The 230,686-nt window shown below is 56.1% G+C and carries 221 protein-coding genes, 6 tRNA genes and 3 pseudogenes (2 of these 230 only partly in view); 93 read left to right on the top strand and 137 right to left on the bottom strand.

The window, feature by feature from the left end; translation table 11 throughout:
- The 47 genes and pseudogenes from rplR to P0119_17185 form a co-directional block, all read right to left on the bottom strand.
- A protein-coding gene (gene rplR, locus P0119_17415; GenBank protein MDF0667827.1) for a 50S ribosomal protein L18 crosses the window boundary here: on the bottom strand, positions 1–42 show its beginning. The gene continues 324 nt to the left of window position 1, outside the view; the window shows 42 of its 366 coding nt (coding positions 1–42); the start codon lies at positions 40–42; its stop codon lies beyond the left edge, outside the window.
- 9 nt (positions 43–51) lie between these two features.
- Positions 52–588: a 50S ribosomal protein L6 gene (gene rplF, locus P0119_17410; GenBank protein MDF0667826.1), complete on the bottom strand. Its 537-nt coding sequence runs from the start codon at positions 586–588 to the stop codon at positions 52–54.
- A 43-nt stretch (positions 589–631) separates the two neighbouring features.
- Complete coding sequence (gene rpsH / locus P0119_17405) at positions 632–1,027, bottom strand: 30S ribosomal protein S8 (GenBank protein ID MDF0667825.1); 396 nt, start codon at positions 1,025–1,027, stop codon at positions 632–634.
- A gap of 49 nt (positions 1,028–1,076) precedes the next feature.
- Positions 1,077–1,262, bottom strand: a complete 186-nt coding sequence (locus tag P0119_17400) for a type Z 30S ribosomal protein S14 (GenBank protein ID MDF0667824.1) — start codon at positions 1,260–1,262, stop codon at positions 1,077–1,079.
- Positions 1,263–1,307: 45 nt separating this feature from the next.
- Entirely contained in the window at positions 1,308–1,952 is a 645-nt protein-coding gene (gene rplE / locus P0119_17395; protein ID MDF0667823.1) for a 50S ribosomal protein L5, read from the bottom strand.
- Between the two features lie 8 nt (positions 1,953–1,960).
- Complete coding sequence (gene rplX / locus P0119_17390; GenBank protein ID MDF0667822.1) at positions 1,961–2,290, bottom strand: 50S ribosomal protein L24; 330 nt, start codon at positions 2,288–2,290, stop codon at positions 1,961–1,963.
- 22 nt (positions 2,291–2,312) lie between these two features.
- Positions 2,313–2,681, bottom strand: a complete 369-nt coding sequence (gene rplN / locus P0119_17385; protein MDF0667821.1) for a 50S ribosomal protein L14 — start codon at positions 2,679–2,681, stop codon at positions 2,313–2,315.
- A gap of 62 nt (positions 2,682–2,743) precedes the next feature.
- Entirely contained in the window at positions 2,744–3,010 is a 267-nt protein-coding gene (gene rpsQ, locus P0119_17380) for a 30S ribosomal protein S17 (protein MDF0667820.1), read from the bottom strand.
- Between the two features lie 8 nt (positions 3,011–3,018).
- On the bottom strand, positions 3,019–3,228 hold the full coding sequence (gene rpmC, locus P0119_17375; GenBank protein MDF0667819.1) for a 50S ribosomal protein L29: 210 nt from the start codon (positions 3,226–3,228) through the stop codon (positions 3,019–3,021).
- A 37-nt stretch (positions 3,229–3,265) separates the two neighbouring features.
- Positions 3,266–3,682 carry a 50S ribosomal protein L16 gene (rplP, locus tag P0119_17370; protein MDF0667818.1) on the bottom strand — a complete coding sequence of 139 codons (417 nt, stop codon included), beginning with the start codon at positions 3,680–3,682 and terminating at the stop codon, positions 3,266–3,268.
- A gap of 12 nt (positions 3,683–3,694) precedes the next feature.
- Positions 3,695–4,366, bottom strand: coding sequence for a 30S ribosomal protein S3 (gene rpsC, locus P0119_17365; protein ID MDF0667817.1), 672 nt, complete (start codon positions 4,364–4,366; stop codon positions 3,695–3,697).
- Between the two features lie 30 nt (positions 4,367–4,396).
- On the bottom strand, positions 4,397–4,753 hold the full coding sequence (rplV, locus tag P0119_17360) for a 50S ribosomal protein L22 (protein ID MDF0667816.1): 357 nt from the start codon (positions 4,751–4,753) through the stop codon (positions 4,397–4,399).
- A gap of 84 nt (positions 4,754–4,837) precedes the next feature.
- Positions 4,838–5,125: a 30S ribosomal protein S19 gene (gene rpsS, locus P0119_17355; protein MDF0667815.1), complete on the bottom strand. Its 288-nt coding sequence runs from the start codon at positions 5,123–5,125 to the stop codon at positions 4,838–4,840.
- Positions 5,118–5,960 carry a 50S ribosomal protein L2 gene (rplB, locus tag P0119_17350; protein MDF0667814.1) on the bottom strand — a complete coding sequence of 281 codons (843 nt, stop codon included), beginning with the start codon at positions 5,958–5,960 and terminating at the stop codon, positions 5,118–5,120. Before rplB ends, rpsS begins: the two co-directional genes overlap by 8 nt.
- A gap of 64 nt (positions 5,961–6,024) precedes the next feature.
- The gene (locus tag P0119_17345; GenBank protein ID MDF0667813.1) at positions 6,025–6,318 is read right to left on the bottom strand and encodes a 50S ribosomal protein L23; all 294 of its coding nucleotides are present in this window, start codon (positions 6,316–6,318) and stop codon (positions 6,025–6,027) included.
- The gene (rplD, locus tag P0119_17340) at positions 6,315–6,938 is read right to left on the bottom strand and encodes a 50S ribosomal protein L4 (protein MDF0667812.1); all 624 of its coding nucleotides are present in this window, start codon (positions 6,936–6,938) and stop codon (positions 6,315–6,317) included. Before rplD ends, P0119_17345 begins: the two co-directional genes overlap by 4 nt.
- 1 nt (position 6,939) lies before the next feature.
- Positions 6,940–7,560, bottom strand: a complete 621-nt coding sequence (gene rplC, locus P0119_17335) for a 50S ribosomal protein L3 (protein ID MDF0667811.1) — start codon at positions 7,558–7,560, stop codon at positions 6,940–6,942.
- A gap of 54 nt (positions 7,561–7,614) precedes the next feature.
- Entirely contained in the window at positions 7,615–7,926 is a 312-nt protein-coding gene (rpsJ, locus tag P0119_17330) for a 30S ribosomal protein S10 (protein ID MDF0667810.1), read from the bottom strand.
- A 39-nt stretch (positions 7,927–7,965) separates the two neighbouring features.
- Positions 7,966–9,171 (bottom strand): elongation factor Tu, encoded by a 1,206-nt coding sequence (gene tuf, locus P0119_17325; protein ID MDF0667809.1) that lies wholly within the window; start codon positions 9,169–9,171, stop codon positions 7,966–7,968.
- A 30-nt stretch (positions 9,172–9,201) separates the two neighbouring features.
- Complete coding sequence (fusA, locus tag P0119_17320) at positions 9,202–11,271, bottom strand: elongation factor G (protein MDF0667808.1); 2,070 nt, start codon at positions 11,269–11,271, stop codon at positions 9,202–9,204.
- A 114-nt stretch (positions 11,272–11,385) separates the two neighbouring features.
- Positions 11,386–11,856 carry a 30S ribosomal protein S7 gene (gene rpsG, locus P0119_17315; GenBank protein ID MDF0667807.1) on the bottom strand — a complete coding sequence of 157 codons (471 nt, stop codon included), beginning with the start codon at positions 11,854–11,856 and terminating at the stop codon, positions 11,386–11,388.
- A 45-nt stretch (positions 11,857–11,901) separates the two neighbouring features.
- Positions 11,902–12,273 (bottom strand): 30S ribosomal protein S12, encoded by a 372-nt coding sequence (gene rpsL / locus P0119_17310; protein MDF0667806.1) that lies wholly within the window; start codon positions 12,271–12,273, stop codon positions 11,902–11,904.
- A 116-nt stretch (positions 12,274–12,389) separates the two neighbouring features.
- Positions 12,390–16,562, bottom strand: a complete 4,173-nt coding sequence (gene rpoC / locus P0119_17305; protein ID MDF0667805.1) for a DNA-directed RNA polymerase subunit beta' — start codon at positions 16,560–16,562, stop codon at positions 12,390–12,392.
- A 46-nt stretch (positions 16,563–16,608) separates the two neighbouring features.
- A complete protein-coding gene (gene rpoB / locus P0119_17300; GenBank protein MDF0667804.1) occupies positions 16,609–20,565 on the bottom strand; it encodes a DNA-directed RNA polymerase subunit beta in 3,957 nt (1,318 codons plus the stop codon).
- Positions 20,566–20,664: 99 nt separating this feature from the next.
- On the bottom strand, positions 20,665–21,066 hold the full coding sequence (gene rplL / locus P0119_17295; GenBank protein MDF0667803.1) for a 50S ribosomal protein L7/L12: 402 nt from the start codon (positions 21,064–21,066) through the stop codon (positions 20,665–20,667).
- A gap of 27 nt (positions 21,067–21,093) precedes the next feature.
- A pseudogene (rplJ, locus tag P0119_17290) lies at positions 21,094–21,600 on the bottom strand (50S ribosomal protein L10).
- 78 nt (positions 21,601–21,678) lie between these two features.
- Positions 21,679–22,371, bottom strand: coding sequence for a 50S ribosomal protein L1 (gene rplA / locus P0119_17285; GenBank protein MDF0667802.1), 693 nt, complete (start codon positions 22,369–22,371; stop codon positions 21,679–21,681).
- A gap of 26 nt (positions 22,372–22,397) precedes the next feature.
- The gene (rplK, locus tag P0119_17280; GenBank protein MDF0667801.1) at positions 22,398–22,823 is read right to left on the bottom strand and encodes a 50S ribosomal protein L11; all 426 of its coding nucleotides are present in this window, start codon (positions 22,821–22,823) and stop codon (positions 22,398–22,400) included.
- Positions 22,824–22,903: 80 nt separating this feature from the next.
- Complete coding sequence (gene nusG, locus P0119_17275; protein ID MDF0667800.1) at positions 22,904–23,440, bottom strand: transcription termination/antitermination protein NusG; 537 nt, start codon at positions 23,438–23,440, stop codon at positions 22,904–22,906.
- 61 nt (positions 23,441–23,501) lie between these two features.
- Complete coding sequence (secE, locus tag P0119_17270) at positions 23,502–23,696, bottom strand: preprotein translocase subunit SecE (protein MDF0667799.1); 195 nt, start codon at positions 23,694–23,696, stop codon at positions 23,502–23,504.
- Between the two features lie 316 nt (positions 23,697–24,012).
- Positions 24,013–24,087, bottom strand: a tRNA-Trp gene (locus tag P0119_17265).
- Positions 24,088–24,155: 68 nt separating this feature from the next.
- On the bottom strand, positions 24,156–24,305 hold the full coding sequence (rpmG, locus tag P0119_17260; protein MDF0667798.1) for a 50S ribosomal protein L33: 150 nt from the start codon (positions 24,303–24,305) through the stop codon (positions 24,156–24,158).
- A 92-nt stretch (positions 24,306–24,397) separates the two neighbouring features.
- Positions 24,398–25,603, bottom strand: a complete 1,206-nt coding sequence (tuf, locus tag P0119_17255) for an elongation factor Tu (protein ID MDF0667797.1) — start codon at positions 25,601–25,603, stop codon at positions 24,398–24,400.
- A gap of 217 nt (positions 25,604–25,820) precedes the next feature.
- Positions 25,821–25,896 (bottom strand) — tRNA-Thr (locus P0119_17250).
- Between the two features lie 68 nt (positions 25,897–25,964).
- Positions 25,965–26,039 (bottom strand) — tRNA-Gly (locus P0119_17245).
- Positions 26,040–26,149: 110 nt separating this feature from the next.
- Positions 26,150–26,235, bottom strand: a tRNA-Tyr gene (locus tag P0119_17240).
- A 250-nt stretch (positions 26,236–26,485) separates the two neighbouring features.
- Complete coding sequence (locus P0119_17235; protein ID MDF0667796.1) at positions 26,486–27,370, bottom strand: hypothetical protein; 885 nt, start codon at positions 27,368–27,370, stop codon at positions 26,486–26,488.
- A gap of 38 nt (positions 27,371–27,408) precedes the next feature.
- On the bottom strand, positions 27,409–29,436 hold the full coding sequence (locus P0119_17230; protein MDF0667795.1) for an ATP-dependent helicase: 2,028 nt from the start codon (positions 29,434–29,436) through the stop codon (positions 27,409–27,411).
- Between the two features lie 77 nt (positions 29,437–29,513).
- Complete coding sequence (locus tag P0119_17225) at positions 29,514–30,044, bottom strand: DUF4112 domain-containing protein (protein ID MDF0667794.1); 531 nt, start codon at positions 30,042–30,044, stop codon at positions 29,514–29,516.
- Positions 30,045–31,064: 1,020 nt separating this feature from the next.
- Positions 31,065–33,521 carry an AAA family ATPase gene (locus P0119_17220; GenBank protein ID MDF0667793.1) on the bottom strand — a complete coding sequence of 819 codons (2,457 nt, stop codon included), beginning with the start codon at positions 33,519–33,521 and terminating at the stop codon, positions 31,065–31,067.
- A 407-nt stretch (positions 33,522–33,928) separates the two neighbouring features.
- Complete coding sequence (locus P0119_17215) at positions 33,929–34,366, bottom strand: hypothetical protein (GenBank protein ID MDF0667792.1); 438 nt, start codon at positions 34,364–34,366, stop codon at positions 33,929–33,931.
- 946 nt (positions 34,367–35,312) lie between these two features.
- The gene (locus tag P0119_17210; GenBank protein MDF0667791.1) at positions 35,313–36,530 is read right to left on the bottom strand and encodes a ThiF family adenylyltransferase; all 1,218 of its coding nucleotides are present in this window, start codon (positions 36,528–36,530) and stop codon (positions 35,313–35,315) included.
- A 19-nt stretch (positions 36,531–36,549) separates the two neighbouring features.
- Positions 36,550–36,738, bottom strand: a complete 189-nt coding sequence (locus P0119_17205) for a hypothetical protein (protein MDF0667790.1) — start codon at positions 36,736–36,738, stop codon at positions 36,550–36,552.
- Positions 36,739–36,789: 51 nt separating this feature from the next.
- Positions 36,790–38,154: a hypothetical protein gene (locus P0119_17200; GenBank protein MDF0667789.1), complete on the bottom strand. Its 1,365-nt coding sequence runs from the start codon at positions 38,152–38,154 to the stop codon at positions 36,790–36,792.
- Between the two features lie 30 nt (positions 38,155–38,184).
- Positions 38,185–40,770, bottom strand: coding sequence for a CHAT domain-containing protein (locus tag P0119_17195; GenBank protein ID MDF0667788.1), 2,586 nt, complete (start codon positions 40,768–40,770; stop codon positions 38,185–38,187).
- Between the two features lie 472 nt (positions 40,771–41,242).
- Positions 41,243–41,773, bottom strand: a complete 531-nt coding sequence (locus P0119_17190) for a DUF72 domain-containing protein (GenBank protein ID MDF0667787.1) — start codon at positions 41,771–41,773, stop codon at positions 41,243–41,245.
- Positions 41,733–42,077: a hypothetical protein gene (locus P0119_17185; GenBank protein MDF0667786.1), complete on the bottom strand. Its 345-nt coding sequence runs from the start codon at positions 42,075–42,077 to the stop codon at positions 41,733–41,735. The genes P0119_17190 and P0119_17185 overlap by 41 nt, the downstream gene beginning before the upstream one ends.
- Before the next feature lie 593 nt (positions 42,078–42,670).
- Here P0119_17185 and P0119_17180 point away from each other — a divergent pair.
- Complete coding sequence (locus P0119_17180; protein ID MDF0667785.1) at positions 42,671–42,877, top strand: DUF2281 domain-containing protein; 207 nt, start codon at positions 42,671–42,673, stop codon at positions 42,875–42,877.
- 297 nt (positions 42,878–43,174) lie between these two features.
- On the opposite strand, the gene P0119_17175 is transcribed toward P0119_17180, so the two are convergent.
- On the bottom strand, positions 43,175–44,359 hold the full coding sequence (locus tag P0119_17175; protein ID MDF0667784.1) for an ATP-binding protein: 1,185 nt from the start codon (positions 44,357–44,359) through the stop codon (positions 43,175–43,177).
- A gap of 921 nt (positions 44,360–45,280) precedes the next feature.
- On the opposite strand from P0119_17175, the gene P0119_17170 reads away from it, so the two are divergent.
- The 5 genes and pseudogenes from P0119_17170 (at position 45,281) to P0119_17150 (ending at position 47,598) form a co-directional block, all read left to right on the top strand.
- Positions 45,281–45,547: a hypothetical protein gene (locus P0119_17170; GenBank protein ID MDF0667783.1), complete on the top strand. Its 267-nt coding sequence runs from the start codon at positions 45,281–45,283 to the stop codon at positions 45,545–45,547.
- A 26-nt stretch (positions 45,548–45,573) separates the two neighbouring features.
- A complete protein-coding gene (locus tag P0119_17165) occupies positions 45,574–46,377 on the top strand; it encodes a tyrosine-type recombinase/integrase (GenBank protein MDF0667782.1) in 804 nt (267 codons plus the stop codon).
- Between the two features lie 39 nt (positions 46,378–46,416).
- Positions 46,417–46,836 carry a helix-turn-helix domain-containing protein gene (locus P0119_17160; protein ID MDF0667781.1) on the top strand — a complete coding sequence of 140 codons (420 nt, stop codon included), beginning with the start codon at positions 46,417–46,419 and terminating at the stop codon, positions 46,834–46,836.
- The gene (locus tag P0119_17155; protein MDF0667780.1) at positions 46,790–47,362 is read left to right on the top strand and encodes an IS630 family transposase; all 573 of its coding nucleotides are present in this window, start codon (positions 46,790–46,792) and stop codon (positions 47,360–47,362) included. The genes P0119_17160 and P0119_17155 overlap by 47 nt, the downstream gene beginning before the upstream one ends.
- 125 nt (positions 47,363–47,487) lie before the next feature.
- Positions 47,488–47,598, top strand: a pseudogene (locus tag P0119_17150) (hypothetical protein).
- 209 nt (positions 47,599–47,807) lie between these two features.
- Here the strand turns inward: P0119_17150 and P0119_17145 are convergent.
- Together P0119_17145 and pyrF are read right to left on the bottom strand one after the other, a co-directional pair.
- Positions 47,808–47,884: transfer RNA gene (locus P0119_17145), tRNA-His, on the bottom strand.
- A 63-nt stretch (positions 47,885–47,947) separates the two neighbouring features.
- Entirely contained in the window at positions 47,948–48,658 is a 711-nt protein-coding gene (gene pyrF, locus P0119_17140) for an orotidine-5'-phosphate decarboxylase (GenBank protein ID MDF0667779.1), read from the bottom strand.
- A gap of 89 nt (positions 48,659–48,747) precedes the next feature.
- Between pyrF and rpsT the strand changes: the two genes are divergently transcribed.
- Complete coding sequence (rpsT, locus tag P0119_17135) at positions 48,748–49,026, top strand: 30S ribosomal protein S20 (protein ID MDF0667778.1); 279 nt, start codon at positions 48,748–48,750, stop codon at positions 49,024–49,026.
- Here rpsT and holA read toward each other — a convergent pair.
- Genes holA through leuS form a run of 3 tightly spaced genes read right to left on the bottom strand, consistent with a single transcriptional unit; the run spans position 48,998 to position 53,239 of the window.
- A complete protein-coding gene (gene holA, locus P0119_17130; protein MDF0667777.1) occupies positions 48,998–50,110 on the bottom strand; it encodes a DNA polymerase III subunit delta in 1,113 nt (370 codons plus the stop codon). The genes rpsT and holA overlap by 29 nt on opposite strands.
- A gap of 17 nt (positions 50,111–50,127) precedes the next feature.
- Positions 50,128–50,784, bottom strand: coding sequence for an LPS assembly lipoprotein LptE (lptE, locus tag P0119_17125; GenBank protein ID MDF0667776.1), 657 nt, complete (start codon positions 50,782–50,784; stop codon positions 50,128–50,130).
- A 19-nt stretch (positions 50,785–50,803) separates the two neighbouring features.
- The gene (leuS, locus tag P0119_17120) at positions 50,804–53,239 is read right to left on the bottom strand and encodes a leucine--tRNA ligase (GenBank protein ID MDF0667775.1); all 2,436 of its coding nucleotides are present in this window, start codon (positions 53,237–53,239) and stop codon (positions 50,804–50,806) included.
- 150 nt (positions 53,240–53,389) lie between these two features.
- Here leuS and P0119_17115 point away from each other — a divergent pair, with 150 nt between their 5' ends.
- Positions 53,390–53,962 (top strand): class I SAM-dependent methyltransferase, encoded by a 573-nt coding sequence (locus tag P0119_17115; protein MDF0667774.1) that lies wholly within the window; start codon positions 53,390–53,392, stop codon positions 53,960–53,962.
- Here the strand turns inward: P0119_17115 and P0119_17110 are convergent.
- Entirely contained in the window at positions 53,959–54,636 is a 678-nt protein-coding gene (locus P0119_17110) for an HAD hydrolase-like protein (protein MDF0667773.1), read from the bottom strand. The two genes, P0119_17115 and P0119_17110, sit on opposite strands and share 4 nt — an antisense overlap.
- A gap of 83 nt (positions 54,637–54,719) precedes the next feature.
- Between P0119_17110 and der the strand changes: the two genes are divergently transcribed.
- The 3 genes from der (at position 54,720) to P0119_17095 (ending at position 57,149) form a co-directional block, all read left to right on the top strand.
- Positions 54,720–56,102, top strand: coding sequence for a ribosome biogenesis GTPase Der (gene der / locus P0119_17105; protein MDF0667772.1), 1,383 nt, complete (start codon positions 54,720–54,722; stop codon positions 56,100–56,102).
- Positions 56,103–56,325: 223 nt separating this feature from the next.
- Complete coding sequence (locus P0119_17100) at positions 56,326–56,550, top strand: DUF433 domain-containing protein (protein MDF0667771.1); 225 nt, start codon at positions 56,326–56,328, stop codon at positions 56,548–56,550.
- 368 nt (positions 56,551–56,918) lie between these two features.
- Positions 56,919–57,149, top strand: coding sequence for a hypothetical protein (locus P0119_17095; protein MDF0667770.1), 231 nt, complete (start codon positions 56,919–56,921; stop codon positions 57,147–57,149).
- Between the two features lie 197 nt (positions 57,150–57,346).
- Here the strand turns inward: P0119_17095 and P0119_17090 are convergent, their stop codons facing one another.
- Together P0119_17090 and P0119_17085 are read right to left on the bottom strand one after the other, a co-directional pair.
- A complete protein-coding gene (locus P0119_17090) occupies positions 57,347–58,801 on the bottom strand; it encodes an SUMF1/EgtB/PvdO family nonheme iron enzyme (GenBank protein MDF0667769.1) in 1,455 nt (484 codons plus the stop codon).
- A 208-nt stretch (positions 58,802–59,009) separates the two neighbouring features.
- Complete coding sequence (locus P0119_17085; protein MDF0667768.1) at positions 59,010–59,678, bottom strand: hypothetical protein; 669 nt, start codon at positions 59,676–59,678, stop codon at positions 59,010–59,012.
- A 356-nt stretch (positions 59,679–60,034) separates the two neighbouring features.
- On the opposite strand from P0119_17085, the gene P0119_17080 reads away from it, so the two are divergent.
- Both P0119_17080 and P0119_17075 read left to right on the top strand, forming a co-directional pair.
- Entirely contained in the window at positions 60,035–60,184 is a 150-nt protein-coding gene (locus P0119_17080) for a hypothetical protein (protein ID MDF0667767.1), read from the top strand.
- A gap of 15 nt (positions 60,185–60,199) precedes the next feature.
- Positions 60,200–61,495, top strand: a complete 1,296-nt coding sequence (locus tag P0119_17075; protein ID MDF0667766.1) for a dicarboxylate/amino acid:cation symporter — start codon at positions 60,200–60,202, stop codon at positions 61,493–61,495.
- A 128-nt stretch (positions 61,496–61,623) separates the two neighbouring features.
- Here the strand turns inward: P0119_17075 and P0119_17070 are convergent, their stop codons facing one another.
- Positions 61,624–62,349: an FAD-binding oxidoreductase gene (locus P0119_17070; protein ID MDF0667765.1), complete on the bottom strand. Its 726-nt coding sequence runs from the start codon at positions 62,347–62,349 to the stop codon at positions 61,624–61,626.
- 295 nt (positions 62,350–62,644) lie between these two features.
- Here P0119_17070 and P0119_17065 point away from each other — a divergent pair, with 295 nt between their 5' ends.
- The 6 genes from P0119_17065 to P0119_17040 all read left to right on the top strand — a co-directional run bounded on the left by P0119_17065 (position 62,645) and on the right by P0119_17040 (position 68,323).
- On the top strand, positions 62,645–63,970 hold the full coding sequence (locus P0119_17065; protein ID MDF0667764.1) for a hypothetical protein: 1,326 nt from the start codon (positions 62,645–62,647) through the stop codon (positions 63,968–63,970).
- A 121-nt stretch (positions 63,971–64,091) separates the two neighbouring features.
- Positions 64,092–64,559: a 50S ribosomal protein L9 gene (rplI, locus tag P0119_17060; protein MDF0667763.1), complete on the top strand. Its 468-nt coding sequence runs from the start codon at positions 64,092–64,094 to the stop codon at positions 64,557–64,559.
- A 129-nt stretch (positions 64,560–64,688) separates the two neighbouring features.
- Positions 64,689–65,951: a serine hydroxymethyltransferase gene (locus P0119_17055; GenBank protein MDF0667762.1), complete on the top strand. Its 1,263-nt coding sequence runs from the start codon at positions 64,689–64,691 to the stop codon at positions 65,949–65,951.
- Between the two features lie 33 nt (positions 65,952–65,984).
- The gene (gene nrdR / locus P0119_17050) at positions 65,985–66,449 is read left to right on the top strand and encodes a transcriptional regulator NrdR (GenBank protein MDF0667761.1); all 465 of its coding nucleotides are present in this window, start codon (positions 65,985–65,987) and stop codon (positions 66,447–66,449) included.
- Positions 66,450–66,558: 109 nt separating this feature from the next.
- Positions 66,559–67,665: a sensor histidine kinase gene (locus P0119_17045; GenBank protein ID MDF0667760.1), complete on the top strand. Its 1,107-nt coding sequence runs from the start codon at positions 66,559–66,561 to the stop codon at positions 67,663–67,665.
- Positions 67,652–68,323, top strand: coding sequence for a response regulator transcription factor (locus P0119_17040; GenBank protein MDF0667759.1), 672 nt, complete (start codon positions 67,652–67,654; stop codon positions 68,321–68,323). The genes P0119_17045 and P0119_17040 overlap by 14 nt, the downstream gene beginning before the upstream one ends.
- Positions 68,324–68,362: 39 nt before the next feature.
- On the opposite strand, the gene P0119_17035 is transcribed toward P0119_17040, so the two are convergent.
- From P0119_17035 to P0119_16995, 9 genes are all read right to left on the bottom strand, one after another.
- The gene (locus P0119_17035; protein MDF0667758.1) at positions 68,363–69,379 is read right to left on the bottom strand and encodes a cadherin-like beta sandwich domain-containing protein; all 1,017 of its coding nucleotides are present in this window, start codon (positions 69,377–69,379) and stop codon (positions 68,363–68,365) included.
- Between the two features lie 315 nt (positions 69,380–69,694).
- Entirely contained in the window at positions 69,695–71,638 is a 1,944-nt protein-coding gene (locus P0119_17030; GenBank protein ID MDF0667757.1) for a cadherin-like beta sandwich domain-containing protein, read from the bottom strand.
- Positions 71,639–71,898: 260 nt separating this feature from the next.
- Positions 71,899–73,890, bottom strand: a complete 1,992-nt coding sequence (locus P0119_17025; GenBank protein MDF0667756.1) for a cadherin-like beta sandwich domain-containing protein — start codon at positions 73,888–73,890, stop codon at positions 71,899–71,901.
- A gap of 392 nt (positions 73,891–74,282) precedes the next feature.
- Positions 74,283–76,199 (bottom strand): cadherin-like beta sandwich domain-containing protein, encoded by a 1,917-nt coding sequence (locus tag P0119_17020; protein ID MDF0667755.1) that lies wholly within the window; start codon positions 76,197–76,199, stop codon positions 74,283–74,285.
- 37 nt (positions 76,200–76,236) lie between these two features.
- Entirely contained in the window at positions 76,237–77,253 is a 1,017-nt protein-coding gene (locus P0119_17015) for a cadherin-like beta sandwich domain-containing protein (GenBank protein MDF0667754.1), read from the bottom strand.
- Positions 77,254–77,521: 268 nt separating this feature from the next.
- Entirely contained in the window at positions 77,522–78,904 is a 1,383-nt protein-coding gene (locus P0119_17010; protein ID MDF0667753.1) for a DUF4340 domain-containing protein, read from the bottom strand.
- A 3-nt stretch (positions 78,905–78,907) separates the two neighbouring features.
- On the bottom strand, positions 78,908–80,431 hold the full coding sequence (locus P0119_17005; protein MDF0667752.1) for a DUF4350 domain-containing protein: 1,524 nt from the start codon (positions 80,429–80,431) through the stop codon (positions 78,908–78,910).
- A complete protein-coding gene (locus tag P0119_17000; protein ID MDF0667751.1) occupies positions 80,428–81,198 on the bottom strand; it encodes an ABC transporter permease subunit in 771 nt (256 codons plus the stop codon). Before P0119_17000 ends, P0119_17005 begins: the two co-directional genes overlap by 4 nt.
- 8 nt (positions 81,199–81,206) lie before the next feature.
- Complete coding sequence (locus P0119_16995) at positions 81,207–82,193, bottom strand: ATP-binding cassette domain-containing protein (protein MDF0667750.1); 987 nt, start codon at positions 82,191–82,193, stop codon at positions 81,207–81,209.
- Positions 82,194–82,672: 479 nt separating this feature from the next.
- Here P0119_16995 and P0119_16990 point away from each other — a divergent pair, with 479 nt between their 5' ends.
- The 3 genes from P0119_16990 to P0119_16980 all read left to right on the top strand — a co-directional run bounded on the left by P0119_16990 (position 82,673) and on the right by P0119_16980 (position 84,602).
- Entirely contained in the window at positions 82,673–83,317 is a 645-nt protein-coding gene (locus P0119_16990; GenBank protein ID MDF0667749.1) for a septal ring lytic transglycosylase RlpA family protein, read from the top strand.
- 201 nt (positions 83,318–83,518) lie between these two features.
- Entirely contained in the window at positions 83,519–83,734 is a 216-nt protein-coding gene (locus P0119_16985; protein MDF0667748.1) for a hypothetical protein, read from the top strand.
- A gap of 37 nt (positions 83,735–83,771) precedes the next feature.
- Positions 83,772–84,602 (top strand): HEAT repeat domain-containing protein, encoded by an 831-nt coding sequence (locus tag P0119_16980; GenBank protein ID MDF0667747.1) that lies wholly within the window; start codon positions 83,772–83,774, stop codon positions 84,600–84,602.
- Between the two features lies 1 nt (position 84,603).
- Here the strand turns inward: P0119_16980 and P0119_16975 are convergent, their stop codons facing one another.
- The 4 genes from P0119_16975 to P0119_16960 all read right to left on the bottom strand — a co-directional run bounded on the left by P0119_16975 (position 84,604) and on the right by P0119_16960 (position 89,534).
- Positions 84,604–85,059, bottom strand: coding sequence for a hypothetical protein (locus P0119_16975; protein ID MDF0667746.1), 456 nt, complete (start codon positions 85,057–85,059; stop codon positions 84,604–84,606).
- 12 nt (positions 85,060–85,071) lie between these two features.
- Entirely contained in the window at positions 85,072–86,481 is a 1,410-nt protein-coding gene (locus P0119_16970) for a HEAT repeat domain-containing protein (GenBank protein MDF0667745.1), read from the bottom strand.
- Positions 86,475–88,634, bottom strand: coding sequence for an alpha-glucan family phosphorylase (glgP, locus tag P0119_16965; protein MDF0667744.1), 2,160 nt, complete (start codon positions 88,632–88,634; stop codon positions 86,475–86,477). The genes P0119_16970 and glgP overlap by 7 nt, the downstream gene beginning before the upstream one ends.
- Before the next feature lie 63 nt (positions 88,635–88,697).
- A complete protein-coding gene (locus P0119_16960) occupies positions 88,698–89,534 on the bottom strand; it encodes a hypothetical protein (GenBank protein MDF0667743.1) in 837 nt (278 codons plus the stop codon).
- Between the two features lie 853 nt (positions 89,535–90,387).
- Here P0119_16960 and P0119_16955 point away from each other — a divergent pair.
- Positions 90,388–90,789 (top strand): PEGA domain-containing protein, encoded by a 402-nt coding sequence (locus P0119_16955; GenBank protein ID MDF0667742.1) that lies wholly within the window; start codon positions 90,388–90,390, stop codon positions 90,787–90,789.
- Positions 90,790–90,974: 185 nt separating this feature from the next.
- Here P0119_16955 and P0119_16950 read toward each other — a convergent pair whose 3' ends face one another.
- Entirely contained in the window at positions 90,975–91,739 is a 765-nt protein-coding gene (locus P0119_16950) for a ribonuclease H-like domain-containing protein (GenBank protein MDF0667741.1), read from the bottom strand.
- Positions 91,740–92,051: 312 nt separating this feature from the next.
- Between P0119_16950 and P0119_16945 the strand changes: the two genes are divergently transcribed.
- Positions 92,052–92,342, top strand: a complete 291-nt coding sequence (locus P0119_16945) for a hypothetical protein (GenBank protein MDF0667740.1) — start codon at positions 92,052–92,054, stop codon at positions 92,340–92,342.
- A gap of 595 nt (positions 92,343–92,937) precedes the next feature.
- Here P0119_16945 and P0119_16940 read toward each other — a convergent pair.
- The 4 genes from P0119_16940 to P0119_16925 form a co-directional block, all read right to left on the bottom strand.
- On the bottom strand, positions 92,938–93,648 hold the full coding sequence (locus P0119_16940) for a hypothetical protein (protein ID MDF0667739.1): 711 nt from the start codon (positions 93,646–93,648) through the stop codon (positions 92,938–92,940).
- Positions 93,649–93,931: 283 nt separating this feature from the next.
- Complete coding sequence (locus P0119_16935; GenBank protein ID MDF0667738.1) at positions 93,932–94,549, bottom strand: transposase; 618 nt, start codon at positions 94,547–94,549, stop codon at positions 93,932–93,934.
- On the bottom strand, positions 94,512–96,347 hold the full coding sequence (locus P0119_16930; GenBank protein ID MDF0667737.1) for a TIR domain-containing protein: 1,836 nt from the start codon (positions 96,345–96,347) through the stop codon (positions 94,512–94,514). The genes P0119_16935 and P0119_16930 overlap by 38 nt, the downstream gene beginning before the upstream one ends.
- A gap of 369 nt (positions 96,348–96,716) precedes the next feature.
- Positions 96,717–97,529 carry a uroporphyrinogen-III synthase gene (locus P0119_16925; GenBank protein ID MDF0667736.1) on the bottom strand — a complete coding sequence of 271 codons (813 nt, stop codon included), beginning with the start codon at positions 97,527–97,529 and terminating at the stop codon, positions 96,717–96,719.
- A gap of 136 nt (positions 97,530–97,665) precedes the next feature.
- On the opposite strand from P0119_16925, the gene P0119_16920 reads away from it, so the two are divergent.
- From P0119_16920 to P0119_16910, 3 genes are read left to right on the top strand one after another with little or no spacing between them, the layout of a single operon-like run.
- Positions 97,666–98,103 carry a VOC family protein gene (locus P0119_16920; protein ID MDF0667735.1) on the top strand — a complete coding sequence of 146 codons (438 nt, stop codon included), beginning with the start codon at positions 97,666–97,668 and terminating at the stop codon, positions 98,101–98,103.
- Positions 98,100–99,731 carry an MBL fold metallo-hydrolase gene (locus P0119_16915; protein ID MDF0667734.1) on the top strand — a complete coding sequence of 544 codons (1,632 nt, stop codon included), beginning with the start codon at positions 98,100–98,102 and terminating at the stop codon, positions 99,729–99,731. The genes P0119_16920 and P0119_16915 overlap by 4 nt, the downstream gene beginning before the upstream one ends.
- Before the next feature lie 24 nt (positions 99,732–99,755).
- Positions 99,756–100,778, top strand: coding sequence for an NAD-dependent epimerase (locus tag P0119_16910; protein ID MDF0667733.1), 1,023 nt, complete (start codon positions 99,756–99,758; stop codon positions 100,776–100,778).
- An 18-nt stretch (positions 100,779–100,796) separates the two neighbouring features.
- Here P0119_16910 and P0119_16905 read toward each other — a convergent pair whose 3' ends face one another.
- Positions 100,797–101,360 (bottom strand): hypothetical protein, encoded by a 564-nt coding sequence (locus tag P0119_16905; GenBank protein ID MDF0667732.1) that lies wholly within the window; start codon positions 101,358–101,360, stop codon positions 100,797–100,799.
- A gap of 320 nt (positions 101,361–101,680) precedes the next feature.
- Between P0119_16905 and P0119_16900 the strand changes: the two genes are divergently transcribed.
- Positions 101,681–102,070, top strand: coding sequence for a CBS domain-containing protein (locus P0119_16900; protein ID MDF0667731.1), 390 nt, complete (start codon positions 101,681–101,683; stop codon positions 102,068–102,070).
- Between the two features lie 15 nt (positions 102,071–102,085).
- Here P0119_16900 and P0119_16895 read toward each other — a convergent pair whose 3' ends face one another.
- The 4 genes from P0119_16895 to P0119_16880 all read right to left on the bottom strand — a co-directional run bounded on the left by P0119_16895 (position 102,086) and on the right by P0119_16880 (position 105,971).
- Complete coding sequence (locus tag P0119_16895) at positions 102,086–102,973, bottom strand: CoB--CoM heterodisulfide reductase iron-sulfur subunit B family protein (GenBank protein MDF0667730.1); 888 nt, start codon at positions 102,971–102,973, stop codon at positions 102,086–102,088.
- Positions 102,970–103,929 carry a succinate dehydrogenase iron-sulfur subunit gene (gene sdhB / locus P0119_16890; GenBank protein MDF0667729.1) on the bottom strand — a complete coding sequence of 320 codons (960 nt, stop codon included), beginning with the start codon at positions 103,927–103,929 and terminating at the stop codon, positions 102,970–102,972. Before sdhB ends, P0119_16895 begins: the two co-directional genes overlap by 4 nt.
- Positions 103,930–103,932: 3 nt before the next feature.
- Complete coding sequence (locus P0119_16885; GenBank protein ID MDF0667728.1) at positions 103,933–105,648, bottom strand: FAD-binding protein; 1,716 nt, start codon at positions 105,646–105,648, stop codon at positions 103,933–103,935.
- A gap of 140 nt (positions 105,649–105,788) precedes the next feature.
- Positions 105,789–105,971, bottom strand: coding sequence for a hypothetical protein (locus P0119_16880; protein ID MDF0667727.1), 183 nt, complete (start codon positions 105,969–105,971; stop codon positions 105,789–105,791).
- Positions 105,972–106,662: 691 nt separating this feature from the next.
- Here P0119_16880 and P0119_16875 point away from each other — a divergent pair.
- The 5 genes from P0119_16875 to P0119_16855 all read left to right on the top strand — a co-directional run bounded on the left by P0119_16875 (position 106,663) and on the right by P0119_16855 (position 110,973).
- Positions 106,663–106,839 (top strand): hypothetical protein, encoded by a 177-nt coding sequence (locus P0119_16875; GenBank protein ID MDF0667726.1) that lies wholly within the window; start codon positions 106,663–106,665, stop codon positions 106,837–106,839.
- A gap of 7 nt (positions 106,840–106,846) precedes the next feature.
- The gene (locus P0119_16870; GenBank protein MDF0667725.1) at positions 106,847–107,014 is read left to right on the top strand and encodes a transposase; all 168 of its coding nucleotides are present in this window, start codon (positions 106,847–106,849) and stop codon (positions 107,012–107,014) included.
- Positions 107,015–107,104: 90 nt separating this feature from the next.
- On the top strand, positions 107,105–107,620 hold the full coding sequence (locus P0119_16865) for a transposase (protein MDF0667724.1): 516 nt from the start codon (positions 107,105–107,107) through the stop codon (positions 107,618–107,620).
- Between the two features lie 305 nt (positions 107,621–107,925).
- A complete protein-coding gene (locus P0119_16860; GenBank protein MDF0667723.1) occupies positions 107,926–109,935 on the top strand; it encodes a cation:proton antiporter in 2,010 nt (669 codons plus the stop codon).
- An 89-nt stretch (positions 109,936–110,024) separates the two neighbouring features.
- A protein-coding gene (locus tag P0119_16855) for an IS630 family transposase (GenBank protein MDF0667722.1) occupies positions 110,025–110,973 on the top strand; the annotation gives its coding sequence in 2 pieces (ribosomal slippage) (positions 110,025–110,366 and positions 110,368–110,973; 948 coding nt in all).
- 267 nt (positions 110,974–111,240) lie between these two features.
- Here the strand turns inward: P0119_16855 and P0119_16850 are convergent.
- Positions 111,241–111,900, bottom strand: coding sequence for a hypothetical protein (locus P0119_16850; GenBank protein MDF0667721.1), 660 nt, complete (start codon positions 111,898–111,900; stop codon positions 111,241–111,243).
- Between the two features lie 62 nt (positions 111,901–111,962).
- Between P0119_16850 and P0119_16845 the strand changes: the two genes are divergently transcribed.
- The 6 genes from P0119_16845 (at position 111,963) to P0119_16820 (ending at position 115,910) form a co-directional block, all read left to right on the top strand.
- Complete coding sequence (locus P0119_16845) at positions 111,963–112,160, top strand: hypothetical protein (GenBank protein MDF0667720.1); 198 nt, start codon at positions 111,963–111,965, stop codon at positions 112,158–112,160.
- A 395-nt stretch (positions 112,161–112,555) separates the two neighbouring features.
- Positions 112,556–113,089 carry a DsrE/DsrF/DrsH-like family protein gene (locus tag P0119_16840; protein MDF0667719.1) on the top strand — a complete coding sequence of 178 codons (534 nt, stop codon included), beginning with the start codon at positions 112,556–112,558 and terminating at the stop codon, positions 113,087–113,089.
- Between the two features lie 27 nt (positions 113,090–113,116).
- On the top strand, positions 113,117–113,362 hold the full coding sequence (locus P0119_16835; GenBank protein ID MDF0667718.1) for a sulfurtransferase TusA family protein: 246 nt from the start codon (positions 113,117–113,119) through the stop codon (positions 113,360–113,362).
- Positions 113,363–113,453: 91 nt separating this feature from the next.
- The gene (gene ftcD, locus P0119_16830; GenBank protein MDF0667717.1) at positions 113,454–114,920 is read left to right on the top strand and encodes a glutamate formimidoyltransferase; all 1,467 of its coding nucleotides are present in this window, start codon (positions 113,454–113,456) and stop codon (positions 114,918–114,920) included.
- 72 nt (positions 114,921–114,992) lie between these two features.
- Entirely contained in the window at positions 114,993–115,187 is a 195-nt protein-coding gene (gene rpsU, locus P0119_16825; protein ID MDF0667716.1) for a 30S ribosomal protein S21, read from the top strand.
- 63 nt (positions 115,188–115,250) lie between these two features.
- Entirely contained in the window at positions 115,251–115,910 is a 660-nt protein-coding gene (locus P0119_16820) for an endonuclease III (GenBank protein MDF0667715.1), read from the top strand.
- A 65-nt stretch (positions 115,911–115,975) separates the two neighbouring features.
- On the opposite strand, the gene P0119_16815 is transcribed toward P0119_16820, so the two are convergent.
- Positions 115,976–116,395, bottom strand: a complete 420-nt coding sequence (locus tag P0119_16815; GenBank protein MDF0667714.1) for a hypothetical protein — start codon at positions 116,393–116,395, stop codon at positions 115,976–115,978.
- Positions 116,396–116,622: 227 nt separating this feature from the next.
- On the opposite strand from P0119_16815, the gene P0119_16810 reads away from it, so the two are divergent.
- The 3 genes from P0119_16810 (at position 116,623) to P0119_16800 (ending at position 120,065) form a co-directional block, all read left to right on the top strand.
- Positions 116,623–117,054, top strand: coding sequence for a PGPGW domain-containing protein (locus P0119_16810; protein ID MDF0667713.1), 432 nt, complete (start codon positions 116,623–116,625; stop codon positions 117,052–117,054).
- 71 nt (positions 117,055–117,125) lie between these two features.
- Positions 117,126–119,783, top strand: a complete 2,658-nt coding sequence (polA, locus tag P0119_16805) for a DNA polymerase I (GenBank protein MDF0667712.1) — start codon at positions 117,126–117,128, stop codon at positions 119,781–119,783.
- A 24-nt stretch (positions 119,784–119,807) separates the two neighbouring features.
- Positions 119,808–120,065: a hypothetical protein gene (locus tag P0119_16800; GenBank protein MDF0667711.1), complete on the top strand. Its 258-nt coding sequence runs from the start codon at positions 119,808–119,810 to the stop codon at positions 120,063–120,065.
- A 257-nt stretch (positions 120,066–120,322) separates the two neighbouring features.
- Here P0119_16800 and P0119_16795 read toward each other — a convergent pair.
- Positions 120,323–120,481 (bottom strand): annotated as a pseudogene (locus P0119_16795) (transposase).
- Between the two features lie 509 nt (positions 120,482–120,990).
- On the opposite strand from P0119_16795, the gene P0119_16790 reads away from it, so the two are divergent.
- Entirely contained in the window at positions 120,991–121,248 is a 258-nt protein-coding gene (locus P0119_16790) for a hypothetical protein (GenBank protein ID MDF0667710.1), read from the top strand.
- Positions 121,249–121,716: 468 nt separating this feature from the next.
- Here the strand turns inward: P0119_16790 and P0119_16785 are convergent, their stop codons facing one another.
- From P0119_16785 to P0119_16765, 5 genes are all read right to left on the bottom strand, one after another.
- Positions 121,717–122,100, bottom strand: a complete 384-nt coding sequence (locus tag P0119_16785) for a hypothetical protein (protein MDF0667709.1) — start codon at positions 122,098–122,100, stop codon at positions 121,717–121,719.
- 199 nt (positions 122,101–122,299) lie between these two features.
- A complete protein-coding gene (locus P0119_16780; GenBank protein MDF0667708.1) occupies positions 122,300–122,716 on the bottom strand; it encodes a hypothetical protein in 417 nt (138 codons plus the stop codon).
- A 66-nt stretch (positions 122,717–122,782) separates the two neighbouring features.
- Positions 122,783–123,016, bottom strand: coding sequence for a hypothetical protein (locus tag P0119_16775; protein MDF0667707.1), 234 nt, complete (start codon positions 123,014–123,016; stop codon positions 122,783–122,785).
- 48 nt (positions 123,017–123,064) lie between these two features.
- Positions 123,065–123,154: transfer RNA gene (locus P0119_16770), tRNA-Leu, on the bottom strand.
- Positions 123,155–123,962: 808 nt separating this feature from the next.
- Positions 123,963–124,232, bottom strand: coding sequence for a YtxH domain-containing protein (locus P0119_16765; protein ID MDF0667706.1), 270 nt, complete (start codon positions 124,230–124,232; stop codon positions 123,963–123,965).
- Between the two features lie 443 nt (positions 124,233–124,675).
- On the opposite strand from P0119_16765, the gene lgt reads away from it, so the two are divergent.
- Positions 124,676–125,488, top strand: a complete 813-nt coding sequence (lgt, locus tag P0119_16760) for a prolipoprotein diacylglyceryl transferase (protein MDF0667705.1) — start codon at positions 124,676–124,678, stop codon at positions 125,486–125,488.
- Between the two features lie 52 nt (positions 125,489–125,540).
- Here the strand turns inward: lgt and P0119_16755 are convergent, their stop codons facing one another.
- Genes P0119_16755 through P0119_16735 form a run of 5 tightly spaced genes read right to left on the bottom strand, consistent with a single transcriptional unit; the run spans position 125,541 to position 132,889 of the window.
- On the bottom strand, positions 125,541–125,924 hold the full coding sequence (locus P0119_16755) for a metallopeptidase family protein (protein MDF0667704.1): 384 nt from the start codon (positions 125,922–125,924) through the stop codon (positions 125,541–125,543).
- Positions 125,925–125,936: 12 nt separating this feature from the next.
- Entirely contained in the window at positions 125,937–129,281 is a 3,345-nt protein-coding gene (locus tag P0119_16750; protein ID MDF0667703.1) for a UvrD-helicase domain-containing protein, read from the bottom strand.
- Positions 129,274–132,444, bottom strand: a complete 3,171-nt coding sequence (locus P0119_16745; protein MDF0667702.1) for an exodeoxyribonuclease V subunit gamma — start codon at positions 132,442–132,444, stop codon at positions 129,274–129,276. Before P0119_16745 ends, P0119_16750 begins: the two co-directional genes overlap by 8 nt.
- Before the next feature lie 16 nt (positions 132,445–132,460).
- Positions 132,461–132,616 carry a hypothetical protein gene (locus P0119_16740; GenBank protein ID MDF0667701.1) on the bottom strand — a complete coding sequence of 52 codons (156 nt, stop codon included), beginning with the start codon at positions 132,614–132,616 and terminating at the stop codon, positions 132,461–132,463.
- 6 nt (positions 132,617–132,622) lie between these two features.
- Positions 132,623–132,889 carry a thioredoxin family protein gene (locus P0119_16735; protein ID MDF0667700.1) on the bottom strand — a complete coding sequence of 89 codons (267 nt, stop codon included), beginning with the start codon at positions 132,887–132,889 and terminating at the stop codon, positions 132,623–132,625.
- 165 nt (positions 132,890–133,054) lie between these two features.
- Between P0119_16735 and P0119_16730 the strand changes: the two genes are divergently transcribed.
- Complete coding sequence (locus tag P0119_16730) at positions 133,055–134,029, top strand: endonuclease/exonuclease/phosphatase family protein (protein MDF0667699.1); 975 nt, start codon at positions 133,055–133,057, stop codon at positions 134,027–134,029.
- A 385-nt stretch (positions 134,030–134,414) separates the two neighbouring features.
- The gene (locus tag P0119_16725) at positions 134,415–136,163 is read left to right on the top strand and encodes a hypothetical protein (protein MDF0667698.1); all 1,749 of its coding nucleotides are present in this window, start codon (positions 134,415–134,417) and stop codon (positions 136,161–136,163) included.
- 44 nt (positions 136,164–136,207) lie between these two features.
- Here the strand turns inward: P0119_16725 and P0119_16720 are convergent, their stop codons facing one another.
- Positions 136,208–138,388 (bottom strand): hypothetical protein, encoded by a 2,181-nt coding sequence (locus tag P0119_16720; protein MDF0667697.1) that lies wholly within the window; start codon positions 138,386–138,388, stop codon positions 136,208–136,210.
- 955 nt (positions 138,389–139,343) lie between these two features.
- Between P0119_16720 and P0119_16715 the strand changes: the two genes are divergently transcribed.
- Complete coding sequence (locus P0119_16715; GenBank protein MDF0667696.1) at positions 139,344–140,372, top strand: hypothetical protein; 1,029 nt, start codon at positions 139,344–139,346, stop codon at positions 140,370–140,372.
- Positions 140,373–140,474: 102 nt separating this feature from the next.
- On the opposite strand, the gene P0119_16710 is transcribed toward P0119_16715, so the two are convergent.
- The 3 genes from P0119_16710 to P0119_16700 all read right to left on the bottom strand — a co-directional run bounded on the left by P0119_16710 (position 140,475) and on the right by P0119_16700 (position 143,348).
- Positions 140,475–141,395, bottom strand: coding sequence for a universal stress protein (locus tag P0119_16710; protein ID MDF0667695.1), 921 nt, complete (start codon positions 141,393–141,395; stop codon positions 140,475–140,477).
- 38 nt (positions 141,396–141,433) lie between these two features.
- Complete coding sequence (locus P0119_16705) at positions 141,434–142,018, bottom strand: hemerythrin domain-containing protein (GenBank protein MDF0667694.1); 585 nt, start codon at positions 142,016–142,018, stop codon at positions 141,434–141,436.
- A gap of 463 nt (positions 142,019–142,481) precedes the next feature.
- A complete protein-coding gene (locus P0119_16700) occupies positions 142,482–143,348 on the bottom strand; it encodes a pirin family protein (protein MDF0667693.1) in 867 nt (288 codons plus the stop codon).
- Positions 143,349–143,573: 225 nt separating this feature from the next.
- On the opposite strand from P0119_16700, the gene P0119_16695 reads away from it, so the two are divergent.
- Positions 143,574–143,906 carry a helix-turn-helix domain-containing protein gene (locus tag P0119_16695; GenBank protein ID MDF0667692.1) on the top strand — a complete coding sequence of 111 codons (333 nt, stop codon included), beginning with the start codon at positions 143,574–143,576 and terminating at the stop codon, positions 143,904–143,906.
- A gap of 626 nt (positions 143,907–144,532) precedes the next feature.
- On the opposite strand, the gene P0119_16690 is transcribed toward P0119_16695, so the two are convergent.
- A complete protein-coding gene (locus P0119_16690; protein ID MDF0667691.1) occupies positions 144,533–145,828 on the bottom strand; it encodes a hypothetical protein in 1,296 nt (431 codons plus the stop codon).
- A 127-nt stretch (positions 145,829–145,955) separates the two neighbouring features.
- On the opposite strand from P0119_16690, the gene P0119_16685 reads away from it, so the two are divergent.
- The 6 genes from P0119_16685 (at position 145,956) to P0119_16660 (ending at position 150,555) form a co-directional block, all read left to right on the top strand.
- On the top strand, positions 145,956–146,345 hold the full coding sequence (locus P0119_16685) for a DUF3817 domain-containing protein (GenBank protein ID MDF0667690.1): 390 nt from the start codon (positions 145,956–145,958) through the stop codon (positions 146,343–146,345).
- Between the two features lie 140 nt (positions 146,346–146,485).
- Positions 146,486–146,770, top strand: a complete 285-nt coding sequence (locus P0119_16680) for a DUF433 domain-containing protein (protein MDF0667689.1) — start codon at positions 146,486–146,488, stop codon at positions 146,768–146,770.
- Between the two features lie 773 nt (positions 146,771–147,543).
- Positions 147,544–148,857, top strand: a complete 1,314-nt coding sequence (locus P0119_16675) for a hypothetical protein (GenBank protein ID MDF0667688.1) — start codon at positions 147,544–147,546, stop codon at positions 148,855–148,857.
- A gap of 28 nt (positions 148,858–148,885) precedes the next feature.
- A complete protein-coding gene (locus P0119_16670; GenBank protein ID MDF0667687.1) occupies positions 148,886–149,503 on the top strand; it encodes a HEAT repeat domain-containing protein in 618 nt (205 codons plus the stop codon).
- A gap of 375 nt (positions 149,504–149,878) precedes the next feature.
- Positions 149,879–150,190, top strand: a complete 312-nt coding sequence (locus P0119_16665; protein MDF0667686.1) for a helix-hairpin-helix domain-containing protein — start codon at positions 149,879–149,881, stop codon at positions 150,188–150,190.
- A 59-nt stretch (positions 150,191–150,249) separates the two neighbouring features.
- Positions 150,250–150,555, top strand: a complete 306-nt coding sequence (locus P0119_16660) for a YdhR family protein (protein MDF0667685.1) — start codon at positions 150,250–150,252, stop codon at positions 150,553–150,555.
- A 220-nt stretch (positions 150,556–150,775) separates the two neighbouring features.
- Here the strand turns inward: P0119_16660 and P0119_16655 are convergent, their stop codons facing one another.
- Positions 150,776–151,186 (bottom strand): hypothetical protein, encoded by a 411-nt coding sequence (locus P0119_16655; protein ID MDF0667684.1) that lies wholly within the window; start codon positions 151,184–151,186, stop codon positions 150,776–150,778.
- Between the two features lie 338 nt (positions 151,187–151,524).
- On the opposite strand from P0119_16655, the gene P0119_16650 reads away from it, so the two are divergent.
- Both P0119_16650 and P0119_16645 read left to right on the top strand, forming a co-directional pair.
- The gene (locus tag P0119_16650; protein ID MDF0667683.1) at positions 151,525–151,995 is read left to right on the top strand and encodes a DUF2844 domain-containing protein; all 471 of its coding nucleotides are present in this window, start codon (positions 151,525–151,527) and stop codon (positions 151,993–151,995) included.
- A gap of 2 nt (positions 151,996–151,997) precedes the next feature.
- Positions 151,998–153,185: a DUF3443 domain-containing protein gene (locus P0119_16645; GenBank protein MDF0667682.1), complete on the top strand. Its 1,188-nt coding sequence runs from the start codon at positions 151,998–152,000 to the stop codon at positions 153,183–153,185.
- 56 nt (positions 153,186–153,241) lie between these two features.
- Here the strand turns inward: P0119_16645 and P0119_16640 are convergent, their stop codons facing one another.
- The 6 genes from P0119_16640 to P0119_16615 form a co-directional block, all read right to left on the bottom strand.
- Entirely contained in the window at positions 153,242–153,580 is a 339-nt protein-coding gene (locus P0119_16640) for an SMR family transporter (protein ID MDF0667681.1), read from the bottom strand.
- A 177-nt stretch (positions 153,581–153,757) separates the two neighbouring features.
- Positions 153,758–155,317 carry a DEAD/DEAH box helicase family protein gene (locus tag P0119_16635; GenBank protein MDF0667680.1) on the bottom strand — a complete coding sequence of 520 codons (1,560 nt, stop codon included), beginning with the start codon at positions 155,315–155,317 and terminating at the stop codon, positions 153,758–153,760.
- Between the two features lie 33 nt (positions 155,318–155,350).
- Positions 155,351–156,454 carry a DNA topoisomerase IV subunit A gene (locus P0119_16630; GenBank protein MDF0667679.1) on the bottom strand — a complete coding sequence of 368 codons (1,104 nt, stop codon included), beginning with the start codon at positions 156,452–156,454 and terminating at the stop codon, positions 155,351–155,353.
- 4 nt (positions 156,455–156,458) lie between these two features.
- Positions 156,459–158,549 (bottom strand): DNA topoisomerase VI subunit B, encoded by a 2,091-nt coding sequence (locus tag P0119_16625; protein ID MDF0667678.1) that lies wholly within the window; start codon positions 158,547–158,549, stop codon positions 156,459–156,461.
- Between the two features lie 116 nt (positions 158,550–158,665).
- Positions 158,666–160,909 (bottom strand): WD40 repeat domain-containing protein, encoded by a 2,244-nt coding sequence (locus P0119_16620; GenBank protein MDF0667677.1) that lies wholly within the window; start codon positions 160,907–160,909, stop codon positions 158,666–158,668.
- A 10-nt stretch (positions 160,910–160,919) separates the two neighbouring features.
- Positions 160,920–161,474, bottom strand: a complete 555-nt coding sequence (locus tag P0119_16615; GenBank protein MDF0667676.1) for a DUF4124 domain-containing protein — start codon at positions 161,472–161,474, stop codon at positions 160,920–160,922.
- 468 nt (positions 161,475–161,942) lie between these two features.
- Here P0119_16615 and P0119_16610 point away from each other — a divergent pair, with 468 nt between their 5' ends.
- The 3 genes from P0119_16610 to P0119_16600 all read left to right on the top strand — a co-directional run bounded on the left by P0119_16610 (position 161,943) and on the right by P0119_16600 (position 165,302).
- The gene (locus tag P0119_16610) at positions 161,943–162,461 is read left to right on the top strand and encodes a pyridoxamine 5'-phosphate oxidase family protein (GenBank protein MDF0667675.1); all 519 of its coding nucleotides are present in this window, start codon (positions 161,943–161,945) and stop codon (positions 162,459–162,461) included.
- Between the two features lie 248 nt (positions 162,462–162,709).
- The gene (locus tag P0119_16605; GenBank protein ID MDF0667674.1) at positions 162,710–162,961 is read left to right on the top strand and encodes a hypothetical protein; all 252 of its coding nucleotides are present in this window, start codon (positions 162,710–162,712) and stop codon (positions 162,959–162,961) included.
- A 4-nt stretch (positions 162,962–162,965) separates the two neighbouring features.
- Entirely contained in the window at positions 162,966–165,302 is a 2,337-nt protein-coding gene (locus P0119_16600; protein MDF0667673.1) for a S8 family serine peptidase, read from the top strand.
- Positions 165,303–165,391: 89 nt separating this feature from the next.
- Here P0119_16600 and P0119_16595 read toward each other — a convergent pair whose 3' ends face one another.
- Positions 165,392–166,447, bottom strand: a complete 1,056-nt coding sequence (locus P0119_16595) for a kelch repeat-containing protein (protein MDF0667672.1) — start codon at positions 166,445–166,447, stop codon at positions 165,392–165,394.
- 122 nt (positions 166,448–166,569) lie between these two features.
- On the opposite strand from P0119_16595, the gene P0119_16590 reads away from it, so the two are divergent.
- The 8 genes from P0119_16590 (at position 166,570) to P0119_16555 (ending at position 173,410) form a co-directional block, all read left to right on the top strand.
- Complete coding sequence (locus P0119_16590; GenBank protein ID MDF0667671.1) at positions 166,570–167,460, top strand: polyprenyl synthetase family protein; 891 nt, start codon at positions 166,570–166,572, stop codon at positions 167,458–167,460.
- Between the two features lie 105 nt (positions 167,461–167,565).
- Positions 167,566–168,549, top strand: coding sequence for an NAD-dependent epimerase/dehydratase family protein (locus P0119_16585; protein MDF0667670.1), 984 nt, complete (start codon positions 167,566–167,568; stop codon positions 168,547–168,549).
- Positions 168,550–168,617: 68 nt separating this feature from the next.
- Positions 168,618–169,409 carry a carotenoid biosynthesis protein gene (locus tag P0119_16580; protein ID MDF0667669.1) on the top strand — a complete coding sequence of 264 codons (792 nt, stop codon included), beginning with the start codon at positions 168,618–168,620 and terminating at the stop codon, positions 169,407–169,409.
- Between the two features lie 71 nt (positions 169,410–169,480).
- Positions 169,481–170,041: a c-type cytochrome gene (locus P0119_16575; protein MDF0667668.1), complete on the top strand. Its 561-nt coding sequence runs from the start codon at positions 169,481–169,483 to the stop codon at positions 170,039–170,041.
- Between the two features lie 44 nt (positions 170,042–170,085).
- Positions 170,086–170,394: a hypothetical protein gene (locus P0119_16570; protein ID MDF0667667.1), complete on the top strand. Its 309-nt coding sequence runs from the start codon at positions 170,086–170,088 to the stop codon at positions 170,392–170,394.
- 72 nt (positions 170,395–170,466) lie between these two features.
- Positions 170,467–170,856 carry a phage holin family protein gene (locus tag P0119_16565; protein MDF0667666.1) on the top strand — a complete coding sequence of 130 codons (390 nt, stop codon included), beginning with the start codon at positions 170,467–170,469 and terminating at the stop codon, positions 170,854–170,856.
- A gap of 141 nt (positions 170,857–170,997) precedes the next feature.
- The gene (locus P0119_16560; GenBank protein MDF0667665.1) at positions 170,998–172,821 is read left to right on the top strand and encodes an ATP-binding protein; all 1,824 of its coding nucleotides are present in this window, start codon (positions 170,998–171,000) and stop codon (positions 172,819–172,821) included.
- 223 nt (positions 172,822–173,044) lie between these two features.
- Complete coding sequence (locus P0119_16555; protein ID MDF0667664.1) at positions 173,045–173,410, top strand: hypothetical protein; 366 nt, start codon at positions 173,045–173,047, stop codon at positions 173,408–173,410.
- Here the strand turns inward: P0119_16555 and P0119_16550 are convergent.
- From P0119_16550 to P0119_16520, 7 genes are all read right to left on the bottom strand, one after another.
- A complete protein-coding gene (locus P0119_16550) occupies positions 173,407–174,042 on the bottom strand; it encodes a DNA-3-methyladenine glycosylase (protein ID MDF0667663.1) in 636 nt (211 codons plus the stop codon). The genes P0119_16555 and P0119_16550 overlap by 4 nt on opposite strands.
- Positions 174,043–174,126: 84 nt before the next feature.
- Complete coding sequence (locus P0119_16545) at positions 174,127–176,172, bottom strand: TonB-dependent receptor plug domain-containing protein (GenBank protein ID MDF0667662.1); 2,046 nt, start codon at positions 176,170–176,172, stop codon at positions 174,127–174,129.
- A 124-nt stretch (positions 176,173–176,296) separates the two neighbouring features.
- Positions 176,297–176,779: a DUF3842 family protein gene (locus P0119_16540; GenBank protein MDF0667661.1), complete on the bottom strand. Its 483-nt coding sequence runs from the start codon at positions 176,777–176,779 to the stop codon at positions 176,297–176,299.
- A 20-nt stretch (positions 176,780–176,799) separates the two neighbouring features.
- Positions 176,800–177,771 (bottom strand): TonB family protein, encoded by a 972-nt coding sequence (locus tag P0119_16535; GenBank protein MDF0667660.1) that lies wholly within the window; start codon positions 177,769–177,771, stop codon positions 176,800–176,802.
- A 70-nt stretch (positions 177,772–177,841) separates the two neighbouring features.
- Positions 177,842–178,258 carry a nickel-responsive transcriptional regulator NikR gene (nikR, locus tag P0119_16530; GenBank protein MDF0667659.1) on the bottom strand — a complete coding sequence of 139 codons (417 nt, stop codon included), beginning with the start codon at positions 178,256–178,258 and terminating at the stop codon, positions 177,842–177,844.
- Positions 178,259–178,407: 149 nt separating this feature from the next.
- Complete coding sequence (locus P0119_16525) at positions 178,408–179,328, bottom strand: cupin domain-containing protein (GenBank protein ID MDF0667658.1); 921 nt, start codon at positions 179,326–179,328, stop codon at positions 178,408–178,410.
- Positions 179,325–179,927, bottom strand: a complete 603-nt coding sequence (locus tag P0119_16520) for a sigma-70 family RNA polymerase sigma factor (GenBank protein MDF0667657.1) — start codon at positions 179,925–179,927, stop codon at positions 179,325–179,327. Before P0119_16520 ends, P0119_16525 begins: the two co-directional genes overlap by 4 nt.
- Before the next feature lie 249 nt (positions 179,928–180,176).
- Between P0119_16520 and P0119_16515 the strand changes: the two genes are divergently transcribed.
- From P0119_16515 to P0119_16500, 4 genes are read left to right on the top strand one after another with little or no spacing between them, the layout of a single operon-like run.
- The gene (locus P0119_16515; protein ID MDF0667656.1) at positions 180,177–180,401 is read left to right on the top strand and encodes a hypothetical protein; all 225 of its coding nucleotides are present in this window, start codon (positions 180,177–180,179) and stop codon (positions 180,399–180,401) included.
- A 37-nt stretch (positions 180,402–180,438) separates the two neighbouring features.
- On the top strand, positions 180,439–181,929 hold the full coding sequence (locus tag P0119_16510; GenBank protein ID MDF0667655.1) for a DUF4331 domain-containing protein: 1,491 nt from the start codon (positions 180,439–180,441) through the stop codon (positions 181,927–181,929).
- Positions 181,930–181,988: 59 nt separating this feature from the next.
- Positions 181,989–183,182, top strand: a complete 1,194-nt coding sequence (locus P0119_16505) for a hypothetical protein (GenBank protein MDF0667654.1) — start codon at positions 181,989–181,991, stop codon at positions 183,180–183,182.
- On the top strand, positions 183,182–184,303 hold the full coding sequence (locus P0119_16500) for a HupE/UreJ family protein (GenBank protein MDF0667653.1): 1,122 nt from the start codon (positions 183,182–183,184) through the stop codon (positions 184,301–184,303). Before P0119_16505 ends, P0119_16500 begins: the two co-directional genes overlap by 1 nt.
- 389 nt (positions 184,304–184,692) lie before the next feature.
- On the opposite strand, the gene P0119_16495 is transcribed toward P0119_16500, so the two are convergent.
- The 4 genes from P0119_16495 to P0119_16480 form a co-directional block, all read right to left on the bottom strand.
- The gene (locus P0119_16495; protein MDF0667652.1) at positions 184,693–185,325 is read right to left on the bottom strand and encodes a Slp family lipoprotein; all 633 of its coding nucleotides are present in this window, start codon (positions 185,323–185,325) and stop codon (positions 184,693–184,695) included.
- Between the two features lie 50 nt (positions 185,326–185,375).
- Entirely contained in the window at positions 185,376–185,816 is a 441-nt protein-coding gene (locus P0119_16490; protein MDF0667651.1) for a response regulator, read from the bottom strand.
- Positions 185,817–186,492: 676 nt separating this feature from the next.
- Entirely contained in the window at positions 186,493–187,923 is a 1,431-nt protein-coding gene (locus P0119_16485; GenBank protein MDF0667650.1) for a Do family serine endopeptidase, read from the bottom strand.
- A gap of 162 nt (positions 187,924–188,085) precedes the next feature.
- Positions 188,086–188,226, bottom strand: coding sequence for a hypothetical protein (locus P0119_16480; GenBank protein MDF0667649.1), 141 nt, complete (start codon positions 188,224–188,226; stop codon positions 188,086–188,088).
- Between the two features lie 32 nt (positions 188,227–188,258).
- On the opposite strand from P0119_16480, the gene P0119_16475 reads away from it, so the two are divergent.
- From P0119_16475 to P0119_16455, 5 genes are all read left to right on the top strand, one after another.
- Positions 188,259–188,996, top strand: a complete 738-nt coding sequence (locus tag P0119_16475) for a hypothetical protein (GenBank protein MDF0667648.1) — start codon at positions 188,259–188,261, stop codon at positions 188,994–188,996.
- Positions 188,997–189,015: 19 nt separating this feature from the next.
- On the top strand, positions 189,016–189,387 hold the full coding sequence (locus P0119_16470) for a cupin domain-containing protein (protein ID MDF0667647.1): 372 nt from the start codon (positions 189,016–189,018) through the stop codon (positions 189,385–189,387).
- 3 nt (positions 189,388–189,390) lie between these two features.
- Positions 189,391–190,065, top strand: a complete 675-nt coding sequence (locus tag P0119_16465) for a hypothetical protein (GenBank protein MDF0667646.1) — start codon at positions 189,391–189,393, stop codon at positions 190,063–190,065.
- Between the two features lie 756 nt (positions 190,066–190,821).
- The gene (locus P0119_16460; protein ID MDF0667645.1) at positions 190,822–192,345 is read left to right on the top strand and encodes a hypothetical protein; all 1,524 of its coding nucleotides are present in this window, start codon (positions 190,822–190,824) and stop codon (positions 192,343–192,345) included.
- A gap of 279 nt (positions 192,346–192,624) precedes the next feature.
- Positions 192,625–193,641: a cation diffusion facilitator family transporter gene (locus P0119_16455; GenBank protein MDF0667644.1), complete on the top strand. Its 1,017-nt coding sequence runs from the start codon at positions 192,625–192,627 to the stop codon at positions 193,639–193,641.
- A gap of 265 nt (positions 193,642–193,906) precedes the next feature.
- Here P0119_16455 and P0119_16450 read toward each other — a convergent pair whose 3' ends face one another.
- The 4 genes from P0119_16450 to P0119_16435 form a co-directional block, all read right to left on the bottom strand.
- Positions 193,907–194,296, bottom strand: coding sequence for a carboxymuconolactone decarboxylase family protein (locus tag P0119_16450; GenBank protein MDF0667643.1), 390 nt, complete (start codon positions 194,294–194,296; stop codon positions 193,907–193,909).
- A gap of 91 nt (positions 194,297–194,387) precedes the next feature.
- Complete coding sequence (locus P0119_16445) at positions 194,388–194,741, bottom strand: heavy-metal-associated domain-containing protein (protein MDF0667642.1); 354 nt, start codon at positions 194,739–194,741, stop codon at positions 194,388–194,390.
- 95 nt (positions 194,742–194,836) lie between these two features.
- The gene (locus tag P0119_16440; GenBank protein ID MDF0667641.1) at positions 194,837–195,241 is read right to left on the bottom strand and encodes a mercuric transporter MerT family protein; all 405 of its coding nucleotides are present in this window, start codon (positions 195,239–195,241) and stop codon (positions 194,837–194,839) included.
- Between the two features lie 139 nt (positions 195,242–195,380).
- Positions 195,381–195,710 carry a YnfA family protein gene (locus P0119_16435; protein ID MDF0667640.1) on the bottom strand — a complete coding sequence of 110 codons (330 nt, stop codon included), beginning with the start codon at positions 195,708–195,710 and terminating at the stop codon, positions 195,381–195,383.
- A gap of 606 nt (positions 195,711–196,316) precedes the next feature.
- On the opposite strand from P0119_16435, the gene P0119_16430 reads away from it, so the two are divergent.
- From P0119_16430 to P0119_16390, 9 genes are all read left to right on the top strand, one after another.
- Entirely contained in the window at positions 196,317–196,913 is a 597-nt protein-coding gene (locus tag P0119_16430) for a DUF3365 domain-containing protein (protein MDF0667639.1), read from the top strand.
- Positions 196,914–197,495: 582 nt separating this feature from the next.
- Complete coding sequence (locus P0119_16425; GenBank protein ID MDF0667638.1) at positions 197,496–197,630, top strand: hypothetical protein; 135 nt, start codon at positions 197,496–197,498, stop codon at positions 197,628–197,630.
- Positions 197,631–198,059: 429 nt separating this feature from the next.
- Positions 198,060–198,452 carry a hypothetical protein gene (locus P0119_16420; protein ID MDF0667637.1) on the top strand — a complete coding sequence of 131 codons (393 nt, stop codon included), beginning with the start codon at positions 198,060–198,062 and terminating at the stop codon, positions 198,450–198,452.
- 25 nt (positions 198,453–198,477) lie between these two features.
- On the top strand, positions 198,478–199,353 hold the full coding sequence (locus tag P0119_16415) for a S8 family serine peptidase (GenBank protein ID MDF0667636.1): 876 nt from the start codon (positions 198,478–198,480) through the stop codon (positions 199,351–199,353).
- Between the two features lie 289 nt (positions 199,354–199,642).
- Complete coding sequence (locus P0119_16410; GenBank protein MDF0667635.1) at positions 199,643–200,584, top strand: hypothetical protein; 942 nt, start codon at positions 199,643–199,645, stop codon at positions 200,582–200,584.
- 346 nt (positions 200,585–200,930) lie between these two features.
- Complete coding sequence (locus tag P0119_16405) at positions 200,931–201,071, top strand: hypothetical protein (protein MDF0667634.1); 141 nt, start codon at positions 200,931–200,933, stop codon at positions 201,069–201,071.
- Between the two features lie 787 nt (positions 201,072–201,858).
- Complete coding sequence (locus P0119_16400) at positions 201,859–202,377, top strand: hypothetical protein (protein ID MDF0667633.1); 519 nt, start codon at positions 201,859–201,861, stop codon at positions 202,375–202,377.
- Positions 202,378–202,400: 23 nt separating this feature from the next.
- Positions 202,401–204,857 (top strand): hypothetical protein, encoded by a 2,457-nt coding sequence (locus P0119_16395; protein MDF0667632.1) that lies wholly within the window; start codon positions 202,401–202,403, stop codon positions 204,855–204,857.
- Positions 204,858–204,952: 95 nt separating this feature from the next.
- Positions 204,953–206,917 carry a GMC family oxidoreductase gene (locus tag P0119_16390; protein MDF0667631.1) on the top strand — a complete coding sequence of 655 codons (1,965 nt, stop codon included), beginning with the start codon at positions 204,953–204,955 and terminating at the stop codon, positions 206,915–206,917.
- A 124-nt stretch (positions 206,918–207,041) separates the two neighbouring features.
- Here P0119_16390 and P0119_16385 read toward each other — a convergent pair whose 3' ends face one another.
- The 8 genes from P0119_16385 to P0119_16350 form a co-directional block, all read right to left on the bottom strand.
- Positions 207,042–210,197 (bottom strand): CusA/CzcA family heavy metal efflux RND transporter, encoded by a 3,156-nt coding sequence (locus P0119_16385; GenBank protein MDF0667630.1) that lies wholly within the window; start codon positions 210,195–210,197, stop codon positions 207,042–207,044.
- Entirely contained in the window at positions 210,194–211,417 is a 1,224-nt protein-coding gene (locus P0119_16380; GenBank protein ID MDF0667629.1) for an efflux RND transporter periplasmic adaptor subunit, read from the bottom strand. The genes P0119_16385 and P0119_16380 overlap by 4 nt, the downstream gene beginning before the upstream one ends.
- Positions 211,414–212,673 (bottom strand): TolC family protein, encoded by a 1,260-nt coding sequence (locus P0119_16375; GenBank protein ID MDF0667628.1) that lies wholly within the window; start codon positions 212,671–212,673, stop codon positions 211,414–211,416. The genes P0119_16380 and P0119_16375 overlap by 4 nt, the downstream gene beginning before the upstream one ends.
- 107 nt (positions 212,674–212,780) lie before the next feature.
- On the bottom strand, positions 212,781–213,230 hold the full coding sequence (locus tag P0119_16370; GenBank protein ID MDF0667627.1) for a hypothetical protein: 450 nt from the start codon (positions 213,228–213,230) through the stop codon (positions 212,781–212,783).
- Positions 213,231–213,449: 219 nt separating this feature from the next.
- On the bottom strand, positions 213,450–213,950 hold the full coding sequence (locus P0119_16365) for a shikimate kinase (GenBank protein MDF0667626.1): 501 nt from the start codon (positions 213,948–213,950) through the stop codon (positions 213,450–213,452).
- Positions 213,947–214,801 (bottom strand): shikimate dehydrogenase, encoded by an 855-nt coding sequence (locus P0119_16360; GenBank protein ID MDF0667625.1) that lies wholly within the window; start codon positions 214,799–214,801, stop codon positions 213,947–213,949. The genes P0119_16365 and P0119_16360 overlap by 4 nt, the downstream gene beginning before the upstream one ends.
- A gap of 45 nt (positions 214,802–214,846) precedes the next feature.
- A complete protein-coding gene (locus tag P0119_16355; protein ID MDF0667624.1) occupies positions 214,847–215,608 on the bottom strand; it encodes an SDR family oxidoreductase in 762 nt (253 codons plus the stop codon).
- A complete protein-coding gene (locus P0119_16350; GenBank protein ID MDF0667623.1) occupies positions 215,605–216,480 on the bottom strand; it encodes a tRNA (adenine-N1)-methyltransferase in 876 nt (291 codons plus the stop codon). The genes P0119_16355 and P0119_16350 overlap by 4 nt, the downstream gene beginning before the upstream one ends.
- A gap of 104 nt (positions 216,481–216,584) precedes the next feature.
- On the opposite strand from P0119_16350, the gene P0119_16345 reads away from it, so the two are divergent.
- The 7 genes from P0119_16345 (at position 216,585) to P0119_16315 (ending at position 223,491) form a co-directional block, all read left to right on the top strand.
- A complete protein-coding gene (locus tag P0119_16345) occupies positions 216,585–217,910 on the top strand; it encodes a nodulation protein NfeD (GenBank protein MDF0667622.1) in 1,326 nt (441 codons plus the stop codon).
- A 24-nt stretch (positions 217,911–217,934) separates the two neighbouring features.
- Complete coding sequence (locus P0119_16340) at positions 217,935–218,681, top strand: slipin family protein (GenBank protein MDF0667621.1); 747 nt, start codon at positions 217,935–217,937, stop codon at positions 218,679–218,681.
- Positions 218,682–218,953: 272 nt separating this feature from the next.
- Positions 218,954–220,207, top strand: coding sequence for a sigma-70 family RNA polymerase sigma factor (locus P0119_16335; GenBank protein ID MDF0667620.1), 1,254 nt, complete (start codon positions 218,954–218,956; stop codon positions 220,205–220,207).
- Positions 220,208–220,398: 191 nt separating this feature from the next.
- Positions 220,399–221,109: a lipoyl(octanoyl) transferase LipB gene (gene lipB, locus P0119_16330; protein ID MDF0667619.1), complete on the top strand. Its 711-nt coding sequence runs from the start codon at positions 220,399–220,401 to the stop codon at positions 221,107–221,109.
- Positions 221,110–221,145: 36 nt separating this feature from the next.
- Positions 221,146–222,396: a Glu/Leu/Phe/Val dehydrogenase gene (locus P0119_16325; protein MDF0667618.1), complete on the top strand. Its 1,251-nt coding sequence runs from the start codon at positions 221,146–221,148 to the stop codon at positions 222,394–222,396.
- Between the two features lie 105 nt (positions 222,397–222,501).
- A complete protein-coding gene (locus P0119_16320; GenBank protein ID MDF0667617.1) occupies positions 222,502–222,795 on the top strand; it encodes a hypothetical protein in 294 nt (97 codons plus the stop codon).
- Positions 222,796–222,957: 162 nt separating this feature from the next.
- Complete coding sequence (locus P0119_16315) at positions 222,958–223,491, top strand: hypothetical protein (protein ID MDF0667616.1); 534 nt, start codon at positions 222,958–222,960, stop codon at positions 223,489–223,491.
- Positions 223,492–223,531: 40 nt separating this feature from the next.
- Here the strand turns inward: P0119_16315 and P0119_16310 are convergent, their stop codons facing one another.
- From P0119_16310 to P0119_16285, 6 genes are all read right to left on the bottom strand, one after another.
- Positions 223,532–225,274 carry a GspE/PulE family protein gene (locus P0119_16310; protein MDF0667615.1) on the bottom strand — a complete coding sequence of 581 codons (1,743 nt, stop codon included), beginning with the start codon at positions 225,272–225,274 and terminating at the stop codon, positions 223,532–223,534.
- Complete coding sequence (locus tag P0119_16305) at positions 225,274–225,651, bottom strand: response regulator (protein ID MDF0667614.1); 378 nt, start codon at positions 225,649–225,651, stop codon at positions 225,274–225,276. The genes P0119_16310 and P0119_16305 overlap by 1 nt, the downstream gene beginning before the upstream one ends.
- A 50-nt stretch (positions 225,652–225,701) precedes the next feature.
- Entirely contained in the window at positions 225,702–226,130 is a 429-nt protein-coding gene (locus P0119_16300) for an Hpt domain-containing protein (GenBank protein MDF0667613.1), read from the bottom strand.
- A gap of 94 nt (positions 226,131–226,224) precedes the next feature.
- Positions 226,225–227,028, bottom strand: a complete 804-nt coding sequence (locus tag P0119_16295) for a D-alanyl-D-alanine carboxypeptidase (protein ID MDF0667612.1) — start codon at positions 227,026–227,028, stop codon at positions 226,225–226,227.
- Between the two features lie 353 nt (positions 227,029–227,381).
- Entirely contained in the window at positions 227,382–227,543 is a 162-nt protein-coding gene (locus P0119_16290) for a hypothetical protein (GenBank protein MDF0667611.1), read from the bottom strand.
- Between the two features lie 137 nt (positions 227,544–227,680).
- On the bottom strand, positions 227,681–228,877 hold the full coding sequence (locus P0119_16285; protein ID MDF0667610.1) for a VCBS repeat-containing protein: 1,197 nt from the start codon (positions 228,875–228,877) through the stop codon (positions 227,681–227,683).
- A gap of 168 nt (positions 228,878–229,045) precedes the next feature.
- Here P0119_16285 and P0119_16280 point away from each other — a divergent pair, with 168 nt between their 5' ends.
- Entirely contained in the window at positions 229,046–229,366 is a 321-nt protein-coding gene (locus P0119_16280; GenBank protein MDF0667609.1) for a hypothetical protein, read from the top strand.
- A gap of 75 nt (positions 229,367–229,441) precedes the next feature.
- Here P0119_16280 and P0119_16275 read toward each other — a convergent pair whose 3' ends face one another.
- Positions 229,442–230,443, bottom strand: a complete 1,002-nt coding sequence (locus P0119_16275) for a PCP reductase family protein (protein MDF0667608.1) — start codon at positions 230,441–230,443, stop codon at positions 229,442–229,444.
- A 25-nt stretch (positions 230,444–230,468) separates the two neighbouring features.
- Positions 230,469–230,686, bottom strand: partial view of an integration host factor subunit beta gene (locus P0119_16270; protein MDF0667607.1) — the 3' portion only. 61 nt of this gene lie beyond the right edge of the window; the window shows 218 of its 279 coding nt (coding positions 62–279); its start codon lies beyond the right edge, outside the window; its stop codon occupies positions 230,469–230,471.

The following is a 230,686-nucleotide window of genomic DNA, read 5'->3' as shown; positions in this document are numbered from 1 at the left end:
GCGCCGTCGATCAAGCTGTCGAACTTTGTCTGCAGCATTCATGGCCAGTTCCTATTTTCCGGTCTTACCTTCCTTCTTTCGCAATGTCTCGCCCGCGTAGCGAACGCCCTTTTGTTTGTAGACGTCCGGCGGCTTAATGGCACGCAGATCAGCCGCCACCTGGCCCACCAAACGCTTATCAACTCCCTTGATGTTGATGAGCGTTTGCTTGTCCACCTTCACATCGATACCCGTCGGCACCTCATAGATCACTGGGTTGATATAACCCACATTGAAACTTAATGTACGACCCTGAATTTGGGTCTTGTAACCCACTCCGGTGATTTCAAGCGAACGTTCATACCCCTTGGTGACACCGTGGATCATGTTGCTCAATTCCGCACGGGTCAGCCCATGCAAGGCTCTCAATTTACGATCGTCAGTCGATCGCCCAACAGCGACTTGGCCATTATTGACGGCAACGTCCACCCCTTGCACGAGCGACCAATCCAGCTTACCTAATGGGCCTTTGACAGATACGGTTGACCCGGCAACCTTGACTTCTACTCCACCCGGAATTGCAATCGGCTTTTTTCCAATACGGGACATGGTCTGTTATACCCTTTGATCGAGATCGACGCGACTCAGCCGCCTACCATACCGAGCAGAGAACCTCTCCCCCAAGACGACTCTTACGGGATTCCTGGTCGGTCATGACGCCTCTTGATGTAGAAAGGATGGACACACCGATCCCATTGCGGACTTTCTTGATATCCTGACTTCCGACATAGACGCGACGTCCCGGCTTACTGACACGCTCCAGCCCGGTAATCATCGGCTGCCCTTCGCCCACGTATCGGAGACGCACAGTCAGAACGGGATGTCCGTCATGAACTCCATCCTCGATCGCATCAACATAACCTTCCTTCCTCAAGATCTCCAAAATAGCACGCTTCAGCTTTGAGGTAGGAACCGTGACGGTTTCATAACGACGTTGTGCGCCATTCTTTAAACGAACAAGAAGATCGCCGATCGGATCGGTAACCATGCTATATCCTTCTATCCTCCATTGTCAGTCACCGGCACGAGCACACCGGCTACCAGCTGGATTTTCGCACTCCGGGAATCTCTCCGCGCAGTGTCATCACCCGAAAGCAGATTCGGCACATCCGAAACCGACGGAGATATCCGCGAACCCGACCGCAGACTCCACACCGATGATAGTTCCGCGTGGAGAACTTTTGTTTCGTCGCCGCCTTATTTCTTAGTGCCAATCGTGACACAAGCACTCCTTCCGTTCAAACAGTCGCTGTTGAGGCATGCCGTTTTCACGCACGGAACGGCATACCCAGGTGCTTCAAAAGAGCTTTCCCTTCGTCGTTCGTCCTGGCTGTGGTAACAACCGTAATGTCCATTCCATGGATCGAGGCCACTTCATCGTACTTGATTTCAGGGAAGATGAGCTGCTCTTTTAAGCCAAGGGTATAGTTCCCCCGACCATCAAAGGCCTTGGGAGAGACACCGCGAAAGTCTCGTATTCGAGGAAGCGCTAGTGTCACTAGTCGATCGAAAAACTCATACATCCGCCGGCTACGAAGCGTCACCTTCGCACCGATGGGCAATCCTTGCCTAAGCTTGAATCCGGCGATGGCCTTCTTGGCTCGAGTCACGACCGGCTTTTGACCGGTGATCATTCCCAATTCCGTCACAGCACTCTCCAAGAGCTTTACATTCTGAATCGCCTCACCCATTCCAACGTTCAACACTACACGCTCAAGCCTGGGAACCTGCATGATGTTCTTGTACCCAAACTCCTTCATGAGTGCGGGGACCACCTGCTGCGCATACATGTCACGAAGCCGTGGTCGGAACTTGGACTCCTCGCTTCCCTGGTCCAGTTGCGGAGCCGGCTCTTTCTTCGAGGATTTTCGCTCTGACAGCTTACCAGGTCGGCTTTTCGGTTCCTTGGCCATTGCGTAACCTATTCCACGGTCTCGTTGGACTTCTTGCTAAAACGCACGCGTCGCCCGTCTTCCAAAACTCGAATCCCGATCCGGGTAGGCTTCTGTGTGACCGGACAGAGAAACATGACGTTGGAAACCTGAAGCGGTGCCTCTTTCTCCAGAATGCCTCCCTGCTTCGCCTTCTGGTTCGGCTTCGTGTGTCGCTTGATGATATTCAGCTTCTCCACGACCACCTTCCCGGCCCGCAGGTCGATCGACAGAACCTTCCCGGTCTTGCCTCGTTCACGGCCAGCAACCACCACGACCGTATCCCCTTTTCGGATTCTGCTTTTTCGGAGTACTTCCACGATGCCTCTCGTTCGTTCTGCCCTACAATACTTCAGGTGCCAAAGAAATGATCTTCATGAATTTCTTCCAGCGGAGCTCGCGGGCAACGGGGCCGAAAATACGCGTTCCAATCGGCTCGCCCTCTTTGTTGATTAAGACGCACGCGTTTCGATCAAACTTAATATAGGACCCATCTTCGCGACGAACCTCCTTGGTCGTTCGGACAATGACGGCCCGACTCACATCGCCCTTCTTCACACTGGCCTGAGGGATCGCCTCCTTGACTGCCACCACCACGATATCTCCGAGCGACGCATACCGGCGTCTCGTCCCTCCGAAAACATGAAAGCACATGGCCTGTTTCGCACCCGAATTATCAGCCACATCCATATATGTGTAGTTCTGAATCATCGCTCAATTCCTACGCTCATCCTACGCTCGACAACAAACGGAACCGGAAGAAATACTGCTGCTTACTTTTCAGGTTGACCCTTTTCCATGACTTGAACAACGCGCCAGTTCTTTTGCTTGCTCAATGGCCTGGTCTGCACGAGCTTGACCCGATCTCCCACTTTACACGTGCCACTTTCATCGTGGACCTTCAGTCTGGTCACACGCTTGAGAACCTTCTTATAGACCGGATGCACGACCGATCTCGAAACCACGACGACGACCGTCTTTTGCATCTTGTTACTGACGACGTCGCCATACCAATGCCGACGCTTTGCCACCTCAGCCATAGAGCCCCCTACCTTTTAGCCCCCTCTGATCGAGCCTTCACTTGCCGGAGAACAGTCTTCACCCGCGCAATGTCCCGCTTCGTTTTCCGAATTTGCATGGGATTCTCGAGCCGCCCGGAGCCGAACTGAAAACGGAGATTGAACAGCTCTTGCACAAGCTGTTTTTCTTTGTCTACAAGTTCGCCTGCCCCTAACTGCTGGAGCTCTTTGACGTCCAACGCCATATCCCCTGCTCCTCTTCAGATCCTTGAAAACCTACCCAAACTCTCCGCGAATGACCAACTTCGTGGCAATGGGTAATTTGTGTGATGCAAGCCGGAAAGCTTCTCGAGCTGTTTCCTGAGTGACGCCGTCCATCTCATAAAGAATCCTGCCGGGTTTCACGACAGCAACCCAGTATTCAGGATTGCCCTTTCCCTTGCCCATTCGAGTTTCCGCCGGCTTTTTGGTGATCGGCTTATCGGGGAAAATACGCGTCCATACCTGCCCTCCCCGTTTCACATACCGAGTAATGGCAATACGCGCGGCCTCAATTTGCCTGCTGGTCACCCACCCTGGTTCCAGTGCTCTCAGACCAAATTCTCCTAGGGTAATCTGCCCCCCACGATAGGCCTTCCCGGTCATCCGGCCTTTCTGCATTTTTCTGAATTTGACTTTCTTAGGCGCTAACACGGCTCGATCTCCTCACCCAAACCGTCGATCTAAAGATGATTCGGCCTTGATCGGCTGAACAGGCAAAAGCTCTCCTTTGTAGATCCAGGTCTTCACTCCGATCTGTCCCATGGTTGTATGGGCTTCGGCAAATCCATAATCTATTTCGGCGCGAAGCGTATGCAGCGGCACACGTCCTTCTCGATACCACTCCGTCCTGGCGATTTCGGCGCCGCCCAGGCGACCAGCCACCATGATCTTGATTCCCTGGGCACCGAGCCTCAGGGCAGACTGAACGCTTCGCTTCATAGCTCTCCGAAAGGCGACGCGCTTCTCCAGCTGAGTCGCGACATTTTCACTGACCAGCTGTGCATCGAGCTCAGGCTTCTTGATTTCCTTGACCGTGATGTAGACCTGCCCTCCGTACTGTTTTTCAAGGTCGGTCTTCAACTTATCGACCTCAGCTCCCTTGCGTCCGATGATGATACCGGGACGAGCCGTATGGATGATCACTCTGGTTTGATCGCCGGACCGTTCGATTTCGACTTTCGATACACCGGCATGATACAGCCGACCCTTGACCATTTTCCTGATCTTGACGTCCTGATGGAGCAGCGCGGCGTAATCCTTTCCGGCATACCAGCGAGAACTCCAGGTATAGTTGTAGCCCAGTCGATAACCGATCGGATGTGTTTTTTGACCCATGCGTTGTATGCCTCAATAGAGAGAAGTGAGCTACTTCCGCTTGTCCTGAATTTCAGGTGTCCCCACGACGACCGTAATGTGACTCGTGCGTTTTTGAATTGCATTAGCTCGTCCCATCGACCTCGCACGCACACGTTTATAGGTCGGACCGCAATCAACGAACGCCTTGGAAATGACCATGGATTCACTATCGCCCATCTCCTTCAGCTCAGCATTTGCCACAGCGGAACGAACGATTTTTTCAACTACCCGCGCCGCATGGCGAGGGGTGTGCTTCAGAATAGCCAAAGCCATCGGCACCTCCCTTCCGCGAATCATATCGATCACCGGCTTGGCTTTGCGCGGCGCAACACGAACAAATCTCAGAATGGCACGTGCTTCAGTCATTATGTTCCTCGTTATTCGTCAAACCTTAACCGTTCAACGAAACCTCTCGCGCGTTTAACGAATCACGATTAACGTGCTAACGTCCTACTTCAGAGCAACGGCCTTTTCGGTCTTGGCCTGACCGTGCCCCTTGAAAAAGCGAGTCGGCGCAAACTCACCCAGTTTATGGCCGACCATGTTCTCCGTGACAAACACGGGGATGAATTTCTTCCCGTTATGAACCGCAAACGTATGGCCGATCATGTCGGGAACGACGGTCGATCGTCGCGACCATGTCTTAATCAACCTGCGGTCCTTCGTCTGATTCATTTGCTCGACTTTTTTGAGGAGATGACCGTCGACAAACGCCCCTTTGCTTACCGATCTAGGCATTTCGCACTCCTGACTTACGCCGAGCGATAATAAACTTTTCCGTTCTCTTGTTCTGTCTGGTCTTATAGCCCTTGGTCGGAAGACCCCATGGGGAGACAGGATGCGGATTTCCTTGTCCGGATTTCCCCTCGCCGCCTCCATGAGGATGATCGACAGGGTTCATGACGACCCCTCGCACGTGTGGTCTTTTCCCTTTCCAACGAGTCCGCCCGGCCTTCCCAACGCTGACATTCTCGTGATCGACGTTTCCGACTTGTCCGACGGTCGCCATACAGATTCCCAAAATCCTACGCATTTCCCCTGATTTCAGACGCACCTGCACATAATCGCCATCCCGCCCCATGACTTGCGCAAATCCGCCGGCACTTCGAATCAACTGGCCTCCCTTTCCAGCCTTCAATTCAAGATTGTGGATGGTCGTACCAAGAGGCATGTTGGCCAACGGCAATGCATTCCCAGGTCGGATCTCCGCCTGTGGACCGGCTTCTATTCCATCGTTCACGCGTAGGCCGACGGGAGCCAGGATATACCGCTTCTCCCCGTCTCGATACTTCAAGAGGGCGATTCTTGCGGATCGATTCGGATCGTACTCAATCGCTTCCACTCGTGCCGGCACCCCGACTTTATCGCGCAAGAAATCGATCGTTCGATAGAGCCGCTTGTGTCCCCCCCCACGAAACCGCACGGTCATCCGACCGTCGTTGTTCCGCCCTCCACTTCGAAGATGAAAAGCAGTCAAGGATTTTTCCGGCCTCTTGTCGGTCAACTCCTCGGTCACCACAACCGTCATACCCCGGCGACCTGGAGATGTTGGACGATACGATTTCAGCCCCATGATAACGCTCCCACCTTCCGGACTTCTTGCCAAACTTCTTGAACGAGCAAACTATCGAGCTCCACTAGGCGCTTTCGTACAGCTCGAGTTTCTCCCCTTCCTTGAGGGTCACCAGTGCCTTCTTCCAGTCCGACCGCCTACCTGAGAAGCGACCGAGTCGTTTGACTTTTCCACGTATATTCATGATGTTGACCTTATCAACCTTGACTTTCAACAATGTTTCGACGGCCTGCCTGATTTGGATGCGATTCGCGTCAGGATGAACCGCGAAACCAACCGTATTCGTTTTTTCACGAAGGCCCGTAATTTTCTCCGTCAATAACGGCCGGATCAAGACCCTGTGGCTATCAACGCTCATGACCACACCTCGCTCACAGGACCAAGCTCTCGCTCGGCGAGCATGATCACTTCAGCGCGAACAACATCGTACACGTTCAACTGATCTGCACTGAGCACTTTCACGGCAGTCAAATTGCCCGCAGCCTTCAAGATATCCGACTGTTCTTTCCCGACGATCACCAAGGTGTGGCCACCCTCGGTGAATTGCCTAAACGCTTGCGCCAATAATTTCGTCCGAGGTTGCTGGAGGGAAAGATTCGACACGACAAACAGTTTGCCCTCCGCTACTTTAGCCGATAAGGCACTCTGCAGCGCCATGCGATATTTCTTCTTCGGCATGGAATAGGCATAGCTTCGAGGCTTCGGTCCAAAAACACTCCCTCCATGGCGCCAGACGGGAGAGCGAAGAGACCCAGCCCTTGCACGTCCCGTGTGCTTTTGCTTCCATGGCTTCTTACCGGAGCCACTCACCTCGCCGCGTCGCAACGTTGAGGCGGTCCCCCTGCGCTCACAGGCTCGTTGCATAACGACCGCTTCATGCACTAATGCAACACGAGGCTCGCAGCCGAATACTTGCGGGGATAGATCGACTGTTCCCACCTTCTTTTTTTGTAAATCAAGCAGATCAATAGTAGGCATACTAACTCTTCTTCGACTTTCGCACGACAACGACGCCGTTCGTGGCCCCCGGAACGGCCCCGCGGACAAAGAGGAGATTTTCCTCGGATCGCGACTCGATGACTTTCAGCCTCTGAACCGTGACCCGCTCAGACCCCATATGACCCGGCAGGGTCTTTCCCTTCCACACGCGAGAAGGAAACGAACTTGCTCCGATAGAACCGGGAGCCCGATGAAACATGGACCCATGCGATTCAGGACCGCCGGCATAGTGATGCCGCTTCACGACACCCTGATATCCCTTCCCTTTTGATATCCCGATCACGTCGACCCAGTCGCCCTTCTTGAACATACCGACCGTCACCACCTGTCCGACCGTCGGCTCGCCGTCCTTTTGAAACTCACGTAACACACGACTGGCTGGTGCTTGATTTTTCTTCAGATGCCCGAATTCCGGCTTCGACAGCCTACCCTCTTTGACTTCACCGAAGGAAAGCTGAACCGCTTCATATCGATCTCGTTCTTTCGTCCTCACCGTCACGACTCGGCAGGGACCCGCCGCGATCACCGTCACCGGCGTCAAACGACTCTCATCGAACACTTGGGTCATGCCGAGCTTCTTTCCGATCAGTCCGTTTGTCATATCCATCCAGCGCTGGGCGTTGAGATTTGCAACTCACCACTTAGCGTTCAGAACTCATAGCTTTATTTCGACATCCACTCCCGCCGCCAGATTCAGCTTCATCAAAGAATCCATGGTCTCAGGCGTGGGCTCCATAATGTCGAGCAACCGTTTGTGTGTACGCATCTCAAATTGCTCGCGAGATTTCTTATCGGCATGCGTCGACCGTTGCACGGTAATTTTTTCAATCCTGGTGGGGAGCGGAATCGGACCCACTACCTTGGCTCCGCTGCGCCGAACAGTATCCACAATTTCCGTGACCGATTGATCCAGCACTCGATAGTCAAAGCCCCTCAATCTGATTCTGATCCGCTGATCGACTTTCACTTCATTCACCCCTAAGCTGCCAACCGACCAATAACTCTCTTACGCCAGAATTTCCGTGACGACGCCCGAGCCGACCGTCTTGCCGCCCTCGCGCACGGCAAACCGTAACCCCTGATCCATCGCGATCGGGCTGATCAACTCCGCCGTCACACTCACGTTATCCCCCGGCATCACCATCTCCACCCCCGGATTCAGCTGCACCACGCCGGTGACATCGGTGGTCCGAAAGTAAAACTGCGGCCGATACCCGTTGAAAAACGGCGTATGCCGCCCCCCTTCTTCCTTCGTCAACACATAGATCTCCGCCTTGAACTTCGTATGCGGCGTGATCGTCTTCGGCTTCGACAGCACCATCCCTCGCTCAACGTCTTCTTTCTTGGTGCCTCGCAACAGCACACCGATGTTGTCCCCCGCCTGCCCCTCATCGAGCACCTTGCGGAACATCTCGACCCCCGTCACCACCGTGCTCTGCGTGGGCCGCAGCCCCACGATCTCGATCTCATCGCCCACCTTCACGATGCCCCGCTCACACCGCCCCGTCACCACCGTGCCGCGCCCGCTGATGGTAAACACGTCTTCGATCGGCATGAGAAAGGGCTTGTCAATCGGCCGCTGCGGCGTCGGAATGTACGTATCCACCGCCTCCAACAGCTTCACGATGCTGGGCACTCCCAACGGGCCGCCATCCCCTTCCATCGCCTTGAGCGCACTGCCCTGGATGATCGGCGTCTTGTCCCCGGGGAACCCGTACTTCGTAAGCAGCTCCCGCACTTCCAATTCCACCAACTCCAAGAGCTCTTTGTCATCGACTTTATCCGCCTTGTTCAAGAACACGACGATGTAGGGCACCCCCACCTGCCGAGCCAAGAGGATGTGCTCGCGGGTCTGCGGCATCGGACCGTCCGCCGCACTCACCACCAGTATCGCCCCGTCCATCTGCGCCGCCCCGGTGATCATGTTCTTCACGTAGTCGGCGTGACCCGGACAATCGACGTGGGCATAATGCCGCTGATCCGTCTCATACTCCACATGGCTGATGGCGATGGTCATGATCTTGGTCGCGTCCCGCCGCCCCTGGCTCTCCGAGGCCTTGGCCACTTCGTCATAACTGATGAATTTCGCCATCCCTTTGTCCGCACACACTTTCGTCAACGCCGCCGTCAACGTCGTCTTCCCGTGGTCCACGTGCCCGATCGTCCCGATGTTCACGTGCGGCTTCTTCCGCTCGTATTTCGCCTTCGCCATAACCCACTCCCTCCCCTGATTCCCGATCCGCTATTTCTTGATGATGGCTTCCGCAATATTCTTCGGCACCTGATCGTATCGATCGAATTCCATACTGTAGGTTGCGCGGCCCTGCGTCCGAGATCGAAGGTCGGTGGCATAGCCAAACATCTCCATCAGAGGCACGGTGGCGTCGATTGCCTGAGCGCCGGCGCGAACCTTCATCCCCTGCACCTTCCCCCTTCGCCCATTCAAATTACCGATGACATCTCCCATAAATTCCTGAGGAACCAGAACTTCGACCTTCATAATCGGCTCAAGCAAGACAGGATCGGCTTTTTTGCAAGCATCCGCAAAGCCCATCGAGGCCGCGATCTTAAACGCCATCTCATTCGAATCGACGTCATGATAGGACCCGTCAATCACGGTCACTTTTACATCTCGCAACGGATAGCCGGCAACCACTCCTGTTTCCATCCGCTCCCGGACACCTTTTTCAATGGCAGGAATATATTCCTTTGGAATTGCCCCGCCTACGACCTTGTTGACAAACTCCAATCCTTTCCCGGCCTCAGACGGTTCGACCGTCAAGACGACGTGACCATATTGCCCACGACCCCCTGTCTGCTTGATATATTTCGACTCAGCCTCAGCCTTCCGTCGGATCGTTTCCCTGAACGCCACTTCAGGCTTCCCGACATTCGCTTCAACTTTGAATTCGCGTAACATCCGATCAACGATAATTTCGAGATGAAGCTCCCCCATCCCGGCAATGATCGTCTGCGCTGTTTCTTCGTCCGTTCGCACACGGAATGAAGGGTCTTCCTGCGCTAACTTCTGAAGCGCAAAACCCATCTTCTCCTGGTCCTGCTTAGTCTTCGGCTCAATCGCCATCGCAATAACCGGCTCAGGAAACTTCATAACCTCGAGCAACACCGGCTGCTTCTCATCCGCCAAGGTATCTCCCGTCGTGGCTCCCTTGAGCCCTACTGCTGCGACGATGTCCCCTGCGTGCACTTCATCGATTTCTTCTCGCTTGTTAGCGTGCATTTTCAAGATACGCCCAATCCGATCCTTTGTTCCTTTCGTCACATTCAAGACCGGTGTACCGGTTTTCAAGGTCCCGGAATAGACACGGAAATAGGTCAATTGACCGGCAAATGGGTCAGACATGATCTTAAATGCGAGCGCCGCAAACGGCTCACTATCGTCCACCTTCCTTGCCACTTCCTTGTTACTGTGTGGATCCACCCCCAGCACGGGAGGAATATCGAGTGGGGACGGCAGGTAGTCGACGACACCATCCAATAGCTGCTGCACACCTTTGTTTTTGAAGGCTGACCCGCAAAGCACGGGGATAACTTTCATCGAAATAGTCCCAGCCCTGATCGCGCGCATCACTTCCTCTTCCGTCAACGGATGACCATTCAAATACTTTTCCATCACCTGGTCATCAAATTCTGCGACTGCGTCGAGCATCTTCTCGCGGTACTCTTTTGCTTGAGCAAGGAGATCGCCGGGAATTTCATCGACCTTGTACTTCGCACCCAGGGTCTCATCATCGTAAAAGTACCCCTTCATCCTAACCAGATCGATGGATCCTCGAAATTCAGCTTCACGTCCGATGGGAATCTGAATGGGAACCGGCTTTGCCCCGAGCCGATCGATAATGGATTGAACGCTACCATAAAAATCAGCCCCGATCCGGTCCATCTTATTCATGAAGGCAATACGGGGGACGTGGTATTTATCCGCCTGACGCCAAACCGTCTCAGACTGAGGCTCAACCCCCTGCACGGAATCGAATGCCGCCACCGCTCCATCGAGTACCCTCAGCGAGCGTTCCACCTCGATCGTAAAGTCCACATGGCCCGGCGTATCGATAATATTGATGCGGTGATCGCGCCAAAAGCAGGTCGTCGCGGCAGCCGTAATGGTGATGCCTCGCTCTCGCTCCTGCTCCATCCAATCCATCGTGGCCGCACCTTCATGGACCTCACCCATCTTATGAGTCATGCCCGTATAGTAGAGAATCCGCTCGGTGGTCGTAGTTTTGCCTGCATCAATGTGAGCCATGATCCCGATGTTTCTTGTGCGCTCTAATGATGTCTGACGAGCCACTTCAACCCCTCTAAAAACAGTTGTGCTGCAGATGAAGCCGCCTCATACCGCTGCGACGTGTGGAGCACCAGAACTGCGGATCGCAGCGCGGCTCAACTGCAGCACAGAACGACGCTACCAACGATAATGAGCGAACGCTTTATTGGCCTCCGCCATCCGATGTACGTCTTCCCGCTTCTTGACCGCAGCCCCCGTATTGTTCGATGCATCCAACAACTCGGCTGCGAGCTTTTCACGCATACTTTTCCCACCGCGCGTGCGGGCAAACTGCGATAACCAGCGAAGCGCCAACGAGACTCGGCGTGCCGGCCTGATCTCAACCGGAACCTGATAGGAAGCACCTCCCACCCGACGAGACTTGACCTCAACAATCGGCTTCACATTATCCACAGCTGCCTTAAACACTTTCAGCGGGTCGCCGCCGGTCTTCTCCTGAATAAAATCAAATGCTCCATAGCATATCCGTTCCGTCGTACTCTTTTTCCCGTTACTCATCAGAGTATTAATAAACTTCCCGACCAGCTTATCGCGGTACCGAACATCGGGAAGCACTTCTCGTTGCCCTAAAAACCTACTGCGTGGCATAGCGATCTATCCAATCAGTGTGATGATTTACAGACTTCCCAGAATTTACTTAGGCCGCTTCGCTCCATACTTCGAACGACTCTGCTTCCGATCCGCCACACCCACCGCATCCAACGCACCGCGGACCAAATGGTACCGAACACCAGGCAGGTCCTTGACACGACCTCCACGCACAAGCACGATCGAATGCTCCTGAAGATTGTGTCCCACACCGGGTATATACGTTGTCACTTCCATACCGTTCGTGAGACGTACACGCGCAACTTTCCGCAACGCCGAATTCGGCTTCTTCGGCGTCGTCGTGTATACGCGAAGACACACGCCCCTCTTCTGAGGACAGGACTTGAGAGCAGGACTCTTCGTCTTTGCTCTTACGAAGATTCGTCCCTTCCGAACCAACTGATTGATTGTCGGCATCGAGTTCAAACCCTTTCAAAACGAACGAGCACCAACCGTCAACTGCTGAGCCGCCGGATTATAATGACGAGACCTCCCACTGTCAAGTAGGCGGCATTCTGAATGCTTACCGAAGATCACGCAGCATCTCCTGACACCGCTGGGACAACCACATCAGCTGACACAACAGGTGTAGCCCCTATAGCTGCTGCCTCCGATTTTTCACTGATGACGAACGTATCTCGGTATTCCTCAAACCCTGATCCTGCTGGAATCAACCGGCCCACAATGACGTTTTCCTTCAAGCCCAACAAATTATCTTCACGTCCATTGATCGCTGCCTCAGTGAGAACGCGGGTTGTTTCCTGGAACGATGCCGCAGAAATAAAGCTGTCTGTCGTAAGAGCCGCCTTGGTAATTCCAAGCAACACGGGCTTGCCCAAGGCCGGCTTCCCGTCGTTGGCGAGCACCCGTTCGTTCTCTTTTTCGAAGACGCTCTTGCTGACCTGACTGCCCGGCAAGAACTGGGTATCTCCAGGATCCTCGACCCGTACCTTGCGTAACATTTGCCGCACGATGATCTCGATGTGCTTGTCGTTAATCGAAACTCCTTGCAATCGATAGACGTCCTGAACTTCGTCCACAAGGTACTTCTGCAATTCGTTCGGACCCAGCACGTCAAGGATGTCGTGCGGATTCGCTGATCCGTCCATCAACGGCTCCCCTGCCCGCACCCAGTCGCCCTCATGGACATTGACGTGCTTGCCCTTGGGAATAAAGTATTCCTTCACATCGCCCATCTTATTGTCGACCAGGACTTTGCGTTGGCCTTTCACGAAACCGCCGTAGGAGACTTCTCCGTCGATCTCGGTGATGACCGCCTGTTCTTTCGGCTTTCTTGCCTCGAAAAGTTCCACCACACGCGGAAGACCACCCGTGATGTCCTTGGTCTTCGTCGTTTCACGAGGAATCTTTGCCAAGACATCACCAGGATAGACCATGGCCCCTTTTTCGACGAAGATATGCGCCCCAACCGGCAATAGGTACCTGGCCACAGCATTGGATCCACCGGGCACCTTGGCCGTCTTGCCGCTTTCATCTTTAATCGATACACGGGGGCGAAGCGTCTGACCGGTATGTTCAATGATGACCTTGCGCGACAAGCCAGTCACTTCGTCGAATTCGTCTTTCATTGTGACGCCTTCGACGATATCACCGTACGCCACCCTCCCACCGACCTCCGTTAAGATCGTCAACGAGTACGGATCCCACTCGACTAATTTCTGGCCGACGATCACCGGATCGCCGTCTTTAATCTTGATCTTGGCCCCATACACCACGGGGTACTTCTCACGTTCCCGTCCACTGTCATCGACAATCGCAACCTTCGTATTGCGATTCATCACGACCCATTCACCCTCTTTATTGCGCACCGCAATACCGGCATTGTGGATATCGGCATTCTTTTTGGCATCGAAACTCATAAACTTAATTCGGCCTGCATGCTTCGCCTCAAGCACCGTTTGCTCCACGACCTTGCTGGCCGTGCCGCCGATATGAAAGGTCCGCATCGTCAACTGTGTGCCTGGCTCGCCGATGGATTGCGCGGCAATGACCCCGACCGGTTCGCCTTTTTCCACCAACCGCCCTCGCGCCAGATCGCGACCGTAACAGGCACGACAGACACCACGCGGGGATTGACAGGTCAGCACGGACCGAATCTTCACACGGTCGACTCCGGCTTCAACGATCGATTTCGTCAGGTCTTCGTTAATCTCTTCGTTCCAAGACACGATGATTTCCCCTGTGACGGGGTCACGAATATCCTCTGCCGCTAATCGGCCAAGGACGCGCTCCTCCAACGGTTGGATGATTTCACCGCCTTCGACCAAGGCGCTGACCATAATACCGTCGCGCGTTCCACAATCGAGCTCGTTGATAATGACGTCCTGCGCGATATCGACCAATCGACGCGTCAGATACCCTGAATTGGCGGTTTTCAGCGCTGTATCGGCAAGACCCTTACGAGCACCGTGAGTGGAGATGAAGTACTGCAACACCGTCAACCCTTCACGGAAATTAGCGGTGATCGGGGTTTCAATGATCTCACCGGACGGTTTGGCCATCAGCCCGCGCATGCCGCCCAGCTGTCGAATCTGTTGCGAACTGCCGCGGGCACCGGAATCGGCCATCATGAAGATCGGGTTGAACGATTCGGCCTTCGCCGGATCACCTCCGGCGCCAAGCTCCTTCATCATCTCGTTGGCTACCTGCTCGGTGACGTGCGCCCAAATGTCGATCACCTTGTTGTACCGTTCGCCGTTCGTGATCAAGCCCTCTGAATACTGTTTCTCGATCTCGTTCACCTCGCGCTGCGCTTTCCCGATGAAGTCTTCCTTCTTACTCGGGATATGCATATTGTCGATGCAGATCGACAAGCCGGCTCTCGTCGCATAGGCGAAGCCAATGTCTTTGATCTTATCCAGAAACTCGACCGTATCTCGATGACCGGTCTGCCGATACACGGCATCAATGAGTTTCGTCATTTCCTTTTTGGTCATGAGCTTGTTCGCATTCCCGAACGGCAAGCCCGGAGGAAGAATTTCGGACAGCAAGACACGCCCGACGGTCGTCTGTACCAGCGAACCAGCCAGGCGCACCTTGACTCGAGCATGCTCTTCCACTTCCCTCGCATCGAAGGCGATCCTGACCTCTTCAGGAGACCCAAACACTTTCCCCTCGCCCTTGGCGCCTATCCGCTCCTTCGTCAACCAATAACAGCCCAATACCATATCCTGCGACGGCACCGCGATCGGCTTTCCGTTGGCCGGCGAGAGAATGTTGTTGATGGACATCATGAGAACCCGCGCTTCCACCTGTGCCTCCACGGATAGCGGGACGTGCACCGCCATCTGATCGCCGTCGAAGTCCGCGTTGAACGCCGCACAGACAAGCGGGTGCAATCTGATCGCCTTGCCTTCGACCAACACTGGGTCAAACGCTTGAATACCCAACCGATGGAGCGTCGGGGCTCGATTCAGCAAGACCGGATGTTCTCGGATCACTTCATCGAGGACATCCCAAACCTCCGGCCGTTCCTTTTCGACCAGCCGCTTGGCGCTCTTGATGGTGGTTGCCGCGCCTCTGGCTTCCAGCTTGTGAAAGATGAACGGCTTGAACAATTCCAGCGCCATTTTCTTCGGCAACCCGCACTGATGGAGGCGTAACTCCGGCCCGACGACGATTACGGTACGGCCTGAATAATCGACGCGCTTTCCGAGCAGGTTCTGCCGGAACCGTCCCTGTTTTCCCTTCAGCATGTCGCTCAAGGATTTCAGCGGACGTTTATTCGGGCCACGAATCGCGCGCCCTCGACGGCCGTTGTCGAAGAGGGCATCCACCGCTTCTTGCAACATCCGCATCTCGTTCCTGATGATGACGCCCGGCGCCTTCAGCTCCATCAATCGCTTCAACCGATTATTTCGATTGATGACACGACGGTAAAGGTCGTTCAGATCGGACGTGGCAAACCGTCCTCCATCGAGCGGAACCAGTGGGCGCAACTCCGGAGGCAGCACCGGAATGACATCCATGATCATCCACTCCGGCTTATTCCCGGATTTGCGGAACGCCTCCAGCACTTTCAAACGCTTGGCGTACTTCTTCTTCATGGCTGCCGAGGTTGACGCTTTTGCCTTGACCTGCAATTCGTCCCACAACGCGTTGATATCGATCTTTCTCAGCAAGTCGCGGATGGCCTCTGCGCCGATGCCGACCTTAAACCCGCTCGAACCGAACTCAGAAACAAGGGTACGCAGCTTATCTTCCGGCACCAACTCTTTCTCTGTCAGATCGGTTGAACCCGGATCCACACACACATAACTCTCAAAATAGAGAATTTTCTCGAGCTGCTTGAGGCTCATATCCAGTAGGGTGCCGATCCGACTTGGGACACCCTTCAGAAACCAAATATGGGCGACAGGGGCAGCCAGCTCGATATGCCCCATCCGTTCGCGCCGAACCTTTGATTGAATCACCTCGACACCGCATTTGTCGCACACGATCCCACGGTGCTTCATGCGCTTGTACTTTCCGCAATTGCACTCCCAGTCCTTGGTAGGACCGAAGATTTTGGCACAAAATAGCCCATCTTTCTCCGGCTTGAACGACCGATAGTTGATCGTTTCCGGCTTCTTGACTTCGCCATAGGACCACGATCGGATTTTCTCGGGCGATGCAATGCGAATTCGCATCGAATCGAACGACACCGAATCCCGTTGTTTTTCAAACAATGTATATACGCCTTCCAAGGTAATGACCTCCTCTGATGCCGGCCTTCGACCGGCACACAAGCGGTTAGTCCTGCGTCTTGACCAGCTCTACATCAAGTCCCAAGCTCTGCAGCTCCTTGACCAACACATTGAACGACTCCGGTAAACCTGGTTCGAGGAACGGCTCACCTTTGACAATCGCTTCGTACATGCGCGATCGACCCGGCACATCGTCCGATTTGACGGTCAGGAATTCTTGCAGCGTCGATGCCGCCCCATAGGCCTGTAACGCCCAGACTTCCATTTCTCCCAACCGCTGTCCTCCGAACTGAGCCTTGCCGCCTAGAGGCTGTTGTGTCACGAGCGAATAGGGGCCGATGGACCGTGCGTGGATCTTGTCGTCCACCAGATGGTGGAGTTTCAGCACGTACATGTACCCAACGGTGACCGGACTGCCGAACGGCTCACCTGTCTTGCCGTCGATGAGTTGCGACTGGCCGCTCGCCGGCAATTTGGCCTTTTTTAGCAGATCCTTAATTTCCTTCTCCGCGGCGCCGTCGAATACAGGGCTGGCCACTTGAATGCCCAAGGCCTTAGACGCCCATCCGAGATGAGTCTCCAGAATTTGCCCAACGTTCATACGGGACGGCACCCCCAGAGGATTCAGCACGATTTCCACCGGGGTCCCATCCGGTAGATAGGGCATATCTTCTTCAGGGAGGACCCGAGACACGACACCTTTATTGCCGTGTCGGCCGGCCATTTTGTCCCCGACCTGAATCTTGCGCTTCATCGCGATGTAGACCTTCACGAGCTTGATGACGCCGGGGGGCAGCTCATCCCCTCGCTTTAAACGCCCGACCTTTTCGTCGTACAGCGTCTGGAGGATTTCGATCTGTTCCTTCGCCCGTCGCTCGACATCTTCCAGTTCTGTTTGCTCATCAGGATCGCTCAGGATGATGTGTCGCACCGTATCGTCGGGCAACCGCCGGAGGACCTCCGCCGTCAGCTTACCCTTCTTCTTCAAGATGACATCGCCGCCCTCAGGATCCATCAGATCGCGACCGACCACCTTGCCGAGCAATAACTTTCGAATCTTCTTCGTCTTTTCTTCGTCGATGATCCGCAGCTCTTCGTGGTGATCGCGCTGCAACTTCATTTGATCGTCGGTCTCGATGCTCCTCGACCGCTCATCCTTGTCGAGTCCTTTGCGAGAGAAGATTTTGACATCGACCACGATCCCTTCCACTCCCGGAGGCACGGTGAGCGATGTATCCTTCACATCGCCGGCCTTCTCACCGAAGATCGCGCGGAGCAGCTTCTCTTCCGGGGTCAGCTGGGTCTCGCCTTTGGGCGTCACCTTTCCGACCAAAATATCGCCCGGCTTCACTTCGGCACCGATGCGGATGATCCCGCTCTCGTCCAAATTTCTCAGCGCCTCTTCTCCGACATTGGGAATATCCCGCGTCACATCTTCTTTCCCCAATTTGGTATCCCGGGCCTCTACCTCAAACTCTTCGATGTGGATCGAGGTGAAAGCGTCCTCTCGAACCAATTTTTCGCTGAGTAATATCGCGTCCTCGAAGTTGTAACCGCCCCAGGGCATGAACGCCACGAGAACGTTCTTGCCCAGCGCGAGTTCTCCATGATCAATCGCCGGCCCATCCCCAAGCACCTGTCCTTTCTTGACCGGTTGGCCGAGGCGAACGACGGGTGTCTGGGTGATGCAGGTATTTTGGTTCGAGCGCTGAAATTTGATGAGGTCATAGACGTCCAGCCCGGAATCTTTCCCTTTCTTACCGTCCTTTGAATCGGCCCGTACGACGATGCGGGTGGCATCGACGCTTTCAACAACTCCGGCGCGACGAGCCTGGATCACATACCCGGAATCTCGCGCCACCACCGATTCCATCCCGGTCCCAACCAGAGGAGCTTCGGATGTCACGAGGGGAACCGCCTGCCGCTGCATGTTTGAACCCATCAGCGCACGGTTGGCATCGTCATGCTCCAGGAACGGCACGAGTGCAGTCGCGACGCTCACGACTTGCTTCGGTGACACGTCCATGTACTCAATCTTATCCGGAGTGGCCTGGACAAAGTCTCCTCCGTGGCGACAGGAGACCGTTTCCGATATCAGTCTGCCCGCGCCATCCAATTTTGAGTTAGCCTGAGCGATGATGTATTTGTCACCCTCGATCGCCGAGAGAAACTCTATTTCATCGGTCACACGTCCCTTGACGACTTTCCTATACGGTGCCTCAATGAATCCGAACTGGTTGATCCGTGCGTAGGTCGCCAGAGATGTGATCAATCCGATATTGGGACCTTCCGGCGTCTCGATCGGGCAAATACGGCTGTAGTGGGAAGGGTGTACGTCTCGAACTTCGAACCCGGCCCGCTCCCTCGTGAGCCCGCCTGGACCAAGGGCCGACAGACGCCGTTTATGCGTGATTTCAGCCAGAGGGTTGGTTTGGTCCATGAATTGAGACAGCTGACTGCTGCTGAAAAACTCCTTGACGGCCGCGACAACCGGTTTGGCGTTGATCAAGTCATGCGGCAGCACCGTTTCCATATCAAGAAGATTCATGCGCTCCTTGATGCTTCGCTCCATCCGCACCAAGCCCAGCCGGAATTGATTTTCAAGGAGTTCACCGACGGATCGCACACGGCGATTACCCAAGTGATCGATGTCGTCGATTTCCCCCTTGCCGATCTTCAGATTGACCAGGTAGCGGATGACTTCCACGATGTCCTGAGCAGTCAGGGTGCGCTGCTCGAGCGGCAAGTCCAAACCAAGCTTCTTGTTCAGCTTGAGCCGGCCGACCGGAGACAAATCGTAGCGTTTGGAATTCAGAAATAGGTTGTCGAACAACGCTCTCGCCGTGTCGACCGACGGCGTTTCCCCCGGACGGAGGCGACGGTAGATTTCAACCATCGCTTCCTCCTTCGAGCCGATTTTCTCCATCTCCAATGTGTCAAGAATCACAGGTGTCGCAGTCGCCATGTCCAGATAAATGACCTTGAATTCTTCCACATCGCTTTCAGCGATCTGCTCGACGATCTCCGCCGTCAATCGTTGATTTTTCTCCGCCAACTGGTTCTGCTTCGAGTCGACCAATTCCGTGAGAACCGCCCGCCCCACCAACTCCGCGGGCAGTAAGGGGATTTCCTTCACTCCCGAGGCCTTCAGCTTGGCAATCAGGCCTTTCGTCAGCCTGGCCCCTTCTCGCACCAACGGCTCCTTCCCGCCCTTGTCCGTCACCTCGACGGAGCACCGAAGTCCGTGGTGGATTTCCGGATCCAGCTTGCGGAACATCTTTCCCTTCGACACGCGAATTTCTTCGACAGGGTAATACATCTTCAGCAGGTCGTCGCTCGAAAAGCCGAAGGCTTTCAACAGAATGGTGGTCGGCATTTTCCGACGGCGATCGATCCGCACGTAAAGAATATCCTTGGCATCGAACTCGAAATCTAGCCAGGAGCCCCGATAGGGAATAATGCGAGCCGAGTACAAGACCTTGCCGCTCGCATGGGTTCGCCCCTTGTCATGCGTAAACGACGCGCCCGGCGACCGATGAAGCTGACTGACGACGACTCGCTCGGTCCCGTTGACAAGAAAGGTCCCTCGCTCGGTCATGAGGGGCAATTCACCGACATAGACTTCCTGCTCACGCACATCGAGCACTTTCTTGCGAGGCCCCTTATCCTCCTTATCGAGCACCACCAGACGGACGCGCAGCTTCAACGGAACGGCGAAGGTCATACCCTGCTCCAGACATTCGCGTTCGTCATACTTCGGCGTCCCCAACGTATAGCTCGAAAATTCGAGCACGGCCGTGTTGTTATAATCCGGAATCGGAAACACGCTGGCCAGCGCTGCCTGCAATCCGTGATCCTTCCGTCTCTCCGATTCAACCTCGAACTGCAAAAACTCTTCGTAGGAACGCTTCTGAATCTCGATCAGATCTGGAATATCGATATTGGTTCGGATGCGAGAAAAATCTTTCCGCTCGACGAATTCTTGTAACGTCGTTTCGGACATTCCTACTCCTCCACGCTGGTTGGCGGTGAACAGAGGTCACTGGTCATCGGGGATCATGCAACCGTGCTTCAGACGATTGACCAGTGACCGATGACACTTTTACTTGATTTCGACCTTGGCACCGCTCTCTTCGAGCTTCTTCTTCGTCGTGTCGGCTTCTTCCTTGGCCACCCCGGTCTTGACGGGTTTCGGCGCACCCTCCACGAGATCCTTGGCTTCCTTCAGGCCGAGACTCGTCAGCTCCCGCACCACTTTGATGATCTGGATTTTCTTGTCGGCCGGCGCCGACGCGAGAATGACGTCGAATGACGTCTTCTCCTCAGCAGGAGCCGCTGCACCACCGCCCGCCGCCGGAGCCGCCGCCACCGCGACCGGCGCCGCCGCCGTGACGCCAAACCGCGCCTCAAGCCCCTTCACCAGTTCGGCCAGATCGAGCACGCTCATGCTTTCGATCGCCTTGATCAATTCTTCCTGCGATAATTTCCCTTCCGTAGCCGGCATGTCCCCTTCTCCTTTCCGTTTATCTTGAATGGCTGCAACAACTCGCACAAACTTCGACAAGACCGCGCTCAGTGTGTAGACCACGCCACGAATCGGCCCCTGCATGGCCGACAGTAGCAAGGCCACGAGCGCTTCTTTCTTCGGCAGCTTCGCAACGGCGGCCAGCTCAGCCGGCTGGAGAATTTTGCCTTCCAGCACACCGGCCGTCATCCGAATCTTCTCTTCGCGCTTCTCCGCGCCGATGAAATCCTTCAGCACCTTTGTCGGCAACACCGGATCGTCATAGCCGATGACCACCCCGGTCGGACCCTTGAGATGTGCCTTAAGTCCGGCCAATATCGTCCCCTCGGCGGCACGCGCCGCGAGCGTGTTCTTTACGATTCGATATTCCGCCTTGGCCCCGCGGAGCTGCTTGCGGAGCTCGGTGACTTGGTTGACCGGAAGACCGACGCATTCCGTCAAGATAGCCAGCCGCGCGCGACCGAATTTTTCGGTCAACTCCGCCACTGCCGTAACCTTCTCTTCCTTCTTCATTGCTCCCTCTCTCGTCGTTACTCGTGATTCGTTACACGGTAACCGGTCCGACGATTAACGACCCGGATTGAACGGTCCTTAGCTCCACTGCTTCGTCAGGGCAACGGTATCCAGTTTCACACCAGGACCCATCGTACTTGCGATCGTGGCACTCTTGAGATAACGCCCTTTGCATGAGGTGGGCTTCGCCTTGATGACGGATTCAATGATGGCCGAGGCATTGTCATACAGCTTCGCCGGATCGAAGGATACCTTTCCGACCGGGACGTGCACGATCCCGGCCTTTTCAACCTTGAACTCCACACGCCCCTTCCGGATGTCACCGACCGCTTTTCCAACTTCGAAGGTCACGGTGCCGGTCTTCGGATTGGGCATCAGCCCACGAGGTCCGAGCACCTTACCGAGTTTTCCGACGGAAGCCATCAGGTCCGGCGTGGAAATCGCGCAATCGAAATCCATCCATCCACCCTTGATTTTTTCCATCAAGTCGTCGGCTCCAACATAGTCGGCCCCCGCTTGCCGCGCCTCCTGCTCTTTTTCGCCTTTGGCAAACACCAGAACGCGAACCGTTTTCCCCGTTCCGTGGGGAAGCGAAGCCGTCCCTCGAACCAGTTGATCCGAGCGCTTCGGATCGATTCCCAGCCTGAGCGCGAGATCGACCGATTCGTCGAACTTCGCATAGGCCGATCGCTTGACTGCCTCAACGGCCTCACGCAACCCATAGACGCGCGGCTCGACATTCTTGATCGCCGCATTCATTTTCTTTCCCATCGCCGGACGCTCCTTCGATCTCGAAATTAACCTTGAATGACAACTCCCATGCTACGGGCGGTCCCTTCGATGATTTTTGCCGCCCCCTCCACATCCGCCGCGTTCAGATCGGCCATCTTTTTCCGCGCAATTTCATTCAACTGCTCTCTGGTGATTTTCCCAACTTTATCCTTCTGCGGCACACCGGATCCTTTAATGATGCCTGCGGCCTTCTTGAGAAGATCCGAAGCCGGGGGCGTCTTCATGATGAAGCTGAAGGTACGGTCCTTGTAGACGGTAATGATGACGGGAATAATACTGTCCCCTTCCTTCTGAGTCTTGGCATTGAACTGCTTGCAAAACTCCATAATGTTGACTCCATGCTGACCCAAGGAGGGGCCGACAGGAGGAGCAGGATTGGCCTTGCCGGCCGGAATTTGCAACTTGATCTGTGCCGAAACTTCCTTCGCCATTTCGTCCTCTTTCTCCTTCGCGACCGGAAATCAATATTCAGGCCTCAATCAGTGACCTCCACTGACATGGATCGATCAGCCTAAATCCGTTCCACCTGTAAGAAGCCTAATTCAACCGGAGTCGACCGGCCGAAGATACTCACCATCACCTTCACCCGACTATGGTACTGATCGACTTCGTCAACCAGACCATTAAACCCAAGGAAGGGACCATCGATGATGCGAACGTTGTCACCTTTAATAAATTTGATCTGCTCCCGAGGCTCGGCCTGTCCCGCATCGACCTGCTTGAGCAAAGACTCCACTTCCTCATTGGTCAGAGGAGTCGGAACTGCGCCTCCACCGACGAACCCCGTAACTTTCGGGGTCTCCTTGATCATCTGCAACGTCTCATCCCCTAATGGAGACTCCAACTCTACGAGGACATAGCCGGGGAAGAACTTTCGTCGAGAAGTCCGTCGCTTCCCGTCCTTGATTTCAATCACGTCCTCTGTCGGAACGAGCACCTGCCCAACCTTCTCGACAAGCCCCATTTGATTTGCACGCTCCATGAGGCTGGTCTTTACTCGCCCCTCAAAACCAGCGTACGTATGGATGACGTACCAGTTCTTTGTCATGCACCACCCTCAGGTCTTCGATGAATTACCGCTGAATTCCACTGACCTCTTCTCGGCAGGCTTAGATGAATTTGCCGACCAACCATGAGAGGAATGAGTCAACGACGGACAAATACACTGACATCAAGATGCAGAACACGATCACGACCGTCGTTGAGCCGATAGTCTCCGCACGACTCGGGAAGGAAACCTTTTTCAGCTCTGCTCGCACATCCGTCACGAACAGCCGAACCGACTCTGTCATGCGCTTAAACATCAGCTACTCCGTTTCGTCTTCCTAAACACCTGCGGGCTTCATCCCCCTCGGCCTCGGTTGGGAGGCCGACCGAACGAGCAAGCCATCTTCAAACAACCCAAACCCACCAAAGGCGTTTATCCCGTCGCGCACATCACAAGCGCTCCGGTACGAGCAAGCTCTCATATAAAAATCAACACCCATCGCTGCATCATCCGCCTGCCAAGAACCGTCCATTGCAGCCGGTACGAGCACGTCTCCTTAAACGCCAAACTTCACTTGCGGTATTTATTCGTCGGCCTCGATTGGGAGGCCGACGGTACGAGCAAGCTTGGTTTGGCAGGGGCACTAGGATTTGAACCCAGACTCTCGGTTTTGGAGACCGATGTGCTGCCATTAACACCATGCCCCTCTTTTCTCAGTGCTGAATAACGAGTGCTGAGATCTAAGTAATTTGACTCTCACTCCCACACTCAACACCTATTTCACTTCCTTATGAGGCGTGTGCTTTCGGCAAAACTTACAAAATTTGCTGCGTTCCAACCGATCCGGATCGTTTTTCTTGTTCTTCATGGACGAGTAATTCCGTTGTTTGCAGAGCGTACAAGCCATGTCGATGATTTCGCGCATCTCTTTCTCCCCGATATCAGCTGCCAGGACTGCCTCCTGACACGTCCAGAACCTCTCGCGTCAGACTGACTCCCGTCCGCCTGCCAGCTTCCTTACGCCAGAATTTCCGTGACGACGCCCGAGCCGACCGTCTTGCCGCCCTCGCGCACGGCAAACCGTAACCCCTGATCCATCGCGATCGGGCTGATCAACTCCGCCGTCACACTCACGTTATCCCCCGGCATCACCATCTCCACCCCCGGATTCAGCTGCACCACGCCGGTGACATCGGTGGTCCGAAAGTAAAACTGCGGCCGATACCCGTTGAAAAACGGCGTATGCCGCCCCCCTTCTTCCTTCGTCAACACATAGATCTCCGCCTTGAACTTCGTATGCGGCGTGATCGTCTTCGGCTTCGACAGCACCATCCCTCGCTCAACGTCTTCTTTCTTGGTGCCTCGCAACAGCACACCGATGTTGTCCCCCGCCTGCCCCTCATCGAGCACCTTGCGGAACATCTCGACCCCCGTCACCACCGTGCTCTGCGTGGGCCGCAGCCCCACGATCTCGATCTCATCGCCCACCTTCACGATGCCCCGCTCACACCGCCCCGTCACCACCGTGCCGCGCCCGCTGATGGTAAACACGTCTTCGATCGGCATGAGAAAGGGCTTGTCAATCGGCCGCTGCGGCGTCGGAATGTACGTATCCACCGCCTCCAACAGCTTCACGATGCTGGGCACTCCCAACGGGCCGCCATCCCCTTCCATCGCCTTGAGCGCACTGCCCTGGATGATCGGCGTCTTGTCCCCGGGGAACCCGTACTTCGTAAGCAGCTCCCGCACTTCCAATTCCACCAACTCCAAGAGCTCTTTGTCATCGACTTTATCCGCCTTGTTCAAGAACACGACGATGTAGGGCACCCCCACCTGCCGAGCCAAGAGGATGTGCTCGCGGGTCTGCGGCATCGGACCGTCCGCCGCACTCACCACCAGTATCGCCCCGTCCATCTGCGCCGCCCCGGTGATCATGTTCTTCACGTAGTCGGCGTGACCCGGACAATCGACGTGGGCATAATGCCGCTGATCCGTCTCATACTCCACATGGCTGATGGCGATGGTCATGATCTTGGTCGCGTCCCGCCGCCCCTGGCTCTCCGAGGCCTTGGCCACTTCGTCATAACTGATGAATTTCGCCATCCCCTTGTCCGCACACACTTTCGTCAACGCCGCCGTCAACGTCGTCTTCCCGTGGTCCACGTGCCCGATCGTCCCGATGTTCACGTGCGGCTTCTTCCGCTCGTATTTCGCCTTCGCCATATGTCACCCCTCTTTACCTCTCCGCCGCACATTCGGAAGCGGCGGCATGAGCAAGCTTCGTCAACCCAAGAACTCAGACTTGAGACCTTTATCCGGCCACTGAGAGCAATCCTATTTGGCTCCTGGTCTGGTCAAGCCCTAGATTCATGACTAGGCACTTGAGGCGCCCGTCCCGTCGCACATCATAAGTAACGCTTCGGATAGAGCAAACTCTGCCTGGAGCCCACGACGCGGATCGAACGCGTGACCTCGTCCTTACCAAGGACGTGCTCTACCAACTGAGCTACGTGGGCCATCAACACTATTGGCCTTCTCTCGTCGCGCCCCATTCTCTAGCGCTCCGGGTCGAGCAAGCTCGGTTTGGAGCGGGCGATGGGATTTGAACCCACGACAGCCAGCTTGGAAGGCTGGAACTCTACCACTGAGCTACGCCCGCCTCTTCTTAACTTTCCTCGCTCAAGCGCCCTTTGCATCATTATTTATATTGTTAAGGTGTTTATCCGGCTCGCCCACTCACAAGCTCGCCGGTACGAGCGACGCTTGGTTTGGTGGGCAGGCAAGGATTCGAACCTTGGAAGACATAAGCCAGCAGATTTACAGTCTGCCCCCTTTGGCCGCTTGGGTACCTGCCCGCGATGTGTCATTGTTCTATACAAAACCAAATTGCAGCACACGTAGCGGACGCTCTCGTCGATCAACCGCTCAACAAAGACAAATGGGCCTACGCGTGCACCGCTTTCTTCCTCAATCCTCAAAAGATTGATTCGTTGAAGTGCTCGGATAGGCTAGATCACGAAATGTTGGATTCTATTGATGAACTTCCGTCATGTCAAGAGGGGAATCCGGTTCAAGTGCTTTTTGAATCGCCCCTCCCTTGAGAATCTAACAAGCAGATGTCCGAGATGACTCAACTGACACTTCGATCCTCTCAATAACATCGCGTTGAAAACCCAGGACTTGTTTCATTAAAGTCATTGCTTCTTTCAACGTCAATTGTGATGGTTTGGCCAAATATCGCTTCTGAGCGATGCGCCGTTCGTCCGGATCTTCAGGGACATAGTACCCTCGAAGCTCCCCGTTCTCGAATGCCGTTTTGAATCGTCGTATCCATTGGTCGCCCTGCTCCCGCTCGTGAACCATTGATTTTCCGGTCTTGCGCCGCGCTTCAAGCTGATTCCAGACCGCCCAGCCGATAAAGACCGCCCATGTTTCGTTCAGCGCTTCCCACGATTCTGCCTGCGTCAAATAGCGTGATTCCGTCTCATCCTTTCGCAGAGCAATCGGGGCGATCTCCACCTCTGCGTAACGACAGGCTTGCTGCTCTCTCGCGAAATGCAGAAGCGTTGCTGAACGGTGACCGGTCTCGCCGGATGCCGCTTCAGCCGCTTCGAGATAATCCATGTAGGCATGAAATAGCTCATGGTACAGCACTTCCAATTCCCTGTGCGTCATTTTGCCGAGAGGCCTGAGCATCCTTCCGGCAGCGTTGAAGGACAGCGAACGATTGAGAACCATCCGGTGTTCGCCGGGATGGTACTCGGCGGCGTAGGTCCGAAGATCATCGAAGTCAAAATGAATAAAGTCCGATGGAAGCGTCTTCAGAAACTTCGTCGGTAACTGTAAGCGTTCCGCCTCGGCGAGAAGACGCGCCCACGTTTGTCCTGCACCGGCGTCTTCCTTGAGGGATGCAACGGCGATCTCGGCGAAAAAGGATGGACCGGACCAGCAGCACCACAGCAGAAACAATCGGATTGCGAGGTGACTCATACAGGCGTGAAGAATGACGCGCGACCAAAGAACCGTGATCAATAGTACGGTCCTCGCTCAATCCCCCAGTCTTCTCGTCCACCTTCCTCTACCAAGGCCAGTGTATCAAGAAGGTCCGAGGACACATGGTCCAAGAACCGTGATGGCTTCGAAAGCAACATTCCGCTGGTCTTGTCATATACGTTGATGGGGTACGTTAAAAACAAATGCCGCTTGGCCCGGGTGACAGACACATAGAATAACCGTCGCTCTTCTTCCAATTCATCCTCCGCGAGAAACGAATAGACGGATGGAAACCTGCCGTCCACCACCCAAATCACAAAGACGCATTGCCACTCCAATCCCTTCGCGGAATGAATCGTCGAGAGCACCAGCCGTTCATCCTCCCGATCGGACGCCTCCACATCCACCGCGCTGCCGTCCGGCGGCTCCAGCGCCAGATCAGCGAGAAACTCGTCGATGCCGGCGTAGTTCTCAGCGATCGTGTGCAGATGATCGAGATCCCTCGTGCGCTTCGGGTAGTCGTCGTACTGTTCCTTGAGAATCGGAAGGTAGTACTCATAGATATGATTGACCTGTTCGGCGGGTGGTCGCTCATCCGACCCGGCCAGACCTTCCAGCGCATTGGCCAAGCTCTTGAGCCCTTGCCCAGAACGTCCGCTCACCCCGCGCAGGACGTCGAACGGTCGCTCAGCCTTCATGATCGCCGCGAGCAGATCTTGAGCCTTCTTCGGCCCTACGCCTTCCACCAGCATCAGCACGCGATGCCAGCTGACGGTATCAAGGGGGTTGGCAACGACCCGCACATGTGCCAGCAGATCCTTGACATGGGCCGTCTCGATAAACTTTACCCCACCACGCTTGATGAAGGGCAACCCCTTGCGGGAGAGCTCGATCTCCAGATCAAATGAATGGAAGCTCGAACGAAACAGGACTGCGACCTCATCCAGCGGCACACCTTCTTCCCGAAGCTCCAGAATCTTTTGCGCGATGAAGCGCGACTGCGCATTTTCCCCGGCTGCTTCCACCAGAGCAGGCAGTGGTCCATCCATCTTTCTCGTAAAAAGACGCTTCGTATACTTCTCCGCCGCCTCCTCGATAATACAGTTGGCCAAATTCAAGATCGGCTGGGTGCTGCGATAATTTTCCTCGAGTTTATAGATCGTCGTGCCGGGGAACAGCACTGGAAAATCCATGATGTTCTTGAACGTCGCGCCCCGGAATGCATAGATCGATTGAGAATCGTCGCCGACCACCATTACATTTTGATGCGTCGTTGCCAGCTGGCGGATGACTTCGGCCTGCAAGCGATTCGTATCTTGATATTCATCGACGAGGATATATCGATACTGACGGGAGATGTTCGCCCGAGCCGCTTCGTCCAGCAACAGCAGCTGCCGCAACATGACCAGCAGATCGTCGTAATCCAACAGTTGCTTCTGGCGCTTCGCGGCTTCATAGGCCCTAAGCAGTCGCCCGAGATCCTCCGAGTGATCCGCGAAGTGGCTGAACTCCTCCAGAATGATCTCGTCGAGACTGTGCAGCGTGTTCTCGCTCTTGCTGAACATCTCCATGATGGTCCCCTTGCGAGGAAAGCGCTTGTCCTTTTCATTGAGCCCCAGCTGCGCCCGCACAAGCGCGATGAGGTCCTCCGCATCGCCACGATCCAAGATCGTGAATCCAGGCTCGATGCCGATCGATCGACCGTACCGACGCAGCAAGAGATTGGCCACCGAGTGGAACGTCCCACCACAAACCCGATGACTACTGGTCCCAATCAGCTCACCGGCGCGATCCAACATCTCCTGCGCGGACTTGCGCGTGAACGTGAGGAGGAGAATATTTGAGGGATCCACGCCGGAATCAATCAGATAGGCCACCCGATAGACCAATGTACGCGTCTTCCCGCTCCCAGCCCCTGCGATGACTAACGATGGACCATCGCCCGCCGTCACCGCCGCCAGTTGCTGAGCGTTCAACGCAGCAGCATAGTTGATGGATAACTTGCGTGGAGCGGGATCCTCACAAGGCCGCTTCAACACATAGGTTTTGACTTCTCGTTCCATGGAGGTATGCGAAAGAGGTATCCGCAAACATAGTCACTCAGGAAGGTTCGTTGTATACCATACTCGACCTCCCTTTCCTATCCACCCGCAATCATCCTCCAGAATTTGACGACCAGCCAGACCACGAAAGCAATTGTCGCTATCAAGAGGGCTGCCGTGCCTCCGATGATTCCAGCCACGTAGAACCAATCAGTGCGAGTCTCACGATCCGGTTTCATCGCAGCCTCGCGAAGCAGCGCGGCATTTCTCGCATGACTCCGGAACCAGATCGAGAAAATATCTCCCACAAACGGGACTGCCCCGACCGCGCCATTGATCAAGAGATTGAGACTCATGCGGGCCAGCACAATCCGGGGAAGTTGTAAACGCGTGGCCAGCCCAAGGATGATCGTTCCAATGAGATTGGCCAGGACGTCGCCAATGCCAGGAATGAGTCCTAACAGCGGATCCAACCCGAGGTACCACGACGTACCGGGAATCTTGACCGTCGTGTCCAGCGCCTTGGCCAGAATATCCGCGATCGCGAGCAAATGCTCCCGCGCCTCATCGCGTGGCAATACGGTGACGCGAGGCTCCGACTCTGTACCCCGCGCCGAGCTGAATTCCATTTAGCAAGCTCCCAGACTCCGCAGGCTCACTCTATCGGAAGGGATGGGTAACGGCAACAGGGCGAGAAGATGAGCGGACAATGGGATAAGTAGATGAAAGCATGCAGTGTAAGCTCTTGCTTGGTACCTGCAGGGTGGCGCCCAGTTCTTCGACTCCGCTGGTGGCGTTGATGAAATCCCGAAGCATGGCCTTCCCCTGACCTTCCTCGCCGGCCAAGTAGGCATTGAGAGCTTCGCTGAAAAGGGCTTCTCGAAATCAAGGGACTCGGTGGCCCCCTACCGCCACCGTTTCTTTGAATTCGCGTATGAGTGCCAGGTCCACTCCCGCGTGCAGTTGGCTTTCAGGCTCGCCGCAATTCTGCCGCGCGTCAATGAGACCAGCAGTGATTGGAAACTCGAAGCGTGTTGGGGTGGATGACGGGTTTCGAATTGAACCGGATCCATCGTCACATCAACAATATCAACAAGATAGCTCGGCAAATCACGGCAAAACCGGGCAAGAAATCCGCAAATCTGCAACCGGTTGCAACCAGGAATCAGACCATCAAGACTCCCCTTCATCCAAGGGAGATGACTCATGAGCACTCGTCTCGCCGTTCTCTGTCGTCGCACTATCGCCAGCACCGACAAGCTTGCGTAGTTCATGAACGCGTTGCGCGCCTAACACGAGCGGATTCAGGCGTACTTCACGCTCTGACTGAGGCCGTTGAAGGAATCAGTCCTTTTTTTTGCGACGACGGCCTGCTACGATCAAGGAGGAAACGTGGTTACGGAAGCGACAAGCCATCGGTCGCTGCTTGGATGGGCCCACATTGGGCCTACCGGCTTCCGCGTCAGGAGCTCCGACGTTGGAATCGAGGGCGCTCGGTTCCGAGCACTTCGCCTATTCAGACACTACTCGCTCATCGGTCCTTTGCCTGCAGTTTTGCCCGAATCGGCGAACGACGCCTATTGCCTGGCTATGGCACTCGTAATGTCCAGGACCAATTCTCGCAGGATTCCTTTCGTCGTAATCGCGGGCTACGTGTCCCTACTTGACACAAAGTCTTCGCGTTCCAGAGCGTGCAAGAGGCTCGGGGTAAGGCTGGACAGGTCACCCAGTTTCTCTAACCGGAGCGCACGGCGTTTGTACGCTCGCTCCAATAAATCTCGAACCGCGTTGCCATTGGCGAATCGCACGATACCCGCTCGTGCGACATCTATCTGGGTTCGAAGTTCTGAACGGGCAAGGGCATCGAGTCGGTCGCCACTTGCTGCCGCCATTTGACAACCAATCTCGAGCAGTTCGTCCGTGCTGGGGGAATTAAACTCTACTGGTGTCGGAAACACACGTCGCAGTCGTGGGTCTTGTTCAAACATGCCGTTCAACTCAATGATGTCACCCGCCAGGATGACCACCACCTTATCGCGATGGGCCTCGGCAGCATCAATGATAGCTTCAATGGCGTCTATGTCGTATTTCTCCTTATGCCTCCAGAGCGAGGGCGCGTCGTCAACGTAGAGGACGCCGCCCATCGCCTCCTCCACCCGCTCCCGCGTCTTCAGTGAAGTCTGTCCCACATAACCCGCTATCAAATCCGCGCGAGAGACCTCGATGATATGGCCACGTGCTAGAAGGCCACTTTCGCGCAGGAATACGGCGAAAAGACGTGCAACCGTTCTCTTTCCTGTACCGGGCGCTCCGGCGTACAAGCGATGTAGGCCGAATGCAGACAGTCCGCGACCGCGGTGTCGCACACGCTCGACGCGAATTAGTGCTGTCGTTTCACGCACATCACGCTTTATGTTCGCAAGCCCCACAAGGCCGAGCAGTTGCTCCAAGGCACTGCCGCTGGCAATAATTCGCTCATGCGGCTTAGATGCATTGTCTTCGGAGTCGGGTTTGAAGTCGGAAAGCTCAAACCGCGAGAGTTCCTCACCTGTGACCGCTTTGAGATCTCTCTCGCCGAGGCGAACGGCCTGCCTCGCCAGGGCTCGTTCAAAAATGTTGCGCACGTCGCGCGCGTTACCGAATGTGCGTCCATGCCGCCGCGCTGCAATTTGCTCCACGACGTGATCACGCAATTCTGTCGGAAGCGAGACTCTTTCCCGCTTGCAGAACGAGTCAAGGATCATTCCGAGATCGGTGTCATCAAAGTCTTCGAATTCAATCACGTTTGGAACACGGCTCTCAAGCCCCGTGTTCTGCCGAAGGAATTCCCGCATCTCTGCACTGTAGCCGGCGAAGATTATAACCAGCTCGTCCCTATGATCTTCCATCTTCTTGACGAGTGTATCGATACACTCGTCTCCGTACCCGTCCTCCTTGTGCTGTTTGAGAGCATACGCCTCGTCGATAAAGAGCACGCCGCCAAGCGCAGACTCAATAGCTTTCGCAGTCTTCACAGCTGTCTGCCCCATATACTCTGCTACGAGATCGGAACGCGAGACCTCAATAAGGTGGCCACATTGGAGCAACCCCAGCGCTCGGATCTGCTGTGCATAAAAGCGTGCGAAGGTTGTTTTGCCAGTACCAGGACTGCCCATGAAGGCCGCATGCAGCGTCAATCGTGGCACGCTGAGACCTCGACGGCGACGTTCTTCGTTGACAGCTGCGAACGCTATGATCTCGTGCAAGGCAGCCTTGGCGCGTCCCTGACCAATGATATCTTCCTCCTTGATTTCTGGCTCCGCGCGAGTAGTTGGAGAGGCGGCGGCGCTCGCAGCCTGCGCAGCAGCCAGGGGCCGTTTAGATTGCGCGAATTCATTTTCGAGTGGCGTAACGATGGGCGTCATGCCCACGCTACAGTAGTCTTGCAGGTGCCAAGATTTCTGCTCGTCCATTCGCTTTTCTTCCAAGAGGAGGACAGCAAACTTTGCCGTCTCGGTTACGGGCGTGCGATCTAGCCTCCAGGCGAGGTCGCGATAGCTCTTTCCGCCCGCCAGCGTGCCAAGCTCCTCACTTCCGAGCCTAAACCCGGTGATTGCACCACCGCTATAGGGTTCGCTCGTCGCCCACACGCTTACTCTAAGTAGACCCGTGGCTTCTCTTGTCTGGTTGCTGATTTCTGAAAGACTAACCTCCACCGCAGAAGAAGACTGGAGGCGCATGCCTTTCGCTATTAGCCGCTTCCCGAAAAAGGCGGGTTTATCAAACGCATGTAAATCCATGATATACCAACCATTCGGTGAATCAGAGTCACGCTCCTCAAGGGTCAAGATGGGATAGTAGTAGCCGTTCGGTATGGTTTCCGCAGTGACAGTTACATTGAGGTCGCGAATCGAGTCACCCCCATTCAGAGGCTGTAATTTTCTAACTCCCACGATATAACCGTTCAGCTTCCCCCCCTCGAACGGTGATTGGAGTGCCCACAACTTGACCATGAGTGTGCCGCTTGCGCCCCCTATGCGATTGTTCGAGATGCGCTCAACCCGGAAGTTCACATTGTTGAGGCCAAGTGAGAAAGCGCGATTGCCCTCCATGGCAAGTTGCTTCAATGGTTCGCCTCCATGCATCGCTAGCCTTGCACAAGGTTGGATGCTTGTGACTCCTCCTCCCACTCGCCAGTCCTGGTATTCAACCTGACTCTCTCGGACATGACGTCGGATAGTCTCTGTTGGTGTACTCTTCGCTCGTGACGGGGTAGGTGGTGGATCTCCGCAACCGCTTGACGCTGCAGCGCGATGATCGCGTCCTGCCGCTGCCCCTCCTGAATGGCACGTGCAATCTGGACGAACCAAGATTCAACGGCTTGATTGTAAAGTTGAACAACCTGGCCCGCGCCCCGGCCAACGCGGTATATGAACCAAAACCAGAAAGCGACCTTTAGCACAACAACGATTACAGCAAGACATATGGGCAGTAAAAAGAACCACATGAGAAATTCCAATTCATTCATAAATCGTCATTGCATATGTGACAAGTATGTGTCGATCGGGTCACCATGGATTAAGTGTTGCTCGTAAGCTTCTAGCCATATACGAGCCTTCATTAGTATCTTATAGAGCGCCACCTTAGGGTGCCAAAACTGATCGTTATAATGACATATCTGTGGATGCCCATGATCATCGGGCTGAAGCAAATGCATCCTGGAACTCATTGCGAGGCTTGCTAGTGGCCTACCATCACAAGCCAATAAGGGATCAGGGGAAATTATGTACATCTTCGGCGCTTTGTTGGGAAAACCCTCTAACGAGAGCCAGACAACATATTCCTTCCCACTATTGGAGACCATACGACCGATCACGCCGGCTTTGAGTCCATCGGGATCCTGAATCTTGAACTTGGGGAAGTATCTTCTCAGTGCCTGCTTTTCATTTTCGAGCCTCGTCTTCGCTTCCATGCCGATCATTTCCTTTCTTGACCACAGTTTCCGAAAGCATACTTCTGTTTTGTTGTTATGTACCAATCCACCAGTTCCACGCCCGGTGACCAGGGTGGATAGTTGCTGGGCTGCTTAGAGGCTATCCACTGCGGTGGCTCGTTTGGAAACTGCGAGCCAAGAACAAGCGTAGCATCTGGCAACTCCAACTTTAGGGTTTGTCCGTCATCTGTTGGAATCATTCGGCAGCTTATACCGGCCGATGCGAATTGTTTGGCGATTCGCACGAGGAGTGCCTTTCCTTCGGCACTTGTGAACCACGTGCTCTTGAAAACTTCGTCTGCCAATCGCCGCGTCCCAGGAGTAAAGGGGCCGGGTCGCCAAAATATCTCGCTATCACGACGAAGTTCTTCCTCTCGAGCGTCATCTCCAGATCTCCGAAACGGGCTCACACCTGGCAGACTGAAAATCCGTAGAGGGTCGGGGTCCCTGGCGCTATCTGAAAAAAGAAAGTAGTTTTGGAGGACCATCCCTATGTTCTCGCCTTCGACGGTCGTAATTAACAATAAGAAACGAGACCAGTGTTTCTGGCTCATGCCTGAACGCACGGTATCCATATCGCCCTGACTAGGTCGGTTCAAGCCTAGGCGGTGGTGGGAGTGCCATTCACCGATGTGCTGAAGCCCATGTTGATCGTAAAGTTCGGTCCCGACATCACGGAGATAGTTCTCGTCCTGGTAAAAGCTCGTCCGATTATGCTTGCTTTGCCGTCCAGGACCGATCACATACGAAACGATCGGCGACCCAGTGTGAGTCCAATATCCAAAAAGATCTCCACCGGTCTCCGTTTCGAGATACTGAAGAGCGAGCAAAGCCAAACGGTCCGCTTCGGACTTGTAGATTATGACCTTGCGAAACTCCTTTGTCGGTGTGTCGAGGCCCTCGGTATCCTTGGTTCCTCGGTAACCTAAGCTGCGCCAAAGTTCCCGCATGTTGGACACTCCTTATCTCGGGGAACAGAAATAGCGTACCAGCGTAGAACTGATAGCCTATCGTAGGAGCGCTCCATCGGTTGCCACCTCACAAACTGATCCTCTCTGCGGTTAGCCCACAAATAGAGTGGAGCCGTCATTTCGCTAGCGAAACTCTTTAATGAAGAGTCGAACTTTTCGCAAAGTCGGAGCAGGCATAGACGCGCGATCATATTAGCGATCGGCTGGATATCGATGATAAGTCCGGGCTCGATGGGTACACTTTTATCAGCATAGGCCACACGAACGACGTCTCGAGTTGATGAAATCTCCTCCGTTACAATGCGTCCCCCAACGTGGCAGGAGTAACACGGCGATTCAGGCGGAATTACTTGAATCACGTCACCACCCGAGGCTCGTGTAAATGCTCTCCCGTACAGTGCGGTCTTTTGGCTGCGCCAGGCTGAGTCGTTGATGGCAAAACGGGAGGCGTTGTTGTCGGTTCCCACGATGACACAGTCGGCCTCCATTACGACTTGGTCGAGTTCACCAGCCAAATTTGGCTGCTGTAGTACATCTTTATGAAAACAATCGACTTTGGCCATTGGATTGATGGCAAGTATGTGGTCCCGAACTGCGAAGACTTTCCTCCTTCCCAAATCACGCAGCGTACACACATGCCGCCCTACGTTGTGAGCTTCGATCCGGTCCATATCCCAGAGGATGAAGCGTCCGACTCCAGAGCGCGCTAGCTGGTCGATGACAGCCGAACCGCCACTGCCAAGGCCAATGCAGAGCACTGTAGTGTGAGCTAGAGTACCTGTCTCAAGAATGGGTGCGTTTCGCGTAAAAGCTTGAGCGCCAGTCTGCACGATTTCAACGGTACAGTCGACCGTCTGGCTTGCACTCAGGCGAAGGACACAGCGCGCTCTTGCTGGAGAAGATTCCGTATCGATCAAGACGGTCGCGTGAGGAAGTAACATTCGGCTTGCTTGTTCCTCGCCATTGCGACACTTTAAATACCACTCGAGCGGCAACCTACGTTTGTCCGAAATGTACGAAATTGACTCCGCCAGCGAGAGATGAATAACTTCCGGGATACCTTCCTGTTCATCTCGGAGGTGAGCAACTCCCACTCCGGAAGAACAGCCAGATATCTGCAAAGCTTCGATCTCATGGCAGAACAAGATCGCCTTAGGCTGCAGGGCCTGCATTTTGATCCTCTCTCTTAATTCAGCAAAAGAACCCTTCCCGTGCCATCACAGTAGCTGGCACCCGATCTCGATCTTCTATGACTTCACCCTTCCTAGCCACTTCCAGCGTGCCCGAATGAGGGTCGTAAACTAGTTCTTCAGCGTCCTGTTGCCCCTTGGCCATAGTCTGCAAAGCTTTACCGACTGCATTTGGGTCTCTATTAGTCATGGTTTTCTCCATACGTCGGTAGAAAAGAAGAATAGCGTTTCAACAAAGTTCCTATTCGAGCACTACGAACAAATCCTCGATTGGCTCCGCGTTGTCGTCTGCAGCCACTCGGATGCGGTAGGCCCCGGGCTGCAGTGACGGAACCCAAAGTTCCTGCCAGCCATCTTTAGAAACGCGTGCATCGAACTCGTGCTCGGTTGTCACAGAAGTCTCCAAGTTAGTTAGTACTGCCTGCATGGGGCCTTCGGAGGACTCGCACCGCGCCCGGACGCAGAAGCTTTCCCCGGTCGAGTACGCGTCCAGTAGATCGATACTGATTGCTTCAGGCCCAACCGCCTTCAACTCGCTTATGTCGACATCCTCAAGCGCGGCACGTAACTGTACTCGCACAGGATCAAAGTTTTGAAGGCTAGCGTGCGGACAGGCGACAAAGGTCTCGACCTTCGACTTACTCAGCTCAATGGGAGTCGCCGATAGCCGCGGCACCGTGCCGTCACCGTCTAGCATTGTCTGCCCCTTGTATGTATAGAGCGGCCTCACTCCATCATCGGTCAAGAGGGCGCTCTGAAAGGTGGGTTGGTACGTGCCGACCACCGGAAGTAGCCTATAGCGAGATGCTATGTACATCGGGTCACGCTCATTGACTTTTATGCATCTTTCGATTTTTCTGTGGAATGCGATTCCCTCGCGTGCACGTTCCATGTCAAGGCTACCCAAGGTCTTGATATTCAGGTGTTCGAGTGCTTGCAACTCGTGTTCCTCCTCGCCTACGCATGGATAGATTGGGAGAAGCTGGTACGCGGAAGGAAAAGACTGAATGAGCGCAGTGAGTTCAATTAGCGTTACTGGGCCGATCTTCTTTCGCAAACCGTTGGCGAGAAAGTCGAGCGCCTTGACTGAGCCACGGTGCGGCGTCCCGAGAGTAACTAGCATTTTCGTGTGGCGCCACCCGCCAAGCACCTCTAGGAAGTAGCGAGCCACCAATCCTCCCATGGAGTGACCAATGAGAATGAGTTGGGCACTTGGATGCAATGTCCGCCAGCTCTCCAGTCGGTTCATCGCCACTTCCGCCAGCCGTTGAGCCGAGATGCTATTGTCGAGACGCCAATCGTACGGAAACTCAACGAAATTCTCGCCTGGCGCGACATCGAACTTCGACCTGATGAATTTAACAACATCAGCATAGCCATCTATCTTCCACCAGAACGGAACGATATGAGCATCTGGCAATACCCGAGTCGCAGTGACACCATCCCCGGTCGATGCATCACTCGTCAGTTTCAGAATATCTATGCTACTTCCCAACGAGAACACCGCGCGGCCGATCGCTCCTGGCGAAAGATCCCATACGGGGTGTCCTCCTTTTGCTAGGGCGCTCCCCATAATACCGGGTAGCAGCACGATAACATCGTTCATCGGTGAACCCATTTTGAGGTCCTCTCTGTCTCAAACGTCGCTGTACAGGGCGAAACCTGCCCAGGTACTGGAGGGCACGCTTCGCTCCAACATGTGTCTTTGTGCAGCTTGGAAGGCCATAATCGGTGGAATGCTGGATGCCCGTTGCTGGTGGTAATACGTTGTTAACATTAATGCCGCACGCGCTTCCGCTTTAGGGATGCTCACCAGAACCGTTCTTGCACCCGCCTCCAGGAATCCCGCCGGGATCCCGAGTATTTCATCCGCAGTCAATATGACATCACCAACCTGGTTTGGCCGCCAACCAGTGCTGCATGCGCTGAGTATGACTTCGTCAAATGGCAGTTGGTTGCGCGCCACTTCTGCGGCATCGAGCTTCGCATCGGCTAACAGCAGCCCCGATCCCATTGGCTCATTAGGCAATATTACGCCATGGCAGGAAACGTGGAGAAGATTTCCGCGTCCAGTTACTCCACGAACCAAGTTCCAGAAAGCATCTTCAGTCGCACCTTCGCCGAGCAGTGGGCCTCGCACGGGGATATTGGCGGCTTTGTACACTGAGCGGATCGTTTCAATCTCCTCTTGAATACTCGGTAGATCTTGAAGGCTTTCGAAATCAGGATAAGCTGGGACGCCAACTAGTCCGGCGAGCTGCGGTCGACTCACCTGTCCGTCACGCTGAAGGACAGTCAGATTGGGAAGGATACCGACGGGCACGCGCTCGAACAATCGCGCCCCCTGATGCATCAACATCCCCCAGGGAACCAGGTGAAGGAGACCATGCGGAATCACTACCAAAGATCTGGCCGCGAGCGCTCGCTCTAGTAAATCAGGTGGAATCAGATTCTCTGCATCAATCGCATACTCAACTGAAAAGTCGTGCTTGAAGGGATCAGGGTTTGGCTTTTGGAGATTCCGGGCATAATCAGCAAGCTTGCTCGGGATCTCCGGTGCGAGCATGATCCGTTTGGCGCGAATCTCACCATCATATATGAGGACCGATACGAGCTCCGGCGCATCATAGTACAAAGTGAGAGCGGCTTGGGATCGCTTCGACAGCGTTGCCACAATCGCTCCTACATCGAGTGCAATAGGCTGGGACAGATTACGCCAACGCGTATCGCTGATCCGTATCCGCTCGATGAGGTCTTTACGCTGTCGCATCAGGTCGCGGTATGCAGAGCGTAGCTCCGTCCTCCACCCATCGCGGTAGGCCTGATACTCTAGCGCGTCAAGCCGCGCTGTCAGCTCATCGAACGCACTTTCCAAGTTGCCCCGCTGCTCATTCTTTGCTCGTGGGATGCTCAATATTGCGGTGAGAGTACGAGATTTAAGATTTTCAATGAAGCGGCAACAGTCAGCAGGTGCGTCTGCCTGCAGTGCAGCAGCAATGGCTTGCGAATAGACCGACCGCTTGTCGGCGAGATAAGTGCTATCGAGCCGATAGCCTAGCGGTGCGCGGCGCAGGCTACTGATCGTCGCTATGGCCTCGTGGTATGCACGAAGAGCTAATGTCGATTCGCCTTGCGCTTTCCAAATGGTTGCTTGAAGCTGCTGCGACCGCCAGAGGGCATCCGGATCAAAGTGTTTGTGGGTGAGATCCTCAATGCTTTTGCCAAGGAGCCCTATTGCTTCAGCGTGATCACCCAGTGCGTTCAGACATTCCGCCTGCGCTCGTTTGAGGACTCCCCACTTCGGACGAAGTGCGCCACGTTCAAACTGTGGCTCGATGCGAAAAAATTCTTTGAGTGCGTCGCGATGTTCGCCTCGACCGACTTTGACTCGAGCAAGTTGCCATTCTATCGCCTCACCCGTGCCGAGTTGCCGATATTCATGGAGAACCTGGTTGAAGCAACGTTCCGCTTTGTCCCATTCACCAAGCGCGCGCGAGATCAGCCCTCGATAATACGTGATCTCTACTTTGGCTCTATAAAGGTTAGCAGCACGCATCGCATCGCCCGGATCCCCCCGCCCAGCCATGATGCTCTGAGCCGATGACAAGGCGCCAGAAATAATGTCCTGCTGGGTCGGCTCGCTATCGCCAACGAGCGGTGCGATAATCGACGCCGCGTGGTCAATCTCCTCGCTGGCTCTCTGAAGATCGCCGAGCCACTGCAGAACATCTGCGAGATCGATTGTCACTCGGGCCAGTGCAAGGTTGTCTCCAGTGCTCATGACGACATCGCGTGCCCCCATGAGTGCCACGATAGCCTCGTTGAATCTGCCCTCGAGCGTAAGGGCAGCCGCTCGTGAACGCTCCGTTTCCGCAGTTCCTCTGCGCCCGAGGTGCGCTTGCGATACTTCTAGTGCTTCGGCACGAAGACTGGCAGCCTGCTCGCGCTCGCCGAGTGATTGTGCAAGGTCAGCGTCCACCATCAATCCATTGACAAGTGTCTGGGCAGTCGGAGTGATGTCGAACGGAATCTCAGGGAACCTGCAGTTGAACTCGATCTGCGCCTGCAGATAGCTGCGGCTGTGTGCGAGGTACTTTTGGTAGATTGCATGAGCCGTCGTATATTCACCTGTTGCTTTCACATTCTCAGCATGACCAAACAGCGTGTAGGTCTCCGCCTGAAGCTGTCCAAGTGCAAGGATAGATTTAAGCTTCTTATCCATGTTGGTTTCTTGATTTACACTCGATTTTTTTGGATGAGGGCTATTGATTAAGTTCAGGGTTCATCCTTTTGATTGACCTTATGCTCAATCATACATAGAAGCAACCGTAGCAAGTTGTATGCTCACTGGTACTACGATGAGATAGGCACCACTTAACAAACAGTCCCTATAGCGTTGATGTGATAGATACCCTTGCTTATGAGAATCTTTCGCGTTGGGTAGAGGAATCTCCATCTCACGCCCTCACAACGATGAAGGCTCAGATACCGATCCGAGAACAAACGAGGTATCAAAATGGATACAGGAGATGGATCCAATCAGATACAGGGTAATCCAAATCAGAATAGGAGCGTAGGACAAGCCAGGGGCTAGGCGGCCACCTCATGCCAGGTTACCAGCCCTCTAATGACGACGGTCTGCGATCAGCTCCTATTTCCGCTGGCAAGACAAGCCAAATGTAAATAGGCAACGCTCACGTCTCCGCGGCCTGCAACGCATTCCGTAGAGCTTGAATCGTCAAAGGTGCATTCCCTTCGCTGCGGTTATTCACCAAAATATACGCCTTTCGTAGCTCTCCCACCGCCTTCTTCACCAGGTCCACGGTGTCTCGCCGCATCTCTGGAAGTTCTTCCACTATCTTTGTGTACGGCTCCGCTCGTTTCTTCGCCGATTCATAGGACATCTTGAGCGGCGCCAGGAGGCGCAGGACTGTAAACGGCGCCGTGAAATGCTCCTCCATCCGTTCATGCTGCTCACGTAACGACGGCATGTAGGACCAGTGGTTGTATACATGGGCGACACCATGATGCTCCAGGACTTTCCGATAGTCCGGACCCAGCAAACCTGCATTCCGGATTTCAACCGCGTAGCGATAGTCCGTTGGCAGTTGGCTAAAGAAGGAATCCAGTCGTGAGCAGAACTCCTCGCTCGATATTTCTCGTCGATCTGGCTGGTTGGTGGGGTCATTGGAGATGCCAGTGCTCCACGGTCCCGCGTAAGACATCGGACACCTTCTTCGTATGGGCCTGGATCACGCGCGAGAGTTCGGTGATGACCTCGACTCGAAAAGCGGTCCGGTTCTGAGGGGCAGTATTTAGGACTTTCGCAATCTGGTTCAAGTTTCGTCTCAAGGCGAGGAGTTGCTGATTCGAGCGGGCCAATGTCTCCAATTCAGGCTGTCCGACCTGCGGCTGTCCGGTCAACTTGGTGCGGATCATCGCCACCACCCATTTCGTCGGCACATAGCCTTCGTGACTGGCCATCCGCTTCAAGGCCGCTAATTCCGATGTCGTGAGATGCACTTCCATGCGAGCGATCGCTCGTTCTTGCTTGGGCGAGACGCGACTCCTAGGCAGAGGAGCCCGTGTCGCTCTCCGGTCCATGGCCTGTCAAAGGGCGTTCCGCAGGGCATGGCTCGGGGTGATCCCGTGGGCCTGACACCAGGCCTGCCAGGGTGCTTTCAGTTACCCCAGATCCACCGTGACTGTGGTCATCCGTTCTACCGTCTGCCCCATCAGCTCACCTACACCAACCTCAGTTGAAACAACACCCTGCCCTCCTCACCCACCGGTGTCGGAATCTGGGCATCGGAGAGAGTCCTGAGTAGCCCAGGATCGGGAGCGCTAAGAGCATGGAAACAACAATACAACAAACCCATAATGTAAGACAACTACGGGCAAAAGCCATATCCCGCCAACCTCTTAAAAAAGGATAAGAAGAAAGGAAAGAAGAAAGAGATCCTAGGCTCTTCCCCCACCTCATAAAATCCGTCAAATATGTGCAAAACGCAGTACTAACGGGATCGTCAAAGCACTGACTCGGCGGGTCTAGCGCGCAAGGGAGGAAGAATTGATCTTTGGGACTGGGATCTGTAGGCTGACGCCTAGTTGGAGCGACACAGATGACAACGGCGTATGAACAGACGATTCTTCAGAAACTTCGGCATCTTCCTCCAGAACGTGTAGCCGAGGTGGAAGACTTCGTGGATTTTCTTGCCCACCGTCAGGCCGAAACGCGGAGTCTGACGCAGGCCGCCGGCGACCTCGCCACCGCCGCCTTCGCACGGGTTTGGGACAACCCCGCTGACGCCGACTATGACCGGTTCTGACGTTGGGGATGTGGTCTGAGTCCCTTTCCCTTCACGGACCAGTCCGCCATCAAACGCCGCCCCGCCGTCGTGGTCAGCAGCCCGGCCTATCATCAGGCCCACCCCGATCTCCCGATCATGGCGGTTACCAGTCGCCAACCCTCTCTCCTCTCCGTGGGTGAGGTAGAGGTGAAAGACTCGCAGGAGGTCGTCCAGCTCCTCGCTCTGGTGACAACTGGCACTTCCGTACAAGGTCACATGAGGTGGAGGGCGCAGGACTCAATGAGACGCAAACCGAGTGGGGGATGCCGTTCTGCCTCACGGTCTGAAGGCGGGCATCGCTCGCATCATAAACTCATCGAACAAGGGCACCGTGAAGGCCATGTCGCCATGTGCCGGACTGAAGACCATCCCTTTCCTGATCAATTTCGCGCGGACCGGCCCGAGACTCGTGACCTTCACTTTCAAGATATCGGCGATGTCGCCCGTGCGATGAGCCCCAGGCCCGAGTTCGGCCATGGCTCGTAAGAAATTCTTTTCACTCGGCGTGAGCCGGTCAAAGCGCACGCGGAAAAAGTTTTTGTCCAGTCGCGGCATGACCGTCGTCGTCGCGTTCTTGACGACCTCCAGACTGATTGGACTCGACGTCGCGAGATTCCACGCCTGGTAGCCCCACTCCTGAAGAAAGTACGGGTACCCCTTCGTGAGTCGAAACACTTCCTTCAGGGCTTTCGGCTCGAATGAGACCCCTGCGGCGCGAGCTGGCTCTTGGAGTGCCTTTGCCGTGTCATCCTCTGACAGGGCGCCAATATCCGGGAAGCTGAAGAGCCGCTCGGCATAGGATTTCGACTCCCCGGCCAGGCCCGGGAGGATGGAGAGACCGGCTCCCAGCAACACTAGCGGGAGTTGCCGTTGCTGTACCTTGTGCATCGCCATGATGACTGCAGCCAGTTCCGTTGGGTTGAAGTACTGCAGTTCATCGATGAGAACCGCGACGGCGCTCGCCCGTTCCTCGGCCGCTTCGGCGACGGCGACAAAGAGGTTCGGAAGATCAATCTCCAGGTCACCGCTATCAGCCGTGCCTTTCTCGGGCTCAATATCCAGGCCGACACTCACATCCCCGACCGTGACCTTCAGTGCGCTCACAAAACTCCGGAGCACGGCTAACCCTCGTTTGACCTTATTCCCTGCTCCAGTCACTCGATTCAGATCGTACAGCAGGGTTCGCAGATGTGGCGCAATCAGTGGCCCAAGTGGCTTGTCCTCGTGTGCCTCAATGGAAAGTGTCCGATATCCGTCTGCTTTGGCTAGTCGCTCGATTTCGTTCAGCAACACCGTCTTGCCGACTCCCCGCAACCCGGTGAGCAGCATACTTTTTTCAGGCCGCTTCGCCTTGATGCGACCCAGGAGAATGCGTGCTTGTTCGAGGATTGGGTCACGCCCTACCAGTTCAGGGGGAGGCGATCCAGCCCCGGGTGAAAAGGGATTTTTGATGGGGTCCATGTATAGGAATTTATACCTGGTTATACCTGATTTCAAGTATAAATTGGTAAACTTGGTATAAATGCCGGTGCTGACCTAACCTGAAGACCTTCACGTACCATCAAGAAATCTGCGAAACCAAAGGTGCACAGCATACACGATCACGTGCGCCTGGACCAGTTTGTAACGTGCTTCGTGAAACAGGTCGCAACCGTATCCCATTGTCGCAGCAGGTTGGCGATACTCAGACGTGGGATGAGATCGTCCTGTGGCCTGCGTCTCCGTCTTACGTCACAAGAATCGTCTCTCGTGCTGTCGTCATGATCAGACTCCACCCGTAAAGGTACTATTGGAGAAAGCCAACCGTGCTTTCTCGTGAAGCATGTTACTGATGAACAGTGTGTTGCCATCCGCTCTTTTCCTTTCAGCTCCTCCGCGACTCTCTCTGAAGACCTGTCCGATGTAGGAACGGCCTCACAGAGTGGACTCACACACCGACCTCTTCTCAACATCGTGTTGCGCCCCTCACCGACGCTGGGGGCGCAACACATCTTCTGAATCTGTGGCCACACACGACTGCATCCGTGACACCGTCCGCGGTGGCGCGGTTGCTACGGGCGTGCCACACCCCCTGATGGGCGACGCACGGTCGAGCCGCGTTGCGCGACACGACGGTGCGCCGAGCTGGCACGGCGTCTCCGGACGCGGTGTCTCAGATGCGTAGCTGCCGAAGCCACTCACCCGGCCTCCCCTACTTTTTCGGTATGGTCAAAAATTCTGGACCATCTCATAAGTGCCACGGTGCCACACGCTTTCTGCGTCTCCTGTATTAGGCGAACAGCATGACGGCACAGCAGCGCTCGTGTGGCGGAAAGAAACTCGGTAGCACATGCACCACTCACCGGATGACAGGCGATTCAACGATCTCGACAAGGGGCTGTGATGCTGGGTGACCTTTTCGAGCCAGGGCATTTCGATCTCAAGGCACTGGCGGCCTACTCGTCCTGCTCGGTTCGCTGGCTGAGGGATCGCCTCGTGGATCGCCTCCATCCGCTCCCTCACTACCGGATTGAAGGAAAAATCCTGGTGAAGCGAGAGGAGTTCGACCGCTGGCTGTCGTGCTCGCACGTCGTCAACTCGGCTGATGAACTGAGCGAGATCGTTGACTCGGTTGTCACTCACATGCGGCCGTCGAAGCGGAGCGCTTGACACAGGGAAAGGGAGTCACACAGACTATGCGTCCTATGAGTGTCACGATTCGAGAGTGGAAAGGGGCGTGGTGGATTTTCATCAACCACCATGGTACCCGCAAGGCCAAGCGGATTGGGACGGGAGTGGTGGGGAAGAAGGCCGCGAAACAGGCGGCTCAACAAATTCAAGCCAGGCTGGCGCTGGGGCAAACTGCGTTCGACTGTCCACAGACCAGCATGACCCTGGACGCCTACGTCGAGACATTTCTCGAACGGATTGAACAGACCCGCAAACATACCACACACGCCGACTACCGAAAGATCTTCGACCGCTACGTCTTCCCAGTCTTTAAAGGACGGGATCTTCAGCAGATCACGCGGGAGAAGGTAAAGGCCTTCGCGGTCGGGTGCCTGCAGCGCGGCTTGTCGGCAAAGACTGTGCAGAACATCATCCGCACGTTAAGCAGCCTCTTCAGTCATGCGATTGAGGACAATCTCATCACGGCCAATCCCGCATTGAGACCGAGCAAGTTTCTGCCGAAGATTAGCAAACGCCGTTCGATCAACCCCCTGACCCGCGAAGAGCTCGCGCGCTTCTTGGCCCATGCGAAAACCGCGTCGCCGACACTCTATCCGGCATTTCTCTGTGCATCCTGTACTGGATTGCGCCAAGGTGAGCTCTTGGCCCTTCAGTGGGATGATGTCAATTTCGCGGGGCGCTTTCTGGAGATCCGTCGTAACTTCACACATGGCAAGATGACCACGCCCAAGAGCGGCGAGTCTCGACGCGTGGACCTCTCACGAGAACTCACTGCCCGCCTAGAGCAGTTTCTATTTAATCATGCATAATATGCGTTATACTGAGGCTGCCTTTTGGGAGGGGCGAGTATGGCGGCATATTCACAGGATTTACGGGATCGGGTGTTGCGCGGGCTTGAGCGCGGCGAGGGGGCGACATCGATTGCCCACCGGCTGGAAGTGAGCCTGCGCTGGGTGTACCACGTCAAGGATCGTTACGAGAAGGAGGGGGAGCGGGCGGCGCAGAAGTTGGGCGGGTATCGCCGTTCGCGCGTGGCGGCGATGGAGCCGCATATTCGGGCATGGATCGGCGCGCAGGTTGATATGACGCTCGCTGAGTTAAGCGAGCGGCTAGCCGAGCACGGCGTGACGATCAAAACGACCGCGCTGTGGCATCAGCTTGATAAATGGAACCTGACGTTTAAAAAAAACTCTGCGCGCCAGCGAGCAAGAACGAGAAGACGTGAAACAGGAACGGGCCGAGTGGCAGGAAAACCAACCCGCGCTTGATGTCAGCAAGCTGGTGTTCATCGACGAAACCGGCGCGAACACTCAGATGACCCGCCCGCGCGGGCGTTCTCCGAAAGGCAAGCGGTGCCATGCTTCCGTTCCGGGCGGTCACTGGAACACCACGACGTTCATCGCCGGGTTGCGCGTGAACGAAGTCACCGCGCCGATGACGCTCGACGGCCCCATGGATCAAGAGGCATTCCTTATCTATGTACGCCAAGTCCTCTGCCCCGCCTTGAAGCCAGGCGATATCGTCATCGCCGACAATCTCGGCAGTCACAAGAGCGACGACGTGCGAAAGGCCATCGAAGCCGTCGGCGCAAGCATTCGCTATCTGCCCCCGTACTCGCCCGACTTCAATCCGATTGAAATGTTTTTCTCCAAACTCAAAGCGCTGCTCAAAAAAGCCGCACTCCGCACCGTCGACGCACTATGGAATGAAATCGGGAAACTCCTCGACGCCTTCTCACCGCAAGAATGCGCCAAGTACTTCAACGCCGCAGGCTATTCGTGCATGGCTAAATAGAAAACGCTCTAGAGACACTGCAGCTTGATCGGCAGTTTGAAGCGGCCACCCGTGGTTGGAAGGAAATCCCTCTATGGGTCTTTTGTAACGAGCAGGGCCAACCACTGAATCAGAACCGGATCCGCCTGAAATTCTTCCGGCTGCTGAAAGGTGCCGGGGTGCGACAAGTGCGATTCCATGACCTCCGTCATTCGTTCGCATCGCTTCTACTCCAGAACGGCGAAAGCCCGGTCTATGTCAAAGATCAGATGGGTCACAGCTCCATCCAAGTCACAGTAGATTTGTATGGCCATTTGATTCCGGGCGGGAATACACAAGCTGTCGATCGGCTCGATAGCCCGTTCTTCCAGCCCAATTCTGCAACCCCGGCGCAACCGGCACCAACCTTGATCGGAGCAACATCGTCAGATCAATTGATGCCACAAGGGGTTATGAGGAAGGGGTATGGGGTGGATGACGGGTTTCGAACCCGCGACCTCCGGATCCACAATCCGGCGCTCTAACCAGCTGAGCTACACCCACCACAAGGGGTTTGAGGAAGGACGATATTAACAAAGCACGGATCGCCGTCGCAACCGACAGGCTTTACTGCCGTGCATCGAACGCAGCCTGCATCTCGGCAAGAATGGCGGCCACGGTCGCCGATGGATCTGCTGCATCACGAATGGGTCGGCCGATCACGAGATAATCGGCACCCGAGGCGATCGTCTGGGTGGGCGTTGTCGCTCGAGCATGATCGTCGACTCCTTTTCCAACCGGACGCACACCCGGTGTCACGATTGCGAAGCGCGGACCGACTTTCTGGCGGATGGCTGCGGCCTCTTCACCAGATGCCACCACGCCGTCACAGCCGACCTCTGCTGCCAGCAACGCCCGGGCTGTGACAAGATCTTGCACTGTCCGTTGTATGCCCATCTCCCGAAGATCGTTGCTGTCGAAGTTCGTCAGCACAGTCACGGCCAACAGTTTAAGCGATGACCCTGCTCGCCCCTGCGCGGCCGCCGTGAGCGCCTTGCGGTTCGCATGAACGGTTAAGAAATCCACTCCCATCGACGCGACCCGTGCCGTCGCGCGACGAACCGTCTCCTCGATATCAAGAAACTTCAAGTCAAGAAACACCCGCATGCCTCGCTCCACAATCCGCTGGATCATGGCCGGGCCTGCCGCGGTGTAGAGCTCAAGACCCACCTTGACAAAGGAGATATGTCCTTGAAGGTGGTCCAAGAACCGATCCGCTTCTGCCGCTGAAGGTACGTCCAATGCGAAAATGAGTCGATCTCGTGCGACGATCTTCACCGTGCCCTTACTCCTTCTCCAGAGCGATCCTTGACGATCGGCAGCGCCCCATGATACTACTCAACCTCTTTAACCATTAGGAGTGATCGATGCCTCAGTCTCATAAATCAACGATTCGACGCGCTCGCCAAGCCGAGCGGCGACATGATCGTAATCGGGCCACCGTCAATACGGTCAAGACCCTCATCAAGAAGGTTCAGTCCGCCCTGTCGGAGAAGAACGCAGACGAGGCCAGGGCCGGTTTGCTGGAAGCGACCTCGGCAATCGGGAAAGCTGTTTCGAAAGGCATCCTTCATCGCAACACGGCATCCCGCCGAATTTCACGTTTGGCTCTTCGCGTCAATGCCCTGCCCGGTTCCGGCTCTTAATCGTTCGCACGTTCGACACGACTCGCGGAGGAACCTTCGTCGGTGAGTTCGAAGGACGCGGAGACGGTTCAACGCGACGTCCCGCATTGTCCTCACAGAGCTTCAACAACAGGCGCTCCAGCACGATTCTCGGCCGACTCCCGCTTCCACCCTTGAGTCTCCCGTCGGCGTCGAGAAACTGACGCAGTGCCTCTTGAAGGCGTGGCTCAGAAAACCGATCGAGAAAAGCGCGGACTTTCCAGGGCTCCATGCGCAAGCTCCTGGCAGCCTCTCCCTCACGGCCGCCGTTGGTCAGCGACTCTTTGACTTTCCAGAGACGGCGATACTGCCATGCGAGGGAACCGAGGATCCGAAGCGGGGCCTCTCCTGCCTCGAGGTTGCGCGCCAGGATAGAAAGGACTCGTCCCCGGCGACCCTCTGCGATGGCGAGGGTCAAATCAAACACCGAGGCGCCGGGATCCATACCGCGCAGCAGATGGACGTCGTCAGCGGTGACAGCCCGATCGTCCGGTACATACGAGGCCAGCTTCTCCAATTCGCGCCGCACGCCATACAGTGATGCACCACACGACTCCTGCAGCACCTGGGCTGCCGCATCCTCCAACCGAAGCCCGACCCGTTCTGTTTCACGGGCGATCCAAGCAGGGAGCTGTGAATCGCGGAGAGGTGAACAGTCGACTACGATTGCCGCTCTGGTCAGAGCCTGAGAGAATTTCAACCGACCGTCCAATTTGGAGCTCACGAACACCAGCGTCGTGGATTCCACAGGATTTTCCACATGGTCCAGCAGCAGGTCGCTTTCTCGAGCGGTCAGTTTCTCCGCCCCCTTCACCACGACCAAGCGACGCTCCGCGAAGACGGGCACTGCCGACACACTGTCCCTGATCTCGGTTCCTCTTGCTTCATCTCCATAGAACAGTTCGTAGTTGAACTCGTCCCCTTCACTCCCAATGGCTGCGCGCTTGATGGCGGCGAGCGCAGAATCCCTTAGAAGGTCTTCTTCCCCTACGACGAGATACAGGGACCCAGCGCCTCCCTGTTTCAAGGTCGACTCCAGCTGCACGTAATTCACCGCCGATGCCATCGGATAGACCTTCGCGTTTAGTGAGATGCAGGAGCCGGTGCTGACGCTTGCTTCGTGAAGCCGCTCGTCTCGAGCTCTAAGAGGAAACGCGCCGCCAGGTCTGCCGCCACAAAGCGACCAGCCTGCTCCTCCGCGCGATCCTGCAGCGCACGATTAAATTGGAGATCGGTTGAAATAAAGAACTCCGATGCACCTTTTGCGATTTGTGTCCAGACCATTTTTTTGCCGGGCCGAACGCCTTGAACCTGAACCGAGACGATCACCTCGACCCTCCTTTCGAACGTCTCCGACAGCGTAAAACTGAGGGTCGACACGATCACCGAAAGGATTTGCCCGGTCAGTACGAGATCCGCCGCTTCGGAATCCGGCACGATCTGTGCCCCGCTTCCGGTGGAAAATTCTTCGCGAAAATAATTGGTGTATCGTGTTTCCAGATTCGGCTCAAAGCTGTTGTTGATCAACGTTCGGATCACGAGGCGTGGCCGTGGTTCGTTAGACGTCGGGGCAGATGCTCCTCCGATAGTCGGTCCCGCTCCCTCTACTCGAAACTGATAGCCGCAGCCGACGAAGAGCGCAAGACAAGCGAGAATGGCGAGTCTAGCGAGAGTCGCGCGACAAGACATCAACCGACTGCGCGTGTGATGCCATGTTGACCCGTCCCGCTTTTCCCGCATATCGCGCCTCTCACGCGCTTTAAATCACGAAATTGAGCAGCTTCTTTTCGACGTAGATCACCTTCTTGGGCTGGTTGCCTTGGAGCCATTCCGCCGCTTCCGCACGTGCCAGCCGTTCAATCTCTTCGCGCGCCGCCTCTGCTGACACATCGATTTTAGCCCTGAGCCTCCCGTTCACTTGAATGGGAATGGTCATCCGCTCGCTGACCGTCATCGCCGGATCGAAAGCTGGCCAAGGCTGCTGCGAGACACTGGGCTGGTGTCCCAAGAGGCTCCAAAGTTCCTCGGCGACATGCGGCGCGAAGGGCGAGAGCAACAAGACGAACGGCTCGATCACCGATCGAGATCGATGCTGTGCCTTCGTCATTTCGTTCGTGAAAATCATCATTTGTGAAATCGCCGTATTGAAACGCAAGGTCTCGATGTCCTCGGTGACTTTCTTGATCGTTTGGTGAAGCAGGCGTTGGTGGTCGAGGCTCGGGGCGGTCGAAACGATAGCACTCGAAAGTCGGCTTTGTTCATCGATCATCAGACGCCAGACCCGTTCCAAAAATCGCGTCACGCCTTCTACGCCCCTGGTGCTCCAAGGCTTCATCGCCTCGAGGGGGCCCATAAACATTTCATAGAGCCGCACCGCATCCGCGCCGAACTGATCGATCATCTCATCCGGGTTGACCACATTGCCGCGCGATTTCGACATCTTCTGATTGTCTTCTCCCAAGACGATGCCCTGATGCACCAACTTGAGAAATGGTTCGGGACTGCTTGCCACGCCGATATCAAACAGAACTTTGTGCCAGAAGCGAGCATACAAGAGATGTAGCACGGCATGCTCGCTGCCCCCGATGTACAGATCCACGGGCATCCAATAGCGCTCTTTTGTCTGGTCGACGAGCTGTGTCGAGTTCTTGGGATCGATGAATCTCAAGTAGTACCAGCATGAGCCGGCCCACTGAGGCATGGTGTTGGTTTCGCGCCGAGCCGACTTCCTGGTGGTAGGGTCGATCGTCGTCAGCCAATCATCCAGGTTGGCCAGCGGACTTTCACCCGTACCGGATGGTTTGAAGTTGCCGGTCTCCGGCAAGACGAGAGGCAACTGTTCTTCAGGAAGGGGACGCGCCTCTCCATCGACCCACAGGACCGGAAAGGGTTCTCCCCAATAGCGCTGTCGGGCGAAGAGCCAATCGCGCAGTTTGTAGTTGACCGCTCGCGTTCCCTTGCCTTGCTTCAACAGCCATTCAGTAATTTTGGGAATCGCGTCAGACGGCGCGAGCCCATTGATCGAAAAACTGTTGTCACTGGTTGCTGAATTCACAACCCTGCCGAGCTCGGTCTCGGTGAACGCCGCTTGCTGCACATGCCCGCCCGAGATCACTTCGCGAATAGGCAAATCATAGCGACGCGCGAACGCCCAGTCTCGTTCGTCGTGTGCCGGCACGGCCATGATTGCGCCGGTCCCGTAACTCATCAGCACGTAATCGGCAATCCAGATCGGCAAACGTTCCTGGTTCACCGGGTTGACGGCGTAGCCACCGGTAAAGACTCCGGTCTTCTCCTTATCGAGCTCTTGTCGTTGTAGATCGCTTTTCTTCGCCGCCGTTTCACGATAGGCCTGGACGGCGCCTTTTTGCTCCCCACTCACGACCAGGTCGACAAGCGGATGTTCAGGTGCCAAGACCATGTAGGTCGCACCGAACAGTGTGTCCGGTCTGGTCGTGAACACGCGGATCACGCCCTTCCGATCGGCCAGCGAAAAATCAACCTCCGCACCGATCGATCGCCCGATCCAGTTTTTTTGCATCTCCAGCGTACTGGAAGGCCAGTCGACGAGTTTCAAGTCCTCAAGCAATCGATCTGCATAGGCGGTGATCTTGAGCACCCATTGCCGCATCGGTTTGCGAATGACGTCGAAGCCGCCGACTTCACTCTTGCCGTCGACGATTTCCTCATTCGCCAGCACCGTGCCGAGTGCCGGGCACCAGTTGACGGGGACCTCCGCGACGTAGGCCAATCCTCGTTCAAAGAGCTTCAGGAAAATCCATTGGGTCCAGCGATAATACTGCGGGTCCGTGGTACTAAGTTCTCGCTCCCAGTCATACGAGAGTCCGACTCGCTTCATCTGACGCTTAAAGGTAGCGATGTTTTCTGCCGTCGTCCTCGCCGGATGAATGCCGGTTTTCACGGCATACTGTTCGGCCGGCAGGCCGAACGCGTCCCAGCCCATCGGGTGCAGCACGTTGAACCCCTTCATCCGCTTGTATCGTGAGACAATATCGGTGGCGGTGTAGCCCTCAAGATGACCCACGTGGAGCCCGGAACCGGAGGGGTAAGGGAACATATCGAGGCAGTAGAATTTCGGCTTGCCAGGAGCTTCCGTGACGCGGAACGTCCGGTACTGATCCCAATACTGCTGCCATTTCGCCTCGATCGTTCGGTGATCGTATCCTTTACTCATGGTCGTCAGGTCCCAAAAGGACGGAGGACTGTAACATAGCCCCCCTGGGGTCACAAGTTTCGAAGCCGAAGGGCTGAACCCCTTTGTTATACTACCAGCGCGATGGGATTCTACTGCGATCATATCTTCCCCCGGCTCATGGAGTGGGTCATGGCGAGGGAAGAGTTCCATCGCCTTCGAACGGAGATCCTCGTCCCGGTACAGGGTGATGTGTTGGAACTCGGGATTGGAACCGGACTGAACCTTCCGCACTATTCAAAAGCAGTCACCATATTACATGCCGTCGACCCAGCTCTTCTTCTACCGAAGACGGTCGCAGCGCGCCGCGCCCGCTTGGCCTTCCCCCTCCATATCCAACGAGGCACTGCCGAAGAGCTGCCCTATGGTGATCGGCTCTTCGATTATGTGGTGAGCACCTGGACACTCTGCACGATTCCCGACCCGGTGCTTGCTCTGCAAGAAGTAGGGCGCGTACTAAAACCAGGAGGACATTTCCTCTTTTTAGAGCATGGTCGAAGCGATGATCAGAAGATCGCAGTCTGGCAAGATCGGCTCAATCCTATTCAGAACCTGATCGCTTGCGGATGCAATCTCAACCGGCAGATCGATCGGTTAATCACTCAAGCCGGCCTGAACATCACACGACTAGATCGCTTCGCCATGGAGACGGTACCTAGGCTCGGTGGGGAAATGTACCGAGGCGCGGCAACAAAAAAAGGTTAGACAGTCGGCCTGCCGTTGAGCAAGGGCGCAAATCCACTGATGGAGAGAAACTGCGGAAGGGGAGTCGCCGGCAACTGCGAACTCGACTTGGCGCTATGAACTAGATGGGCGACTCCGAACTCTTTCGCGGCCATCAGACATCCTGCATCGTCATCCATGAACAGGGATCGCGACGGATTGAAACCCAACAAACGTTGGCAGTTCGGCCAATACTCCGATCTCATCTTGAGATAGCCGACCTCAAAGGCATCCAGGATCCGGTTGACGTAGCGATCCAGACCGGTCTTGGCGACTTTGACCGACACCCCCGTGAAATGGGCGTTCGTCACGATGGTCACCGGCTTCCCGAGTTGCCGAAGCCGGCGCAAGAATTCCTCGGCGCCGGGGAGAAAACCGATCATGTAATCAAGTTCTTTGTGCATCGCCACCACATCGATGCCGACCCGCTTCGTCCAGTAGTCCAGGTCCGTCCAAGCTAATTCGCCTTCGACCGATCGATACATCGCCATCAGGCGATCGCGAGCTTCCTCAAACGGGAGTGCATGCAGCGCCGCATACCGACGCGGCAGTTCTTCTTCGAAAAAGAAGTTGTCGAAATGGCGATCGAGCAACGTCCCGTCCATGTCGAGCAGCACATCGTCGATCTGCGTCCAGTCGGGGAGGTGCTGATTCATCGCGTGAAGTATAGCCGAACGGCGAAAGAGAAGACGAGGTAAGTTGTCTTTGAGAAAAATCCTATGTTACGGTCCGATCAATTATGCCGTGCCCAAAATCTGCTCCCAACCAAGAACCAACGCTGCCGTTGACTTTAATGGAAAGCGGATCACCGCCTCTTGTGGCTATCATCGGCCGGCCGAACGTGGGGAAGTCGACGCTGTTCAACAAGATCTTGGGCGCAAAGATCGCCATTGTGGACGACGTCCCCGGTGTGACCCGTGACCGCAACTATGCCGATGCGACCTACCGCAATCGAAAGTTCCGGCTGGTCGACACGGGGGGGCTGGATCCTTCTACTTCCGACAGCATGTTGTCCTTGATTCGGCGACAGTCGGAACTGGCGATTGTTGAAGCGGATATCCTGATCTTGCTCTTGGACGGTCGCTCAGGATTGACCCCGCCGGATCACGAAGTTGTGCGGCTGCTACGCGGGGTGACGAAACCCCTGTTCTATGCAATCAACAAGATCGACACACCGAAGTCCGAGCCCTTACTGGCGGACTTCTACCGCTTGGGCACCGACCAGCTCTACCCTGTGTCCGCCGAGCATGGCCTCGGTGTCGCTGAGCTGTTGGACGCCATTTACCCGCTCCTTCCGTCGGCCGACGAGTCCAACGATCTGCAACAACTCCCCCGCGTTGCCGTGGTGGGACGTCCAAACGTCGGCAAATCCACCCTCGTGAACGCGCTCCTTGGAGAGGAACGGGTCGTCGTCAGCGATGTTCCGGGAACGACACGCGACCCGATCGATTCACTGGTCATACATCAGAACGAACGCTATGTCTTCACCGACACAGCGGGCATCAGGCGGCGTGGCAAGGTTGATCGAGGGGTGGAAGGCTATAGCGTCCTACGATCACTCCGTGCCATCGGTCGGTCCGACATCGCTGTCCTCCTACTCGATGGTCTGGAAGGGGTCACGGAACAAGACACCAAGATCGCAGGTGCCATGCTGAAGCAGGGGCGTGCCTGCATTCTGTTGATCAACAAGTGGGACTTGCGAGCCGGAGATGCTAAGGCGCGACAAGAGTATGAACGAGAACTCCGTCGCCGGTTTCCTTTTCTGACATGGGCTCCGATCCTGTATGGATCAGCCCTGAAACCAGAATCTGTCCGTCGCCTGTTTCCTCTTCTTAAAGACGTGCATACCATGTTTACCAAGCGTGTTCCCACCGGCGCGCTGAATACCTGGCTGCAGAAGATTTTGGTCAGCCATCCCTTGCCGGTCCGCAAACACAAGCCGTCGGCCGTCACGAAGTCCGCCTATATCACTCAGGTGGCCACCAAACCGCCGGTCTTTGCATTATTTGTCGGCCACCCGGAAGACCTGACACCTTCATATCTCCGCTACTTGGAGAACCAACTGCGTGAGACGTATGCATTCACCGGCACACCACTCCGCCTCATGGTCAGAAAGAAGTAACCGTCTCACCATCTCGGAGATCCTCTCTCCGACACCTCTTCAGTGCTTGCCTTCTCTCACCAACCCCCTACAATGCGAACGGACGGCATCGCCCTCCCCAGCAATGTGATGACGGTACATGAACGAAACCTCGGTTTGGCACCACGAGCCCGGCCTCTCTTAGCACGACACTTATCGGAAATGACATTGATCTCCACATGTGGCCAGAGTTAACATGACTTTCATGAGCTTGCTTCCGCGTATCACGATCAATCCAGCCCAGTGCGGTGGGCGCCCCTGTATTCGCGGCATGCGGATCCGAGTGAAGGATATACTCGACCTCCTTGCTGCGGGCGTCTCACCGGAAACCATCCTGCATGACTATCCCTATCTTGAGAAAGAAGATATTCAGGCAGCCCTTGAGTTTGCAGCCGCCCAGTCCGACCACGTCATCCTCCGCGCCGGATGAACTTCCTGATTGATGCTCAACTCCCCCCAGCCTTGGCTCGGCTCATCCTATCGCTCGGTCATCAAGCCGTTCACGTCGATGAAGCTGGAATACTGCTCTCAACGGATCAGGCAATCTAGAATCACGCCGTCGCCAATGCTCAGGTCATCATCACAAAGGACGAAGACTTTAAAAACCTGCTCCTGCTCACCCCCACACAGAAAACCCCGGTGGTGTGGATACGCATTGGAAACTGTTCCAATACCGCACTGACCAGATGGTTTCAACCACTCTTTCCACAGATACTCGCTTATCTTGGGCAGGGTGAATATCTGATTGAACTGTACTAACCGGACGCACCTTCAATAGACAACGAGCGGAATACCTGGCTGCAGAAGATTTTAGTCACTCATCCCTTGCCGGTCCGCAAACACAAGCCGTCGGCCATCACGAAGTCCGCCTATATCACTCAGGTGGCCACCAAACCGCCGGTCTTTGCATTATTTGTCGGCCACCCGGAAGACCTGACACCTTCATATCTCCGCTACTTGGAGAACCAACTGCGTGAGACGTATGCATTCACCGGCACGCCGCTCCGCCTCATGGTCAGAAAAAAATGAGTGCTGCGCCCGTTCGAAGATCCCGCGTCCCACAGTGCCTGGTGGCCGGCCTTCTCTCCCTGATCCCCTACAATGAGCGCCTGCTGAACGTCTCCTACTGACGCTCGCAGGGAACGCAACCACCGGTCTCCTTGATCTCGCGGCCGGGAAGAAAATCCAAGTCCCGGAGAAAAGGAAACAGGGTCAAAGTGAAAAGGTTATTTCGGAACGTCCTGGGCGCAACGGAACCCGATAAGACCGTACCGACTCGAGGGTATGTACCAGTTCCGGTTAGCAGACCGGACGTTGACCGGAACATCGTCCCAGGACCCACCGCGGATCACGCGAAATTCACCGCTCGAAGGTCCTTTCGGATTGCGCTCCGGACTCTTGCCGTAATAATTCTCGTCATACCAGTCCGCCGTCCACTCCCAGACATTGCCGGCCATCTCATAGACGCTGTAGGGACTCTTCCCTTGCTCATACGACCCCACATCGGTCAGAACACCATAGTCTTTGAAATCACAACAGCGATTAAAATTCGCTCGCTGCTCAGAGGGGGGCTGATTCCCCCAAGGATAGATTCGCTGGTCGGTGCCTCGCGCAGCTTTTTCCCATTCCGCTTCCGTCGGCAAGCGTTTTCCGCCCCACGCACAGTACGCCGTTGCGTCGTGCCAATTCACTCCCACCACCGGCTTGCCCCCATGCTGCTTCAGGACCTGTTCCGACCAGTATTTGGGCTCGGCCCGGTTCGTCTCTTGGAAGGATGTGGCATAGTGAGACGTCGTGACTTCATATTGATCGATATAGAACGCGTCCAGATACACAGGATGGGCCGGCCGTTCATCGTTTTGCGCACTCTTGTCATTTTCGCGCGAGCCCATCATGAACTCCCCTGCCGGCACCAGCAGCATCGGCGCGCCGTCTTTGCCGCGCATCTGGGTGGCAAAATCTTTCTTTGGTTGTTGGACAGCTTCGCGAGGAACAGGAGCGGATGGAGAGGCAACAGGCTCGTGAGCGCTTCCGGCGTGTGGGGTCACGTTGAACCCCTCAAGATAGTCGTGGGCGCTCGCGGCAGTGACGCCCGATCCATAGTTGCTCCCGCGCGCGGTCACGAGCCCGACCACCTTGCCGCCGTGGATGATCGGGCCACCTGAATTTCCTTCTTGGATGTTGGCGTCGAGGTTCAGGATCCGCCCCTCCCGGGACGTCACATCGCCCTTGATCACAGCCCATTGCCCTCCAGTGCGGGGAAACCCAATCGTCAGCATGGCTTCCCCACCGGACAGTTTGGTGGTCGTATCCAAGGCCAGGGCCGCGATGCCCGTCAGGGCGGCAGGCGGCAACTTCGCCACCAAGATGGCCAAGCCTCCCTCTGCATTCCCTTCCGCGTTCCGGACCGTGGCGGGATACTGCGCGTCCTGTTGCCTATAGAAGGTCAGCAATGGCTTCGGATCTCCTTCGACGACGTGCGCGGCGGTCAGGACATAGACCCTGTCCGTTTCCAGCCGCACGATGAACCCGGTCCCAACTTTGATCTTGCCCTCTGCCTGCGCCGTGATCTTCACCACGCCCTTCTTGAGGTCTTCGATCGATTGCGCCGCGCTCGGCATCGCAGCAGCTAGAACGAGCACAACCAAGCCGACACTGTGCAGCCATCGAGCAACCTTCACCGCAACTCCTTCAGCAACTTCCGCGCGCCGATCAGGGTCGGGACGAACCATCCCATTATGGCCAACATTGCCATGAGCTTGCTGTTGTGTATGAGTCGAGCATAGCGGGTCAGGCGATGATCCCGTTTGAAGTCGCCTGACGTTGTGGCAACATGCCCCGCAACACCATCCAAGACCAATCGAATGCCAGGCCTCGTCGTCGACCATTCTATTTGCTTGATGACGAAGCGACCGGCCAGCGCATCAACACCGGCTGATCCCCCGCCGCGAGAGGAACGGCACTCTCCCAGACAGCCGTATCGCCAGTCGCTGTAAAGACCTGAATCTTCATCCGTGCGTCGCTGGCCGGCTTCATCGTGAACAGGTAGGCCGCCACAGCAGACGGCAGTCTGGTGTGATAGAGAATCGCCGGCGCCACCAGTTCATCAGCGGACGGCCCATCTTTCTTGAGCCGAGCCAGGACACCCAGATTCTCGATCGGAAACCTATGATCGACCTGCCGAAGGACATCGCCGGTCGGCCAGCTGAATTCATTGAAACCGGCGTTCCATGGACTTGTCGGAACGACCTGATCCAACCAGTAGAAATCTTTATAGCGCTGCTCCCTCACGGTGAGAGAAACCGGCGTCGGCTCTTTCAAGAAAAATCGTACAGGCAGCGTCGGCGGCAACTCACTCGCTGCCTCCCGAAAATCCGCGAGAACCGAACGCAGTTCGAGGTCGTACCCACCGACAGGCTTGGGCTTGATCCCTTCGGAGCGATTGTCTCGCGGTTGATACGACAGTGTCTCGAAAGCAGAGAGGTCGACCGGGAGGGAGAGACACAACCAGCACAGCACGAGAGGAACCCGCAATACTGGTAGGATCGGCAGTCGCATACTCTACGCGAACAGTTTCAGCGGGAAGCTCATCCTGATGCGCCCCTCGACAGGCAGCGAAGTGTAGCCGAGAGGTGCACCCATGTCCAGAGCTCCCCAGACAGAGTCGAGGGGAAGATACGTAACATTGGGAAAACAAAAAAGGTGTCACGAACCATTGCTTGATAGACTACGTACACGCGTACGGGCCGTCCGCTCCGCGTCGTTCCCGGCGGATCCTACCCTGATGTCCACGAAATCCAGCCAGCCCAGTCCCCTTTTTCCGCTTTTCCCCTCCTGTCCTCTTTTCCCCTCGTTCGCGGCAAACATCACTTCACGGGAGCTGCTTTCGACGGTAAGGGTTTCATCGATACTCTGTGCATCGACAAGACCTTGTATGGGGCGATGAATCGGATGGACTGATCGTCTTCATCGGACGGTCGTTGATTGCATCAATTCGTGGGGAAGGAGAGGATGGAATCGTCATGCCGGTTGAGGACGTGGTTTCATTGAACGAAACCGGGTAAGCTGCCGCGGCCCCCATGATGACGATACGCGAGACGTCACGACGTAATCCGTTCCCCCTCTATGCGCAAGTGCTCGTCGCCGTGATTTGCGGTGCAACGCTCGGCATGGTCTTTGGTCAGGAGCCCTACCTCAACGGGTTGCGCAACGAACAACTGGGGAAACTTGGGCTGTGGGTGGTCTGGCTGCTGAAGACACTGGCCGTGCCGCTTATGTTCTTCGCGATTATGGATTCGCTGATCCGCGCCAGTTTGCCGTTGCGCCAGGGCGCGAAGCTCATCGCAATCTGTCTCGTCAATGTCTCCGTAGCCATGCTGATCGGACTGACCATCATGAATCTCTGGCAGCCTGGCAAATCCTGGCAAGGTCATGTGGAGGAGTTACTTCAGGTCGTGCCGGGCACAACGCTCAAACCGGCCTTTACCCCATCGGAGCATCCACTCGAAGACTTGCTGGCCTACCTTCCACGGACGATCGCCGATCCGTTTGGAAGCAATAACATTATCGGCGTCGTGCTGATGGCGCTCGGGATGGGGCTCGTATTGCGGTGGGCCAGCACGAAGGGCGGCCAGGCCGGCGGACTCCTTGATCGTGTCGCCTGGGTCATTGAGCAAACCTATGGCTGGTTGGTGACGATTCTCTGGTGGGTCATCCTGGTCGTCCCCTTCGCTGTGTGCGGCGTCGTGGCAAATGTCGTCGGTACATCCGGTCTCGGAGTGTTCTCTACGTTGTGGATCTTCCTCGTCACCATGCTCCTGGGCCTGACGGTACATGCACTACTCTACTATCCGCTGGTGGCGTGGGTCGTCGGGAAGAAATCACCCAAGGTGTACATCGGACAGGGAGCCGATGCGATCATGACGGGTCTTTCATGTAACAGCAGTCTGGCCACGGTGCCCATCACGCTCCGGTGTCTCGAACGGATGCAGGTCTCGGCACAGTCAGCGCGCCTCGCGGCCTGTGTCGGCACGAACCTCAATAACGACGGCATCACGCTCTATGAAGCGATGGCCGCGCTGTTCCTGGCCCATGCCCTCGGCTATGACCTGTCGATGTCGAAACAAATCGTGATCGTCGTGGCTTCCATCATCGCCGGAGCCGGCGTGGCCGGCATTCCCGAAGCGGGCATGATCGTGCTGCCGCTCGTCCTGTCTGCCGTTGGTCTGCCGGATCACGTTATTCTTGCTGCGATTCCTCTCATCATGACGGTCGACTGGATCATCGCCCGTGCCCGTTCCGGCGTTAACGTCATGAGCGATATGCTCGTCGCCATTTTGCTCGATGTTGGCAAGTCCACTGCTCCGACCGAGTGAGAGAAAGCCGTCAGGAACCATTGCCTTGATGGACTCGGTGCACGCGTATGGGCCCTCCGCTTCGCGTTTCTCCCGGCAGGTCTTACCCTCATGTCCACGAAATCCGGGCCAGCTCATGAACAGAACTGTCACGACTCTTCATTCTCTTCGTCGTACCACTTCTCGCGATAGATCGGGCAGAGACCTTTCGAGCGGAGAAAGTCGGTCACGTCCTTAATCATGCCGCCGTTTCCGCAGAGATACACGGCGAGGTTGTCCACCGTCTTGACACGCTCCTGCACCAGAGCGGTGACGCGACCGGTCGGACCGGTCCATCCCGGCTCGGGACGAGACAATGTGATGGTCCAGTGAAACATGGGATGCCTGGCCACTAGTTCGTGCAGCTCTTCCTGATAGTACAGATCCCGCTGGGCTCGGAGACCCCATAGCAAGGACACGCTCCGTGGGGTGGCTTTGGGTAACAGGGTATGGAGCATGGACCGGATCGGGGCAATCCCCGTGCCGGTCGCGACAAACAGGAGGTTGCGTGGCGCATCGTCGCGCAGACGAAAGCTTCCCGCCGGTCCTTTGAAATGGACCAGATCGCCGGGTTTGAGACCAAAGAGCCATGTCGACCCTGGTCCGTGGTCCACGCGGTTGAAGACCAATGTCAGGAGGCTCCGTTGACTGGGCGGCGAGGCAATCGAATAGGCACGTGTCATCGGATGCGGCCTCCCCGCGACGGGAATCTCAAAAGAAATGAATTGCCCCGGCTGGAAGTCCAGTGTCGCAGGCGAGATCAATCGCAAGTCGAGCTCACGGACATCGTGTGTGAGATCATGGGCTCGGACGACCTCGGCGGCATTCGTCTGCATCCTTGAGTCCTCCTCCCCATTCGGACATAGTCCGCTGCGAACTCTTGATATCTTATCTGAGCCCTTGAACACAAAAATAGACGGACGAGGGACTGAGCTAGTCCTGGTTTAGTGGACACCTCTCTCGAATAAACCCGCTTTCGGGTTGACTCCAATTCTGAGCTCATGCTATTCGCATAGATCATCGGTGAGTTGATCGAAGCGCTGTAAAACAGATATATATCCCAGTTCGAGGGGTTTTCATTTAGACTGAACGAACGATTCACCACTTCCATACTGAACACCCTCGCGTCCTATGGATCGGCTTTCATATACCAGACGGTTATTCCAAGCGTTGTTTCTCCTCGGAACAGTCAATGCTGGGTGCGCCACAGCAAGTCTCGCGGACGGAGAGAAGGCTCAGACGCCGCCCTCCGATCCTACTCCCTTGGAAACTCAGCTCGATACCTCTCCATCGACTCAACCCAAGACTGATCAAGCGGCACCTAGGCAGCCCTCGGAATCTGTGGTCAATGACCCTGTAACGACGCAACCTCAGACGCAGTCCTCGGAATCAGAGGTCAATGTCTCGGCACCGACGACACCGCAGACCGATCAATCAGCACCCAGACAGTCCGAGGCAGAGGCGGTTGTCCCCACTGACTCACAGCACGACGCTCCAGTAGCCGTTCCGCCTCAGAGTAGCGAAACTCTGCCCGCTCAGCCCCCCGACACCTCTCCGGCCGCTCAGCCACAAACCGACAATCCGCCGACAGCTCAACAGGAACCTAGTCCTCCAGCTCCCGTTCTCGCTGAAGCGAATCCTTCCATCATGCTGACGGGTCGGGTCTGGCGGGCCAAGCCTGGCATCGTCTTCCTGAAAACACCGATTGGGCTTATGTCGCTCAGTTCAAAGACCACGCTCAAAACCGTCCCCGCCTCGCAAGAGGTGTTCTTTTGGATCCACGAGGACCATGTCGTCGTGGATATCGTCAAGCGAACCGATGGAACACTCGTCCACCGCTATCTGACTGGACCGTTCAAGCAAGACCAGGCAAACGGCACACAGTTGGTGGGCTGGACACCGGAAGGTGAGAGGGCCTTTCACATGGGCACATTTGAGCGGGCACTCACCTCCCGCAAGGAGGGCGACTCGGTGACGGTCGAAGTTGACGGAAAGGACAACGTCATCGGCGTGCACGACCTCCAGTTCGATCTTCAGATCGGTCAAGTGGCTACCAATGGGTCCAAGGCGCACCTGTTGCTGACCGGAACCATCTCAAAACTGAAGTCCAATTTCATTTTTTTTCGGACTCCCATCGGCATTGTCAACGTCAACGCCAAGATAGGGATCAAAAACGCCAAGGTCGGGCAAATCTTGACCTTGCGTATGCATGACCACCACCTCGTGGCGGATCTCTCCGCGTCCAGCGATTCTGCACCGATCCGGCGGTTCATCACAGGCCCATTGGAATTTGCCGATCCGGATCGATCCAGTGTCAGGCTTTGGACCCCCGAGGGTGAACAGACCTACCCGGCAGATTTTGGGAAATCTTCGCTGAGTGGGGCAAGAGAAGGGACCCCTATTACGCTGGAGCTCGATGGGCAGGGCGACATCGTCGAATTCCATCGGATGAAGTAATTTCAGGACCTCCCGCCTCCATCCCTATCAAGTCATCCGAACCTCTTACCCGAGCTGAGAATTGACATTCTGCAGCCGGATCAGTATTGTTTACCACTTTACTACCTGAAGGAGTACGGGGATGAAAGTCATTCTTCAAGAAACCCTGGAAGGGGTGGGGCATCTCGGCGATCTCATCAACGTCGCCGATGGATTTGCGAGGAACTATCTCTTACCACGCCGTAAGGCCGTCGAAGCCGATGGTCGAAGCATCAAGGCCGTTGAACATGCCAAACGAGTGGCGGCCGAGAAGGCCAAGAAGGAAAAGCTGGAAATTGAAACCCACGCCAAGAAGGTGTCGGCGATCGTCCTGACGATCGAGGCGCAGGTCGGGAAAGACGATAAGATGTTCGGTTCCGTCACCGCCAAAGACATCGCGGAAGGGTTGGCCGAGCAAGGTGTTACGGTGGATCGGCGAAAGATCCAACTGGCACAACCGATCAAGGAACTCGGTTCGGTGGCTGTTCCCATCAAGATGCCCAGAGATGTGGTGGCGACCGTGACGGTCCATGTGGTGAAGAAGCAAGAGCTGGAAGAGCCTTCGGCCTAGCGCACTGTGCCGGAAATACGTTCGTGGTGAGCCTGTCGAACCATGAACGCCCTTCGACAAGCTCAGGGCGAACGGAACATGACAAGAACTTCGGGACGCAATACATAGGTGGTTGAGCATGGTGACACGATGAGCGACGCAATCGGTTCCTGGGATGCGCTGAGGGCTACAGATCCCGAGGTTTACGCCGCGATCGAGGCAGAAGAAGTCCGTCAGCGTGAGAAGCTGCTCTTGATCGCCTCGGAAAATTTTGCCAGCCCTGCAGTATTGGCCGCACAAGGCTCCTTGCTCACCAATAAGTACGCGGAAGGCTACCCCGGGAAGCGATACTACGGCGGATGTCAGTATGCCGACGCCGTGGAAGATTTGGCGATTCAGCGGTGCAAAGAAATCTTCGGCGCCGAACATGTCAACGTACAGCCGCATTCTGGTTCACAAGCCAATATGGCGGCCTATCTATCGGTCCTGAAGGCAGGCGACACCATCCTCGGAATGGATCTCGCCCAAGGCGGTCACCTTACGCATGGGAGTAAAGTCAATTTCTCCGGTCTTCTCTTCCGTGTCTTCTCCTATGGTGTCGATCGACGGACCGAAACCATCGACTACGATGCCGTCCAGAAGGTCGCAGAGGAATGTCGTCCGCGGATGATCGTGGTCGGAGCCAGTGCTTATGCCCGCGTGCTGGATTTCCCTCGTTTCCAACAGATCGCCAAATCAGTGGAAGCCTATCTGTTGGTCGATATCGCGCATATTGCCGGCCTCATCGCTGCCGGGCTTCATCCGAATCCCGTTCCCTATGCCGACTTCGTCACGACGACGACTCATAAGACGCTCCGCGGTCCGCGCGGGGGCGTCACGATGTGTAAAACCGAGTATGCGAAGGCCGTCGACAAACTGGTATTTCCTGGGCTACAGGGCGGACCGTTGATGCATGTGATCGCAGCCAAGGCGGTCGCCTTTAAAGAAGCCTTGTCGCCGGGATTCAAGCGTTATCAGCAGCAGGTGCTGACCAATGCGAAGGCCTTGGCACAAGGGTTCGTCGATCGGGGCTATAAGATTGTCTCCGGCGGAACCGATACGCATCTGATGCTCCTGAACCTCACGAACAAGGGGATCACCGGGAAGGAGGCGGATGCGGCGCTGGACACCGCCGGCATTATCGTCAATAAGAACGCCGTCCCGTACGATGAAAAGCCGCCGGCGGTGGCCAGCGGGATTCGCCTGGGGTCGCCCATCGTTTCTACCCGCGGCATGAGGGAGCCGGAGATGAAACAGATCGTCGAATTAGTCGACCGTGTCCTCCAGCACCGACAAGAGCCGGCGGTGTTGGAAGAAGTTCGTGGACAAGCCAAAGCGTTGTGCGCGCGGTTTCCTATCATTCATCCCTACTAGTCAGCCGATCGTAAGAGAGCAGGGTCGCCGTCGGTGAAATGTCCCTTCTGCGATGAAGTTGAGGACAAGGTCGTCGATTCTCGTATGGCCAAGGAAGGCGAGGTCATTCGTCGCCGCCGGGAGTGCCTTGGTTGCAAACGTCGCTATACCACCTACGAGCGGGTCGAAGAAATTCTTCCCGTTGTCGTGAAGAAGGACGGTCGCCGCGAGTCGTTTGACCGCAATAAGATTCTTGTCGGCTTGAAAAAAGCCTGTGAAAAGCGGCCGATCAGTATCGGCACCATCGAAGCCGTCACCGACCGGATAGAAAAACGGATTCAGGAGATGGGCGAGACAGAGATTGAGAGCCGGGTTGTCGGTGAAGAAGTCATGAAGGAGTTGCATCAGCTGGACCAGGTCGCCTATGTCAGATTTGCATCCGTGTACCGGGAATTTAAGGACATCGACCAGTTCATGGACGAGTTGAAGACGCTTACTCAGCAGCGTCGCGAACGGTAAGACGCAACTTCGGACCCCATCCTTTCTCTTTCCAGCTCTTGGGAATCTCGTCCGATTCGACATTCGTCCGTTGTTGACCCCGGTGAGCTGTGTAGAAGGTGTGGAATCTATGAATAAGCCGGCTCCCCAGCAGCGTGCCAGACGGAACCAGCCGATCTCCGGAGCGACGAGCGTCGCAATCATCGGAGCGGGCCGCGGGGGCACCGCGCTCATGGAGATATTTGCGATTGATCCACTGGTGCAAATCGTCGGTGTTGCCGAACGTGATCCGGAAGCGCCGGGATTAGGATTGGCCAAACAGCTCAACATCCCGATTACACGCAACTATCGACAGCTGCTGACGATGGAACCTGTCGATCTGATCATCGACGTATCGGGTGATGGAGAAGTCCGGAAGTTTCTCCAAGATTTTCATCGTATGGGTGTCACCATCATCGGCGGTGCCAGCGCGAAATTCATGTGGGAACTCATCGAAGCCCGCATTCGCGCGACCGGGGAGATTGAAAAGGCACTGAACAAGTACCAATCGCTCTATCGATTGTACGTCAAAGAAACCGGAGCTGCAGTGACGGAAGAACGAACCAGAATCGCTTGCGAGATCCACGACGGACTCGTGCAGAGCTTAGCGGGGGTGAACTTCAAGCTGGATCTTTGCCAGCAACTTCTTCGGAAGAACCCGCGAGCCAGTTTGGCGACCCTCAAGGAGAGTAAGGCCCAACTGAAGCTGGCCATACAGGAAGCCCGCCAAGTCATCTTCAATCTGCGCCCCTTGCACTACGACAAGATGGAATTGATTCCAGCCCTCACGAATTATTTCAAGTCGTATCAGACCCAGACCCACATCGCCACGAAGTTTTCGGTCACGGGGGATGAGCAGATTCTCTTTCCACGGACGAAGATCTTTCTTTTTCGAATCATTCAGGAAGCCTTGAGCAACGTCGAAAAACACGCCAAGGCCGACCGAGTCTCAATCAACCTGGACATCGAGATGGATCTGTTGCGCGTAACGATTTCCGACAATGGCATCGGGTTCGATCTGGAAACCGTTCTGCGTGACCCCGAAAAGTGGGATCATTTTGGCATCAAGGGGATCTTGGAACGAGCTCGCTTGGTGGGTGGCGAAGGGCGCGTCCAGTCCAAACCGGGGAAAGGCACGAAAATCATCGTCGAGGTGCCGCTGGGTCACAAGGAGGAGCCAGGGAATGGAAAAAATTAAGGTTCTGATCGCCGACGATCATCGGGTGGTTCGGGAAGGCTTGGCCGCCATTCTCAAGACCAAGGAAGACATTCAGGTCATCGGCGAAGCGCAAGACGGGATGGAAGCGGTGGAAAAAGCGCGTACGCTGCTCCCCGATGTGATTCTCATGGATGTCAGCATGCCGCGGATGGGCGGCGTCGAGGCGACGAGACAAATCAAGCGCGAGTTTCCACACATCGGCATCGTCGCGTTGACCATGTACGAAGAACAACAGTACATCTTCGATCTGGTCCGCGCGGGAGCGACCGGATATCTTTTGAAAGACTCTGAATCGTCCCAGATCGTTGCGGCCATTCGTGCCATCTATCGAGGCGAATCGCTGATCCATCCGTCCGTGGCCAGTAAAATCTTGGCGGAATTCTCATTGATGGCCCAAAAGAAAGGCAAGAAGTCGGCCTGGGCCGAGCATGATTTGACGGATCGAGAGATTACGGTGCTACGATTGGTCGCCGACGGAAAAACCAACAAAGAGATCGCCAACAACCTTGATTTGAGCGAAAAGACGGTGAAGAATCACGTCCGGAATATCTTCCACAAGCTGCAAGTCTACGATCGCACGCAAGCCGCCATCCTCGCCATCCGGAAGGGCTTGATCGAGCTGGATCCAAAACGGTAGGAATTTCTGTCCGGCAAGGGGATTCGCATTCGAAGAGGTTCACGATAACGGTCGGCTCACGGTAACAGTATACTGCTTTATGCTTATTTGATCCTGCGCCGTCACGATAATGTTCACTGGTAGGCTTGCCCCAGGGCCCAATTGGATGGACGTTTGACCTGTCGGCGTCCCCGCCCCGACGATCACCGAACCCAGCGCCATCACGGCATTCGGATCGGACTTGGTCGCAGAAATAGTCACGGATCCGTTGGCAGCTGCCACACCCACCGTATAGTTTTCCGTATCAGGGGAAAACGCCGGAACCAAGGTGCCGGCGGACACGGTCAAGGCCGATAGTTTGTTGTTACTTGACGGCGCAGCTCGGTTCACAATGATACGGTATGTATCGGAGTTGCCGTTCGGTGCAATGACGATGATCGACACAGGTGTGGCTGACCCCTGCGCACCCAGCTGAATGGTCGCCTGCCCTGTTGCTTGTCCCGGCCCGGGATTGGGGATGGAGCCGGACAAGACGGCACTTGGATCGTCCTTGGTCGCGGAGACCGTCACGCTCGCGACATCCATCGCCACGTCCACCGTGTAGTTCATGGTGCTTGGAGTAAAGGCGGGAGCCAAGGTGCCGGGTGTCACAGTCAGTGCCGATAAGGCGGTGTTCCCTGATAAGGCTGCTCTGTGGACCGTGATGGTATAGGTACTCTGACTTCCGTTCGTCGACGTCACTATGATCGTGATATCTTTGCTCGATCCTGGCGCTCCGAGTGTAACCGTAAGACTTTGAGTCGCTGTTCCAGCGATCGTGACCGTCGCCGTGCTGTCTTGAGGGGTGGCCGTCACCGTAACAGCGCCGACTGCCGGTGACACATTGGCTCCATACGTGACGGTGTTGCTCGAAAAAGGCGGCTGAAGCGCCCCAGGACTGATCGTCAAGTTGGCGAGAGGCACATCTGGCCCTTGCGAGACCGACGCGGAATCACCGCAACCAGAGGAAAGCAAACCCATGATGGCAAGAATGATAAGGGCGAAATATTGTCCGGTGATGGTGAACATGCGCGTCATAGTAATACCGGTCACTTCTTTTGGTGCATGGAACGATAGATTGCTGCGGTGAACCCAAACGGTAGATGTCGAGGCTACGAGAGGGTCCCAAACTCTGCAAGCACTGAGCAGGGGTTTGGACTATAGCCAATCCTACTGATGAGGTCAAGGCTTCTAATCGACCTCTAATCGAGAGGTCGTGGACCGATGTGTGTGCGACCAGGACACATGCAGTGACAGGATATCCGGGGAGGAGCCAGTTCTGCCTGGTCACCGATGGTTAGGATGGATCGTGGCGTGCGAGACCGGAGAACTGGAGGCGGATTTTGTTTCACCCTAGGGCGCTTTGTTGACAGTGACGGTATAGGGGCTCTGACTTGCCATATCCTGTGCGATCACCGTAATCGTTACCACCTCTGTGCTCGGTCCAGCCCCCAATGTGACCAGCACCTGTCCATCCGGGTCACCTGGTGCAGCAATCACCGAGCCCAAGGAGGACATGGTGGCCTGCAGATCAGCCTTCGTTGCGGAGATAACTACACTATCAACTGTGCTATCGACGTTCACCGTGTAACTCAGCTGGTTCGGATCGAACGGGTTGTCGAGGACACCTTGTGACACGCTCAAAGCCGACAGGTTGCTATTGCTCGATGACGCTCGATGGACCGTGACGGTGTAGATCTTTTGGCTACCATTCGGAGCTATTACGATGATCGTGATGGTCCTGTCCGATCCCGCTCCACCAAGAGTAATCGGAGCACTTGCCACTCCTGAGCTGGTACCTTGGCCGTTGATCGTCATACTGGCATTGATATCTTCAAGCGTCGCAGTCACCGTGACACTAATGACATCGGTGGCTACGTTTACCGTATAGGTCAAGATGTTTGGGCTGAAGCCGGGAATAGGGGTGCCAGGAGGCGTGACCGTCAAAGCCGACAGATTATTGTTACCGCTCAGTGCGGCACGGATGATGGTCACTGTATATGTTCTTTCGGTGTTATTTTGCGCGGTCACCGCGATGTTGATCGCGGTGGTCGCGCCAGGGGCGGGCAACGGAGTGCTTCGGGCCTCCCCGGAATTGATGTTGGTGGGTGATCCGTTGTCGACACTTATGCTCATGCTCGCGGTGGTATCTTGCAACGTCGGCGTGACCGTCATGCTGGTCGGGTTGCCCGGTAAAATGCTCGGCAAATTCACCGTGTAACCTTCTGTGCCGGCGTTGAAGATCGGGGTTAACGTGCCCGGCGAAATGGTCAAGGCCGACAGAAAATTGTTTCCGTTGAGTGCGGCACGGATGATGGTCACTGTATATGTTCTTTCGGTGTTATTTTGCGCGGTCACCGCGATGTTGATCGCGGTGGTCGCGCCAGGGGCGGGCAGCGGGGTGGTTTGGGCCTGCCCTGAGGGAGCGGGTTGCCCATTCACTGTCATGCTGGCCGTAGCATCTTGCAGTGTCGGCGTGACCGTCATGCTGGTCGTGTTGCCCGGTAAAATACTTGGCAAATTCACCGTATAGCCTTCTGTGCCGGGGGTAAAGAAGGGGTCTAACGTGCCTGGTGAAATCTCCAGGCTCTCCAAGAAGTTATTGCCTGATTTTCCGCGGTTTACAGTGACGTGGTAGGTTTTCTGACTGTTGTTCTGGGCGATCACCACTATATCGATAGGGGTGCTTGAGCCCGCTCCGCCCAACTGTATGGGTGGTAGGCTCTCCCCTGAGTTCCTAGCTTCTCCGTTCACCGTCATCGTCGCAGCAGAGTCTTGAAGAGTGGGCTTCACTGTGACACTTTCGACATTGTTGGCAACATCGACGCTATAGGTCAGCGTGTTCTCGTTGAATACGGGAGCCAGCGTTCCGGGCGAAACGGTCAAGCTCGCCAACGAATTGTTCCCGGCTACGCTCGCTCTCTTGAGAAGCACGATATAGGTACGAGAATTGTTCGTTGATTCGGACACGACGATACTGACGGAAGTAGTCGACCCTTCCGAGCCAAGGGTAATGGTGCTGCTCGTCGTGGCTTGGCCATTGATCGTGATGGTATCTCCCGCCACGGCAGGTTGCGCCGTGATCTTCACGCTTGTAACTTTGCGGGTGAGATCGACGGTGTATTGAGTTGTCCCGCTGGTAAAGGCCGGTTGGAGTGTTCCGGGAGTGACCGTCAGACTGGCGAGCTCGGCCACTGGGTTCACGGTGGTCGAGCCCATACAGCCGTACGAACTTAAGCCGATCGTGACGGCAACAACAGCAAAACATTGTCCTACAAAGGTCAGGATACCTCTCATTTGGTGTTACTCCACTTTCTCGTAGAACAGAGGTGATGCATCGCTCGATCCCTGAAAAGGTCAGCCGACAGATTCGGATGGTATGAGAGGGTTTGAGATTGGTCCAGACCTACTTAGGTAAGGCGAAGTACGCTGAAGGTATCAGCCATGCTTTTGGTCGGAGGAAGAGAGGGGATCAGGAGCCAGCAGGATGTGAATAGCACGAAGGGAATCGGGACGATCCCCCTGGCGGTATTGCTCACCTCGGCGCGGCCCCGGGCCTACGGGAATCCCGGGGCTACGTTGTCAATGTGCACGTTCAGGGACGGACTCGGGAGAGACTCAAGGCCTGCTGCATTGGTCACCGTGCTGGTAACAGTAATATCGTATTCACCGCCAGGAAGCGGGTTCGTCGGGGTGAGGGTGTTCGCTCCCTCATCAAACCCTTCCTTGACTTTAACCCCGTCTATATAAAGGTTCGGAGTCTCTCCCGCCGCAGGCGGGGCCACTGCGAAGCTCGGTGTCAAGTCATTAGTGATGTTGTCGGCATCCTGGCCGGGGTTGAATCCGGAATCACTCTCCGGCGTCAGATCCGGTGCGCTTGCCGGCGCTGGTGGTGCCGTTGGCGCCGCTCGGTTGACGATGATGCTGTATGTCTTGGGACTACCATTCGGAGCGGTCACAGTAACCGACAGGGGTGTGCTGGTCCCTGCCCCATTCAGCGGAATAGTGGCCTGGCCCGTTGCGACACCTGTCCCGGCCGACACGTCCCCGGACATCACGGCATTCGAGTCGACTTTGGTTGCAGAGACGTTAATGTTGGTAACGGCGCTCCCGACGTTCACCGTATATCCCATGGAGTTTGCATTAAAGACGGGGGCCAAGGTGCCGGGCGACACCGTCAAAGCCGACAGATTATTGTTGCCCCCGAGGGCCTCGCGGCTGGCGTTGATTTGATATGTCCTAGGGTTTCCATTCGGAGCGACCACTGTAATGTCAATTTCCGTAGTCGAGCCGGGCGGCTCTAATGGAACCGGGCGGGACTGACCAGAGCCGGCTCCTTGCCCATTAATCATCAAGATTGCCCCTGCATCTTGCACGGAAGCGGTCACGGTGAGATTGTCGATGTTACTCCCGAGGTTCACCGTGTAGCCGGTCCTATTTGCCCTGAATGCAGGGGTCAGGCTGCCTGGCAAGACGGTCAAACTCCGCAGATTGTTGTTCCCGCCAAGGGCGGCACGAATGACGTTCACCGAATAGGGATTCGGGGTACCGTTCTGTGCAATTACAAGAATATTGATAATGGTGTTTGAACCAGGTGCGCCCAATGGAATGGTTCGGGCCTGGCCGGAGTTGGTGTCTTGCCCATTCACGGTCATGCCGGCGGTGGCATCTTGTAGTGTCGGCGTGACGACAACACTGGTCGCATTGCTTGCCACATTCACGGTGTAACTGGTTGTACTTGCCCTAAAGCTTAACGTTCCCTGTGAAATCGTTAAACCTCGCAAGTTGTTATTGGCTGATGCGCCGCGATGTATGGTAACCGTGTAGGTCTTCTTACTCCCGCTCGGGCGCGTGATGTCTATCGACACAGGTGTGGCTGACCCTGTGCCGCCGAGCTGAACGGTCGCCTGCCCCGACGCAGTTCCTGCCGGAACGGTGACCGCACCGATCTGCATGACCGAATTTTGATCAGACTTGGTGGCCGCGATGGTAACGCTGGTGACAGACGTACCGACATTATTGGCCGTATAGTCGAGCGTGTCCTTATCGAATGGGGCGGGAGCCAGAGTTCCGCTCGAAACGGAGAGGGCCTGTAACGAGTTATCCTCTAAGTCTCGCTTGACACGAACGGTGTAGGACTTCGAACCACCTCCTGTGCCTGTTCCTGTGACGACGATACTTACGGACTTCTCCGCGCCTGGCGAGTCGAGAGCCATGGTCCGACTCATTGTCTGCTGGTTGTCGATATGTATGGTGTCCCCGTCTGTTCGAGGGCTTGCAGTGATGGTCGTACTCGAGACAGCGCTGGAGAGCTGAACGGTGTACTCAGTTGTTGCAGGGGCAAAAGCCGGTCGTAGAGTTCCAGCGGAGACCGACAGGTTACCGAGTTCTGCCGGTTCGCTGACCGTCGCTGCGTCCCCGCAGCCAGAGGCTATCAAACCGATCGCGACGAAAAACGCGGCAGCTAGATGCTGTTTCACGACGTGGATGGTACGCATCATGGTGATTTGATCTCTTTCTTTAAAGGCGCGAAGCGTCAGGTCCATCATGAATGGTGAATCTCAGTGAAGCTGGCGGATATTACGGGAGGTCTAAAGATTGGTCCATACCTACTTAGGTATAAGGACGAATGGCGATCAGCTCTATTAGGTGTAGAGACGATTAGTGAGCATGCCTAGGGTCGATCTTTCCGGTGATGTCGGAGATCCTGTTCGAGAGGTGGGGAACCGGCATGAGCAAGTTGAACTGGTTCAAGACCGACGGAAGAGCTGAGAGGACAAGGTGATAACCGATTCTGTTGGTGCTTCGCTGTGTTCTCCACGAGAGAGCCTGATACGGGATCAGACTGGTCGAGCGCTTCGCAGGTCAACTGTTGTGACGATGTCAAACGGGCCGCTTCTCTGAGCTGTTGGACTCCTTACATTTGATAGCCACATTGTTTCTAGAAGAGCGCTCGTGTGATGGTAACGCTGTACGGCTTTGAGACTTCATTCGGTGCCGTGACGGTGATCGACACAATCCTTGGTGTCAATGGCACGAGTTGATCAAAGGTCGCTTGGCCTATTGGGACCCCTGTCCCAGCCACGACGTCACCCGACATCACTGCGTTCGGATCAGACTTGGTCGCGGAGACCGTCACGCTCGCGACATTGGCTGGAACGTTCACCGTGTACTGTGTCGTGCTTGGAGCAAAATCAGGAACCAAGGGGCCTCCCGTCACCGTCAAGGCCGACAGATTGTTGTCACTCGAGGGCGCCGCTCGGTTCACCGTGACGCTGTAGGTCTGGCTGTTACCATTCGGAGCGGTCACCGTGATTGTCACTGGGGTCGACGTCCCCGGCGCACCGAGTTGAATGGTCGCTTGACCGGTCGCTTGCCCCACCCCGGGATCAGCAATCGAACCGGACAGGACGGCGTTCGAGTCGGACTTAGTGGCGGAAACCGTCACGCTACCGACATTCCATGGAACGTCCACTGCGTAGGTCGTCGTGCCTGGAGCAAAGCCAGGAACCAAGGAGCCTTCCGTCACCGACAACGCCGACAGGTTATCGTTGCTGGAGAGTGCTCGGGTCACGTTGATGCGATACGTCTTTGAGCTTCCATTTGGGGCAGTCACGCTGATCAACACAGGCGTGGTTGTTCCCGGCCCGCCGAGTTGAATGGTCGCTTGACCTGTCGCCGTTCCTGTCGCCGCTGTTACGTCCCCAGACATCACGGCATTCGGATCGGCTTTGGTTGCCAAGACAGTGACGTTCGCGACATTGCTACCGACAGTCACCGCGTAGTTGACGGTGCTCGCGTCAAAGGCAGGAGACAAAGAGCCAGGCGACACGGTCAAGGCCTGGAGATTATTGTTTGCGCTAAGCGCGGCACGATGAACGTTGACCGAGTAGGTTTTCTGAGCACCGTTCTGTGCGGTCACAATAATGAGGATAAGCGTGTTCGAACCCGGTGCGCCCAAGGGAATGGTTCGGGCCTGGCCGGAGTTGGTGCCTTGCCCATCCACGGTCATGCTGGCGGTGGCATCTTGTAGTGTCGGCGTGACGACAACACTGGTCGCATTGCTTGCCACATTCACGGTGTAACTGGTGATATTAGGGCTGAAGTTTAATGTTCCCGGTGATAGGATCAAGCTCTGCAAGTTGTTATTACTGGATACTCCGCGACTCACCGTCACAGTGTAGATTTTGGTACTGTTGTTCTGAGCAGTCACGACAATCGGGATGGCGGTGTCTTGGCCGGCAGGGCTTAGGGTAATGGTGCGAGCCTGTCCGGAGTTAGTGGCTTGCCCGTTCACGGTCATCGTCGCAGCAGGATCCGAAAGCGTGGGGGTCACCGTGATACTTCCGATATTGTTGGCAACATCGACGGTATAGGTTTGCAAGTTCGGATCGAATGTAGGAGCCAAGGTCCCGGGCGACACAGTCAAGCTCTGTAACGAGTTGTTCCCATTTGGGCCGGCTCTCACCAGAAGAACTGTGTAGGTCCTCGAATTCGTGTTTGATTCCGACACGACGATGCTCACCGGCGTCGTCGTTCCTGCCGCGCCCAGGGGAATAACGCTGCTTGTCGTGGCCTGGCCATTGATCGTGACCGTATCTCCCGCTACGGCCGGTTGTGCGGTGACCCTCACACTCGTGACGTCGCTGGTGAGGTTGACATTGTATTCAGTGGTGCCGCCGGTAAAGGGCGGTTGGAGGGTTGCGGTAGTGGTTCCGGTAGTGACCGTCAGGCTGGCGAGTTCGACCACTGGGTTGACGGTCGCTTTGTCCCCGCAGCCAAAGGCTATCAAGCCGATCGCGATGAGAAGGACGGCTGTCAGATACTGTCGCACGACGGTCACGGTAGGCATGGTCATGGGGAATTAGTCTCTTTCTCTAGAGGTGTGAAGCGTTCTATAAGAGTGCTCGGATGATGGTGATGATGTATGCCTTGGAGGCTCCATTCGGAGCCGTGATGATGATCGACACAGTTCTGGGTATCAATGGGACGAGTAGAAACGTTGCTTGGCCTGTTGCGACCCCTGTCCCAGCCGTGACGTCACCCGACATCACGGCGTCTGAATCAGACTTGGTCGCGGAGACCGTCGCGCTAGTGACGTTGGCTGGAACGCCCATAGTGTAAGCGGTCGTGCTTGGAGCAAAACCAGGAACCAAGGAGCCTCCCGTTACCGTCAGGACCGACAGATTGTTGTCACTCGAGGGAGCCGCTCGGTTCACCGTGACGCTGTAGGTCTGGCTGTTTCCATTTGGGGCGGTCACCGTGATTGTCACAGGGGTCGACGTCCCCGGCCCACCGAGCAGAATGGGCGCTTGACCGGTCGCTTGCCCCACCCCAGGATCAGCGATCGACCCGGACAGGACAGCATTCGAATCGGACTTGGTCGCGGAGACGGTCACTTGGGTGACGTCGGTCGCAACATTCGCTGTGTAGGTCAAGGTTCCTGAGGAAAAGGCAGGATCCAGAGTGCCTGGTTCCACCGTCAGCGCCGACAGATTGTTGTCGCTCGATAGGAGTCTCGTGACGGCGACGGTATAGGTGCTTTCCTGGCCCGTCTGTGACGTTAAGGCAATGGAAACGGTTGTAGTTGTCCCCGGTGCGCCTAACGACACGGATCTCCCCTGCCCCGCAGAGGTCTGAATCCCATTGATTGTCATGGTTGTCGTGCTGTCCTTGGGAGTGGCTGTCACGGTAACGCCGGCTGCGGATGTCGGCGCATCGACCCTATAGTCGGTAGTATTGCCGGAAAACGTCGGCTGAAGGGCACCGGGAGTGACAGCTAAGCTGGAAAGCGGTACCTGAACTTCATCCGAGATCGACGCGGAGTCTTTGCAGCCATAGGCGCTCAAGCCGATTGCGGAGATAAGGACGGCGACAAACCGTTGTCCAGAGTCGATATGATTCCGTCTCATGTAAAGCGGGTCGCTTTCAGTCGATGTTGTGAGTCGAGAACTCTTCATGCTTATGAGCCCCATCCAGGGACACCGATATTACAGCAGGGTTCTCGGTCGGGTCTACCTCTACTAGAGCGAGGGCCACCAGATGCTGGAATAGGTGATCGCCCTCCGGGTGGTCAAGCCTTGGATCGACAATTGGCCATCGGATTCTACAGAGCAGCAAACACGTGGGTATTTCGACACCATGTGACTGGCGGTCTTAGATAAGGCAGCTGCTGATGGCTCAGCGTCCCGCAGGGGGTTTTTCTTGCGACTTGGCAAGGAGATTGGCCTTGGAGGGAATCTGCGTGAGGAGATCCGGGCGGACCAGATAGACACCTTGCAGACGTTGACCGGAGGCATAGCGGAGATTGCCTGCCTGATTGCCGAGGGTCAGTTTTCCTGAGGTCTTGCCGTCCTTGCTGGTCGCGATAAATTCTGCAGCGGGAGACAGTAACCCATAGGGGGCTAGAGGCGCGGATTGCTTCATGACACGTTCTTCGGCCGGGAGATTCGCGACCCGACTGACAAAGAGATCTGCCGCTTCTTGGCTCACTTTCTCGGTGGCTTGGTCTTCGACTACCCACTCGCCGGTCTGGTTGATCAGGACGTACTGCTGATCTCTCGTCTTTACCGACAACATGGCGATGTCGGTGTAGTCGAGGCCCAGCAGTCGTTTGTCCTGCAGATTGAAGAGTTCCTTCGTGAGATCTTTGATCAGTGCGGGGTTGATCCGATAGAGCGGAGCCTCGGCCATCGTCTCCGCGATGGCCTCCCCGCTTTGCGGGTTCGGTTGATACAACCGAACCGATTGGTCACCGGTTGAGGTATGCAGCGTGATTTTTACTCTGGGGGCCGTCAGGGTCTTGGCAACGGCATCTCGCTCGGGACCGGAATCAATGATGCCGAGCGCCTTCAGATCTTCCAACCGAAACATCAACGAGCGGACTTCATTCTGGTCTGCTTCGGCTTCGATCGGATAACGGATCTTCCAGGAAGGCCTGGGCTTATCTTTCGTCATATTGTAGATTACGATTTCGGTCGTGGGATAAGTCAGGCGGACACGTTCGACCTCATTCTGCACGAACCGCAAGAGCTCCTTGCGGCGGAATGTCATCAACGACTTGTTGATGAAGTCTTTCGGTGCCAAATTCGTTAACAGCACATGCCGATCCGACCCTCGGAGCACATAGAGAGTATTGGAAAGAGGGCCGCTGTCGCCGATGGAAATCGTCTCTTGCTGGGTCCCGGCTGTTAGGGTGATGGCGGTGACCGGCTGTTCGAGCCCGAATGGCACGAGCTGCGTGGCCTGCTCCTCGACCGTTCTGCTCACGGTTCCTGTCACGAGCGCTCGAATAAGCGCCTGTACCTCGCGATTATCGGCGTCGGTTTGAAGTGGAGCCACGATCGACCATTTGCCTGCTTCCGTCTGCTTAAATTGGATGGGTCCCTGAGCGGTGGTGATCGAGAGGCCAGTGATCGCAGTTTCCGGAAAAGGCAGAATATGCTTCTGTTCGCTTTCCTGTTTCTCTTCTCGCTCCTTGGCTGGAAATTCAACAAGGTAGAGATAGCCACCGAGACCGGCGAGAATCGCCACCAACAAGAGTGTGGGCCAGTAACGGGTCATGGGCTAGAGGCGGCGGCGTTTTCTCCACACGATGATGCCGGTGAGCAACGTCACGAGTGGAAGAAAAATCACTTGAACGTAAATCAGGGCCAGCTCCTGAGTGGGGTTGGGAGTAAACGGACGCAACGCCGGCTCCTTAGGCGCGATGGAAATCAAGTCCCGTTCCTCGGCCAGCCAACCGGTCGTATGGAGGAAGAAGTCGCTGTTGCCGGGGAAGTTGAAAAAGGCGTTGGACACGAAGGTCGAGTTCCCGATCACCACGATGGCAGGCCGAGGTTTGCCCTCTTCCGGAGCTTTTTTCGGCGACAACGCCGCAGCCATGGGAAGCGGTCCTTTCACGTCTTCCTTTTCGCTCAGGCTCACGACCCGGCCCTGTATGTTCGTTTCAGCCCAGCTGTTCGGTGAGGTGCGAGCCAGCGGCACGAAGTCCCAGTCTTTCCCGACCTGTTCATCGAACGTGACGTGTCGCGAAAGCGGCAAGAGCACGGCAGAGGTGAGATCACGCGTAATCTCATGCTCGGTGAACGTCCGAACCAACAGCGCGGTGAGGTCTCCCTGCGCCAATCGGTCCTGTAAATCGACCAACACTCCCGGACCTAGGCCGATCCCCCAATGGGCCAGCATCGGCTCCAGACCTGTCTGAGTATCCGGGTCAGCCAGGACTAAGAGATGACCGCCCTTCTCGACATACGCCTTAATACGCTCCTGTTCTTCCTTCGTCACAGAACGACGAGGACCGGCCAACACCAACACCGACGTATTTTCCGGCACAGCCGACTCCTTGAGGAGCGAGACGGTGCCGACGTCATAGCCTTGCCGCGTCAGGGCTTCTTTGGCGATAGAGAGACCGTTGCGGTCTTTGTCCTCTACATTCAACTCGCTGTGGCCTTCGACAAAGACGATGCGCTTCTTGGCGTCCTTGGAAATCCGGATCAAGGCACCGGTCAACTCCACTTCCGACGGCGAGGTCACGCGGATCGTCTGGCCGTTGCTCTCGAAAATCGCGGTATCGCTTCGGAAGATCCCGTAGCTTTGGGCGATTTTCGGTTGTTTTTCCGGATCGATGAATTCGACGCTGAGCTTGGTGGAAGCTTGCCGATAACTTTCCAAGCGTTCCTTGTAGGGTTGATAGCCGGGGTCCTTTTCCCGCGTGAAGACCGTGATCTTGACGTCGTGCGGCAAGGCTCGGAGAACCCGATGGGTTTGCGGGGCGAGGGTAAAATTTTGATTTTCGGAGAGATCCCACCGTATCGAGTGTCGGGAGGCTAAAAAGTTCACGATGATCAAAATGCCGGAAAACAGCAGGACCATGAGAAAGCTGTTCAGCCCCATCCTGGTCGATCGTCGGCTTGAGAATGCCTTGACGGTCTCAAAATGCAGAACGAAGAACAGTACCAAACAGACGAGTGCCGCCCCCTCCCCGATGGTGACGACCCACAGCCAGTCAGGTCGAAGACTATAGGCGATCATGCCGCCGATGCCGAGCGCGACTCCGAGAATGCCGAGAGGAAAGGATTTCAGGTTCATTTCCAGCTGGTCGACTCCACGACGCGATGCGTGAGGAACAGCATGAGCGCCAACCCGCTCCCGAAGTAGATGAGGTCGCTCGTGTCGATCAACCCCCGCACCAATCGTTCATAGTGTTCCATGTAGGAAACATACGAGATGACGCGGCCTGCGGTGCTATCTCCGAAAAGGCTTCCCAATCCGGCGATCAGCCAGATGGTCAGGAGCATGCCGAAGCTGACAAAAGCGGCGACGATTTGATTCTCCGTCAGTGCTGAGGCAAACAGGCCCACGGAAATAAACAGCGCGCCCAGCAGCACCATTCCTAAATAGCCGGTCCAGATGGGATTCCAATCGAAGTCGCTGAAGAGCATCAGCACCGTCGGGACCAATATGGTGAGTCCTACGAGGGCGAGATAGACCAAGAACGCACTGACGAATTTGCCGATGACGATTTCATTGATCCTGATCGGCGAGGTCATCAGAAACTCGAAGGTGCGCAACTTGCGCTCTTCCGCGAACAACCGCATGGTCAGGATGGGCAGAATAATCACGAGAACGATCCGCATGCTCGCGAAGAGATTCCGAAACACCAAATCGTTCAAATTGATCTGGGCCAATCCTCCTTGCATCTGCATCATTTGGATGGCTTGCGCGCCGGCGAAACCGACGTAGAGGTAGGAGAGCAGACCGAAGATCAACAGAAAGACCGCGCCGACCACGTAGACAATGGGCGAGACGAAATAGCCGCGCAGTTCCTTGGCGATGACGGCCTGTACCGGGGTCATACGTGCTCCTACGCGTCCGTCCTTTCGGCGGCAACCATGCCGACCGTGGTCTCAGCCGGCTCGGAAAGGTGGTCCTCGTGACGCGTGAGCTGGAGAAAGACGTCTTCCAACGTCATAGATAGGGTGCGGAGCTCAAGCAATCCCCACTGGCTCAAAACGGCGACGCGTGCAATGTCATCCCGTAGATCATGGCCCAGCTCGCACTCGATCAGGAAGCTTCCTCCAGCCTGTCCGGGCAGAACATTGAGAATACCGGGAATCGCGCGAAGCTTCATCTCGCAGTCCGCAGGACATGTCCTGAGGGTAATCGAAACTTTCTCCGATTGGCGCAATCGGGCCGACAACTGTGCGGGAGTATCTTCCGCGACGATACGGCCCTTATTGATGATGACCACCCGCTGGCAGACTGCGGTGGCCTCCGGAAGGATATGCGTGCTGAGAATCACGGAATGTGAGCCGGCCAAGCTCTTGATGAGCTCTCTGATCTCAATGATTTGCTTCGGGTCAAGACCGACCGTCGGTTCATCGAGGATCAGCACCGGGGGGTCATGCAGCAGCGCTTGCGCCAGTCCCACACGTTGACGATAGCCGCGAGAGAGGTTGCCGATCAGTCGATGGCGGACTGACCCCAGCTCAAGTCGTTCGACAGATTGGTCGATTGCTGACGAGAGTTTCTGTCCCGTGATCCCACGCAGTCGCCCGACAAAGATCAGATATTCCTTCACCGTCAGCTCTTGGTAGACCGGGGGCGTCTCCGGCAGGTAGCCGATCCGCCGTTTCACCTCTAATGGCTGTTCGGTGCAATCAAATCCCGCCACTCGCACCGTGCCTTCTGTCGCCGGCATGAAGCAGGTCAAAATCCGCATGGTGGTTGTTTTGCCGGCGCCGTTGGGGCCGAGGAATGCCAAGACCTCTCCCTTGGCCACCGAGAAGCTGACGCCATCGATAGCCGTATGATGGCCATACCGCTTGGTAATGTTTTGAACGTCGATCACGTAGGTGATATCGGTACGAATGAACCGTGGAGATATGGAGCGGTACCGCTCTCGAAACTATACCTCAGTTTGACCTGCGATCTTACTCACTTCGTTCGAGGCAGTCAATATAGGGGGATGTTGAACGGGATGGGTCATCTACACAATGTCGGGGACGTGACGGCTCGATGACGACTCTTCGTCGCACGGATGGATCGCAACAGCTCCGCAAAGAGGTCCGCTTCGAAGAAATCTTACGCATGGCTGCCGGCTCCGTTTGATCGACAGATGTTGAATTAAAGTCTCGACTCATTTATATAGAGGTGGCGAGGAAGCCTAGTCTTCGTATTTTCCATGCGATTGTCCTCTCTCTCCTGAATAAGGGAGGACTCCATACGGAGGTTGGGGAACCGGTACTCCAGTCGGTATTGTCGAAGTCCCATACCTTTCATACTCTGAATCGACCGGAAATCTCATTGTTGTCATCAGAGGGAGGCGCGATGCCCATCATGCACACGGAGATGCATCACAATCGGCCCTCATCGTCCACATCCTTCGCAATGATCCTGTTCCTGTCGTTGGGGGCTTGTTCTTGGGTTCCCAAAGGGGATACGCAGTTAGATGTAGGGATCAGGGATCGGGGGGTCGCTTCTTGGTACGGTGAGCAGTTTCATGGCAGACAAGCGGCGAACGGCGAGCTGTTCGATATGGAGGCGTTGACGGCAGCTCATCGGACCATGCCGCTCGGGAGTGTGGTGCGTGTGGTTAATTTGACGAATGGCAAACATGTCTATGTGCGGATTACCGACCGGGGGCCTTACGAGAAAGGCCGCATTCTCGATCTTTCCCATGGTGCGGCCGTCCGGTTGGGTATGGCGCATGAAGGGGTGGCGTATGTGCAGGTGGAGATTGTCGGCGAACGCCGCCCGGGGCTGATGGTGCTGTCGGAACAATTCTCAGACCAAACTGCTTCACTTCTTGCCGAAACGGGGTCGCAGGCCGATCGGACGTCATCCGGGATGGCCCCTCCGGCTCGACATTTTCCCGGCGACCTCTGGATTGCGAGGCGGAATCGCTGGGCCCTTGCCATGCTCGCGGTGGCTCCTCCGGCCACCACTCCGGTCGCATCCTTGATCCTCAACTGAGCTCCGTCCTGTTGATGACATCGAGCGGGTCTTCCGGCCCGCTTATCCTGTCGAGGCGAGACTTCGCACTCGTATTTCATCGCGGGTGATGACCGCGCTGATCCTCTCCAAGTTGACAGGGTGCAAAGCTCTCCACTAGACTGAACTCTTCTCGTCAACAGCTGACAATACGTTCAGTCTATGAAGGGGAGGCATGGATCGATGGCCAAGAAGCGGGCAGCGGAACCGGATGAAGTGAAGTTGAAGAAGAAGATCGCCGCAAAGCTGGGCAACGACAGCAACTCAAAGGGGGATGCCGCGCTCCGGTCATTGAAGAAGCGATTGAAGAGGGAACAGCGTAAACGGCGGGCCCTCGCGCAACGGACCAAACGAGCAGCCGGAAACAAAGGTGCGGCTGCAACCCCTGCATCGGCATAATCTTTCAGCGGTTACAGTCACGACAGGTACAGATTCCATGACACAAGAACCGGAACAGTCTCCCCAAACCAGTAACCCTCTCAGCCGGCAACCCGGTGACGAGCCCATCGCCGATGCAGTGGGCGATCAGATGCAAGCAGGTTCTCCAGCTGCCGATGCGTCAGTGGTCGACCAAGATACCGTCGCGCTCGACGAAGAGCAGGTGAAGGATGAGATCGACATCCAGATCGATCTGCTGGCTGATCCCGACTGGGTGGTCCGCCGCGAAGCGGTCATTACGCTGGGCGAGATGGGGGATGAGCGGTGTGTCGAACCGTTGGTCCGCGCATTGCGCGATGGGGATTGGCAAGTCCGGGAAGTCGCGATCGAAGCGATGGGACAATTGGGTTCTCTCGCCGTTGAGGCCCTCCTCAAACTGCTCCGTGATTGGGATGTTCGTAGATCCGCCATCGCGGCGCTCGGGAAGATCCGTGATGAGCGGGTGCTGGATCCTCTGATGCTTCAGCTTCGGAACGACGAGTTCAAAGACGATGCCGTTGATGCGCTGGTCGCACTTGGTGAACCGGCCGTCGTAAGGCTGATCGGAACCCTTCGTGACAAAGATGAAAACGTCCGCAAATGCGCCGTGCTGGCCTTGGGACGGATCAAGAGCAGCGAGGCCATTGACCCGCTCATTACAATGCTCGGTGATAAAGATTGGTTTACGCGCCTGACAGCCGCCGCAGCGTTGGAATCGATCGGTGACGAGCGGGGCCGCGAGGCGATCAAGCCGTTGCTCAAGGACCCCGATATGGTCGTGAGGATGCGGGTGGAGCGGATTCTGGCAAAGTGGAAGAAACAACCGATCTCTCTACCGGCCAACGCCTGAGTTATGTATTCAGCAGTTGATCCATTTTCTGCTGAAGTTCGTCCAGCTTCTTCAGCGATACTGGTTTCCCCATCTCAATGTCCGACTTCACCTCCCGAAGCGATCCGGCCATGTCCTGTAACTCTTTGGTTGAGTGATCGGGCTTGGTTCCTTTTGTGATGTTCTCCACGGCATTGATGGCCTCGGACAATTCTTTCGCTGCGTCGCCGAAATTGCGATCGGTGAGGTGTGCTTTCGCCTGGACCAACCGAGATTTGGCCTCCACGAGGCCCTGACGCCGACGGAGATCGCGCTCGATCCCGCGTGTCGTGTCCAACACGTCTCTGGACACATCCTTCAACGACTGTTGAAGTTCCGCGACCGTTCGCTGCAACGTTCCAACCGGCCGCTGTCCGAGATAGTAGCCTGCTCCGAATGCCCCGACAAGCAACGCCACGACAACGAGAAATTTAATCATAGTGGTCCTCGGTTAGGAGCGTCGTTTCGACGAACTCCCGCGGGCCAGTTGTTGGAACAGGCTGCCGGCTGTCGCGATACGCACGGCCTCATCCGAGTCATGCAAGGCTTCCACCAAGATAGGGATGGCACCGGCGCTGCTTTTCCGCAGTCCCTTGGCGGCCATCAGGCGAGGAAGCGGCTGCTGGTCATGCAAGAGAGTTTGGAGCACCGCCAGGGCCTCCTTGTCGGCAGAGGCACTCAAGGCCTGCGCCGCTGCGCCGCGAATGGACGGGTCGGAATGCCGAGTCAGCTCGGTTGCCAGCGTGAGGGCGGACGGATCGTCGAGGCGAATCAACCCTTCCGCGGCGCTGGCGCGGACATGCAGATTCGGATCTCTGGTGAGTGCCGACAATAAGGGCCGGTTTCCCTTGATGCCGAGCTTTCCAAGACTTGCCGCAGCAACGCCGCGAACCATCGCCATTTCGTCTCCAATGGCATGCGTCAGCGGAGCCACGCCGTCCGGGGAGCCGAATTCTCCCAGTGCTCCGGCAGCGAACGCGCGCACCGATGGATCAGGATCATACACAGCTTGGGCCAGGACTGCCAGACTTGCCGGACGTTTGAGGCGTCCCAATACCCCCAGCGCTGCCATCCTCGTCTCTGCGTCCGGCAAGGTGGCCGCGCTGGTGATGTCGTCCAGCTTCTCGGAATGACCCAGCTTAAACAAGGCTGCATACGCAAAAATCGCTTCGGGTCCGTCTTCTGCACGCGCGACGTCGAGCAATCGCTGTTGAACGTCGGTGGCGTTCGCCTCGCCGAGCGCGGTCATGGCGGCGATGCGCACGGTCGGCATCTCATCCCGCAATGCACGTCGCAAGGCGCCGGACTTTGCCGCCAGCCCTGCTTTTCCGATCGCTTCTGCGGCCCGCGCTCGTACGACGACGGAGGGATCGAGCAAACCATCTTCCAAAATCGCGACGGTTTCCGGTAGCCCTAATTCCGCGAGGGCCGAGTAGGCCGCGATGCGGACATGCTCTTTGCGATCACGAACATGGCTCGTGATGACTCCCAGTGCCACTAGACGAAGGAGCGACGCATCATGAGGCTGTCCAGGCTGGATCAATTTCCCATAGACCGTCAGGGCTTCGTCTGCTCGTCCCAAGCGTACATAACTCAGCACGGCGAGACGGAGGAATTCGTTCGAGGGTGTCGCGTCGGGCGGAAGACTTCGGTAGAGCGATGTCACTTCGGAGTAGTCACCGGCTTTGAAGAGGGATGCGGCTTTCGATTCGACCGTGGAAGAGGTTCCGACCGATGCAGCAAAGAGAGGCGCGGCGATGAGGAGCAGAATGAGGGCGCCGATGACGCGCGTCATTGTGATTGGATCGGAAGGCAGGTCGCGCAGCAGATGACGATCCGCTGCGCCGAACCGAGTTACCATGTCGTCGGTAGCCGCACAGTGGCGGCGCGGTACAGCAGACCAACATAGTCCTTCAACATGCGCGTGGTGCAGAACTGGGGCGCGATCGTACGGATACATTCTTTGACCATTTGGAGCCAACCCCGAGGGATTCCGTCGCGATCGCGCTGATAGAACAGCGGGACGGCTTCCTGTTCCAACACACGATAGACCTGCTCCACATCATGTTGGTCTTGCGCCTGCGCGTCGGCCGGCTCGGTCAAGGGTTGGATTCCCCACCCATTGGCCCCGTTATACCCTTCGACCCACCATCCATCGAGAACACTGAGGTTCAACACGCCGTTCAGGGCGGCTTTCATGCCGCTGGTGCCGCTGGCCTCCATCGGAAAGCGAGGGGTGTTCAACCAGATGTCGACGCCTTGGACGAGATACTTCGCCATGTGCATCTCGTAATCTTCCAGGAAGGCGAGGCGGCCTCCCAGCTTGTGGTCATGGCAGAAGGTCAGCACCTCGTGAATGAAGTATCGACCCAGCTCGTCGGCAGGATGGGCCTTGCCTGCAAAAATGAGTTGGACCGGCCTCCAGCGGTCTTGGAGGAGCGCCTTCAACCGTTCCAGTTCTTGGAAGAGCAACGTGGCCCGTTTGTACGTCGCGAACCGTCTGGCAAATCCAATGGTTAATGCTTCGGGGTCCAGGAGTGTGCCGCGCGTGAGGACTTGGGACGGCTGCAAATGGCCCTGCATCCAGCCGTCTCTGGCTCGTTCACGGATGAATCCCATCAGTTTCCGCTTCATCGTTTGCCGAACCGCCCACAGCTCATGGTCGGGAACATCCATCACCCGCTGCCACATGATGGGATCATCGCAGGTGTGGGTCCAGGTCGGGCTGAGCGACTTGCTGTACAGATGGTGCAGCTCCGCCGAGATCCAAGTCGGCGCATGAATGCCGTTCGTTACGCTGCGGATTGGGACCTGGTCGATCGGCAGCCCCGGCCAGAAATGCTGCCACATGTCGCGAGTCACGCGGCCATGTTCGCGGCTGACGCCGTTGACGTGGGCCGACAGGCGCATGACCAGCGCGGTCATGTTGAATCCGTGCCCGCTCGACTCGGGAGTTTCGCCCAGGTGGAGAAATTCGTCGCGCGAGAGGCCCAGCTGCTCCCAGTAGCCGGCAAAATATCGATCCATCAGATGGTGCGGGAAGACGTCATGCCCGGCCGGCACCGGTGTGTGCGTCGTGAAGACGGTGCTCTGACGGACCAGCTCGCTGGCTTCCGCATGGGTCGAACCCGTTTGAACAAACTCGCGGACCCGCTCCAAGGTGAGAAAGGCTGAGTGACCTTCGTTGGCATGCCACACTGATGGTGAGATGCCGAGCGAGCGCAACATGCGCACGCCGCCGATCCCCAGCAAAATTTCCTGACAGAGCCGCATTTCTTGATCCCCGCCGTAGAGACGGGCGGAGAGGGCGCGATCCTCCGGACTGTTCTCCGGCACATCCGTATCGATGAGAAAGAGCGGGATTCTTCCCACCAGCACTTTCCACACTGCTGCGGTCACGCGGCGACTGCCCATTTCAACGGCAAATCGGCATGACTCTCCAGACGGAGTCAGGGCCGGATGAACCGGAGATTCCTCGCGGTTGAAGGGGGAGTAGGCCGCCTCTTGCCAACCTTCCGGCGTGATCCGCTGGCGGAAATACCCTTGCGGGTACATGAATCCGATGCCGACGATCGGCAAGCCAAGATCGCTCGCCTCTTTACAATGGTCTCCGGCCAAGATCCCGAGACCGCCGCTATAAATAGGAACAGAGGCATGTAACCCAAACTCAGCGGAGAAATACGCAATGGTGGTCTTTGTCAAATCGGCATGGTTCGTTCCGGCCCAACTCTTCTTGTTGGCAAGATACTCGTCGAACAAGCGGAACACCGCCGAGTATTGCCGGAGAAACGACGGGTCTTCGGCCAATCGTGTCAACCGGTCGGGTTTGACATCGGACAAGAGTTTGACCGGGTTGTGGTTCGTGAGGAACCACAGGGTCGGATCGATTAGTTCGAACAGCTGGCGAGCTTCCAATGTCCAACTCCACCAGAGATTTTGCGCCAGTTCGGGCAGACGCTTGAGGCTCTGGGGAAGCGACCCGGAGGAACTCTTCACCGCATTACGTACATCCACAAACACTCCTTTGGTCAAGATCATGCATTCGGTATCGGCAACGGCGGGCGATCACCGGCTGGGTCAGGCGTGGCCTGCCTTATGCCACGAAGCCCAGTCTCTGGAGAATGCCACGGCGGCATACCGTTCGCCAACGATTTTTGCGACTCTGTTCAAGAGTTTGGTGAGTTGCTGGAGTTCGGAGGGGGTGAGGTCCTCACGGAACCGTGGGTGGAGTCCCCAACGTGTCTCGACTTCTTCACCTGTCACGCTCGACATCATGCTGACGAGTTTGATCTCTTGGCCGGTCGATTGTTTCTGTTCGGTTGAGGTTCCAACGGCGAGAGGCGCGGTCTGTGATGCTTCCTGAGAGGGAGGAACCTGTCCCTGCAGTATCGAGCTGAGGGCCGGCACGACGGCACTGGCACAGAGCGTCGCCGCGGAGCTGAGTTGCGCATTGCCGGCTGCGCCGAGGGCGTCAGCCACTTTGTCACCGAACTCGCGGAACATTTCGTTCTTGGTCTTGGAGTCTTCGGAGATCAGAAACTTATATCTCTCATAGGTCTGCCGGCTGTCTGCGACGGTTGTACCGATCGTCAGCACGATTTCCATCTGATCCGCATTGTTTCCAAATGCCGGCTCCAGCGCGCACTTCAACTGTTGAGTCACCGCATCTTCCAGGCCGTTCATGAATTCCATCTGGTCCTTGAGCGGAATATGCAGAGCCACCAGACGGTCCGTGAGATTGAACATGATCTTGAGGAATTCCAGATAGACGCCCCACTCCTCCTGACGCTTGAGCTTCAGCGCCTGCTCCGGCGCATTGCGCTTCATCACCGTGACCGATTCGCCCGACACGGCGAGCATCACTTCGGCCAACCGGCGAAGTCGTTCCCTATATTCAGTCTTGGTGGTAGTCATAGATGTTCCAGTAAGCAACGCGGATTATAACGGAGACTTGCGAGCGGAGAAAAGAGGTAGACTCAACAACTTCTTGTCCGCCGGAGGTCTGAAGGTATGACAAGAGTCACCCCTTCTACTGAAAGCCTCCAGCTGCCCAGACAATTCCGAGAGTGTGGTGAGGAACGGGGGCAGCGTGATGAGGTTGAGCCGGCGATGTTCGTAGCAGAGAAGAATGAGGTCGAATCTTGAACCGTGCAACCCCTTTTTCTGATCGCCAGACAGTTGCTCGGGTCTGCTACTGGACAGGCGGCAAGCATAAAGGCTAGGCTGAACCATACCCTAAACGAGTAGGTGGCCCATGCCTGGAATGTTCGGTGCCCATCCTCCGCTCATGTTGATCGCTATCGCGATTGTCGTAATAGCGGCGGTTGTGTTCGCCTTGATGACGGCAGGTTATTGAGGGATGATTGCAGGGGACGGCGTACGGGCGTATCTATCGCCCCGCAAAAACAAGAACAGGCACCGGAGTGATTTTCAAGGATCCAAACCGAACCGATAGGGAAGGTACTTCAGCGCCAAATACCAGTCACGGCACTCTTGTAACCGCGCATATCGCAATCCATTCCACAATCATGGCAAGGCCACACTGAACAAGCCGAAGTTCCAGGCTGAAAACCGCCGTTACAAACGCCTTACAAAAAGCGTGACGACTAGGTGATGTGCGGAGCGCTTCAGAGGAAGTAACATGGACACCAAGCTGCCTGCACGAGATGTAAGAAACGTGTTTACTGGAGCTCATGTATGCAGTAGCTTGGTGAAGCAACCAAGTGATCCGAGGGCTTTGTTAGGCAATTCGTCGATAGGGAGGTTTATGAAAATGGAGAATGAACGGCGCTTGTGGGCTGTCTGTCGCCGAGCCATTGCGTTGTTAGCGCTCGTTACTTTCACCGGCTGTTCCTTTGCCGCTCCGTCGATGCAGACTATACAGGTGACTTCGTCCCCCGAAGGAGCGAAGGTACTTGCTGGAGGGCAACCGGTTGGTCAAACACCGGTTCAGTTTGAAGCTCATCGGGGCGATAATCTTTTAATAGAAGTGCGAAAGACCGGGTATCAAACGCAATATCGCACGACATCCCGCTCACTGAGCTCGATAGGGCTCCTCGATGTCATCGGTGGTTGTTTTCTTCTCATCCCATTAATCGGCCTGGTATCATCCGGTGCCTGGAAACACGATCCTGACAAGTATGGGATTATCCTGGAGCCAGAGAAGTAAATCTCAATGCTGGGCAGAAGGAGGGACGAGCTCGTCAAGTACCCGGGACAGATTCTTGCGCAGCCACGTTACGCGCCAATCTATGCCTTCTGGAAGAGGAAATCGGTCGAGCCATTGAACGGATGAGAGATTAGGACAGCTGCGAGGGCCTACCGGGAACTTCACAGATCCAATAACCTGTTCCATTATCCAACTGTTGACTGGGTATCTATTTCTAACCGGCGGACCATCTCACAATAGAAGGTATCGGCCAGCCGCTCCAGATTCACGCAATCCGCTTCATTGTAACCGAGCAGCTGTGCTCTGGCTTCCTCATCATGCCCTTGTCGCCATCGATTCCAGAGCAGCACCGCATCATGGCCGTTCAAGCCCTGCAGATCAGAGGCGCGAGTAATCTCCAATTGCGTTTCAATAGCCTTGAGTCCGCCTCGATACCCGAGCTGCCGACCCATAAAACAGAGGTCGAGATGTGGTTGGTCTAGGGGGAGACCCGGATACTGCGAGAGCAACATCGGCACATCGAACGTCGTTCCGCAAAACGTCACCAGTAAGTCGTACTGCGACAATTCACTCACAAGCTGCCTGGAATTCAGCGACTCGCCACGAACGAATGAGGTGAACCGGCCACGACCGTAGCACCCTACGACGGTGATCTGTGAGAACGAATCGGTTTCAATGTCCAGATACACCGCCCGCTCGCGAAGCCATTCGTAGAGCCGCCACTGCTCCCGCTGTGGCAGGACTACGCCGAAGTAGCGTGCATCGTCTCGCGTATAATGTGCTTGAGCTTCCGAGATGCCGTCGTCATACAGCGATTTCCGGCCTGCGCTGATACCCCGAATGGAGGGAGCGCTGAGGAAATCCGACCACGTGGTCATCCCTTCCCGCCACAGTCGCCGTTCCGTGGTGCGTCCTATCCCTGGAAGCAAGCAGAAGGTGGATGTGATCATGCTTCATCTATCACAAATCCATGAGACGATTTCAACGCCCATAAGTCGAAATTGAAAAACAGACCACTGCGTTCGCTTGCAACCTGTTCGGCATGTACGAGTGCTCATAGAACTCCGCCAACGGCAGTACCACGAGAAACCACTGCATCGCTCGCTCAGTTCGTGGTCCACCTGCACAGGAAATCCCCCGCTATCGTGTGCATAAGTGACGGACATACTGGTACACTGATCGGAGACAGCACCGAGTCGATCTCGCATACACTCAGGCTGCTCATGTGCGAACCGTCCCCCATGAAGAAAGGAAAGATGGCCATGGACCGGCCTGTCCTGAGAGTACTGGGCGCTCTCATTTTTCTGGTCATGAGCATAGTCAGTCTGCCCGATTCCGTTCTTGCTCTTCCGCCCGTTCAAGGAGAAGTTGTCTCCATGACAGCCGGTGTTCCCGGAACGATGGTCATTCGAGACGACAAAGGGCAGCTCCATATTCTGAACCTCACGCAACAAACTCGGCTCGGTGCTCAGTTTAAGGTTGGTGACAAGGTGCTGGCCTTCTTCAGCCCATATGGCGTGAGCGCTGTTCAGCTCCAGAGTGGAAATCGTTAGCCCGGCTCACCGTCGCGATCGCGACTACATCCTATGAGTAAAGAGCTTTTGTAACGCGCAGTTCGTCTGACGCTCGATATATGGATAGCCCCCTACAGATGGGCAATGACAACGAGGGTAGGTGCCCGCGACAGGACGCATCGGAGACATTGGGTAAGCGTTTCCGGGTCCAGTGCCGCAAAACTTTCGTCGAGAACCACCAGCTCGGCCTATTTTTGAGCAAGGCGCGTGCAAGGTACAGGCGGCTCCGCTCACCGTGAGACAATCGCCATCCCGTCTCGCCGACTACCTGCATCAACCCTGACTGCATACGCCTCAGGAGATCCCCAAGACCAAGCTCGTCGCAAAGTTGCTTGGCTTCTGCCATCCCTACTCCCCACATCGTCGCTTCTCGGGCAATAAATCGTTCGTGCCTGGCGAGTCCCTCGCCAAAGGCAAAGAGCCTCGAATCATCGAACGAAACTTCCTTCTCGCCGTAATAGAGATGAAGTTCACGAGTCCCTGACCAATTGGGCAAATACTCAGTGAGCTGATCTGAAACGATGACGTGGGCCAGCCATCGCGGAACCGCGAAGACATGAGGGTGCAGGCCGGGCTATCGGGTTGCAGCGGCGGTTGGAACGCACTTCTCGACCACAATCCATAGACGGTCGCCCCTGTCGCTTTGAGCGGCGTCCGGTAGATTCTTGAGCGATTCGACAATGACACATTGAGTCTCCCCTGCCTTGCCGAGTGCGTGCCCATCATAATCGATATCGGACAGAATTTCTTTTACGAGAATGTGCTGGGCGCGAAGCGTGTGGCCATTGACTGTGATCGCGTCACCGATCTGAATCGATTCCGGTATCCCCGCAGTTCCCACTGGGCCTGACGAGGGTCGTGTGAAATCGTCGTTGTACTGATACAGCGTCGCGCTCTGGTCTTTCACGCGGATCGACTGCGCCTCGTATTCTCTGGCCTTCCCGGTCTGCCGAGCCTGTTGCGCTTCGTTCTTCGCGAGCTTGACGGGCACTAGGACGATCAGTGTCAGAGCGGTCACCGTGACCAAGAGCGCGGCGGCTGAACCCAGTATCTTGCCTCGATGTTCCTCATGGATACCTCTCGCTAACGTCGCCAGAAACAAGGCTGGGGCGAATGTCAGACCTACAAAAACACCGTTTATGACAAGATGTGGGCTAACCAGCTCCCAAAGGGCATCGAATCCTCCTCGGTACCAAGGGGACGCAGAAGCAGCCAGGATCACAGAACAGGCTGCAAAAAACCACATCCACGCAAGCACCTTTACAACACGGGCAAGCATCGACATCCGTTCCGTCCGATCAAGAAACGTTCAATCCTCTTCGATCAGCTCTCATTACACCGAAGTATGGCACGCTTGTCAAAGGCCGGAGGGGAGCAGAAACTCGGGTGGAACCTTGTGCGGTGGATCGCTGACGGTCTGAGGTTGTATGATCGTCTGATCGTCGAAGAGTGTAAGGCTACGGGGTGCCCGAGCTCGGACGGCTCGGCAGTAGGGTCAGCTGACCTCTCTTGGCTATTTGCTCATACTGGCGGGTAGCCATCGCTTTCAGCTCGGAAAAGGGGACATTCTACTTTTCATTGCGCGTCCGTGGGCGCCCGCGGGGATTGACAGTTGCTTCCAGCCCCAGCCGCCGCGCGGTCCGCTGTACCCAGCCCACACTCCCAAACGGTGTCCCGCGGTTCACACTGTGTCGGAGCGCCTCCACCTCTGCGTCCATCATCGGTGCATTAACCCAGTTCACCCAGTCCTTTGGTTCCGGCACGGGCATCACCTGCAGCCACGCCTCCTTGCCTCCCCGTCCCCGCAGACTGGACCACAGCCAATCCTCTGCCCGCGCGACCAGCCCAGCCCGCAACGGATTGCGCTCGATGTACCGCAGTACCGCCAGGAGATGCTCATCCTGTTGGATGGGAAAGGCCTTGAAGCGGCCCTGCCAGACATGGCCGCTCGATTGATAGTGCCGATGATAGCGTCGCACCTGCGCCGTCAACAGCCATTGCATAAAGCGGCTGAGATCGCCATCGCTCCGGGGCCAGAGCGCCAGGTGAAAATGATTCGGCATCAGGCAATAGGCCAGCACCCGCATTCGCACGCGGTCTACCGCCTCCGCGAGCAGGTCGCGAAACGCCGCATAGTCTTCGGCTTTCCTAAACACCTCCGCGCGGGCGTTCCCACGATTGATCACGTGGTAGCAGAGACCCCCTACCGAGGCGCGAGTGGTGCGAGGCATGCCAGCAAACTAGCAGCGGACGCAGGGCTGGTCTACTGAAAAGTAGAATGTCCCCTTTTCCCATTTCCAGTAACGCTCCTCGGAGCAGCGTGCCTTCGTCCTGTGTATTGTGCTGCCATTCGTTCACACGCCCTCTCAGCCGCTCCCGCCACAGCAGAAATTCACGATCCTCATTCAGCCATCCTTGCAGCCGTTGCCACTGGCGGATCAGCGCTTCGTGACTGACTTCGACGGTCTCTTCTCCGGCCACCGCGCGATTGGTCACCAAGAGTCGCTCGTCTGCGAGTTTCTTGACGACAGCCATAGCGGCCGAACCGATTTCTGAGAGCGCCGCTCTGCGGCGGGTGTCCTCACCGGTTTCGCCCGCTCGGACCACTTGAAGGAAGACGCGTTTGACCGCTTCTTGTTCCGGGAGAGTGAGCTTGTTAAAGACCTCTTCGGCCTTCTTCGCCACGGCGCCCTGCAACCCACCCATGGCCTCGTAAGCCTGGTGCGATAGTTCCGAGCCCTGGCGGTCCTCCCACAAGCGTTTGAGCACGAACTCGAGCAGGGGCAGATGGCCCGGTTCATCACCGACGTCGTCCAGGATCCTTGTCACAAGACCGGCGGCAAATGACAGTTCGACGCGTCGGGCCGGGGACGTGATGGCCTGCTCCAATTCGGCTCGCGTCATCGGTCCCACATTGACCTGCGCGCCCTGCAGTCGGTCGGAGAGCGGGCGATAGGACAGCGCCTTTCCGACAAAGTCCCCGCGAAGTGTGAGCATCGCGGTCCATGAGCCTCGCTCGCTGGCATCGAGCATTTCATCGATGAACCGGCGGCGGGTGTGATCATCTTTCGCGACCGTATAGAGTTCCTCGGCTTGATCGATGACGAGCAACAACCGATTCGTTCCCGCTTGTTTGTCCAAGATGCGCCGGCCGACGTCGTGCAGGCTGACTTCTTGCTTCGCGAAGGCGTCCGCGAGCTTGTTGATCTTCAACAAGCGATCGGTTTCATCCATCGTTTCCGGCTCAAGGAGCGGAGACACCGATCGCGCAAGAGCCTTCAGCGGTTCATCGCCGGGAAACAGGGTCGCGACGTCCCAGGTCGTGTCTTTCTCCTGACGTAGCTGCGGGACGAGGCCGGCTCTCACGACCGACGACTTGCCGGAGCCCGATGCCCCTACGACGGCGATGAACCGCTGCTGCCGGATGGCCTCATGGAGATTTCGGATTGCGGCCATCCGCCCAAAAAAGAACGGGGCATCCTCTTCTCGAAAATAGAGAAGGCCGCGGTAAGGACAGAGGGTCGCACGGGTGACTCTGAGACGTTCGGCAAGATCCGGTCCGGGCGCTTCACCTCGGATCGCTCCGGCAAGCAGCGAAAGCAACCCCGGATCATCCGTGCCCTGGCGCAAATCGACCCAGGTATTCTGGCTAAGGAAGCCAAGCACCGGATCCGAGCCCGGCAGCAAGACGGGGATGACAGGAAAGTCCGCGTTGCGCCCCTGCCGATCCAGCGCAAAGTTTGATTCCCGCGTCTGCCATGGTCCCATGTCTCCGGGGCCAATGCACACGGCGACTGCCCGGCACGAAACCAGCGTCTGTTCCAGCGCCTGTGGCCCCGGTCGACCTGGCACGAGGTACCAGCGGTCGAGGAATGGCTTGAGGCCCCGATCTCGGAGGGATCGCGCGATGCGCTCAACCGGCTCTCGGTCACGCCAGTGGTAGCTGAGAAAGACATCGAACTGAGTCGAGGATCGATCAGCCATGCCCGGTGTCATCATCTGCGATGGAGCTATAGCGAGCACACCCCGCAGTGAATGCCTTTCACGCCGTACTGGTGAATGAGTTGTTCATTGACCCAACGGTTTTCCCAACGTGAGCAATGAGAATGCTAGCAGAGGGCAACTCCGCCCATGTGCCTGTGCAATCGTGAAGTTGCTGTTCAGCGAATAACTGGAGCAGCGCTTAGTGAAGTGACGTAACCGATGATGAGGGGTGCTCGCCATCCGGTGATATCCATTTCAGATACGCCATGTATCCGCATAGATACCATAAGTAAGAGCGGTTACGGAAGCAGGCTTGTTCGGCTGTGAAGACGCCAGACAAGTGTTCAGCAAACTTCCAGAGGTTTTACTCTATCGCCTCCGATCGATCATGCTCGAAGCCTGCTCTGATACTTCTTTCACCAAGATTCCCATCTTCGGATGCGAGGGTTCAAAATCGACCTGCCAACCATAGTGGCACAACCGTTCGCTGGCAGTGGGACCGATTGCGGCGACAACCAGCTTCTCTAGCGCCGATCGAAATCGTTCCACTTTTCCATCTTGCTCCAGCACCTGCATGACATGATCGACCTGTGCGGCGTTGGTGATCAGGATCACAGCGACTCGCCCGGCGATGATTTCATCAAGTGCATGACGAACTGGTCCAAGGTCCTCGGGCAGGGCCCATTTATAGATGGGAACTGGGAACACTTCCGCACCTCGCTGTTCCAGCGCTTTCACGAGATCAGGATTGGAGACTCCATATTCCTGAACGGCAACCCGCAGTCCCTTCACAGAGCGATACTGATCCAGAGCTGAAACCAGATCGACCCACGTATTCGGTTCCGGCACCGTCACCGTCTGTCGAAGACCGACGGCCTTGAGAGCCGCGACCGGTTTCGGTCCTCGTGCGATGATCGCGGTGCCTTTGAGCACTGCGACGATGGACGACCAGGCATAGCGGGTCTTGAGCAGGTCAAACAGCATCGTTGTGCCGATACCAGTCAGGAGAATAAGCTGATCAATCCGCCCGGCCATGAGCCGGACCCCGAACTCCTGCACTGCAGAATTGCCCTCCAGCGGGATTTCTCGTAGAACAGGAGCCACGAGCGGCCGCCCGCCGTAACGCTCGATCAGCCGGCTGATCTCTGTCGCCATCCGGCTTTCGAACGCAGCGATTGTCATGCCGTCGAATGTCATGGTGGCAATGATCGTACCATAGCTGTTGATCCTGGAGCGGGAGCTGATTTTCCGTTGACGGCTTGCAGTTAGTCTCCCTACTATGCATATCTCAGTCAGATCAACGAACAGGTTGCCTAGTATGACCGCTCCACTCCATCGAGGTCTTCGCCATTTGGCACTGCGTGTTCTCGATCTTCCTCGATCACGAAGATTCTATGAACAGGTACTCGGCTTTCAGCCGGTGTGGGAGCCGGATCCCGAGAACGTTTATTTTAGCTCCGGCATCGACAATCTGGCACTTCACCAAATTCCAAAAGATGAACTCTCCTCATATCAACCCACACAGGCCCAATTACTCGACCACATTGGGGTGATTCTCGACAGTCCGCAAGCCGTCGATCAGATGTACCGAGAGATCTTGCCGAAGATCGAATCTCTGGGCGGACGAATCGCCAAAGCACCCAGGCAGCATCGTGACGGCAGTTATTCATTCTATTTTGCCGACCCCGACGGCAATCTGGTCCAGGCTCTGTATGAACCGGCGATCAGCAAGCTGCGGTTCAGTGCGGACTCATGAACCAAATCTGGACCAGTCTTCCCAAAAATCATTACCTGAGACTCGCCCCCTGGTGCTGGGTGCAGCTGGAGAGCGCGGAGGCACCAGGACCCTTCCCGTTCGTAGGCGGAGTGGCCCCAGAAGTCGTCGCTTGCCTCCATGAGGCCCACAGCCTCCTCTCCAGTGCGATCGATACTGCTATCAGCGATGTCTTTTCAAAACGGGCGCCGCTCGACGATCCCGATCGCCGGCAACGGTTGGAGGATGCCTATGCGGAGCTGGTCAACGGGCGGCCATACCTCAAACAGCACATTCACTGCGGGCGGCGAGCGGATGGGGCCTTCCGGTGGGAATTCCCGACAGATTCAGCTAAATCCGCAACCGTAACCAATGATGGTCTTCGCATCTTTCATGCAATCAATCGTCAGGCGATCCCCATCGGATTCAATGGACGACCGCTGGGTCCCATCATAGGGAAATTTCTCGGTCTGCTCGACGGAACTCATACCGTAGACGATCTCCGTTCTGCGTTGTCGGCCATGCCGCGCGATGCGCAGGGACTGCTAACGAGATTACTTGAAACGCTGCAGCATTATGGTTGCTTGGCCGTTTCAGCAACGGCTTCCATCCTGCGACATTGGTACGACGTCGTGCAGGATCAAGATATCGTGCACCTCGGACATGCCGCCCTCCTCTACCGGCAGCGGGACACCACACTCCTCTTCGACCCTTGGTTTCTGCCTTGGTTTGCTGAATCTCCGTTGCCGTCGGTGTGGAGCGGACTATTCCCTAAACCTGCCGCCGTGTTTCTGACCCACGACCATGATGATCACGTCGATCCCCGCACCCTGCTTCATTTGCCGAAAGACACGCCGATCATCGTGCCCAGTCGGCGGAATCGAACAGGACTGTTCTTCGACTATCGGTCGCTCCTCACAGAACTGGGTTTTGACCGAATCATCGAGCTGGCTCATGGAGAAACCTGGCCGTTTGAAGGAGGCACGGTCGTGTCCGTGCCCTTCTATGGAGAGGACCCTTGCGACTTGAGCATGCCCAGGAATTGCTATTTAATTTCGGATCGGGGGCACAATGTGCTGATCCATGTGGACAGCGGCCCGACGAACGACGGACGATCCGCTCTCAAGGATACTGTCATCCAGCAATTGGTCGAACAATACGGACCGATTCCGCTCGTCTTCGCGTCACAACAGCAGTTGCTTGAAATCCGGAGCCATGCCGCCCATGCTGCTCTCTCCCATCCCGGCAAATGGCTGGAGGTGGGAGAGAACGGCTATCTCACAAACGCCTATCTCGCCGAGTTGTGCACGGCTGCCCACGCACAAATGTTTGTGTCCTACGCCACCGGTGGAGCTGACTGGTACCCAGATCACCTGTCTTTCATGTTCAGCCGCCGTAATCCCTGCAGAACTGCTCTCTTGACAGCTCATTGGGAACAACCTGAAAAGTTGAAAGACCTTCTTGTTTCGCAGGGATGCCGCTATCATCGTGCCCACGCCTTCGATGTCTATCGAGTTCTGAGTGGGGGGCTGATCGAGGTCGATTCGGCAAGCGAAACCCTCGCTCCGATGACTCTATATCGGTTGGACCACGGCGATCCCCCCTTCATGAAAGCGGGCAAGGGACGATAGACCATTTGTCTTTGAGGAGGAGCCATGGTTGGAACGCAGTTGCCGATTCTTGTCACAGGAGCAGCGGGGTTCATCGGATTTCATGTGGCCATGCGTCTGTTGGACCGTGGCGATCAGGTGATCGGCCTGGACAATATCAACGCCTACTATGACGTGCGATTGAAACAGGCCAGGCTCGCCCAATTGACGCCGCACGATCGATTTCGTTTCGTCAAGCTCGATCTCTCCAATCAACAAGGCATGCGTGATCTCTTTGCCGGTGAGTCGATAGGGCGCGTGGTTCATCTCGCCGCCCAGGCAGGCGTCCGCTACTCACTGGTCAATCCTTACGCCTACACCGAGAGCAACATCGAGGGATTCATCAACATTCTGGAAGGCTGCCGGCGGAACAACATCGAGCATTTGGTCTACGCCTCGTCCAGTTCTGTCTATGGGGGGAATACCCATATGCCGTTCTCCACCCATGACAACGTAGACCATCCGGTTTCGCTGTATGCCGCCACCAAAAAGGCCAATGAACTGATGGCGCACTGTTACGCGCATCTCTATCACCTGCCCTGCACCGGTCTTCGATTTTTTACCGTCTATGGGCCTTGGGGGCGTCCTGACATGGCCCTCTTCATCTTTACGAAGGCCATCTTGGAGGGCAAACCGATTGAAGTCTTTAACCAGGGCCGGATGAAACGCGATTTCACCTATGTGGACGATATTGTCGAGGGGGTCATCCGAACGCTTGATCACCCGGCCACGGCTGATCCAACCTGGTCTGGGGATCGGCCGACACCGGGAACCAGCTCGGCTCCGGCACGAATCTACAATATCGGCAACCATCAGCCGGTTGAACTGCTGCACTTCATCGAGGTCCTGGAGCAGGCGTTAGGAAAGCAGGCGGAGAAGAAACTGATGCCGTTGCAACCGGGGGACGTCCCTGCGACTTACGCCGATATCGACGATCTCACTCGCGATGTCGGATTCAAGCCGACCACATCAATCGAAGAGGGCATCCCTCGCTTCGTGAAGTGGTATCGGGAGTTCTATAGAGTCTGACGAGCCCAGTCCGAAAATCTAGAAACAGCCAACAGGCACGAACCCCGTACCGAAGAGTCTCGACAGCGCGACATAGCGCGCATTATCGTAATAAGAATGGCTTGGCATTCGCTGAGCACGCCCTGTGACATCTCCACCATAGGAAGGGTCAGATCCGAAGAACATCCCTCCACGGGTCTTCTGCACCAGTTGCATCCATTCCGAGTATAACGAACACACTTCAGGCTGTGCTGAGCCAGAAGACGTGTTGCTTGCGTGCCAATCACGCGCCCAATCCGGCACATTCGGATCTCCCATGCCGGGAGCACGATCCTGATACGGCGGGACTTCATAATGAGGAGCGGCGGTTGTTGTCGCTCGGGGAGCCGTCGGCATATTCTCCAAATCGGGCACGACAGAAAGCGGCTTGAGTGTCATGGCATGGCAACCGGCCCTCTCTTTATTGGTAAACATGGAACTGCCGTCTGCTTGAGGACACTCCCAAGTCGTATCCGATCCAGGCTGGGCATCTGAGAATGCCGGACCAGCGGAAAAGACTGCAAGCATCGCAGTGAAGAAGGGAAGCATCTGCGTTGGTCGCATGGGGCACCTCCAGATCGTGTAACGAGGGCACTCAGTGCCCAGACACTCATGACCATTCCTATGAAACTGTGCCCACAGCCTACGCAATACTTTATTCCTTGGTCTATGCCCCTTTAGGGGGGAAACAAATGCTGGAACAGCTTGGAGGACGGCGTCCATTCCATCGTCATACTCCAGTGGCTCGATCAACATCCTCCCTGCGCGATCAGACGTCTCCCTCATTTTACCTACGTTGCGCATCCCCCCTATCGTTTCCTAGAATAGTCTCATCATTCATTGAACCAGAAACTCGACAACCCCTTGAACCAGGAGGGCTCCTCATGGCAATCGTAGGACAACTCATGACCCGTGACCTCAGTGCGGTTCCAGGAGAGACGACGATCCGAGAAGCGGCGGCACGCATGCACGGCAGTCACATCGGCTCATTGTTAGTGAAAACCGACGAGACTTTTTCGGGAATCATCACGGAAACCGACATCGTCCGGGCTGTCGCCGAACGAATCGACGTAACGGACACCGCCGTTTCGCAGTTGATGTCGAAGCCGATTATGTCGGTGGAAAAGAACCTATCACCGCATTACGCGCGTGACCTCATGGCAGACAAACACATCCGCCATCTGGCGGTCACCGATGCAGGCACGATCGTGGGTATTCTTTCCGCTCGCGATCTCCTCGCCTATTTTAAAACGGTCGCTCACGAGGCCCTCTGACCATCACGCACCAAGCTACGCAACGGCGGATCCGAGCTTGTCGAGCACTCCTTGAGTTGACACGAGATGACGAGTCAACCCAAGACGCTTCGGCTCCATACCCATCGCCAGGCCAAGCAGTTGAGGCAAATGCCATATCGGAAGATCAATGTCGGCTTGCTGCTGGCCGGCCGCCCTTGACTGCATCCCATCCAGGTTGAGGTGGCACAACGGACAGGGAGTCACCAAGATATCGGCACCATTGCGTTTCGCATCCAACGTGTGGCTCGCAACCATGCGTAAGGAATTCTTTTCATTGATCGTCAGAAGCGGAAACCCGCAGCATCGAGTTTTCCCGGGAAAGTCCACGACCTCCAATCCCAACCAGCTCATGATGAGTTCCAACGATTTCGCCCGATCCGGTTGGTCCTGAAACCCCAACGCTTCAGATGGACGTTGCAAATAACATCCATAGAACGGAGCCGCCCGAAGCTCCGTCAATGGTCGTCGCACCCGTTGCCGAATGCCCTGTTCCCCCAACTCTTCGAGTAAGATCCAGACAAAATGACGGATCTGCGTCGTCCCTCGATAGGTTAAGCCTTCCTCGTTCAGTATCTCGTTGACTGCGGCCAGATAGGGAGGATCCGTCGTGAGGCGGTGATTGGCTTGGCTCATGACACCCTGGCAGGTGCTGCAAATCGTCATGATCGGCAACCCGGCTTGTTCCGCCAGGGCAAAGGTCCGGGCATTCAACACATCTCCCAACTTCCGGTCTTTCTCTTGCAGCACGCCCGCTCCGGTGCACGACGCCGTAGTCATTTCTTCCAACTCCAAACCAAGCCGCGGATAGACCTCCATCACAGACTGATAGAGCTCCGGACATCCCCCTTTAGACACACACCCTGGGAAAAATGCAAATTTCACGGTCGTTCCTCCATCCGTTGAAAGAGCCTCCGAAACTTCTCCACGCCGGGAATGGCCCGATGCAACGGGCCAGATTTGGGGACTTTCCCTCTCACGAATGCCCGGAGGACCATGGGAAGAAGAGACAGCAGACGAGACAAGTTCTGGAGACCGAACGTTCGAGTCGCCAACATGGGCTCATCCAACCGTCCCTTCCGGTAAATGAGGTCCGCGAACACTTCAGCATGTCGAGACCCGGATGTTGAAGGGACACCTGCCTCGATCCCTCGGCTCCTGAGCGACATAATACGTTCCATGGCCCCAACGCCCTTGGGGCACACTTCAATACATTCCATACAGCGGGTGCAATCCCACATGCCGCCTGGTTCGTTGAGAGCCAACAACCTGGACCGGGCGGCACCGTCACGAGGATCGGCCACAAATCGGTACGCTTTTGCCAATGCTGCCGGGCCGACAAACCGCTCATCCACCTCCAGTGCGGCACAGTCCGACACACAGGCTCCGCACATAATGCACCCCATCACGCCCGTGAGGTGATTCATCGACTCGGATGAAGCGAGGTATTCACCTTCCGGTTCCTGGCCGGCTGGTTGGAGCCACGGTTGCACTTGTCGTACTTTTTCCCAAAACCCAGCCATATCGGTGACCAAGTCTTTGATCACCGGCATGTTATTCATGGGCTCCACCTGCACGACTCCCCGTTCCGAAGCCATCGCCTGGACTTTGGTTTTACAGGCTAACGCCGCATGGCCATTGATGCGCATGCTGCAGGAACCGCAAATCGCTCCTCGACAGGAACACCGGAGCGTTAAGGATTCATCAAGGGTTTCGCGAATATCAATAAGCGCATCCAGCACCGTATCCGCTCGATCCGTATCCAGTTTATACTCCTGGAAATACGGCATGGAGGGTGCGGCCTCTGGATTAAAGCGGCGAATGCGAAATATCGTGATCATGCACTAATAGATCCGTACTTTGGGCTCCCATCGGGTGAGGCGAACCGGCAAATATTCTACCCGTGAGGAACCATCCGGTTGGTGATAGACCAAAATGTGTTTCAACCACTGCGCATCATCCCGATGGAGATAATCCGTCCGAAAATGTGCGCCTCGACTCTCCCGACGGAGTAAAGCACTACGCACAATCGTCTCAGCACAGTCCAACATGAACCCAAGCTCTAAGGCACGGATGAGGCTGGTGTTGAACACCTGACCTTTATCCTGCACGCCCACACGCGAGTACCGATCGTGCAGAGATTCCAACGCCCCTTTCGCCGTCATCATGCCCTCCTGGTCGCGAAAGACCCCCAGGTGAGTATTCATCGCGACACCCATTTCGTGCCGAATAGTTGCAACCGAGTCCCCGTTGGCATGGCGCGACAGCAATGCGGAAACAGCCTGCTGCTCCGTCCCCACGGCCGAATCAGGAACGTGAGGCGTTGGGACCTCCCGCGCGTATTCCGCGGCGCATCGGCCAGCCCGTCGACCGAACACAACGGTGTCCAATAATGAATTCGCGCCAAGCCGATTACCTCCATGAAGGCTCAGACAGGCCGTCTCCCCGGCGGCAAACAGCCCCGGGACACCAGCCCATGCGCCATGCATCTCCCAGCATCGCCCATCTACATCGGTCTTGATGCCGCCCATCTGGTAATGCATGCCTGGCCGGATTGGAACAGGCTCTTTCGTTAAATCAATTCCTGCAAACGACTGTACCTCGTCAGAAATCTGCCGAAGCCGCTCGTGGATAAGCTGTCGACCCAAATGACGACAATCCAACAGGACGCACCCGTCCATCCCTCGACCTTCGTTGATTTCGGTTTGTTCGGCCCGCGACACTACATCGCGTGAAGCCAACTCCATCATATTCGGGGCATACCGCTTCATGAACCGTTCGCCGTCACGATTCACTAAATACGCACCCTCTCCACGAGCGGCTTCGGTAATCAACAGCCCTTTTCCCTTTAAGGTTGTCGGGTGATACTGCACCATTTCCATATCCATCAAAGCGGCGCCGGCGCGATAGGCAATCGCCATGCCGTCACCCGTACAAATCAAGGCATTGGTACTCGGCTCAAACACCCGCCCCAATCCCCCGGAAGCAATGATGACCGCTTTCGCCTTCACCAAAGCAAATTGACCCGTTCGAATTTCAAACCCTACTAAGCCCGCGCAACGACCATCAGCATCCTTCACCAATGAGGTCACGAACCATTCCTCGAAAACTGGTACGCGCGCTTTCATGAGTTGCTCAAAGAGGACATGAAGCATCGCTTGTCCGGTAAAATCCGACACGAAAAAGGTACGGGCCCGCTTTTGCCCCCCAAACCGACGTGTGCCGAGCCGGCCCTCTTCATTCCGATTAAAAATGACACCCATGTGCTCCAACGTAAGAATCTCGCGCCCGGCTTCTTGAGCGAGAATTTCAACCGCGTCCTGATCCGCTAAATAATCGCTCCCCTTGACGGTCTCGAAGGCATGTTCCTCCCACTCGTCCCCACGGTCCGTCATCGCGGCATTGATGCCGCCTTGCGCCGCGTTGGAATGACTTCGAACCGGATGGACCTTCGTCATGATCGCCACCCGAGCACCGGCATCATGCGCGGCCAGAGCTGCGCGCATCCCCGCCAATCCCGCACCCATCACCAGCACATCGTATTCGTTAGCAGTCGTCATGTCAGTGACACACACCCCTTCGAATCAGGCAGATGACCGTAGGACAACAGAGAAAACATCTCATCGCCATATGAGAAATTGTAACCGGAGGTCTTCATTATATCCATACCTTTGGCTTTTCACGCTCTTGTGTAAGTTGGTTAGAGATCTAAGCCTCTGTAATGGAAGCATCTGGCAATCTTGAATTGCTCGACGTTGCGGAAGCCGCCGTTTTTCTTCAGCCATTCGATCGTCGTCTTGACGGCTCTCACTCCCGCATTGGTGGTGTCGTGCAGCAGATAAGTCAGCACAGTGAGGCAGTGGCGCCGATTCCGCTTCGCCACCTCAGCCCTTGATCTCAGTCAGCTATGGATGGCGCCCCGGAACCAGCAGGCAAAGAACCTATGGGCGGCTCCACCGATAGGCATGATCCCAGAGCTGGAGGAAACGCTCCTTGAAGGCCCAGTCCCACCCCATCTTCAGAGTGCCTCGCTCAGGTCCTACTTCTCGAAGGGCCGAACATAGCGCAATCGAAGTCAACTGCCCCACACGACTTCCTGAGGAGCACCTTTGCAACATGCTACCACAACCGGCCTGAGAGATTTAACCCGAAGATAATATAGTTGTCTGAGCCAACAAGTTCTCACCATGTCAGCTCAGCTATCCGAGGCAGCCCTCGATGGAAAATTGTAAGATCGACCGTACTCCTCAGGAGGACTTCCCTCTTCATCGCTCTCAGGTCTCCATCAAGTGCCCCAGGCAAGCGAATGTCGTGTCGTTAAGTTCAGAATCCTTTAGGACAAGCTTGTATGGTGTTTTACCGTTCATTCTTGAGAAGCTACGAGGAGCTGGGGTGGAGGGACATCGACTAGCATCTGCCGCACAGCGGACAGACTGTCTGAGCACTCTCCCACCCACACCACAAACGTCGATGAAGAATCTCGCGGCAGGACCCCTGACCGCCGATTTGTCTGCAAGCTCACGTCGGTGTGTGCCACCCCAGCGTCGTGCATTTCTGCTTTCAAGGAGGCGACGATGATGCAACCCGTTCTGAATGTCGGCGTGGATGTGGCCAAAGACGCCGTTGTGGTCGCATGTGCCGAGCACAGTTTTCCGATCCAGCGTATTCCCAATCAGCGGGCCCCCTTGCGGACATGGCTGACATCTCTCCCAGCTGGCAGCCGCATCGGCTTGGAATCCACCAGCACCTAATCATGAATTGCTGGCGGCCCTGGCGCAGGCCCACGGTTCTACCGTCTTCCTGCTGAACCCGTTGGATACTCGGCACTACGCCAAGGCCATGGGCAACCGGGCCAAAACCGACCGGGTGGATGCGGAATTGATTGCCCGACTCATCGCGCAAGAGCACACGCCCTTGCGTGCCTAGACGCCTCCCACGGCGAATCAACGCAAGCTGGATCAGCTGATTCGACGGCGTGCCACGATTGTCCGTCTCCAAGGCACGCTCAAGCTGACGATGCGCAATCTGGGCGGCTTTGCCGCCGAACTCAAGGCCGTGATGAGCAAATTGGAGGCGTTGATTGCCAAGATTGATACGGCCATGGCTGCGATTGCGGCTGGTTCGCCCCAACACCAGGAGGCCCAACATCGGTTGCAAACCATTGTGGGCGTCGGTCCCCTGGTAGGCCTCAGCTTGACCAATACGTTGGAGCGCGTACCGTTTCGCAAGGCGGATGCCTTCGTCGCTTTCACCGGGTTGGATCCGCGGGCGAATGACTCGGGACAGAAAGCCGGTCGCCGCCGCTTGTCCAAACGCGGCCCGGCCGAGTTGCGCCGCTTGCTGTTTAACGCTGCGATGTCGGCCGTCAAAACTACCGTCTGGAAACCGATCTACGAATCGTACCGCACGCAAGGCTGGAGTACGACCGCCTCGTTGGTGATCATCGCTCGCAAAATCGCCCGGACCGCGTGGTCTATTCATCATTACCGGACAACATTTAATCCAGAGCGAATAACAAAATGCTTGACATGAACCATAGAATCTCAGAAGGAGCAATGGAATGGACCTCCGGTGTTTAACCCGGATGGCATGACAGTTCTGGCTCTCTCCTGCGTAGATCGCCCAGGGTGATCCTTCCGAAAAGGAATAGGAGCACAGGCTAACCTGGCCGACATCTGCCTTTACCTTGTCCCCGCCAGAAACCTCAGGTATCCTGCCTATCTCCCGGACATTACAGTTACCTTGCTGATTCATTGATCTGCTCGAAATCACGGGCTTATGAAGGCAATCACGTGAACAATTGACGCACCAGGACATCTAACGGCCCAGCAATCGACATGACGGATTACAGCGTACTCGGGAATTTGGTGCTCATTTACACCGTATCTATCGCGGTGGTGTTTCTGTTTCATCAATTCCGACTGCCTTCTATCGCCGGATTTCTCGTCGCCGGGGCTTTGATCGGTCCTCATGGACTCAACCTGATTTCCGACATCGCAACAGTGCACGTGCTGGCGGAAATCGGGATTGTGCTGCTTCTGTTTACCATCGGTATCGAATTCTCGTTGGTGCAACTGACCTCGCTTCGTCGGCTACTCTTGATTGCCGCTCCGATACAAGTCGGGGGAGTCATCGCGATTTCATGGCTCGGCGGCATACTGGCAGGATTACCGACACCTCAGGCGATTTTTTGGGGTTTTCTGCTATCGCTCAGCAGCACTGCGATTGTCTTGAAAGCCTTGGCCGCCAGTGGAGACAGCGATTCACCCCACGGACGAGCCACCATCGGAATCTTGATCTTCCAGGACTTGGTCGTCGTCCCGATGATCTTACTGACGCCTATTCTGGCCAGCCACGGTGACGGGACATTGACACCGGCGCTGCTCTCGTTGGTGAAATCGATGGTGGTGGTCGTATGCATTGTTGCAGCTGCGTGGTATGTGGTTCCGAAATTACTCGACCACATCGTTCGTAGCCGAAGCCGTGAACTCTTCCTGTTGACCATCATTGTTATGTGTCTCGGTATTGCGTGGCTGACATCTCTCGGCGGGCTGTCCCTGGCCTTGGGAGCCTTCATCGCCGGGCTCGTGATTTCCGAATCGGAGTACAGTCATCAAGCCATCGCCGACGTCTTGCCGTTTCGAGACAGTTTCAATAGCCTGTTTTTTGTCTCCATCGGCATCTTGATGGATTGGCGCATCCTGCTCGAGTATCCCCTCGTCGTAACCGGTGTGTTACTCGTCGTACTGCTCCTAAAGTTCATCGCTGGAACGGGAGCCGTGTTGGCGGTCGCCGTACCTCCTCGCTCGGCCGTCATGACTGGAATTGCCCTCGCACAGGTAGGTGAATTCAGTTTTATCCTGGCACAGGTCGGCTTGGACAATCAGCTCTTGTCGGGACCGCCGTACCAAATCTTCCTCGCGGTCTCGGTCTGCTCCATGATCATCACGCCGTTCTTAATGCAGGTATCCCCGCATCTCGCGCGGCGCGTTGAGGCCGTGCAACGACTGCACCATTGGTTTCCGGGGCAGACGACAGCCCATGTACTCGAAGCAGAGGGAAGGCATCTACGCATCAAAGACCATGTGATTATCGTGGGATATGGGCTCAACGGACGCAACCTGGCCCGTGTACTGGGTGAGACGGAAGTGCCCTACATCGCGTTGGATTTGGAGGGGGATACGGTGCGTCGAGAAGCGGCTCACGGCTTGCCGCTCTACTATGGAGATGCAACAAACCCGACTGTCTTGAGGCATGTGAAAATCGAAGATGCACGTGTTCTGGTCATCGCCATCTCCGATCCATTCATGACTCGGCGAGCCGTGCAGGCAGCTCGAGGCTTGAACCCGAAGATCCACATCGTGGTACGAACCCGTTACTTGCGAGAATTGGAAGAACTCCATCAGCTAGGCGCCGATGACGTCGTGCCGGAAGAATTCGAAACGTCGATTGAAATCTTTGCACTCGTCCTCCGCACCTACAACATGCCGCACGATTTCATCACGCGAAAGGCTGAACAGGTGCGTCGAGAAGGGTATGCGCTGCTCCGCCGCAGCGAGGTCCCCGAACTGGCTCATCACCTTCGCGGCGGAACCCTCGCTGATGTCGAAGTGGAGACCTGTCGAATCGAAGAAGATTCGCCGGCGGCTGGAAAAACGATCGCTCAACTGGCGTTGCGGCCGCGAATCGGAACGTCCATCATCGCCCTGACCAGAAACGGCGTCACGGAATCCAACCCATCAGAGAAAACCAAACTCCTTGTCGGCGACATTGTGGTACTGCTGGGAACGCGCGATCAGATCAGACGAGCCATGGGGTTTATTCTGGCGAATCAGGGCAACGCCTAGAGCATTCCTCGAATAGCCTGGATCAGAAAATGATTCCCTATCACGCGCCGTTGTGATTCCCTGTCGAGACCGGGAAGGAGGCCGGATGGATGGGGAAAGGCTATTCGCAGGACTTGCGGGAACGGGTGATTGACGCGGTGGTTGAGGGGAAGCTGTCGCGGCGGGAAGCAGCAGCACGCTTTGGCGTGAGTGACTCGTCAGCGATCCGGTGGGTCGCCCGCTACCTGCAAACGGGGGCACGGGGGATCATTGGCACCGGCGGCCACCGCCCATCGAAACTGAAGCCGCACCGGGAGTGGCTGTTACACGTGCTGGAGGTTGAACCGGACATCACCCTGATGGCGTTGTCGACGCGGTTCTTCAACGAGCGTGGTGTGAAGGCGACAACGGGGATGCTGTCGTATTGTTATATCGGCGAAGGGATCCGCTTTAAAAAAAACCGTCCACGCCAGCGAACAGGATCGGCCGGATGTCGCTCAGCGCCGCACGCGCTGGAAGAACCAGCAGGCGAAGCTCGATCCCCGGCGCCTGGTGTTCATCGATGAGACCTGGATCAAAACGAACATGGTGCGCACACATGGCCGCTGTCGTAACGGCGAGCGCCTGCGAGCCAAGGTGCCGCATGGGCACTGGAAAACCCTGACGTTCGTGGGGGCGCTGCGCCTAGACGGCCTGACCGCGCCGTGTGTTCTCGACGGCCCTCTCGATGGTGATAGCTTCCTGGCTTATGTCGAGCATTGTCTGGTCCCGATCCTGAAGCCTGGTGACATGGTCGTCCTCGACAACCTCACCAGCCACAAGAACAAGGCTGTCCACACCGCCATCCGCAAGGCTGGGGCAACCCGCCTCCTGCTCCCTCAATACTCCCCCGACCTCAACCCGATCGAACAGGTCTTCGCCAAGATCAAGACGCTTCTGCGGAAGGCCGCTGAACGAACGGTCGAACCCCTGTGGAGGAAACTCGGCCAGCTTCTCAAAACCTTCCAGCCCAACGAGTGCGCCAACTACTTCAGGAATGCGGGCTATGCATCAACCTAAAAAGGGAACGCTCTAGCGTGAGGATATTGCAAGAGCCCTCCAACCCCATTCTCGCGTGACACTGCCGCCTCACTATCTCGGCGGCGTTCACGAACGTGCCGCGCCTTATTCGGCGCGGCGTGAACCTCAAGGCCTCAACGTACCACCGGATAAGAGCTGCCAAAGCAGCTCGCGGCGAGTGGGTGGAATGACTACGCCTCGGTCTTTAAGACATCGGTGCTCAGCGACTCGCTCCCGTCCGCAAAACGGACCGTGTGTGCAAGACCCTCAGCGTACCGTCATCGCTTGATAGGCTTCATCCAGTGTGCCTACTTGAATGAGCTGGACTCTCTTGCGAGAGGCAACCTCCGTCGCGCCTACCCAATCCGGCGTGAGCGGTTGATCCCGAGAGACGATGATTGTTCGGTAATGCGCGTTGGCGGCAGCCTCAATTTTCACGGGCAACCCTCCTACCACATCTACACGACCATCCGGAGTGATCTGGCCTGATAGGGCAACATCCGATCTGATCACATCTCCTCGGTAGGCTGCCATAATCGCCACTGCAACGGCGGCGCTGGCGCTCATCCCGTCGGTCAAAGACGTCACAGAGCGATTCTTGATCGTGATCAACCAATCATGACCGCTGTCACCCACAGTATGGGTCACGGCGCGCAGGGCTCGACGGGCACCTTCCTTCCATTCTTCGCCGACGACGGATCCTCCTCCCAAGTTGATTTCATTGAACTCAACGGTAGGGCCGCTATGCCCAGCCACGTGATCAAGCTGGACTAAGATGTAGTTCACAACACCGGGAAGACCCTCACCCAGTACGCCCAACGTCGGGACGGAGACGATTTTGGAGCTTCCGGCATACGACGGTATCGTAGGCGTGATCGCCATCATCAGCATCAACAGCAGCCGAAAGAGCGCGGTCAGCTTCGCCACCGGAGCATCACTCGTCCTTTGACCGGATGATCAAAAGGCCGGCCTGTTTGCACGGATGCTGGATGGGTCGCTATCAGCATGGAGTACCAGTTCTCCGGCATATCGGCATCGCCGAGAAACATCGACGAGGGTCTGTGGGGAAGTCCTACCGCCAGGCGGTTCATCGCCCACTGATCCTGGCCGAGAAACATTTTGCCAGCGTCCCTTCAAGTCGAACTACCACCCATTTCCACTCGTTCACCGTCGAACCGGCCGAATGACAGGAGCATACCACAGTGCGGACAGATGTCGCGCATCGCCACGAGTCCACCCGCTCGATTGCGACAGAGAACAATCGGCAACCCGAGCACCTGCGACCTCTTCATCGTGCTCGGGCGCAGGGTATGACCGGGCACGGCCGGGTACCAAAAGCCAAAGAGGGAACGGCTCTTCGAAGGTACACCCACGGGTAATGGCTGTTCGATCACGAGGGTCTTTCGATAGGGAGAAAACTCGCGAGAGAGGTTCGTCCGATGAATTGTGACTATATCGAGAGGATGGCGATTGATCAAGCAATGTCAACACGGTTGCGCGGTTACCCGGTTCCTTGACACCCCCAAGGATCACATACTATTCTGTTCATGCGCAGAAGTTGAGCGTGTGATGAGGTGAGATCATGATTGCCACACAACAGATCGAGCCGACGACGACGTTGGCACAACTGCAAGAATCCAAGCCCGAAAGAGTCACAATCGTATTGCTGAGTGGTGATCTCGATCGGGCGATGGCGGCCTTTATCATCGCCACGGGCGCTGCTGCGATGGGTATGCGTGTGACCATGTTTTTTACGTTTTGGGGATTGAACACGATTCGGAGACGGGGAGCTACGAGTTCGGCCAAAGATTGGCTTCGACGGATGTTCGGACTGCTCAACAAGGGTGGCGCCGACGCACTGCCGTTGTCCCGATTCCACTTCGCGGGGTTGGGAACGAAGATGATGCAGACGGTGATGAAGCAAAACCGGATGCCGGGCGTGCCTGAGTTGATGCAAACGGCCCTCGATCTGGGCGTGCGGTTCATCGCCTGCACGACGACGATGGGCCTCATGGGTATTACCAAGAATACGTTGATCGACGGCATCGATCAGTTCGCAGGCGTGACTACGTACCTGGCAGAAGCCAAACAGGGTAATGTCAATCTATTCATTTGAACCGTCTACTGAAACGAGGGTGTTTTCATGATGCAGGCCGATGTCAAACTCGACACGTTGGGATATTTTTGTCCAATGCCGATTATTCTCACATCCAAGAAGATCAAAGAATTGGCCTTGGGACAGGTGCTGGAAGTCGTCTCCGATGATGAGGGCATCAAGAAAGACATGCCGGCTTGGTGTGAAACCACGGGCCATCAAATGATGGGCTTGGAAGAGGAACAAGCAAAGTCGGGCCCCATCTATAAGGCGTTTGTGAAGAAGGCGAAATAGCTAGACTCCTGCACGAGAACGACGGTTAAGTCAGCAGCCGGAGGAACGGTCATCGGTCCTCCGGCTTTTTCGTTTGCACAGGCAAGGACCTATGGATGGAATCGTCGAATGTGTGGCGAATTTCAGTGAAGGCCGGGATCAGGCGATTGTTCAGGCTCTGATTGATGCCGTAGCTTCGACACCCGGCGTGGTTCTCTTGGACCACTCGATGGATACCGACCACCACAGGTCGGTGTTGACGTTTTGTGGAGGCCAGGACGCGACTATTGAAGCTGCGTTTCGTGCCGTTCGGATCGCGGCTGAACTGATCGACCTGCGTTCACATGTCGGAGTACACCCCCGCATAGGAGCCACAGATGTTGTGCCGTTTATCCCGATCAGGGATACGACAATGCAAGACTGTGTCCAGCTGGCCAAACGACTAGGAGAACGAGTTGGGCGTGAACTGGAGATCCCCGTTTTCTTATACGAACGTGCCGCAGGTCGTGCCGACCATGGCCCTTTGGAGGCGGTCAGGCGAGGAGGGCTTGAGGGTTTGGCTTTCCGGATGGCCTCCGATCCTGCCTGGACTCCCGACTTTGGCCCGTCCCGACTACATCCGAGCGCAGGAGCGATCGCGATCGGGGCTCGGCCTCCACTGATCGCCTACAACGTGAACCTCCGTTCGACAGAAGTGGATCAAGCCAGGGCTATCGCCAGGGCTGTGCGCCAATCAAGCGGTGGGTTGACTCATCTGAAAGCGATCGGCGTAGAGTTGGCCAGCCGTGGCATGGTGCAGGTCGCAATGAATCTGACGGACTACGAAGTGACACCGCTGCTAACCGCGTTTCAGGCGGTCAAGACTGAAGCCGCGAAACATGGCATACCGGTAGCGAGTAGTGAACTAGTCGGATTAGTTCCGGAGGCGGCACTGGATCAGGCCGCAGCCGCGTCGCTGCAGCTCGACCGATTCAATCCAGACCAGGTACTCGAAACGAAAATTGCCGAGGCGGCGCTTGCCAAGAAAGAACCGGTAGAAACCCTATCAGGTTTCCTTAGCGCCCTCGCCGCGGCTAAACCAACTCCAGCCGGTGGCAGCGTGGCGGCATTCGTGGGTGCCCTGGCGGCTTCCTTGGGAGTAATGGGGGCACGCCTTAGTGGACAATCGGACAGAGAACAGCGTTTACTTGAGTTGAGCCGGCAGCTTCATCGGCTTGTTCAGGAAGATGCAGAGGTTTACACCGAGCTGATGGACGTCTATAAGATACCCAAAGAACATCCTGATCGCCCACATGCGATTTCGATTGCGCTCCAACGAGCTACGGAAGTGCCGTTAGAAATCGCGGAATTGTCTTGCGAGGTTGCGCGGTCGCTCCATATGTTGCTCGAAGGAGCTAGGCCGACCATTCAATCAGACCTTGTGGTAGGGGAGACCATAGCCATTGCAGCGGCTCAAGCAGGCCTTGTTACGGTGCGCGCGAATGTACATGTGCAACAAAATCATACACTTACGACAACCATGCAATTCAGAATTGCAAAGGCCACGGAAAGTCTTGAGGAACTCAAGGGCTTGTGTTAGACTCCGGCGCCTATTTATTGGAAACCGTAAGCACCAGGCCGACCTGGCCTGAGAAAGTCGAAAACCAATCGGATGGAAATCAAGGTTTTTAACAACAACGTCGAGAAAGCCCTCAAGGTCGCTAAGAAGAAGCTGGCAGGCGAGGGTCTGTTCCGCGAGTTAAAGCGCCGTCGCTTCTATGAGAAGCCCAGTGTGAGGAAGAAAGCCAAGCAACGCGAAGCTCAGCGACGCCGACAGAAGTGGCTATCGAAGCGGAGGCCTGACTAGAGAGCTACTGTTAACGGTCTTCGCTCGTCTCACCATCCTTCTTTCCGCCCCTGCCCAGATCCCATGCGTCGGGAGCACATTCATGCAGCCATCCGCATCCTCAAGCGTGAGATTCGTCGTTGGCAAGAGCCGGTCGTTGGCTTCGTAGCCAAGGAGTCGGATCGCGATCCCTTTCTCATCCTCATTTCCACCCTGCTCAGTTTGAGAACCAAGGATAGGACAACAAGGGAAGCGGGCGACCGACTCTTTGTCATGGCTCGCACACCGGAAGCCATGCTGAAGCTGCCGCTGAAGAAGCTCGAACGGATGATTTATCCGGTCGGCTTTTACCGGACAAAGGCCAAAGCCATTCACCAGATCTCCCGCAAGTTGCTCGACGAGTATGGCGGGGTGGTACCGGACTCCATCGATGAACTGGTCACCTTACCTGGGGTGGGACGAAAAACCGCGAACCTGGTTGTGACTATCGGGTACGGCAAACCTGGGATCTGTGTCGATATTCATGTCCATCGGATCAGCAATCGATGGGGCTATATCAAGACGAAGACACCCGAAGAATCCGAACAGGCCCTTCGACTCACGCTACCCAAGCAATACTGGATCATCTACAACGATCTCCTCGTTCCCTATGGACAGAACCTCTGTCTTCCGGTCTCGCCTCTGTGCAGCACCTGCAAGTTGACCGAATTGTGTGATCGAGTGGGAGTCACGAGAAGTCGTTAGACGAGAACGGTAAGCTGTGAAACGTACGATCGGACAGGGGAACAACCTTTCACTTTTCACCTGCCTCAGATAAAGAGCTTTGTTTCGGCGTCAGCGGTTAATGAAAGAATGGCGGGCAGGCCCAACACCTCGTCGACGTTCTGTTCGACCGCAGAACTGTCTACACCCATATATTCCAATCCGGCGCTGCAGGCAATCATCCGCAGCCTCCCGACATGCTTGGCATCTTGGAACATCTCCGAGATCTTCGGCACCTTTTTCTCTTTAAGCAGCCGGGCAACTTCCGCAGCCGATTCGGCATATTCTGGGGGGAAATCGATCTGATCGATCCTCCCTTCCGCGAGTTTTTTGATCGTCCAGAATAACAGGACGATGATCACGTCTTTGCCCATCGCCGCGGCCGTCATGCCGAGCGTCGCGACCTGGTGCAGCTTATCGTAGGTGGCGTTGTGGGCGAAGATGACGAACTTCGGTTTAGTCGACATACCTACTTCTTCTGCGCGCGGGCTGTCACGCTGTTGACGGAGTCTCTGATCGGGGCTCGACTTCGTTGGAGGTCATCGGGCAGTCATGCGTCTCGCTTTCATCGACAAAGATTCGTACAGTGGCTCCATAAGGAATCATTATAACGATCGGAGACGACTGCGTAAACACGAGATCTCGGCCCGATCTATCTTGAGAGGTACAGAAGCCCATGCTAGGATGCCGACCGATGGATGGGCTTCTTTCCGCGATTCAGCAGTATGTCTCGACCGAAACCCTCGTTACGCTGACGGTTCTCTCGGTTGTTTTCTTTGTCGGATCATTGATTGCGATCCCGTTCATTCTCGTCCGGCTTCCGGCAGATTTCTTCGACACCCGTGTCCCGCGGAATTGGATGGAAAACCATCACCCGGTGCTTCGGTTGCTCGGCCATATCGTCAAGAACGCTGTCGGAGCCGTCTTTCTGTTCGCTGGATTCTTGATGTTATTTTTACCGGGTCAAGGCATTCTCACGATGTTGATCGGCGTGACGATGCTGGACTTTCCCGGCAAGCGCAAGCTGGAAGCAAGAATGATCGGTCAACCGGCTGTCCTGAGTGCCATCAACAACATGCGCCAGAAGTTTGGAACGCCGCCGCTGATCATCGCCTCCGACTCATGAAGCGAGACCCGTCGGGAGAAGTCGAAAATCCCTTGCTGACTGCTGATAGCTGAACGCCGTAGGCTGTGCGTATGTCTGACTCGACGGACCAGCGCAAAACCCTCTACCTCATCGACGGCAGCGCCTACATCTATCGCGCCTTCTTCGCTCTGCCGACTCTCAATAATTCCAAAGGCCTGCAGACGAATGCGGTCTACGGATTCATGACCACGCTCCTCAAGATCATCCGCGAACACAAACCGGATGGCCTGGCCGTCGCCTTCGACGAAAAGGGCCCGACCATCAGACACGAGGAATTCAAAGAGTATAAAGCGCAGCGTCCACCGATGCCGGACGGAATGAAGGCGCAGATTCCCTATATCCATCGGGTGGTACAGGCACTGAATATTCCCGCAGTCAGGCAAGCCGGTTACGAAGCTGACGATCTGATCGGCACCTTGGCCCGCCAGGCGGAGCAAGCTGGCTCTGACATCGTCATCGTCAGCGGCGATAAGGACATGCTCCAGCTGGTGACACCCCATGTGCGGATTTACGATCCCGTGAAAGACAAGTGGTCAGGCGAAGCGGAATGTGTCGCCAAGTTCGGCGTCGAGCCGGCGCGAGTGATCGAAGTCATGGGTCTGACGGGCGACAGCAGCGACAACATACCAGGGGTGAAAGGGGTCGGCGAGAAAACCGCGATGAAGTTGATCGCACAATTCGGGACGATCGATGAACTGCTCCAACGCCTCGACGAAGTCGCACCGGCTCGCGTCAAGACGCTCCTCACCGAACAGGCGGACAATGCACGGCTCAGCCGAAGACTGGCGACCATCGATACCCAGAGTCCTGTGCAATTCCATCCGGAGTCCTACCAGCTCAAGCCGCCCCATGACGACCAGCTGACCGATCTGCTGCGCGAGCTGGAATTCACGTCCCTCCTCAAGAGCCTCCAACCCTCGCCGAAGCAGCCGGAGGCGAAGTTCCACGCGACCGTCATCATCGAGGACGAAACGACCGCCAGGCGATTCATCGACGGTGTACCGAAATCCGGTCCCCTCGGTGTGCACTGCTTGCTGACCGGACGGCCAGGTATTCACGCGGACGTCCTAGGCCTGACCCTTTCCAGCGGCGAGCAGACAGGCTTTATTCCGATCGATGTGCACACGTTCCTGCGGCCGATCATACCCGTCTTGCATGACGTGCACAGGCCGAAGATCGTGCACGACCTCAAGGCCACCCTGCTGGCCTTTCACCGCATCGGCGTCACCTTGGCCCCGCCATACATGGACACGATGATCGCGGACTATTTACTCAACCCCAACCGCCGGGACCATAGCCTCGACACAATCATGCTGGAGCGATTAGGAAAACGGCTGGGATCGGAAAAGCAGGAGAAGGCCCAACCGCAGTCCCTCTTCGAAGTGGACACCGGTTCACGCGAAGCGGCAACGGAAGCCGCTGCTGCCCTGGTCGAACTCGAACCGATCCTGAGAGGGCAATTGACGGAACAAGGCAGCTTGAAACTCTTCACCGAGGTCGAGATGCCGCTCGTCCCGGTCCTGGTGGACATCGAGCGGAACGGGTTCTTGCTCGATGTCGAACGGCTGCACGAATTGAGTAAGGAGCTCGAACGAGAGCTAGACCGCATGATGGAAACCATCACCAGGTCAGCCGGCGGCGAATTCAACATCAATTCACCAAGGCAACTGGCGACGGTCCTATTCGAGAAGCTCGGGCTAAAACCCCTGCGCAAGACCAAGACCGGTTACTCCACCGATGAAGATACGCTCACACAACTTGCGGCCCAACATGAGCTACCCGCACAGATTCTGAGTTACCGAAGCCTCAGCAAACTCAAGTCGACTTACGTGGATGCTCTGCCGGAACTGGTGCATCCGGAGACCAAACGACTCCACACGTCGCTGAACCAGACTGTCGCGGCAACCGGACGCCTCTCATCCACCGACCCAAACCTCCAAAACATCCCCGTAAAAGGCGACTACGGCCTCCGCATCCGTGAAGCGTTTATCGTCCCCAACGGCCACCAGCTCCTCTGCGCGGACTACAGCCAGATCGAGCCGCGTATTCTTGCCCATCTCTCGAAAGATCCTCGTTTGCTGTCCGTGTTTACCAGGGGGGAGGATATTCATATGGCCACAGCCATGGAAATATTCGGCCTGCCCTCCAGTCAGATCACCAGAGACATGCGCCGCGCTGCCAAGACAGTCGTCTTCGGCATCGTCTACGGAATCAGTCCCTTCGGTCTCTCCCAAAATCTGGGCGTGCCCCAACCAGAGGCAAAGAAGTACATCGACACCTTCTTTGAGCGGTTCCCGGCGGTGCGCGCTCTCATGGATCGGAACATCGCTGAAGGACGAGAGAATGGCTACACCACCACGATCCTTGGTCGTAGCCGGCCGATTCCAGAGCTACAAAGTAGCGACCCGACACAACGAGGCTTCGGCGAACGCATGGCGGTGAACAGCCCCATCCAGGGCTCCGCGGCGGACTTGATCAAGGTTGCTATGATCAACGTTCACAAAACCCTCCATGATGAACTGCCTCACGTGAAGATGATCCTCCAAGTTCACGACGAACTGATCTTCGAAGTGCCGGATCATGACCTGGAAGCAGCAAGGCGGCTGGTGAAGCAAGAAATGGAGGGTGTCGGCAAGCAATTGGGCTTATCAGTGCCGCTCAAGGTTGATCTCGGCTTCGGTAAAAACTGGCGCGTGGCGCATTCCTAACTCAAATCACATGCGAGGTGATATATGTTGACCATACGAATTTCAGTTGCTTGGACAATCGCCGTCGTCACTCTTGGGGCCCTCGGGTTTTTGCTGCTCCTTGACCAACCGTTCCCCGCGAAAGCACAAGAGCCGAAACGGTTTCAGTACAAAATCATTGAAGTCCTTCCCGATACTGAGAACATGCAGACGAGGCTGAACGAGTTCGGCGCCAACGGATGGGAACTGGTGGCAGTCTCGATGGGCAGCATGACGGAACCGAGGCTCATCTTTAAGAAGTGACGCCTGCTGCGGCTAACGCATGAGATGGAACAGATCGAGCACAGCACGGCCTATCGGCCACGCTTATACTGGCTCTACGAGCCTGTCCGACATTGAGGTGAGCGGAGCCTGATCTTTCTAGTTGAACCAGCGTTCGTACGCCTACAGACGGATGAGCCTGGCAATCTTCAACTACCCCTGGGCTTTCCGCTCCGGCTTCTGCCCAGTGCCTGTAACCCCTTGCCGAGTCGTCGCCGTTGACGACGGAGATCGGTCCAGAGCTTAGGCCCATCGTGGGTCGGACAGATCATCACGCATTCTCCACGCACCTGCCAAATCCCCCGCAACAGGAATTGCAGATAGCCACAGCCCTGCTTGGCCTGGCCGAACACCGGTTCGGCGATGGCCTTGCGCCGAGCGTAGAGTCGTCTTCCAGCTTCCGCGCAATCTGCCACGAGGCCGGGATCCAGACGACGTAGGTATAGAGCAGCACTGTCACCAGCAGCTGCGGATAATCCCGCGCCGTGCCTCGCGTCATCTCGCCATAGGTGGCGAGGATAGGCGTGAGAGTCAGTCCTTCCACCAGATCCGCCAGGAAGTACACCGGGTGGTCCTCCGGCAACCAGTCGCGAGGCAACGGCAGGAACAACCGCAGCTCCTCAGGGTCAGAGGGACGAGAGGTCCGAGTCGTCATCGCGACGCCTCCTCGCTCGTCAGTACGTTGAATTCCTGGGACGCGAATCAGCGGCTGCACGCAAGGGCATCGTGTCTAATGTCGGACTGACTCAACGCGAACCAGAATAGATCGCCACGACTCGAACACAATGCTCGCCGCCGACACTTGTAACGAGGCCAAGCAGCCAGTAAGAACAGAGGTAGAGGATGTCGCGTCGGCAGAACTGGCGCATGGCGCAAGTCTTAACCTACAACTCCTGCGAGGTGATATATGTTGACCGTACGAATTTCAGTTGCGTGGACAATAGCAGCCGTCAGTCTTGTGGCCCTCGGACTCATGTTGCTCCTTGGCCAACCATTCGCGGTAACGGCTCAGGAGCCGAAGCGCTATCAATATCAAATCATCGAGGTGCTGCCAGACACGGAGGACATGCGGGCCACGTTGAATGAATTCGGCGCCAATGGGTGGGAATTGGTAACGGTTGCGACGGCGAACATGACGAACCCGAGGCTGATCTTTAAGAAGTGACGCCGCGCAATCTGTGAAGCACAAAACGGGAGATTGTGGGTGATGGTAGTGAGTTTAACGCTCCGCGAACGAAAACTACAAATAGTTGGGAACGAGTCTGGTGATTTCGAAATTATCGGCAACCGGGAAGTGATCAAGAGGCGGGGTCACATCTTGTTTTGTGAACGCCAGCCTTGCGCTGCAAGATCCGGCAAGGACAAGTGCCCGATGTCCTGAATCAGAGTGAGCGGAGTGTGCTCCCTTTTCTTCGCCGTCTCTGCAGTCGGATGGGTGTGCTGGTGGACAAGACTTTGTACTCCTCCCACAGCTTTTCTGTGACTCGAGCGCCCACCAATCTCGGAAGGAATTTTCCACACTCTTCGCGCTTTGAAAGTCTCGGCCATATTACTTTCAAAGCCAGAGAAGCTTGGAGTTGAACTTGACAAGTCAGCGAGCGACCTTTCCAAGCTGTCTGCCCCATCTGCTGCTTCACGGTGCCCCTTGCCACAGCATGTCATAGCCGAGTTCCTTGGTCTCCGAGCACATGTTCACCATGGATGCAAATTTGCTGGTGAATAGTTCGTCGGCATGGGACTTCTCGTGTGCCTCAAAAGATCGCCAGTAGGTCACGATTGCGTAATGCTCGTCGGTGGCCTTGTTGTCGATGAGCGAGCCCTCATCTGACACGAAGCCTGAGAACCTGAAGACTTGCCCGGCCAAGAAGCCTCCTTTCTCACCGCCGTAGGTTTCCTTGACCACCATGCACATCTCTCCGACGGCCAACTCGACATCCTCGAAACTGACGCCTGGTTTCAGCTTCACCGTATTGAACAACATCTTGGCTCCGAACGGCAGCGTAATTGGGCCGAACATGTAACCCTCCTGTGAAAGACGTACCTGGTGCAGGAACAAATCAACGTCTATCCGGTGATTTCCGGCTCACATGAGATAGTCTACCAGGAGCAGGCGCGAACTGGGGCTTCACGTGATCTTGTTCCGCAGACAGGCCAGGGCGGCTCATCAGGCCTGATTTCGGCGTATAATCCATCAGCTTGACTCGGGTGGTCACCATTCATCTCTTCCCCCCGCACACAAATTTCCAAACCGACTGGGCCAAGGTTCCTCGCGGGATGGGTGCCCAGCCTGACTCTCCTGATTTCTTGTAAACCACGCTACCTGTCCCCATATTCCCTGAGGTATTTTCCAACTCCAGGAGTCGAAAACGTTCATTGACACAATCGTGTTCTTCCTGAGCTCGTACGGACAAGTATTTGCTGAAACCTCTGGTGTGGACGGTTTTCAGATCGTCTAAGACCCAGACTCTTACCAAGTCGTCTTTTCGGCTGATGGTCTCAGTATCGACATAGACTTTCGCCTTGTCATTGCCATCGATCAGTAGCCACTCGGCAAAGATAGGCGCCACACTCCACAGCTGAAGAAGCGTGAACGCAATGAGAATTGTAGAAGATACGGCACGAGCGGAAGACATGCGCCACCCTTGCAGAAAGAAATGATCAACCGCTGAGTCTGAGAAAGAAAGGGGTACCGACTATTGCTACTGGCCTATTTTCTTGGTGATGCAGGTGTTGAACGCCATGCGCTGATGATAGGGCGTCCAAAACCACTTGTACTTATTCACCTGATCCAACTCAACCACATATTCATTACACCGTTTCGTTTCTGCTTCTCCCGCTTCCAAAGGCGCCGTCATCACCCACGCCCCAATGCCAATGGCACCAAGAAAGAGAGTCACCCCGGCAACCGCCATCACGATTCCTTTTGTATTCATGAATCCCTCTATAGGTTCGTTCGCGACTGATACACGAGCCACAGCGACTGGTGCCGGAGACCGGGATCGAACCGGTACAGGCCTTGTGAGCCCGAGGGATTTTAAGTCCCTTGCGTCTGCCTATTCCGCCACTCCGGCGAGAGGCGGATTCTACCATAGCGGCTACGGACCACAGTCACTTTTCTCGCCCCCTCTTCCCAACCCATCCACCATACCCGACGTGGAGTGCCGTGCAACTGAAATAGGACACCGTTAGCTCAAACAAGACCTTCAGGAAAACTCTTCCAGCAATCTCGTCCTCAATGCGCTAGAACGTGCAGCGGACAGACCCCCTTCGTTCCGACCCTGCAGGTCGCCCGGTTTCCACATCTGTTCATCACAATGGAAGAAGGCGAGCTGGATCTGTTGGTCTCGCTCGTGAGCGGAACCGTTCCCGCACCGGTCCGGCAGGCCTATGGCTTTCTCCTCCCTATTTCCCATCAAGAGGGTATCGGAGCCATCATCAAAAAGCCCGGAGTAACGCGGAACAGCTATGGTATCAATTTCATACGTAGAATGGAAAACTGCATGCGCTCGCGACCGTCCAGGAAGGCTTTACGGGATTGACTGTCGCCGTTCGGAGCAGAATGGGCGGATTCGTGCGAAGAAACGGTGCTGAAGCGGCATGCGAGTCAACCGGCCTCGACGATGCCGCTTGTCGAATGGATCGACGGGGGAAGGCTCCTCAGCACCCCGATGCGGCCCTACTATACTGAGGATTGTCTCACCTGGCACGAGGAGCCCAAAGGGAGCCTGGACATTTCCGGCTACCCGAAAGAAGGTGATCGAGTAGGAAAACTGGCCGGGACCATCAGTATTCGGATCCCCTCGGACCATCGGTACCAGGCAGCCCGTGCCGACGGAGGAGAGCGACGGGGTGACCTGCTACCGATGATCTTCGAGAAGCTTAGTTCAACACCGCAGTCAGTTGTGGCCGTTCTTGTTCACAGCCCTTCTCTTTCCCGGCCTTACGGTCCAGCGCTCCCTCCACTCCCGACTTGATCGCCTTGCCCCATCGGCTGGTCTGCACCTGCGCCTTACGGGCGTAGCGGCTGATGCTTCGACGAGTTTCCACACCGGTCTGTGGAGCGAAGAGGAGCCCGAGTCCTGCTCCGATGACCGCCCCACCGGCGATAAGTGCTGCTGCCTTGGCGACCTGATTCTCCTGCTCCGACATGGTGAACCTCCTCGTGATGGTGAATGAGCCGGAAGATTGTTTAAGAACCATTCCTATGGTGAGGTGTTTGAGCACGCTCTGTGCCAGGATAAGAATGTTCGTAGGGGACGCGAATTCCGCGGAAAACCGTAGGAGGCGTTTTTTGGTAATTAAGAGTGACTAATTTTTGGTCTCTTTTTCTCGACAGATCGAGACACAGTCGTTTCAGAAAACCAACACTTTTGATTCATCCATGCTGGCCAATCAGCCATGGAAGCCGATTTACCGGGTTTAAACTTTAGGCGTTTCTAACCTTTGTCGCGCTTGCATTGACACAAGAGCCCCCGTATGATCCAGCGGCAAGTTTTGCCGTAGGTCGCGAAGGGTACTGTGTATGATCAAGATTCGCGTTCCTTTCAAGCTATGAGCGCCATCTCACGAAGGACTGGACTGAAAGCACAGTGATGGGTCCCGCAGCCGCCATCCCCTACCCAAACATCGACCCAGTTATTGTGGCACTAGGACCCATCCAACTCCGCTGGTATGGGTTGATGTACCTGATCGGCCTGACCACGGCCTACTTCCTTATCCAACACAAAGTCGCCCGAAAAGAACTGACGATCAGGAAGGACCAGATCTACGACATGGTCGTCTACGCTGCTTTCGGCGTATTTCTCGGTGGGCGCATCGGTTACACGCTCTTTTACAATTTTTCCTACTACATCCAAAACCCGCTGAAACTCGTCGCGGTCTGGGAAGGAGGCATGTCCTTCCACGGTGGGCTCCTCGGAACCATCATTGCCCTGATCTGGTTCAGCAGGAGGCAAGGAATTCCTGCCTATACCATCGCAGACTTGGCCGCCTGCGTCACACCGATCGGCTTAGGGTTCGGTCGGATCGGAAACTTCATCAACGGTGAACTCTTCGGTCGGTCAACCGACGTGGGTTGGTGCATGGTCTTTCCAGCGGGGGGCCCTGCTTGCCGCCATCCCTCTCAATTGTATGAGGCAACATTGGAAGGCCTTGTCTTATTCACAGCATTATGGTGGATCGATCGACGTCCGACCCCGGCCGGCACGGTCTTTTGGAGTTTCATCACCGGTTACGGGATCAGCCGACTGATCGTTGAATTCTTCCGTGAACCGGATCTGCACTTGGGATTTATCTTGGGACCGATCACCATGGGTCAAATTCTGTCTTTGCCCATGGTGTTGGTTGGGGCCAGCATGCTTATCTGGGGCTATCAAAAATCGAGACTGACGGCTGCGCACTCCTAACAGTGATGAGGGCTGAGTTAGAGGTTTCCGACGCTTTAAACTCAGCGCTTTGTCAATATGGCATCTCATCATCGTCCAGACCCACATGGTGGCCCAACTCGTGCACGACCGTGTCGTACACTTCCTGCACCACGTCTTCCGGACTCTCACACAGTCGGAGGATCGGTCCGCGATAGATGGAAATCCGCGGAGGCGCTTCCCCGCCTGGCCTGAAAAATGAGTCAGCCGCCAGCGATTGGCCTTGGTACAGCCCAAGCAAATCGTCCGCTCTGTCCAGTTCAAGGTCTTCGAGCACGTCTTGCGGCGGCTCCTCCTCCACCACGACGGCGATCGATTCCATCAGCTTGGCATAGGGAGACGGCAGGTCAGCGATCGCCTGCTGAACCAGCTTTGCAAAGGCCTCAGCTGAGATATGCTCGCGCCTGGTCCTTTCCATTCTCCCCTACCCTTATAGCTCTACTGCCGTTGCGCATCGCAGAAACAGACAGTGAAAACGCGGCTTGATTCCCAGTCCCTGCACTACAGCAGCCTTATAGACCTCACTCTGTGTGCGGTACTGCTCAGCCCGAGCCGACGATTGATCCGTCGATACCATGTCCGTCTTATAGTCGGTTATCCAGAGCTCTCCATCCAACCGGTATATGAGGTCGATGACTCCTTCCATGACCTGCCTCTCCTCCCACGGCATGATGAACGGGACCTCCCGACCAAGGATGTGGGATGAGCGGAGCCGTGCATAGGCCTCCGATCGACCGAACGTCACCAGGAGATCGTTCACGGAGCCGGCGACCGCTCCAGCCCGAGGTTGTTCGTCTGGTGCAAGGACAGATCGAACGGCTGACTCAACCTCAGCAAGTAACCCAGAAGGGTCCTGTGAAAAATCCCATCGCTCGAGCAGGCGGTGCGCCACCACACCGGCCAACCGTCCGATCTCCATATCCTGTCGAACAGGGGTCGTCTCACGTATGTCCACCCCTCGCTTACCCAGCCTCGTGGACGTCAGATGATGTGGGGTCTCACGAATCTCGGTCCATCGAACCGTCCTTGCTTCCCACAGCGCGGCGATCTCCTGTGGATCGATCAATGACGCGCTACCCACGCGTTCAGAACGTCGGCGTGGCGACTTTCGTTTCGGCGCCGCAACGGCGCGATGAGGAATCGTGCTTCCGCCGACCTTCAAGGCCTCGGTCGAGACTGTTCCGATCTCCCCCGTACCGATGTTCTGCAACAGGTCGAAAACCGTTTCACCGACGAAGCGGCTCATCATCCCTCCCGATAACAACAACAATTCCTTAGCCCTGGTCATCCCCACATAGAGCACGCGTCGCCGTTCCGCCTCTTCTCGCAGCCGCAGCTTGTGCTGGACCAGCAGCGAGCCGAGGGATCGATGACGGTCCAGAGCAAGCCCATAGGTTCCACTCGACCAATCGTACGAGACCTGCGGCACGCTCCGCTCCCGCCCGCTCCCCTGGTGGAGTCCCGGCAGCACCACAATGGGAAACTCCAAGCCTTTGGCTTTATGAATCGTCAAGACGTGCACGGCTTCGAGCGACTCCTCGGCGAGAGGGCTCTCCGATTCGTCCGGTTGTTCCTCAAGCCTGGCGATCATAAGCTCCACAAATCCACTCAAGGTCATGTGGGGCCGGTCGGCCAATGAAGCAGTCGTCTGTTTGACCTTCATGAGATTGGCCACGGCCTGTTCGCCATGGAGCGATGCGGCGGCCAAATCGAGGAGGGGTAGTCGGTCAAACATCAGTTCGATGGCCTCTACCAATGGCAGCACAGCGATGGCCCGATGGAGCCAAGCCAGGTGCTCGTACAGTCGCCGCACTGCGGCGGCACGAGCATGGGACCATCCCTCCAGGCGCTTCGCATCGAGATAATTGAAATACCCCGCCTGCTTGAGCTCATAGAGTTCCCCATCCGCTAGCCCCCCAAGCGGTGAACGAAGGAGGCCGGTCAAGGCGATGTCGTCGTGAGGATGATCCAAGACCCGCAGCAAATTGACAAGATCGATCACCTCTTGGCGGCGATAGAAATGTTTCTCCCCTTCAATGATGTAGGGAATGTCGTGTCGACGCAGGGCATCGAGGTAGGCATCGGCTTGCGTAAGCTTTCTAAACAGCAACGCCACGTGGCCGGGTTTCATGGAAGGACGATTCAGGACCTCGTCAGTCAACCAGCGAACCAGCACTTCGCTCTCGGCCCTCGTCGCTCCTGCCGCATCGAATGTCTCTTGTTCACCGTCCGGGATTGTCACGCTGAGACGAACGCCAGCCTCGATCGAGGCCGGTCGTCGCTGAGGGCGCACCTTCAGGCGGACATTCGCCGGCTGGACCAGCGGTTTCCGTTCGAACAGCCGATCGAAGACCTCGTTCACCGGCTCCAAGACTGCCGCATCGCTTCGGAAATTCGTCGTCAACGTCTCGATCCCTCCACCATCAGCCGTGACTTTTTCCACGACTCGGTCGAAGGCTTCGATGTCGGCACGCCGAAAGGCATAGATCGATTGTTTGGGATCTCCGACAATGAAGAGTTTCCCCGGTTCGAGCCGCATCGCCTGCCAGTCAGGCGCCTGGCTGCCCTGCCGCTCCGAGACGGCAAGGATGATTTCGTACTGCACCGGGTCCGTGTCCTGAAATTCATCGACCAGCACGGCTCGATAGTCCCGTTTGATCCGTTCACGAATGGACGGATGTTCGAAGAGAAGCATCCGTGCCCGTGCCAGCAACCCATCAAACGAAATCCAGCCTTGCCGAGCAAAGGTTTCGCGTATGTTCCGCACAAGCGGGATGAGGAGGTTCAGGAGATCGTTCAAGAATGCATGATCGACCGACAGAAGCTGTTGCGCCGTCTGGATGAACGAAGCGGCCTCTTTGAAATCGCCTTTTTCCCATCCAGCCACAACGCTTCCGAGATCCTTGCCGAGCCATTCTCCTTCTGCCGTCGTCAAGTCTTGCCGGCCTGGCAACCCTTTTGCTGCCACGAGCCGCATCAGAGACGCCGTCGCGGCGAGCATCTGCTCGACCTTACGGCGCTTCGGCCGATCATAGGTTTTCATGAGCTGATCCGCTCGGTCTTCCATGTGCTGGATCCAATGCAAGATGGCCGGCGCCACTGCCGTCGATTCGACTTGCATTTGCAGAGTACTGAGATCAATTAATTCACTGCACAAGGACCGGGCCAACGCGCTGACCGCTTCGAGAGTGGTCGACGACAAGACCGATCGCCACAGATGATGCTGTCGTCCAGCTCGGCTCAATTCATGATCGAGCCAGCAATCCCACGCGGCGGTGAACTGCTCTTCAAATCGCAAGCCGTCGTCTTCTTTGAAATCAGGATCGACTCCGCTCTCGAGCGGATGGAGTCTTAATAAGTGCGCGGCGAAACTGTGGAGGGTACCGATCTGGGCCTTTTCAATGTCGTTGAGTGCCGTCTGAGCACGAGCCGCAATTGCGTCGACGCTCAGTCTATATCGTGCTTGAAGATCGCCGCATGAGACAGCCCCCCCATCGCTTGATGGTATCGAATCGGTCTTCGGGCAAGCGAGAACGTCAAGCCGCTCACGCAACCGTACTTTCATTTCGGTGGCCGCCTTGTTGGTGAACGTCAAGGCGACGACCTGGGTAATCAGGACCGGATTGGGCTCTTTCATGAGCAGATGCACAAGACGATTGACGAGTAAGGTCGTCTTGCCTGTCCCAGCTCCAGCTACGACGACCACGTTGCGATCGAACGTCGTCTCGGCCGACTCTCGAGCCAGACGGTCCGATATCAATAGATCGTTATTCATCAGCATTCTTCTGTAGGCGAAGCATCTTCAGCGCTTTGGGTTCTGCCGCACGATGGGCTCTCCACCAAGTCGGAGCATGTTCTCGCCGGCAGACCACACGAAACTCACATCCGTCGCAATAGCTGTCCGGAAGAATAAAAAATCGCCCGGTACGGATGCCGTCCACCAACGTTCTGATCGTGGTCTGGATGAGTGTGCCGGTATCGGATGACCATGACAGCGCCTGAAACGTCGAGCGACTGACTGTTGGTGACCACCGAGGAGCGAGAAACAGGAACTGCACCTGGCTCGGTGTTGGTTGTCCTGGAACGGTGAGGCAACTATAGAGTGGTGGTTGCAGCCGATATCCACGGACCGCCGACTGAGTCAGATTACGGTCCTCCGGTTTCATGGATGAACCGACTTTGAACTTGTAATCGACCACGCGTAGGGCGCCGGAGGTCCGGTTCCGATCGAGCCGATCAATCCGACCACTGATCTTCAATAATCCCTCGTCGATGATGCCTGGAGCCGTTCCTTCTCCGTCCGCTTCAAATGCGACAGGTGTGTACGGGTGTTCGAGCTGTTCCGTTTCATCCGCCTTCACCACCGCGATCACGAGTGTCGTTACCAGTTCCTTCGCCAACTCCCATAGCAGATAGTGGCCTGTCCGATGCTGCGATTCCAAGTCCGCCGCCGCCTGTTCCACCGACGAACGGATCGTCTGCTCCACCCGCTTACTCGTCACCGGTTCGGTCGGCCAGCCTGCCTGCACAAGCAGTTCATAGACTCGGCGTAATGTCGCGTGGCAGAGTGTACCGACCAGCGCTGCGTCCGATTCCTGCGAAATCGCAACGCGGTTCGGCTCGAGTCGAAGCACATCGGCGGCGAAATATTGGAAAGGACAACGCGCATACCGTTCGAGCGGTGTCGGGGCGAGGCCTCGTTCCATAACCCGCGTCCAATGGGGCTCGACCGGCCCGATCATCCCATCGAACAAATTCAGCGAGATGCCGTCCTCTTCGATTCGATCGAGCGCCGCTGCCGCATGCCTGAACGTTTCGGCATCGCGCCCGAGTGCTTGCACAAGATCGGTCGGGTCCTGCCCATTGATTGCCAACCACTGACTCAGTTCAGTCGGCGACAGAAACCGTTTGATCGTCGCCCGCTGCAAGACCCTATCCGTCAGACGACGAGGCACTACATCCATCGGTTGCTCATCGTGGCCGAACCGACGGCGAGCTTCTCCGAGATAGGGAGAGACAGCCAGGATACGTCCCGATTCATCGGCCCGTTGATAGGATAGGTACAGGCGCTGAGATGCAGCTTGCCCGCACAGGTGGAAGAGCAACGCCTCTTCTCCGTACGCGATCAACTTTTCATCGATCTTAAATCCGAGCGTGGCGTCGAGCACCAGCCGATGGCAATCACGCAGAAATGCGTCCTCTCGGATAACACGCGGAAAGACTTTTTCGTTCAGGCCGAGGACGAATAGAGCCTTGAACGGCACCCCGCGAGCCGCCATGACGTCACTCACCATCACCCCCTGTGGTGAGCTATCGTGTAGAGGCCTCGTCGTCCGCTCGAAGGTATGCGTCAGCAATTCGACAAATTCGGCCCAAGCCAGCTCCTCATTGAGCGACTCCAACTCCATAAGGGTGCCCCAAATACGATCGATGGCCTCCCATATCACGGCTTGGCGAGCAAGCTCCGCAGCTTCGGCGGTCGATTCCGCTGACTCGGGCCGACGCAGGCGCCGATCAACGAGAGCCCGACAAGCTTCGACCATCCGGACGATCGTGCCTCGTGATGGAAGCGCCGAACAGTCCTGTGTGAGTTGTGAGACCACCTGCCAGAGCAGACTAATCACCTCCGGCGCAATAGCCATAGAATCAACGAGACTCTCCTCGCCTTCCAGGACCAGTGAAGCTTGGCTCGCCTGCTCCAACCGTTTCCACTCCTCGACTCCGTGAGTGATGTGCAGGGCTTGAACGAGCAGCTTCCACTGCTCGGGCCGGTATGACTCCGACAATTCGTCATGCAAATCAGTGACGTAGAGCGGAGACGTCACGACATCGAGGACCGACGCGCGATACAAGTCGTTCAACGGCAGGGAAGCCAGTTGCAACACGAGCTTGCAGATCGGTTCTTGAATCAACGGCTGCGATGCGGTCGTCCGAAAGGGGATGCGATGGCGATCGAAGATCGATCGCAGATGCAGACTGTAAGGATCGAGCGTCCTGGCGGTGACGCCGATCTCGTCGAATCGATACCCGTTGGTTTCAACCAGATCGAGAATCGTACGGCAAGTTGCCGCCAATTCTTCCTCTGCCCCGATCACACTCCGAATACTAAGCTGGACCGGATGTTCGGCCACGATGGGGGATTCCTGTTCCAATCGGATCATCGCCTCGTCTGGCCTCACCAACGGCTGGATGTAGCGATCAAAAAATCGCCGGGCGAACCCATAGGCCGGATCATCTTCCAGCGGAAAAAACAACGTCGTATCCTTGGTTCGGCTGATGATTTCAAGGAGAGACAGCTGCACCTGCGTCAGGTCGTAGAACCCGTAGTAGAACGCTTCCTTCAATGGTTGGAGGAACGAGGCCGTCGGGACAACGGGGATGAGCGACTCAGTCAGATCGTCCTGCGTTCCAACCCCGAGCGTCTTGCCCGCTTCCCTCACCGCAGCGTAGAGTGAAATGAGCGCCCCGAGCCATTCTCGGTCCTCCTCTTCGAAGTACCCTTCACGAAGGCCTTGCAGCGCCTGCCCTGGATCGACATCGGCATCCTTCAAATCGCGTATCGTCGCCCAGAGCGCGCTCCATGTCCCTGAGGATTGTCTGAGCCGTTGTAAGGGACCCTGGCTGGAGAGCTTGCTGCGAACAATGTGACGGACCAACTGTTCGAAGAATAGCTCGTCAACGATCCGCGGCAGCGGGTGAGCGGGAGGTACCGCTCCAGCCAGTCGCAGAGCCAATTGATGGAAGGTCAAGACTTGCAGGTTCAGGAAGGACAGCCGGTGCTCGACAGCGAGAAGGGTGCGAATGCGATCGGCTAATGGCTTGGATGGAACGAAAATCGCGATGGGCGCGAGCGAATCGCTTGCCTTGATACGCGTGAGACGCTCGACCAAAGCAGATTCTAGATCAGGATGAAACCGACCGGTCACGACCCGCAACATGGCGAGTCATTGTACGCTACCCCGTCTCCGGTCCCAAGAGCTCTCCGTTGCAGTCCACACAAGCCCAATCGCCGTCGATAAAAGACATGGGATCGCCGCAGATTGGACAGTCGGGTGGAGGACCCTTGTCAAGAAGTGGAAGATCGGGTAGCTCGATATCGTCCTCGTCCATGACTTGTTAGCCTTCCCGCTGTTTGATCTTCAATTGAATGGCCTTCTCGGCACTCTCGCGGCTCGGCACCCCGACGAAGGTCAATCGTCCATCGATAATCGTTGCAGGAACCGCTCTGACAGAATGGCGGTCAGCCAGTTCCTGACCGTCTTTCGTCGTAATATCAACTTCCCGATAGGAGAAGCTGTATTTAACCCTCAGCTGCTTCCACAGGCTCTTGGCGGAGGGACAGGCTCCACAACTGGGCGACACAAGTAACGTGATGTTCGGCATGGTGTTCCCCGAAACAGCTTCCCCATGTTTGTGATGTTCGGATCTTAGCACCGTGTAAAAAGCCCGCGCAAGGACGGTGCCAAGAGCAGCTCCAATCGCCGAGTCGCGTCGCTATTTTCAAGCTGGAAAGGTTTGGAAGGGAGGCGTATGGTATGGATGTCGCCCATGATAAATCCCATCTCGTATACGCTCCCGTGGCTGGCCGCCATGCTGCTGCTCTGCAATCCGGCAGCTCACGCTGAAGAAGGCCAAAATGATTCGCCCGCACTGCGTGTCTTGACCTACAACCTGCTGCACGATGGACCATGGTCTGGATTTTTCGAGAGCGGCACTCATCTCACTGAACGGCTCGACATGACAATCCAGGAACTGCGGCGGTTGCAACCTGACGTGATCGCGCTGCAAGAAGCGTCAGACAGTCGGAAGCATGGCAACGTGCCGCAACGGATCGCCGAGACGCTTGGGTACCAGATGGTGTTCGCTCCTGCGACGGAACATATCTTCGGAATCAGCCCCTTGGATCGGCTGATCACCGCAGCCATCGGCTTCAGAGAGGGACCGGCCATTTTAAGCCGATATCCGATCGTCGCCTCGGAGGTCTACGACCTACCTCGCTGCCAACGTCGACTGGATCCTCGCATTCTTCTGCGGGCTGAGCTCAATACGTCCAACGGACCAGTCCAGGTGTTTTCCGCCCATACCTCGAAAGGGGACGGATGCCAGCTCCAGCGAGTCGGAGAGTTGTTCCGTGAACATCGTGGAACAGGACGAGCCATCCTCATGGGCGACTTGAATACGGGAGAGCAATCTTCAGTCCTTGCCGAATGGCAGAAAGAACCCGGTTTCATCGATGTCTTCCGGGTCGCGAATCCAGGCGTATCGGGAGGTACCGTTTGGCAGGACATCTACGTTGAATGGCCCACCACCGATCGGCGCGTGGATTTTATTTTCCTGTTTGATGGAAGTACCGATAAGGGTCCGATCGTGCACTCAAGCCGTCTGGCATTTGACGAGCCTGGTCACCTCCCGAACGGTGACGCACTCTGGCCATCGGACCATCGCGGTGTGTTGGCGGATATTGAGTTTGTCCCTATCGACCGGCCACAGATAAGCCGACTACCCGACCGGAGCGCTCAATAGAAAGTCGGTGCAAGCGGACCTACCAAGACGCGACCAGAGATCTGTTCCAAACTCGTATTCCGTTGCCCCTGTATGATTCAAGATCCGACCCGGCTTTGTTTTGCTCCCAATGGATTTGGGCTGGTCTTTGAACAAGTCCTGGTAGCTATCTCGAAAAAGTTCCCGCAACTTGACGGCTCGGTTGAAATATCTCGGATACTGAATTCATGTAAAGGAGTCCTGAAAAAACTTACCCGGGAATAGAGCATCAGTTACTTATGCTGCAGTATTTTAACTGCTCACTTCAATCTGTTAAGCTTGAGAAACATCGAAAGGGTAATACTTGAGCATGCGATGTATTGCGATCCTATCAGTGCTGTTGGCGTTCGGCATGTCTGGTTGCAAGATGACCAAACGTGGCACGGCAACCTCCCCTGGTCAGCAGACCGCTGAAAGGCCATGGGAAAGAAAACGACCAATCAGTCAGCCACCGCAACAGTCCCCAGTGAATCCGACTCTTGGAACCTGGGAGAAGCTTCTGGAAACTGACCTCTATGAACTGTATGCGAGAAACTACGAAAAGGGATGGTGTTTCGAGGGAAGCCACGCTTGGTTAAGGCAAGTCTTTAAGGTAGGCGAAGATTTCGTCCTTGTGAATGATGACACATATACCGAAAGATTCGAACGAGAAATCCTCCCGCTGGTAAAGGCTCGGTGCAACCAGCTAAAAACAATCCTTGTTTTTAATTATATTAAAGGGGTGCGAATTGACTATCCGTCACTAAAAGAATCGACAGAAGTTCAGGAGATCCCGGGAGGTAATAGGCGCGTGCCCGACTTGCAGGACAAAGACGGGAGCTTAAGTCAGACAGAAGTAAGGATCGATTATTATGGCCATCACAAGTATTTTATGTACGGATATGAAAGCTTGCTAGACTTGCGCACACCCCGCCCAGAGCCCGAGAGCCAGGCTCAAGCTATTGCCAAGTATGAGGAGGTTCAGGATAGATGGAAAAAACGGGCAGATGAAGCTTATGCGCGTAAACGCGCTACCGAGGAGGCCGCCGAACAAAAGCTTGCCGCCATGAACAGGACTGGTGACGGGCAGTTAAACCTCTCTGGAATCGACAATGAACATAAAAGACTTTTCCTGATGATCTATGACGGGAACTTCCTTGATCTTTTGGAAAGAGAAGATATTCAGGATCTCCCGCTCATGATGTATAGGGGCATGATTATGCGCAACGACAAATTATGCCACGATTTTTTATCTCGAAATGCCGTCACGGTAGAGGAGACTTGGGAGCGTTTGGATCACATTGACACAAATTTCCTTGCTGGTATCGTAACGGAGCATTATGTAAAGGAAAAACTTATCATTACTATGGAGCCTCAATACCGTAACGCCTTTAAATTTGCCAGTAATAAAAATTTTAAGGACAACTACCTTGATAAGCTTATATCGGCGCTTACTGACCCAGACCAAAAGATCAACCACCGTCGCAACCCAATTGAGTCTGGCTGGGCTAAATCAAAGCCATTCAGGGATGCCATGAATGAACTAGTGAGAAAAATTGAAAAGTCCAAAAGTGCTTTGTCTCAACTGCTACCTCGGGAGTCCTGCGGTAAGCCAGGTACAGTTCGATTCATGGACAATATGACCCGATATGTAACCAACGACTATTCGAAGGAGCGTCCACCATCTGCCAATGGCACCTACCCCTACATAGAGAAAATAGGTGGGGTCTCAGGACGAAATGCTGAAATTGAACGTTTCTATGAAAACGTCCCCCCTACATTTTCACCGGATTTTCCTGTACCAGAGGAGGATGAACATATTTGGATTTGGATAAATAAGAATGCTGAGCGGCAAGCACTCAGATCCGTAAGTATTAAGAAATTTGGTCTAACGCATCTCACTGCGGACCGCTCATACACATCAATCATGCTACCTAGTTATGTGCGGCAAGCTCTTCAAGAGAAGAAGTATTCAATTGCCCACTGTGAATACCTTGTCAGCTCAGCAGCCGCTAAAAACCTCTTATATTGGAACGCCAACGGACCACTTCCGCCTGAATCCGTTCAAACCTTTGCCAAAAAGACTATCTTTGCACCACGAACGTCTTGTCCGGTGAACGTGCCGTCGCGCAACTGACGAGTCACGTGACTATTGATGCCACTCCGAGCTTCGTGGCACGCTTATCCAGGCCAGTGAGCCGGGCACCTCGATGCAGTTCCACGAAAACTCACCCCAACTACGCTTCGCTGCTGGTCGCTGGGATCGGGAAAGCCTTGAAGCCAGTAATTGGCGGTGCCCTGGCGATAGTGGCAATTGAGGATGCGAATCCCATCGACTTTGAACGTCTTGAGTATCTCAGCACTTTCTTTCTTCAGTAACGCATCTGTCGTATCGCGACCCAAGAACGCGAGGTTAAAAGGACCGGCCATATACCCCCTTAACCCATCGCGACGATTCCCGTAATAGTTCACGATCAACCGACGTCCCTCCGTATAGGGAAAACTCGGAGCGACGGTGTCAGGAACATCTCCATAGGAGACGATGTCCTCCGGATCATTTTCCAGGCGCTCAATCACCATCGGATAGCGCTCATCAGCGCGTACAGGGGGCTCGGGTCCGCGAATGAATTCCTCCCAGTTGCGCAGTAGTTGTTTGCCGCGATTACATCCCCCGTGCTGGAAGTGTGCAGCCGCGTTTGCTTTCATCTCAAGGACGACCTCGATTGGGCGTCGTACGGCTTCCCCAACAAGAAGCTCTTCGAGACTCAGCTCATCACGCAACCGTATAATCTCTCGAACAAGGATCGCCTTCCCGGTTTCATACATCTCGACATAGGTGTCGTAGTATGCAGGATCCATATAGACAGGCTCGTACCACTTCCATTCATAATGTTTCGTCACGATTTTCCCAAATAAACTTTGCGTTTCGGTTTCACCAACAAACTCATACGCTCCAGGTCTGTACACTGCGGGATTGCTCCCCAGCGAATCTCGACAATTCTCGCTATAAGCGTTGATCGCCCAGACAAAGCCACGTTTGCGTGGCGCGGCAACGTCTGTCAAGGGATTCAAGTCCTTTCCTCCCGTCAAGGCGGAAAACAACTTACCCACACCGATGAGTCCAGGTCGTGAGAGATCTGGTTCGAATCCATCACGATAAATGCTAAAGAAATCGTGAGATGCGATTTGGTGAATGAGTCGCCCATGGGTCACGTGCTCAAGGTAAGACGGCGTTACGGAAGACTGGTAGTTGACGTAATGTACCGTACGAGGTCGCGAATAGAGTTTGGCCATGGCGGGATCACGAATGCCCCGTTTGGCATAGTCGACAATCCCATCCAGCCGCGCGAGTTCAGGCCAATTTCGGTTGATCCCCCCATAGGCTATCTCCGGTGCTTGTTTCTCTGTTCGATGCGCCGGTCCGTACGTCGCCATTGCCAGTTCAACCTCCTCTGTAAGTTGGACTGAGCCTGCGGGAACCACCTCTCCGTTGGGTGTGACGGAAAGCGTTCGATGGTAATAGGTTGCGAAAATGATGAGGTCGGTTCCTGGGCATTCCTGCTGTGCGAGGGGAACCAAAACTTTATCTAGGACGCCTTGGGCGATGGCGGGGGTGATCGGTTCAGCACGGCCAAGATCGATGCCAACAGAATAACTCACACTCTCCACACATTTCCGGTAGACACGATCACGAACCCCAACCGTCACACGATCGTCGCTGTAAACGAGACGCGAATAATCTCGGTTCCCAGCATCGAACCGTCCAGGAGCTTTGTCTGGTGGCGGTGCTACCTCTGCCAATTGTGCGCGTACCGGAATTGCGTCCCAACGCATGCGAGCGAGTTTTGCATGCTCGACGTCGATGACCTTTGTCCACGAAGCACGTGTCTTTCGGTTTCCATGGAATGCCACTGCCACTACCTTCGCCCACTGTCCAACAGCGGGGGTGTCACATGTGACAACATCATCCTGGACCTGCATACCGTGAGTTTTAAGGATCTCTTTGTATGTGACGCCAAAATAAATCGGGAAAAGATCCTCAGTAAACGCTCTCGCAAAACTGGCCATGACATCATTGCTAGAGACGCCCATTTTGCCAAACGTGTTGGGTCCACTAAGGGCGATTCCCCTTACGTACCACTGTTGGAGCGCCTGACAGCGCTGCGCTTTCGTCGTTGCTTGAGCATAAGGAACGAAGGTATCCGGTAGAGACGCCGTCGCTGTTGCAGCAAAGCTTTTACCGCCTCGGAAAGATGCGCGATCGGATTCGATACGCTGAGCTGCCGCGATTGCGGCTGGCCAATCTCGCTCAGTTGAGGTTTTTGGGTTGTTGCTAAAGGCCGCCTGAATGTATTCGCGCATGAGGGAGTCAACCGGCCCCAATTCGCACGAGCCGATGTCTGCTGAAAGAGATTTGCGTTGGCTACTCGTTAAGGTGCTGTAGGCTATGCCAATTCTAGGGACAAACACATCATCAACGAAGCCTCTCGCAGTGATTGTTTGCATCCGATCTATATGGATATGGGGTGAGAACGCGTCTGGTCCAGCAATGGTCAATGTTGCCTCGTACCATCGCCCCAGCGCGGCGCATCGGGAAGCTTTCGATCCGCCTTCGCTCCAAGACACGGCCTCTGTGCGGGCCTCTTGCCGACCGTGCCCTGCACACGATGAAATGCACAGAAAGACAACACAAACGAGCGAGATCCTTAAAGAGAAAGAAGAGATCATTTTCCGCGAAGTACTGTAGCCTCTCAATCTAATCAACGCAATACTAATGATCTCTCAAAATCTAACTTATGATCGCGACGCTGATTGAAGGGTAAATCCGGCGACAGTCAGACCGACCTCGGTCGTCGCCAAGAAGCCGGACCAACTTCGGACAGGACAGTTTTCCACCCACAAGCTCAAGCTCAGCGCCTGAACATCGGCCTGGACCAATCTCTCCCTAACCGCTGATACGGACTCTGATACGATCGCCGCGTCGATTTTATTTTCTTGTTTGATGGGAGCAACCATAGACGTCCGGTCGTTCGTTCAAGCCGTCTGGCATTTGACGAGCCCGGTCACCTCCCGAACGGTGACGCACTCTGGCCATCGGACCATCGCGGTGTGTTGGCGGATATTGAGTTTGTCCCTATCGACCGGCCACAGATAAGCCGACTACCCGACCGGAGCGCTCGCTAAAAAGGTTCCAAACCCACATCCTTTTGCCATTGCATGATTCCAGGTCCGACCCTCACTCTGCTGTGGGAGCCTACCGCTTTTGGTTTTACATGCGAGGCAGCCTGCAGAACGCGAAACAACATGACAACACTCCTTGCTACGGCGGCGCGCGCTTGACCTCTCCATCGAACAGGCGCATCTTTCAGGCATGTACGCGTCGGGCGTTGGACCGGCCGCCTTGCTGGCCTTTTTTCTTCCGTTCTCGCCAAGTGCTGACTGGTCTCTGACACGGTTAGATTTGGCTCAGCTCGTATCAGAGAGCCACACACTCAGCGGTGAGGAACTGCTACGAATCGGCGAGACGCACGAGTTTCAACAGCACTTTCCTGAAACGCTCACGTACTACCAACTCGCCTTGTCGAGCTTCCGCGAAAAGAAACAGACGCGAGGCATTGCCGCCGCATTGGTGAAGATCGCTCGGGTCTACGAACGCCAGGGCAAGTTCCGAGATGCCGACGTTGCGTTGCAGGAAGCCGTTCCCCTTCTGGCTCGATCCTCCGATCGACTCGCCCATGCACAGGCTCTTTTGGTGGCGGGGCGTGTCTCAGCTCGATTGGGATATCTGGAAGAGGCGCGGACGTCGCTCAGTCGAGCCGTCACATTGTTTGATCGCGCCAAAGACCAGGTTGGACGTAATGAGGCAGTGATTCAATTGGGGCTGCTGCAAGTGGGCGACGGATCAAGCGAGCAAGGACTGTCGGCGCTCCAACAGGCCCGGCAGCAAGCGGGCGCCCGCCGAGACCGCAGGCAGGAACTGGCCGCCGTGGTAGCGCTGGGCACGGCCTCGTGGCTGTTGGACCGAACCACCGAAGCGCGCCGGTATTACGAAGAGGGACTCCAGCTTGCCGAACAGGAGCGGGACAGGCAGATCGGAGCCGTGCTTCGACTCCGGCTCGCTTATCTCTATGCGGAAGATGTCGGGCTGACCGACGCTGTCCAGGCAGCGAAACGCGCGCTCATTCTCTCTCAAACTCTGCGTGATGCCGCTGCGGAAGCGGCGGCATTGTCACTGCTGCGCCACCTCTACCGACAGACGGGACAACTTGCCCAGGCGGATGAGGCAGAGCAGCGCGCTCTGTTGCTCTACAGCCACCGCCAAATCCTCGTCCATGGAGGCCGGTAACCATACGCCACCCGCTTCCGTTCACCCTTCACCTCTTCTCTTGAGGATGCTTCAAATATTCTGCCCCGCCGCGACACATTCGCATAGCTCGTTCTGCATGCTCTACGACGCCACCACCGAAAGCCGGCCGCTGCGAGTCTGCGTGAAATACTTTGCTGCGAGAACTGGACAGGAGGCCCGGCGCAACACGGCTTCCGCCACGCTGCCCTTCACGAGATGGGAGAGCCCGCGACGGCCGTGCGTTCCCATGACAACGAGATCGCAGTCAGAGCTGTCGATGAAGTCGAGAATGGAATCGGCCGGCAGGCCGCCGCGAATCACCGTGCGTACCGAGACCCCCTGCGACTGAACCTCGTCCGCGACGAGCTTGAGTCGAGTGACAATCTGTTGCCGGTTCTGTTCCGCTGTGTGCCCGAATGTCAAATCGATCCCGTAGGAGAGAGGCTCCAAACTATGCAGGAGTATCAGGGACGCGTCAAATTTCTTGGCAATCTGAACACCATATCCCACGGCATCCAGCGAACAGTCGGAGAAATCAATCGGGACGGCGATCTGTTTGAACTGAATCGGTTTCTTTACGTCATGTCCCTCTACCTCCTCGTGTTTCCTGATCGTCAACACGGGACAGAGAGCCATGGTCAGGACTCGTTCCGCCGTACTGCCCAGGAGAACATGTCGAAGTCCGGTTCTTCCATGCGTGCCCAGCACAATCAGGTCTGCACGGACCTCCTGGGCCGTTTCGCAAATGATTGTATCCGGAATACCGGCCCGCTGCTGATGCTTCACGCGACCCGCTGGTTGCGCCAGTCGTCGAACGATCTCGTCCAATCGCTCGTGTGTCTCGCTCGGATCCTGGACGGTCGTGACATACGTGCCCTCATAGATTTCCAACACGTGCAGGATCGTCACTGTAGCCTCATAGGCGTTGGCGAGAAACGCCACATATTCTTCGGCATGATGTGCGCACGAGGAAAAATCCGTCGCGAAGAGGATTCGCTTGATTACGGGCTGTTCATCTCCCATGGGTCACCCTTCCATTGCACAGGCCTGTGCACCTGACGTTACGGTTCAGGCGATCGCGCCTCCTCGCGATCCTCCCCCCTCTGCACCTCGCTAAGACTGTACCCGGCCCTGGCCAGGACACGATGCAGAGTCGTAGTCACAGCGGGACTATCGGAATGGGGCATCACGCCGACAGTCGGGGCGGCACGGAGGGCAGCAAGAATTTGGATGGCTTCCTTGCCCAACAGATTGTCCCCACCCTCGTAGGGTCCACCGGGTGATTCTTCGATCTCGTCATGGCTTTGGAGAATCCCGCGGATCGTGGCTAGGATCGCCGGTGTCGGCGAAGGCATCAGCAATGTCGCCAGCGCACCGTGCTCCAATCGCAATCGCGCGAGCAAGGAGCCGAGTGGCGGCACGAGGACAGAATCGGCTTGCTCCAACTGTGCTCGTTGAATCGCGGGAAAGAGAATTTTTTCCTCCATCCCGATATGGCGCAACAGCCCTGCCCGGAATGCCTCGTATGAGACCGCGTCGATCTCTCCTCCTTGCCGGCAAGCCCGATCGAGCAGTTGCTCCAGACGCCGGTGATCCTCGGTCAAAAACCTTTTTATTGATCCCACTTCTGGCTGACCCTCGCTCATCTGTCACCTCTCGGTTCCTTCGGGATGCTTTCGACTCGCGAACGAATTTCTTCCGCTCACCACGCTTCGCAGATTACTCTAGATCAGCGTGAGACGGCAAAGACCGTACCGTTCGCGTCACATGAGCGATGCGAGGCCTAATCGATTCGCACAACTCAGTTTTGACACAAGCATACACCGATGGAGGACCACATCCTGTTCTGTGCATAGGACCCGTCGTTCGATACAATGGCCGTGCACAGCTCTAGCAGGCTGCGGAAAAACCCTCCGTTCATCCTTCGAGAGCCTCGGGACGAACGGAGCGGCCATTGAATTTACTGAGCTTTTCCGTTCGTGCTGAGCCCGTCGAAGCACAAAAATCAAGTTTTTCCGCGGCCTGCTAAATCCGACCCTACTATTTCCTCTCGGCCATCAATGGCTCATATTCGTCGGTCGAGGCACCTATCAGGCAACGCGGCACAATTCAGCGAGCGACCTGTCCGAAACGGCCGCGGTTAAAGTCATCGATAGCTTGGCGGATTTCCGCCGCGCTGTTCATGACGAATGGGCCCTGGCCGACAACCGGCTCTTTGATCGGTTCACCCGTCAACACCAGCAAGATGCTGTCGCGATCAGCATGAATGCTGACCTTCGAGCCATCGCGCTCGAAACGGACGACCTCCGCCTCCCCTGCCCGTTCGCTGCCATTGACGGTCACATAACCGGACAGTACCGCAATCATCGCGGTATGGCCTTCGGGCAGGTCAAGGGTGACGTCAGCGTCTCCGTTGAGCCGCACATCCCAGACATTCACCGGGCTGAATGTGCGCGCCGGACCGCTCGTGCCTGCAAAGTTGCCCGCGATGACGCGCACACGGCCCACGCCCTGGTCGAGATCAACAACCGGAATGTCAGCGTTGGTGATCGACTGGTAGCCGGGGGGTGACATTTTGTCCTTTGCCGGCAAATTCACCCACAACTGGACCATGCGGAACGGACCACCGGTCTTGGTGTAGGCCTGGGAATGAAACTCCTCGTGAATAATGCCGCCCGCGGCCGTCATCCACTGCACATCGCCAGGGCCGATCGTGCCGCCCGCGCCCGTCGAGTCACGATGTGACACCTCACCGTCGTATACGATGGTGACGGTCTCAAAGCCGCGATGGGGGTGCTCCCCAACACCGCGCGGCCTGTCTGCCGGCTCAAAGGCGTGGGGTCCGGCATAATCAAAGAGAAGAAACGGGCTGATAGACTGCGCATCGTCGCCGTAAAAGAGGAGTGAACGGACGGGGAAGCCATCGCCAACCCAGTGGCGACCATTGGCGCGCATGACCTGTGCGATCTTCTTCATTTTGACACCTCCAATTTTTGCACATGAAACGAAGACGTGTCGTGAGAGTATTCTCCGACGCGCCTGTGTAAAATACTAAGCACGGTACAAACACTTCTCAAGTACGGTCTTCAAGGATACTGTGGAACCTCACAGCTTGACATCCGTGGTTCATGGTGGTTCTTCGGGGACGCCTTGCCGAAGGTATCCTCCTAGCCAAGGTTTCGGAGTACACGTAGGTTGGTTATGACCAAACAGGTCGGTTGTCCGACGGAAATCACGCTCGACATCATCGCAGGCCGTTGGAAAGTGATGGTCATTTTCTGGCTGCTCCAAGACAAACGGCGATTCAATCAGCTGCAACGTGACCTGTCCGGCATCACGCATCGGACGCTTGCCAAGCAACTCAAGGAGATGGAAGCCGATGGCTTGGTGGAACGAGAGGACTTCGGCGAGATCCCGCCTCGCGTCGAGTATAGGCTGACGCCGCTCGGGCGGTCGCTGGAGCCGGTGCTCGCGGCTATGCACGAATGGGCGTTACAGCACGGTGGCGAGATCCGTCGTTCGACGAACGAATAGCTTTGTGGGTTAGGTTGGGGGCAAAGAAGGGTTAGCCATCGTGGCGATTAGACTTTCCAAGATTGCAGTCCGAACAAAGAGACTGTAGATTTTTGAGGATAGTCTCGCCTCCATTTGCCCAAGCAATGACGTGATCCACATGGAGCTGCGTGGTAGGGTTTGTTGCGGGTGAAGCACCGCACTTTACACAGCGAAATCTGTCGCGCTTGAGTACCGCGTACCTGAGGGATAAGGTAACTTCACGGCGCGAACCTCTTGGCATTTGGGTGCTCGATGGAGCTGCTACGGCCTCACGCTCAATTTCCGAGACAGGTGCGTATATCATGCCACTTTTGTCCGTGAACAATACGCCATAGCAGTCGTCGTTTCAATGAGTTGAGACCGCTGGACTATTTCTATCACCAGTCCTCACACATATAGGGCTCTAATCCGGACAAACCCCTCCTATCAAGCCATTTAAAAATCTTACCTACCGGGGGATCGTTGGGTCATTTGTGAATCTTACCGAGCGGCTCATCGCTCCTTGCACACAGGAGCATCTTTGGGGCGGTCCGTCTGGGAAATCGACCGCTGTATGTGGCCCAGGATCAACGATCGCCCTGGCGTCCATGCCGGAGTAGCCTCACTTATGAGCGTCCTGTGCCGCGTAGGGTCTGGTTCTGGCGCGGGACATTGGGGTTGAAGGTCCAGCCACGCCACGGCGTACTCGCCCGAGGCTGCGGCGGCCGGGGCGCTGGCTCGCGCGGCGTGCGACTGGCCCGTGTGGCGAGTGCCCAGAGCTGTTCCAGGCGCTGATCAATGCGCTGGGAGAGGATGAAGGGATCCGTGGTCTCCAGCACGCGCTGCAGGGCCGCGACCTTCGCCGGATCTGCCGCTGGACACACTCGTACCCGCTCGAACGGCGTCTGTGGGGCATCATAGCGGCGAATCCGTCGCGAGCCCACGCGCTCCTTGCGCACGAGTTTCATGGAGGGCTGAAAGAGGTTCTGAAAGAGCCGCAAGTCCGCATACAGGGCGTTCAGCGCCGCCAAGGCTTCCCGACTCTCGTACCGCTCCCAGCCGACCAACTTACGCACATGCGTCCAGTTCTTCTGCTCCACATGCGCGTTGTCATCCTTCTTGTAGGGCCGCGAGCGGGTAAACTGGACCTGCCGACCGGTGGGCCGCTTCTGACACCAGGCCAGCAGATGGTCGTTGATAAACTCGCTCCCGTTGTCGGAATCCACGCCCCGCAGAGAGAACGGGAGCTGTGACTCGATGATGGTCAGGGCCTGCACCACCCCGTGCCGACTCTTGCCCCGCACCGCCTGCCGCTCCACCCACGTGGTGTGAATATCGACCCCGTCCAGCGTGTGCAGAAACTCCCCGGCGGCCGAGGCGCCGGAATGCGAGACCAGATCGATCTCCAGATAGCCCGGCTTGCTGACGTCCCAGTGCTCCGTTTTGATGGGAATCAGGTGCTTCAACAAGGACCCTGGCCGCGTCGTCCCATACAGCCGCCGCTTGATTCGGCGCTTCCGTTCCCCTAGCCGTCGGTCGATCTGCCGGGCACTGATTCGCCGAAGCTGGGCTTCCAGCGCCGGGGGGACTGTGGTTCGCCGTTTCAACCAGGGCAGCCAGTGCGGAATCGCGGCCTGCAACCGTTGGCCACAGAGATACCCGGCGGCTTGCCAGATCTCAGCAAGCAGGCGGATCACTGGCTCGCCATAGGTCGGTCGCCGTCGGCCCGCCCGGCGCACCGGCGGCTGGGGCGGCCGCTGCTGGCGCAACACCCCGATCGCATATTTGCGATGATACCCACACACGCGCGTCACTTCGTCGAGCAACGCCGAGCGCTCCGAGCGACTGGCTCGTTGATACCGCTGCCACATGATTCGCAGATACTCGCCCTTCGCCCGTCGCGCCATCGGCTCTGCCTCCATCGGCCCCCTCCTCTGGGCCCGCACCATGCGGCCCCGGAGGGTAAGATTGACAAATGACGCAACGATCGGTGGCCCGGTAAGATTTTAGATGACTCAATACGCCCCATTGACACAGGATCAGACGTTCATGACAATGCCAGCGATTCGGATGCCGGAGAAACCGCGTCCAGAGGTATCGTACAGATTTTTTTACAACGGGCTTGAAAGAAAATCGATGCAGGTGAGCCCGATCCAAGCGTTTAGAATGACCGCCCTGGCCGAGGGCAGTTCATTTCTCCTGTTACTGTTCGTGGCGATGCCGATGAAGTACTTGATGGGGATGCCAAAAGTCGTGACGGTTGTGGGAGCGATTCACGGAGTCTTGTTTTTACTCTATGTTGGCCAGTTGGCCAAGTTACGGACTAAATATCAATGGGACAGTAGTTTCTCATTCTATGCCTTTCTTGCCTCCATTCTCCCGTTTGGACCATTCATGTTCGACAAATACCTTCGCGAGAAAGAGGTTGCCACGAACTGATCGACCGCCACGTAGCCAAAAGTTGCACATGGGAGGTCGAGTTCCATTCACCGCACCGAGTGGCTGCCCTAAACCTGTCAAGCGCTTGCGCTAGAAACCTAGCACGAGCATAATAAACACAATTCTTAAAGGAACATGCAATGCCCCATGGGGTGAAGACTGAACATTGTTATGTCCACAAAGATCTCGCCGTCTGTGGAGGCGATCCCGTCATTGTAGGTACCCGTATTCCAGTCCGTCTTGTTTATCAGCGGACGCAGGATGGAGATACGGTGGAGACCATCCGGCAAGCCTATCCGAACCTCACCCCTGCGCAGATCCACGATGCGCTCAGCTATGCCTATGATCACCTCTCGGAAATCGAACTGGAAATCCAGCGAGAGACGCAGGCGTACCAGCAAGGGAAGACGCCGCCATCCCGCTGATCTTCTACCTGGATGAAAACGTCCATGCCGCGCTTGCGCCGCAACTACGACAGCGAGGTATTGACGCCTACAGCGTCTATGACCTCCAGCGGCAAGGCTCCACAGATGCGGTGGTCCTGCAAGAAGCCGCGGCCCAAGGACGTGCACTTGTCACACACAACATCAGTCACTTTGTGACGTTGCACCGGTCCTATCTGGCTGAGGGCCGGCCCCATGCAGGGATTGTCGTGACGCCGGTGCGACCTATCGGCACACTACTCACACGCCTGATCACGCTCCATGAATCTACTACCGCCGAAGGAATAGCGAACACGCTTCGATTTCTCTAACCACTCAACTGCCTTCTTTCCGCTCACGTCAACTCGATCTCCCCTCCGGGAACGATGGAGCCAGTTCCATAATGCTACCGTTTGCCATCGTAGCCTCTCTCTTTCCACCTTTCCAGGAGTTGACTACGCTTCCGGAGCTACTCAGTCGTCGGCTGATCGACACGGCTCCCGGTGCGCGCGGTGAATTCCACATTCAGGCTCCAAAATAAGTCGATCACTCACCTGACTCACGCTCGACCTGATCTCGGGCCACTAAAAGGTGATGGTCATTTTCTGACTGCTCCAGGAAAAGCGATGCGGCCAGACCCCTCGCATCACTGTTTGACAAATCGTTCCATTAGGAGTACACCGCAGATGCCGCAGTCATATTCTTGCCGCGGCCACTTACTTTTTCTGCGTGGTGTTCGACAAATACAGAGATCGGTTTGACTAAGGAGATATACGATGGCGTGGAGCAACTGGGAATCCCTCGGTGGCATTATCACAGCCGGGCCAGCAGTAAGTTCGTGGGCGGGTGAGAGACTCGACACTTTCGTGAAGGGGTCCGACAATGCGCTGTGGCACAAGTGGTTCGACGGTGGCTGGAGCAGCTGGGAGTCCCTCGGTGGCGTCATCGATGGCTCACCTTGCGCGGTATCATGGGCGTCGGGACGCATCGATGTGTTCGCACGCGGCATGGACAACGCCTTATGGCACAAGTGGTTCGACGGCAGTTGGAGCGGGTGGGAGTCGCTCGGCGGCACGATCACTGCCGGGCCAGCGGTGTGTTCATGGGCCCCCGGCCGGCTCGATGTCTTCGCGAAAGGTTCGGACAATGCGCTGTGGCACAAGTGGTTCGACGGCCGCTGGAGCGGCTGGGAATCGCTCGGCGGTGTGATCGACAATGAGCCTGGCGCCGTTTCCTGGCAACGCGGCCGCATCGACGTATTCGCGCGCGGCATGGACAACGCCTTATGGCACAAGTGGTTCGACGGTAGCTGGAGCGGATGGGAGTCGCTTGGCGGTGTGATTACTGCGGGACCTGCTGCCAGTTCGTGGGGGCCAGGACGGCTCGACATCTTCGTCAAGGGATCCGACAATGCGCTGTGGCACAAGTGGTTCGACGGTGGCTGGAGCGGCTGGGAATCGCTGGGTGGGGTCATCGATAACACGCCGGCCGTGGTGTCATGGAGTCTCGGACGCATCGATGTGTTCGCGCGTGGCATGGACAACGCGATGTGGCACAAGTGGTGGACACAGCGTTTGCCCACGGTACGTTTGCACGTGAAAGTGCTGAGTCAGCCGACCCGTTTTTCCGTCGATCACATGGTCGACAACATGATCGACGTCTATGCGACGTCTGGCATCCGCGTGCACCGCGTGAGTGATCAAAACCTGAACCTTCCGCTGCTGAACGATCTGGACGTCGGAGCCTGTACCATGGGCAGTGTGACCGCGGAGCAAACCACGCTGATGGCCAACCGCGCAGGCGCCGGCACTAACGATGTCGTGGCGTATTTTGTGCGCTCGACGAATCCAAGCTTTAACGGCTGCGCTGCACATCCCGCCAACCGGCCGGCGGCAGTGGTGGCCTCGATCGCAAGCGAATGGACGCTCGCCCATGAAGTCGGCCATGTGCTGGGCCTCAACCACGTGACACCCACCGACCGACTGATGATGGGTGGCGGTACCAACAACATTACCAATCCGCCGCCGGATCTGATTGCGAACGAAGCGCAGACGATGGACAACAGTCCGTTCACCCAGAACCTTGGGTAACCGGGCCGTTCCCATAAGGAGACCAACGATGGCGATCAGCTATGCAGAACTGAAGGCAATGTTGGATGTTGACGAGCCAGACTATATGACACTCGTCGAGAAGACTGCAGGTGCCCTGCAGCATCTACGCAAACTTGCTGAGTCCACGGATGTGTCGCTGGCATCCAAGGCGATATCACTCGCTGGCATGATGGGCGACGCTGCCAGCATCGGTATCATCGGTGATGCCTCGAAATCACGCGCGGTGCTGATTCGTGTTGCCGCAGCGCATGCCGCAACCATGTTACCTGACAGCCCTCAAACCGCGCGCGTCGTGAGCAAGCTTTTGGATGATAAGGACGTCGGCGTGGTCAAGCACGCAACTCGAGCGGCAACACGGTTGTCCGATCCCGGGGTAGCGACGAAGGCAAAAAGAGCCGGCCAGCGTATGAAGGTGGCTGTGCGCGCAATGACTGCTCAAACATCCCAGCGCGAAAGGAACATGGTCATGACTAACAAAACTGGTACGAAGGCGCGTGGCTCAACCCCGACCCGGGGAACTCACAAGAGCAGCGCCAAGATCAGAGGGCAAATGCCCACGGGTGCCATGACTCAGCCGCCGAAAGGCACGAAATCCCGTGGCATGCCGACTGGCAAAATGAACTGAGTCATCAGTTGGCTGAGATATAAGCCGGCAAATTGTGTAGTGGAGCTGGCCAATTTACGCGAACGACGTGGGTTGAGTCAGACGGCATTGGCAAGACTCAGCGGGATGAAACAGCCGCACATCGCCCGCTTGGAAAGTCGGGCCTATTTCCCTTCCTTTAGCACCTCCAGAAACTGCTGGGCGTACTTGGTGGCAAAATGGAACTGACCTCGGACGCCTGCCACCTCACTCCCGTGCGAGGAAAAGTTACCGGCGCGCGGCGAAAGTGGTCTCGCTACCGCTTGCTCTCACCCTTGCCATGATGTTTTACTCTGGTGGGAGTAAGATATTCCACGGCAGGCTTAGATAGCCGCCGAATCCACCAAGGAGGTTGCCATGCGAACGCAAAGAGGACAACGGATAGGCGCTCTCGGACTCGCCTTCATGCTATCGATCGTGATGACTCCCCTGTTCCCGATCCTGCCGCAAGCCTCGGTCGCTTATGCAGCCGATAAAGAGGAGCTGATCGACCTTAACAGCGCCACCGCCGATCAACTCAAGACGTTAAAAGGTGTCGGTGACGTCACCGCGGAAAAAATCATCACGGGGCGTCCGTACGCCAAGAAGGACGAGTTGGTCCAGAAGAAGATCATGCCCCGCGCCACCTACGAGCAGATCAAATACAAGATCATCGCCAAGCAGAAGTAACTCGACGAACTCATAGGCAGCCCACCGCGCGCGGCTAAACGACAAGAAAGGAGTGCGATATGATCGGGGTCTTCGTCACTATTCGCTACGGAGAGAACTTTGATGAGACAACGGTGCAGAAGATCCAGAAGATTGCCGAGTCGGCGCGGGCACTATTTGAGGGGATGCCAGGGCTGCGGTCGAAAGCCTTCACGTTCAATCCCAAAGCCCATGAAGCGACCAACTTCTATGTCTGGGACTCCGAAGAGGCAGCCAAGGCATTCTTTACCGGTGAGCTCATCGAGAGAGTAACCGGTCTCTACGGAGTACGCCCGAGCATCGACTTCGTGCAAATAGCCACGCTCGTGGAAAACCATCGCCAATAAAACTCCCTTACGTAAGTCACCAGCCTCTCCGCCTCGGCTTTTGAAATGTCACCTGTCGATGGTTCCTCGGAGAATGACCGGATAGGGCACATGCAGACCCAACACCCGCGGATGGTACGCCATGCGCAGGCAGCATAGCGGGAGAGACGATGAGAGTCCAAACGTCAAAGCCGGGTGCCTGTCTTCTTGAACATGGGCTGGTGAAGAAGAAGAAGCAGTGCTATCGCGACACCCGGTCGATCGATTGCGCGTTGATCACGGCACTCCCCTCTGGAGTGCTCCCATCGACCATCACTACCCCACGGACGCGGAGATGTTCGTTCTGCACGACCAGCTTCGTCATGTTCGGCAGACATGAGCCGGTCGTGCTGATTCCGATAGTGCCCGACTTATCCTGAAGCGCAAACATTTGTTTGTCGTAGACGTTGGCGCTTCCACAGTCTCGAGTGCCACGATGAACCGGCAAGGTGGTCACTCGCGTTACACGTCCTTCGACCGTCACGACCTTGGCCCGATAGTCGGCAGGACGCTTTAAAATCTTGCCAATGGGCAGACCATCGCTGGCTGACGCGGCCGACACCAGTCCGAACCCAAGGTACATACACAGCATGCCGTGAAGGAAGGCGCGCATCACGTAATCTCCCTCTGTGAATTTGTGGAGTGTACCTGGAATGAGACAATCAAAGCTAGTCCACGGTCGACGATCTGATAAGGCGGGATCAACACCCGTGGCATGTTGAAAACCTATGTTGGACAAGAAGGCTCCCAACTCACCTGTTTTCTCTGTCGTGGTAGCAAGCCCAATATGGCAGGATTCAAGAGCAGCAAAAACTAGGGATATGGAGAGTAGAATGGTTCCCTAGTCGAGTTCACCCTGGTCGGCAGAGCCATCAGAAGTGACGACTGCGCTTGTTCGCTATTGATTATAGAGGGGATTGCTGACTCTTCGGGAGCTCATAGCGAGACACAATGAGAATGGGGATCTGGGTTCATACCGCGTTCGCGGCCATTCTGATCCATCTGACCGCGATTACACCGGTCTGGGCGGTCCTAGGTCAAACCAAAGCATCCGTTGAAACGGACCGCGCTGCCATGGGCGGACAGGTGCACAGCACACTTGCTCAGGGGTATTCCGTTGAAACCATCACGGTTGTCGGGATGACTGTCAAGGAGTATGTCTCGTCTGACGGTACCGTCTTTGCGGTCGCGTGGAGAGGGATCGGGGTTCCGAATCTTCGTCTCCTCCTCGGGGCCTATTTCGATGAGTATTTGGATGCACTCACAGAGCTGCAGAATAAGAAACCTCGAATCCGAAGGCCTCTGATGTTGAAAACCGCCAATTTGGTCGTTGAGCGAAGCGGACACGCGCGAAATATGTGGGGGCGGGCCTTCATCCCTTCTCGTTTACCGGCTATGGTTTTGCCGAAGGACATTCAATAATGATGTCTCGTGCAGTCATCATCGCCTGCCTATGGCTTGTGAGCGCCTGTGGTTCTGGCGGAGGCGGAAACGGAGGCGCCGGTTCACAGCCACCGAATGTTCTGGCGGTCACCGTCGGTGGTTCAAGCGTTTGTACGAATGTCAATCAGCCATGTACTCAAGTAACCATCTGTCAGCCAGGCACATCCACTTGTCAAACGATCTCCGACATCTTGGTTGATACAGGGTCCTTCGGGGTTCGAATCTTTGGCTCGGTGCTCTCATTCCCGCTACAACAAGAAGTCCAGTCACCAGGACAGCCCATCGGCGAGTGCATGAAGTTTGCCGATGGCAGCGCACTTTGGGGCCCCGTTCAACTCGCTGACGTGGTGCTGGGAGGCGAGCCAGCCGTAACCGTGCCCATTCATATTATTGCCCCCACCTTTGCCGGGCAGTCCTCCTCCCAAAATCCATGTGACAGTGTGGTCGACTCCGATCCAAGCACAGCAGGATTTAACGGCATTCTCGGTATCGGGTTGTTCACGCACGATTGTGGCATTGCCTGCGAGATCAACGACAACAATGATCGGTATTTTTCCTGTACCGCTTCTACATGCGGGAGCGTCGCGGCGCCCCTGTCGACTCAAGTGCAGAACCCGGTGTGGCTGCTTCCATCCGATAAGAACGGCGTGATCCTGACCCTGCCGAACGTGCCTGCGATGGGCGCTCCTGCACTTTCCGGTTCCGTCACTCTCGGGATCGGTACAGCGTCGAACAATTCCCCGCCGCCCGGCATCTCGACCTTTTCGACTGATCAAAACGGATCCCTCACTACCATCTACAATGGGACATCCTTCCCGGAGAGCGTTATTGACACCGGCTCTAATGGCTATTTTTTCCCTGATTCGACTCTTCCGCTTTGCCTCAAGCCGGAGCAAGATTTTTACTGTCCCTTGGTTACTGCCAGCTTGTCGGCCACGCTTTTCGGCGTCAACGCTCCTCAAGCGACCGTCCCCTTTCAGGTTGCTAATGCGACTAATCTCTTGAACACCGGCAACGCTGCCTTTAATAATTTGGGCGGACCATCTCCCTCATCATCTTCATCTTCTACCTTTGACTGGGGACTGCCTTTCTTTCTTGGGCGTATCGTTTTTGTCGGGATCGAAGGACAGTCCTCAACCCTCGGAACTGGCCCATTGTATGCCTTCTGATGGACTGGTATGCGCTTGACTTGCCCAGGTCCTGGGGGAAGATGAGCCGGGCTAGCTCATGAGTGAGAGGCAATATTGGAAGAGAGATTGAGGACAACAATGCCGGCAACGATGAGGGACATGCCTATGATAGCCGGCAGATCCAGAACTTGGTCATACAGAACCCAGGCAATCAACGCAATTAAGGCAATGCCTGCGCCTGACCAGATGGCGTAGGCGACCCCAACCGGAATGGTTTTGAGCGTGAGCGAAAGAAAATAGAAGGCTGACGCATAGCCAGCGACGACGATAGCGGAAGGCCATAAGCGTGTAAATCCTTCCGAAGCCTTCAGCGTGGATGTTCCAATCACTTCGCTGACAATTGCCACGGCGAGAAATACCCACTGTGTCTGCATGTTTCTCAGTATTGAGCTGCCTTACGATGTTTAAAGCGATCCGCACAAGCTCCGGATCTTGGCCGCTCTACTGGATAACCGGCCGCTTTTGTTCGTGAACAATACGCTTTAGCCGTCGCCGTTTCAATGAGTTGAGGCTGCGGGACTATTTACCACGGGCCCTTATGCGGGAGGTGATCACCGTTTGCCGTCATACCCTCGCTCTTTCCACAGCTCCAGCAGTTGAATCCGCTTCCGAAGCTGCTCAGTCGTCGCCTGATCCACGCGGCTCCCGGTACGTGCGATCAATTCCGCGTTGAGCCGGCGATGATCGATCCCGCTGTTTCGTGCTAGGCCGGCGACCAGCAGCCGGTGAAGATCCCGCAAATCTCGCTTCTGCTCATGGAGTGAGACCGCCGGTTCGGAAACGACAACCGAATCGCCCTCCCCTCGCGGCTCGTCTTCGCCGATCAGGCTATCCATCCTGGCCACGGCCTTCAACGGCACGTACTCGTTAGCCGAAACCGTGACGCGACCGAAGAGGTCCCGTTGCCCCGCCGGCATGACGTCTTCCAACACATGATCTCGCTCCGCCTTGATCTGCTTGGCATAGTGCACCAGGACCGGATCTTTCGGCAGGTACAGCCAGGCTCGTTGCGGTTTGGGCAAACCCTCCTGCATTCGAACAAACCGGCCGACCACCTGCCGGAAGTACATTTCCGTGATCACATTTGTCCCATAGACGCCGACACGGAGCCGCGGAATATCCACGCCTTCGCTCACCATATTGACCGCCACCAGCCACTGCTGCTTTTTGTGATCGGCGAACTCTTCAATCGTGCGCGAGGCAGCGGGATCGTCCGACACGGCGACGGCTGCTTTGGCGCCGACAATACGCCCGACGAGGTCCGCAACCCAACGCGCATGGTCCTGGTCCATGCACACAATCAGCCCGCCGGCATCCGCTTGTTCCTGCTTCCGAAGGCGGGTCAATTGAGCATGGGCATCGGTGATCACCGGCCCGAGCCAGGTTTCTTGAAGCAACGCGGTCTTCAGCCGTTCCCTCTGCCGATTGAATGTCAGTCCTTCCTCAAACGTCGCCTGATGTTCGCGACCATCGGATAACCAGCTAAGCTCACCTTCGTAACTGGGGAATACAATCGGTCGGCACACGCTGTCACGAATCGCATCGGTATAGCTGTAGGTGAAATCCGCCCGGCTTTCTCCCTCTTCATACCGAATAAACGGGATCGGATTGTTGTCGGAGCGGAACGGCGTGCCGGACAAAATCAGCCGAAACACCGACGGGTCAAACGCCGAGCGTAGCGCCTTCCCCCAGTTCTTGCCGTCGCCAGCGTGGTGCAACTCGTCGAAGATGAGCAGCGTCTTCTTGCCCTTGCAGGCCTGCTGAAAGATCGCCGGGGCCAGACAAACTTGCTGGTAGGTGACGACAGCACCGTGATAGTCCGGCGTCTCCGCCACCTGCTCGTTGGTCAACGTCGGATCGAGTTGCAGACCGATCTTCCCTGCGGCATCCGCCCATTGCGTGCGGAGGTGATTCGTCGGGCAGACGACCAGCACGCGGACCGCAGCCTGTTTCTCCATAAGTTCGTGCGCGACACGCAGAGCAAAGCGCGTCTTTCCTGCGGCAGGAGTGGCCATCGCCAAAAAATCTTTCGTCTGGTGGGTACAGACCGCCGACAGAGCTCGTTGCTGCCAGTCACGAAGGGGCGCGGTCCAGGCTGGCAAGCTCTTCATGGCCGGTGCGTCGTTGCCGGTTCGAGGAAGGGGTTAGTCGAGCCAATCCCGTTCCTGAAGCTTTTTCGGTAGATATTTCTTGGTGAGATACTGGAAGTCTTTATTGGCCAGCGCGTCGAGCTCGTACTTCAATCCGCTTGTCAGCATCCGCTTGATCTCAGCCTGCCAGGCCGGTTTTTGGAACCACTGATAGTTCATCAACTCTTTCGCACGGGCGATATCTTTCTCGTTGAGTTTGATGCCGACGTTCCGCGGCAGCTCGTACCGCTCCGGGTCGGCACTCGAGAAGCCCATGAACTTGGCTTTGGGAATGGCCATGCGCTGGCTCTCGAAGGCCAGATTGATTGAGCCCTGTTTGACGACGGAATAGATGTAGTAGCCCCAGGGATCGTTGTCGACCAAGACATAGACAGGCAGCCGATGCTCCTCATGGAGACGTCTCGCCAAGCGCCGCACACCTCGGGGAGGCTGACCGTTTCCCGTAAGGAGGATGCAGTTATAGCGTCGCCAGAACTTGTCCTCCGACAGCCGGTTCCACTGTGTGCCCTTCTCCACGAGCAATACAAAATCCGCCGTACAGCGACGGATTTCCAGATACTCCGGTTCCACGATCGACGGTACCGAGTAGCCGCCTTTCCCGAGCTTCGAACAATCAACGCGATCGCCGTCATCGCCGAAGATCACCGGCCCGACGATGCTGCCGCTGTTTTCCGCCCGCACATGCAGCTCCTCCCGGAGTGCGGCGAGGGAGACTTCTAGATCTTCGATCACCGGATCGGATTCATCCTGTGTGTCGAAGGTGTTCTCGTGCGAATCTTTGATCGTATGTTTCGTACGGTAGTAGATTTCTCGAAGGGACGTGGTCAGATCAGCCCGCTGCAATTCGGAGAGGGCATCGGCCACGAGTACCGTCTGCATGAATTTCTTCGCCATGCCGACGTTGAAAAACGACCGCTCCTGTTTTTTGTTCCCCATCTCGATCAGACCCTTCCGTTCATTGAAGGATACATTCGAAAGGGCACGGATCGGGATCTGAAACGTCGGGTCTTTCGATCGATCTGCCGCTTGGATCACAACGTCTGCCAGACCGATTAGTTTCTTCTCGACGACAGTCATTTGTTTCTGTTTGCTCGCCATGGTGCTATTTCTTTCCGCGTGGCTTCGAAACTCGAATGGGTTTATTAGGTCTGTCTCGTCTATCTTGTCTGTCCGGTGCCTCGAAGAGCGCTATCTGACTAGGTTTTGCTTTTGCTCCCTTTGGCGACTTGTTCGCGCGACTCTCCTTGATGACTTGCTCTTTTGAAGCCGGCGCATCAGTTGCCGCTGTGTCACCAAGCAAATCCGGCTCTGCCGTCGGCACCGCAGCCGCCTGATCGGCCTCGATCTGGGTAGCCAATGCGGTCTCACCCTCGACCCCGTCCGCCGTCACGATGATCGAATGGGGCAGTCCTTCAGGCCCTCCACCGGTCTTCCCCAGCGCTTCGTCGGTCTTCTGGCCACCTGTGCGGGCGGAGGCAATCTTCTGGAGCTGCCCTTTCAGCTTTTCTTTCGGCAGCGTGCCTCCCTTGAGCCGGTTACAGGCCTCGACGACTTCTTCGATGTACAGTTCAAAGATATTCCGACGCCGAAATTCGCTGGCAGCCCGTTCGCGTCGCCGAACGAAGAGGCCCAGCCGCCTGCCGCATTCACGAAGCGCTAGAGTAATCTCCTTTTGAATCTCATCATAGTCGGCGATCGCTTCTTTGGATTCACTCGTAAAAGGAACCCAAACCGACGCCATATGGACGAAGATCACCATCGGCCCACCCGGCAACGCTCCGCGCGATTGGGTCAGGCCGTAGTTTTTCCAGGTTGTGCTCAGGACAGCCTTGAACGTCGAACAGGCCGATTGCTGGTACAACAGCGGTACTCGATTGGCGTAGCGGATCACGCGCGCGAGCTCTGAGTCATCTTCCTCGTGCTCACCTTCCGCTTTCGGCATGGCAGGTTGCTGCGGCTTATTTTGATCCTGAGGCCTATTTCCATAAGCGAGCCCGGCCTCGATAATGAACGGATTGCCGCGATAGACAGCCGGAGGACGGCTGACCGCCGTGTAGAACTCGCCCTTGATTTGCTTATAGAGTCCCGCGAGGATCGCCTTCTCACCGATCGGTGAAATGCAGTTGGTCGGCGGCGCCATGATCTTTGTTTCTTGTAATGTCTTATAGAGGGTCTCCGCGACCGGCCCCTTCAGTTCACGAGGCTTTGCGTCGGGCGAGACTTTCGCCGCCTTGCAGATTTCATCGGCCAACTGAGGGGACACCCGACAAAAATCGCCGGCGAGAAACCCGGAGAGCGTATGGCTCTTTGTGTCCTGCAACATCTTGAGCAACATGCCGAACTCGATGCCATAGGGATGGGGCTTGATCTCGCGCGGTTGAGGCGGCAGCTCATGATAGGTCCGGGGATACTCTTTCGTCTCGCCTTCGGGTGTCTGGTAGATCAATTTGACGTGGGGATTCGCGATTGAGGTCTGCTCCAACCATTCATCGACTGAGGCTCGGCCCTTCTGATATTTGCCCTCGACTTCCAACGAGACTTGGGTTCCTCGCGGCTGCTGCCAGTCGATCTGCTTATTCTCGTGGACCAGCGGCTCATTCTTTTTCGTGTCGATCTGGACTTCGAAGAAATGGGCGGCGGCTTTAGGACCGATACGGGAAATAATTTTCACCGGCTTCCCGGTGGTGAGCTGTCCGTACATCCCGGCAGCGGAGATGCCTATTCCCTGCTGGCCTCGGCTCATCCGCAACCGATGGAACTTCGACCCATAGAGCAGCTTCGCAAAAATCCTGGGGATCTGCTGGCGAACGATGCCTGGTCCGTTGTCGGTGACCGTGATACGAAACCTGCTTGCTTGGCTGGGCGCTACCGGCTCGCCGTTCGACACCACCTCCAGCTTGACCGTCACATCCGGAAGAATGCCGGCCTCCTCGCAGGCATCGAGCGCGTTGTCGACCGCTTCCTTGACGCAGGTCAAGAGTGCCTTGCGCGGATTATCGAAACCGAGCAGGTGCCGGTTCTTCGTGAAAAACTCTGAGACGGAGATTTCCCGCTGGCGCGCCCCCATCTCGACCGCAGTGACCCGTTCCGCCGGCTTGGCTGCGGCTTTCGTCTTTGCAGCTGGTTCAGGGGTTGCTTGAGCAGCGGAAGATTTCGATACAGTCTCTGACGCGGATTCTTTTTGCTTTGCCATTCACCCTCTCACAAACAAACCTTGATTGTTTGGTACCACAAATCTTATCGCGGATACAATGGACCAGATGGTGAAGGACAGGAACAATAACAGACCTGTGGGCGGAACGAATTTCCCTAGCGGGTCACGGAAGGATCTCGCAGATAGTGCGCCGGTTCCATGGTCTCGGCTGACCAAACGAGGATTTTTCGGTTGAGGGTGGCCACGATCAAATATTTTCCGTCGCTCGTCCAATGGAGATGATACGGAGTTTTGACATGGAACGCCTTTCGTTTTTCCTGTACTGAGAGGTCCCAGATTGAAATATGTTCTCCAACTCTGGTAGCAGCCCATCGATGCAATGGGTCGACAGCCATTGTTGCCCCTAACGCCACGGCCGGCCCATCATCAATTTCTGTATCCCGCTGAGTGAAGGTATCCAAACGTGCCAGGACTCTATTCCTCTTCGTATCCCAAACAGCAAGGGTCAAGGCTTGGAGATCACGGGAACGAGTCGTCGTCCAGACAAAGGGCCGTTTCCATCCCAGACCGGACCAGGTCTCTGGCAGCCCAGCGAGCTTCTCAACCATGCGCCAGGTCGTGACATCCCAGACCACACGGCCCGTACGCGAGATGGTCACCAGGAAAGGGCTTCCGTCCAGGAGGCTCAGCGCCTCAACCACCTCTCCCTGCGCAGCTCGTGTCGTGACACATCCCTTTGCATCGCACACCTGGGAGGAGCTGGTATGCACGAGCTCTCTGACGGCCGATTGGGTGACAATATCAACGACGAAGACTTTTGGTAGTCCGGTCGCCACGACCAGAAATCGATTGCCTGGAAGAAATTGCAGCGCGTTGATTCGACCTTGCCCGCTTGAATAGGGCAAGAACTCACGCCAGGTCTTAGTTTCCCACAGACGTACGTCTCCTTTCATGGTACCAGCCGCCAGGATTGCGCCGTCGGCGCTGAACGCCAGCGCATGTGCCGCAGCAGACAATGCCAGTTGACGCAAGAGGGTCCCCTGCCCCGGGTCCCATATTTTCAGCAATCCATCGTCGCCGCTCGTGACGAGCAGATTCGCACTGGGAGACGTCGCCACTGCGCGCAAAGCCCCTGCATGAACGAAAGTCGGCCCTGCAATCGAGGTGGAAGGCGCCAGCGTAATGGGCGTCTGTGGAGTCGCTCGTTTCGCCAATACCTTGGCCTGAGGTTGGCCTGGGTCCAGCACCAATTCCGGAGAACGGGAGTGAACATCCCAAACCGATATCTTTCCATCCACATCGGGGTTGAGGCCTCCCTGCATCCCGACCACGATCTTCGACCCGGTCGGAGACCATTTGAGTAACGAAACGCGGGTGTCCATACCGCGGCAATCATCTCCGCACAGGTCCGGCAACATCGCTCCAGTTTGTAGATCCCAGATCTGTAACGTGTGGAGATGCTCCGGTTGCCCGACCAAGAGATCTGCATCGGCAGCAATGTCGACGGCACGAAGCTGTGTCGGTGAGCGCATCCCGCGCCCTGGAACTGCATTGGTAAGCTCGGTCAAAGCCACCAATTCACCCGTATCAGTATTGAAAAGCGCATAGCTCCATTCTCCGTTGGCTGCCACCAAACGATGACCGTCTCGCGAAAAGCTCTCTGGAGTGAGAGGGCCTGCCGTCCCTTCAGCACTCGTCAATGTTGCGCGCGTGGCTATTGACGCATCCACCGGATCGATCAGGAGAATCATGTTGCCCACGCTCGCCGCCAAACGAGAACTTTCGGGTGCAAAGAGGAGATCACGCGGTTTACCGTCTGCAATGGCCACCTCACGAATGGTTGTCCCACTGAGGTCGTGCAGGTGAATGGTGTGGCCCTGGGCAATCGCCACCAGCTTCGTATCGGGCGAGGCGGCCACGGAAGAGATCTCGGCCTTCCCCTCCAGCGCAATATGCTTGAGGGGCACGAGCTTTTTCCCCAGCTGCCAGACGGACACGGCCTCATTCCCGTGGCGGAGAATCATCCGATCGGTCTCTTTCGAATAGGCCAGCAGGCTATCGGGCTGCTGCGATTCCGGCGGAATGGTGGCCACTGAGACTCGGTTCTTCCAATCGTAGATGGTGACGCTGTGCTCCACACAGAGCAGCCATCCCTCCTGTTTCAGCAACGCGATCTGCTGACAGTGCAGGCCTGGAATCTTCGCCACAAGCATTTTCGTCTCTAGATCCCAGATAACCAGTTCATCCGTTTGGACCAGGAAGAGCCGCCCATCCTCAGAGAATGCAGTAGGAGTTTTGTCGAAGTAACCAGCCGCATCCTGAATCGATGAGACGGCAAGGAAGGAGACGGCCACAAAGATGATCCTCACCATCTGCTTATACGGTTTCCAACTATTCATGGCCTTCGCTTCATTCAGCCGATTGATGGCGTGCCCGAGGTGCAACGGTCGCGCGCTCCTTGACCCTACGTTTAGAATGTGAGACAGAAACGTCTTTCATCTTTGGCGCAGCTTCTGAGCTGCCCGGAGTTGCCGGCAAGACATCGCCGAAGTGCTCAACACCCCGCTCATCCTTCCACTGCCGAACGGGAGCCTTGGCATTCATCTGCGTACTGTCGAAGACTTGCCATGAACTCGTCAGCGTTGCCCGGTTCGGACTCAAACCCTGCATGGGCTGTTGAACAAGGACCTCTTCGGTTGAGGGAGAAGGGCTTGAAGAGCCAGGCACAGGATGGATTTGAGCTTGGGCTCGTTCAGCCAAGGTCGGCCGAACTGCGGCCTTCTTCGGTGATGCGGATCGAGGAACCGGCGCCACAGTGGTCGCCGACTTCCTTTGTGCCGAAGCGGGCGGCATATCGGTGATATGGAGATTCCCTTGATCATCGGTCCATTTATAGAGGTCTGCGAATCCGATAACCGGCCAGAACAGAAGACCGCTCATGAGGCCCAGGATGAAAGCTTTCATATTGTGAGATGCCCTCAGTATCCAAATGATGTTGTAATTGCCAAAAGTATAGCAGGCGGTCGCGTTTATGCCTGGGCGTACCCTGGCATCCGTGCATAGCCGGCACTCGATCGAAACCAGAAAAGAAGCCCGGGATTGGAGTGGGAGTTGGATCGGACGTTAAGGTGGGAGGAGCACGCACCTAACCGAGGATGATCAGGTACGGCGGAGATCTTGGGAGGACTTTAGGCTTCCCAGTACAAGCTGGGCCTGCACACCATCCTCACGCTCGATCTCCTGTTGAACCATATTCCCTCGGGGCGTTAACTCCTCCCACCTATGTACGATAGGCCTCAGCTGCGAATCAGTCAAGAAAACTAATGTGTCGCTCCTCATTCGATTGACGAAAATCCGGCGATATCCCTCTTGACGTTTGAAGCCGTAACGTGCAGGGTGTTCACCCTCTCTACAATTTTTGAAAGATGGGCAATGGCTCAGGCACTCACGAGTCATGAGGTACAACGGACATGGTCGGCACTCATACAAGATACTCGCACAGCCGTGCTGCTCACGATGCGGAATGGACGGCCTTTTGGATCGCACGTCCCATACGTATTTGGAAAGGACTGGACTCGGGTGTATCTGCACCTCAGCCGATTGGCGCTTCATACGCAGCATCTGCTGGCGGATCCCCATGTGTCGCTGTTTATCGCCGAAACGGACGGGCCTGGCAAAAATCCTTTTGAGTTGAGGCGACTGAATCTGCAAGGTGAGGCCGTGCTATTGCCACCCGATGCACCGTCGTATCGCGATATCAAGGAGCGATATTTGTTGCGGTTTCCTCAAGCCGAGATGATGTTCGGCTTTGGTGATTTTGCTCTTTGGGAATTGCGGTTGGAAGACGCGCACTTTGTGCTCGGCTTCGGCCAATCCTTTGTTTCCGGCATTGCAACTCCCTCAACGTGGGTTCATCAAAAAGTGGAACGGCCCACTGCAAGGACGGACTGATCTTCGGAAGAGCAGCGCTGCTACTGCACACCGCTCAATCTACCGTCAAACAGCATACAAGAACCCCTGCAGATATGTAACGCGCGGGCCTATTTCAGAGAGAGACTGCGATGATTTGTTTGTCGGTTTTGTCCGCTCGAACGGCACAACTTGTCATCATTATGATGTGTGTGTCGGCTATGTGCTTCTCCACATCCTGTGATGCAACGAACCAGAACGCGACAACGACGGATACCTTCGAATCCCCTATGAAATCCCCGTCACCACGATTCATCCCGTCCGAACTGTTGGTCAAGTTCAAGGACGGGATTTCACGGGAAAGGATCGCGTCCATCCTCAAGGATAACAGGATCGACGTGATCGCTGAAATTCAACCTGGACGCCTCTATCACGTCAGGATCTTGGACGATCGGTCGGTTGAATCTGCGATTAACCAGCTCTCTTCATATCAGGAGGTCGAGTATGCGGAACCCAATTATCGGTACAAATCGCAGAAGTAGGGTGATGAGAATGACCCGCTATTGCGGCGGGGCGATCCTAGGAATAGCAACATTCGGCGTTGCATTGTCGGGACTCATGCCGGAAGCTCGCTTGGTTCATGCGGAGCAGAAACAGGCATCCAGCGGAATGACCTTGTTATCAGGGGAAGCACGTCACCCGGCGCAATATGTACCAGGAGAGGTGCTCGTCAAATTCAGGGACGACACGTCCTCGTCGGCCATCGCGTCTCTGAATGCGAGTGTGAGCACCCATGAACTCAGCGCGTTATCTGTGACGGGCAAGACGATTCACCGGTACAAATTGGCAGGTGCCTTATCAGTCAACGATGCGGTCCAGAAGTACCGAAGTAATCCCGCTGTTGAATATGCCGAACCAAATTATCTCTACTGGCCAAAGGCCATTCCCAACGATGCCCAGTTCGGCACGTTATGGGGCCTCCATAACACCGGTCAAGCTGTGAACGGAACAGCAGGAACGGCAGATGCCGACATCGATGCGCCGGAGGCCTGGGATATCAGCACGGGGAGCCCAAACGTGATTATCGCAGTCATCGATTCAGGCATTGCCTACGACCATCCAGATCTGGCCCCGAACATCTGGACGAATCCGGGAGAAATCCCGGCGAATGGAGTCGATGACGATGGAAACGGCCTGGTAGACGATGTGCATGGATGGGATTTCTCCATGAACGACAGCGACCCGATGGACCCTGTTGCCCTGACCCCACGGCACGACGAGCTCCAACCAGCTGTCAACCCCGGTCATGGGACTCACGTTGCCGGGACCATCGCTGCGAGAGGGAACAATGCCACCGGCGTGACGGGCGTCATGTGGACCGCCGGACTGATGGCCCTGAAAGCAGGGGGAGTGGGTGGTCTACCCTCGTCAGCCATTCTCAGCTCGGTCCACTATGCTGTCGCCAGAGGGGCACGTGTCATCAACGCGAGTTTCAGCGGGCCTTGTAGTCTTGCTCAATATGATGCGGTGAGTGCTGCGCATGCAGCAGGGGTGCTTGTTGTTGCAGCGGCAGGAAATGAGAAATCGGATAACGACAACGTCCCGAGTTTCCCCGCAAATTTCAGTGCTCCGTCGGTATGTGAAGGGCAACAGAAGGCTGCCCTCGAGAATGTGATCGCCGTGGCCGCGACGGATCAGAATGATGAGCTGGCGAGCTTTTCTAATTTCGGGTCCACCACGGTTCAGGTGGCGGCGCCAGGAGTCAGGATCAACAGCACAAAGCCCACATCAAACGTCACGAATGTGCTGTTCCATACCTTTGATTCAGATCCGACCAGCCTCGGGTATGTCACCGGGGGGACCAACAATACGTGGGGCTTCACGAGTGCCGCCTCATTCAGCCCTCCGAATAGTATGACGGACAGCCCCGGGGCCGACTATCGAGACAACACCGATTCTTTCGCAATGGGGCCTGTGTTCAGTACGGCAGGACAACGGGGCTGTCGGTTTGACGGTCGTGTGAACCTATCGACCGAGGCAGTAGTTGAGGGAATGTTTGATGGATTTGATGGAATGGTGACGGAGTCATCCGGCGATAGTGGAAACAATTGGGTTCTCGGAGGAGCGTTCAGTGGCTCGTCAGCTGGACAATTCGTTCCACTGACCTTTGGCGACATCCCAGATGGTAAAGCCAACAGCGCAAGATTCCGATTTCGGTTCATGACGGATGAGAGCGTCGTCTCGGACGGAGTCTACTTGGACAATGTCCGTGTCGCCTGCGTCGCTGGTTCTCCTTCCGGCTCGACAGATTATCAATTTCTCCAGGGCACTTCGATGGCCGCTCCGCATGTGGCGGGACTCGCCGGCTTGTTGCTCTCGGTCAATCCCAATCTCACCGTATCTGAAGTCAGGAACGCAATCCTCAACACAGTGGATCGGAAGGCTTCTTTGAATGGAAAGGTGTCGACCGGCGGGCGAATCAACGCTCGGGCCGCGTTGGCCAGTGTTGTGGCAAACTTCACGGTCACGGTCAGCAAGGCAGGCGCGGGAACCGGCACGGTGACATCCAGCCCATCCGGAATCGACTGTGGAGCGAGGTGCAATCGACAATTTCCCCAGGGCAGTACTGTGAACCTTACTGCAGTAGCCGATGCTGGGTCTGTCTTCGCAGGGTGGAGTGGAGATTGTAGTGGATCTAATCCCTGCTCGCTCACCCAAAACGCAACTGTAACCGCAACGTTCAATGCCGCGCCAGCCTCGCCGGTTTCTGGTGAGAACGGCGGAGGCTGCACTCTCGCGCCCGGCACAACCGGAGATATGTTGCTACCTACCATGCTGCTCATGTCTCTCGTTGTCTTGTTGTGGAGGGTAAGACGCCGTTGAGACTGAGTTTCTGAACGAGTGGAGTGCGGTCACAGCTGATCGTCAGCAGCCATTTGCTCAAAAGAACTTGGAAACCTATGACGTAAGAATCACTCAGACATCGCGCTGCTTGTCGACGGGACGGTAAAGACTTCGTTGAGATCGCTGAAGGAACCGCCGGGAGTCGGTCCACCGCTGATCACATAGATATGCCCTTGCACCACCGCCGATCCGAGACCGTGACGGGCTGTCGGCATCGGTGCCATACGCTGCCAGGTATCACGCGTCGGATCATATGCTTCATTCTCTTGGAATGTTCCCACTGCCCCTTCGCCGCCGAATACGTAGATCTTCTCTCTGGCTACAGCAGCAGCGATGCCGCTGCGCGCAGTCGGGAGATCCGAGACTCGCATCCAGCGGTCGGTAGCAGGATCGTACCGTTCCACGAGGGCCAGATTCTGAGCATAGTCCCCATTCACACGTCCACCGATCGCATAAATCTTTCCAGCCACAGCTGCAGAGGCGAGATGATCGCGAGGGGTCGGGAGAGAAGCCCGTGTTGTCCAGGTGTTGAGGAGGGGATCGTAGACTTCGACCTGGGGGTTATTGGCTTTCCGATCATACCCGCCGATGGCGTAGAGCTTTCCCTCATGTTCGGTCACAGCCAATGCACCGCGTGCCGTCGGCATCGAGGCACGCTCGGTCCAACGGTCCGTAGCCGGATCATAGGCATAGACCGTCGCCACCGGATTCCAGACGGTGAAGCCGGACTTCGTGTATCCGCCGATGACGTATAATCGGCTGTCTACGACGGCGATCCCGACATGATGCAAACCGACCGGCAGAGGCGCTTTCAAGGCCCATCGGTCAGTCGCGGGATCATAGACTTCGACCGACGGCGTGATCCCGAAATTCAACAGATTGCCGAAGCTCGGCTTTTCAAATCCGCCGACGACGTAGATTTTTCCATCCAATGCCGCAGCAGCTGCCTCCGTTCGCTTCGTCGGTATCGGTGCGGCGGCATGCCAGGTTCCCAGATCTGATTCGGGCTGCGCCGATTCGCTGGATCCCGGTACGGCGATCAGGAAGAACCCCATCAGGATCGGCATCGCGAATCTTACGAAGAGCCAGGCATACCAGACCGACGATTTCCTGAGATGCGACATGCCCTCATTCTATACCGCTTTCACGTCCTGCAACAGGATCAGTCGATACCGCTGCGTTGACTCATCTCTTATCGTTTGTTACTCTCCGCGCTGGCTGACGAGTCCTGAGGAAAGCGGACCATATGAACATCGCCGAATATCTCGAACACAAGCGGGTTCAGGTCGATCGTTTCTTGGATCAGGCGGCTCCGCCGGCTGTCGTACCGCCGACGACGCTACATGATGGTCTGCGCTATAGCCTGATGGCGGGTGGGAAACGGATTCGTCCGATCCTTACGATCGCCGCGGCGGAAGCGATTGGAGCCACGGCCCCTGGCCTCATGCCGGTCGCTTGCTCATTGGAACTCATCCATACCTATTCGCTGATCCACGACGATCTCCCGTCGATGGACAACGACGACTTTCGCCGTGGCAAACCGACGAACCACAAAGTGTATGGCGAAGCGATGGCGATTCTCGCCGGTGATGCGCTGTTGACGATGGCCTTCGACCTGATCAGTAGGCCGGATCTCATGAAGGGCTGCGATCCGGTCAGGCAAGTCCGCATCATTCAAGAATTAGCCTCCGGTTCCGGTAGTATGGGCATGGTGGGTGGCCAGGTCTTCGACATCCAGGCCGAAAACCAGGATATCGACCTCTCCACCCTTCAGAACATTCACAAGCACAAGACCGGCATGCTGATTCGCGCGGCAGTCCGCATGGGGGCCATTGCCGCCGGGGCAACCGATCGCCAACTCGACGACCTGACCGGCTATGCCGAAGACATCGGTCTGGCCTTTCAGATTGCCGACGACGTGCTGAATGTGATCGGCACGAGGGAAGAGCTTGGTAAAAATCCGAACACCGACGCCGAACGAGGGAAGAAAACCTATCCGACGTTCTACGGCGTAGACGGAGCCAGGAAACTGGCCGATGACTGTGTGACGCGCGCCATCACCCGGCTTTCATCATTTGGTCCTCCCGCCGACCCATTGCGAGAAATCGCGCGATATATCACAAGCCGAAAGAACTGATGTCGTTCGTGAAGCCTATCTCGTGAAACGCAAACCCGTACAACCGAGCAGTCATCCTCAGTTCACACGGTTCGCGATTCACGGTTCACGTTTCGCGTCTTCGTCATGAAAGCATTGGTCACAGGCGCGACCGGATTTGTTGGAGCGGCAGTGGCACGGGCCCTCGTGCGAACCGGCATCGACGTTCGCGTGTTAGCGCGAGTGGATTCTGACTTGCAGAACCTTGACGGTCTTCCGGTTGAACGAGTCGCAGGGGACCTCCGCGATCCTGCATCCCTGCGTAAAGCCCTCACCGGCTGCCGCCACCTCTACCACGTTGCAGCGCATTATGCCCTATGGGCCAAAGATCCCTCGATTTTCTACGACATCAACGTAGCCGGCACCAGAAATCTGCTGGAAGCGGCCCGGGACGTCGGTGTGGAACGCACGGTCTATTGCAGCACCATCGGCGCGATCGGCCTACCGCCGGGCGGAGGGCTTGGAACAGAGAACACACCGGTGTCGCTCGAACAGATGGCCGGCCACTATAAACGCTCGAAGTATCTGGCGGAGCAAGAAGTACACAAGCTGGCGAAAGCTGGATTGCCGGTCGTCATCGTGAATCCCAGTGCGCCGGTGGGGGAAGGCGATGTAAAGCCGACGCCCACGGGCCGGGTCATTGTCGATTTCATGAAGGGTCGCATGCCCGCCTACATGGAAACCGGCATGAACATCATCGATGTCGATGATGTAGCCACCGGCCATGTGCTCGCCATGGAGAAGGGCCGACTGGGTGAACGGTATATTCTTGGCTCGAAAAATCTATTGCTTCGTGAAGTGTTTGAGATTCTCAGCAAGCTGACCGGCCTCAAGGCCCCGGCCCTGAAATTACCGAGAGCCGTCGTCCTCCCGCTCGCCTACCTCAATCATTGGTTGGCCAACCTGACAGGCCGGCCGCCACGCATCCCGCTGGAAGGGGTGAAGATGGCCAAGTATAAGATGCACTACGATTGCAGCAAGGCGGTCCGCGAACTCGGCCTACCGCAAAATCCCCCCGAAGTGGCGCTGGAGAAAGCCGTGCGGTGGTTTCGTGACCATAAGTACGCATGAGGAAATTCTGGATCCGGTTGTGAACCATGAGCGCTTAGCGCTTCTGAAAGCTTACAACTCAACGCTTGATGGAAGTCTTCGATCTCTTTATTAAGACCATCCTCCTCCGCCCCTATGTCTTTCTTTTCCTTGCCGCATTTCTCTTTTCCTCCATCCAATTGATCGGCTGGCCGCGCACCTGGTGCTTCTGGCTGATCAGCTGGGCGACGGCATTTGTCTGTGAGTTTTCTTCAACCCGAACCGGCCTCCCATTCGGCTGGTACTTCTACAACGGCTCGACGGTGGGCCAGGAGCTCTATTTCTCAAACGTTCCGTTCATGGATTCCATTTCATTCAGTTTTCTCCTCTTCGCGTCCTACTGCGTGGCGATTGGACTCCTGCTGCCGTTTGAATCCTCTCCGAGCGTCGCGGCTACACCTCGTAAACGGTTGCGCTTCGACGTGGAGACCCGCACGAGTTGGGCTGTTTACGTTCTGACCGCCTTCTTGTTCGCCTTCATCGACATGGTGATCGATCCCGCCGCCCTGCGTGGCGACCGTTGGTTCTTGGGCAAGATCTACTACTATCCTGACCCAGGCTGGCATTTCGGTGTTCCAATAGCGAATTATATCGGTTGGGCCGTCGTCGGACTGATTTCGCTGGCCATCTATTTCCCGCTGGACAGGCGGCTGCCTGCCTTACCGCCGGCCCAACCGATTACGCAGAAGCTCTTACTCGGTATCGGTCTTTACTATGGGGTTTTGGCATTCAACCTCGGCGTGACGTTCTGGATCGGTGAATCTTTTATGGGCATGAGCGGTCTGCTGATGCATCTGCCTGTCTTGATCAGCTTGATCGTTCGGCTTACTCGGGCCAATTAATGGTTGCCGGTTGCTGAACGGGTGGAATTCAGTTTACGGAGTTGGTAGAGTGACAAGAAAGGTTTTCGCATATGCTTAAAATTTTATTGTCACTACTGGCCATCGTTGGAGTCTTGGCGCTCGGCGGAACGCTCTGGCTGGGATATGGACTGTATGCGAGCGGCTTCAGCGCCAGGGTTGAACCGCATCCGCTTGAAGTGACCATGGTACGACAATTTCGCCGTTTTGCCATTCCAAAGGCGGTCGGCAACTTGCCCAATCCTGTTCCCATGAGTCCAGCCGTGTTGCTTGAAGGGCTTGATCATTTTGCCGACCATTGCGCCGCTTGCCATGCCAATGACGGCAGCGGTGAGACACAGATCGGTAAAGACGTGTATCCAAGAGTACCGGACCTGCGCCGCGAAGAGATTCAATCGATGTCCGACGGTGAACTGTTCTATATCATTCGCAACGGCATCCGCTTCACCGCGATGCCAGCCTGGGCGGAAGGCGACATCAATAAGGATAAAGGAAGCTGGAAGTTGGTGCATTTCATACGGCATCTGCCTCACCTGACCCATGAGGAACTGGAGCGTATGGAGTCGTTGAACCCCAAACCTCCCCACGAAGGCACCGAGCACCACCATCACTAGTCGTCGACATGTTAAAGAACCATGACGACCTCGTAAGAAGTTGCTTGATCCTGCTGGTAGCCTGTGTGTTGCCTACCATCGTCCTGGCCGGCGACAGCGATCTTCATGTCCTCGGCATTGTGACGGCCATCGATGCGACGCACGTCGAGGTCAAAACCGCCAAGGGACCAATCGTCTCAGTCCTGCTCAGCAAGCAGGTGAAATTCAAGAACAAAAACGACCCTAAATCGAGCGAACCACCAGGCGTGGACGACCGCGTCATCATTGAGGCGACGAAAGACGAGAAGACCAAGAAGCTGTCCGCAACAGTGGTTCATTATTCACCCATAAAGCCTGCTTCACCACCTCGGTAGCCGATGCCGACGATTCGCTTCGAGAGAGCCGTACGCGAGTCGCCGTTCCACGGAGGAACGCGTCAGGCTTTCATGCGCGTCCTCATCACGGGAATTGCGGTATTCTTGGCGATCTCAATTGTCCCCGGCTTGGATGCAGACGGCCTGATGTCCGGCATCGCAGCGGTCTTGGTCCTTACCTTCCTCAACGTGATCCTTCGGCCTATCCTCTTTCTACTTACCCTGCCCTTGATCGTGTTTACGCTCGGACTGTTCCTCGTGGTCTTGAACGCGCTGCTGTTGGAATTCACGGCGTTCCTGGTGAAAGGGTTCACCGTTTCAGGATTCTGGCCCGCCGTCGGTGGCGCGCTGATCATCAGCCTCGTCACGACCGTCCTCAACAGCTGGACCGTCGACCGCCGCACTCTCACGGAACTTCCCGACGAACCACGTCGTCCTCCAAGAATCATCAATCCGGATTGAAGCATCTAACTGGCTGCGGAGAAGCCCTCCGTTCCTCCTTCGAGAGCCTCAGGACGAACGGAGCGATCATTTACTCCGGTGCTGAGACTGTAGCTATTCCCCGATGTTCCGGCTACAATGCAAACACTCACGCGTGATCCTATGACGAGTTCGATTCCTCAAATCAAACCTGCCCCTGAGACGCACCTTCAACGGACGTTGAATTCCGCGCTGAACGACATCGGGACAGATTCGGCGTTGGCGGCCATCTTCCATCAAGAAAACGGGCCACTCGTTGAACATGCCTCGCGTGGGTTCACGCCGAGAGATGTCCAAGCCATTCTCCGTACCCTCTCGACGCAACGCGCCGCGGCCCTGACCCCGTCTGTCCAAGATCATGATGGTGGGCATGCCATCCGCCTGCGGTTGATCACGCCCGGGGCAAAATCCCTGCTGGCCGTCCCGCTTCGCCACTTCAATAATGTCTACGGTTGCCTGGTCATCGGACGGAAAGAGGCCGCAGCCTTCTCCAAGAAAGACAAATTCCACCTGGAGCAGATGTGCGACGACATGACCAAGGCGCTGGACCGCGAAGGACTCTTCAATAGCAACGTGGTGTTGAGTCGTTCGTACGTCACTCAGGAAGCGGGTTCTCCTCAGCAAACCGGAGCGGACCTGTTTCCTCCCATGACTAAGCATTTTTCACCTGAGCTTCAAGAAAGGATCGAGGCGGTCTTGGCCGAGGCTCACGAATACGTGACCTATGACCGAGCCTGGGCTTGTTACTATGATCCACTGGCCGGAAATGTCGAGGTATTGGGAATCGCCGGCGACGTGAAGGCAGACCCAAAGGACGCCAAGAAAGAGCTAAAACCAGGGCAGCGCCTGACGCTCGACGGTTCGGCGGCTGGATGGGCCGTCCGCCATCGCAAGCCTCGCGTGGATCACGATCTGGCTTCTACCCAGGGCCGCTTTCTTGATCATAAACATCTCTTCAAGGACCTGTTTCAGTCGTCGCTCGTCGTTCCCTTCTTCGTCAAAGGCCAGGTCGGCGGGACGCTGACACTGGGGTCGAAAGACCCACAACGGTATCAGACCACCGATGCCAGGACGCTGGAGCCCATTATCCTAAAACTCTCGGAGGTCTTACAGGCACCTGCGCCGCAAGCTGCCGCTCCTTCTCCGGCGACCGACGTCGGAACATCCGGCCTCCAACTGCCTGTGGCCGTCCCCTCCGAACCCATCATTCGGAAACAAGAACGGCAGGCCGCGATCGGCGAGTTCAGTGCCTTTTTGGCGACCGAAATCCGTGAACCCCTCGCGTCCATTCGATCGCAACTCGAAGAAGTAACCGGTGAAGGAATCCTCGACTTCGACCCTCAGACACGCGTCGAGAATGCGATGCGCGACTTGATCCGCATCGAAGCGATTCTGAACGAGATCCTCGACTACGCGAAGCCGCTGGAACTCAGTCGTCATTTATGCCGTATTCCGGAGGTGCTCGAGAGCGCCCTCGTGGTGGTCGGAACCGATCTGGAAGCGACCCGTATCCAAGTCACCAAAGACTACGCCAATGTCATCGCGCCTGTGCGCGGCGATGAGTCCAAGCTCCAACAGGCGTTCTTGAGCATATTCCGGAACGCCTGCGAAGCCATGTCCCCCGGCGGCCATCTCCATATCCATGTCACCCAACATCGTGCCGGACGAGGGCTCGAGGTTCAGATTCTCATTCAGAATGACGGAGTCCCCATCCCGGCTGAAATCGTCGACAAGGTCTTCGAGCCCTTTTTCACCACCAAGCGCTCGGGGACCGGACTGGGCCTCTCCAGTGTCAAAAAGATCGTCGAGGAGCACGGGGGAACCATTGCGATCGGCAGCGCCCCCGGTGAAGGCACGACCGTCACCATTCGTCTCCATGGTGTGAGTCGCGGACCGACGTTTCGGCATCGGGGCCGGGGGCGGCGCCACCCACGACGACCGAACTAGCGAGCGCGATACGCGCAAAGTGCGCGACAGGCGCGACGCGAGCAGCTGAAGCCTCTGGCCAGTCCCGCTGTTCTCGCAAATCCCGCAAGTCTCGCGCCACCGCCTGCCCGTTTGACAGGAGGGTCCTCCCTCGCTATGATTCAGGCCTCGGATCTAGTCTACGAATGGAATGCTTTGAACGCATGATCGTCATCCATCGTCATAGCTCGAAGGGAGAATGGGTATGAAACTTCTTACCGGTGCAGTCGCGACAATCTCCTCGATCCTACTTGCATGTTCGGTGGCCTCGGCCAATCCGGCACTGCTGCCCAAACATGACGGCTACCCCATGAAGAACGATGGCAGTCCCGTGAACGGCCAAGCGACGGCGAACGATCCCGGCCAAACGGACGCGCGCGGAGCGTCCACGCTGTTGAAATCGGCGGACTCCGTCCAGAACGCCGAACAGAAACTGGTCAAGACCGACAATGCGAGAATCACGGGAGAGCAGGGTGCCGGAAGGCTTCCAAACGTTGACGGGCCTCAGGTCCAAATTGCTCCGCCGGTAACCTCCGCAACCAAGATCACCGGCGATCGCCAAATCGACTAGCCTCTCCCATCATGACGCGGGGGAAATCTTTCCAGGGTTTCCCCCGATCTGACGGCCTGTTCCTTTGCCCATCCAACAAGGGGCATCTTTCTGCCATCCTCGCACAAACGAAACCGCCAGGGTTTTTTCGCCCATATCCCTGCATACGCAACACCGATTCTCGGGAACGTGCCGACCTGCTTGTTGGGAATCCGTACGCCTCGATCTTCGAACCAGAGGGATCGTCCATGGGTCATGTCGAGTCGATTCAATGACCGATCGATCTCCAATGCACGACAGAGCTTTCCTGGCCCGTCGATCAACTCACCTTCGACTTCGATCGCTCGAATGAGCACCGCTGCGGGAAACTCCGTCCGCTCTGTCACCACATTCAACATGTGGTACATCCCGTAAATGAGGTAGACATATGACATTCCTGGGGGACCGAACAGCACCTCCGTCCTTGCGGTCCTACCTTTCGAGGCATGGCACGCCTTGTCCTCGGGACCGACATAGGCTTCCACCTCGATGACTTTTCCTGCGACCGTCCCCTTCCCGTTCTCACGCACCAGGTACTTGCCGATCAGTGACCGAGCCACCGTCAGGGTGGAACGATTGAAAAAGGCACGAGAGAGAGTCTTTGGCTTCACCATGCTCAGTGAGTGCTGGATGGCAACTGCTGGGATTGCAAACTTACAATTCAGCTATTGTCCACTGAGCATAAACCATTCGGCGGGTCAAAAGTACCATGCCAGCCCTCCCATCACCGTCCGCGGATTCCCCGGCACGAAATGAATGTCCATCACCCCGGCCGGCTCGTTCTTCAGTCTTGATTCAAACGCAAAGATCGCTTGTTCCCAGTGGGTATCGAACAGATTCTGTATGAAATAAAATGCTTCCAATCGGCCATGGGGCAACCGGATCGGCAACCGATAGCGCTGTGTCCAATCGAAGACGATCCACGAGGGCGATTTGATGCTCTGATCTTCGATGAGCGGCCTGACTCCGAGATACGTAGCCTGGAACTGGGACGTCAGCCCTGGCGGCCATGTCAGGATTGCGGCCCCATAGGCAGTGTATTCCGGCGCCAGAGGAATCGCGTCCCCGTTACGGAACTTGGCGTCGGTCCAGGTGAAGCTCCCATTGACATACAGCGGGCCCCAGACTTGGCCGCGCGCGGCGACTTCAAAGCCCTGTCGTCGACTCGGCCCGCGAATTTCGGTTGTCCCCTCATCCCCGACAAACACGAGTTCGGACTGGAGGTCGATTCGCCAAGCCGTGGCGGTCAATTCGAGTCCCTCTGGTCCCCAAGGCTTGGATCGGACGCCGACCTCATAGTTCACTGAACGAGCAAGCGGTGAACTCCCCACCTGTACGGCGGATCGCGCATCGTTACTGTGAAACCCTTCTCCATAGTTGACGAAGAATTCCGTCTTCACCCATGGCCCGAGAATCATGTTCATTTTCGGAAGGAGTATGCCCGAGCTTGTGTTTCCACCCGGTTGCTCCGCACAAGCGGCACAGAGGTTCTTTACATCGAAGGTAAATATTTCCCAGCGCAACCCGCCCGCCAGCCGCATCCAGGAGATCGGCTGAGCCTCGGCCTTGACGAACGGCGCATAGGACACCTCAAAGACGTCGCTGTCCGTCGTAATGCCGGTCGGGGTCCTCTTCGTTTGCGTGCCCAACTTGGTGTGGATGTCATCCAATCTCGTTTGAAATCCGACCGTCCCGATGACTGGGATTCCCAGAATCTCTCCTCGTTGTTTGTAGCCGAGGTCGCCGCCATAGATGCCACGGCGATCGTATTGCGCAATCCCGTCGCCGTTAACGGGATCGTTGAGAAAGAACGTAAAATTCGTAAAGAGATCCAGCCGGTAATACTGCCCGTAGGCGTTGGCAAAGAATTGCCCGCCCGTCGTCGTGTCGTAATGGTAGTTCAATCGGACCGTGCTCCTGAGCGTGTTGCCGCCCTCGGAAGGATCGATGGAGCCGAACCGATCGATCAGTCCTGCAAAGACTGCACGCTGAGGAATCTCCCCGGAGGCATTCCACTTCGAATACTGAATCGTCGCCGTCAGGCTGATTTCGTCGCGCCCGGTGAAGTTACTGGTGATTTTCCCGAGCACATTGGTCCGAAAGTAGTTGTTGTCGTTTATGAACGGGCCGTTCGTGTCGTAGATTTCCCCGGCGAATAACGTGCGGATTTTGTCTTTCGTCGGCGAGAACATCAACAGATACCGTTGCGTGTCGAACTCCCCGCCCATCGCTTGCGCGATGCCTTCTCGAACGACTTGTCTAGTCTTGAAATTGATCGCCCCTGCCACATCAAAATCGCCGATCTCCGGGAGATAGGCGCCTTTGGAGACATCGACACCTTCAATGGTTTCAGGAATGATGAAATTCAGGTCGGCATACCCCTGCCCATGCGCGTGTGTCCGGAGGTTGATCGGCATGCCGTCCGTGAAGAAGGCGACATCCGTTCCATGGTCGGCGTCGAATCCGCGGAGAAAATATTGGTCTGCCTTTCCTGCCCCGCCGGAATGCTCAACCGCCACCATACCTGGGATCAAGCGAAGAATTTGAGCCGGTCTGCCTTGAGGCTGCAGCACGATCTCTTTGTCGGGGATGAACTGTTGAGAGGAAGCCGCCACCGGTTTTTCACCGATGACCGCAACTTCCGGCACTTCCAATTCTGGCTCCTCGGGGTCGTGAGCTTGGGCCGTTTCCCAAACACTCAGGACCACGGCGAACGCGAGCACGAACATCATTGCGCGTGTCATGTCCACGATTCCTCATCACGGATTCTGTGGACGGATGAGACGCCCACGACAATCTCTCGACAGCCGACTCATCGACCGGCGTAGACCCTCGTGGTCTCGCAACTCAGAACGAATGGGAATGCCGCTATGCTTGGCAGGTTGCTTGTACGGCAACACGGACGCGTGCGAGGCACTCGTCGATCAACCTATCCATCGTGTGGCCTTCAGTCCCGACGATTTCCACCTGGACTCGATTCAGCGGTAACAACACCTTCTTAGCCTTGGACGCCAGAACCGCAGTCACGATTTCCGGGGTGATCTCCCCCAACATGGTGCCCGGCATCACCACGTTGAGTGTTCCCAGTATCACGTCGGCGGCCCGGACAGTCTCGGCAATCGCTGCGGCTCCTATCACCACACGGGTTGCTCCGGCTTGCTTCATAGCCTCAGCCGCGACCTCGTTCGTCCCTAATCCGATGACGTCATACCTACGACCGATATGCGAAATGAGCCCCGCCACCAGACGACTGCCCATTCCACCACCACGCCCATCGATGACACAGATGTTTTGTTTCAAGATGACACACGGTCCCTTCGCCATGACGATGCCGTCGTACCGTTTTTCCATGGAGGACTCATTAGGCCGCTTCATCGAGCCAGCGTATAGACCAACGGAACGGTGACGGCAATTTGAGCCCGCCCCAATTCCTGATGCAGTTTTAATGGGCTCGCGTCACGCATGGTTTGTATTGCGGCTGCATCCAATTCCTCATGGCCTGAGCTCCTCTGTACCACCACTTCGACCAACTGCCCATCTGCGCGAATCACCGCGCGCAGCAACACCTTGCCCTCCAATCCATTAGCGCGGGCCGTTACCGGATAGCGCTTTAATTCCGCCATCCGCTTGCTGACCGACTCAATCAACCACCCATAGTCGGCGCGGCCTGCCGGCGCTTGTGGTATCGCTCCGGTCACAGGCTGAGGCGGCTCAGGAGAAGCTTGAGACGTCACTGATTCTTTGGGGACAGCGGCCATCTGTACCGATTCTGTCGGCTCAGTGAGCGGCTTGTTGTTGTCCGTGGGCACCTGTCGAACCGATGCGTTGGGATCGACCAGGCTGGGCGGCTCCTCAGGTACCACGGATTGGGCTATAGGATTGGTCACCGGCTCGACGTGCGCCTCCTCACTCTTGATAGCGTCCTTGACCAGGGCCGCATCCATCTGGGCAACAGCTTCTTGATGCTGCTGGACCGCAGGCGGCGTCTCAGCCGGCGACCGCTCCATTACTGAAGCCGTTTCAACGAGCCGCTGCTGTCTTTTTGTGAGACCAGGATTCGATTTCCTGGTCGGCACGACCTGAGCAGTCGTGGTCGCGGTCTGCTTCGGTCGGACCACAGCCTGCGGCGCTGGTTTAGGCAGTCCTTCAGCCTGAGTTCCCGGTTCGACAGACTGCCCTTGGACCATCTCGACCAACGATACGTTCCATTGAAAGAGATCTTGTATCGGCAGCGGTTTCATCTGGAATACCAACAGCATCGCGAGGATCACCACAATTCCATGCAGGGTCACCGATATCGCCCAGGCTTGAACGAACAGCCGATGTTCGAGCGTCCCAATCACCTCATCACCGCCTTAGCCACAGCCTTCACCACTGGACGATATCGACTCGTTGTTTCACAAGCCCGGTTCATCAGCTGAGCCCTTTGCCCGTGGTCGTCGTCGTGAGCTTGCCGTGTTTGACACCCTTCACGCTGACCAACGCGTCGGCCACCTTGCGAATTTCAGAACCTTTACCCTTCACCACCAATACTTCAAGGCAATGGTCATGATCGAGGTGCACATGCATGCCGGACAATATTTGCCCATGGTAGTCATGCTGAATGTCGGTCAACTTGCTTGTCAGGTCCCGCACATGATGGTCATACACGAAGGTGATCGTGCCGACCGTTTCCTTATTCTCATCCCACTCTTGGCCGACCAAGTTGTTCCGAATCAGATCGCGCAGAGCTTCCGATCGGTTGGTGTATTTCCGCCGTTCGATATGACGATCGAATGCATCCAACAGATGGTGGTCGAGCGAGACGCCGAAACGCACTATTTTTTTCACCGACTTCCTCCCGCTTGGTGGTGGCACGAATTTTCACTTCATAGCACTGACGATGCAAAAGGTCAATCGTCTAAATTCGATTCAACAGGTACTACGAAGGTTGATCGGGAATGGATTTGCGGCCGAGCGGAGATTCCCTGTCGGCCGACCTATGACAACATCTCGTTCTGGGGAGAGGAAATCACCAGTAGCAGACATCCCTCGTCCGTCGACGTATCATGGTGCACGGTCCCGGCTTCGGCGCGATGATAGTCCCCTACCGTCATCTCACGACCGGCGATACTGCATCCCCCTCCGAGGACATAGAGCTCTTCCACTGCGGTATGACGATGCGGGGCATAGCTGGTACCGGGTGCAAAACGGAGGACTGTGGTGGCCCTACGGGAAGTCGGATCGAAGGAGAGCAACTTAGCCGTCACTCCCGGAGCGATTCTCCGCCAGGTTCCTTCCGACGCCCTGATGAAGGTAAGCCCCTTTGTCGGCTGTTGAAACGCGATCTTGGCTTTCCAATACCTCACCCGCTCGGAGGTCACGAGGCGAATGACAAGAGTCCGCATAAAGTTTGAACCGGTTGTCCAATAGGATCGGAGCCAAGAGAACAGGAGACCGGAGTCTTGAGGGGGGCGAATCCGACTCTCATCCAATCTCCCATCGCCTGATGAAACAGGTGTTACCTTCTGGACATGCATCGACTCTTCGAGGACAAGCCGGACATCCGAATGTCTTTCGATGCGGGACATGAGTCGCTCGCGTAGGGAATCCGGCGGCCTAACAGGAGCGGAACCTAAGGCCACGGTATTGGCGGTCAACTCAAACTGTTCGACTTCCCGAGCCGCTTCCATCGCAATCCGGGCGACAAGTCGTTCGCGTAGGGTCGCCGGAGGCGTCACTGGAGCCACCGCATCGGCCAAAGCGCCACTGGTCACGCGATAGGCCCTCACCGCTTCTCTCAAGAGATCCGACTCTCCTTGGAGTCTGACCATAAAGGCCTGACGATCCTCAGGATCCAAAACCCCAAGAGCATGGAGCATTGCCTGCTCTTCTAATTCTTCCGACAACTTCTCGGTCACAACGCTAAACCATCCTCATAGGGCGCGAGGGCTTCGCGCAATTTAATCATACCCAATCTGATTCTCGTCTTCACCGTACCGAGAGGCAGCTGCAGCTTTTCCGCGATTTCACTTTGACTGAAGCCATAGAAATAGGCCAGTGCGATCGCTTGCCGCTGCTCTGCCGTCAGGACCGCCAAGGCCTGTTGGACATACCGTCGCCGCTCTTGGCCTTCGACATCCTGCTCCGGCGTGTCGTCGTCGCTGGCAAATAGTTCGACAGAATCCAACGATTCGAGGCGCCCATGTTCGACCGCCCCGGCACGGAACCGGTCGATCGCCCTTGTCCGTGCCAGGGTCATCAGCCAAGCCCCCGGCGCCCCTCTTGTATGGTCATAGGTATGAGCCTGGCGCCACACTTGGGTGTAGACGTCTAACGTAACTTCTTCGGCTGCTTCACGATTATTGAGAATCTTGTAGATAAAGCCGAATACCTGGGGACTGGTCCGATCGTAGAATGTGGCGAGCGCGGCCTGATCTCCCTGCGCGGTCCGTGCTATCAGGTGCGCCCATTCTTGGTCTTGTGTCGGCTTGGTGGCTTCCCCTGACATGACCAACATACCAGTCCCCCCCCTTTAGCTGGTACGAGAACATGGGGGGAATTGGATTTGCTGAATTGAGCCGTTCTGTGCCCTGTCTCTCGAAGGGACTCGACTATAACAGCAGCCGATAGACCTCGCAAGCAGACCTTCCGCGCGAAGAAATCCAAACGACATCCTGTCTCGTAGTGGAGAACAGACCGCCGGCAGGTCCTGATTCGAAAGATGACTTTCTACCGCCATGAGTAACCATGAGAGGAGAGCAGAGTCATGAAACCACCAATGTTTTGGCTTCTCGGCGTCCTCTGCGCCGTCGGACTCTTGTCCGGCTGCAGCGGCAGCGACAATATGCCTATCCTGACAGCTCCGAGTCCAGCCGTCGCTGTCACGGATGATCAGCGCACTCCGCAATCAGACGCACTCACATCGGACGAGGCAGCACTGGTCAGCCAAGCTGACTCAGAACCCATTCTGGCGCCTGAGCCGGATCTGTAACCCGTCATTCACCAGAAAGATCCACAAGGAGGACATCATGTTCGCTCGAATTCGACCGCTCATCCTGACGATACTGGCTGTGTTCATGACGACGCCGGTCCTAGCTGCAAGCCATCGCGAGGCTCCGATGATCGCCAATGATCCGACGGCGGATATCACGGATTTCTATTTCTTTCGGAGCTGGCAGGATCCCGACAAGGCCATCCTGATCATGAATGTGATTCCGGGTCAGGAGCCGGGCTCAGGCCCCAACTACTTCAACTTCGCGGACGACGTGCTCTATGAAATTCATATCGACAACAACAAGGACAACATCGCAGGGAACATCGTCTATCAGATCAGGTTCAAGACTGAGATCAGGCCACCAGGAAACGTGTTCCCACTAGCCTATGTCGCGTTACCTCCCATCACAGCCCTCACCGGTGGAGGATCCGAAGGGCTGCTGGTACGGCAAAGCTACAGCGTCACGGAGCGGCGGTCTGGTCGGTCGCCACGCGATCTCGGCACCGGTTCAATGTTCGCCGTGCCGTCGAACGTCGGCCCTCGCACCACGCCGAAGTACGAAGATCTGGCAGCCAAGGGGGTTTTCCCGCTGAAAAACGGAGGGAGAGTCTTCGCCGGCCAACGGGATGAAACCTTCTACATCGACATAGGAGGCACGTTCGACACGTTGAATTTGCATATCTCTCCGATTCTTTCCAATGCGGACGACGCCAACGATGCCGTCATCGTCGGAGCGCCGGGCGCCGGTACCGCCGATACGTTCAGCGGCTTCAACGTCAACACAATCGCGCTAGAAATTCCCATCAGCGAGCTCCTCGGCCCGAACGGCAATAAGGTGCTCGGCGCCTACGCCAGCACGAGCCGGCCTAAGGTCAGCGTCATCAAGAAAAACGGCGACCGTGACAACAGCACCCGCTTCGTTCAAGTGGCGCGCATGGGCAATCCGCTCGTGAACGAGTTGATCATCGCCACGAACATGAAGGACAAGTGGAACGCCACGGATGCTGAAGACGAGAACGAATTCGTTCCTTTCTACTGCAATTCGGCCCTGGCCACGGCACTCAACGCGGTCTTCGGCACCGGTTTCCCGACGGCGAACCGAGAAGATCTCGTGAACGCCTTGCTCCGGTATGCGCCGGGCCCACCGGTCTGCGGCTCCGGCAAGATCCATGAAGTCCTGGCTGAGCTCTTACGAGTCGATTTGGACGTCCCACCGACCCAGGCCGACGGCCAGAGGCGACTGGGCCCTCTCGCCCATGACGCGAGCGGCAATGCCACGCCGGATAGAGCCGGCTGGCCGAACGGTCGAAGACCCAACGACGATGTGACCGATGTCGCCTTGCGCGTCGTAGCCGGTATTCTGACCAATCCTGCGACCCCGAACCTCGGCGACGGAGTCAACTTCAACGTCGGATCAGTCGGCGGCAACAAGACAGCCAACGGTATCGCAACGATGTTTCCCTTCCTTCCAACACCGTTCGACGGACGAGACCGTCGGCATATCGATCCGGGAGAGCCATTCTAGTCATCGTCAAGCGGGTGCTTCGTACCTACGCGGCACCCGCACCACGACGAGGTAGTCCAATGATTCGATTGTCATCTCTCACCCTGATCGCCATCCTCGGATGGTTCACGCTGAGTCACGTCGGCATCGCTTCCCCCGAACCCTACCGACCAATGGATGATGCACAGGTCCTTGAGCGACTTACCTTCAAAGCGTCCGATCCCTTCGCGCGCGAGATCGAGAGCCTACGCGCCGATCTTCGACGTAACCCCCGCAATCTTGATTCGACCATACAACTAGCCACTCGTTACATCGAGCAAGGTCGATCGGAAGGTGACCCTCGCTTTCTTGGGCAAGCCCAGGCAGTCCTTACCCCTTGGTTGAACGAGCCAATACCACCGCCTCCGGCACTCCTTTTACGAGCAACGATCAGGCAGAACGCACACGAATTCGATCAGGCATTGGCGGATCTCGACCAGGTATTGGTTATCCAACCGACCAATGCTCAAGCGTGGCTCACCAAAGCATCCATTCTCCAAGTACAGGCTCGCTACGACGAGGCCCGGCGAGCCTGCCGGCGGCTCGCACGCTTGGCTGCAGCTCATGTGCTGCTCGGATGCTTGGGCGATATCGCCGGCGTGACCGGCCAATCATCGAAAAGTCTGGAGCTGCTCCGGCAGGTGCTGTCGGGATCGAGTCTCTCAGGACGCGAGCGAATCTGGATTGCGACGATTCTGGCTGAAACTGCCGCGCGCACTGGAGCAATACGAGAGGCTGAAGAATATTTCTCTGAGGCTTTCAAGGTCGGCATCAAGGATCAATACTTGCTAGGCGCCTATGCGGATTTCTTACTGGATCAGCACCGTTATCAGGACGTCATTTCCGTACTCCAATCTGAGACGAGAGCCGATGGCCTGCTCTTGCGTCTGACCCTCGCTGAACAAGCGTTGGAGCTGCCTGCGTTCCAGAACCATACAGCCGAACTGGCAGCCCGCTTCGCCGCTAGTCGCGAGCGCGGAACGACCGTCCATGTGAGAGAAGAAGCACGGTTCACGTTGGCGTTGCTGCATGATGCCGGACAGGCGCTGCCGTTAGCCCAGGCCAATTGGAGCGTCCAGCGAGAACCGGCGGACGCCAGGATTCTCCTGGAATGTGCGCTCGCCGACAAGAACCGAGCGGCGGCCCAGCCGGTGCTCGGTTGGTTGAATGCCAACCATGTTGAAGATTTTCGACTGCGACAACTTGCGAACCAGATTCAGGAGACCACATTCTAATGCGCATCCTGCTCGTCATCGCCTGGCTTTTACTGAGCCTTCCCGCTTGGGCTCACAAGCCCAGCGACAGCTATCTCTCACTGTCCGTTCAGCACAGTCACGTTGAGGGGCAATGGGACATCGCGCTACGCGATCTGGCAGATGCCATCGGATTGGATGGGGATGGAAACGGTCACATCACCTGGGGAGAGGTCCGGAGCAAGCATGACGAGATTGGTGCCTATGCACTTTCTTATCTCGTCTTATCGGTTGATAAGCAAACGTGTAAGACTGAGGTGCTAGAGCAGCTGATCGATCACCACACAGACGGAGCTTACTCGGTGCTACGTTTCCGTTCAGATTGCGGGGGACCCATCGGACGGCTCGCGGTGGACTACCGACTCATGTTCGATATCGACGCGCAACATAAGGGACTCCTGCGGCTTACTCAAGGCGGACAAACCAGCGCCGCCATTTTCAGCCGAGAATCTCCGATCCAAGAATTCTCAGTCAACGAAAGGTCCCCTTGGACCGAGAGCATGGAATTCATTCACGAGGGCATCTGGCACATCTGGCTGGGTTTTGACCATGTTCTGTTTTTACTTGCTCTATTGCTTCCCGCTGTCCTGATCCGAGTGGATGGTCGCTGGCAAGCGGCGGGCGACTTTTCATCGGTATGGTGGAACGTCGTCACCATCGTCACGGCCTTTACCGTTGCCCATTCGCTCACGTTAAGTCTGGCTGCCCTGGATGTCGTACGATTACCATCTCGGTTAGTGGAATCGACCATCGCCGCTTCAGTGGTGCTTGCAGGACTTGGCAATTTGTATCCCACGGTCATGAGTCGTCGCTGGATGATTGCTTTTGGATTTGGGCTCGTTCATGGGTTCGGGTTTGCTGCAGTGCTTACGGATCTCGGACTGCCTCAGGATTCATTGTTGCTCAGCCTCGTCAGCTTCAACGTGGGGGTAGAACTCGGTCAGCTCGCTATCGTCGCCGCATTCTTACCTCTGGCCTATCTCATCCGCCGGTCCTGGTCCTACCCAAGATTGGTGCTCAACGGCGGATCGCTAGCGGTGATCGCCATCGCACTCATCTGGTTCACGGAACGGGCGTTCAATCTACAGCTGTTTCCGCTGTAACAGACCGCGGAAAAACTCGATTCGTGTGCTTCGACAGGCCTGTCCTGAGACCGGTCGAAGGGCTCATCACGAAGGGAAAACATCAGTAAATGCGATGATCACTCCGTTCGGCCTGGGACTCTCGAAGGATGAACGGAAGGGTGTCCGCAGCCTTTTAGAGCGAGGATACTGCAAGAGCGCCGGAGCCGGTGGTACAAATCACCACAGGTGAATGATCCAGCGCTCATGATGGACATCCCGAGACCGCGCGATTGGCTGATTATCAAGAGACTCCGCCCAAGCTGCGGCACTCGTCGTCTTCGGGGTCACACGGTCGTTCTTGAGCCGTTCGTGTCGATCCCTGCACACAGCGACATGTCCCCTTTTCGATCGACGGTCTAGCCGTTATTTCACGAGCCTCCAGAGGCCCTCTCCACGTCGCCTTGGCCGTCGCCGGGCGAGGAACCGGCATTGCTACCCCCAAGACAGAAGGTACGCTCTTCCGCAGGATGATGTCCCATGGAGCCTCCATAATAAGAGAAGTTCGCCGGTTCCGATTCTCGCGTATTCCAGATGTGAAGGCATTGCGCCATCAGGTGCGGCAGCATTCGTGGAGCGCCACCGAGCATTTCCTGACCGGCTCGTTGCGTCGTGCCGACTACAGTCAGTCGATTACCTGCCTGCAACAGACTCGGCTCTGCAGGCCCTTTAAAAGTGATCGCAAACCAGGGTGCGCCGTCCTCTTCGACGCTCGACGGGTCCGTTCCAAGCTTCGCCTCAAGGGGCCTCTCTTCGGCAAGAATGACGATGCTGTCTGGCTTCCGAATCACTTTTATGATCTCACCCGCTAATTCCACTTTGTGAGAGACAAACTTCGCGCTCGACGGGTGATAGGCCTGGTCCCCCCAGGCCTTGGCGTCAAAGGTGTTGGCTTCGACGCCCTTCGTAACCGCCGGTGGGAACATCGGGGCGGTTGAACAAGCGCTCAACCACAGACTCATCGTGATCAATCCGATGATACGCATGAGAGACTCTCCTTTCATCAATGCGCCTCATCTTCCATGAGTCCACCCGTCTACTGGGTACCTGTTGCTCACAGTGCCCAACATCGTTGGGCTTCCGGCATGTGGGAGAGCATATCGACCTGATTGGATCGAGGATCATCCGTATGCGTGATGGCTCGGGAAAGGACATGGATCAACTTCTCGATATCGACCGGCTTGGACAGACATGCAAAGGCTCCCTGGGCCATCGCCGGCCAGACAATACCGGGGGGATTACCGGACAGGAGGATGACGGGCAGCTGCGGCCACACCAGGTGACATTGCCGGAGGAGATCCAGGCCATCGAGGTACGGAATATGTCGGTCGGTGATCAAGGCATCGAAATGACGTTGGTGGAGTTCCCTCAAAGCCTGCAAGCCATCCGCGACCGCCACCACCGCGAAGTAGTGCAACTCCAGTTGTCCCACCAAAGGGCGGCCGAGCCGCGCTTCATCGTCAACCACTAACAGGCGCTTTCCGTATCCCACCATCGTGTGCTCCCTCCATTATTTGAAGCGATCCCAGAGACCTCGATATGAGGCCGGGGTAGAGGCAAAGGGAGGATGGCCTCCACCCCGCACTCGGTCCGTGCTGAGAAGCTAGAAGCCCGGACCTTGATCATCACTGGAACTCCATCGAGGCAATAGAGCCAGAGCCGTTGTCCTGTATCGAGGACTTGCCCAATGCTGGGGACCTCAGGACCTGTTCGAGTTCTCCGGTCGCGTGACCGGTGACCTGTGCGAGGTAGCTGTCCTGCGTCCAATGGCACTCCTCAGAAACACGAGCAAGAAACAGACCGTTCGTACTCGACATGTGAAACCACTATTATGAGAGGCATCTTGGAACAGATTCGCGAGGTCTCGTGATGCGCCTTGTGATCAGGGCGACCATGTCTCCAGCCCCTCGAAGCCTCCGATCGCTCTACTTCTAAGACGGAGCGAGGGGTGGAAAGGTTACACGCGATCTGAGAGTGAATGAAGAAAGCGAATAACAGGGACCTGTGACCTTTTGACTCGCCGTATCGTCTTGATACAGAGAATCGCCGTCCACACCTGCTGCGACCTTTGACAGACGCAACAAGCGACGGACTTGGAGGCAGATGTGGCTTTAAACCTCGCCTCCGTCCTCCCCATACTGGGTGAGCATGTGAGGCAGGTTGGCCGACCTCTATTCTCCTTGAATCGGGATATACATGACGTTGCCCTGACGGTTCACGAGCAAGAGGGCGAGGTCGGTGGGTTTGAGGGGATCGGCGAGACGTTGGAGTACCGCGAAACTGTTCACATGTTGTCGGTTCATTTCCAGCACGACGTCACCCGGTTGCAAACCGGAGGTTTCGGCCAAGCTGCCTTCTTCGATATCTGTCACGACAACGCCGGTATTCACCGGCAAATCCATCTGCCGTGCCAGAGGAGGAGTGACGTCATCGAAGACCACTCCGGAGAGCGGATGGACCGTCGATACAGCCGACGATGCAATCTGACTTTTCTTCGTACGTTCACGCGGCGCTTCCTGAATGACCAGATCGGCTTGATACTGCTTCCCATCCCGGATGAGGTCCAGGCGATGTTTGCTCCCGATCGGCGATTGTGCCACCAGATTCCGCAACTGACCGCTGTCCATGATGTCCCGCCCGTCGAAACGCACCACCACATCGCCTCGTTTCAGACCCGCTCGTTCCGCCGTCCCCCTGGATTGCACATCGGTGACAATCGCGCCCTTGACATCCGGCAAGCGGAAAATTTTCCCCAGTGAGGGAGTCACGTCCTGCGTCGAGGCTCCCAAAAAACCTCGCACCACACGACCCGTCCTCAGAAGACATTGCATGGCGGCCCGGGCCATGTTGCTGGGAATCGCACACCCGACTCCCACGCTGCCGCCGGTCGGACTCGCGATCGCCGTATTGATCCCGATCAGCTCGCCATGAATATTGCCGAGCGCGCCGCCTGAATTCCCAGGATTGATCGGAGCATCGGTCTGGATGAAGTCCTCGCAGTCCGCCACGCCGACCTCCGCGCGCCCAACCGCGCTCACGATGCCGAACGTGACGCTGCGGCTCACTCCCAGCGGGTTGCCGATGGCGAGCACGAAGTCGCCGACGGCCAGATGGCTCGAATCCCCCCAGATCGCCGACGGCAGATTCGAGGCCTGAATCTTCACCACCGCCACGTCGGTCTTTGGATCCGTCGCGACCACCTTTCCCTTGTATTGGCGGCGATCCGCCAGGATCACTTCCACATCGACGGCATCTGCGACCACATGGTTATTCGTGATGATGTAGCCGTCCGGCGTGACAATCACGCCCGACCCCTGGCCATATTGTCGGCGGGTCGGCGGCTCTTTGAACAGACCGAACGGCAAGGCTTCGTCGCTGAAGGCCTGATCGCGCACCATCACGGTGGATGCGATACTGACCACCGCCGGAATGACCCTATTGGCTGTACCTTTGACTTGGCTCTGCAAATCGTGGCCGTTGGCCGCCGGAATCTGTTGAGGGCCGGCCAGTCCCAAACTCGGAACCATCAGACCGACGAAGATACCCCAGGCAACGCTGTGCATCCCCATACCCCGGCTGCTGTCCACCAATGTGCTTCTCATGCGGGGAGCCTGTTCAAAATCGTCAAATTACCGTAGTCAGCCTTTGATGTTGTGCCGGCGCACGCATCCATAATTCGATCTGACGCAAGCTACAAAACTACGTCCTACGGACAACTGCTTTCTCGCCGACTCATTCTGCACCTTCTGCGGGCAAGATAGTACCTATTCTTCACACAGCGTGTAAATAAATACCGCACCGGCCTTCGCGTCCAGACCAGCCTGTTCACCGTCGGTTCGACGGGTCGGCAGTCGATTGGGAGGCAGACATGCGATTGTGCTACGATGATCGTCCGCTTTTTTCATGTTAGACCTAGTTGGTAGCGGGGAGGTACAGGATGATACGTCTCGCGAACTTCATTGCCGCTCTGCTGCTGACAACGGCTCTAGGAATTCTTGTCTCCCCTGGACAGGCCGAAGAAGGCAAGTTTGGGACCCCCAAGGGAGATGAGGGCACCAGGATTTTCAAAGCCACTGAGCATCCCCATTACAGCGGCGAGTTTCACCTCAAAGGCGAACGGGCGATGCTCATCGGAAGCATGAGCGATACGACACCCTGGGATCATCTGGACTATGCGGGCAAACACTTGAACGCCGTGAAGGGAACGATTGAGATCGAGGTGAATGAACTGACCAACAAGGGGCGAGTGGTAGCCGAGTTTGTCGAAGGGACTGACCGGTATCGCATTGTCTTCGACCGGTTTGCCGCGAAAGCGCCGTTCCAGGATGGAGGCATTGCCACCAGAATCTATGAACATGGAGATTCGAACAATGGCGATCCTTTGTATCCGAAAACCTGGCTGTACTTGGGCGGCTGGGGGACTGCAACGATGTATAAGGATGACCAGGTGCTCTACAAGGATTATGACGCACATTTCATGGTGATGGAGCGCTCGCGCGATCCCAAAACCCACGAGGTCCGCTATCCAATCAAACGCACCCTGCCCGGCGGCGAAACCGATCCGGCTGGGATGGAGATAGATCTCTGGGTGAGATCCAAGGAACAAAATACAAACAACTTTCCTCCCTTTGAGACCTTTGTTCATCTTTGTTGGGAAGAAGTGACCTGGCGATAAGGTGAAGGGGATTGCGGTAATGGAAAAGAAAACGTTTAAAAACCTACAAGCCTTCGCAGAGAACAATTTCGTTCGAAAGCGGATCTGGCAAACGGACCAGCTCCATTGCAATATCTACTGCTTTGAGCCAGGACAACAGAACAACCTGCATCGCCATCCGGTCTCTGATGAAGTCGTGTTGTGCTTAGAAGGCGAAGGGGTGATTGTGGTAGGGACCGAGCAACAGACCATCAAAGTCGGAGAGACCGTCTTAGTCCCGATGAATACCCCCCATGGATACATCAATACCAGCCAAAACCACCGCATGATCATCAGCGTCGTGCAATGTCCGCTTCCGATCGAACATGTGCCGGTCGAGCCCGGCGACGTATCCACACTGATCAACGCTTAACCTATGCGACTATTCAAGACGGCTCCTCAACGCATGCTCCTGCTGATCATCATGGCTCTGGCTGTGCCGACAGCTGGGTTCTCGCTTGAGAGCACCACCCGCGTGTGGACGTTTGATCAAGATTCATCGGAAAGGCTTCCGTCAGAGTTCCACGTGGGCACCTTGTTTGATGGCAGGCCTGCCGGAGAGTGGAGGGTCCTCGAAACGGATCGCGCACCGAGTCCTCCTCACGTGCTCGCTCAGCTTATGGGGAAGGGCGCAGAGCATGCGTATAAAACGGTGCTCATCGATGGGATCACGGCATCCGACCTCGATCTTCAAGTCTCACTCTTGCCAATCGATGGTAAAGCCGATATGGGAGGCGGCCTCATCTGGCGCGCCGCCGATGACCGCAACTACTATCTGACGAGAGCCAATCCCTTGGAGCAGAATATTCGGATCTATCGGGTCGTGAAGGGGGTCCGACATATGCTCAAGAACTTCGATCAGATCATTGACGTCCGACAGTGGCATACCCTTCGCGTCATCACGAGAGGATGCCAAGTCCAAGTCTTCTTTGATAACAAGCAGGTGTTTGATGTCTGCGATCAGACCTTCCCAACCGGCCGGGTTGGACTCTGGACCAAGTCCGATGCCGTCACCTATTTCGACGATCTGAAGCTCCGGATTGCACGCTGAGGCAAGCCTCTGTATGTGATGATACGGAGATCGCCTTTGACAGAGTCGTGCGAGGCATATACCCGACGACCGCCATCATCCTCACAGGGGAAATGGTTGCTCCAATGATGCCGACTTGGTCGGCCGAGACGCCATCTAGCGCCCATCCCCAGAGTAAAACCGATCTCAAAAGTTTTTGAGGAGCATGGTGGAAGCGGACAAATCCTAGAAGTTGGTGGCATAGCACTCCCAGCGAACCAGAGACACCGTTTGCCACTGCAACCAGGCAAAGAACCGTTCGGCCTCATTCAAACATCTGTAAATCGTAACAACTATTGCTGCTAAAGAAACAATCCGCCCAACTGTGCGACATACGCATTCTCAGTAAGGAAACCGATGAGGGGTAGCGGGCAACCTTCTCTACTGTCCGTCGTTGTTCGATGGAAACCTTATTCGCCGAGATTGAGAGTGTACTGTTTTTATACAGTCACAGCCGATTTGATATGCCATATCCGACTAAAGCAGACTAAAGTGATTGATTTTATGTTCGCGATTCAATCAGAATTTCAAGGCCATCTGTTCTCATTATCTTCACCCAGCCAATGGAACGTTTGAACGACAACCTTCTTTATCCCTTCACCCAAGGAGGCGATGATGATTAACCGCCTAATAGAAAGCGGCCAACCTGTCGAGGTTTAAGACACAAGCTTTACCGCCGATGTACTGGGTCGTTACATCTGCAGCACATGGGATGAAGCCGTCAACAACGGCGGGGTAATGTTTGATGCCGTGGTCATTGGCGCCGGCATGTTTGGAGCCTATTGTGCCGAAAAAATTTATCGCAATGCCAACTTACGTGTCCTTGTGCTCGAAGCCGGGAGCTTCCTCGTGTCAGAGCATGTTCAAAATTTGGCGCGCATCGGACTGAATACCGGGCCTACGATTCAAGTCGCCGCAAACAACCAAGATCCTGGACCCAGAAATCGCGTGTGGGGTTCACCCTGGAGAAGCCAGGTGGGATTTCCTGGTCTCGCCTATTGCGTCGGAGGACGATCCCTCTACTGGGGAGGTTGGTCACCTCGGCTGACCGACGCTGATTTAGCGAATTGGCCGCCAGAGATCGTGCGGTTTCTCAAGGGTCCACGGGCTCAATGGCCATCGGATCTTGCCGCGTTTCTAGCGGCAGTGCCGCCGGCACCGCTGGCCGACTTCAAGGATGGCTACGAAGCCGTTGAAAAAGAAACGGGCGTGTTCGATAAGACGGATTACATCTCCGGCCCCTTGAATGCCGAACTTACAAAACAATTCACTGCAGTCTTCAAGTCAGTACCAACCCTCGATGCTATTGAAGAGGCTCCTCTGGCGGTTCAAGCCGCTCCTCCCGCCTCAGGCCTGTTCAGTTTCGATAAATATAGTAGCGCGCCCATCTTGACCGACGCCATTCGAGAAGCGGCAAACAACCCCGACTGGAGGCGACGACTGTTTCTCGTGCCACGAGCCCATGTTGTGAAATTACATACGACCGGCGACACGGTTACCCAGATTGAAGTGTACGTCAATGGCCAACAGAAATTTTTGCCGGTTCCTTCGACCTGTGCGATCGTTCTTGCCTCGAGCACCATTGAAGCCACTCGCTTGGCAATGACGTCGTTTCCCACACCGCTGATTGGACGCAACCTCATGGCACATTTGCGGAGCAACACAGTCGTGAGGATTAAACGCGCCGCTTTTGATCCAGCCTTGCCCAAACAGTTGGAAGCATCCGCGTTACTCGCCCGGGGCTCAACTCCGCAAGGCCGGTATCATCTCCAAATCACCGCTGCTGCGGTTATGGGAGCAGCCTCAGAAGCCACGATGTGGCGAATGATCCCTGACATTGATCTCGTCCATCGTACCCTAGCTTCGCAACAGGCGGATTCAATTGTCATCACCTTGCGCGGGATTGGCGAGATGTTAGGAAGTCAAGACGCCACTGTTCCAAAGATCACGGGAACATCGCCGAATTGGACCGACCTTAGTCCGGATCAAACCGATGAGTATGGACTCCAACGAGCCTGGGTCAATCTCGTAAAAAGCCAAGCCGACGATGCGCTATGGAACACCATGGATGATGCCACCATCGCTCTGGCCCAAAAGTTGGCCAAGAACCCGCAGAACATTGAGTATCAGTATGATGGCGGTTGGCATACCACACCTCCGCCACGCGGAAAGGTGCGCGACGGATTAGGCACCACGCATCACGAAGCGGGCACACTCTGGATGGGAACAGACCCGGCCATTAGGGCAATGGAACGCCTATGAAATTCAGGCGAAAGGAAACGACGTCACGGTGATTCTCAACAGTCAACTTGTCTGTTCTCTCAAGAATGGCAATCGACCCAAACAAGGATTTATTGGATTACAAAATCACCACATAGGGTCGCGCGTGCAATTTAGAAATATCCGGATTCAAAAATTGTGATCGCGCCCATGATTGCTGAATCTGACGAGGCTGTACTGACCTCCTAGTGACGGGAGTTTTGGTGCCAGCCTGGTGCCATAAGGAGTAACCGAATTTTCCGGCTATCACCTGGCGGTGAGATGACCGATCAGCATGTACATAATCAATCGCGTGGCAACAGTCTCACTGGCCATGAGGATGACCATACTCATGGGACGCTTGATCCGGCGTTCCTTCGCACCCAACGAGGCATTTGGGCACTCAAGTGGTCTCTCTGGGTATTACTGGCGACCGCTCTCTTTCAGTTGAGTATTGCCCTGATGTCCAACAGCGTCGCGCTGCTTGCGGACACCATTCATAACTTTGGGGATGCGGCAATCGCCATTCCGCTCTGGATCGCCTTTCGCGTTGTCCGGAAGAAACCCACGAACCGATACACATACGGGTACGGCCGGGTAGAAGATGCGGCGGGAATCGTGATCGTCCTGGCAATCTTCATCAGCGGGGTCGTCGTGGGGTACGAATCCCTTTTGCGACTCTTAACTCCACACCCTGTTGAGCATCTGTGGGCGGTAATTGTGGCATCGGTGGTGGGCTTTCTTGGCAATGAAGCCGTTGCGGTGTTTCGGATCAAAGTCGGGAGAGAGATCGGCAGCGCAGCCCTTGTGGCAGAAGGGTATCATGCCAGGACGGATGGCTTGGGGAGTTTGGCCGTCCTTGTGGGAGCACTAGGCGTGCGGTTCGGTCTCCCCCTAGCCGATCCGCTCATTGGCCTTCTGATTACCCTGATCATCTTCAAAATCGGGTGGGAGTCCGGCACGTCTCTGTTCACGCGACTCCTCGACGGAGTGGATCCTGAGATCGTTGAGGAAATCAGACATGCCGCAAAACATGTTCCCAGCGTGGAGGATATCGCCGAGGTCCGAGTCAGGTGGATCGGCCATCGGCTCCTGGCAGAGGTCAATATCGCGGTCGCTTCAGACCTGACCGTCGAACAAGGTCATGACATCGCCAAAGAGGTGCGCCACCAACTGCTGCATCATCTGCCGTATCTTGCCAATGCCACGATTCATGTTGACCCGTTCGGCGCGTCGGGAGAGCGCCACCATGGGATCAGTGCCCATGATCATGACGAGCTACTGACCCATTCGCATTAAGAATGGAGTCTGTCCCATGGGAAAAACGACGTTCGAAGACATGAAGACCTTTCCCGAGAACAGTTTTGTTCGGAAGCGGATCTAGCAGACAGCCAGCTCCGTCGCAACGTGTCCTGCTTTGAGCCAGGACAGCAGAACAGCCTTCATCGCCATCCTGTCTCTGATGGATCTGAAGCCGTGACCTATTTCGATGATCTGAAGCTGCAGATCATACGCTGAGAAACATTCAGTACCGACAAGGGCCTATGTCCGCACATACGGGGCCTCACTCGTTGACTTCCCCGACCCCATGCTGACAACAAGTCGACGTTGCTGGGCTTGTTCCACTACCCAGACAATCTTTATAGGCCGCATAGGCCTTGAGAGCCCACTCTTCTCCGGGGCACCCTTGCATCGTCATCGCGACTTCGAGGAATTCGACCAATTCTTCCTGAGTGATCCCCTGGTGGTAGGCCATCTGGACGTAGGCACGAATACAAGGCTCGCAACGAATCGCGATCGAAATGGCCATGGCAGTGAGTAATTTGTGCTTGGCTGCCACAGCTCCATCTCGATACGCCTGTTGCCGCATGCGCAACAGCCCTCCGGTGACTTGCGGACTCAACTTTCTCAGTTCTGCAAAGAGTCCGGTTTCACTACTTGGCGCTTGGTCCATGAACATTTCTCCTTCCTCGGTCTGACAGAACCAGGAAACAGCAAATAGTCCCTCCCCCAGAGCTTTTCCCTTGGAGATGCTGTTGGCCGTGCTATTTGGTGAGCACCTGCGCCTTATACGCCGACAGTGGGCTGCTGGCGCTCTCGACCGCCTTGATCAAGGCCTCCACATCCGTCTTCTCCGGATCAAACGTCACTGATGCGCGGGCGTCCGAATAATTGGGGAACCAGATCCACTTCTTTCCCGTGCTGAGCCCCACCTCACTGACACCGGACACCTTGGCCAGCGCGGCTTTGACATCCTTGACACATCCCCCGCAAGTCATGCCATCGATCTGCAATGTGACGGTCTGCCGGCTGTGGCTTGCATCGACATTTTCTTGAAATCCGCTCAGGCTTAGTGTCACAACACCAATCACAATTATCGTATGAACGAGTTTCCACATGGCTGATTTCCTCCTCTCCATCGCCCCGGTTCCCTCTAGGGAGACAGGCCGGTTGATAATGATGTTCCGCCCTCACATCTCTCGCTTCACGGGAATCACAGACCCAACCAATAGGGTGCCAGAACCAGTGCCAACGCCAACGACGCCATGATCCAAAGCCATGTCCTGTTGCGACTCTTCGGACTTCCCTGAGCACACACTTCTCCCGTCGCGCATCTCGCTGTCTCCGGCTTTCTATAAGCAAGATAAAAGCCGATGCTCAGCAGAAGCATCGTCAGGCCGATGAACGCCGGTCGATACGGCAGAAGACCCTTCAAAACTCCAGCCGTACCGGCCCAGAAGCCTGTAGCCCCGACTCCCACACCAAGCGCCGCGAAAACCAGCGGCCCAATGCAGCAGACAGAAGCCAGCAACGCAGCGCTCAATCCACCGATCGAGAGGACCTTCACAGGTTTGCTTGACGATGTGGACCTGGAAGTGGATTCCTGATACGGACGCATGGCCATTACCTTCTCGATACGGCTCCTTTATCCAACCTCCTGAGAATCGGACAATGATCGGTCGGCTGCCCCACCCGGCAAGTTACGATCTGTGGGTTCCAATTACGAATCATGAAGAATGGTACCCACTCCTGCTTCCTCATGTCCTGGGAACATACATCATGATGATCATACCGCCCAAACAGAGCATCACTCCCATCACGTCATAGCGATCAGGACGGACTCCGTCGATACCCCAACCCCATAACAGGGATAATACGATAAACATGCCGCCGTATGCGGCATAGACTCGGCTAAAGTGTGCTGGTTGGAAGGTTGGGATGATGCCGTAGAGAATAAGAATGGCCGCTCCAACAATCCCGTAGCCAAGCGACCGTCCCTCGCGGAACCAGAGCCACACAAGATACCCACCTCCAATTTCACACAATCCTGCGAGCACGAATAACCCAAGAGAGATCGGTAGACTCATAAACTCCTCCCGTAGTCTTCTATAACCGTCGTACAGGCTGCTTCAAATTGTCACTTCCTTGTCTGACGCTGAGACAAGCGCGAAGGCCATCGCACCGCCACATCTCCGTGGCACGACGTTTGACATTGCGACGTCGGGTTATCGAGGCGTGATGGCAGCCAAGCGCTGAGTTGTCGTAGGCGCGTTCGGGCAGCAGTCTGACGTGCTTCTCAAAAGGGCGCATAATTGCGCCCAATCAGATTCGCCCAACTCCCCACACACCACTCTCAAAAACAATACGAAGAAGAGTCTGTATCGGATAAGATACGTATTTGTATCCAAACAGATACACGTGAATCCGCACAGCCTACCCCCCCCTCGCGAAACGATATGAAAAATCTAAGAAGGCCATTCGTTGGACGGAGGCACGGTAAATGCTTATACGTACACATGGTGCGTAGTTGAAGAGAGTGGGCGACTGAGTTCGCATGAGAGGGTAACGGTCCATCCTTATTTGCGCGTATTCACGAGGGGCTTCGTGTCGGCTGTTGACGGAGGCTCTATTCACAAAGACCCTATTCATAGAAGATGTGCCCATGAGTAACATTCTACTCAGAGGAGGTATCTATGACATCCTTCAAAAAATGGCTTTGGGAAGCTGCACTGCTGGGATTGGCAATAGGAGGCGCGACTGTGCTTTGGCCAGCTCGCGCGGTGCCTGAGACTACATCGATGAGCCTCCCGATGGATACGGTCGCCGACTATCTCCACGCCATCATCGAGGCTGACCGAGATGTGTATACCAGACATGTTGTGGAACGCATGCAAGGGAAAGGGATTGTCGTCGCGTCGGAAAAGTGGGAAGAGACGCACACCCTACCCCTGCCAGCCCAATTTCTATTGGAATCCGGTCGGAACATCGAGAAGAAGGGCATAGGCATACAGTACCGCCTGATCAGTTTGTGGCCGATCAACAAACGCAATATCTCGACAACTCCCCTCCAAACTATGGCGCTCGGCACGATCCTGAATCAGTCCAAACGCCCCTACACCGGCGTCACGAGGGTGGCTGACAAGGAGTATTATGAGGCGGTGTATCCCGATCTGGCCGTTACTCAGGCCTGTATCGGCTGCCACAACGCCCATCCTGACAGCCCAAAGCGTGACTTCAAGCTCAACGATGTCATGGGGGCGATTGTGATCCGTATTCAGTTGGGCCAGTAGCCGTCCAGCAGCGTCGATCACTAGCGGCCACTAAATGCCTATGGGCCTTTGAGAAATCGTACAACACAGTAACCAACAACATGCTTGACGTGCGGAGTGATCTCAGGTCTGTCGGTCAGCCGCAATGGAATACCGGATAGTCTGTGCGCGAGGAGATTCTATGAATAGGGCTCCCTTTCAATGGATTTGCCATGCACAATGCTCCCCTTTTCGGACCTCCTCGTCCCTCTGGTTCGCCATGGACAGGGAGGTACTCGAGAAGCGGATCCCAATAGGACGTTATGGGGAATCACCAGTTGAAAGTCTATAACCATAGCAACCTCAACAAGCGGAACAGCGACCATATCAAGGATCTGGAGGACGACTGGAAGGCTTCACCTGAGAGCGGTGACCCCGAGCGCATCTCGGGGCCATAAAATTGGATCAGGAAACACGCCTCCCAATTGGTTCGACCGGAGCGCGAATTGCACCGAGTGTCTTCTCGTGCTGCTCGTGCGCCCGGTCAACCGGGGTTAGCCAGGAAAATTCACGACTGATGCTACAAAAAATCTATCGAAGCTCCAAACTGTGCTACTAGGAGCGGTGTCGAGACGTTTCTACATCCAGCGTGGAGGACGAGAGCCTCGCTGCAACCCTCGCTTCGCCGTGACCACTCTGCGTGAGGCGCTCGCGGCGGTCTATGCCGTCTATTGTCAGCGCGACGCTGAGTTGCTGTAGGCTTTTTTATGACAGCAGCATCGCTGGCTTCTCGACAAGACACGTAGTTATACCCAATCAGATTCTCCAGGCTCCACATCAACGCACTTGCTCACGAAAGTCGTAAAGACACACACGTATCTCTATGACACGTAGTTGTGCCTACTAATATCGTTCGCCTTCGCACAGTCCGCACATTGTTTCGCGAAACCGTATTGAAAAACGAAGAAGGCGTTTCGTTGAGACATCGGTATAAGAATCGGCATAAGAAATGCTTGAACAGGATGCGTCACTGAACCATGGATACGACATCAATAATTGCCTGAACTTGAATACTCACTTCGACGTCACACATGACCTGATTGACCTTGTGGAAGCCGCTCATAACTTTCGGAAAGCCAGTCTGCCGTTTCTCGTCAAAATCCTTCCGCAACTGGGATGGTGAGTATCGTGGACCGGAAGAAACCACACCCCGACCATGTCGCGGCTGAGCCCATGTTGCTGCCACGGTTACACTTGAATGCCGTGCTGCTGCCGAATCGAACTGTGTTCGTCACTGGTGGATCACTCAAGCAAGAAGACAAGCCGCTCGCTCGGCTCCAGGCTGAGACCTATGATCCGGCGACCGGACAGTGGCGGTTGATGGCCACTTTCACCATTCCACGTCCCTATCACTCGACAGCCCTGCTCTTGCCGGACGGCCGAGTTGTCACCGCCGGCGGGAACCCGGAAGCTTGCAAGTGTCGGTGTCCGGCAACCGGAATCTCGCACCGCCTGGGTGGTACAGGCTCTTCATCGTCGATAGGGTCGGCGTTCCTTCCGTGGCGACGTGGGTGCATCTGACCTAAACACTGGAGGGGATCGCGCGATGAACCCTTTGGCGATCGTCCAGCTCACCGCGTTGATGGATCGCACCAGCGGGAGCCCCGACGTGAAGATCGGGCTCATCGACGGGCCTGTCGTCACACAGCATCCCGATCTGGCGGGCGAACACCTGCGCGAGATTCCTGGACAGAACGGTGCCACATGTACGCAGGCCAGCAGCGCGGCGTGTCTGCATGGGACCTTTGTCGCCGGCATTCTCTCCGCCAAGCGGAATTCCCCGGCACCGGCTATCTGTCCGGACTGCACTCTGTTGATTCGTTCCATCTTTCCCGAACGCGGAACCAATCTTGAACAGATGCCGAGCGCCACACCGCAAGAACTTGCCGAGGCCATTCAGGACTGCCTTGTCGCCGGGGTACGAGTTGTCAATTTGAGCCTCGCGCTGGCACACCCATCCATGAAGGGCGAAGAGGCATTAGATGAGACGCTCAATCACTGCGCCAGACGTGGAGTCCTGGTCGCTGCAGCGGCCGGCAATCAAGCCACGCTCGGCAGCTCTGCGATCACTCGCCATCCCTGGGTCATCCCGGTAGCGGCGTGCGATCGGATGGGCAGACCTATAGGCGAATCAAATTTGGGGAGTTCCATTGGCCGACGGGGACTCTCGGCGCCTGGTGTGGACATTACCAGTCTCGGAACTGCAAGCCAACCCCTCACATTGGGAGGCACGAGTGTGGCCGTGCCGTTTGTCACTGGGGCCATCGCGCTCTTGTGGTCGGAATTTCCTATGGCAAGCGCGGCGCAAGTCAAATTGGCCGTCACACAAGCGTATCAACCACGGCGAGCCTCAGTGGTCCCACCGCTTCTGGATGCCACAGCAGCCTACCAGGCCTTAGCAACCGCGAGAGCAGGGAGGTGACTATCATGAGTACGGGACACGAACGCGATGACGCTCCAACAAAACCTGATTCCTCAGCTTACCGGGTGCGCCTCCCTGGGTTTATCTCCGACGACGAGATCGGTCTAGGCGATGTGGTCAAGCGGGTCACATCGTACATAGGGATCAAGCCTTGTGGTGGTTGCCAACAACGGAGAGCTGCACTCAACCGCTGGATGGTTTTCACGAAAGGACCGTCACGATAGAGGGATGGGGGATATTCGATGTCCCCAGCCAATCACGTTCACACTCATGAGGAAGGAGACAGCCGATGAACGAACCAACGAACCAGACGGCTCAGGTGAGAGAACAACCGGACCCACCGATCAATGGAAATGACCTGCGCCCTGCCGCACCAGCCTCTGAAGCCCGTCATAGTCACGGCGCGATCTCACCGCAAGCAGGCTGCGCCACCTGTGGCGGAGCAGCGGCCATGACCGTGACGCCGTCATTTGTCTATGCCATCGGCCGGGTCGAAGCCCGCTTCCCGAACCTCGCGGCAGAAAAAGAATTTGCCCAGGCGACGGGACGTACCGACACGGCTGGGAAGACCGATCAACAGACCTTCCATGCCGTGCTATCCAAGCGCGAACACCGGTATCTGGTACGTCAACTCTGCTGGGTCCTCACAATCCAGGGGCTGGACACCTATCTGTTGGTGCCTCGCGATCCAGCAGATATTGATCTGCTGGTGGAAGCTATTCGTCCGGCTCCGAGTCCTCACGACATCGATGTGGTCATCGGTCTGCGTGGTCCCATCGCGCCGCCGGAGATGTGCAATGGCTTGATGGTGCCCATCGTGGCGTTTGACCAGATCTATTCCTTCGACCGCGAGGCCCTCGTCAAAGCCATTCCCAAACCGGAAAAAATCGCCGCAGCACAATTTGCCCCTGCAGCTGAGGAACTATTCAACCGCGTGATCCAACTGACCGACAATGCCGGTGCCACTGACGACCACCGCGCCTTGAACTACTTGGCCATGCGGTATCACCAAATCTATGCCAAAGCCGCAGAACAGTTTGGAGGCAATTGTTCGCTCACCGGCGTAGAAGTGCACCCCTCTCCCATGAGCGGCACACGCAAGATCGACGACGTCATTTTCTCCTATACCAATCGTAATACCGATTTCACCGAGAAGTTTTGTGTGCGTGTCGATGTGACCGAGGAGTTTCCATTCTTGGTGACGAAGCTGTCGCCGTACTATGATCGATAAAGCGTCACGCGTATTTATATCTAGGTATAACAGTTGATTCGATATGACGATACCAGCATTTACGGCTGACACGTCACTGTACCGGACCAGCAATCATTACCGGCTTGCGGGTAGCGGGAGATTCCCAGGTGATTGCAATACAACTGTGTTCCCCAAGGATGCGGCCTAATCGAAGGAATTGAATGTGGGCTCGTTATAGCAGGAGGCATTGTTGTCTGTACAGCTTCTTGTCTCGCGAGTCCGGCGCTAGGGGGTTTTCCTTGCTGGACCTGCTGGACAGGCTACTTGGGAGCCCTATCTGGCTTCTGCAAGGATTGTATTCCCGGTTGGATGAAGGCTCTGATCGATGAGTTCGAGAGTGGGCACAGTGGTGGTGGCGGTGGTGGCCTGGGGGGCGTCCCTGTCGGTGTCGGCGGGGTCGGTCGCGGCCTTGAAGATCCAGGCACTGGGCTTCGCCCACGGTGACGGCGATGGCGTGCCTCAGTGAATAGGTACGCGCATGAATGTTGGATGACGCGATAACGCCGCTAACCCGACATACGGCCTGGATCTTTGGAAACACTGCTCTTTGAAACCTAGAATGTAGGAGGTTTGAAATGAATATGCCTGGATTTGATGCAGAGGCAGCACTGAAGGCAATCCCGGGTCAATACCGAGGGAAGGCTGCTTGCGGCAGATTTCCTTCAGAAGTTATGTCGCAATTTAGTTTCCGGTCGGATCTGGATTTGGGCGCGTACCTGAGATGCCGGGCGAATGGGGGTGGCGATCTCATATGCCGTTTCTTTGGCGGGCTTCCTCCCTTCACAATCGGCGGCTTCCTGATCTGATCGATCGCTGGTGGAGCCTCACGGCTGCACAGCGTGGGGCTCCACCGGAAGAGCGTTGGTCTGCGCCGGGGTGGGACTTGCCATTCTCGACGGACAGGAAAAGTTGATTCCCGTGTCCCTGGACCTTTGTTCGACACCGACCTGAACTCTTTACTTGGGAGAAAACGAGATGAAGGAGGCATGCCATGAATTATCCAGGCTTTACTGCGGATCAATCACTTTATAAGACGAATGGATCTTATCGGCTTTCAGCCGGAAACGTTACCGGTATCGCGTTGCCACTGGGTTTTGTCCAGCCCATGCAACTCCAGACGGCTATCTCCGGTGGAGCGTTTCCGTCCAGATGCTTTGATTGCTTCCCCAATCCAAGTTCTGAGACCGGATGTTCTCAGTTGTGCATAAGTCGTTTTCCTTTCAGGATATTTTTGCGTAACTGTGTGGGCTGCGATGTACCAGCCTGCGGAGGCATCGCGGGAATACCTTGTCCCGACGCAAGCCAATATTGCGATTTTGGAATCGGTAACTGCAGGGTCGCAGATGCGCAAGGCACGTGCAAAACCAGGCCGGAGTTTTGCCCATTTATATTCAACCCGGTTTGCGGTTGCGACGGCAAAACTTATGCGAATGAATGTGCGGCGGCATCTGCCGGTGTCTCCATCGACCACCGGGGCAAATGTGATGCTGGCGAGGGGTCCACTTGCGGAGGCATCGCGGGAATCCCTTGTCCTGACGCAGGCCAATATTGCGATTTTGGAATTGGGAACTGCAGGGTCGCGGATGCGCAAGGCACCTGCAAGACCAGGCCGAAGTTTTGCCCAGACATATTCACCCCGGTTTGCGGTTGCGACGGCAAAACGTATGCGAATGAATGTACGGCGGCATCTGCCGGTGTCTCCATCGATCACCAGGGCAAATGCGGTGGCAGTGGTGGCGTGCTTCAGTGAACATGTAGGCGCGAGGACGTAGCTATTCAACAGGGACAGGAGGTCATGATGCTCATTCAGAGACGTATGATGAAGCGGGCGATTTTGGGCATCCTGGGCATAATCGCCCTGATCAGTTGCGCGACCCTCCAGCCCGGTCTGCCGGGGAAGGTGATCGATGAAGCGCGCAGCGTAGCGCGCGCCCCAGCTTCGTTCCCCGCGGCCGATGAGGATTATTTTCACGATATGGATGGCGGCGTCGCCCTCTCTCGTGAAGAAATCCAAGGCCGCAATACCTGGCTGGTCTGGACCGCGGGGAACGATCGGTTCTGGGATAGGCTCGCCGTCGCCAGCTTCGGCAACCTGGACTTCTTGAAGACGCTCTCGTCGCACCCGAGCCTCAAATTCAGCCGCGACAACCGCTGGCACTATCTCGGCCTGGTCAACGAACCCTGTTTCGAGAAGGCAACCGGTCCCGATCCCGGTCGCTATGGCCTGTGGTTGGATCAGCGTCGCCACGACTGTCCGCCCGACCCGTTCGCGAACGAGAAAAAGTATCCCGGCGTGGCGATTGGGGCACGCGGAAAGAATTTGCCGATCGGCTCCTACTATGGGGAACCGACCGGCATCGTCGGGTTGCGGCTCTTTCCAAATCCCGACTTCGACGAAGCCGCTGCGAAGAAATGGAACCCCACGCGTTACTACGAGGATCCCAGCTACTATTTGTCCAAAGATTTAGTGAAACCCTATCGAGTCGGGATGTCGTGCGCGTTCTGCCATGTCGGTCCCAATCCGGTCAAGCCGCCGGCCGACCCCGAGCATCCTCAATGGGACAACTTAAGCTCCAATGTCGGAGCGCAGTATTTTTGGATCGATCGGATCTTTACCTGGGATGCCGACGAATCGAGCTTCCCGTTTCAGCTCTTTCACACCTCGCGTCCAGGGGCGCTCGATACCTCACTGGTCTCCACGGATTACATCAACAATCCACGCACGATGAACGCCGTCTATGCGCTGGGGTCTCGATTGCAGCAAGCTCAGCGCTGGGGAAAGGAGACGTTGGCCGGCGGCGGCTTGGACAACAAGCAGTTCAACGATTATGTCGCCGCCGGCCCGTTGACCAAATTTTTTCAACCGCCCAACGTCGTGTGGACGCCTCGTGTGCTCAAGGACGGCTCGGATTCCGTTGGTGCCCTAGGCGCGCTCAATCGCGTCTTCTTGAACATCGGTCTGTTCAGCGAAGAATGGCTCCTTCACTTCAAACCCTTGGTCGGTGGGGAGCCGATCACGCCCATGCGGATTGCCGTCGCTCACGACCATTCCGTCTATTGGCAAGCCACCGAGGCGCAGACTCCCAATCTGGCGTTGTTCTTCTTGAAGACGACCGACCCGCACAAATTGCGCGACGCTCCAGGAGGCGCCCAGCATCTCACCAAGGATATGACCCAGCTGGCGCACGGGAAGGAAGTGTTTGCCGAGCGCTGCGCACGATGTCACTCCAGCAAGCTGCCCACCCCGGCAATCGGGCTCGATCCCGGCGGCTGCGCTGGGTCCGGGTATTTGGGGTGCTGGCAGAAATACTGGGAATGGACGAAGACCGAAGAGTTTCAGCGCGAGATGAAGAGAATCGTCATGCGGGACGACTTCCTTGACAACAACTTTCTCTCCACCGAGGTGCGTGTGCCGGTTACCTTGCTGGAAACCAACGCCTGTAGTCCGCTCGCGACGAACGCCATCGGCGAGAACATTTGGGATAATTTTTCATCCCAATCCTATAAGGACCTCCCGCCGGTAGGGACGATTACGGTCCATCATCCTCTCACCGGCGAGCCGAAGCCGTATGAGATGCCCGCCGGCGGACGCGGGTACACGCGGCCTGCCTCGTTGGTGAGCCTCTGGTCGACGGCGCCGTTTCTGTTGAACAACAGCGTCGGCCGCTTCAATCCGAGCCCGAGTGTCGAGGCTCGGATGCAATCCTTCCAATCCTCGATTGAGCAGATGCTCTGGCCGGAGAAGCGAGACAAAGATCGCATCTTCGGCGATAAGGTACCAGGCGTCATCGACCGCACGACGGCGACGAGCTATCTCCGAATCCCCAAGGGGTACTTGCCGGAAGTGCTCCAAGACCTGTCCCTGTTGGAGGACGACCTCTTCCCTTCGATTTTTGAAAGAGGCGGCATCCAGATCGGGCCGATTCCGGCCGGGACTCCGGTGAATCTGTTGACGAACATCAATCTGCTGCCGGAAGGCATGACGCTGACGGAGCGCATTGCGCATCAGAAGAAGCTGCTCAAGTTGTTGGTGCGGCTTAAGAAGGACTTGAAGGCGATGCCGAAAGGTGCCACGGACGAGGAAGCCCGCCAGGTGTGGAGCAATCTCGTTGAGCCCCTCTTGGAGTTCAACAAGTGCCCGGACTTCGTCGTGAACCGCGGCCATTACTTCGGCACGAACCATTTCAAAGAGGAGCCGGGCCTGTCGGACGACGACAAGTATGCGTTGATCGAGTTTCTGAAGACTTTTTAACGTCGTGCCAGCCTGTCGTCCCACGACGCGGCACTCTCCGGTGCGTTCATTTCTCATGGAACGCACGATGGGATGAGGCAAGGAAAGGGCGCCCGATGATGGATCCCAAGACCAGGCGTGATTTTCTGAAACTGGCTGCCGTGGCCGGATTGAGCTTGCCGCTCGACGGCTGTTTCCGTGCCTTCAAGCAATGGGAACGCGGGGCCATCCACTGTGCCACCCCGGTAGGGCCGGCCGATGGCGCGACGTTTGATTACATCGTGATCGGATCCGGCGCCGGCGGCGGGCCGGTCGCGGCCAACCTCGCGACGGCCGGGTTCCGGGTCGCGCTGCTCGAAGCCGGCGGCGAGGAGACGAATCCGAACTACTCGGTACCGATGTTTCATGGGTTTGCCACCGAGGATGAGACGTTTCGCTGGGATTACTTTGTCAAACACTATGAAGATCCCGATCGACGTCGGCGCGACAGCAAGTACGTGGCGGAGCATGACGGGGTTTTGTATCCGAGAGCCGGGACGCTAGGCGGGTGTACGGCGCACAATGCGATGATCACCGTGTACCCGCACAATAGCGATTGGGACGGCATCGCGCAGGTGACCGGCGATCCGTCATGGGCCAGTGAGGCGATGCGCCGCTATTTTGAACGACTCGAACAGTCCCGTTACGTCCATGGGCTGATCGAAAAGGCGGAGAACCGAAGCCGGCATGGCTTCGCCGGGTGGCTCACGACGAACATGGCCGACCCGACTCTGGTGATCAAGGATAAGCAGGTGCTCGATATGATCGCCTCGATGGTGGAAGGCGCCCTCCGTGAAGATGTCGGCCGGCCGCTGAGCCTGCTGAAAAGTCATTTCGATCCCAATGACTGGCGCATCGTCGTCGATAGCCCGGAAGGTGTCTTCGGTACGCCGCTGGCGACGAACGAGGGACGACGGACTGGCACAAGGGAATATCTCCAAGCGGTGGCGAAGGCCTGTCCCGCGAATCTGACCATCGTGCCCCATGCACTCGCCACTCGGATTCTGCTGAATGACGACAAGCGGGCGACCGGGGTGGAATATTTGCAGGGGCCGTCGCTGTATCGAGCCGACCCACGGGCAAAGACCGCTCCTAGCCCTGTCCCGAAAACAATCCAAGCTCGGCGTGAGGTCATTCTCTCCGCCGGCGCCTTCAACAGTCCTCAGCTGCTCAAATTATCCGGGATCGGCCCAAGGGACGAGCTGACACGTTTCGGAATTGAGACTCAGGTGGAGCTGCCGGGGGTCGGAGAACATTTGCAGGATCGGTATGAGATCGGCGTCATCACGGAGATGGATCGTGATTTTCAAGTCCTGCGGGACTGCACGTTCGAGCCGCCGGCGCCCGACCGGCAGCCGGACCCCTGCTTCGCGGATTGGCAGAACGGCACGGGTGTCTATACGACCAACGGCCTGGTCATCAGCCTCATCAAACGCTCCCGTCCTGAGCGGCCGCTGCCTGATCTCTACATCTTCGGTGTGCCAAGCTACTTCAAGGGTTATTTCCCCACGTATTCGGAGATCTTGCGTCAGCGCAAAGATTACTTTACCTGGGCCATTCTCAAAGCCCATACGCAAAACACCGCCGGACGAGTCACGCTGCGATCCACCGATCCGCGTGACGTCCCCGAGATCAACTTCCATTATTTCGATGAATCGAACGATACGGCGCAAGAAGATCTGGAGTCCGTCGTCGAGGGCATCGAGTTTGTGCGCCGGATCTCACGCCAGGCTCAGGGCGTGATTAAGCGAGAAGTGATCCCGGGCCCGGACATCGCGAGCCGGGACGATCTGCGCACATTCGTGCGGAACGAAGCGTGGAGCCATCATGCCTCCTGCAGCAACAAGATGGGGCCGGCGACCGATCCCATGGCGGTGGTGGACAGCCGGTTTCGCGTCCACGGGACGACAAACCTACGGGTAGTGGATGCGTCCGTCTTTCCTCGCATCCCAGGGTTCTTTATCGTGTCGGCGATCTACATGATCAGCGAGAAGGCCAGCGACGTGATTGCCGAGGATGCTCGAGCCGCCGATGGACGCTGATGAGCACATCACGCTGCTGCAACCAAGGTTATGAGAATGTTTGTTGAGCCGGTTTTGAGATGCACCGGCTACTGGGAAATCCGAGCTCTTCATGAAGAATCCCGGCTAGCGATGAATGGTAGCCTCAACGCAGAGGATGTGGTGTCGCTTCCGTCGCAGGCCTTTGAGCAAGTGTGGAAACCTCCATCGTATGAGGTCGGATGACCCTTTGCTCCATCCATCGATACAACACGGGCAAAACTAACAACGTCAATGCCGTGGACGAAATCAATCCACCGATGACGACCGTTGCCAACGGTCTTTGCACTTCGGAACCAGGGCCGCTTGCGAAGAGTAATGGCGTGAGTCCAAGTGCCGCCACGGTCGCGGTCATCAGCACAGGGCGCAACCGCAAGACCATGCCGGTCAACACCGCCTCGTCCAACGGCATCCCCTGCTCCCGCAACTGGGTGATATAGGCAATCTTCACCACCCCATTGAGCACGGCCACACCGAACAAGGCGATGAAACCAACAGAGGCTGGAACGGAGAGGTACAGGCCACCGATCAGCAGGGCTACAAAACCACCGACCATGGCGAATGGAATCGCGAGCAGAATCAGCGCCGCTTGCCGTAGGTTTCGAAACGTGAAATAGAGCAACAAAAAGATCAAACCGATGACCAAAGGCACGACCACGGCTAGACGTGCCATGGCCTTCTGTTGATTTTCGAATTGACCACCCCACGTAACATAATAGCCGGGCGGAAGCTTCACCAGCCCGTCTACCGCTGCTTGCGCCTCTTCGACCGCGCCGACGAGGTCGCGTTCAACGATATTTGCTTCGATCACAATTCGGCGAGTCGCATGCTCACGGCTGATTTGCGCCGGTCCTTCCAGAATTCGAATGTCGGCCAGATCACGAAGTGGAATGCGGGAGCCGTCCGGCGCCGTCACCCAGAGCGCCGAGATCGTCTCGACATCGGTCCGCCGATCGTCCGGAAATCGCACCATGATCGGAAAACGCCACTGTCCTTCGAAAACCTCGCCGGCGGCAATGCCGCCACCGACTGCCTCAATCACTTCCGTGATCTCTGCAACATTGATCCCGTGACGCGCGATCTTGGCACGGTCGATGTCGATCTTCAGATAATACAGGCCCGAGATCTGCTCGACTCGTAGATCGGAAATACCGCGCACTTGCCGCATCACCCGCGAGATTTCGTCCGCCTTGATGCGCAAGGCTTCAAGGTCCTCGCCGAACAGTTTGACGGCGACTTGAGATCGGACTCCCGAGACCAGTTCATCGACGCGCATGGCGATCGGCTGAGACAGCCCGAACGAAATGCCTGGCACTTGCTCCAGCCGGCGCCGGACTTGGTCCTCTATGTCGGCTTTGGACTCGGCTTGCCATTCTGATTTGGGCTTGAGCAAGACATACATGTCACTGAGTTCCATCCCCATCGGATCGGTACCCAACTCATTGGCTCCCGTACGGGAGATCACAGAACGCACATCGGGGATCTCCAGCAACAACCGTTCGACGTCCCCGGAGATCTTCAGCGATTCGGTCAAGCTGATGCTGGGAAGCCGCATCATATTCACCACGACCGTGCCTTCATCCATGATGGGGACGAACTCCCGGCCGATGAACGGGATCAATGCCGCCCCCCCGACGAGCACCGCGGTCGCCACGAGGACGACCAGGCGAGTTCTGCGGATGGCTCCCTCCAACAACCGGCGATACTGCTTCCGTCCACGCTCCAACAGACGCCCGTCCTCCTGGGCGGTACGAGGTTTCATGAGCACCGCCGCCAGTACGGGAACGACTGTCATCGAGAGCAGTAACGAACTTAGGAGCGCTATGACTACCGTCAGGGCCAGCGGCACGAACATTTTGCCTTCCATGCCTTGGAGTGTCAGGAGCGGAACAAAGGTCAACGCGATGATCAACTCCCCGAACAGACTTGGCTTCCGCACTTCCAGGACGGCGCGCAAAACCACGGGCAGCCGTTCCGATAGGGTGTTCAGAGGAACTGGGCCTTCCGACTGTTCACTCAAGTGACGCTCCACGTTCTCCACCTGCACGATGGCTGCATCGACAATCATTCCCAGCGAAATAGCCAGGCCGCCCAACGACATCAAATTCGCTGACAGGCCGACCTGCTGCATGATGATGAACGTAGCCAAGGTGGCCAGCGGCAAGGTCAGAGCAACAACGAGCGCGCCACGGAGGTTGCGGAGGAAGAGATACAAGACGAGGATGACGACCGCGACGCCCTCCAGCAAAGCCCGCTCGACCGTATCGAGGGCCCTTGTCACCAATTCGATGCGGTCCAAGAAGGGCACCATCTTCACCCCGGCCGGCAAGACACGATTGACCAGCTCGACCTTGTCTCTCACGGTGGAGACAATCTCCCGACTATTGCCGCCCCGCAACATCACGGCGATCCCTTCGAGCACCTCGCCCTTCCCGTCACGCGTCGTCCCTCCCAAGCGGATGGCCATGCCTTGGCGAACCTGCGCGACATCCTTGAGATAGATCGGTGTGCCCTTGTGCGCCTCCACCACGATCTGTTCAAGATCTGCCGCAGAGCGGGCCAGCCCTACACCATAGACGACCAACTTATCCCCTCCCTGCTCGATGTAACTCCCTCCGGCATTCTGGTTGTTCCCTACGACAGCAGCATGGACTTGGCGCAACGTGAGTCCATAGCTCGCCAATCGATTGGGATCGACGAGGACTTCGTACTGTTTGGCCAAGCCGCCCAAGGTATCGACATCCGCGAGGCCCGGGACCGCGCGCAGCATCGGACGGATGACCCAGTCTTGCAGAGTCCGCAACTCCATGAGACTCTGTGTCGAACCCTCGACGAGATACATGAAGACCTCGCTCAAGCCGGTGCTGACTGGTCCCAGCACCGGCTCGGCGCTTGCTGGAAGCCCGGATCGCGCTCGAAGTATTCGTTCCAAGACGAGTTGCCGGGCGAAGTAGATATCGATCGTATCTTCGAAGACCACGGTGATCACCGAGATCCCGAATCTCGACACTGACCGGAGTTCAGTTTTGCCAGGCAAGTTCGTCAACTCGATCTCCAGGGGAAAGGTCACGAGGCGTTCGATTTCGGAAGGAGCTAAAGAGGGCGCTCGGGTGATGACTTGAACTTGGACGGGAGTGACGTCGGGGAACGCGTCGATCGGCAGATGGCGAAATGCCGTCACGCCTCCCGCAATAAGTCCCAGAACGACCAGCAGCACAAGAAGTCGCTGCTCTAACGCGTTGCGGATGAGTCGTTCGATCATAGAGGACCTCCCGTCGGCATCTGCTCGCGGAGCAATTCTGACTTGAGGGCGTAACTGCCTTGCGTCACTACCTCGTCTCCGGCAGTCAGTCCTGTGAGGACCTGAACATACTCGGTCGCGGTCCGGGCGAAGGTCACCTCGCGGGGTTCGAACCGACGGGGTCCCTGTACGACGAAGGCAACCTGTCGGTTGCCCATCTGCTGCACCGCCACACGTGGGACAGTCAAGACCGATTGCTCGTCCGCCATCAAGAGGACATCGGCGAACATCTCCGGCCGCAATCGACCATCAGGGTTGGGCACCTCCGCACGTGCCGTGATCGTTCTGGTCGCCGGGTCGATCACGGCGCCGACATAGGTAATGGCCCCTCGAAACGTCGTGTCTGGATAGGCCGACACCCGCAGGTCGATGGTGAGCCCAGCCTTCAATTGTCCGGCCTGTTGCTCCGGAAAGTCGGCGCGGACCCACACAGTGGAAAGATCAGCCACCGTAAACAGTGTCTTATTGGGGTCGACGACCTCACCGATCGTCGCCTTCCGATCGATCACCTCACCGCGAAAGGGAGCTCGAAGAAAAACTTGCGCGACTTCGGCATGAGGCAATGTCTTGGCTGCCAGGCGGTGGATCTCCTTCTCCGTCATGCCGAGCAAATGCAATTTTTCCTCTGCCTCGTGCAAATCGGCTCGCGCGTTCTCATAGTCGGCCTCGCGCCGTTGATGTTCACCCGCGCTGATTGCCCCTCGATCCAGCAGCGCTTGGGCCCGTTCGAGAGCTTTTTCCGCCACACCCAAGAGGTTCCGCGCTTTGCGATATTCAAGCTGGGCCTCTCCAAAGGCAGGGCTATCGAGCAGCAGAAGCCGGTCGCCTTCTTTCACTCGGTCTCCAAAGTCGGCATACACAACCACGATACGGCCTGGAACCCTCGCGCTGAGATGCGCGAGTCGATTCTCATTGGCTAAAATCTTTCCCGCCTGGGCTTTGAGAGCGGTCTTGATCGGTCGGAAAGCGACTCGTTCGGTTTGCAGATGAGCAAGGGTCGGACTCCCTTCCGGCAACTCAAGAACACCTGGTTCCAAATGAGAAGGCGTGGCTGCCGGAGGCGGAGGCTTCGGAGGATCCTCTTGCTTTGACTGGCACGAGAGATGGACCGTGGCCATAAAAAGCAACCAAACGATCCAGAGACATGCCAACGAGAGGCGCAGGACAGAGTGAACGCTCATGGTAATCCTCCCACCGACCACTCCAGTCTGGTCAGCGCGATGGAATGATCGGCTTGGGCTTGAGCATATTCGAGCAAGGTCTGGCGATAGACACGTTGCGCGTCGATGACTTCGAGCAGACTGGTCGCTCCATGGCGAAAACTGAACTGGGCGATGTCGAGGGCTTCTTTGGCCTGATGCAGAAGCCCCTGTTCAAAAACCTTCACCTGCGCTTGGGCGGTCTGCATCTCCTGAAAATACTGGGTGATGGTCTGTTCCAGTTCCTGCTGCATTCGATCTCGTTCCGCTTGAGCCTCTCGATAGGCTCCCATCGCCGCCCCGATTTCTCCCTGTCGGCGGTACCAAATGGGCAGTGCCACGCTGAGTCCCGCCGTCATGGATTCATCGCCGGCTTCTCGGTGATACTGCCCGAACACGGAGACATTCGGAATGCGCGATGCCCGTTCGTGCTCGATCGTATGTTCGGCTTGCTCGACCACTTTCTGCTGTCGGCGAAGCGCGGGCTGTCGATCGGCTGCCTGATTCATCAACAGGTGGAGTTCCAAGCCGGCCCTCACTGTTTCGAACTCTCCTTGGACGGCAAATGATTCTCCCAGGGCCTTGCCTGTCACCGTATTGAGTCTGGCGCGGGCCACGAGAAGGGCATTGTCCGCCCTCGCCAGATCCTTTTGAGATTTCTGGAGTTCGACGGTCGCCTTGATCAGCTCGAATTTCGGCGCCTCCTTGGTACTGACGCGCGCGCTCACCAAATTCACGAGGTCTTCCACCGTCTTCAGATTCTCTCTCGCAAGCCATGCGTCTTGTTGCGCCAGGAGCAATTGAAAGAACGCCTCTTTTGTGTCGGTCATGACCGACAGTTTTGTTTGATCGAGGCCGGCAAGCGCACTCCCTATGCCCGCGTCAGCGGCACGTTGCCTGGCTGCGCGTTTGTCCAGCCACTCCAACGGCTGCTGCACCGTAACTGTCCGTTCGATGATGGAGACGCCTGTGCTAGGGTCACGAATCGACCCGTGACCCGCAGAACCGGTGAAGGTGGGATTCAGATAGGCGCCGGCCGTGACGCGTTGGCTCTGGTTCTGTTCCAGGACTGCCGCCGCGCCTTTCATCTTGGGGTTGTGTTGAAGGGCGAGTTGTATGACTTGACCCACGGTGTACCCGCCTGGGCTCAGTTCTGCGGCATGGCCCGTCAGATAAGACCCGGATATCATCGCGCATCCGAAGGCGGCGATGATGCTGCAAACCCGTGCAGGTCTCATGCTGTCCTCCTCTGTCGGCGCCATAGCGACTCGCCTCCATAAAGAACAGACGAACCCGGATCGCCGACAAAAATATATCGATATGTCAGGAGCTGTACAAAGCGAGGTCAGACGGAAGGAGGCGCACGAGATGGAAGACTGTTCGTAAGGAAACGATTCGTTAACGGAAGATCGGGTTGTGGCTCCCAAGTGGCAGAAGGCCCTGTAGACCGATTCGGGTAGGAAGAATGTGCCACCACATTCAAGGCGGTGCCTTTGCCGACTTGCGGCTCGACGGAAGACGCGAGAATCAAATCGATTTCGAGGTGCTCCGCCCCATGGAACGGCTGCGCAATCAGATGAAGGGGGCAGCTGGACTCGTTGGCTGCCACCGAGGCATGATCGTAGCTCGCAAATTCGCAACTCAGGTCAGGTGAAAAAACCGTATGGACCGTGCCACCATGGACATGACCAGCTTCGCCATGGCGATGGTCGGCCTCGGGATGGATATGCACCAATGGCGCGGCAAGCATCCATAGGGCCGCCCACGTAAGGACTGGCAGGCGTGACCAACCCATATTCTCTCCTCTCAACCGCATGGCGACAGCCTAGCACAGTCCCGTAATTGCATCAATTAACGCTGCTGTGCATGGCATGATTGGTTCATCCGTAGATCAGAAGCGGTATTGACCCGCATTATTCATGAAGACTGCTGCTGTCATTGAGCTATGGGCACCGCAGGATACATGAACCATATTCAGGCGAGGCTTGTCACGGTTGCGAGAGGCATCGAACAGCTACCATCGTGCCAAAATCTCATCGGCAACTTGCGTGACAGATTTTCCATCGGTCTCAATGACATAATCGGCGGCCGCTTGATACTTCGGTGTGCGCTCACGAAGGACAACTTGAATCTCATCCAAGAAAGACTTGACTCCCGTGAGGGAAGGGCGTTGCGAATCCTGACCGATACGCTCAGTTATCGTGCTCGGGGAGGCGGTCAGCCAGAACAGTCTTCCTGTTTCTTTTAACACCTCGACATTTCGTGGTCGTAGAATTGCTCCCCCGCCCGTATCGACGACTAGCCCAGTCCGACCGGCCAGTTCTTGACAGACCTTGGCTTCGAGATCGCGGAAGTACTCCCATCCATTCTTTTCAACGATTTCCGGAATGCTTTGACCGACCAACTTCACAATCTCCGCGTCTGTCGACAGAAGCATGCGCCCAAGTCGCACCGCCACGATATTGCCGACGGTGCTCTTTCCGGTTCCACGATAGCCGATCAGCACTACATTCATCGGAAATGAGACTCCAGTACCGCACGCATCACATCAACGGGCGCAGACTGATTCGTCCAGAACTCAAATTGAGTGACGGCTTGATTGAGAAACATCTCCAGCCCAGGAATCGTCCTACACCCTGCACGCTTCGCATCTTTGAGCAATCTCGTTTCGAGTGGGTTGTAGACGATATCCATGACCGAAAGGTCGGCGTGGAGGAGCGAAGGAGGAATACAGGTCGTATCGGCGTTCGGAGACATGCCGACCGGGGTGCAATGAATCAGCACCTGGGCGTTAGGGAGAACCCTCTGAAGAGTGGTTTCATCAAGATGAAAGTCTTCAACCGTCAATGTTGCCTGGGTACGAAGATCCTGAGCTAAACTGGTCCGTTCAGGGTCGTCAACTCCCAACAACGTCAACTTTTCCGCATTGGATTCGACCGCCAACGCGAAGGCGATCGCTCGAGCGGCACCTCCGGAACCAAGGACGACGATGCGTCGGCCCTTGAGCTCAGCCCCGCCCTCCCTCAACGCCCTCAGAGCGCCTGTTGCATCCGTGTTGTACCCGGTGAGCTTGCCCTTTTCGGCAACGATGGTGTTGATCGCACCAATCCGTTGAGCCGTCAGCTCCACATGATCAAGAAAGGGTATGGCGGCCACCTTGTGAGGAATCGTCACGCTCGCCCCGCGAAAGTTTCCCAGTGCGCGGAGCCCTTTGATGGCATCACCAATTGTTTCCACTTGCCAGGCGAGATAGACAAAGTTGAGCCCTAATTTGCGCAACGCAGCGTTGTGGATGGCGGGCGAGAGCGAATGACCGACTGGATTGCCGATCACCCCGCAAAACTGTGTCCGAGCATCAATGTCCATTCTTCACCTAGAGGGGGCGTTTTCACTACTCGTTGGCAGCTACCATTACCCTTTATACACGGTCATGCCCCCATCAATAGTGAAGGTCGCGCCGGTAACCCATGTGGCTTCATCGGAGGCCAGATAGAGAACCATATTCGCCACTTCTTCCGGCGCCCCAGGGCGATGAATCGCATATTGAGCAAGAATGGGCTGAAGCATGGCTGGATTGGCCATCAGGGGAGCCGCCATAGGCGTGTCAATCAGACCCGGATTCACCACATTGCAACGAATTCCTTCCTCCGCATATTCGACCGCCAGGACACGCGTCAAGGCGTCAAGCGCACCTTTCGATGCCGAGTAGGCGGCTGATCCGGAGAGGCCTACTAGACTGGCAATTGACGAGATATTGATGATCGAGCCTCGTCCTTGCCTCAGCATATGGGGGATGACGGCACGTGTGATGCGGAATGCTCCGGTCACGTTGATGTCGAACATTTGCGCCCAGATGACATCCTCGGTTTCGTGAAGACGCTTTCCAAATTCACCCATTCCCGCATTGTTGACCAAAATGTCGATCCGCCCAAAACTATCGAGGGCTCGACGGACGACATCCTGCACATGGGTTTCATCCGTCACTGAACCAGCAACCCCGAGTACCTTTCCTTTGTTGAGTCGAATCACACTGGCCACACGATCCAATTCCTGTTGCCGACGGCCCGTGATGACGACCGATGCTCCCTCCTCGACAAAACGTTTCGCGATCGCTTCACCGATCCCGGCATTGCCTCCCGTCACCACAGCTACCTTGCCTTCTACCCTGTTCATAAGTTCAGTTCCTCTTCTGCTTCATCCTGCGTGCTTTCTTGGGCGCTATCGACAGGAGCTCCACCGTCAGGCATTGGTCCAAGGAGTCCCGGTTCGACCTTACGGGCCACGGTGATGAACCCACTATGAGCCACCATGCGATGATCAGGTCGCACGCTCCTGCCATGCACGGACCAGGTTCTCAGCAACGTCTCAAACGTTTCGATCATTCCAAATACGGTTGTGCGTTCGAGTGCCTCTACCGTTCGCATGACTTGAGGAACGGTGGGAACAAAGCTCAGATAGATCCCACCGGATCGAAGGGCTTTCACGGCATGTGGTACAACCTGCCATGGTTCCGGCAAGTCAAGCACGACACGATCGAACGGCACCTGATCGTCCAATAGGTCGATGCCCTCATAGGCATTTTTCTTGGCGCAGATCAGATTAGTCGGATTCACGGAACGGGCAATGTTCAGCTTTGCCGTCTGTGCAAAATCTTCCCGGATCTCATAGGTCACCACCAAGCCGCCCGGCCCCACTGCGCGCAATAGGGCCATGGTCAAGGCTCCTGAGCCGGTTCCAGCCTCGAAGACTCGAGCCCCAGGGTAGATATCCGCCCACATGGGTATGATCGCGAGATCCTTTGGATACAGAACCTGAGCCCCTCGGGGCATCTTGAGCACATAGTCACCGAAGGTCGGTCGGAGCGCCACCATCTTCTTGCCGCCGGATAATGTGACGATGGATCCGTCGGGACGACCGATCAGCGCATCGTGCGCGATTCTTTGCCCACTGAACTGGTAGGTCTCACCCGCTTTCAATGTGAGAGCATACTGCCGTCGTTTTTGATCGACAAGATGGATGCGTTCGCCGTTGGAAAAACAAGACATGCCGCGCATTCTAGGTGGTTCGTTTCATCCTTTGCAACCAATCGCCGTTCCTTGACAGGCTAGGAAGTGGGCCGTAAGATCCTCTCATCATTCAATAGCTTACGATGCCTACAGATGGTGAAACAACGAGAGCGGCGCTTGGCCGTGGCCTCACAGCGGCGATGGTAGGGCTGGGGTCGGCACTCTGTTTGATTCTTCCAACCGATCCCGCTCTTGCCGAGGACATCGTCGTGGCAAACTACGAGGGGGTCATCAACCCTGTGGCAGCTGAATATCTTCACGATGCCCTCACGTATGCCCAGACATCAAGCGCACAGGCTCTCATCTTACAACTCGATACGCCTGGAGGATTGGACACCTCCATGCGCCTGATGATCAAAGATATTACGGGATCGACCATTCCGGTGATTGTGTTCGTCTCTCCCTCAGGAGGTCGAGCTGCCTCTGCGGGAGTTTTCATCACCATGGCGGCCCATGTTGCCGCCATGGCGCCTGGTACCAATATCGGTGCAGCGCACCCAGTCGCCATGGGCGGCGAGATGGACAACACGATGAAGGAGAAGGTGGAAAACGATGCGGTTGCATACATCAAGAGCATCGCGGAACGGCATGGGCGGAATGTATCATGGGCCGAGGATGCGGTTCGAAAGAGCGTTTCCGCGACAGAGCAAGAAGCCCTGAAGCTCAAAGTCATCGATATGATCGCCGAAGACATCCCGACACTGTTGAAACGCCTGCATGGGAGAAAGATCGCCCTTCCACATGGATCAATCACGTTCTCAACCGAGACCGCAACTCTCCATGGATTCCCAATGGGAACTCGGCTGGAATTGCTCAAAATCTTAAGCGACCCCAATATCGCTTACCTGCTGATGTCCATCGGAACCATCGGAATTATGGCAGAACTCTACAGCCCAGGCGCCATCCTGCCCGGGATCATCGGCGCCATCAGCTTGATCTTAGCTTTCTATTCGCTTCAATCGCTCCCTGTGAACTATGCAGGCGCATTTCTTGTGATACTCGGTGCAGTTTTCCTCCTACTCGAAATTTCTGTCACCAGCTATGGATTGCTCGCACTCGGTGGATTGGCCGCCATGACGTTGGGCGGTCTGTTCCTCATCAAGAGTGACGCGCCTTTTCTGCAAGTCTCCCTATCCTTTTTATTGCCGACCGTCGTGACGATCGGAGGCCTGATCGGAATCATTGCATGGACGGTCGTTAAGAGCACTCGTGGCAGATCAATCACTGGGGCTGAAGGGATGATTGGTTTGATCGGAATCGCCAGGACGGATCTCAACCCACGCGGTCAGATTACGGTCCAGGGGGAGATCTGGGAAGCAGTCAGCCAAACTCCGATCAGGCAAGGGGAGGCTGCGGAGGTGATGTCGGTCGAGGGACTGACCGTGAAGGTTGCCCCCGCTCACAGATGAACCGACCGAAGACAAGGAGCCATTATGTCGTTGCTCATGCCGTTAGTCTTGTTGGTCCTCGTGCTCTATGCCAGTTTTAAGCGCGTCATGGAATACGAGCGGCTCGTGGTGTTTGTGCTGGGCAAGTTTCAGACGGTGAAAGGACCCGGCATTCGGTTGGTAGTCCCGGTCCTTCAACAGATGGTGCGCGTCAATCTCCAAATCGTGACCATGGAAGTCCCCTCCCAAGATGTCATTACGCTGGACAATATTTCCGTGAAAGTGAACGCCGTCATCTTCCTCAGGGTGGTTGACCCTCAACGGGCGGTGCTGGCAGTCCAAGACTATCTGTATTCCACGTCGCAAGTCGCCCAAACCACCCTGCGCAGCGTGCTTGGCCAGAGTCAGCTCGACGACCTGTTATCGAAGCGCGATGACATCAACGCCGAACTCCAGCGGATTATCGACCAACAGACCGAGCCATGGGGAGTAAAAGTTGCTGCCGTGGAAGTGAAGAACGTGGATATTCCTCAAGATATGCAACGTGCGATCGCCCGACAGGCTGAAGCCGAGCGGGAACGACGGGCAAAAATTATTCATGCTGAGGGCGAATTTCAAGCGGCGCAGAAACTCGCCGAAGCCGCCGATGTCATTAGCCGGAATCCAGCCGCCCTTCAACTGCGCTATCTCCAAACACTCGTCGAAATCGCGGCCGAGAAAAACTCGACGACCATCTTCCCGATTCCGATCGACACCATTGCCCCCTTCATCAAAGGACTGCTACCCAAGTAGTGTGGCATTTCAGCCAGATCGATGATGCCGTTTTTACATAGATGCCGCATAAGTGCGACAGTTCGTCCTCCGTTTCCTCATTAGCTCAGTCTAATCTTTATACTTTTTCCAGCTGATCACACCCGCCTTTTCTCATCTTCAATCCAGCATCCCTTTTGCTTCATATAAGCCATACAAGTCACGACTCGGTTGAATCTTTTCCGCTGAATGCGACTCTAACAAGGCAAGGGGTACCTGTGCTTTACAATATAATTCAGAGCAAAGGTGACACGATGAAAGAAGAACTGCGCGTCTCTGACGAGACGGAGATACAGAAAACATTCGTCCTGGATGTCGATGCCGATGACGCCAAGGCGAGCGGCATGTTGGGAATGATCAGCCGTGAGGCTGAGGAATCCGGCTCGGATGAGAAGACCCAGCCGGCCATGCGCACAAGCCGTGGTGCCAGTCCGTTTCTTTTGGAGACTTTATACTTCCGGTCGTTCGGTGAACGGGGTCTCTTGACTCGAGAGGAAGAGACCGCGATTGCCAAACGGGTGGACCATGGGACCAGGCGCATTCGGGCCGCTCTGCGTCAAGCCGTACGAGCTTTGTTCAAGTACGACCGAGCATCACTTCTTGCAGACAGTGTGAACGTACTCCAAACGGTCAGACGATTGAGCGGGCTGTCCGCTACTGCATTGGATAAGGCTGAGAAGGCCATACGCACCGCTCTTCATCCGTCGTGCTCGGACATCAAACCGTCGATAGCCACGGCAAGAACACTGAAAACGGTGCTCGATGAGATCCACGTCGCGAGAGTTATCTTGGAGCAAGGCAAAGATGAGCTCGTGCGGTGCAATCTTCGTTTGGTGGTGGACGTTGCTAAACATTACACCGGGCGAGGATTGACCTTGCTGGATCTCGTACAAGAAGGCAACATCGGCCTGATGAAAGCGGCCGAACGATATCAGTATCGAAAGGGATTTAAATTCAGCACCTACGCAACGTGGTGGATCAGGCAGGGCATCACGCGGGCACTTGCGGATCAATCTCGAACGATTCGCATCCCGGTACACCAAACCGAAGCCTCGCATCGAATTCTCCGTGTGATGCGGAGGCTCGGGCAACAGTTTGGGCGGCCCGCTCGCTTGGAAGAGATTGCTCATGTGCTGCGCATGAGACCGGAGCGGATTCGCGAGACTGTCCTGGCCTTTCAGGAACCGGTGGCCTTGGAAACTCCGATCGGTGATGGAGATACGCAGTTCGGAGACATGATTCCAGACCAGCAAGCAGTTCCGCCAGACGCTCATGTCCATCGAAGCGAACTGACCGCACAACTGGACCGTATTCTAAGCACCCTCACGCCTCGTGAGCAAACCGTCATCAGACTTCGCTTCGGGATCGGCTACGATGAAGCCAGCACCTTGGAGCAAGTCGGCCAAAGCTTGTCCGTCACGCGCGAGCGTATCCGCCAGATCGAGGCAAAGGCGCTCAAGAAGCTGAAGACCCCTGGGATCAAGGAGCTCTTCGCAGCCATCAAGTAACCTTATTCCTTCACTGGTTATGAGGGCGGCTCTGGCAGCTTCGCAATCCAACTTTCCTCTGCATGGTGAGTTGTGCAACAATATTCTTGCCATGCGGAGCCTTCCCTCCGGCACCGTACGTACAAGAACTGACCACTGCTGGGCGTTCTACATCTTCACGGACGGGCCTGTCCTTTTGAGCGTATGATCCCATGATCGACGCAAATACCGTGACGTCTCCGCGGTCGAATCCTCTCCACATTCATGTCGGGGCGGTTCGCGTGTTCCAAGAACCGGTTCCGTATCTCCTTGCGTGGGAAATGCAGTGTCGTTTGCATGAGGAGCGTCTCCTCGATCTCCAGCCGGATACCCTTCTGATTCTTGAACACCCACCCGTCTACACGCTCGGACGTAGGACAAGGTCGTCGCATTGGGGAGGCAGTGAATCCTCCTTATGCGCGGATGGAGCGGAAATGCACCAAGTCAATCGTGGAGGATCTGTGACTTTTCACGGCCCCGGACAGATTGTCCTCTACCCCATTTTCAAGCTCGATCGGCATGCTTCGGGGCCTAGGCAATTGGTCTGGTTACTGGAAGAGGTGATCATCCGATTGCTCAACTGTTGGAACATTTCCGGAACTCGTATCATCGGCAAGCCGGGTGTGTGGGTCATGGCACCTGAACCGCAAAAAATCGCTTTCCTCGGCATACGAATCGACCGCGGGATCACCTTGCACGGGGTTGCCCTCAACGTGGATCTGGACTTGTCGCCTTTCCGCCGAATTCATCCATGCGGCTTGCCCGATTGCCAAGTGACATCCATGGCGGCTGTGAGTCAAACGTCAGTCTCAGTCGACGCCGTCAAGCAGGAGCTCGCTCGGACCTTCGCGACGGTGTTCGCCCTCACCTGGTCCACTACATGACCGGCCGACGTACGAGGGTTTGCTTAGAGGAGTCCTATGCAGGAACTTGATACACCGACTTTTCGGCTGGCCGTCGCGCAGTTCGATCAGGCAGCGGAAACGATGGGACTTGACCCAAATCTCCGTGAACGCCTGAAACTTCCACAGCGTTCTCTCGTCGTCAGCCTTCCGGTTCGGATGGACGACGGGCACGTGGAGGTTTTTACCGGCTACCGCGTTCAACACGATTCGTCGCGGGGCCCGTCCAAGGGAGGCGTGCGGTACCATCCCGACGTGAATCTCGGAGAGGTGGCTGCTCTTGCGATGTGGATGACTTGGAAATGCGCTTTGGCCGGCTTGCCGTACGGAGGAGCGAAAGGAGGAGTCACTGTAGCGCCGAAGCAACTTTCACTCTCCGAGCTACAGCGACTGACACGGCGATACGCCGCAGAAATTTTCCCATTGATCGGTCCGGACAAGGATGTCCCGGCCCCGGACGTCGGGACCGATGCCCAGACCATGGCATGGATCATGGACACGTACAGCCAGCAAGTCGGCTACGCCGTTCCAGGAGTGGTGACCGGCAAACCGATCTCGATCGGGGGGAGCTTGGGTCGTGAAGAAGCGACGGGACGTGGAGTCGTCTATGTGACGCAAGAGGCGCTTCGTCACCTCAAGTTGTCGATTGAAAGTGCCACTGTGGCGATCCAAGGATTCGGGAATGTCGGCTCCCACACAGCTCGCATCATGGAACAACAAGGTGCGCGCGTCATTGCCGTCAGCGATGTCCAGGGTGGAATCTACAACTCCAAGGGACTGAATGTCACAGAGTTGCTTCGCCGCGATCCTCGACAACCGCTGCGGGAAACCAAGCAGGGTGATGCGATCACCAATGAGGAATTGTTGGAACTCGATTGCACCGTGCTCGTGCCCGCTGCCCTGTCTGAACAGATCACGGCTAAGAATGCGAATTCCCTGAGGTGCCGAATCCTGTCCGAAGGTGCGAACGGTCCGACGACCCTGGAAGCCGATAGGCTTCTCGCAGAGAAGGGAATCTTTGTGATCCCGGATATCCTCGCGAATTCCGGCGGTGTCATCGTCTCGTACTTCGAATGGGTGCAGGACTTTCAGCGCTTTTTCTGGAGTGCGACAGACATCCAGAATCGACTGCAAGGCATCATCACGTCCGCCTTTCAGCGGACACTTCATTTTTCGACCGAACGGCGAGTGTCGATGCGCATGGCGGCACTCATGAGTGGGATTGATCAAGTTGCTCAAGCACATCGTCAGCGTGGACTGTATCCTTGATCCTGCGATTCTTCCACACTGTTCCATCGGGATCTCCTGGCTGTCTGCTACCGTATCCACTAGAATGCTGGCTCGTCACATGACGGAGAGGGAAAGGAGCTCCTCATGGATCGAAGCATGATTGCAACAGCGTGGGAACGACATTGCGCCGATGGTTGGCCTCAGTTTTCGAGCCCACATCAAGGGCAATTAATGACCATCGACACGGTCATTAGCGGCTGTGTGGTCTACTACCTCCATGGTTCCGAGGGTCTCGACGACCAACGGGTTGCCATCGTGAAAGACTGTTTGGGAGACCTCGATGAACTGACGGAAGCATTGGACGGCGAACCCCAAGCTTACTTTTGCCGGCTCCGAGAACTCGGGGCGATGTTGCTGTCCAGAGAGCTTCAGCCATGATGCAAGGATACCTGCCCATCGGACCCGGCGAACGCTCGCGCTTCACGTTCCTTGCAGGTCCGGCCGCTCTTGGCATACAATGCGTTGCATGCCTATCTGGATTCTGCCAATTCTCTCATCCTGACAAAGTCCCCAACCCTTACGAAAGAACCGTTACATACCATGAGGACGAAAGAAAATGTGGTGCGGATGCCGATCATCCTACTGGCGAGCGTCCTCGCAACGCTCGGCTCAGCCCATGCCGAGCCGTACGAATTGAGCAAGAACGATGTCATGGAGCCAAAAGCCATTTCGAGCGCTGAGATTTCGCTGTTCGGCGTCAAACTCGGCGATTCGGAATCCAAAGCCGTCGAAACCTTGGTGAATGAAAAGATTTCAGGAGTGAAGGCTGAGCAGGAAGCGACGTTCATCTTTCTGCTCGATCAACGAAAACCGACCGGTCCAATGGCCGGAGTCCGTATTCAGGACGGTAAGGTCGACCTCCTTTTCATCAATAATCGGTTCGCGTACAAGACCAGAGGCATCTTTCGAAACGTGCTCAACAGCGAAAGTACCGAGGACATCCGAAAGTTGTTAGGCCAGGAGGAGTACGGTGACGAAAACGTCATGGGTGCAGTGCTGGCTTACGACAAGCAAGGCTTCCAGGTGAATTACCTCGGCAAAGACGTCAACATCGAATTTTCCCAGCCGCGTTAATTCCCCTACTGCTCCACCAATCCATCGGCCAACTCGATAGTTATATCGCCACTCGTAATACCTCTTCGACCGTTGTCTCTCCCATGAACGCCTTAGCCAGTCCGTCTTGAAACATCGTCTTCATCCCTTTCATGATCGCAGTCGAGCGAATGAACGATGCCGGCCTTCGCTGCATGATCAGATCTCGAATATCTTCATCGACTTCAAACAGCTCGAACAGCCCCACACGACCGGTGAAACCGCTTCCCTGACATTGTGCGCATCCTTTTCCTTGATACAACCGAACGCCACTAAGGCCGTCATAGGTTGTTCGAAGGATGCCTTGCCGTTGTAAGATGGCAACGGTCTCGGAATAGTCGCTCCGGGATTGAATGGATTCGAGGACCCGCGCGCTGGGGGGCACACTCTCGCGGCAATTCTTGCAAATTCTTCGAACCAGCCGTTGCGCAACCACAAGCGATAAGGACGAGGACAGCAAATAGGGCTCCACACCGATGTCGAGCAGTCGAGGAATGCTTCCGGTCGCGTCGTTCGTATGAAGTGTGGACAAGAGGAGCCGCCCAACGAGGGCAGCTTGGACGGCGATCTCCGCGGTTTCGCAGTCCCGAATTTCTCCAACCATGATCACGTCTGGATCTTGACGGAGCAGCGCCCTCAAGCCTGTTGAAAATAGAACGCCCGTTTGATGATTTACCTGAGTCTGGTTGACTCGGGGGATCGAATACTCAACCGGTTCTTCAATCGTTGAAATATTGACGATGTTCTGTCGCTCTGTCCCAATCCGCATCAGCATGGCATAGAGCGTGGTCGACTTGCCCGATCCGGTAGGACCAGTGATGAGCACCATGCCGAACGGCCGGAGAATATTGCGAAGCACGATTTCATAGTCCGAGGAGATCAACCCAAGATCCTCCAGATCGATAATGACATTGTCCTTTGAGAGGATCCGGAGCACGAGTTTTTCACCCCACTGCGTAGGGACCGAAGCCACGCGGAGATCTATTTTGAATCCGTCGAGATCGGCTTCGAACCGCCCGTCTTGCGGAATGCGGCGCTCATCGATCCGCATTCCGGACAAGATCTTGACACGCGAGACCAGAGGGAGATGGAGCATCGACGCCAAACTGAAGACTTCACGCATCACTCCGTCCACGCGGTAGCGGATTACGGTTTCAAGCTCAAACGGTTCGATATGGATGTCGGACGCCCGTGTGACAGCGGCGTAGAGCAAGACGCGCTGAGCGGCCTCCACGATGGTGGATTCGTTGATCTCCTGCTGTCTAGCCGGAGTCAAGTCGGTGGTCCTTTCCGTCGTCGCTCGCTCGAGAATCTCCCGCAGTTCCTTCCTGTATAAGAGCTGGGCGCGCCTGATCGCGGCCTCCGTGGCCAAGAAGGGACGTACTCGCAGTCCAGTCAGTCGTTCCACCTCATTCACGACTTTCAGTTCCCGAGGATCCATCATGGCGACGTGCAACTGTGTTCCCTGGCGCTCGAACGGGATAAGGACTTGCTTGCGGGCGAAGGTCTCTTGCAACAGATTGATTGCTTCGCTCTTGACCATGCCGAGTTTTAGATCAACAAAACTGACATTCCAACTACGGGCAAGTTGGTCCAGCAGAAAGGCTTGCGGGATGCGGCCTTGCTCGACCAAGGTGTGCATGAGCGGCACTCTCAGTCGCTTAGCCAACTTGGTCGACCTATCGAAGTCCGTCTGGTCAATGACCCCGAGATTTTCGACGAACAGTGATCGCAGTTCGTCTTCGGTGACCTGAAACTCCGCCATTAATTCCGTCCTTGAGTGAGTGCCGTTTCAACCTGTTTGACCAACTCGCCCAGAGAAAATGTTGACTTATTGAAGTAGGCGACCGCTCCAAGACTCAGCGCTTCTTGTTTATCCCGATCCTGGGCAAGACTGCTTAACACAATCACAGGTATGGAGGATGTCAAGGCATCTTGCTTGAGTGTCTGGAGCACGTCGAATCCCTGGACCTTCGGCATGATCAGGTCGAGTACGATGATATCGGGGTGCTCGGACCGGATGAGACGAAGGGCTTCTTCCCCGTCGGAAGCTGTCGACACCACATATCCATGACGACGCAGGGTGGTTTCGGTCGCCTTGCGAAGCATTCGGTCATCGTCCGCCACGACAATCTTCGTCACTGGGGCTTCCATTGCGTTACCGGGCTGTCTGCAGTGAACAGCTCAGCAGGTTACGAGACAATCTGCCAATCTATCTTCTTGAGATGTTCGATCATGTGCGACAGCTCATGTACCACGCGCGGTAGAAGAGCGGCAGCCTCTGAAACCTCTCCGCTTCGACCAAGATGTTCCATCTCCTGCGCCAGCGACTTGGCCTGATGCGCCCCAAAGCAGGAGACCATCCCCTTGAGGCTATGCGAAACTTGCCTGATCAGATTTGCATTACCTTCCCATACAGCCAGCTCCAGCTCCTTCATCCGCTGCGGGCAGTCTTCTACAAACGTCTCCGTGATTTCGGCGAGCAGTGATCGATCCCCGTCCGCCCAGCGTAGAGCCAATGAACAATCAACGGGTGTGGTTGAGGGAACGTTTTGGATATGTCCTGAATCCATCGATTGGAGCTGGCCTGTGGCCCCATCCGCGTAAGTGTGCAGCTGCATTGGATTCTCGCTGTATATCGGTAGCCGTAATCAACAACGTGAGCGAACCCTGGCCACCGACTCACGACTACATGCTCACAATGAAACGCAGCGGCTATTGGATGGTGCGGGTGAGACGAAAACCGTAATCGATCAGGCTTTTCGCGGTAGTCCACCGGCGGTTGGAGTTCAAAATCACGAGAAGTAGGTCGCTCCCATTTTGAGAGACTTTGGCGATCAGACATCGACCTGCTTTGGAAGTGAATCCGGTCTTCACCCCTTCCACGCCTGGAATGCGACCAAGCAAACGATTCGTGTTATGCAGGACATAGGCGCGATAACCACTGACAGGTGTGATGATTTCGCGTTCCTCTTTGACGAGTTCTCGGAACACCGCGTTTCGCATCGCCACCTCACTGAGTTTGGCGAGATCTTCAGCTGTCGAGTAGTGGTCTGGGTCGTCGAAACCGCACCCGTTACTGAAGTGCGTGTCTGATAACCCAAGGGCAACAGCCTTGGCGTTCATCAACTTCACAAACTGCTCTTCATCGCCTCCGACATGCTCAACAGCTGTCAGGCAGGCATCATTGGCCGACACCATCATCATCGCCTTGAGCAAATCGCCAAGACGAAACACTTCTCCGACCTTTAGTCGTAGGTGGGTTTTGGGAGCTCTCGCGGCATTTCTGCTCACTGTAGCCAGCTCGTCAAGGTGGCCCTTCTCGAGAATAATCAATGCCGACATAATCTTGGTTAGACTCGCCGGCGACAGGCGTTTCTCAACCTCGTGCTGGAACAGGATACGGCCTGATCGCAATTCCTTCAGGAGAATACTGTGTGCCGGGATGCGCTTCCATGGGAGGGGTTGCGTAACATAACCGACATGATGAGTGGTCTGGTTGCGAGATTGATGCTCCATCCCGAAGGCTGGGCATATTGTAAAAGCGAGGAACAAAAGAGAGGCGGCCGAAACCAGACCAAGGTGAGAGATGGCATCATCTCGGCTCTGCCTGTGATAATCGAGCGGGGAATGGTCGCCCTGTGCCACAAACGACCGCCTATTTTAGAACATGAATGATTCACGCACTTTACCACCTTTCCGACCACTATCAATAACTTTATGAAAAAAGCGGAGGAGGTCGGCCAAGTCAATCCAGAACCCACAATTGAGGCACCGAGCATATATCCTTCTGTTGACAAGGGTGTAGTGGCGTTCTACGAGCATGAACCCTTTGCACTTGAGGCACTGCATACATTTCCCATTCTCTCCAATTACCGAAGGCGATTCATGATTAGGGCGACGCACCCAGCGAGCAAGCCGCCGCCGATGAGGGTCGTGCCGAAATACACGAACACGTTGGTACTCCCGGAGGGCTGTGTCCCTTCCCACAGGTCCCGGATTCCACCTTGGACCATCAGAACCGAGAGGGTCATCAGAGCCCCAATCATAAACCACCATGCAAAAGCTCGAAGCGCCATAGCAGTGTTCAATAATTTAGGGCTTTTTACCCACGGGCCACTCTAACGAAGGCCTTCCAGGCTGTCAAGAATAGACAGCGATCGCTCGCTTCCTACTCTCTTGTCTCCGACTTCGCAGTTGGTTTAAGCCCACGGTGAAGGAAGATCGAGACGCTGCCACTTCCGTTGTCGGCGATGACCAGTCCCGGTTCCTCCAGTCCGAAGGTCGTGACACGAAAGGATGAAAGCGCAAACGGACCAGACTTCGTGCGGTAATTCCTCGGAGGGTAATGAAAGGTACCATCGCCCTTCCCGAACAAGATCGATAGGTCACTTGACTGGATATTCACGATCGCCACATCTTCGAACCGGTCGCCATTGAAATCCCGTGCCAACCCAAAGTTGGGACCGGCATCAGCTCCGGAATTCTTGCCGGGTTGGAATGTCGCATTGCCGTTACCCAGAAACGTCGTGAAGCTATCCTGCTCTCCATTGATGACCAGTAGATCCCTGTGATGATCATTGTTGAAGTCGGCAAAACTCACGCCAAGGGGTCGGTGGCCCGTGGAATAATCTCTGGGATCACGAAAGGTTCCGTCACCGTTCCCGAGCCAAATGGAGACGGCATTCGACATAGGTCCTCCATTCGTCACCACTAATTCCAATTTCCCATCGCCGTTGAGATCAGCCAACGCGACGGATGTGGGAGTGTCGCCATGTTCGTATTGAACTAGGTGTCGAAATTCGCCGCTCCCATTCCCGAGAAAGACCTTGACCTTGTCGTTCCGTAGAGCGACGACAAGATCCGCATGTTGATCACCATTGATATCAGCTGCGGCCAGTGCGATCGGTGCACGATGGACGGGATAACGTGGTCCTTCTTCAAACTTCCCATCTCCATGTCCGAGCAAGACCATAACCTCGTCGCCACCGGAGCATGCCAGGGCGACATCGGGATGTCGGTCTTGATTGAAGTTGCTCGTCACGAGGGAGCGCGGTTCCTGACAGACATGGAGCTGAACCTGATCTCTGAATGTACCGTCACCATTACCCAATAGAATCGAGAGGGTATTACTCGCAATATTGGTCGTGATGAGATCGGTGAATGAGTCATGATTCAGGTCTTCGGTGATAATAGTGGTAGGATTCTTGCCGACCTTGTAGCTGGCAAAATAATAAAAAGGATCCGGTGGGGTATAGGGCTCGCTCTTGGAACAAGCCCACAGACCGTGACCGACAAGAAAAGCCAGCCATAGCAGGAAGAAAAACCGCCTGACCACGTGGGATTTCTGCTCGATAAGAATGTTCACCCAGTCTCCCACACCCTAACCGGCTGTACCAATGGGCCTATGGTGGATCAGAACACTCAGTATACAGAGGCGGTCTTCGGCCTCGCAATCCGCATCAGTAGCTCATCAGCCTTTGAATTTCGCCTTCCGCTTGAGTTATGATGCATCGTTGCTTTTAGGAGGAAGGTCATGAGCAAAATTGTGAATGTTGATATCACGATGTACGGGATAGCTGAAGTTCTGATGTGGTGTCTTGATCGGAACAAAGGACGTGTCCCAGGCGTCGATACGCCGGGGTTCAAAAAAATGCAGGAGTTGTTGGCGCAGAAACCTCAGTCGGCCGACTATTTCACGCTCGATCAGTTCTGGAAGAAAAAAGTTACGTTGCCGTTAACCGAAGACGAGGTCACGACGATCGATCGTTGTCTCTACGACATTCCCAATTTTGACAACGAACCGCTCCCCCAAATCCGGCACAAGTTTTGGCCCCAACAGGCGGGAGCCCATTGAAGCGGAGCACCGATCCGGTTGGTGGGGCATCTTTGGAACCTACGTTGGAACTGCCGGACGAGAAACTTGATCCTGTCAGAGGGTCCCTTCACCTTTGAGGTACCTGCGAAAACGATCCATGAGCTCGGCTCCCAGGGTCCCGCCTTCAGGCTTCTTCGTCAACGGATCGGCAAAGTGGCCCCGGATTTCCTGGAGGCGCTTCTCTGCCTGATCATTACCTTGCAGTCGCTTGGTTTTCTGGAGAGCAGTATCAAAGGCATCGAATGTCAGTTCATGGTAACCGAATGAGCGGATACGCTTCACGGCTTTCATCATCGCCTGGTTCCGAAACGTCGTCAAATGGTCGGCATTGATTTCTTTCAATCCCAGCTTGCGGGCCCGCCGTTCGGCGGCTTTTCTGATTCCACTGCGCACGAAATCCGGAGATGTCTGAAGCCGCTTCCATGCCTCGTCGGTCCAGGCGATTCGTTCCTGAGGTGCTTCCCATAGGTCCTGTAGAACCGATGCATCGATCCGAGTCAGTTTTTTGACCCTGGCGAGATCTTCCGTATCTCGTTTCAACATATCGGTCACGAATTCCATGGCGATGGGCGGCGACTGCTTTAATTTGTCTTGAAGCAGCGCCAATGCTTCCTCTGTCCACTCCATCGGGGGCCCACCTTCCTCGTGGAGGTCACCAAGCGCTTCCACCTTTTCAAATAATTCGACGTTCACTTCGAGATGCCCTCGTTCCTTTGCGATCTCCTCCGCAATCTGCCTGGTCATCGCTCGCATAAATTCGGGCACCGTATTCAATCGGTCTTTGGCCGCAGCGGTCCATGGAAGACGGCCGTCGGCCATCTCCTCAACAGCAGAGGCCATGCCGGCTTCACCGCCCATGCGCCCCATCATCTGTTCCTTAAACTGATCAAGAATCTCCTCGGTGATTTCCTCGTAGCCCAATTCACGAGCTTTTTTTTCAGCCAAACGCCGGACCATGCCACGTAGAAAGATCGGTGCACGCTCCATCCGTTTGAGCGCACCGTCAGCCCAACGGATTTCGGTTGTATTCGTCTGCGAGGAATCTGATGTCGACATTCGTTCCTGCTCAATCAGTCGATCGTTATTGGTTGAGCAATTCCTTCAGCTCTTTGCCGGCTTTAAAAAACGGCACCCGCTTGGCTGGTACCGCAACCGTCTCTCCGGTCTTTGGGTTTCGCCCCTCCTTCATCCGACGAGCCCGCAGCCGAAAGCTGCCGAAGCCTCGGATCTCCGTTTTGTCGCCGTTTCTCAAGGAATCCCTGACACAATCGAAAATAGTGTTGACGACCACTTCGGCCT

Source organism: Nitrospira sp. (assembly GCA_029194665.1).
Classification (GTDB): Bacteria; Nitrospirota; Nitrospiria; order Nitrospirales; family Nitrospiraceae; genus Nitrospira_D.
The sequence above is the reverse complement of the archived record's forward strand: the minus strand, read 5'-3'. Positions and strand labels throughout refer to the sequence as shown.

Bases quoted from the DNA above. Each gene is read 5' to 3' on its own strand.
- rplF (MDF0667826.1), bottom strand. From the start codon at position 588: ATGTCCCGTATTGGAAAAAAGCCGATTGCAATTCCGGGTGGAGTAGAA.
- rpsH (MDF0667825.1), bottom strand. From the start codon at position 1,027: ATGGTTACCGATCCGATCGGCGATCTTCTTGTTCGTTTAAAGAATGGC.
- rplE (MDF0667823.1), bottom strand. From the start codon at position 1,952: ATGGCCAAGGAACCGAAAAGCCGACCTGGTAAGCTGTCAGAGCGAAAA.
- rplN (MDF0667821.1), bottom strand. From the start codon at position 2,681: ATGATTCAGAACTACACATATATGGATGTGGCTGATAATTCGGGTGCG.
- rpsQ (MDF0667820.1), bottom strand. From the start codon at position 3,010: ATGGCTGAGGTGGCAAAGCGTCGGCATTGGTATGGCGACGTCGTCAGT.
- rpsC (MDF0667817.1), bottom strand. From the start codon at position 4,366: ATGGGTCAAAAAACACATCCGATCGGTTATCGACTGGGCTACAACTAT.
- rplV (MDF0667816.1), bottom strand. From the start codon at position 4,753: ATGACTGAAGCACGTGCCATTCTGAGATTTGTTCGTGTTGCGCCGCGC.
- rpsS (MDF0667815.1), bottom strand. From the start codon at position 5,125: ATGCCTAGATCGGTAAGCAAAGGGGCGTTTGTCGACGGTCATCTCCTC.
- rplB (MDF0667814.1), bottom strand. From the start codon at position 5,960: ATGGGGCTGAAATCGTATCGTCCAACATCTCCAGGTCGCCGGGGTATG.
- P0119_17345 (MDF0667813.1), bottom strand. From the start codon at position 6,318: ATGAGCGTTGATAGCCACAGGGTCTTGATCCGGCCGTTATTGACGGAG.
- rplD (MDF0667812.1), bottom strand. From the start codon at position 6,938: ATGCCTACTATTGATCTGCTTGATTTACAAAAAAAGAAGGTGGGAACA.
- rplC (MDF0667811.1), bottom strand. From the start codon at position 7,560: ATGACAAACGGACTGATCGGAAAGAAGCTCGGCATGACCCAAGTGTTC.
- tuf (MDF0667809.1), bottom strand. From the start codon at position 9,171: ATGGCGAAGGCGAAATACGAGCGGAAGAAGCCGCACGTGAACATCGGG.
- rpsG (MDF0667807.1), bottom strand. From the start codon at position 11,856: ATGCCACGCAGTAGGTTTTTAGGGCAACGAGAAGTGCTTCCCGATGTT.
- rpsL (MDF0667806.1), bottom strand. From the start codon at position 12,273: ATGCCGACAATCAATCAGTTGGTTCGGAAGGGACGAATCTTCGTAAGA.
- rpoB (MDF0667804.1), bottom strand. From the start codon at position 20,565: ATGTCCGAAACGACGTTACAAGAATTCGTCGAGCGGAAAGATTTTTCT.
- rplL (MDF0667803.1), bottom strand. From the start codon at position 21,066: ATGCCGGCTACGGAAGGGAAATTATCGCAGGAAGAATTGATCAAGGCG.
- rplA (MDF0667802.1), bottom strand. From the start codon at position 22,371: ATGGGAAAGAAAATGAATGCGGCGATCAAGAATGTCGAGCCGCGCGTC.
- rplK (MDF0667801.1), bottom strand. From the start codon at position 22,823: ATGGCGAAGGAAGTTTCGGCACAGATCAAGTTGCAAATTCCGGCCGGC.
- nusG (MDF0667800.1), bottom strand. From the start codon at position 23,440: ATGACAAAGAACTGGTACGTCATCCATACGTACGCTGGTTTTGAGGGG.
- secE (MDF0667799.1), bottom strand. From the start codon at position 23,696: ATGTTTAAGCGCATGACAGAGTCGGTTCGGCTGTTCGTGACGGATGTG.
- rpmG (MDF0667798.1), bottom strand. From the start codon at position 24,305: ATGCGCGAAATCATCGACATGGCTTGTACGCTCTGCAAACAACGGAAT.
- tuf (MDF0667797.1), bottom strand. From the start codon at position 25,603: ATGGCGAAGGCGAAATACGAGCGGAAGAAGCCGCACGTGAACATCGGG.
- P0119_17235 (MDF0667796.1), bottom strand. From the start codon at position 27,370: ATGAGTCACCTCGCAATCCGATTGTTTCTGCTGTGGTGCTGCTGGTCC.
- P0119_17230 (MDF0667795.1), bottom strand. From the start codon at position 29,436: ATGGAACGAGAAGTCAAAACCTATGTGTTGAAGCGGCCTTGTGAGGAT.
- P0119_17225 (MDF0667794.1), bottom strand. From the start codon at position 30,044: ATGGAATTCAGCTCGGCGCGGGGTACAGAGTCGGAGCCTCGCGTCACC.
- P0119_17215 (MDF0667792.1), bottom strand. From the start codon at position 34,366: ATGGAAGCGAAGACGAGGCTCGAAAATGAAAAGCAGGCACTGAGAAGA.
- P0119_17210 (MDF0667791.1), bottom strand. From the start codon at position 36,530: ATGCAGGCCCTGCAGCCTAAGGCGATCTTGTTCTGCCATGAGATCGAA.
- P0119_17205 (MDF0667790.1), bottom strand. From the start codon at position 36,738: ATGACTAATAGAGACCCAAATGCAGTCGGTAAAGCTTTGCAGACTATG.
- P0119_17200 (MDF0667789.1), bottom strand. From the start codon at position 38,154: ATGAACGATGTTATCGTGCTGCTACCCGGTATTATGGGGAGCGCCCTA.
- P0119_17195 (MDF0667788.1), bottom strand. From the start codon at position 40,770: ATGGATAAGAAGCTTAAATCTATCCTTGCACTTGGACAGCTTCAGGCG.
- P0119_17190 (MDF0667787.1), bottom strand. From the start codon at position 41,773: ATGTCTTACGCGGGACCGTGGAGCACTGGCATCTCCAATGACCCCACC.
- P0119_17185 (MDF0667786.1), bottom strand. From the start codon at position 42,077: ATGGAAGTGCATCTCACGACATCGGAATTAGCGGCCTTGAAGCGGATG.
- P0119_17180 (MDF0667785.1), top strand. From the start codon at position 42,671: ATGACAACGGCGTATGAACAGACGATTCTTCAGAAACTTCGGCATCTT.
- P0119_17175 (MDF0667784.1), bottom strand. From the start codon at position 44,359: ATGGACCCCATCAAAAATCCCTTTTCACCCGGGGCTGGATCGCCTCCC.
- P0119_17170 (MDF0667783.1), top strand. From the start codon at position 45,281: ATGCTGGGTGACCTTTTCGAGCCAGGGCATTTCGATCTCAAGGCACTG.
- P0119_17165 (MDF0667782.1), top strand. From the start codon at position 45,574: ATGCGTCCTATGAGTGTCACGATTCGAGAGTGGAAAGGGGCGTGGTGG.
- P0119_17160 (MDF0667781.1), top strand. From the start codon at position 46,417: ATGGCGGCATATTCACAGGATTTACGGGATCGGGTGTTGCGCGGGCTT.
- rpsT (MDF0667778.1), top strand. From the start codon at position 48,748: ATGCCTCAGTCTCATAAATCAACGATTCGACGCGCTCGCCAAGCCGAG.
- holA (MDF0667777.1), bottom strand. From the start codon at position 50,110: ATGGCATCGGCGGTGAATTACGTGCAGCTGGAGTCGACCTTGAAACAG.
- lptE (MDF0667776.1), bottom strand. From the start codon at position 50,784: ATGCGGGAAAAGCGGGACGGGTCAACATGGCATCACACGCGCAGTCGG.
- leuS (MDF0667775.1), bottom strand. From the start codon at position 53,239: ATGAGTAAAGGATACGATCACCGAACGATCGAGGCGAAATGGCAGCAG.
- P0119_17115 (MDF0667774.1), top strand. From the start codon at position 53,390: ATGGCGAGGGAAGAGTTCCATCGCCTTCGAACGGAGATCCTCGTCCCG.
- P0119_17110 (MDF0667773.1), bottom strand. From the start codon at position 54,636: ATGAATCAGCACCTCCCCGACTGGACGCAGATCGACGATGTGCTGCTC.
- der (MDF0667772.1), top strand. From the start codon at position 54,720: ATGCCGTGCCCAAAATCTGCTCCCAACCAAGAACCAACGCTGCCGTTG.
- P0119_17100 (MDF0667771.1), top strand. From the start codon at position 56,326: ATGAGCTTGCTTCCGCGTATCACGATCAATCCAGCCCAGTGCGGTGGG.
- P0119_17085 (MDF0667768.1), bottom strand. From the start codon at position 59,678: ATGCGACTGCCGATCCTACCAGTATTGCGGGTTCCTCTCGTGCTGTGC.
- P0119_17075 (MDF0667766.1), top strand. From the start codon at position 60,200: ATGATGACGATACGCGAGACGTCACGACGTAATCCGTTCCCCCTCTAT.
- P0119_17070 (MDF0667765.1), bottom strand. From the start codon at position 62,349: ATGCAGACGAATGCCGCCGAGGTCGTCCGAGCCCATGATCTCACACAC.
- P0119_17065 (MDF0667764.1), top strand. From the start codon at position 62,645: ATGGATCGGCTTTCATATACCAGACGGTTATTCCAAGCGTTGTTTCTC.
- rplI (MDF0667763.1), top strand. From the start codon at position 64,092: ATGAAAGTCATTCTTCAAGAAACCCTGGAAGGGGTGGGGCATCTCGGC.
- P0119_17055 (MDF0667762.1), top strand. From the start codon at position 64,689: ATGAGCGACGCAATCGGTTCCTGGGATGCGCTGAGGGCTACAGATCCC.
- P0119_17045 (MDF0667760.1), top strand. From the start codon at position 66,559: ATGAATAAGCCGGCTCCCCAGCAGCGTGCCAGACGGAACCAGCCGATC.
- P0119_17040 (MDF0667759.1), top strand. From the start codon at position 67,652: ATGGAAAAAATTAAGGTTCTGATCGCCGACGATCATCGGGTGGTTCGG.
- P0119_17035 (MDF0667758.1), bottom strand. From the start codon at position 69,379: ATGACGCGCATGTTCACCATCACCGGACAATATTTCGCCCTTATCATT.
- P0119_17030 (MDF0667757.1), bottom strand. From the start codon at position 71,638: ATGAGAGGTATCCTGACCTTTGTAGGACAATGTTTTGCTGTTGTTGCC.
- P0119_17025 (MDF0667756.1), bottom strand. From the start codon at position 73,890: ATGATGGACCTGACGCTTCGCGCCTTTAAAGAAAGAGATCAAATCACC.
- P0119_17020 (MDF0667755.1), bottom strand. From the start codon at position 76,199: ATGACCATGCCTACCGTGACCGTCGTGCGACAGTATCTGACAGCCGTC.
- P0119_17015 (MDF0667754.1), bottom strand. From the start codon at position 77,253: ATGAGACGGAATCATATCGACTCTGGACAACGGTTTGTCGCCGTCCTT.
- P0119_17010 (MDF0667753.1), bottom strand. From the start codon at position 78,904: ATGACCCGTTACTGGCCCACACTCTTGTTGGTGGCGATTCTCGCCGGT.
- P0119_17005 (MDF0667752.1), bottom strand. From the start codon at position 80,431: ATGAACCTGAAATCCTTTCCTCTCGGCATTCTCGGAGTCGCGCTCGGC.
- P0119_17000 (MDF0667751.1), bottom strand. From the start codon at position 81,198: ATGACCCCGGTACAGGCCGTCATCGCCAAGGAACTGCGCGGCTATTTC.
- P0119_16990 (MDF0667749.1), top strand. From the start codon at position 82,673: ATGCCCATCATGCACACGGAGATGCATCACAATCGGCCCTCATCGTCC.
- P0119_16985 (MDF0667748.1), top strand. From the start codon at position 83,519: ATGGCCAAGAAGCGGGCAGCGGAACCGGATGAAGTGAAGTTGAAGAAG.
- P0119_16980 (MDF0667747.1), top strand. From the start codon at position 83,772: ATGACACAAGAACCGGAACAGTCTCCCCAAACCAGTAACCCTCTCAGC.
- P0119_16975 (MDF0667746.1), bottom strand. From the start codon at position 85,059: ATGATTAAATTTCTCGTTGTCGTGGCGTTGCTTGTCGGGGCATTCGGA.
- P0119_16970 (MDF0667745.1), bottom strand. From the start codon at position 86,481: ATGGTAACTCGGTTCGGCGCAGCGGATCGTCATCTGCTGCGCGACCTG.
- P0119_16960 (MDF0667743.1), bottom strand. From the start codon at position 89,534: ATGACTACCACCAAGACTGAATATAGGGAACGACTTCGCCGGTTGGCC.
- P0119_16955 (MDF0667742.1), top strand. From the start codon at position 90,388: ATGAAAATGGAGAATGAACGGCGCTTGTGGGCTGTCTGTCGCCGAGCC.
- P0119_16950 (MDF0667741.1), bottom strand. From the start codon at position 91,739: ATGATCACATCCACCTTCTGCTTGCTTCCAGGGATAGGACGCACCACG.
- P0119_16945 (MDF0667740.1), top strand. From the start codon at position 92,052: ATGGACCGGCCTGTCCTGAGAGTACTGGGCGCTCTCATTTTTCTGGTC.
- P0119_16940 (MDF0667739.1), bottom strand. From the start codon at position 93,648: ATGTCGATGCTTGCCCGTGTTGTAAAGGTGCTTGCGTGGATGTGGTTT.
- P0119_16930 (MDF0667737.1), bottom strand. From the start codon at position 96,347: ATGGCTGATCGATCCTCGACTCAGTTCGATGTCTTTCTCAGCTACCAC.
- P0119_16925 (MDF0667736.1), bottom strand. From the start codon at position 97,529: ATGACAATCGCTGCGTTCGAAAGCCGGATGGCGACAGAGATCAGCCGG.
- P0119_16920 (MDF0667735.1), top strand. From the start codon at position 97,666: ATGACCGCTCCACTCCATCGAGGTCTTCGCCATTTGGCACTGCGTGTT.
- P0119_16915 (MDF0667734.1), top strand. From the start codon at position 98,100: ATGAACCAAATCTGGACCAGTCTTCCCAAAAATCATTACCTGAGACTC.
- P0119_16910 (MDF0667733.1), top strand. From the start codon at position 99,756: ATGGTTGGAACGCAGTTGCCGATTCTTGTCACAGGAGCAGCGGGGTTC.
- P0119_16905 (MDF0667732.1), bottom strand. From the start codon at position 101,360: ATGCGACCAACGCAGATGCTTCCCTTCTTCACTGCGATGCTTGCAGTC.
- P0119_16900 (MDF0667731.1), top strand. From the start codon at position 101,681: ATGGCAATCGTAGGACAACTCATGACCCGTGACCTCAGTGCGGTTCCA.
- sdhB (MDF0667729.1), bottom strand. From the start codon at position 103,929: ATGATCACGATATTTCGCATTCGCCGCTTTAATCCAGAGGCCGCACCC.
- P0119_16885 (MDF0667728.1), bottom strand. From the start codon at position 105,648: ATGACGACTGCTAACGAATACGATGTGCTGGTGATGGGTGCGGGATTG.
- P0119_16875 (MDF0667726.1), top strand. From the start codon at position 106,663: ATGATGCAACCCGTTCTGAATGTCGGCGTGGATGTGGCCAAAGACGCC.
- P0119_16865 (MDF0667724.1), top strand. From the start codon at position 107,105: ATGCGCAATCTGGGCGGCTTTGCCGCCGAACTCAAGGCCGTGATGAGC.
- P0119_16860 (MDF0667723.1), top strand. From the start codon at position 107,926: ATGACGGATTACAGCGTACTCGGGAATTTGGTGCTCATTTACACCGTA.
- P0119_16845 (MDF0667720.1), top strand. From the start codon at position 111,963: ATGGGTCGCTATCAGCATGGAGTACCAGTTCTCCGGCATATCGGCATC.
- P0119_16840 (MDF0667719.1), top strand. From the start codon at position 112,556: ATGATTGCCACACAACAGATCGAGCCGACGACGACGTTGGCACAACTG.
- P0119_16835 (MDF0667718.1), top strand. From the start codon at position 113,117: ATGATGCAGGCCGATGTCAAACTCGACACGTTGGGATATTTTTGTCCA.
- ftcD (MDF0667717.1), top strand. From the start codon at position 113,454: ATGGATGGAATCGTCGAATGTGTGGCGAATTTCAGTGAAGGCCGGGAT.
- rpsU (MDF0667716.1), top strand. From the start codon at position 114,993: ATGGAAATCAAGGTTTTTAACAACAACGTCGAGAAAGCCCTCAAGGTC.
- P0119_16820 (MDF0667715.1), top strand. From the start codon at position 115,251: ATGCGTCGGGAGCACATTCATGCAGCCATCCGCATCCTCAAGCGTGAG.
- P0119_16815 (MDF0667714.1), bottom strand. From the start codon at position 116,395: ATGTCGACTAAACCGAAGTTCGTCATCTTCGCCCACAACGCCACCTAC.
- P0119_16810 (MDF0667713.1), top strand. From the start codon at position 116,623: ATGGATGGGCTTCTTTCCGCGATTCAGCAGTATGTCTCGACCGAAACC.
- polA (MDF0667712.1), top strand. From the start codon at position 117,126: ATGTCTGACTCGACGGACCAGCGCAAAACCCTCTACCTCATCGACGGC.
- P0119_16800 (MDF0667711.1), top strand. From the start codon at position 119,808: ATGTTGACCATACGAATTTCAGTTGCTTGGACAATCGCCGTCGTCACT.
- P0119_16790 (MDF0667710.1), top strand. From the start codon at position 120,991: ATGTTGACCGTACGAATTTCAGTTGCGTGGACAATAGCAGCCGTCAGT.
- P0119_16785 (MDF0667709.1), bottom strand. From the start codon at position 122,100: ATGTTCGGCCCAATTACGCTGCCGTTCGGAGCCAAGATGTTGTTCAAT.
- P0119_16780 (MDF0667708.1), bottom strand. From the start codon at position 122,716: ATGTCTTCCGCTCGTGCCGTATCTTCTACAATTCTCATTGCGTTCACG.
- P0119_16775 (MDF0667707.1), bottom strand. From the start codon at position 123,016: ATGAATACAAAAGGAATCGTGATGGCGGTTGCCGGGGTGACTCTCTTT.
- P0119_16765 (MDF0667706.1), bottom strand. From the start codon at position 124,232: ATGTCGGAGCAGGAGAATCAGGTCGCCAAGGCAGCAGCACTTATCGCC.
- lgt (MDF0667705.1), top strand. From the start codon at position 124,676: ATGGGTCCCGCAGCCGCCATCCCCTACCCAAACATCGACCCAGTTATT.
- P0119_16755 (MDF0667704.1), bottom strand. From the start codon at position 125,924: ATGGAAAGGACCAGGCGCGAGCATATCTCAGCTGAGGCCTTTGCAAAG.
- P0119_16750 (MDF0667703.1), bottom strand. From the start codon at position 129,281: ATGAATAACGATCTATTGATATCGGACCGTCTGGCTCGAGAGTCGGCC.
- P0119_16745 (MDF0667702.1), bottom strand. From the start codon at position 132,444: ATGTTGCGGGTCGTGACCGGTCGGTTTCATCCTGATCTAGAATCTGCT.
- P0119_16740 (MDF0667701.1), bottom strand. From the start codon at position 132,616: ATGGACGAGGACGATATCGAGCTACCCGATCTTCCACTTCTTGACAAG.
- P0119_16735 (MDF0667700.1), bottom strand. From the start codon at position 132,889: ATGCCGAACATCACGTTACTTGTGTCGCCCAGTTGTGGAGCCTGTCCC.
- P0119_16730 (MDF0667699.1), top strand. From the start codon at position 133,055: ATGATAAATCCCATCTCGTATACGCTCCCGTGGCTGGCCGCCATGCTG.
- P0119_16725 (MDF0667698.1), top strand. From the start codon at position 134,415: ATGACCAAACGTGGCACGGCAACCTCCCCTGGTCAGCAGACCGCTGAA.
- P0119_16720 (MDF0667697.1), bottom strand. From the start codon at position 138,388: ATGCGCGAATACATTCAGGCGGCCTTTAGCAACAACCCAAAAACCTCA.
- P0119_16710 (MDF0667695.1), bottom strand. From the start codon at position 141,395: ATGGGAGATGAACAGCCCGTAATCAAGCGAATCCTCTTCGCGACGGAT.
- P0119_16705 (MDF0667694.1), bottom strand. From the start codon at position 142,018: ATGAGCGAGGGTCAGCCAGAAGTGGGATCAATAAAAAGGTTTTTGACC.
- P0119_16700 (MDF0667693.1), bottom strand. From the start codon at position 143,348: ATGAAGAAGATCGCACAGGTCATGCGCGCCAATGGTCGCCACTGGGTT.
- P0119_16695 (MDF0667692.1), top strand. From the start codon at position 143,574: ATGACCAAACAGGTCGGTTGTCCGACGGAAATCACGCTCGACATCATC.
- P0119_16690 (MDF0667691.1), bottom strand. From the start codon at position 145,828: ATGGAGGCAGAGCCGATGGCGCGACGGGCGAAGGGCGAGTATCTGCGA.
- P0119_16685 (MDF0667690.1), top strand. From the start codon at position 145,956: ATGACAATGCCAGCGATTCGGATGCCGGAGAAACCGCGTCCAGAGGTA.
- P0119_16680 (MDF0667689.1), top strand. From the start codon at position 146,486: ATGCCCCATGGGGTGAAGACTGAACATTGTTATGTCCACAAAGATCTC.
- P0119_16675 (MDF0667688.1), top strand. From the start codon at position 147,544: ATGGCGTGGAGCAACTGGGAATCCCTCGGTGGCATTATCACAGCCGGG.
- P0119_16670 (MDF0667687.1), top strand. From the start codon at position 148,886: ATGGCGATCAGCTATGCAGAACTGAAGGCAATGTTGGATGTTGACGAG.
- P0119_16665 (MDF0667686.1), top strand. From the start codon at position 149,879: ATGCGAACGCAAAGAGGACAACGGATAGGCGCTCTCGGACTCGCCTTC.
- P0119_16660 (MDF0667685.1), top strand. From the start codon at position 150,250: ATGATCGGGGTCTTCGTCACTATTCGCTACGGAGAGAACTTTGATGAG.
- P0119_16655 (MDF0667684.1), bottom strand. From the start codon at position 151,186: ATGCGCGCCTTCCTTCACGGCATGCTGTGTATGTACCTTGGGTTCGGA.
- P0119_16650 (MDF0667683.1), top strand. From the start codon at position 151,525: ATGAGAATGGGGATCTGGGTTCATACCGCGTTCGCGGCCATTCTGATC.
- P0119_16645 (MDF0667682.1), top strand. From the start codon at position 151,998: ATGTCTCGTGCAGTCATCATCGCCTGCCTATGGCTTGTGAGCGCCTGT.
- P0119_16640 (MDF0667681.1), bottom strand. From the start codon at position 153,580: ATGCAGACACAGTGGGTATTTCTCGCCGTGGCAATTGTCAGCGAAGTG.
- P0119_16635 (MDF0667680.1), bottom strand. From the start codon at position 155,317: ATGAAGAGCTTGCCAGCCTGGACCGCGCCCCTTCGTGACTGGCAGCAA.
- P0119_16630 (MDF0667679.1), bottom strand. From the start codon at position 156,454: ATGGCGAGCAAACAGAAACAAATGACTGTCGTCGAGAAGAAACTAATC.
- P0119_16625 (MDF0667678.1), bottom strand. From the start codon at position 158,549: ATGGCAAAGCAAAAAGAATCCGCGTCAGAGACTGTATCGAAATCTTCC.
- P0119_16620 (MDF0667677.1), bottom strand. From the start codon at position 160,909: ATGAATAGTTGGAAACCGTATAAGCAGATGGTGAGGATCATCTTTGTG.
- P0119_16615 (MDF0667676.1), bottom strand. From the start codon at position 161,474: ATGAAAGCTTTCATCCTGGGCCTCATGAGCGGTCTTCTGTTCTGGCCG.
- P0119_16610 (MDF0667675.1), top strand. From the start codon at position 161,943: ATGGCTCAGGCACTCACGAGTCATGAGGTACAACGGACATGGTCGGCA.
- P0119_16605 (MDF0667674.1), top strand. From the start codon at position 162,710: ATGAAATCCCCGTCACCACGATTCATCCCGTCCGAACTGTTGGTCAAG.
- P0119_16600 (MDF0667673.1), top strand. From the start codon at position 162,966: ATGAGAATGACCCGCTATTGCGGCGGGGCGATCCTAGGAATAGCAACA.
- P0119_16595 (MDF0667672.1), bottom strand. From the start codon at position 166,447: ATGTCGCATCTCAGGAAATCGTCGGTCTGGTATGCCTGGCTCTTCGTA.
- P0119_16590 (MDF0667671.1), top strand. From the start codon at position 166,570: ATGAACATCGCCGAATATCTCGAACACAAGCGGGTTCAGGTCGATCGT.
- P0119_16585 (MDF0667670.1), top strand. From the start codon at position 167,566: ATGAAAGCATTGGTCACAGGCGCGACCGGATTTGTTGGAGCGGCAGTG.
- P0119_16580 (MDF0667669.1), top strand. From the start codon at position 168,618: ATGGAAGTCTTCGATCTCTTTATTAAGACCATCCTCCTCCGCCCCTAT.
- P0119_16575 (MDF0667668.1), top strand. From the start codon at position 169,481: ATGCTTAAAATTTTATTGTCACTACTGGCCATCGTTGGAGTCTTGGCG.
- P0119_16565 (MDF0667666.1), top strand. From the start codon at position 170,467: ATGCGCGTCCTCATCACGGGAATTGCGGTATTCTTGGCGATCTCAATT.
- P0119_16560 (MDF0667665.1), top strand. From the start codon at position 170,998: ATGACGAGTTCGATTCCTCAAATCAAACCTGCCCCTGAGACGCACCTT.
- P0119_16555 (MDF0667664.1), top strand. From the start codon at position 173,045: ATGAAACTTCTTACCGGTGCAGTCGCGACAATCTCCTCGATCCTACTT.
- P0119_16550 (MDF0667663.1), bottom strand. From the start codon at position 174,042: ATGGTGAAGCCAAAGACTCTCTCTCGTGCCTTTTTCAATCGTTCCACC.
- P0119_16545 (MDF0667662.1), bottom strand. From the start codon at position 176,172: ATGACACGCGCAATGATGTTCGTGCTCGCGTTCGCCGTGGTCCTGAGT.
- P0119_16540 (MDF0667661.1), bottom strand. From the start codon at position 176,779: ATGGAAAAACGGTACGACGGCATCGTCATGGCGAAGGGACCGTGTGTC.
- P0119_16520 (MDF0667657.1), bottom strand. From the start codon at position 179,927: ATGTTGGTCATGTCAGGGGAAGCCACCAAGCCGACACAAGACCAAGAA.
- P0119_16515 (MDF0667656.1), top strand. From the start codon at position 180,177: ATGAAACCACCAATGTTTTGGCTTCTCGGCGTCCTCTGCGCCGTCGGA.
- P0119_16510 (MDF0667655.1), top strand. From the start codon at position 180,439: ATGTTCGCTCGAATTCGACCGCTCATCCTGACGATACTGGCTGTGTTC.
- P0119_16505 (MDF0667654.1), top strand. From the start codon at position 181,989: ATGATTCGATTGTCATCTCTCACCCTGATCGCCATCCTCGGATGGTTC.
- P0119_16500 (MDF0667653.1), top strand. From the start codon at position 183,182: ATGCGCATCCTGCTCGTCATCGCCTGGCTTTTACTGAGCCTTCCCGCT.
- P0119_16495 (MDF0667652.1), bottom strand. From the start codon at position 185,325: ATGAAAGGAGAGTCTCTCATGCGTATCATCGGATTGATCACGATGAGT.
- P0119_16490 (MDF0667651.1), bottom strand. From the start codon at position 185,816: ATGGTGGGATACGGAAAGCGCCTGTTAGTGGTTGACGATGAAGCGCGG.
- P0119_16485 (MDF0667650.1), bottom strand. From the start codon at position 187,923: ATGAGAAGCACATTGGTGGACAGCAGCCGGGGTATGGGGATGCACAGC.
- P0119_16480 (MDF0667649.1), bottom strand. From the start codon at position 188,226: ATGAAAAAAGCGGACGATCATCGTAGCACAATCGCATGTCTGCCTCCC.
- P0119_16475 (MDF0667648.1), top strand. From the start codon at position 188,259: ATGATACGTCTCGCGAACTTCATTGCCGCTCTGCTGCTGACAACGGCT.
- P0119_16470 (MDF0667647.1), top strand. From the start codon at position 189,016: ATGGAAAAGAAAACGTTTAAAAACCTACAAGCCTTCGCAGAGAACAAT.
- P0119_16465 (MDF0667646.1), top strand. From the start codon at position 189,391: ATGCGACTATTCAAGACGGCTCCTCAACGCATGCTCCTGCTGATCATC.
- P0119_16460 (MDF0667645.1), top strand. From the start codon at position 190,822: ATGTTTGATGCCGTGGTCATTGGCGCCGGCATGTTTGGAGCCTATTGT.
- P0119_16455 (MDF0667644.1), top strand. From the start codon at position 192,625: ATGACCGATCAGCATGTACATAATCAATCGCGTGGCAACAGTCTCACT.
- P0119_16450 (MDF0667643.1), bottom strand. From the start codon at position 194,296: ATGGACCAAGCGCCAAGTAGTGAAACCGGACTCTTTGCAGAACTGAGA.
- P0119_16445 (MDF0667642.1), bottom strand. From the start codon at position 194,741: ATGTGGAAACTCGTTCATACGATAATTGTGATTGGTGTTGTGACACTA.
- P0119_16440 (MDF0667641.1), bottom strand. From the start codon at position 195,241: ATGCGTCCGTATCAGGAATCCACTTCCAGGTCCACATCGTCAAGCAAA.
- P0119_16435 (MDF0667640.1), bottom strand. From the start codon at position 195,710: ATGAGTCTACCGATCTCTCTTGGGTTATTCGTGCTCGCAGGATTGTGT.
- P0119_16430 (MDF0667639.1), top strand. From the start codon at position 196,317: ATGACATCCTTCAAAAAATGGCTTTGGGAAGCTGCACTGCTGGGATTG.
- P0119_16415 (MDF0667636.1), top strand. From the start codon at position 198,478: ATGAACCCTTTGGCGATCGTCCAGCTCACCGCGTTGATGGATCGCACC.
- P0119_16410 (MDF0667635.1), top strand. From the start codon at position 199,643: ATGAACGAACCAACGAACCAGACGGCTCAGGTGAGAGAACAACCGGAC.
- P0119_16405 (MDF0667634.1), top strand. From the start codon at position 200,931: ATGAGTTCGAGAGTGGGCACAGTGGTGGTGGCGGTGGTGGCCTGGGGG.
- P0119_16400 (MDF0667633.1), top strand. From the start codon at position 201,859: ATGTACCAGCCTGCGGAGGCATCGCGGGAATACCTTGTCCCGACGCAA.
- P0119_16395 (MDF0667632.1), top strand. From the start codon at position 202,401: ATGATGCTCATTCAGAGACGTATGATGAAGCGGGCGATTTTGGGCATC.
- P0119_16390 (MDF0667631.1), top strand. From the start codon at position 204,953: ATGATGGATCCCAAGACCAGGCGTGATTTTCTGAAACTGGCTGCCGTG.
- P0119_16385 (MDF0667630.1), bottom strand. From the start codon at position 210,197: ATGATCGAACGACTCATCCGCAACGCGTTAGAGCAGCGACTTCTTGTG.
- P0119_16380 (MDF0667629.1), bottom strand. From the start codon at position 211,417: ATGAGCGTTCACTCTGTCCTGCGCCTCTCGTTGGCATGTCTCTGGATC.
- P0119_16375 (MDF0667628.1), bottom strand. From the start codon at position 212,673: ATGAGACCTGCACGGGTTTGCAGCATCATCGCCGCCTTCGGATGCGCG.
- P0119_16370 (MDF0667627.1), bottom strand. From the start codon at position 213,230: ATGGGTTGGTCACGCCTGCCAGTCCTTACGTGGGCGGCCCTATGGATG.
- P0119_16365 (MDF0667626.1), bottom strand. From the start codon at position 213,950: ATGAATGTAGTGCTGATCGGCTATCGTGGAACCGGAAAGAGCACCGTC.
- P0119_16360 (MDF0667625.1), bottom strand. From the start codon at position 214,801: ATGGACATTGATGCTCGGACACAGTTTTGCGGGGTGATCGGCAATCCA.
- P0119_16355 (MDF0667624.1), bottom strand. From the start codon at position 215,608: ATGAACAGGGTAGAAGGCAAGGTAGCTGTGGTGACGGGAGGCAATGCC.
- P0119_16350 (MDF0667623.1), bottom strand. From the start codon at position 216,480: ATGTCTTGTTTTTCCAACGGCGAACGCATCCATCTTGTCGATCAAAAA.
- P0119_16345 (MDF0667622.1), top strand. From the start codon at position 216,585: ATGCCTACAGATGGTGAAACAACGAGAGCGGCGCTTGGCCGTGGCCTC.
- P0119_16340 (MDF0667621.1), top strand. From the start codon at position 217,935: ATGTCGTTGCTCATGCCGTTAGTCTTGTTGGTCCTCGTGCTCTATGCC.
- P0119_16335 (MDF0667620.1), top strand. From the start codon at position 218,954: ATGAAAGAAGAACTGCGCGTCTCTGACGAGACGGAGATACAGAAAACA.
- lipB (MDF0667619.1), top strand. From the start codon at position 220,399: ATGATCGACGCAAATACCGTGACGTCTCCGCGGTCGAATCCTCTCCAC.
- P0119_16325 (MDF0667618.1), top strand. From the start codon at position 221,146: ATGCAGGAACTTGATACACCGACTTTTCGGCTGGCCGTCGCGCAGTTC.
- P0119_16320 (MDF0667617.1), top strand. From the start codon at position 222,502: ATGGATCGAAGCATGATTGCAACAGCGTGGGAACGACATTGCGCCGAT.
- P0119_16315 (MDF0667616.1), top strand. From the start codon at position 222,958: ATGAGGACGAAAGAAAATGTGGTGCGGATGCCGATCATCCTACTGGCG.
- P0119_16310 (MDF0667615.1), bottom strand. From the start codon at position 225,274: ATGGCGGAGTTTCAGGTCACCGAAGACGAACTGCGATCACTGTTCGTC.
- P0119_16300 (MDF0667613.1), bottom strand. From the start codon at position 226,130: ATGCAGCTGCACACTTACGCGGATGGGGCCACAGGCCAGCTCCAATCG.
- P0119_16295 (MDF0667612.1), bottom strand. From the start codon at position 227,028: ATGGAGCATCAATCTCGCAACCAGACCACTCATCATGTCGGTTATGTT.
- P0119_16290 (MDF0667611.1), bottom strand. From the start codon at position 227,543: ATGACCCTCTCGGTTCTGATGGTCCAAGGTGGAATCCGGGACCTGTGG.
- P0119_16280 (MDF0667609.1), top strand. From the start codon at position 229,046: ATGAGCAAAATTGTGAATGTTGATATCACGATGTACGGGATAGCTGAA.
- P0119_16275 (MDF0667608.1), bottom strand. From the start codon at position 230,443: ATGTCGACATCAGATTCCTCGCAGACGAATACAACCGAAATCCGTTGG.